General features: G+C 64.1%; 199 protein-coding genes and 1 tRNA gene (2 of these 200 only partly in view). 74 read left to right on the top strand and 126 right to left on the bottom strand.

What is annotated here, in order from left to right; translation table 11 throughout:
• On the bottom strand, positions 1-532 hold the 5' portion of the coding sequence (locus tag ACVNHC_RS09235) for a LysR substrate-binding domain-containing protein (protein ID WP_348771096.1). Its footprint begins 431 nt before the window's first position; the window shows 532 of its 963 coding nt (coding positions 1-532); the start codon lies at positions 530-532; the stop codon falls past the left edge of the window.
• Between the two features lie 72 nt (positions 533-604).
• Between ACVNHC_RS09235 and ACVNHC_RS09240 the strand changes: the two genes are divergently transcribed.
• The 5 genes from ACVNHC_RS09240 (at position 605) to ACVNHC_RS09260 (ending at position 3,861) form a co-directional block, all read left to right on the top strand.
• A complete protein-coding gene (locus tag ACVNHC_RS09240; RefSeq protein WP_050474991.1) occupies positions 605-808 on the top strand; it encodes a YdcH family protein in 204 nt (67 codons plus the stop codon).
• The gene (locus ACVNHC_RS09245) at positions 805-1,014 is read left to right on the top strand and encodes a hypothetical protein (protein ID WP_186391171.1); all 210 of its coding nucleotides are present in this window, start codon (positions 805-807) and stop codon (positions 1,012-1,014) included. Before ACVNHC_RS09240 ends, ACVNHC_RS09245 begins: the two co-directional genes overlap by 4 nt.
• A 174-nt stretch (positions 1,015-1,188) precedes the next feature.
• On the top strand, positions 1,189-1,956 hold the full coding sequence (gene pth, locus ACVNHC_RS09250; RefSeq protein ID WP_457167055.1) for an aminoacyl-tRNA hydrolase: 768 nt from the start codon (positions 1,189-1,191) through the stop codon (positions 1,954-1,956).
• Between the two features lie 90 nt (positions 1,957-2,046).
• Entirely contained in the window at positions 2,047-3,147 is a 1,101-nt protein-coding gene (gene ychF, locus ACVNHC_RS09255) for a redox-regulated ATPase YchF (RefSeq protein ID WP_050474988.1), read from the top strand.
• 27 nt (positions 3,148-3,174) lie between these two features.
• Positions 3,175-3,861, top strand: a complete 687-nt coding sequence (locus ACVNHC_RS09260) for a fumarylacetoacetate hydrolase family protein (protein ID WP_457167056.1) — start codon at positions 3,175-3,177, stop codon at positions 3,859-3,861.
• A 16-nt stretch (positions 3,862-3,877) separates the two neighbouring features.
• On the opposite strand, the gene ACVNHC_RS09265 is transcribed toward ACVNHC_RS09260, so the two are convergent.
• Both ACVNHC_RS09265 and ACVNHC_RS09270 read right to left on the bottom strand, forming a co-directional pair.
• Entirely contained in the window at positions 3,878-4,930 is a 1,053-nt protein-coding gene (locus tag ACVNHC_RS09265; RefSeq protein ID WP_457167057.1) for a methyl-accepting chemotaxis protein, read from the bottom strand.
• A 408-nt stretch (positions 4,931-5,338) separates the two neighbouring features.
• The gene (locus tag ACVNHC_RS09270; protein ID WP_457167058.1) at positions 5,339-6,232 is read right to left on the bottom strand and encodes an AraC family transcriptional regulator; all 894 of its coding nucleotides are present in this window, start codon (positions 6,230-6,232) and stop codon (positions 5,339-5,341) included.
• A gap of 107 nt (positions 6,233-6,339) precedes the next feature.
• On the opposite strand from ACVNHC_RS09270, the gene mbfA reads away from it, so the two are divergent.
• From mbfA to ACVNHC_RS09290, 4 genes are all read left to right on the top strand, one after another.
• Positions 6,340-7,323, top strand: coding sequence for an iron exporter MbfA (mbfA, locus tag ACVNHC_RS09275; protein ID WP_050474982.1), 984 nt, complete (start codon positions 6,340-6,342; stop codon positions 7,321-7,323).
• Between the two features lie 166 nt (positions 7,324-7,489).
• Positions 7,490-7,855, top strand: a complete 366-nt coding sequence (locus ACVNHC_RS09280; protein WP_208982811.1) for a hypothetical protein — start codon at positions 7,490-7,492, stop codon at positions 7,853-7,855.
• 153 nt (positions 7,856-8,008) lie between these two features.
• Positions 8,009-8,479: a MaoC family dehydratase gene (locus ACVNHC_RS09285; protein ID WP_457167059.1), complete on the top strand. Its 471-nt coding sequence runs from the start codon at positions 8,009-8,011 to the stop codon at positions 8,477-8,479.
• The gene (locus ACVNHC_RS09290; protein ID WP_050474979.1) at positions 8,476-8,961 is read left to right on the top strand and encodes a MaoC family dehydratase; all 486 of its coding nucleotides are present in this window, start codon (positions 8,476-8,478) and stop codon (positions 8,959-8,961) included. Before ACVNHC_RS09285 ends, ACVNHC_RS09290 begins: the two co-directional genes overlap by 4 nt.
• A gap of 128 nt (positions 8,962-9,089) precedes the next feature.
• Here the strand turns inward: ACVNHC_RS09290 and ACVNHC_RS09295 are convergent, their stop codons facing one another.
• The 12 genes from ACVNHC_RS09295 to ACVNHC_RS09350 all read right to left on the bottom strand — a co-directional run bounded on the left by ACVNHC_RS09295 (position 9,090) and on the right by ACVNHC_RS09350 (position 21,624).
• The gene (locus tag ACVNHC_RS09295; protein WP_050474978.1) at positions 9,090-9,569 is read right to left on the bottom strand and encodes a GNAT family N-acetyltransferase; all 480 of its coding nucleotides are present in this window, start codon (positions 9,567-9,569) and stop codon (positions 9,090-9,092) included.
• A gap of 9 nt (positions 9,570-9,578) precedes the next feature.
• Entirely contained in the window at positions 9,579-10,232 is a 654-nt protein-coding gene (bluB, locus tag ACVNHC_RS09300) for a 5,6-dimethylbenzimidazole synthase (protein WP_050474977.1), read from the bottom strand.
• A 2-nt stretch (positions 10,233-10,234) separates the two neighbouring features.
• On the bottom strand, positions 10,235-10,783 hold the full coding sequence (locus tag ACVNHC_RS09305) for an adenine phosphoribosyltransferase (protein WP_050474976.1): 549 nt from the start codon (positions 10,781-10,783) through the stop codon (positions 10,235-10,237).
• Positions 10,784-10,932: 149 nt separating this feature from the next.
• A complete protein-coding gene (locus ACVNHC_RS09310; protein ID WP_050474975.1) occupies positions 10,933-11,814 on the bottom strand; it encodes an S-methyl-5'-thioadenosine phosphorylase in 882 nt (293 codons plus the stop codon).
• A 141-nt stretch (positions 11,815-11,955) separates the two neighbouring features.
• Positions 11,956-12,810 carry a cytochrome c1 gene (locus ACVNHC_RS09315; RefSeq protein ID WP_050474974.1) on the bottom strand — a complete coding sequence of 285 codons (855 nt, stop codon included), beginning with the start codon at positions 12,808-12,810 and terminating at the stop codon, positions 11,956-11,958.
• A gap of 24 nt (positions 12,811-12,834) precedes the next feature.
• Positions 12,835-14,100 carry a cytochrome b gene (locus ACVNHC_RS09320; RefSeq protein WP_050474973.1) on the bottom strand — a complete coding sequence of 422 codons (1,266 nt, stop codon included), beginning with the start codon at positions 14,098-14,100 and terminating at the stop codon, positions 12,835-12,837.
• 23 nt (positions 14,101-14,123) lie between these two features.
• Positions 14,124-14,684, bottom strand: a complete 561-nt coding sequence (gene petA, locus ACVNHC_RS09325) for a ubiquinol-cytochrome c reductase iron-sulfur subunit (protein ID WP_019963925.1) — start codon at positions 14,682-14,684, stop codon at positions 14,124-14,126.
• A 283-nt stretch (positions 14,685-14,967) separates the two neighbouring features.
• The gene (locus ACVNHC_RS09330) at positions 14,968-16,806 is read right to left on the bottom strand and encodes an ABC transporter ATP-binding protein (protein WP_186391180.1); all 1,839 of its coding nucleotides are present in this window, start codon (positions 16,804-16,806) and stop codon (positions 14,968-14,970) included.
• Positions 16,790-17,245, bottom strand: a complete 456-nt coding sequence (locus tag ACVNHC_RS09335; protein ID WP_157757141.1) for a hypothetical protein — start codon at positions 17,243-17,245, stop codon at positions 16,790-16,792. Before ACVNHC_RS09335 ends, ACVNHC_RS09330 begins: the two co-directional genes overlap by 17 nt.
• Before the next feature lie 598 nt (positions 17,246-17,843).
• Entirely contained in the window at positions 17,844-19,193 is a 1,350-nt protein-coding gene (locus tag ACVNHC_RS09340) for a methyl-accepting chemotaxis protein (protein ID WP_082206139.1), read from the bottom strand.
• Positions 19,194-19,291: 98 nt separating this feature from the next.
• Entirely contained in the window at positions 19,292-19,696 is a 405-nt protein-coding gene (locus tag ACVNHC_RS09345; RefSeq protein ID WP_050474970.1) for a DUF2177 family protein, read from the bottom strand.
• Between the two features lie 65 nt (positions 19,697-19,761).
• Positions 19,762-21,624: an ABC transporter ATP-binding protein gene (locus ACVNHC_RS09350; RefSeq protein WP_457167060.1), complete on the bottom strand. Its 1,863-nt coding sequence runs from the start codon at positions 21,622-21,624 to the stop codon at positions 19,762-19,764.
• A 162-nt stretch (positions 21,625-21,786) separates the two neighbouring features.
• Between ACVNHC_RS09350 and ACVNHC_RS09355 the strand changes: the two genes are divergently transcribed.
• On the top strand, positions 21,787-22,257 hold the full coding sequence (locus ACVNHC_RS09355; protein ID WP_457167369.1) for a tRNA (cytidine(34)-2'-O)-methyltransferase: 471 nt from the start codon (positions 21,787-21,789) through the stop codon (positions 22,255-22,257).
• A 117-nt stretch (positions 22,258-22,374) separates the two neighbouring features.
• On the top strand, positions 22,375-23,301 hold the full coding sequence (gene hemF, locus ACVNHC_RS09360) for an oxygen-dependent coproporphyrinogen oxidase (RefSeq protein ID WP_457167061.1): 927 nt from the start codon (positions 22,375-22,377) through the stop codon (positions 23,299-23,301).
• Between the two features lie 4 nt (positions 23,302-23,305).
• On the opposite strand, the gene ACVNHC_RS09365 is transcribed toward hemF, so the two are convergent.
• The 4 genes from ACVNHC_RS09365 to ACVNHC_RS09380 are packed head-to-tail and all read right to left on the bottom strand — an operon-like array spanning position 23,306 to position 26,167.
• Positions 23,306-24,550: a CCA tRNA nucleotidyltransferase gene (locus ACVNHC_RS09365; RefSeq protein ID WP_457167062.1), complete on the bottom strand. Its 1,245-nt coding sequence runs from the start codon at positions 24,548-24,550 to the stop codon at positions 23,306-23,308.
• A 35-nt stretch (positions 24,551-24,585) separates the two neighbouring features.
• On the bottom strand, positions 24,586-24,846 hold the full coding sequence (locus tag ACVNHC_RS09370) for a DUF6111 family protein (RefSeq protein ID WP_050474966.1): 261 nt from the start codon (positions 24,844-24,846) through the stop codon (positions 24,586-24,588).
• Positions 24,846-25,532, bottom strand: a complete 687-nt coding sequence (locus ACVNHC_RS09375; protein WP_058900708.1) for a CoA pyrophosphatase — start codon at positions 25,530-25,532, stop codon at positions 24,846-24,848. Before ACVNHC_RS09375 ends, ACVNHC_RS09370 begins: the two co-directional genes overlap by 1 nt.
• 5 nt (positions 25,533-25,537) lie before the next feature.
• Positions 25,538-26,167: a DUF1285 domain-containing protein gene (locus ACVNHC_RS09380; protein ID WP_457167063.1), complete on the bottom strand. Its 630-nt coding sequence runs from the start codon at positions 26,165-26,167 to the stop codon at positions 25,538-25,540.
• 276 nt (positions 26,168-26,443) lie between these two features.
• Here ACVNHC_RS09380 and ACVNHC_RS09385 point away from each other — a divergent pair, with 276 nt between their 5' ends.
• The 4 genes from ACVNHC_RS09385 to ACVNHC_RS09400 are packed head-to-tail and all read left to right on the top strand — an operon-like array spanning position 26,444 to position 33,359.
• A complete protein-coding gene (locus ACVNHC_RS09385) occupies positions 26,444-27,454 on the top strand; it encodes an AAA family ATPase (protein ID WP_050474963.1) in 1,011 nt (336 codons plus the stop codon).
• Positions 27,455-27,469: 15 nt separating this feature from the next.
• Entirely contained in the window at positions 27,470-28,411 is a 942-nt protein-coding gene (locus ACVNHC_RS09390) for a DUF58 domain-containing protein (RefSeq protein ID WP_457167064.1), read from the top strand.
• Between the two features lie 3 nt (positions 28,412-28,414).
• Complete coding sequence (locus tag ACVNHC_RS09395; RefSeq protein WP_457167065.1) at positions 28,415-31,270, top strand: DUF4159 domain-containing protein; 2,856 nt, start codon at positions 28,415-28,417, stop codon at positions 31,268-31,270.
• A gap of 13 nt (positions 31,271-31,283) precedes the next feature.
• Positions 31,284-33,359 (top strand): hypothetical protein, encoded by a 2,076-nt coding sequence (locus ACVNHC_RS09400; RefSeq protein WP_457167066.1) that lies wholly within the window; start codon positions 31,284-31,286, stop codon positions 33,357-33,359.
• A gap of 5 nt (positions 33,360-33,364) precedes the next feature.
• On the opposite strand, the gene ACVNHC_RS09405 is transcribed toward ACVNHC_RS09400, so the two are convergent.
• From ACVNHC_RS09405 to ACVNHC_RS09420, 4 genes are all read right to left on the bottom strand, one after another.
• Positions 33,365-33,670, bottom strand: a complete 306-nt coding sequence (locus ACVNHC_RS09405; RefSeq protein WP_122520607.1) for a helix-turn-helix domain-containing protein — start codon at positions 33,668-33,670, stop codon at positions 33,365-33,367.
• A complete protein-coding gene (locus ACVNHC_RS09410; RefSeq protein WP_457167067.1) occupies positions 33,657-34,025 on the bottom strand; it encodes a type II toxin-antitoxin system RelE/ParE family toxin in 369 nt (122 codons plus the stop codon). Before ACVNHC_RS09410 ends, ACVNHC_RS09405 begins: the two co-directional genes overlap by 14 nt.
• A 115-nt stretch (positions 34,026-34,140) precedes the next feature.
• Entirely contained in the window at positions 34,141-34,635 is a 495-nt protein-coding gene (locus ACVNHC_RS09415) for a GNAT family N-acetyltransferase (protein ID WP_019963908.1), read from the bottom strand.
• A 268-nt stretch (positions 34,636-34,903) separates the two neighbouring features.
• The gene (locus ACVNHC_RS09420; RefSeq protein ID WP_208977564.1) at positions 34,904-35,386 is read right to left on the bottom strand and encodes an NUDIX domain-containing protein; all 483 of its coding nucleotides are present in this window, start codon (positions 35,384-35,386) and stop codon (positions 34,904-34,906) included.
• A 476-nt stretch (positions 35,387-35,862) separates the two neighbouring features.
• Here ACVNHC_RS09420 and ACVNHC_RS09425 point away from each other — a divergent pair, with 476 nt between their 5' ends.
• Entirely contained in the window at positions 35,863-36,789 is a 927-nt protein-coding gene (locus tag ACVNHC_RS09425; RefSeq protein WP_457167068.1) for a metallophosphoesterase family protein, read from the top strand.
• A 319-nt stretch (positions 36,790-37,108) separates the two neighbouring features.
• Here ACVNHC_RS09425 and ACVNHC_RS09430 read toward each other — a convergent pair whose 3' ends face one another.
• Complete coding sequence (locus ACVNHC_RS09430) at positions 37,109-37,702, bottom strand: hypothetical protein (protein WP_050474957.1); 594 nt, start codon at positions 37,700-37,702, stop codon at positions 37,109-37,111.
• A gap of 197 nt (positions 37,703-37,899) precedes the next feature.
• On the opposite strand from ACVNHC_RS09430, the gene mtnA reads away from it, so the two are divergent.
• Positions 37,900-39,000, top strand: a complete 1,101-nt coding sequence (mtnA, locus tag ACVNHC_RS09435; protein WP_457167069.1) for an S-methyl-5-thioribose-1-phosphate isomerase — start codon at positions 37,900-37,902, stop codon at positions 38,998-39,000.
• An 8-nt stretch (positions 39,001-39,008) separates the two neighbouring features.
• Here the strand turns inward: mtnA and ACVNHC_RS09440 are convergent, their stop codons facing one another.
• Positions 39,009-39,629 carry a GNAT family N-acetyltransferase gene (locus ACVNHC_RS09440; RefSeq protein ID WP_457167070.1) on the bottom strand — a complete coding sequence of 207 codons (621 nt, stop codon included), beginning with the start codon at positions 39,627-39,629 and terminating at the stop codon, positions 39,009-39,011.
• 229 nt (positions 39,630-39,858) lie between these two features.
• Between ACVNHC_RS09440 and ACVNHC_RS09445 the strand changes: the two genes are divergently transcribed.
• Positions 39,859-40,101, top strand: a complete 243-nt coding sequence (locus ACVNHC_RS09445; RefSeq protein ID WP_050474954.1) for a hypothetical protein — start codon at positions 39,859-39,861, stop codon at positions 40,099-40,101.
• 43 nt (positions 40,102-40,144) lie between these two features.
• Here ACVNHC_RS09445 and flhA read toward each other — a convergent pair whose 3' ends face one another.
• The 9 genes from flhA to ACVNHC_RS09490 form a co-directional block, all read right to left on the bottom strand.
• Complete coding sequence (gene flhA, locus ACVNHC_RS09450) at positions 40,145-42,301, bottom strand: flagellar biosynthesis protein FlhA (RefSeq protein WP_122520610.1); 2,157 nt, start codon at positions 42,299-42,301, stop codon at positions 40,145-40,147.
• A 28-nt stretch (positions 42,302-42,329) separates the two neighbouring features.
• Positions 42,330-43,685 (bottom strand): sigma-54-dependent transcriptional regulator FlbD, encoded by a 1,356-nt coding sequence (gene flbD, locus ACVNHC_RS09455; protein ID WP_050474951.1) that lies wholly within the window; start codon positions 43,683-43,685, stop codon positions 42,330-42,332.
• Positions 43,686-43,704: 19 nt separating this feature from the next.
• On the bottom strand, positions 43,705-44,043 hold the full coding sequence (gene fliN, locus ACVNHC_RS09460; protein ID WP_050474949.1) for a flagellar motor switch protein FliN: 339 nt from the start codon (positions 44,041-44,043) through the stop codon (positions 43,705-43,707).
• Complete coding sequence (locus ACVNHC_RS09465; protein WP_050474948.1) at positions 44,040-44,744, bottom strand: FliH/SctL family protein; 705 nt, start codon at positions 44,742-44,744, stop codon at positions 44,040-44,042. The genes fliN and ACVNHC_RS09465 overlap by 4 nt, the downstream gene beginning before the upstream one ends.
• Positions 44,745-44,770: 26 nt before the next feature.
• Entirely contained in the window at positions 44,771-45,820 is a 1,050-nt protein-coding gene (fliG, locus tag ACVNHC_RS09470; protein ID WP_050474947.1) for a flagellar motor switch protein FliG, read from the bottom strand.
• A gap of 3 nt (positions 45,821-45,823) precedes the next feature.
• Positions 45,824-47,440 (bottom strand): flagellar basal-body MS-ring/collar protein FliF, encoded by a 1,617-nt coding sequence (gene fliF / locus ACVNHC_RS09475; RefSeq protein ID WP_082206138.1) that lies wholly within the window; start codon positions 47,438-47,440, stop codon positions 45,824-45,826.
• 456 nt (positions 47,441-47,896) lie between these two features.
• Entirely contained in the window at positions 47,897-48,172 is a 276-nt protein-coding gene (gene sciP / locus ACVNHC_RS09480) for a CtrA inhibitor SciP (protein ID WP_019963894.1), read from the bottom strand.
• A 409-nt stretch (positions 48,173-48,581) separates the two neighbouring features.
• On the bottom strand, positions 48,582-49,244 hold the full coding sequence (locus ACVNHC_RS09485; RefSeq protein ID WP_457167071.1) for a flagellar hook assembly protein FlgD: 663 nt from the start codon (positions 49,242-49,244) through the stop codon (positions 48,582-48,584).
• 54 nt (positions 49,245-49,298) lie between these two features.
• Positions 49,299-51,446, bottom strand: a complete 2,148-nt coding sequence (locus tag ACVNHC_RS09490) for a flagellar hook-length control protein FliK (RefSeq protein ID WP_457167072.1) — start codon at positions 51,444-51,446, stop codon at positions 49,299-49,301.
• Between the two features lie 389 nt (positions 51,447-51,835).
• Here ACVNHC_RS09490 and mnmA point away from each other — a divergent pair, with 389 nt between their 5' ends.
• A complete protein-coding gene (gene mnmA / locus ACVNHC_RS09495; RefSeq protein WP_457167073.1) occupies positions 51,836-53,020 on the top strand; it encodes a tRNA 2-thiouridine(34) synthase MnmA in 1,185 nt (394 codons plus the stop codon).
• 51 nt (positions 53,021-53,071) lie between these two features.
• On the opposite strand, the gene ACVNHC_RS09500 is transcribed toward mnmA, so the two are convergent.
• Both ACVNHC_RS09500 and ACVNHC_RS09505 read right to left on the bottom strand, forming a co-directional pair.
• Positions 53,072-53,368 carry a helix-turn-helix domain-containing protein gene (locus ACVNHC_RS09500; protein WP_457167074.1) on the bottom strand — a complete coding sequence of 99 codons (297 nt, stop codon included), beginning with the start codon at positions 53,366-53,368 and terminating at the stop codon, positions 53,072-53,074.
• Positions 53,365-53,703 (bottom strand): type II toxin-antitoxin system RelE/ParE family toxin, encoded by a 339-nt coding sequence (locus ACVNHC_RS09505; protein WP_457167075.1) that lies wholly within the window; start codon positions 53,701-53,703, stop codon positions 53,365-53,367. Before ACVNHC_RS09505 ends, ACVNHC_RS09500 begins: the two co-directional genes overlap by 4 nt.
• A 488-nt stretch (positions 53,704-54,191) precedes the next feature.
• On the opposite strand from ACVNHC_RS09505, the gene ACVNHC_RS09510 reads away from it, so the two are divergent.
• Together ACVNHC_RS09510 and ACVNHC_RS09515 are read left to right on the top strand one after the other, a co-directional pair.
• A tRNA-Met gene (locus tag ACVNHC_RS09510) sits at positions 54,192-54,268 on the top strand.
• Between the two features lie 227 nt (positions 54,269-54,495).
• The gene (locus tag ACVNHC_RS09515) at positions 54,496-54,966 is read left to right on the top strand and encodes a hypothetical protein (protein ID WP_457167076.1); all 471 of its coding nucleotides are present in this window, start codon (positions 54,496-54,498) and stop codon (positions 54,964-54,966) included.
• 93 nt (positions 54,967-55,059) lie between these two features.
• Here ACVNHC_RS09515 and ACVNHC_RS09520 read toward each other — a convergent pair whose 3' ends face one another.
• The 22 genes from ACVNHC_RS09520 to cbbR form a co-directional block, all read right to left on the bottom strand.
• Positions 55,060-55,425 carry a GNAT family N-acetyltransferase gene (locus tag ACVNHC_RS09520; protein ID WP_457167077.1) on the bottom strand — a complete coding sequence of 122 codons (366 nt, stop codon included), beginning with the start codon at positions 55,423-55,425 and terminating at the stop codon, positions 55,060-55,062.
• A gap of 129 nt (positions 55,426-55,554) precedes the next feature.
• Positions 55,555-56,577: a hydrogenase expression/formation protein HypE gene (hypE, locus tag ACVNHC_RS09525; protein WP_058899198.1), complete on the bottom strand. Its 1,023-nt coding sequence runs from the start codon at positions 56,575-56,577 to the stop codon at positions 55,555-55,557.
• Between the two features lie 47 nt (positions 56,578-56,624).
• Entirely contained in the window at positions 56,625-57,761 is a 1,137-nt protein-coding gene (gene hypD, locus ACVNHC_RS09530; RefSeq protein ID WP_050474655.1) for a hydrogenase formation protein HypD, read from the bottom strand.
• Positions 57,758-58,048 carry a HypC/HybG/HupF family hydrogenase formation chaperone gene (locus ACVNHC_RS09535; RefSeq protein WP_050474654.1) on the bottom strand — a complete coding sequence of 97 codons (291 nt, stop codon included), beginning with the start codon at positions 58,046-58,048 and terminating at the stop codon, positions 57,758-57,760. The genes hypD and ACVNHC_RS09535 overlap by 4 nt, the downstream gene beginning before the upstream one ends.
• A gap of 3 nt (positions 58,049-58,051) precedes the next feature.
• Complete coding sequence (locus ACVNHC_RS09540; protein ID WP_457167078.1) at positions 58,052-59,539, bottom strand: sigma-54-dependent transcriptional regulator; 1,488 nt, start codon at positions 59,537-59,539, stop codon at positions 58,052-58,054.
• A gap of 13 nt (positions 59,540-59,552) precedes the next feature.
• Positions 59,553-60,458, bottom strand: coding sequence for a hydrogenase nickel incorporation protein HypB (gene hypB / locus ACVNHC_RS09545; protein ID WP_457167079.1), 906 nt, complete (start codon positions 60,456-60,458; stop codon positions 59,553-59,555).
• Positions 60,458-60,799 (bottom strand): hydrogenase maturation nickel metallochaperone HypA, encoded by a 342-nt coding sequence (gene hypA, locus ACVNHC_RS09550; protein WP_050474652.1) that lies wholly within the window; start codon positions 60,797-60,799, stop codon positions 60,458-60,460. The genes hypB and hypA overlap by 1 nt, the downstream gene beginning before the upstream one ends.
• A complete protein-coding gene (locus ACVNHC_RS09555; RefSeq protein WP_457167080.1) occupies positions 60,792-61,688 on the bottom strand; it encodes a hypothetical protein in 897 nt (298 codons plus the stop codon). Before ACVNHC_RS09555 ends, hypA begins: the two co-directional genes overlap by 8 nt.
• Complete coding sequence (hybE, locus tag ACVNHC_RS09560; protein WP_457167081.1) at positions 61,688-62,542, bottom strand: [NiFe]-hydrogenase assembly chaperone HybE; 855 nt, start codon at positions 62,540-62,542, stop codon at positions 61,688-61,690. The genes ACVNHC_RS09555 and hybE overlap by 1 nt, the downstream gene beginning before the upstream one ends.
• The gene (locus ACVNHC_RS09565; protein WP_457167082.1) at positions 62,539-63,375 is read right to left on the bottom strand and encodes a hydrogenase expression/formation protein; all 837 of its coding nucleotides are present in this window, start codon (positions 63,373-63,375) and stop codon (positions 62,539-62,541) included. Before ACVNHC_RS09565 ends, hybE begins: the two co-directional genes overlap by 4 nt.
• Positions 63,372-63,803, bottom strand: coding sequence for a thioredoxin domain-containing protein (locus tag ACVNHC_RS09570; RefSeq protein ID WP_050474667.1), 432 nt, complete (start codon positions 63,801-63,803; stop codon positions 63,372-63,374). The genes ACVNHC_RS09565 and ACVNHC_RS09570 overlap by 4 nt, the downstream gene beginning before the upstream one ends.
• A 5-nt stretch (positions 63,804-63,808) precedes the next feature.
• Entirely contained in the window at positions 63,809-64,129 is a 321-nt protein-coding gene (locus tag ACVNHC_RS09575) for a HypC/HybG/HupF family hydrogenase formation chaperone (RefSeq protein WP_050474648.1), read from the bottom strand.
• Entirely contained in the window at positions 64,129-64,746 is a 618-nt protein-coding gene (locus tag ACVNHC_RS09580; protein ID WP_050474647.1) for a HyaD/HybD family hydrogenase maturation endopeptidase, read from the bottom strand. The genes ACVNHC_RS09575 and ACVNHC_RS09580 overlap by 1 nt, the downstream gene beginning before the upstream one ends.
• A 270-nt stretch (positions 64,747-65,016) precedes the next feature.
• Positions 65,017-65,745: a Ni/Fe-hydrogenase, b-type cytochrome subunit gene (cybH, locus tag ACVNHC_RS09585; protein WP_050474646.1), complete on the bottom strand. Its 729-nt coding sequence runs from the start codon at positions 65,743-65,745 to the stop codon at positions 65,017-65,019.
• A 10-nt stretch (positions 65,746-65,755) separates the two neighbouring features.
• Positions 65,756-66,325, bottom strand: coding sequence for a HupE/UreJ family protein (locus ACVNHC_RS09590; RefSeq protein WP_050474645.1), 570 nt, complete (start codon positions 66,323-66,325; stop codon positions 65,756-65,758).
• A gap of 13 nt (positions 66,326-66,338) precedes the next feature.
• A complete protein-coding gene (locus ACVNHC_RS09595) occupies positions 66,339-68,129 on the bottom strand; it encodes a nickel-dependent hydrogenase large subunit (RefSeq protein ID WP_050474644.1) in 1,791 nt (596 codons plus the stop codon).
• 4 nt (positions 68,130-68,133) lie between these two features.
• On the bottom strand, positions 68,134-69,219 hold the full coding sequence (locus ACVNHC_RS09600; protein ID WP_050474643.1) for a hydrogenase small subunit: 1,086 nt from the start codon (positions 69,217-69,219) through the stop codon (positions 68,134-68,136).
• Positions 69,220-69,422: 203 nt separating this feature from the next.
• Positions 69,423-71,693 carry a carbamoyltransferase HypF gene (hypF, locus tag ACVNHC_RS09605; RefSeq protein ID WP_457167083.1) on the bottom strand — a complete coding sequence of 757 codons (2,271 nt, stop codon included), beginning with the start codon at positions 71,691-71,693 and terminating at the stop codon, positions 69,423-69,425.
• A gap of 14 nt (positions 71,694-71,707) precedes the next feature.
• Positions 71,708-73,135 carry a nickel-dependent hydrogenase large subunit gene (locus ACVNHC_RS09610; protein WP_457167084.1) on the bottom strand — a complete coding sequence of 476 codons (1,428 nt, stop codon included), beginning with the start codon at positions 73,133-73,135 and terminating at the stop codon, positions 71,708-71,710.
• Complete coding sequence (locus ACVNHC_RS09615) at positions 73,132-74,124, bottom strand: NADH-quinone oxidoreductase subunit B family protein (protein ID WP_457167085.1); 993 nt, start codon at positions 74,122-74,124, stop codon at positions 73,132-73,134. The genes ACVNHC_RS09610 and ACVNHC_RS09615 overlap by 4 nt, the downstream gene beginning before the upstream one ends.
• The gene (locus ACVNHC_RS09620; protein WP_457167086.1) at positions 74,121-75,455 is read right to left on the bottom strand and encodes a sensor histidine kinase; all 1,335 of its coding nucleotides are present in this window, start codon (positions 75,453-75,455) and stop codon (positions 74,121-74,123) included. The genes ACVNHC_RS09615 and ACVNHC_RS09620 overlap by 4 nt, the downstream gene beginning before the upstream one ends.
• A gap of 68 nt (positions 75,456-75,523) precedes the next feature.
• Positions 75,524-76,471 carry a LysR family regulator CbbR gene (gene cbbR / locus ACVNHC_RS09625; RefSeq protein WP_186415643.1) on the bottom strand — a complete coding sequence of 316 codons (948 nt, stop codon included), beginning with the start codon at positions 76,469-76,471 and terminating at the stop codon, positions 75,524-75,526.
• Positions 76,472-76,590: 119 nt separating this feature from the next.
• On the opposite strand from cbbR, the gene ACVNHC_RS09630 reads away from it, so the two are divergent.
• The 14 genes from ACVNHC_RS09630 to ACVNHC_RS09695 all read left to right on the top strand — a co-directional run bounded on the left by ACVNHC_RS09630 (position 76,591) and on the right by ACVNHC_RS09695 (position 91,850).
• Complete coding sequence (locus tag ACVNHC_RS09630) at positions 76,591-77,580, top strand: class 1 fructose-bisphosphatase (protein WP_244284554.1); 990 nt, start codon at positions 76,591-76,593, stop codon at positions 77,578-77,580.
• Between the two features lie 6 nt (positions 77,581-77,586).
• Positions 77,587-78,459 (top strand): phosphoribulokinase, encoded by an 873-nt coding sequence (locus ACVNHC_RS09635; RefSeq protein WP_050474636.1) that lies wholly within the window; start codon positions 77,587-77,589, stop codon positions 78,457-78,459.
• Between the two features lie 37 nt (positions 78,460-78,496).
• On the top strand, positions 78,497-80,479 hold the full coding sequence (gene tkt / locus ACVNHC_RS09640; RefSeq protein WP_457167087.1) for a transketolase: 1,983 nt from the start codon (positions 78,497-78,499) through the stop codon (positions 80,477-80,479).
• A 67-nt stretch (positions 80,480-80,546) separates the two neighbouring features.
• Positions 80,547-81,740, top strand: a complete 1,194-nt coding sequence (locus ACVNHC_RS09645) for a phosphoglycerate kinase (RefSeq protein ID WP_457167088.1) — start codon at positions 80,547-80,549, stop codon at positions 81,738-81,740.
• Positions 81,741-81,752: 12 nt separating this feature from the next.
• The gene (gene fba, locus ACVNHC_RS09650) at positions 81,753-82,832 is read left to right on the top strand and encodes a class II fructose-bisphosphate aldolase (protein WP_186415639.1); all 1,080 of its coding nucleotides are present in this window, start codon (positions 81,753-81,755) and stop codon (positions 82,830-82,832) included.
• Positions 82,829-84,310 (top strand): form I ribulose bisphosphate carboxylase large subunit, encoded by a 1,482-nt coding sequence (locus tag ACVNHC_RS09655; RefSeq protein WP_371328661.1) that lies wholly within the window; start codon positions 82,829-82,831, stop codon positions 84,308-84,310. The genes fba and ACVNHC_RS09655 overlap by 4 nt, the downstream gene beginning before the upstream one ends.
• An 11-nt stretch (positions 84,311-84,321) precedes the next feature.
• Positions 84,322-84,711 carry a ribulose bisphosphate carboxylase small subunit gene (locus tag ACVNHC_RS09660; RefSeq protein ID WP_186415638.1) on the top strand — a complete coding sequence of 130 codons (390 nt, stop codon included), beginning with the start codon at positions 84,322-84,324 and terminating at the stop codon, positions 84,709-84,711.
• Positions 84,712-84,792: 81 nt separating this feature from the next.
• A complete protein-coding gene (gene cbbX, locus ACVNHC_RS09665) occupies positions 84,793-85,731 on the top strand; it encodes a CbbX protein (RefSeq protein ID WP_050474633.1) in 939 nt (312 codons plus the stop codon).
• A complete protein-coding gene (gene rpe, locus ACVNHC_RS09670) occupies positions 85,728-86,432 on the top strand; it encodes a ribulose-phosphate 3-epimerase (RefSeq protein WP_050474632.1) in 705 nt (234 codons plus the stop codon). The genes cbbX and rpe overlap by 4 nt, the downstream gene beginning before the upstream one ends.
• Positions 86,429-87,127, top strand: coding sequence for an HAD-IA family hydrolase (locus tag ACVNHC_RS09675; RefSeq protein ID WP_457167089.1), 699 nt, complete (start codon positions 86,429-86,431; stop codon positions 87,125-87,127). The genes rpe and ACVNHC_RS09675 overlap by 4 nt, the downstream gene beginning before the upstream one ends.
• A 150-nt stretch (positions 87,128-87,277) precedes the next feature.
• Complete coding sequence (locus ACVNHC_RS09680) at positions 87,278-88,351, top strand: ABC transporter ATP-binding protein (protein ID WP_123194846.1); 1,074 nt, start codon at positions 87,278-87,280, stop codon at positions 88,349-88,351.
• 19 nt (positions 88,352-88,370) lie between these two features.
• A complete protein-coding gene (locus ACVNHC_RS09685; RefSeq protein WP_122520634.1) occupies positions 88,371-89,330 on the top strand; it encodes an ABC transporter substrate-binding protein in 960 nt (319 codons plus the stop codon).
• Between the two features lie 74 nt (positions 89,331-89,404).
• A complete protein-coding gene (locus ACVNHC_RS09690; RefSeq protein ID WP_457167090.1) occupies positions 89,405-91,078 on the top strand; it encodes an ABC transporter permease in 1,674 nt (557 codons plus the stop codon).
• A gap of 4 nt (positions 91,079-91,082) precedes the next feature.
• Positions 91,083-91,850, top strand: coding sequence for a metallophosphoesterase (locus ACVNHC_RS09695; protein ID WP_457167091.1), 768 nt, complete (start codon positions 91,083-91,085; stop codon positions 91,848-91,850).
• Positions 91,851-92,146: 296 nt separating this feature from the next.
• On the opposite strand, the gene ACVNHC_RS09700 is transcribed toward ACVNHC_RS09695, so the two are convergent.
• The 6 genes from ACVNHC_RS09700 to ACVNHC_RS09725 form a co-directional block, all read right to left on the bottom strand.
• Complete coding sequence (locus ACVNHC_RS09700) at positions 92,147-92,953, bottom strand: IclR family transcriptional regulator (protein WP_457167092.1); 807 nt, start codon at positions 92,951-92,953, stop codon at positions 92,147-92,149.
• Positions 92,954-92,973: 20 nt separating this feature from the next.
• The gene (locus tag ACVNHC_RS09705) at positions 92,974-93,363 is read right to left on the bottom strand and encodes a RidA family protein (protein ID WP_050474626.1); all 390 of its coding nucleotides are present in this window, start codon (positions 93,361-93,363) and stop codon (positions 92,974-92,976) included.
• Positions 93,364-93,381: 18 nt separating this feature from the next.
• Positions 93,382-94,152: an amino acid ABC transporter ATP-binding protein gene (locus ACVNHC_RS09710; RefSeq protein ID WP_457167093.1), complete on the bottom strand. Its 771-nt coding sequence runs from the start codon at positions 94,150-94,152 to the stop codon at positions 93,382-93,384.
• An 11-nt stretch (positions 94,153-94,163) separates the two neighbouring features.
• On the bottom strand, positions 94,164-94,829 hold the full coding sequence (locus ACVNHC_RS09715; protein ID WP_122520637.1) for an amino acid ABC transporter permease: 666 nt from the start codon (positions 94,827-94,829) through the stop codon (positions 94,164-94,166).
• 4 nt (positions 94,830-94,833) lie between these two features.
• On the bottom strand, positions 94,834-95,496 hold the full coding sequence (locus ACVNHC_RS09720; RefSeq protein ID WP_050474623.1) for an amino acid ABC transporter permease: 663 nt from the start codon (positions 95,494-95,496) through the stop codon (positions 94,834-94,836).
• Positions 95,497-95,571: 75 nt separating this feature from the next.
• Positions 95,572-96,411 (bottom strand): transporter substrate-binding domain-containing protein, encoded by an 840-nt coding sequence (locus tag ACVNHC_RS09725; RefSeq protein ID WP_050474622.1) that lies wholly within the window; start codon positions 96,409-96,411, stop codon positions 95,572-95,574.
• A 184-nt stretch (positions 96,412-96,595) separates the two neighbouring features.
• Between ACVNHC_RS09725 and ACVNHC_RS09730 the strand changes: the two genes are divergently transcribed.
• The gene (locus ACVNHC_RS09730) at positions 96,596-97,675 is read left to right on the top strand and encodes a D-TA family PLP-dependent enzyme (protein ID WP_457167094.1); all 1,080 of its coding nucleotides are present in this window, start codon (positions 96,596-96,598) and stop codon (positions 97,673-97,675) included.
• A 183-nt stretch (positions 97,676-97,858) separates the two neighbouring features.
• Here ACVNHC_RS09730 and ACVNHC_RS09735 read toward each other — a convergent pair whose 3' ends face one another.
• The gene (locus ACVNHC_RS09735) at positions 97,859-98,194 is read right to left on the bottom strand and encodes a zinc ribbon domain-containing protein YjdM (RefSeq protein WP_058900701.1); all 336 of its coding nucleotides are present in this window, start codon (positions 98,192-98,194) and stop codon (positions 97,859-97,861) included.
• A 76-nt stretch (positions 98,195-98,270) separates the two neighbouring features.
• The gene (locus ACVNHC_RS09740; RefSeq protein WP_457167095.1) at positions 98,271-99,932 is read right to left on the bottom strand and encodes a sulfatase; all 1,662 of its coding nucleotides are present in this window, start codon (positions 99,930-99,932) and stop codon (positions 98,271-98,273) included.
• Positions 99,933-100,005: 73 nt separating this feature from the next.
• Between ACVNHC_RS09740 and ACVNHC_RS09745 the strand changes: the two genes are divergently transcribed.
• Positions 100,006-100,956, top strand: a complete 951-nt coding sequence (locus tag ACVNHC_RS09745) for a lysylphosphatidylglycerol synthase transmembrane domain-containing protein (RefSeq protein WP_457167096.1) — start codon at positions 100,006-100,008, stop codon at positions 100,954-100,956.
• Positions 100,957-100,970: 14 nt separating this feature from the next.
• Here ACVNHC_RS09745 and ACVNHC_RS09750 read toward each other — a convergent pair whose 3' ends face one another.
• On the bottom strand, positions 100,971-101,723 hold the full coding sequence (locus ACVNHC_RS09750; protein ID WP_457167097.1) for an FkbM family methyltransferase: 753 nt from the start codon (positions 101,721-101,723) through the stop codon (positions 100,971-100,973).
• Positions 101,720-102,445: a CDP-alcohol phosphatidyltransferase family protein gene (locus tag ACVNHC_RS09755; protein WP_457167098.1), complete on the bottom strand. Its 726-nt coding sequence runs from the start codon at positions 102,443-102,445 to the stop codon at positions 101,720-101,722. Before ACVNHC_RS09755 ends, ACVNHC_RS09750 begins: the two co-directional genes overlap by 4 nt.
• Before the next feature lie 560 nt (positions 102,446-103,005).
• Between ACVNHC_RS09755 and ACVNHC_RS09760 the strand changes: the two genes are divergently transcribed.
• The gene (locus ACVNHC_RS09760; protein ID WP_457167099.1) at positions 103,006-110,091 is read left to right on the top strand and encodes a two-partner secretion domain-containing protein; all 7,086 of its coding nucleotides are present in this window, start codon (positions 103,006-103,008) and stop codon (positions 110,089-110,091) included.
• Positions 110,091-111,824: a ShlB/FhaC/HecB family hemolysin secretion/activation protein gene (locus ACVNHC_RS09765; protein ID WP_457167100.1), complete on the top strand. Its 1,734-nt coding sequence runs from the start codon at positions 110,091-110,093 to the stop codon at positions 111,822-111,824. The genes ACVNHC_RS09760 and ACVNHC_RS09765 overlap by 1 nt, the downstream gene beginning before the upstream one ends.
• A 19-nt stretch (positions 111,825-111,843) precedes the next feature.
• Here the strand turns inward: ACVNHC_RS09765 and ACVNHC_RS09770 are convergent, their stop codons facing one another.
• The 8 genes from ACVNHC_RS09770 to ACVNHC_RS09805 form a co-directional block, all read right to left on the bottom strand.
• The gene (locus tag ACVNHC_RS09770) at positions 111,844-113,604 is read right to left on the bottom strand and encodes a M14 family metallopeptidase (protein WP_457167101.1); all 1,761 of its coding nucleotides are present in this window, start codon (positions 113,602-113,604) and stop codon (positions 111,844-111,846) included.
• A 4-nt stretch (positions 113,605-113,608) separates the two neighbouring features.
• Positions 113,609-114,457 (bottom strand): ABC transporter permease, encoded by an 849-nt coding sequence (locus ACVNHC_RS09775; RefSeq protein ID WP_019963881.1) that lies wholly within the window; start codon positions 114,455-114,457, stop codon positions 113,609-113,611.
• 5 nt (positions 114,458-114,462) lie between these two features.
• Positions 114,463-115,386: an ABC transporter permease gene (locus ACVNHC_RS09780; RefSeq protein WP_457167102.1), complete on the bottom strand. Its 924-nt coding sequence runs from the start codon at positions 115,384-115,386 to the stop codon at positions 114,463-114,465.
• Positions 115,387-115,451: 65 nt separating this feature from the next.
• The gene (locus ACVNHC_RS09785; RefSeq protein WP_122520651.1) at positions 115,452-116,987 is read right to left on the bottom strand and encodes an ABC transporter substrate-binding protein; all 1,536 of its coding nucleotides are present in this window, start codon (positions 116,985-116,987) and stop codon (positions 115,452-115,454) included.
• A 43-nt stretch (positions 116,988-117,030) separates the two neighbouring features.
• Positions 117,031-118,872, bottom strand: a complete 1,842-nt coding sequence (locus tag ACVNHC_RS09790) for an ABC transporter ATP-binding protein (RefSeq protein WP_457167103.1) — start codon at positions 118,870-118,872, stop codon at positions 117,031-117,033.
• On the bottom strand, positions 118,869-120,617 hold the full coding sequence (locus ACVNHC_RS09795) for an acetyl/propionyl/methylcrotonyl-CoA carboxylase subunit alpha (protein WP_457167104.1): 1,749 nt from the start codon (positions 120,615-120,617) through the stop codon (positions 118,869-118,871). Before ACVNHC_RS09795 ends, ACVNHC_RS09790 begins: the two co-directional genes overlap by 4 nt.
• Positions 120,614-122,245 carry a 5-oxoprolinase subunit B/C family protein gene (locus ACVNHC_RS09800; protein ID WP_457167105.1) on the bottom strand — a complete coding sequence of 544 codons (1,632 nt, stop codon included), beginning with the start codon at positions 122,243-122,245 and terminating at the stop codon, positions 120,614-120,616. The genes ACVNHC_RS09795 and ACVNHC_RS09800 overlap by 4 nt, the downstream gene beginning before the upstream one ends.
• 1 nt (position 122,246) lies before the next feature.
• Positions 122,247-123,020 carry a LamB/YcsF family protein gene (locus tag ACVNHC_RS09805; protein WP_457167106.1) on the bottom strand — a complete coding sequence of 258 codons (774 nt, stop codon included), beginning with the start codon at positions 123,018-123,020 and terminating at the stop codon, positions 122,247-122,249.
• A 347-nt stretch (positions 123,021-123,367) separates the two neighbouring features.
• On the opposite strand from ACVNHC_RS09805, the gene ACVNHC_RS09810 reads away from it, so the two are divergent.
• The 3 genes from ACVNHC_RS09810 (at position 123,368) to ACVNHC_RS09820 (ending at position 128,398) form a co-directional block, all read left to right on the top strand.
• Positions 123,368-124,078, top strand: coding sequence for a GntR family transcriptional regulator (locus ACVNHC_RS09810; protein ID WP_122520656.1), 711 nt, complete (start codon positions 123,368-123,370; stop codon positions 124,076-124,078).
• A gap of 140 nt (positions 124,079-124,218) precedes the next feature.
• Positions 124,219-126,327 carry a 3-hydroxyacyl-CoA dehydrogenase NAD-binding domain-containing protein gene (locus ACVNHC_RS09815; RefSeq protein WP_457167107.1) on the top strand — a complete coding sequence of 703 codons (2,109 nt, stop codon included), beginning with the start codon at positions 124,219-124,221 and terminating at the stop codon, positions 126,325-126,327.
• Between the two features lie 859 nt (positions 126,328-127,186).
• Positions 127,187-128,398, top strand: a complete 1,212-nt coding sequence (locus ACVNHC_RS09820) for an alanine racemase (RefSeq protein ID WP_457167108.1) — start codon at positions 127,187-127,189, stop codon at positions 128,396-128,398.
• A 65-nt stretch (positions 128,399-128,463) separates the two neighbouring features.
• On the opposite strand, the gene ACVNHC_RS09825 is transcribed toward ACVNHC_RS09820, so the two are convergent.
• Positions 128,464-128,961, bottom strand: a complete 498-nt coding sequence (locus tag ACVNHC_RS09825) for a MarR family winged helix-turn-helix transcriptional regulator (protein WP_197717518.1) — start codon at positions 128,959-128,961, stop codon at positions 128,464-128,466.
• Positions 128,962-129,137: 176 nt separating this feature from the next.
• Here ACVNHC_RS09825 and ACVNHC_RS09830 point away from each other — a divergent pair, with 176 nt between their 5' ends.
• The gene (locus tag ACVNHC_RS09830; protein WP_208977684.1) at positions 129,138-130,697 is read left to right on the top strand and encodes an MDR family MFS transporter; all 1,560 of its coding nucleotides are present in this window, start codon (positions 129,138-129,140) and stop codon (positions 130,695-130,697) included.
• 77 nt (positions 130,698-130,774) lie between these two features.
• On the opposite strand, the gene ACVNHC_RS09835 is transcribed toward ACVNHC_RS09830, so the two are convergent.
• The 5 genes from ACVNHC_RS09835 to ACVNHC_RS09855 all read right to left on the bottom strand — a co-directional run bounded on the left by ACVNHC_RS09835 (position 130,775) and on the right by ACVNHC_RS09855 (position 138,354).
• Complete coding sequence (locus ACVNHC_RS09835) at positions 130,775-133,972, bottom strand: efflux RND transporter permease subunit (protein WP_457167109.1); 3,198 nt, start codon at positions 133,970-133,972, stop codon at positions 130,775-130,777.
• A 157-nt stretch (positions 133,973-134,129) separates the two neighbouring features.
• Positions 134,130-135,320, bottom strand: coding sequence for an efflux RND transporter periplasmic adaptor subunit (locus ACVNHC_RS09840; protein ID WP_457167110.1), 1,191 nt, complete (start codon positions 135,318-135,320; stop codon positions 134,130-134,132).
• A gap of 272 nt (positions 135,321-135,592) precedes the next feature.
• Positions 135,593-136,786 (bottom strand): NAD(P)/FAD-dependent oxidoreductase, encoded by a 1,194-nt coding sequence (locus ACVNHC_RS09845; RefSeq protein ID WP_457167111.1) that lies wholly within the window; start codon positions 136,784-136,786, stop codon positions 135,593-135,595.
• 20 nt (positions 136,787-136,806) lie between these two features.
• Positions 136,807-137,130, bottom strand: a complete 324-nt coding sequence (locus ACVNHC_RS09850) for a 2Fe-2S iron-sulfur cluster-binding protein (RefSeq protein WP_050474603.1) — start codon at positions 137,128-137,130, stop codon at positions 136,807-136,809.
• Between the two features lie 48 nt (positions 137,131-137,178).
• Positions 137,179-138,354 (bottom strand): cytochrome P450, encoded by a 1,176-nt coding sequence (locus ACVNHC_RS09855; protein ID WP_457167112.1) that lies wholly within the window; start codon positions 138,352-138,354, stop codon positions 137,179-137,181.
• Positions 138,355-138,456: 102 nt separating this feature from the next.
• Here ACVNHC_RS09855 and ACVNHC_RS09860 point away from each other — a divergent pair, with 102 nt between their 5' ends.
• Positions 138,457-139,425 carry a LysR family transcriptional regulator gene (locus ACVNHC_RS09860; RefSeq protein ID WP_457167113.1) on the top strand — a complete coding sequence of 323 codons (969 nt, stop codon included), beginning with the start codon at positions 138,457-138,459 and terminating at the stop codon, positions 139,423-139,425.
• A 3-nt stretch (positions 139,426-139,428) separates the two neighbouring features.
• Here the strand turns inward: ACVNHC_RS09860 and ACVNHC_RS09865 are convergent, their stop codons facing one another.
• A complete protein-coding gene (locus ACVNHC_RS09865) occupies positions 139,429-141,543 on the bottom strand; it encodes an ATP-binding protein (protein WP_457167114.1) in 2,115 nt (704 codons plus the stop codon).
• Complete coding sequence (locus ACVNHC_RS09870; RefSeq protein WP_457167115.1) at positions 141,540-142,328, bottom strand: response regulator transcription factor; 789 nt, start codon at positions 142,326-142,328, stop codon at positions 141,540-141,542. The genes ACVNHC_RS09865 and ACVNHC_RS09870 overlap by 4 nt, the downstream gene beginning before the upstream one ends.
• Positions 142,329-142,544: 216 nt before the next feature.
• Between ACVNHC_RS09870 and ACVNHC_RS09875 the strand changes: the two genes are divergently transcribed.
• From ACVNHC_RS09875 to ACVNHC_RS09895, 5 genes are all read left to right on the top strand, one after another.
• Entirely contained in the window at positions 142,545-143,579 is a 1,035-nt protein-coding gene (locus ACVNHC_RS09875; protein WP_058899161.1) for an ABC transporter substrate-binding protein, read from the top strand.
• 161 nt (positions 143,580-143,740) lie between these two features.
• A complete protein-coding gene (locus ACVNHC_RS09880; protein WP_457167116.1) occupies positions 143,741-144,772 on the top strand; it encodes an ABC transporter substrate-binding protein in 1,032 nt (343 codons plus the stop codon).
• Between the two features lie 89 nt (positions 144,773-144,861).
• Positions 144,862-147,093 (top strand): ABC transporter permease, encoded by a 2,232-nt coding sequence (locus tag ACVNHC_RS09885; RefSeq protein ID WP_457167117.1) that lies wholly within the window; start codon positions 144,862-144,864, stop codon positions 147,091-147,093.
• Entirely contained in the window at positions 147,090-148,157 is a 1,068-nt protein-coding gene (locus ACVNHC_RS09890) for an ABC transporter ATP-binding protein (protein WP_094463357.1), read from the top strand. Before ACVNHC_RS09885 ends, ACVNHC_RS09890 begins: the two co-directional genes overlap by 4 nt.
• A gap of 30 nt (positions 148,158-148,187) precedes the next feature.
• Positions 148,188-148,991 (top strand): inositol monophosphatase family protein, encoded by an 804-nt coding sequence (locus ACVNHC_RS09895; RefSeq protein WP_457167118.1) that lies wholly within the window; start codon positions 148,188-148,190, stop codon positions 148,989-148,991.
• Positions 148,992-149,244: 253 nt separating this feature from the next.
• Here the strand turns inward: ACVNHC_RS09895 and uxuA are convergent, their stop codons facing one another.
• From uxuA to ACVNHC_RS09910, 3 genes are all read right to left on the bottom strand, one after another.
• Positions 149,245-150,405, bottom strand: a complete 1,161-nt coding sequence (uxuA, locus tag ACVNHC_RS09900) for a mannonate dehydratase (RefSeq protein WP_457167119.1) — start codon at positions 150,403-150,405, stop codon at positions 149,245-149,247.
• A 161-nt stretch (positions 150,406-150,566) separates the two neighbouring features.
• Complete coding sequence (locus ACVNHC_RS09905) at positions 150,567-151,316, bottom strand: FCD domain-containing protein (protein ID WP_457167120.1); 750 nt, start codon at positions 151,314-151,316, stop codon at positions 150,567-150,569.
• Between the two features lie 184 nt (positions 151,317-151,500).
• Positions 151,501-152,481, bottom strand: a complete 981-nt coding sequence (locus ACVNHC_RS09910; RefSeq protein WP_186391251.1) for a TRAP transporter substrate-binding protein — start codon at positions 152,479-152,481, stop codon at positions 151,501-151,503.
• 468 nt (positions 152,482-152,949) lie between these two features.
• Here ACVNHC_RS09910 and ACVNHC_RS09915 point away from each other — a divergent pair, with 468 nt between their 5' ends.
• The 3 genes from ACVNHC_RS09915 to ACVNHC_RS09925 are packed head-to-tail and all read left to right on the top strand — an operon-like array spanning position 152,950 to position 157,227.
• A complete protein-coding gene (locus ACVNHC_RS09915) occupies positions 152,950-153,483 on the top strand; it encodes a TRAP transporter small permease (RefSeq protein ID WP_050474589.1) in 534 nt (177 codons plus the stop codon).
• Between the two features lie 6 nt (positions 153,484-153,489).
• Positions 153,490-154,803 carry a TRAP transporter large permease gene (locus tag ACVNHC_RS09920; protein ID WP_050474588.1) on the top strand — a complete coding sequence of 438 codons (1,314 nt, stop codon included), beginning with the start codon at positions 153,490-153,492 and terminating at the stop codon, positions 154,801-154,803.
• A gap of 15 nt (positions 154,804-154,818) precedes the next feature.
• Entirely contained in the window at positions 154,819-157,227 is a 2,409-nt protein-coding gene (locus tag ACVNHC_RS09925) for a TIM-barrel domain-containing protein (protein ID WP_457167121.1), read from the top strand.
• Positions 157,228-157,435: 208 nt separating this feature from the next.
• Here the strand turns inward: ACVNHC_RS09925 and ACVNHC_RS09930 are convergent, their stop codons facing one another.
• Together ACVNHC_RS09930 and ACVNHC_RS09935 are read right to left on the bottom strand one after the other, a co-directional pair.
• Complete coding sequence (locus ACVNHC_RS09930) at positions 157,436-158,614, bottom strand: DUF1501 domain-containing protein (RefSeq protein ID WP_457167122.1); 1,179 nt, start codon at positions 158,612-158,614, stop codon at positions 157,436-157,438.
• Between the two features lie 4 nt (positions 158,615-158,618).
• A complete protein-coding gene (locus ACVNHC_RS09935; protein WP_457167123.1) occupies positions 158,619-160,142 on the bottom strand; it encodes a DUF1800 domain-containing protein in 1,524 nt (507 codons plus the stop codon).
• 273 nt (positions 160,143-160,415) lie between these two features.
• Here ACVNHC_RS09935 and ACVNHC_RS09940 point away from each other — a divergent pair, with 273 nt between their 5' ends.
• Genes ACVNHC_RS09940 through ACVNHC_RS09950 form a run of 3 tightly spaced genes read left to right on the top strand, consistent with a single transcriptional unit; the run spans position 160,416 to position 163,227 of the window.
• A complete protein-coding gene (locus tag ACVNHC_RS09940; RefSeq protein WP_457167124.1) occupies positions 160,416-161,432 on the top strand; it encodes an ABC transporter substrate-binding protein in 1,017 nt (338 codons plus the stop codon).
• A 29-nt stretch (positions 161,433-161,461) separates the two neighbouring features.
• Entirely contained in the window at positions 161,462-162,469 is a 1,008-nt protein-coding gene (locus ACVNHC_RS09945) for a FecCD family ABC transporter permease (protein ID WP_457167370.1), read from the top strand.
• Positions 162,466-163,227 (top strand): ABC transporter ATP-binding protein, encoded by a 762-nt coding sequence (locus tag ACVNHC_RS09950; RefSeq protein ID WP_123194880.1) that lies wholly within the window; start codon positions 162,466-162,468, stop codon positions 163,225-163,227. The genes ACVNHC_RS09945 and ACVNHC_RS09950 overlap by 4 nt, the downstream gene beginning before the upstream one ends.
• A 140-nt stretch (positions 163,228-163,367) precedes the next feature.
• Here ACVNHC_RS09950 and ACVNHC_RS09955 read toward each other — a convergent pair whose 3' ends face one another.
• On the bottom strand, positions 163,368-163,748 hold the full coding sequence (locus ACVNHC_RS09955; protein ID WP_457167125.1) for a hypothetical protein: 381 nt from the start codon (positions 163,746-163,748) through the stop codon (positions 163,368-163,370).
• 14 nt (positions 163,749-163,762) lie between these two features.
• A complete protein-coding gene (locus ACVNHC_RS09960; protein ID WP_457167126.1) occupies positions 163,763-164,161 on the bottom strand; it encodes a hypothetical protein in 399 nt (132 codons plus the stop codon).
• A 206-nt stretch (positions 164,162-164,367) separates the two neighbouring features.
• Between ACVNHC_RS09960 and ACVNHC_RS09965 the strand changes: the two genes are divergently transcribed.
• Positions 164,368-164,988 (top strand): hypothetical protein, encoded by a 621-nt coding sequence (locus ACVNHC_RS09965; RefSeq protein WP_457167127.1) that lies wholly within the window; start codon positions 164,368-164,370, stop codon positions 164,986-164,988.
• A gap of 232 nt (positions 164,989-165,220) precedes the next feature.
• Here the strand turns inward: ACVNHC_RS09965 and ACVNHC_RS09970 are convergent, their stop codons facing one another.
• The 19 genes from ACVNHC_RS09970 to bglB form a co-directional block, all read right to left on the bottom strand.
• On the bottom strand, positions 165,221-166,024 hold the full coding sequence (locus tag ACVNHC_RS09970; RefSeq protein WP_457167128.1) for a hypothetical protein: 804 nt from the start codon (positions 166,022-166,024) through the stop codon (positions 165,221-165,223).
• A gap of 11 nt (positions 166,025-166,035) precedes the next feature.
• Complete coding sequence (locus ACVNHC_RS09975; protein ID WP_457167129.1) at positions 166,036-166,824, bottom strand: Tox-REase-5 domain-containing protein; 789 nt, start codon at positions 166,822-166,824, stop codon at positions 166,036-166,038.
• Positions 166,825-167,179: 355 nt separating this feature from the next.
• Positions 167,180-167,365: a hypothetical protein gene (locus ACVNHC_RS09980; RefSeq protein ID WP_457167130.1), complete on the bottom strand. Its 186-nt coding sequence runs from the start codon at positions 167,363-167,365 to the stop codon at positions 167,180-167,182.
• A gap of 162 nt (positions 167,366-167,527) precedes the next feature.
• Complete coding sequence (locus tag ACVNHC_RS09985) at positions 167,528-168,037, bottom strand: hypothetical protein (protein ID WP_457167131.1); 510 nt, start codon at positions 168,035-168,037, stop codon at positions 167,528-167,530.
• A gap of 105 nt (positions 168,038-168,142) precedes the next feature.
• Positions 168,143-168,517: a hypothetical protein gene (locus ACVNHC_RS09990; protein WP_457167132.1), complete on the bottom strand. Its 375-nt coding sequence runs from the start codon at positions 168,515-168,517 to the stop codon at positions 168,143-168,145.
• On the bottom strand, positions 168,514-168,888 hold the full coding sequence (locus ACVNHC_RS09995; protein WP_457167133.1) for a hypothetical protein: 375 nt from the start codon (positions 168,886-168,888) through the stop codon (positions 168,514-168,516). Before ACVNHC_RS09995 ends, ACVNHC_RS09990 begins: the two co-directional genes overlap by 4 nt.
• A gap of 810 nt (positions 168,889-169,698) precedes the next feature.
• Entirely contained in the window at positions 169,699-170,115 is a 417-nt protein-coding gene (locus tag ACVNHC_RS10000) for an SMI1/KNR4 family protein (RefSeq protein WP_457167134.1), read from the bottom strand.
• Between the two features lie 171 nt (positions 170,116-170,286).
• Positions 170,287-170,757: a hypothetical protein gene (locus ACVNHC_RS10005; RefSeq protein WP_457167135.1), complete on the bottom strand. Its 471-nt coding sequence runs from the start codon at positions 170,755-170,757 to the stop codon at positions 170,287-170,289.
• A 3-nt stretch (positions 170,758-170,760) separates the two neighbouring features.
• Positions 170,761-176,943 (bottom strand): two-partner secretion domain-containing protein, encoded by a 6,183-nt coding sequence (locus ACVNHC_RS10010; RefSeq protein WP_457167136.1) that lies wholly within the window; start codon positions 176,941-176,943, stop codon positions 170,761-170,763.
• A 61-nt stretch (positions 176,944-177,004) separates the two neighbouring features.
• Entirely contained in the window at positions 177,005-178,768 is a 1,764-nt protein-coding gene (locus ACVNHC_RS10015) for a ShlB/FhaC/HecB family hemolysin secretion/activation protein (RefSeq protein ID WP_457167137.1), read from the bottom strand.
• Positions 178,765-179,316 (bottom strand): invasion associated locus B family protein, encoded by a 552-nt coding sequence (locus ACVNHC_RS10020; RefSeq protein WP_457167138.1) that lies wholly within the window; start codon positions 179,314-179,316, stop codon positions 178,765-178,767. The genes ACVNHC_RS10015 and ACVNHC_RS10020 overlap by 4 nt, the downstream gene beginning before the upstream one ends.
• Before the next feature lie 409 nt (positions 179,317-179,725).
• Complete coding sequence (locus tag ACVNHC_RS10025) at positions 179,726-180,793, bottom strand: Gfo/Idh/MocA family protein (protein ID WP_457167139.1); 1,068 nt, start codon at positions 180,791-180,793, stop codon at positions 179,726-179,728.
• A 4-nt stretch (positions 180,794-180,797) separates the two neighbouring features.
• Entirely contained in the window at positions 180,798-181,823 is a 1,026-nt protein-coding gene (locus ACVNHC_RS10030; RefSeq protein WP_457167140.1) for a Gfo/Idh/MocA family protein, read from the bottom strand.
• A gap of 27 nt (positions 181,824-181,850) precedes the next feature.
• Entirely contained in the window at positions 181,851-183,140 is a 1,290-nt protein-coding gene (locus ACVNHC_RS10035) for a Gfo/Idh/MocA family protein (RefSeq protein WP_457167141.1), read from the bottom strand.
• Between the two features lie 102 nt (positions 183,141-183,242).
• Complete coding sequence (locus ACVNHC_RS10040; RefSeq protein ID WP_457167142.1) at positions 183,243-184,331, bottom strand: ABC transporter ATP-binding protein; 1,089 nt, start codon at positions 184,329-184,331, stop codon at positions 183,243-183,245.
• A gap of 26 nt (positions 184,332-184,357) precedes the next feature.
• A complete protein-coding gene (locus ACVNHC_RS10045; protein ID WP_247647895.1) occupies positions 184,358-185,146 on the bottom strand; it encodes a carbohydrate ABC transporter permease in 789 nt (262 codons plus the stop codon).
• 109 nt (positions 185,147-185,255) lie between these two features.
• Positions 185,256-186,149, bottom strand: coding sequence for a carbohydrate ABC transporter permease (locus ACVNHC_RS10050; RefSeq protein ID WP_050474842.1), 894 nt, complete (start codon positions 186,147-186,149; stop codon positions 185,256-185,258).
• A gap of 74 nt (positions 186,150-186,223) precedes the next feature.
• Entirely contained in the window at positions 186,224-187,504 is a 1,281-nt protein-coding gene (locus ACVNHC_RS10055) for an ABC transporter substrate-binding protein (protein ID WP_457167143.1), read from the bottom strand.
• Between the two features lie 94 nt (positions 187,505-187,598).
• Positions 187,599-188,717, bottom strand: coding sequence for a beta-galactosidase BglB (bglB, locus tag ACVNHC_RS10060; RefSeq protein WP_457167144.1), 1,119 nt, complete (start codon positions 188,715-188,717; stop codon positions 187,599-187,601).
• A gap of 217 nt (positions 188,718-188,934) precedes the next feature.
• Between bglB and kdgR the strand changes: the two genes are divergently transcribed.
• Complete coding sequence (gene kdgR, locus ACVNHC_RS10065; protein WP_457167145.1) at positions 188,935-189,756, top strand: DNA-binding transcriptional regulator KdgR; 822 nt, start codon at positions 188,935-188,937, stop codon at positions 189,754-189,756.
• A 204-nt stretch (positions 189,757-189,960) separates the two neighbouring features.
• Here the strand turns inward: kdgR and ACVNHC_RS10070 are convergent, their stop codons facing one another.
• The 7 genes from ACVNHC_RS10070 to ACVNHC_RS10100 form a co-directional block, all read right to left on the bottom strand.
• Positions 189,961-191,442, bottom strand: a complete 1,482-nt coding sequence (locus tag ACVNHC_RS10070; RefSeq protein WP_457167146.1) for an FGGY-family carbohydrate kinase — start codon at positions 191,440-191,442, stop codon at positions 189,961-189,963.
• A 6-nt stretch (positions 191,443-191,448) separates the two neighbouring features.
• Positions 191,449-191,763 carry an L-rhamnose mutarotase gene (gene rhaM, locus ACVNHC_RS10075; protein WP_457167147.1) on the bottom strand — a complete coding sequence of 105 codons (315 nt, stop codon included), beginning with the start codon at positions 191,761-191,763 and terminating at the stop codon, positions 191,449-191,451.
• A gap of 1 nt (position 191,764) precedes the next feature.
• Positions 191,765-192,799 (bottom strand): ABC transporter permease, encoded by a 1,035-nt coding sequence (locus ACVNHC_RS10080; RefSeq protein WP_457167148.1) that lies wholly within the window; start codon positions 192,797-192,799, stop codon positions 191,765-191,767.
• Positions 192,796-193,779, bottom strand: a complete 984-nt coding sequence (locus ACVNHC_RS10085; protein ID WP_457167149.1) for an ABC transporter permease — start codon at positions 193,777-193,779, stop codon at positions 192,796-192,798. The genes ACVNHC_RS10080 and ACVNHC_RS10085 overlap by 4 nt, the downstream gene beginning before the upstream one ends.
• Positions 193,776-195,332 carry a sugar ABC transporter ATP-binding protein gene (locus ACVNHC_RS10090; RefSeq protein WP_457167150.1) on the bottom strand — a complete coding sequence of 519 codons (1,557 nt, stop codon included), beginning with the start codon at positions 195,330-195,332 and terminating at the stop codon, positions 193,776-193,778. The genes ACVNHC_RS10085 and ACVNHC_RS10090 overlap by 4 nt, the downstream gene beginning before the upstream one ends.
• Before the next feature lie 139 nt (positions 195,333-195,471).
• Positions 195,472-196,464 carry a rhamnose ABC transporter substrate-binding protein gene (gene rhaS / locus ACVNHC_RS10095; protein ID WP_457167151.1) on the bottom strand — a complete coding sequence of 331 codons (993 nt, stop codon included), beginning with the start codon at positions 196,462-196,464 and terminating at the stop codon, positions 195,472-195,474.
• A 60-nt stretch (positions 196,465-196,524) separates the two neighbouring features.
• On the bottom strand, positions 196,525-197,331 hold the full coding sequence (locus ACVNHC_RS10100; protein WP_019965538.1) for a DeoR/GlpR family DNA-binding transcription regulator: 807 nt from the start codon (positions 197,329-197,331) through the stop codon (positions 196,525-196,527).
• Positions 197,332-197,519: 188 nt separating this feature from the next.
• Here ACVNHC_RS10100 and ACVNHC_RS10105 point away from each other — a divergent pair, with 188 nt between their 5' ends.
• The 9 genes from ACVNHC_RS10105 to ACVNHC_RS10145 all read left to right on the top strand — a co-directional run bounded on the left by ACVNHC_RS10105 (position 197,520) and on the right by ACVNHC_RS10145 (position 209,668).
• Positions 197,520-199,622, top strand: coding sequence for a bifunctional rhamnulose-1-phosphate aldolase/short-chain dehydrogenase (locus ACVNHC_RS10105; protein WP_457167152.1), 2,103 nt, complete (start codon positions 197,520-197,522; stop codon positions 199,620-199,622).
• 12 nt (positions 199,623-199,634) lie between these two features.
• On the top strand, positions 199,635-200,924 hold the full coding sequence (gene rhaI / locus ACVNHC_RS10110) for an L-rhamnose catabolism isomerase (RefSeq protein ID WP_457167153.1): 1,290 nt from the start codon (positions 199,635-199,637) through the stop codon (positions 200,922-200,924).
• Positions 200,925-201,624: 700 nt separating this feature from the next.
• On the top strand, positions 201,625-202,404 hold the full coding sequence (locus ACVNHC_RS10115) for an ABC transporter ATP-binding protein (RefSeq protein ID WP_457167154.1): 780 nt from the start codon (positions 201,625-201,627) through the stop codon (positions 202,402-202,404).
• A gap of 31 nt (positions 202,405-202,435) precedes the next feature.
• On the top strand, positions 202,436-203,209 hold the full coding sequence (locus ACVNHC_RS10120) for a transporter substrate-binding domain-containing protein (RefSeq protein WP_457167155.1): 774 nt from the start codon (positions 202,436-202,438) through the stop codon (positions 203,207-203,209).
• Between the two features lie 629 nt (positions 203,210-203,838).
• Positions 203,839-204,564 carry an ABC transporter permease gene (locus tag ACVNHC_RS10125; RefSeq protein ID WP_457167156.1) on the top strand — a complete coding sequence of 242 codons (726 nt, stop codon included), beginning with the start codon at positions 203,839-203,841 and terminating at the stop codon, positions 204,562-204,564.
• 9 nt (positions 204,565-204,573) lie between these two features.
• Positions 204,574-205,263 (top strand): ABC transporter permease, encoded by a 690-nt coding sequence (locus ACVNHC_RS10130; RefSeq protein ID WP_457167157.1) that lies wholly within the window; start codon positions 204,574-204,576, stop codon positions 205,261-205,263.
• 42 nt (positions 205,264-205,305) lie between these two features.
• Positions 205,306-206,226: a homocysteine S-methyltransferase family protein gene (locus ACVNHC_RS10135; protein ID WP_457167158.1), complete on the top strand. Its 921-nt coding sequence runs from the start codon at positions 205,306-205,308 to the stop codon at positions 206,224-206,226.
• Positions 206,227-206,459: 233 nt separating this feature from the next.
• Entirely contained in the window at positions 206,460-207,464 is a 1,005-nt protein-coding gene (locus ACVNHC_RS10140) for a TAXI family TRAP transporter solute-binding subunit (RefSeq protein WP_050474827.1), read from the top strand.
• A gap of 167 nt (positions 207,465-207,631) precedes the next feature.
• Positions 207,632-209,668, top strand: a complete 2,037-nt coding sequence (locus ACVNHC_RS10145) for a TRAP transporter permease (RefSeq protein ID WP_457167159.1) — start codon at positions 207,632-207,634, stop codon at positions 209,666-209,668.
• 68 nt (positions 209,669-209,736) lie between these two features.
• Here ACVNHC_RS10145 and ACVNHC_RS10150 read toward each other — a convergent pair whose 3' ends face one another.
• Positions 209,737-210,267, bottom strand: a complete 531-nt coding sequence (locus ACVNHC_RS10150) for an invasion associated locus B family protein (protein ID WP_457167160.1) — start codon at positions 210,265-210,267, stop codon at positions 209,737-209,739.
• A 396-nt stretch (positions 210,268-210,663) separates the two neighbouring features.
• Here ACVNHC_RS10150 and ACVNHC_RS10155 point away from each other — a divergent pair, with 396 nt between their 5' ends.
• Positions 210,664-210,909: a hypothetical protein gene (locus tag ACVNHC_RS10155; RefSeq protein ID WP_457167161.1), complete on the top strand. Its 246-nt coding sequence runs from the start codon at positions 210,664-210,666 to the stop codon at positions 210,907-210,909.
• 112 nt (positions 210,910-211,021) lie between these two features.
• Here the strand turns inward: ACVNHC_RS10155 and ACVNHC_RS10160 are convergent, their stop codons facing one another.
• On the bottom strand, positions 211,022-213,307 hold the full coding sequence (locus tag ACVNHC_RS10160) for a heavy metal translocating P-type ATPase (RefSeq protein WP_457167162.1): 2,286 nt from the start codon (positions 213,305-213,307) through the stop codon (positions 211,022-211,024).
• 396 nt (positions 213,308-213,703) lie between these two features.
• On the opposite strand from ACVNHC_RS10160, the gene ACVNHC_RS10165 reads away from it, so the two are divergent.
• From ACVNHC_RS10165 to ACVNHC_RS10195, 7 genes are all read left to right on the top strand, one after another.
• Complete coding sequence (locus tag ACVNHC_RS10165; protein WP_457167163.1) at positions 213,704-214,528, top strand: chromate resistance protein ChrB domain-containing protein; 825 nt, start codon at positions 213,704-213,706, stop codon at positions 214,526-214,528.
• Entirely contained in the window at positions 214,525-215,889 is a 1,365-nt protein-coding gene (chrA, locus tag ACVNHC_RS10170; RefSeq protein WP_457167164.1) for a chromate efflux transporter, read from the top strand. The genes ACVNHC_RS10165 and chrA overlap by 4 nt, the downstream gene beginning before the upstream one ends.
• Positions 215,890-216,275: 386 nt before the next feature.
• The gene (locus ACVNHC_RS10175) at positions 216,276-217,295 is read left to right on the top strand and encodes a BMP family protein (protein ID WP_457167165.1); all 1,020 of its coding nucleotides are present in this window, start codon (positions 216,276-216,278) and stop codon (positions 217,293-217,295) included.
• Positions 217,292-218,833 carry an ABC transporter ATP-binding protein gene (locus ACVNHC_RS10180; RefSeq protein ID WP_457167166.1) on the top strand — a complete coding sequence of 514 codons (1,542 nt, stop codon included), beginning with the start codon at positions 217,292-217,294 and terminating at the stop codon, positions 218,831-218,833. Before ACVNHC_RS10175 ends, ACVNHC_RS10180 begins: the two co-directional genes overlap by 4 nt.
• Positions 218,823-219,872, top strand: a complete 1,050-nt coding sequence (locus tag ACVNHC_RS10185; protein ID WP_457167167.1) for an ABC transporter permease — start codon at positions 218,823-218,825, stop codon at positions 219,870-219,872. The genes ACVNHC_RS10180 and ACVNHC_RS10185 overlap by 11 nt, the downstream gene beginning before the upstream one ends.
• Positions 219,869-220,816 (top strand): ABC transporter permease, encoded by a 948-nt coding sequence (locus ACVNHC_RS10190; protein WP_457167168.1) that lies wholly within the window; start codon positions 219,869-219,871, stop codon positions 220,814-220,816. The genes ACVNHC_RS10185 and ACVNHC_RS10190 overlap by 4 nt, the downstream gene beginning before the upstream one ends.
• Positions 220,813-222,099, top strand: a complete 1,287-nt coding sequence (locus ACVNHC_RS10195; RefSeq protein ID WP_457167371.1) for an amidohydrolase family protein — start codon at positions 220,813-220,815, stop codon at positions 222,097-222,099. The genes ACVNHC_RS10190 and ACVNHC_RS10195 overlap by 4 nt, the downstream gene beginning before the upstream one ends.
• A gap of 418 nt (positions 222,100-222,517) precedes the next feature.
• On the opposite strand, the gene ACVNHC_RS10200 is transcribed toward ACVNHC_RS10195, so the two are convergent.
• The 7 genes from ACVNHC_RS10200 to mmsA form a co-directional block, all read right to left on the bottom strand.
• Complete coding sequence (locus tag ACVNHC_RS10200; protein ID WP_457167169.1) at positions 222,518-222,694, bottom strand: hypothetical protein; 177 nt, start codon at positions 222,692-222,694, stop codon at positions 222,518-222,520.
• A 205-nt stretch (positions 222,695-222,899) separates the two neighbouring features.
• On the bottom strand, positions 222,900-224,405 hold the full coding sequence (locus tag ACVNHC_RS10205; protein WP_457167170.1) for an aldehyde dehydrogenase (NADP(+)): 1,506 nt from the start codon (positions 224,403-224,405) through the stop codon (positions 222,900-222,902).
• 15 nt (positions 224,406-224,420) lie between these two features.
• Positions 224,421-225,338, bottom strand: coding sequence for a Gfo/Idh/MocA family protein (locus ACVNHC_RS10210; protein ID WP_457167171.1), 918 nt, complete (start codon positions 225,336-225,338; stop codon positions 224,421-224,423).
• On the bottom strand, positions 225,338-227,080 hold the full coding sequence (gene araD / locus ACVNHC_RS10215) for an L-arabinonate dehydratase (protein WP_457167172.1): 1,743 nt from the start codon (positions 227,078-227,080) through the stop codon (positions 225,338-225,340). The genes ACVNHC_RS10210 and araD overlap by 1 nt, the downstream gene beginning before the upstream one ends.
• A 7-nt stretch (positions 227,081-227,087) precedes the next feature.
• A complete protein-coding gene (araD1, locus tag ACVNHC_RS10220; RefSeq protein WP_457167173.1) occupies positions 227,088-228,080 on the bottom strand; it encodes an AraD1 family protein in 993 nt (330 codons plus the stop codon).
• 7 nt (positions 228,081-228,087) lie between these two features.
• Positions 228,088-229,284 (bottom strand): multiple monosaccharide ABC transporter permease, encoded by a 1,197-nt coding sequence (gene mmsB, locus ACVNHC_RS10225; RefSeq protein ID WP_457167174.1) that lies wholly within the window; start codon positions 229,282-229,284, stop codon positions 228,088-228,090.
• On the bottom strand, positions 229,284-230,686 hold the 3' portion of the coding sequence (gene mmsA / locus ACVNHC_RS10230) for a multiple monosaccharide ABC transporter ATP-binding protein (RefSeq protein ID WP_050474813.1). 133 nt of this gene lie beyond the right edge of the window; only the last 1,403 of its 1,536 coding nucleotides appear in the window; the start codon falls outside the window, past its right edge; its stop codon occupies positions 229,284-229,286. The genes mmsB and mmsA overlap by 1 nt, the downstream gene beginning before the upstream one ends.

Here is a 230,686-nt window from a genome sequence, read left to right on the forward strand (position 1 = left end):
TCTGCTCGCAGCATATCACCTCGCTGACGAGGCGGCTCTCCCGGACCGGCAGGGGCGTCAGGATGCAATCCACATTCCCCTCCCGCACGGCCGTTTCCAGAAGCGATGGCCGTTCCTCCCGGATGTAGAGCTGCAGGCCCGGCACCTGTTCCTGCAGAAGCTCGATGACACCGGGCAGCAGATATGGCCCGGCCGTGGGCGCAACGCCCATGCGGATCAGTCCGCCCAGCCCCTTGTCGGCCGCCTGCGCCTCGCGGACGAATTCATCCAGCGTTTCCAGCACCGTTCTCGCATAGGGAAGCAGGGCATGGCCAGCCGGCGTCGGTTGCACGGCACTGCCGCCCCGGTCTATCAGCACCACCCCCAGCCGGTCTTCCAGCAGCTTCAGCTGCGCCGACAAGGTCGGCTGGGAGACATGGCAGGCGCGTGCTGCACGGCCGAAGTGGCCATGCTCGGCAACGGCGACAAGGTACTCAAGCTGGCGGTGCGAAGGGCGGTAGGGCATGAGATAGATAATATCTATCACAGCCATACAGTCTATGTATTTTTATAATCGCGCGAAGCACTCCATATGAAAGAAGCTGGGTAATGAAAGGAGGAAAACATGCACCAGAAACTGGTCGCCTTGCGCGTTCGTCATGCCATTCTCGACGCAAAGATCGAGCGGGAGGCCCGCCGCCCTCACACCGATACCATCCGCCTCACAGCCCTCAAGAAACTGCGCCTCCGCCTCAAGGAGCAAATCGCGCAGGTGGAACGGGAGTTCTTCCGCAAGGAACTGCGGGGGAACGGGATGGCGCGCGCATGAACACCGGTTTTCCAGCCTTCTGGTTTGCCATGCATGGCTTCGGCCCCATCCGCCCCGCCGGGCGACGGAGCCAGCGGCTGACCGAACTTGACCGGCGGATGTCCGAATTCCTGACGGAGAAGCAGGGATCGGGCGGCAGCGAACTGCTGCCTCACGTCGCCGGTGAGCAGGCTCGCATTCGAGAGGCCTTGCGGGAAGGGGATTAAGTTACAACGTTCCGGCAGTGCGCACCCCGGCACTGCACCGCTCCGCAAGACCATGAGAAAGCAGCCGGAGAGTGGGCCGTCTCGACAGGGGCGGCCCATTGCTGTAAGCGGACGCTGACACCGCGCGGCCCCAAGGCCAGCGCCATTTCCCGTTTGCGCAGCTACGGACATGCCATGCAGATCATCGCAGGCCTCGGCAACCCGGGCGGACAATATGCCCGCAACCGGCACAACATCGGCTTCATGGCCGTGGACGAGATCCACCGCCGCCATTCCGGCTTCTCGCCCTGGCGCGCCCGCTTTCAGGGCGAGGTGAGCGAGGGCACCATCGGTGGCGAAAAGGTCATGCTGCTGAAGCCCATGACCTACATGAACGAGTCCGGCCGCTCCGTCGGCGAGGCCATGCGCTTCTACAAGCTGGAACCGGCGGATATTCTCGTCATCTATGACGAGCTGGACCTGCCGCCCGCCAAGTTCCGCATGAAGACCGGCGGCGGCCATGGCGGCCACAACGGCTTGCGCTCCATCACCGCCCATATCGGCGATGCCTACAGGCGCCTGAGGCTCGGCATCGGCCATCCGGGCGACAAGAAGCTCGTCTCCAACTATGTGCTGGGTGACTTCGCCAAAGTGGATGGCGAGTGGCTGGAGCTGCTGTTTGACGGCATCGCCGGTCATGCGGAGCTGCTGGCCAAACGCCAGGACAGCACCTTTGCCAACAAGCTGACCCTGCAGCTGGAGCCGGAGAAGGCGCAGCGCCCCGAGAAGCGCAAGGCCGCGGAAACCGGTGAGGCCACCACCCCGCCCGCGCCGCGCCCGGCCGCCAAGGGGCAGAGCCACATCCGTCAGGCCCGCCAGCCAAAGGCCCCTGCCCTGCCCACGTCCGGCCCCATGGCCGAGATGCTGAAGAAGCTGCTGGGCAAGAGCGGCGGACAGGACTGACCCGCCTTCCGTCTTCGCAATGCTTGACCTTGCCCGCCCCCTCGGGCAAGAAGCGGCTCAAATCTTCGATCAAACCGAAAGCGATCTCCCATGGGTTTCCAGTGCGGCATCGTTGGCCTGCCCAACGTCGGCAAGTCCACGCTCTTCAATGCGCTCACACGCACGGCGGCGGCTCAGGCCGCCAACTATCCGTTCTGCACCATCGAGCCGAACACCGGCGAAGTGGCCGTGCCGGACCCGCGCATGACGGCGATTGCCAAGATCGCGGGCAGCAAGGAAATCATCCCGACCCGCATCACCTTCGTGGACATCGCCGGCCTCGTACGCGGCGCGTCGAAGGGCGAAGGCCTCGGCAACCAGTTCCTTGCCAACATCCGCGAGGTGGATGCCATCGTCCACGTGCTGCGCTGCTTCGTCGATGACGACATCACCCATGTGGAAGGCAAGATCGACCCGATCTCCGACGCGGAAACCGTCGAGACCGAGCTGATGGTCTCCGACATGGAAAGCCTTGAGCGCCGCCTTGCCCCGATGAAGAAGAAGGCACAGGTCGGCGACAAGGAAGCCAAGGCCATCGCCCCGATCATGGAAGCCGCCCTCGCCCTGCTGCAGGACGGCAAGCCGGTGCGCACGCTGAAGCTCGCCGATGCCGAGGAAGAGAAGATCCTGCAGGGCCTGAACCTGCTGACCTCCAAGCCCGTGCTCTACGTCTGCAACGTGGAAGAAGGCTCGGCCGGCACCGGCAACGAGCTGTCCGCCAAGGTTGCCGAAATGGCAAAGGCGCAGGGCGCCGGTTCCGTGGTCATCTCTGCGGCCATCGAGGCGGAAATCTCCCAGCTCGACAATGAAGAGCAGAAGGAATTCCTCGACACGCTCGGCCTTGAAGAACCGGGCCTCGACCGCCTGATCCGCGCCGGTTACGACCTTCTGGGCCTGATCACCTATTTCACCGCAGGCCCGAAGGAAACCCGCGCCTGGACCATCACCCGCGGCACCAAGGCACCGCAGGCAGCCGGCGTCATCCACTCGGACTTCGAACGCGGCTTCATCCGCGCCCAGACGATTGCCTTCGACGACTACGTCAGCCTCGGCGGCGAAGTGGGCGCCAAGGAAGCCGGCAAGGCGCGTGACGAAGGCAAGGAATACATCGTCAAGGACGGCGATGTGATGCTGTTCAAGTTCAACACCTGACGCCAGCACCAGAAAGACCAGCGCATCATGACGAGCTTTGTGATCGACGTTCCGAAGATCCCCGCCCTGCCCGTGGCAGGTGCTGATGCGCTGTTTCCGGTACGCCGGGTCTATTGCATCGGCCGCAACTATGCAGCCCATGCGGTGGAGATGGGGCACGATCCGAGCAAGGAACCGCCGTTCTTCTTTCAGAAGAACGCGGACAATCTCGACGCCTCCGGCACCTTCCCCTATCCGGGCAAGACGGCGGATGTGCATCACGAGGTGGAACTGGCGGTGGTGCTGAAGTCCGGCGGCAGCGGCATCACGGTGGCCGATGCGCTTTCCCACGTCTATGGCTATGCGGTGGCCCTCGACATGACCCGCCGTGACCTGCAGGCGGTGGCCAAGGACATGGGCCGCCCCTGGGACACGGCCAAGGCCTTCGAGCATTCCGCGCCCATCGGTCCGGTGGTCCCGGCCAGTATCTGCGGTCATCCGCAGGCAGGCGCTATCACCCTTACCGTCAATGGCACCCTGCGCCAGAGCGGCGATCTCAACCAGATGATCTGGAAGATCCCGGAGATGATCGCCTATCTGTCGGACTATTTCACGCTGGCCGCCGGCGACGTGATCCTGACCGGCACCCCCTCGGGCGTCGGTCCGGTTGTGCGCGGCGACAGGCTGGAGGCCAGCGTCGAGGGTTTTGCACCGCTCACTGTCGACGTCGTGTGATCAGCCCGCAGGTCCATCACAGCTTCTGGCGGATGACACCGTACCAGCCAAGGCCCGCATAGGTCTCGTAACCCGGCGTCCTGTGGAAGGCGACGGTGGCGCCGTCCCGGTCCACATAGAAGCCATGCTCCTGGCCGCCGGTCTGGAGCTGGAACTGCTCGCTCAACACGCCCTTGCCATCCGATGAGGCCAGCACACGGCCATTGCCGCTGACCAGCATCACGCGTGAGCGCTCCCGCTCCTGCGGTGTCAGGCGCACGCCGTCGACAATCGCCTTCGCCTGCGGCTCCCAGTCGAAGTGGACAGCCAGCATGCCGATCGGACGGCCATTGCTGCGCCCTCCCTCCCGCACGCTGGCAAGATACGTCGCCACCTGCCCGTTGCCGAGCAGCGGCTCGCGGGAGATTTCGTCGGCCACATAGTCATCACCGGAGCGCAGGGACCGCCCACGGCCGAACCAGCCGCGGGAAGACACATCGGCACCGGCAACCTTGAAGCGGTCCGGGCGGCCATTGGCGATCACCCGGCCGTTGAGGTCACACAGCCACAGATCCGTATAGACCGTATAGGCTCCGAGAATGACGCCCAGCCGCTCGCAGGCATAGGCAACCGCCTCCGGCGTGGACTTCTCCGCGCAGCCGGCCACGGCCGAATCCGTCGCCCACCAGCGCACGTCACAGGTGCGCTCATAGAGGTTGCGGTCGATCAGTTCGATGGCGTTGAGCGCCAGATCCGTCAGGCGCGAGCCCTGCGCCTGCAGCGCCATCTGGCGCGTCAGCGTTTCCAGCGCCTCGATCTCGCCCGCCAGTTCCTTGGCCAGCGCGCCGGAAATGCCCTCGACAGCGGTTGAAATCTCGCGCACTTCCTGCGCAACAACCAAAAAGCCGCGGCCCTGATCACCCGCGCGGGCGCTCTCGATCATGGCATTGAGCGCCAGCATGCGCAGCCGCCCCGTTACGTCCCGGATCTGGCCAACCTTTGTTGTGGTCAGTTCACGCACCTCGGAGGTTCGTTCCACGATGTCGGACAGCGCCGGGGCACGCTCCGTATCGGCAATCAACTGATCCATCTAAATATCTACCTGCCGCTCAGCTCCGAAGAGCCTGATGTCAGGAATGTATTACCGTCAAAAATCACTAACAAAAAGGAAAGCAAACCCATTGCCGGAATAATTTCATCAATGGAAGCGGATACTTAAACCCATTTGCCTAACGTCAAGCCAAAAGCAAAACAAATAGGCAGATCCGGATGCAGAGATTTTTTCCTGCGCCCATTCAAACAGGCCACGCAGATACTTTTGTTCAAAAAACAGGCAGTGATTTGAACGGCATACCCGCCGCCCTCCGGGCCGAAATGCCACGCCCGGAAGGGCTTGTCCTTGCGCTTTCCCCTATGGTTCAGTGCGGGCGGTCCACAGCGGCCGGATCGCGGCGCGCGGCGAAGGCTTTGCGCCGCTTCTGGTCGAGGTGATCTGCCCCTATCTCAACGGCAGGCAGATGTCGGTCAGAAGATCGGACGGGGCCGTGTCGCGAGGGTTGTTCAGGTAGATTTCCATGGCCGGCCCATCCGCCGGTTCATGGCCAGATGCCGGCAGCCAGGTGCCGTAGAGCCAGTCATAGGCGGCCTTCATGTCCGCATACGGCCCCTTGTGCCGCAATACGGCATAGCGCTGCGCCGGAACCTCGATGCGCTCCAGCGGCGCAGACAAGGCGATGTCCTGCCGCAGCTCGACCGCTGCGGCCGAACGCAACTCCTGCTCCGGCACCACGGACGGATCGCTGTAGTAAAAGCCGATCAACATGCCTGTCTTGTCCATCAGGCCACGACTGGCAAGGCTGCCGATCAGATGTTCAAAGGCACGGCCGATTTCGATGTAAGGGCCCTTGTGCGCGATGCCGGCCAGCACGCGCTGCGGTTCCTGGCGGATGACGATGTCATGCATGGGAGAAGCTCCAAGGTCAGCCGGCCGCTTGCGGGCCGGCGGGGTCCAGTCCTTGTCAAAGCGGCGATGCGGACCCGCGTCCCGGTATGTGGCCGGCGGCAGGCCATAGGACTGACGGAAGGCGCGGGTGAAGGCAGTCAGGCTGCCATAGCCGGCCTCCCGTGCCAGCCGTTCCAGATCCGTCTCGCCCCTGGCCAGCGCCGTGGCTGCCCGCTGCATCCGGAGCCGCCGGACCATGGCAACCACACTTTCACCGAAACATGCCTGCCACACCCGGTGCCAGTGCCACCGCGACATGGCAGCGATATCCGCGAGCTGATCGAGATCAAGCGGCTCGTCGAGATGATCATGCACATGCTCGATGACGCGGGCAAAGCGCCGTTCGTAGGTTCTGGCCGGGGTCAGGTCCGAAGGCGGCTGAAAGGTCATGTTGCTCGCTCACTTTGACGCACTGGGCCTATCATGGGTGGTTTTGACATATCTTGCGGTTTAGATTGCGGGGAGTTCCCTCATCCTTTCCTGATCGGATCGCGCAGATGTTCTCCCGGTTTCTGTCGACTGGCCGCCGCGACTTTTCATCGCTGAGCGAGGCCGAAATCCTTGCGCTTGCCATTTCGTCCGAAGAGGACGACAGCCGGATCTACAAGGCCTATGCCGATGGGCTGCGGGATGATTTTCCCGCCTCTGCCGCCGTGTTCGATGCCATGGCGGAAGAGGAAAATGGCCACCGGCAGCAATTGATTGCCCTGTTCCAGAACCGCTTTGGCGACAGCATCCCGCTGATCCGGCGCGAGCACGTGCGCGGATATTACACCCGCAAGCCCGACTGGCTGGTCCGCCCGCTCGGCCTTGAAAAGGTGCGGGCGATGGCGGAGCAGATGGAGGATCAGGCCGCCCGCTTCTACGAGGAAGCTGCAAAGCGCACCAGCGATGCCGCCACCCGCAAGCTCTTGGGCGATCTCGCCATGGCCGAACGCGGCCACGAGAGCCGTGCAGAGGCCCTCAGCGAGAGCCTGACCCCCACGGATGTGCGGGCCGAGGAAGACAAGACCGCCCACCGCCAGTTCATTCTCACCTATGTGCAGCCGGGCCTTGCCGGGCTGATGGATGGCTCCGTCTCGACGCTGGCCCCGATCTTTGCGGCAGCCTTTGCGACGCAGGACACCTGGCAGACCTTCCTCGTCGGCCTGTCCGCCTCCGTTGGTGCGGGCATTTCCATGGGCTTCACGGAAGCTGCGCATGATGACGGGGTGCTGTCGGGGCGCGGCTCTCCACTGAAGCGCGGCCTCTCGTCCGGTATCATGACGACGGTTGGCGGACTTGGCCACGCCCTGCCCTATCTCATTCCGGATTTCTGGACAGCCACCAGCCTGGCTGCGGCCGTCGTCTTCATTGAACTCTGGGCCATTGCCTGGATCCAGAACCGTTACATGGACACACCTTTCTGGCGCGCCGCCCTGCAGGTGGTTCTTGGCGGATCACTGGTGTTCGCCGCCGGGGTACTGATTGGCAACGCCTGATAACTTCTCTGTCATATAGACATCCAGTGATTGCATTATATCAATGCACGTTGATTATCGATACTAAGCGTCAGCTTTACAGGCTGTCGCAGCGGTGGTCTTGCTTTTCATGGAGCCTGCGGGCTGCGAAGAGTCGCAACTTGCCCATGGCTCTGTGGGGAGCATGATGAAAAGCTTCAATTTTCTTGCAGCGGCAGTTGCCGCAACCTTGACCGCAACCGCACCGCTGATGGCGGCCGGAACCGGGCAGGAAGGCTACTTCCAGATCTACAACAACACGGACAGCAACACGGTCGTTGGCTTCTACACCAACGGCGGTGACGGCTGGAGTGACAACTGGCTGAGCAACCGTCTGGCTCCGGGCGACAATGTGCGTGCCACCTTCCACGCCAATTCTGGTCCTTGCGAGCAGACTTTCCAGGTGGGCTGGCTCGGGACGGACGGCAGCGAAGTGCTGGACGACCCGATCTCCATCGACATCTGCGAAGCCTCGAACGTCTATCTGGACGACAACGAGATGTATTACGATTGAGGCCAATCGCCGGAGCGGGCGGCGGCCGTCCGGATCTGGCGCATGGTCTGACCCACTGGCATTCAAGCTCCGCCAAAAGGAGCATTTGCCAGAAGCGGAATGAGCCCCATCAACCACTGGCGCGGGCGGTCATGGCAAGATAAAACAAGTCCCATGACCGCCCACCGCTACTTCGAAGACTTCTCGCCCGGCGAGACCATCCCCCTCGGCACGAAGACCGTCACGAAGGATGAAATCATCGCCTTCGCTGCGGAATTCGACCCTCAACCCTTCCATCTCGATGAGGAGGCCGGCAAGGCCTCGCTGCTGGGCGGCCTTGCCGCATCGGGCTGGCACACCGCATCCATGTTCATGCGCATGCTGGTGGACGGGCTTCTGGCGCAGTCCGCCGGTCAGGGCGCGCCGGGCATCGACACGCTCACCTGGCGGCGGCCGGTCTACCCGGGCGACACGCTGAGGGCGGAAGCCAAGGTGCTGAGCTGCCGCCCCTTGCGCTCGCGGCCCGGCCTTGGGCTCGTCACCTTCGCTTTTTCCGTCTTCAATCAGAACGGTGACACCGTGATGGTGCTGGAAAACCCGATCCTCTTCACCTGCCGTGAAGCGGCACCGGAGGCGGGCGCATGAGAACCTGGTTTGACGAGATGGAGCTGGGCGAGCGCGTCGAGCTTGGCTCCCACCACTTCACGGCAGAAGACATCGTCCGCTTTGCCGCCGCCTTCGACCCTCAGCCCTTCCACCTGACGGAAGAAGGTGCAGCGGCCACACACTTTGGCCGCCTCTGCGCCTCCGGCTGGCACACGGCCTCCGCCTTCATGCGCCGTCTGATCCTGACCATGCAGGAACTGGACGCGGCCACGCTCGCTCGCGGGGAAACGCCGGTGGAGCGCGGCCCCTCGCCCGGCTTCGAAAACCTCAAATGGATCAAGCCCGTCTTTGCCGGCGACACGATCACCTACGCCAGCGTCGTGATTGCGAAGGATGATATCCCGCAGCGCCCGGACTGGGGCGTGCTGCGCGGCCGCAATGAGGGCACCAACCAGAACGGCGAACTGGTCTTCAGCTTTGAAAGCAAGGTCTACCTCCGGCGCAGGCCGCAGCAAGCCTAACCTTCGTATTGCCGCAGCCTGGTACCAACTCTCGATCAACTTGGCCCATCAAGAGCTGCTCAAGCCCGTGCGGCGCCTGAGCCATTTCAAGGCGTGATGCGTCAGCATCGAAAGCCTTGGTACAAAGCCTAAAGGCTTCGGCCGAGCACCACTTCGTCATGCAGCGGAATGCCGTACTCGCCCATGAGCGGGATTTCGGGCTTGAGCTGGCGCTCGTCATCAATGACGCCCTGCACGATCCGCTCCAGCCGGAAGCCACGCCGCTGATAGAAGCGGAAGGCATCCAGATTGTCATTCGATGTGCGCACCATCAGCCGGGTCATGCCATGGCCGCGCGCATCATTGACCACCGCATCCAGCAGCTGCGTGCCCGTGCCTGCCCAGCGGCTGAGCGAATCGAGGGTCAGAATTTCCCATTCGCTCTCCCGGCGGATGACCGTGACAGCCCCGGCGAGTTGCCCGTCGTCCTCCGCCAGAAAGCCCGGCAGTGCCGAGGCATCGACCATGACGCCATCCAGCAGGATCTCCACGCCCGCCCACCGCTCTTCCAGCAGCTGTGCGAGCGACGCCCGGTCCTTGTCTTCAATCGGCCTGATGATGACTGCCAAAGGTTCCTCCTAACGGATGAAAATACGCCCTTCGAGCGGTGTGCGGGCCTGCCAGCCCTCCCGCTCCAGCTCCGGCACCAGATGCTCTTCCTCGGGAAAGCCGAGGCAGAGATAGCCGATCAGCTCCCAGCCGGAAGGCACGTCCAGCGTTGTCTTCACGGCCTGCGGATCGATGATCGACACCCAGCCGAGCCCCACGCCATGCATGCGCGCGGCAAGCCACAGGCACTGGACCATGCCAACGGCCGAGAAGGCAAGTGTCTGCGGCATCGTTGCACGGCCAAGCCCATGGCCCTGCTCCGGGTCCGGATCGCAGAAGACCGCCAGCTGAACCGGCGCTTCGCGCAGGCCAGCCAGCTTGAGCCTTGCGTAAAGCTCCGCCTTTTCGCCCTCATAGGCAGCAAGGGCGCGGTTGTTTTCCTGCTCGAACAGCCTCGTCACCGCGTCCCGCCGGGCTTCGCTTTCCACGCGGACAATGCGCCAGGGCTGACTGTTGCCAACGGACGGCGCAAGGTCGGCCAGCGCCAGAACCTCATCCAGCAGGCCATCCGGCAGACTGTCCTTGCGGAAGCGGCGCACATCACGCCGCCAGTGCAGCAGATCGGCAAAGGCAGCCCTGAACGCAGGGGAAAAATCCGGTCCGTGCCCGTGCTGCCCCGCCATGGTCAATGCCCCGGGAAAGACAGCAGCGTGCGCACCGGCACGCCCATGGCTTCCAGCCGCTGACGCCCGCCCAGGTCCGGCAGGTCAACGATGAAACAGGCGGCGACAATCTCCGCCCCCTGCCCGCGCAGCAGCTTGCAGGCAGCCTCCGCCGTACCGCCGGTGGCGATCAGGTCATCAACCACGATCACCCTGTCGCCCGGATTGATGGCGTCGCTGTGCATCTCGATTTCATCAAGGCCATATTCCAGCGAATAGGCAACACTGACCGTCTGCCAGGGCAGCTTGCCCTTCTTGCGGATCGGCACGAAGCCGGCAGACAGCTGATGCGCCACGGCACCGCCCAGAATGAAGCCGCGCGCCTCGATGCCGGCAATCTGCTCCACCTTGGAACCGGCCCAGGGCTGCACCAGTGCATCCACGGCCCGGCGGAAGGCGCGGGCATTGCCCAGAAGAGTGGTGATGTCGCGGAACAGAATGCCGGGCTTGGGGTAATCCGGGATCGTGCGGATGGCCTGCAGCAGCTCATCGGAAACGCTGGGAATGTCCATATCGTCCTCTTAGGGCGCGTCGTGTCTTGAGTGGCCACTGCCCCGGGGCAGAGCCCCGGCTGCTGGGCCTTTGCCAGATCTTATATCAAGGCGTGGCTGCCGGGGGCAAAGGCATAACCGCCTTGCCCACGGCCAATGCGCCGCAGCGCTCAGCCCCTGTCGAAAAGCACCCGGCCTGCCACGGCATCAAGCTTCGCCAGCAAGGCCGGGTCGCGCCGCTCCGGCGCTGTCATGATTGCATAGTCGAGGGCCCTGTCCGAACCGACGGGGCAAGGCTCATGCTCGCGCGGCAGATCACGGGCAAGGCGCGCCACCAGCTGCTGGGCGTGATGGGCATTGTCATGCAGCACCTTGATGATCTGCTGGATATCCACCTCGCCATGGTCCGGGTGCCAGCTGTCATAGTCGGTCACCATGGCCACCGTCGCGTAGCAGATCTCCGCCTCGCGGGCGAGCTTGGCCTCCGGCATGTTGGTCATGCCGATCACATCACAGCCCCAGGAACGGTAGAGGTGGCTCTCTGCGAGGGAGGAGAACTGCGGCCCCTCCATGGCCAGATAGGTGCCGCCGCGCCGGTATTTGAGGTCTTCCGCCCGCGCAGCCGCTTCCACATGATCGACCAGCCGGGGGCTGACCGGATAGGCCATGGACACATGCGCCACGCAGCCCGTGCCGAAGAAGCTCTTCTCCCGCGCAAAAGTCCGGTCGATGAACTGCTCCACCAGCACGAAGGTGCCCGGCGCCAGTTCTTCCTTCAGCGAGCCGCAAGCCGAAACGGAGATGAGGTCCGTAACGCCGCAGCGCTTCATGACATCAACATTGGCGCGGTAATTGATCTGCGAGGGAGAATGCAGATGGCCGCGGCCGTGACGGGGCAGGAACACCACCTTGAGGCCATTGATCTGGCCGATCCGCACCGCATCGGATGGCTCGCCCCAGGGGCTGCCGACGCCAACCCACTCCGCCCCCTCAAGGCCCGGCAGATCATAGATCCCCGACCCGCCAATCACGCCCAGAACCGCCTCAGTCATCGGCACCCCCAAATCAGACCGGCCTGATTAGGTCCGGTTTGCCGGTGCTTGTCAAACCCGGCAAGAGCCCCGGAAAATGCGAAGGGCCGCCCCAGGGGACGGCCCTTCTCAGCATTTGCGGTCACCCGGCGGGTGCCGGTATCAGTGCTCGACGTTGCGCCACAGCTTCTTCTTGGTGAAGTAGAGCATCGAGGCGAAGACGATCAGGAAGATCATGACCCGGAAGCCCATCTTCTTGCGCTCTTCCATGTGCGGCTCAGCGGCCCACATCAGGAAGGCGGAGACGTCACGGGCGTACTGGTCCACCGTCATCGGCGTGCCGTCGGTGTAGTCGACCTGCTCATCCGAGATCGGAGGGGCCATGCCGATGAAGGAGCCGCTCATGAAGGCCGGATTGTAATACTGGCCTGCAGGAACCGTGACACCCTCCGGCACTTCCTCGTCGTAGCTCACGAGCAGCGCATGGACATAATCGGCGCCCTGCTCGTTGTACTGGGTGAAGGCGTCGAAGATGAACCACGGGAAACCACGGTGGGCAGCACGGGCCTTGGCGATCAGCGAGAAGTCCGGCGGATAGGCGCCGCCATTGGCCGCACGGGCCGCCTGCTCGTTCGGGAACGGCGAGGGGAAGCGGTCGGCCAGAATGGCCGGACGCTCGAACATGTCGCCCTCGTCATTCGGTCCATCAACCACGGTATAGTCTGCCGCAATTGCCTTGGCCTGATCTTCGGTGAAGCCCGGGCCGCCCGGCTGCGCCAGGTTGCGGAAGGCCACGAACTTCAGGCCATGGCACGAGGCGCAAACCTCGCGGTAGACCTTGAAGCCGCGCTGCAGCTGGGCCTTGTCATAGGTGCCGAAGGGACCTGCGAAGGACCACTGCTCACGCGGGATGTGCGGCCCCTCACCCGCTGCGAAAGCGGGCGAGGCGATGGCAACCGCGAGGGTTGCGGCAAGCGATACGCCAAGGGCGCGGACGGTCTTGATCATGGTGCTCATTTCAAAAACTCCTGACCCTTTCCGTCACTTCGTCTGAGGTGCAGCAACTGCAGCCGCCGGCTTGCCGGAACCGCTTGCCAGCACCGCTTCGGAGATCGAGGCCGGCAGCGGCAGCGGCTTCTCAAGGAAGCCCAGCAGCGGCAGGATGATCAGGAAGTGGGCGAAGTAGTAGATCGTGCAGATGCGCGACAGGATCACGTAGATGCCTTCTGCCGGCATCGCACCGAGATAGCCGAGGGCCACCGCGTTGATTGCGAAGATCCAGAAGAACTGCTTGAACAGCGGGCGGTAGACGCCCGAGCGGACCTTGGACGTGTCGAGCCAGGGCAGGACGAACAGGATGGCAATGGCGCCAAACATGGCCAGAACGCCGCCGAGCTTGTCCGGCACCGCACGCAGGATCGCGTAGAACGGCAGGAAGTACCATTCCGGCACGATATGCGCCGGCGTCACCAGCGGATTCGCTTCGATATAGTTGTCGGCATGACCCATGTAGTTGGGCACGTAGAAGACGAACCAGGCGAAGAGGATCATGAACACCACGATCGCGAAGGCATCCTTGACCGTGTAATACGGATGGAACGGAACCGTGTCCTGACCGGACTTCGGCTGCACGCCCGTCGGGTTGTTGTTGCCCGTGGTGTGGAAGGCCCACACGTGCAGGATGACAACGCCGAAGATCATGAACGGCAGCAGATAGTGCAGCGAGAAGAAGCGGTTCAGCGTCGGGTTATCGACGGCGAAGCCGCCCCACAGCCAGGTGCGCACGGCTTCACCCACCAGCGGGATCGCCGAGAACAGGTTGGTGATCACGGTGGCGCCCCAGAAGGACATCTGGCCCCAGGGCAGCACGTAGCCCATGAAGGCGGTGCCCATCATGATGAGGAAGATGATCACACCCAGGATCCACGAGATTTCGCGCGGGGCCTTGTAGGAGCCGTAGTAGAGACCGCGGAAGATGTGGATGTAGACGGCGATGAAGAACATCGACGCGCCGTTGGAATGCAGGTAGCGGATCAGCCAGCCGAAGTTCACATCACGCATGATGTGCTCGACGCTGTAGAAGGCTGCCGTGGTGCTGGGGGTGTAGTGCATCACCAGCACGATGCCGGTGATGATCTGCGAGATCAGCATGAAGAAGAGAATGCCGCCGAAGGTCCACCAGTAATTGAGGTTCTTCGGGGTCGGGAAATCGACGAAAGAGCCGCGAACGAGCGAGATGACCGGCAGACGGCTCTCAAGCCACTTCGCCGCCGCGCTCTGCGGAACGTAATTGGAATGTCCAGCCATGGCTGTCTCCTGGGGTCTACCGGTCAACCGATCTTGATCTTGGCGTCTTCAACAAACGCAAACGGCGGTACGAGGAGGTTCTCTGGAGCAGGCCCCCGGCGGATACGCCCTGCAGTGTCATAGTGCGAACCATGGCACGGGCAGAACCAGCCATCGAAGTCGCCGGCATTGCCCAGCGGCACGCAGCCCAGATGGGTGCAGATGCCGACCATGACGAGCCAGGCTTCCTTGCCTTCGGCGGCGCGATTCGCGTCGGAGGCATCGGCGGTATCGGACAGGTTGAGGTTGCGCGCCAGTTTGTCCGGCAGTTCGGACAGCGGCACAGCCTTGGCCTCTTCGATCTCCTTGTCCGTACGCTGACGGATGAAGACCGGCTTGCCGCGCCACTTCACGGTGATCGACTGCCCCACCTCGACGGCGGAGACGTCCACCTCGATGGAGGCCAGAGCAAGAGCCGAAGCGTCCGGGTTCATCTGGTCGATGAAGGGCCAGGCGACAGCGCCCGCGCCCACAACGCCCATGGCGCCGGTCGCAAGATAGAGGAAATCACGGCGGGTCGGTTCCGCCGAATCCGTATGAGCCAAGGTCGCGTCCTCTCGAAACCTGTTTAACGTATACCGAATGCCCACAGGCAGACAGCCTCGCCCTCCCCTCCGGAACGGTCGGCTGCCCGGCGCGGGCATTAACGGCAAACGGGTGCGGCAATCGCCCGCACCACACCAAGCGGTGGTCTTTTTGCACCGTTCTGCCGCATTGTCCAGATGACCTTCGGCCAGAACGCTAAATGTCGCACCGCTTGGGATGCCGTCATCACCTTTTTGATGCCCTGAAAAGGCCCCAATTGAAAGCCGGATCGTTTGATCTGGATCAAACTTCTGCAGCTGACTGCAAAAATCCGCCAGACTGATGCGACCACAGCTGTGCATAGAGGCCGCCCCGGGTCAGCAGTTCTTCATGACGCCCCTCTTCGATGATTCGGCCCTTGTCCATGACGATGAGCCGGTCCATGGCCGCGATGGTCGACAGGCGGTGCGCGATGGCAATCACCGTCTTGCCTTCCATCAGGTCGAAGAGACTGTCCTGAATGGCTGCCTCCACCTCGCTGTCCAGGGCAGATGTCGCCTCGTCCAGCAGCAGGATGGGGGCATTTTTCAGCAGAACCCGGGCAATGGCAATCCGCTGGCGCTGTCCGCCGGACAGCTTCACGCCGCGTTCACCCACCTGGGCCTGAAGGCCGCTGCGCCCGTCCCTGTCCTCAAGTCCCTGAACGAACTCAAGGGCATGGGCCTTGCGCAGAGCCTCGATCACCTCCGCTTCCGACGCCTCCGGCTTGCCGTAGGCGACGTTCTCATAGATGGACCGGTGCAGCAGCGAAGTATCCTGCGTAACAACACCGATATGAGCGCGCAGGTCATCCTGGCGGACACGGGCGATATCCTGCCCGTCGATACGGATTGAACCGCTCTCAAGGTCATAGAACCGCAGCAGCAGATTGACGAGGGTGGACTTGCCCGCACCGGAGCGGCCGATGAGTCCGATCTTTTCGCCCGGACGGATCGTCAGATCCAGCGCATCGATGACACCCTTGACCTTGCCATAGTGGAAGGAGGCCTTGTCGAAGACGATCTCGCCTTTGGTGACCGTAAGAGGCGCTGCATCCGGCACGTCCTGCACCTCCCGCTCACGCGCAATGGTGCCGATGCCGTCCTGCACCGTGCCGACGTTTTCAAACAGGCCCGCCACTTCCCACAGGATCCATTGCGACATGCCCTGGATACGCAGGACGAGCGATACGGCCACCGCCACATCGCCAGTGGTGACCACTTCATGCTGCCACAGGAAGATGGACAGCCCGGCCGTGGAGAACAGCAGCAGCGTGTTCAGCGTGTTCAGCGAGATGTTCAGCAGAGTCACGTAGCGCATCTGGCCGAAGACGGTCTTCATGAAGCCCATCATCGAATTGCGGGCATATTCTTCCTCACGCCTTGCATGGGAGAAGAGCTTGACCGTGGCAATGTTGGTGTAGGCATCCACCACGTGGCCGGTCATCACCGAGCGGGCATCCGCCTGCTCCTGCGAGATCGCCTTGAGGCGGGGAATGAAGACACGCAGCACGCCAACATAGGCAAAAGTCCAGACCACCAGCGGAATCGCGAGATAGAGGTTGGCATCAGCGATGACGATCAGCGCGCTGGTCAGATAGACCAGCACATAGACCATCATGTCGACGATCCGCGTCACCACTTCGCGCACGGCCAGTGCCGTCTGCATCATCTTGTTGGCGATGCGGCCGGCAAAGTCGTTGTGGTAGAAGGTCATACTCTGGCGCAGCAGATAGCGGTGCACGCGCCAGCGCACGGACATGGGATAGGTGCCGATCACGCCCTGATGGAACAGCAGCTCCCAGAAGGCCTGCGTCAACGGCAGGCACAGCAGGATGACACCGGCCATGAGCGAGAGCTTCACCCAGTTGTCGGTCCAGAACGTCGCCCGGTTGGCCTCGCCCAGCCAGTTGACCAGATCGCCCAGGAAGGCAAAGATCGCGACCTGAAAGATCGCGATCATCGCCCCCAGCACACCGACACCGGCCAGCAGCGGCCAAAGCGGCTTGGTATAGTACCAGCAGAAGGCCCCAAACCCCTTCGGCGGCACATCCAGCTTAAAGTCCGCGAAGGGATCGATCAGACGTTCAAATCTGGAAAACATTGTTCAACTCCAGAGATTTACGGCCCTCGCCCGCGGACCGGGCAGAACCGCGCAGACGCCTGATTTTAAGGCGCTGCCAATAGGGACGGCGGCCACCGAAGGCCAGCGAAAAGACGAAACTGACCAGCGCACCGGCAAGCACCAGCGTGCCGAGAAACAGCTCGATCAGATGCGTGCGGTACTGAGCCGCGCTTTGCACCGCATTACCGATCCGGACAGCCTCCAGCGACCACAGGTCAGCGAGGAGAACCGGCAGGAAAATCAGCATGGCGGCACCAGCCGTTGCAGCGGAAAAGACGGCAACAGCCGCCCCGCCAAGGGCCAGGCGCTGGCGCCAGGACAGCGTCACACGCGGCAAGGACGCAGCAAAGTCATCCGGACGCGGCAGGTCCGGCGGATAAGGCAGATCGAAAGGATCCAAAGGATAACGAACAGACATGGTTCTGCTCCAGACGGAATCGGACTGATGAGGCACGGCTGGCGGAACGCGCAAATGAAAGACGCGCAGCACCGGAGGAGTCCGGTTACGCTTGAAGCCAGTCGCTATTCAGCTGGAATGTTTTGAAACGCCGTCTCAGGCTGCCGGGTGGCAGGAGATGGGAAACGGGCCCACGAGAGCAGGGGCTACGGTCATATGGACACGTGACGTATTGGTCATGAATACCCCTCCTCTGTTAGCTCGGTTGACGGCAATAGACAGCGCGGCAGAACGCGCCTGACTTTCTTAAACTGTTCGGTTGAAATCGCAAGGCCTCAAGCACAGCTCAAACATGCTTTACCTTCCGCCTGTTGCCATGAGGCAACAATGCAACCAGTCCTTGAGAGGCTCCGCCCCTTCTCCAGTGCCTGTCCGGATCAGAGTGAACCTGACAGACGCCGGGTTTCTTTGTTTCCATTTGTCTTTTCGGGAAAACCGGTGGCCGCTTTCCCCCGACAAACTCCGCGCCCGCCTTCAGGCAAGCCCTCCGTCTGCGGGCGGACAAAAAAATGCGGCGGAACCCGTCCGCCGCATGTCACCGTCCTGTGGATTGCCTGCCTCAGGCTGCGCGGATGCTGGTGAGGAACTGACTCACCTGCGTCTGCAGGCTGGCGGAAAGATGGGTGAGTTCACCCGCTGCCGCGTGCATTTCATCCGTGGCCGAGGTGCTCGCCTGCATTGCTTCTGCAAGGCGGTTCATGTTGCCCCCCACGCGCTCGGTGCTGGCATTGGCCACGTGGACCGAACGGGAAATCTCACCGGTCGCCTGCATCTGGCTCTGAACCGAGCCATGAACGGCTTCGGAAATCTGGCTGATCTGCTCGATGGTCGCGGTGATGGAGCGGATCGCCCCGACCGCCTGCTCCGCCACGAACTGCACGGAGGCCACCTGGGAGGTGATTTCTTCCGTTGCCTTGGTCGTCTGACCGGCCAGAGCCTTCACCTCATTGGCCACCACGGCAAAGCCGCGGCCCGCTTCGCCCGCACGCGCCGCCTCGATGGTGGCATTCAGGGCGAGAAGGTTGGTCTGGTTGGCAATCTGGCTGATGAGTTCGACAACTTCACCGATCTGACGGCCCGTCTCCGACAGGCGGCCGACGATTTCATCGGTCTGGCGGGCTTCAAGCACGGCAGCGCTGGCGATCTGGGAAGCGTTTTCGACATCACGGCCGATGGTCGAAATGGAGACTGCCAGCTCTTCGGCAGACTGGGACATGACACGCACCGACTGACCGGCCTCTGCCGTTGCGGTGGACACTTCATCCACGGCGCGGGAGGAGTTGCCGACCGCCTGACGCAGATCAAGGGCATTGCCGCCAACCGCATGCGCCGTGCTGGTCAGCGCTTCCACGACGCTGATGACCGAGCGTTCGAAGTCGCTGGCCACGTCGTGCATCAGTTCCCGGCGCTCCTGTTCCATCTGGGTCTGCTGGGCCGCCTGGAGTTCAACTTCCTCCTTGGCGCGGGCTGCCAGCTTTTCACGGAACTGGACAACGGAGCGCGCAATGGCACCGATTTCATCGCTACGGCTGGCACCGTCGATATTCACATCCAGCTGCCCCTGGGACAAAAGATCAAGACCATCCTGCAGCCGGTTGAGCGGCCGGGCGACGCCCAGGGCCAGCACCACGGCCAGTGCCAGGAAGGCAATACCGATGGGCGAGCAGACAAGAACAATCTGCAGCATCTGATCGATGATCAGGCCATCAAGCAGCGAGGAGGCCTGCGGACCGAGAAAAGCCTGTGCCTGCGACGGGTCCCCCAGAGCAGAGGTCAGCGCTTCACGGAACACATAGAACGCATACCCCGTGCCGGCCACCATGATCAGGGCCGACGTCACAACCAGGACAAGAAACCGGCCAAGGATCGAAAGGCGGATGCCCGTACTTACATTATCGTGCATGTCCATTCCCGATGGTCAGAAGAAACGTTCTTCGGTCCGATACCATGGGCAATAGTACTAGGCAGCGAGCGTAAAGATTTTCTTCACGCGGAGGGATAAATCGTTCAGGACAACAGCTTATTCGTGATGGCATAGCCAGCGGCAGCCGATACCGCACTGAGGAATGCGCCCCAGGCAATGTCAACGAAAACAACCTCCAGCGGCCAGTTTCTGAGAGTTGCATAATTTGTCATGTCATAGGTTGCATACGCAATAAAACCTAGGACCGCACCACAGACCACTGCTGTCCAGATGCTTTCAGACTTCAGTGCAGGCAGCACAGCGAAGAAGACAAGACCGCCGACGTAAAGCAGATAGAAAATCGCCGCCGCACCGAGATTGGGCTTGTCCATCATCAGATGCCCGATGCGGTCAAAATAGAAACGCGTTGCCACTTTTCCGAGCCATACCGCGTCAATCGCAAGAAATACGGCGGCAGTGGCAAGGTAGGCGGTGATGATCTGACCCATACGGAAGTCCCCCTTCTGGGAGATCTTACGTGGCCTCATGTCTGCCGGATCACGCAAGACGGATGTCACCTTTCCTCAACAGCCATCATTTCCCCGGCAGGCAGGAACCCGCCGGACTGGCGCTCCCACAGATCCGCGTAAAGCCCGCCGCGCGCCAGAAGCGCCTCATGGGTGCCCTCCTCGACGATCTTTCCCCCGTCCATGACGATCAGCCGGTCCATGGCCGCGATGGTGGAAAGACGGTGGGCGATGGCCAGCACCGTCTTGCCCTGCATCAGCGGCATCAGATTGTCCTGAATGGCAGCCTCGATCTCTGAATCAAGGGCAGAGGTCGCTTCATCCAGCACCAGAATGGGTGCATTCTTCAAGAGCACGCGCGCAATGGCGATGCGCTGGCGCTGGCCGCCGGAGAGTTTCACCCCGCGCTCGCCCACCTGCGCCTCGAAGCCGGAGCGGCCCTTGCTGTCTTTCAGGTTCTGGATGAACTCCAGCGCATGGGCCTGCTGCGCCGCATCCTCAAGCATCGCCATGGTGGCATCCGGCCGGCCATAGGCGATGTTCTCGCGGATGGAGCGGTGCAGCAGCGAGGTGTCCTGCGCCACCATGCCGATCTGCGCCCTGAGCGAGGCCTGCGTCACCTGCCGGACATCCTGACCGTCCACCAGAATGCGCCCGCTCTCCACATCATGAAAGCGCAGCAGCAGGCTGGCCAGCGTCGACTTGCCCGCGCCTGAGGGGCCGACGATGCCGATCTTCTCCCCGCCCTTCACCGCAAAGCTCAGATCATCGATGACGCCCCCGCGCTTGCCATAGTGGAAGCTCACCTTGTCAAAAACGATCGCGCCCGCGCTGACCATCAGCGCCGGAGCGCCCGGCTGGTCCGTGACGGCAATGGGACGCGTCAGCATGTCGACACTGTCCTGCAATGTGCCGAAGGAGCGGAACAGGGAGTTGAGCTGGCCCAGCATCCGCCCCAGCAGAAGATTGAGCCGCAGCGCCAGCCCCAGCGCCACCGCCACATCGCCGGCCGTCAGGATGCCATCCTGCCACAGCACGAGGGAGAACCAGCCGATGCTCACCATCATGACGCTGCTCAGCAGCGACATCAGCGAGCGCACTTCGGTCAGGTTGCGGGTGAAGCGTTTGAGCACCGCAAGGTAGCTCTCGAAAATCGCCCGCACACCGGCCTGTTCGCTCTCGCGGCTGCTGAACAGCTTCACCGTCTGGATGTTGCTGTAGGTGTCAACCAGCCGTCCTGTCGCGCCGGAAGCCGCATGGGCAGCGGCGCGGGAATGGTTGCGGATGCGCGGCACATAGTAGCGGGCGATCACCGAGAAGACCGCCAGCCAGACGAGAATGGCCGCGCCAAGGCGCCAGTTCAGTTCGCCCAGCAGCAGCAGCGTCGCCAGAGCGTAGACCGCGATGTACCAGACCACCTGCAGCAGCGTGACCATGAACTCGCCCGCCGCCTGCCCGGCCTGCCAGACCTTGGACGAAATGCGGCCCGCGAATTCGTCGTGAAAGAAGGCGATGCTCTGGTCCATGATCCGCTGATGCGCCTGCCAGCGCACGCGGGCATAAAAGCCGGGCACCACGGTCTGCTCTTCAACGCCTGCGGTGAAAAAGGCCAGCACCGTGCGCAGCACCAGAACAACGGCCGCCATGCCTGCGAAAAGCTGCCAGTTCTGCCTGAAGAGTTCGTCCTTCGGCGTGGTCTGCAGCAGATCGACAATGATGCCGATGAAACTGTAGAGCCCTGCTTCCACCAGAGCTGTCGCCCCGCCTAGCAGCAGCATGGCCACGAAGGGCCAGGGCGACTGGCGCACGAGGAACCAGAGATAGGCGCCTGCGGTGACGGGCAGTTTTCCGGCAGGCGCAGAAACGAAGGGGTCGATCCAGCCTTCAAGGCAGCGCAAAATTCTGTTCAAAGGCTTGGTCCGGTTTCGAGATGTCCCCTTGCAGGGTTTTAGCACCCGCACCGGGAATGGCCAGCCGCAAGGGGCTTAAATTGCTGTAATGACTTGCCGCAGGCTGCAAGGGACAGGCTCCAGCCGCTGGACAAACGGCGGAAAACCGGGCACTGCGTGGCCATGCCAGACCTTGCCCTTTACCAGCCGGATATCCCGCAGAACACCGGCACCATGATCCGCATGGCCGCCTGCCTTGACGTGCGCGTGCACCTGATCGAGCCAGCCGGTTTTCCCCTGTCCGGCAGCGCGCTCAAGCGGGCCGGGATGGATTATCTGGAGCGGGCCGCCCTCATCCGGCACCTCGACTGGGCCGCCTTCGAGGAAGCACGCAAGGCTGCCGGGCGGCGGCTGGTGCTGCTGACAACCAAAAGCATCCTGCCCTACACGGACTTCACCTTCGGGCCGGACGACATGCTGCTGCTGGGCCGCGAAAGCGCGGGCGTGCCCGATGCCGTGCATGACAGCGCCGATGCGCGGATCACCATCCCGATGGCTGCAGGCATGCGCTCGCTGAATGTCGCGGTTTCCGCCGCCATGGTGCTGGGCGAGGCCTTGCGCCAGACCGGAACCTTTCCAATCCCCTCCCGTTGACCTCCGGCAGGACAGATCACCGCTTTGCAAATCGCGGCAGGGGCTTGATAAGAAGAGCCAGAATCGGCCGCCCCAGCTCAAGCGCATGGCGGCAACAGAAATGACGAAGGAGCGCCCATGACCAAGGCAGCCGAGCCCACACGCGGCGGACCCGTGCCCGCAGATATCGAGACCAAGAAGACTGTTGCGCCCGAGTGGTTCGCCAGCCTGCGCGACCGGATCTGTCAGGCTTTCGAGGATCTGGAGGACGAGATCGGCGTGAAGGGCGGACCGCTGGCGGATCAGCCGGCCGGCCGTTTCGTCCGCACCCCATGGGAGCGCACCGACAGCAGCGGCACCAAGGGCGGCGGCGGCGTCATGTCGATGATGCACGGCCGGGTGTTCGAGAAGGTGGGCGTGCATGTCTCTACCGTCCATGGTGAATTCTCGCCCGAATTCCGGGGCCAGATCCCCGGCGCTTCGGAAGACCCGCGGTTCTGGGCGTCGGGCATCAGCCTGATCGCCCACCCGCAGAACCCGCATGTTCCGGCGGTGCACATGAACACCCGCATGGTGGTGACGACGCGCCAGTGGTTCGGCGGCGGCGCCGACCTGACGCCGGTGCTCGATGCCCGCCGCACCCAGACGGACCCGGACTCCATCGCCTTCCACAAGGCCATGGAAGAGGCCTGTGCCCCGCACAAGAACGCTGACTACCCCCGATACAAGGAGTGGTGCGATGAGTATTTCTTCCTCAAGCACCGCAACGAGCCGCGCGGCATTGGCGGCATTTTCTACGACTATCTGAACTCCGGCGACTGGGACGCGGATTTTGCCTTCACCAAGGACGTCGGCCTTGCCTTCCTCGGCATCTATCCCGAGCTGGTACGGGCGAACTTCGAGAAGCCCTGGTCAGAGGCAGAGCGCGAGGAACAGCTGATCCGGCGCGGGCGCTATGTGGAGTACAATCTTCTCTACGACCGCGGCACGATCTTCGGCCTCAAGACCGGCGGCAACGTCGCCTCGATCCTGTCCTCCATGCCGCCCGTGGTGAAGTGGCCGTAAGCCTTCATTTTGCGGCAACCGCGGCAAGAAGCTCGTCGCGGGCTGCCCGGTAGTCCGAGGCGGCCCAGAGGCGGCGCAGGTGCTCCATCGCAGAGCCCAGCGCCGGGCCTTTCGGCACGCCTGCGGTGATGAGATCATGCCCCGTCACCGGAAACACCGGAATGTCCCAGCTCCGGGCCAGCTCATGCAGGCCCGCGAAACCCGCTTCATCGCGGGCGGCCGAACGGGCGCGGGCATGGGCAAGAATGAGGGCCTCTTGCGCCGTCTCCCGCCCCCAGGCCAGCATCTGCGCCTTCAGCACGGCTGCAGGATCTGACGCCTGCAGCAGGGAAGCGGACCCTTCGACGGCGCGGAACATCACACTCCGCTCCTGATTGGACAGGCGCCAGCGGCGGGCGATGCGCCCGGCGTCTTCGCCCACGAAACCGGTAAGGCAGGCAAGTGCCAGAATGGGCGAACCGGCTTCCGGCAGTTCATCACTGAGAGACTTCAGCGCGGCAAGGCTGGCAAGACGGGCCACACCACCCGTCAGCAGCGGCAGGATGCCCGTCCCTTCCATGACGGCGATCACCGGCGGGCAGGCTCCGACGGCAAGGATCTTCTTCATCTCCGCGCCGATCCGCTCCGCCGAAAGCTGCGTCAGCCCGCCACGCAGGCGCACGGAAGCGGACAGGCCCTCGTCATCCGTCGGGCCGGCGCCATAGGTGGCATGAAAGCGGAAGAAGCGCAGGATGCGCAGATAATCCTCGCGGATACGGTCCTCCGCCCGGCCAATGAAACGCACCCGGCGGGCAAGGCAATCCTCCAGCCCGCCACCGAGCGGATCATGGATGGTGCCGTCAGCGCCGCAATAGAGCGCATTCATGGTGAAATCACGCCGGGCCGCGTCATGCGCCCAGTCCCGGCCGAAGCGCACCACCGCGTGGCGGCCGAAGGTTTCCACATCCTCGCGCAGGGTGGTCACCTCAAAGGACTCGCCGGAACTGATCACCGTCACCGTGCCATGGTCTATGCCGGTGGGCACAGCCTTCAGCCCGGCCGCTTCCGCCCGCTCCATCACCTGCTGCGGCAGGGCGGTGGTGCACATGTCCACGTCACGGATCGGCTCGCCCAGCAGCGCATTGCGCACCGCCCCGCCCACGGCCCGCACTTCGTCGCCATCCTTCTGCAGGGCATCGAAGACGCGCTGGATCGCAGCGCCGCGCAGCCATGGCACGGCAGAATCGGGGAGCTTGCGGGGCAAGGTCATGATGTCAGTCGCTTTCGGCGTCCGCGTTTCAGGCCCTATTCATAGCGGCCCGGCACCAGAACGCCATCGCGGAATTCCACCGGGCGGTAGGTCTGGCCCTCATGGCCTTCCTTGAAGCTGGCCATCACCACGAAGCTGACAATGACCAGCAGCCCGCCCGCAACGGTCAACCAGAAGATATGGCCCCGGCTCCAGGCCTTGGCCGTCTCCGTTTTCTTCGAGAGCCACAGCCACAGGGCATAGACCGCGAAAGGCAGAAGGAAGAAACCGACCTGGGTGAGTGTAATGCGGAACATCAGGCATAGACCGTTTCATAAAGCGAGCGCACGATGCCGGCCGTGACACCCCAGATGTACCGGGTCTCATAAGGCATGGCATAGAAGTAGCGCGGGCGGCCCTGCCATTCACGGCTTTGGCGCTGGTGATTTTCAGGCCGCATCAGAAATCCGAGCGGCACGTCGAAGATATCCGCCACTTCGCCCGGATTGGCCGTCAGCGGCGGCAGTTCATGCACAAGGCCCACGACCGGCGTAATCCGGTAGCCGGACCCGGTGAGATAGGGCGACAGGCGGGCGAAGGGCTCGACGGCCGACGGATCCAGCCCGATTTCCTCCTGCGCCTCGCGCAGGGCAGCAGCTTCCGGGCTGCCGTCTTCCGGATCGATCTTGCCGCCGGGAAAGGCGATCTGTCCGCCATGGGCATTGAGATGCGGCGTGCGCAGCGTGAAAAGCACCGAGGCTTCGCCCGGCTCCAGCCCCTGCAGCAGCGGCCGGGCGAGAACCGGGATCAGCACAGCCGCTTCGCGCGGATCCCCCGTCCACTTGGCATAAGGCCCAAGGTCCGGATTGAGAATATGGTCGCCCGTGTCCCGCTCAGCGGCAAATGGCAGGCGCCGCAGCGCACGGGAGCGGAAACCTTCAAGAGAAAACAGATCGTCTGCCGCGCCTGGCGTCCGTCCGGTCCGGGACCCGATTGCGTCCATCACGCTCATGACTGGTCTGCGCCTCCCCGTTCCGTCCCGCCCAATGCCCCCTCTGGCAGAGGGAAAAACGCGCCGCCGCTCCACACGCCCGGCACCCCGTCCTTTTCCTCGATCAGCTCCGCCAGATCATAGAGCAGCGGACGTGTCAGCCGTGCTTCCAGCCGCCCTCGCACCAGAACATAGGGCACAAGACCATCATTTTCTTCATCCAGCCGGAAACGCAGCGGATTTTCCGGCCCTGCAGCCACCACATCGCCAACATTTGACCGGAACGTGAGCGTCCGTGAGTCGCCTTGTCCGAGGCTGTGCATCTCGACAGCGAGGAACGGGGCGTCTGCGACGCGGATGCGGACCTTTTCCACAGGGGTCACAAGATAGTGACACCCGTCCTCGTCCTTCCGCAGCACCGAGGCAAACAGCTTGACCAGCGCCTCACGGCCAATAGGAGAGCCCATGTAGGACCAGGAGCCATCTTCGTGGATCGCCATGTCGATGTCGCCGCAGAATGGCGGATTCCAGCGCTCTACCGGCGGTTTCTTGCCATCACCGCCGCCCGCACGGGCAATCAGCGCCGCCAGCGCGTCAGCCAGCCGGGCCGGGCCTGCAGAAGTGGAAAGCCGGGTTTCGTCTGTCATCAATCGGGCCGCTGCATCCGCCTTGCTGTTTCTGCCATGGTTCCGCCACCGGGGCACTGTGTGATCCACACTGATCTGGAGCATCGTAGGCCTGTGCACAACCCGGCGCACGGAAAAAAGGCTTATACCGGCCCGGATAAACTGTCAGAGTGAACGGATGCAGCAGCGATCTGCCTGCCGCATCAGGCCGCCGCAAGGATGGCCGGTATATGAAAGACGGAACGCCCTCCCTTTCCCGCCGGGCAAGGACACGGACAACGGCTTGAAGAGGTTTCCATGAGCGCAATCACCACCACGCCCGCCAGCTCCGTCAACATTGTTGAGCAGGCCGAAAAGGCCGTCGCCCGCATTGGTGCGGCGCGCGCCGATGTGGCCCGGGTGATCTTCGGCCAGGAAGCTGTGGTGGACCGCGCGCTCGTCACCATTCTCGCCGGCGGCCACGGGCTGCTGGTCGGCGTGCCCGGCCTTGCCAAGACCAAGCTGGTGGAAACGCTGGGCACGGTGCTTGGCCTCAACGCCCGGCGCATCCAGTTCACCCCCGACCTGATGCCCTCCGACATTCTCGGCGCGGAAGTGATGGAGCAGGCCGCCGATGGCACGCGCGGCTTCCGCTTCATCCCCGGCCCGGTCTTCGCCCAGCTGCTGATGGCCGACGAAATCAACCGTGCCAGCCCGCGCACCCAGTCTGCCCTGCTGCAGGCCATGCAGGAATATCACGTGACGGTGGCCGGCCAGCCGCATGATCTGCCCCGCCCCTTCCACGTGCTCGCCACCCAGAACCCGCTGGAGCAGGAAGGCACCTATCCGCTGCCGGAAGCCCAGCTGGACCGCTTCCTGATGCAGATCGACGTGCATTACCCGACGCTGGAAGCCGAGCGCCGCATCCTGCTGGAGACGACCGGTTCTGCCGAGGCCAAGCCCACCGCCGTTCTGAACGGGGAAGAATTGATCGCGCTGCAGGCGCTGGTGCGCCAGATGCCGGTGGGCGAAAGCGTGGTCGATGCCATCCTGAAGCTGGTCCGCTCCGCCCGCCCGGCAGAACAGGGCGAAGGCGATGATCTGTCCCGGCTGATCGCCTGGGGCCCCGGCCCGCGCGCCAGTCAGGCGCTGATGCTGACCGTCCGCGCCCGCGCCCTGATCGAGGGCCGCCTTGCGCCTTCCATCGATGATGTTCTGGCACTGGCCGAACCGGTGCTGCAGCACCGCATGGCGCTGACCTTTGCCGCCCGCGCCGATGGCCACACCGTGCGCGAGGTGATTTCCCGCCTCAAGACCCGTATCGGCTGAGCCGGGAGGACCTGAATGGCAGGCACCAGCACGGCACCGGCAGCAGACACAACACAGACCAGCGGGCTGGGGCCGGGCATGCTCGCCTCCGCCCGCACCGTGGCCGAAGCCTTGCCCGAGCTGCTGGTGGAAGCGCGCCAGGTGGGCAATACGGTTGCCACCGGCTGGCATGGCCGCCGCCGTGCAGGACCGGGCGAAACCTTCTGGCAGTTCCGCCCCTTCTCCATGGGTGAGCCCGCGCGCCGCATCGACTGGCGCCGCTCCGCCCGTGACGAGCATCTTTATGTGCGCGAGCGCGAATGGGAGGCGGCCCACACCGTCTGGCTCTGGGCCGACCTGTCGCCCTCCATGAATTTCGGCTCGAAGCTTGCTCCGGTGGTCAAGCGCGACCGGGCGCTGGTGCTGATGCTGGCTCTCGCCAGCATGCTTTCCGGCAGCGGCGAGCGCGTCGGCCTGCCCGGCCTCACCCGCCCCCTCACCAGCCGCGATGCACCGGAACGCATGGCAGCAGCCCTTGCCCACGCCCCCCGCACCAATGCCCTGCCGGACACCACCGCCGTGCGCCGGTTCTCCGATGTGGTGCTGATCGCCGATTTCCTTGATCCCATCGCATCAATCACCGAATGGGTGGGCCGTGTGGCCTCGACCGGCGCACGCGGGCATCTGGTGCAGATCCTTGATCCGATCGAGGAGAGCTTTCCCTTCGACGGGCGTGTGGAATTCCGCGATCCCGAAGGCGGCTTGCGGCTGACGACAGGCCGGGCCGAGGGCTGGCGCGAGGCCTATCAGGCACGGCTTGCCGCCCGCAAGGCGCAGCTGCGCGAAATTGCCGGGCGCGCCGGGTGGAGCCACATTCTGCACCACACCGACAGGCCCGCCACCGAGCCGCTGCTGGCGCTGCATGGCCGCCTGTCCGGCCAGCCGGGCGTGATGGCCTCCGGCATGGGAGGGCGGTGATCCATGTTCGGCCTTCCCATCGGCTTTGCCTCACCGCTGATCCTCTCCGCCCTCGCCCTGCTGCCGGTGATCTGGTGGCTGCTGCGGCTCACCCCGCCGCGCCCGCGTGAGGTCACCTTCCCGCCCACCCGGCTGCTGCTGGAGATCGAGAAGCACGAGGAAACCCCGCAGAAGAGCCCCTGGTGGCTGACCGCTCTGCGCCTGCTGCTCGCCGCCCTGCTGATTTTCGCCCTCGCCGGCCCCGTCTGGCGTCCGGCAGAGCGGCTGGCGCTTGAGGGCGGGCCGCTGCTGCTGGTCATCGACAATGGCTGGACCTCCGCACGGGACTGGGAGCGGCAGACCGCCACGGCCCAGCAGATCCTTGATACGGCGACGGAATCCGGCACGCCGGTGATGCTGCTCGCCACTGCCGAAGGCCCCGGCCAGACGCTCACGCCCTCCACCGCGGCTGCCGCAGGTGAGCGGCTGCGGGCGCTGGAGCCTCGCGCCTACGCCCACCAGCGCGCCGAACTGATCACCGCCCTGCGCAAGGCCCTGCAGGACAATCCGGTCGAGCAGGCTGTGTGGATTTCCGACGGGCTGGAAGATGACGCGCCGGGTGCTTTCCAGCGCGACCTCGGGTCAATGCTGGGAGCCAAACCGCTCACCGTCTACACCGGCCTCAGGACCCCCATGGGCCTTGCAGGCCTCAGCAGCAATGCCGACGCGCTGACCGTGACCGTGATCCGCAAGCCCGGCGAAGGCCCGGCAACCGTGCGCGTGCGTGCCGCCGACATGCGCGGCCTGACGATTGGCGAGACGGATGCCGCCTTTGCGGATGGCGCGACGGAGACAACGGCCTCCTTCTCCCTGCCGAGCGAATTGCGCAATGACATTGCCCGGCTGGAAGTCAGCGGCGAACGCGCTTCGGGCGCAGTCAAGCTGCTGGATGACAGCTGGCGGCGGCGCACGGTTGCGCTGATTTCCGGTGCGGGTGCCGACCAGTCGCAGCCGCTGCTCTCGCCGCTCTACTACCTGCAGCGCGCCCTTGCGCCCTTTGCCGATCTCAAGACGCCGCGCACGGCAGACCTCAGCGAATCCGTTCCGGATCTGCTCGCCGAAGGCGTCTCGGTGGTGATGCTGGCCGATGTCGGCCGCCTGCCGGACAATGCCGCCGCCGAGCTTGGCCGCTGGGTGGAAGGCGGCGGGCTGCTGGTGCGCTTTGCCGGGCCCAGAACCGCAGGCGGCACGGATGGCCTGCTGCCGGTGCGACTGCGCGCCGGAGACCGCACGCTGGGCGGAAGCCTCTCCTGGGAGCAGCCGCAGAAGCTGGCGCCCTTCCCGCAGCAGTCGCCCTTTGCCGGGCTCACGATCCCTGAAGAGGTGGAAGTGACCCGGCAGGTGCTGGCCGAGCCCACCGCCGATCTGCCGGACCACAGCTGGGCCATGCTCAGCGACGGCACGCCGCTCGTCACCGCCCAGTCGCGCGGCACCGGCGCCATCGTGCTGTTCCACGTCACGGCCGACACCGGCTGGTCCAACCTGCCGCTCTCCGGCGTCTATGTGGAGATGCTGCGGCGGATCGTGGCCCTGTCCAACCCGGCAGCCGCAGCGCCCTCTGCAGAGACGGAAGAAACCGGCACCAGCGCCGCGCTTGAAACCGACACCGCCGTGCGCAACGTTCTGCCGCCGCTGCGCCTGCTGGATGGTTACGGCGTTCTCTCCAGCCCGCGTGCCGATGTCTCCCCCATTGCCGTGGCCGACTTTGCCCGCACGAAAGCCAGCCGCGCCACGCCGCCGGGCCTTTATGGCGCAGATGACGGCTTCCGGGCGCTCAATCTTCTGGATCAGGGGGCCAAGCTCGTGCCGCTCGACATGTCCCTCTCCCCCAACGCGGAGCTTCGTCCCTATGCGGACAGTGAACCGGCAGACCTGCGGGCGCCGCTGTTCCTCTCCGCCTTCGGCCTGATGGCACTGGACGCGCTGATCGTGCTGCTGCTGGCCGGCCTCATCAGCCGCCTGCGCCTGCGCCGGATGGTCCGCACGGCGGGTGCGCTGCTGCTGGTGCCCGCCCTCGCCCTTTCGCTTGTGGCACAGCCGTCACCAGCCGGGGCGCAGGATAGCGCTGACGATGTAAAGGCGCTGGAAGCAACGCTGGAGACACGGCTCGCCTATGTGGTGACCGGCAATGCCGAGATTGATGCGGCATCCGCTGCCGGGCTGGAAGGCCTGTCGCGCTATCTTGCCGACCGGACCGCACTGGAGCCCGGCACGCCGATGGCCGTCGATATTTCAAGGGACGAGCTCGCCTTCTACGCCCTGCTCTACTGGCCGGTCGATCCTTCCACTGCCAAGCCGGATGAGCGCACGATGGCGCGGATCGACAGTTTCATGCGCAATGGCGGCAGCATCCTGTTCGACACGCGCGACAATCTGGCGAGTTCCGCCAGCGGTTTCGGCACGACGCCAGCCACAGCCAAGCTGCGCGAGATCCTTGACGGCCTCGACGTGCCGCCGCTGGAGCCCGTGCCCTTCGACCACGTGCTGACCAAGACCTTCTTCCTGCTGGAAACCTTCCCCGGCCGCTATGCCACAAGCCCGCTCTGGGTGGAGGCCAGCGAAGACGCCCCGGCAGATGACGGGCGGCCGGTGCGTGCGGGCGACGGCGTGTCGCCCATCCTCATCACCGGCAATGACATGGCCGCTGCATGGGCCGTGGATGCCAATGGCACCTATCTTTACCCCACGGTGCCGGATGATCCGCTCCAGCGCGAATATGCCTTCCGCGCCGGAGTCAACATCGTCATGTACAGCCTGACCGGCAACTACAAAGCCGATCAGGTGCACGTTCCGGCGCTGCTGGAACGGCTGGGACAGTGAGGGGAACGCGGCGATGAACTGGTCCCTTTCCTTTGCTCCCTTCCTGCCCTGGCCGGTGCTGGGCGGCGCTGCCGTGCTGGTGCTGGGCTTCCTGGTGGCAGGCCTTCTGATGCGGGTGCGCGGCACATGGCTGCGGGCGCTGGCGCTGGCGCTGGCTCTTGCCGCCCTCACCAATCCGGCACTGGACCGGGAAGACCGGGAGCCGCTTTCAAGCGTCGTTGCGCTGGTGGTGGACAAGAGCCAGAGCCAGGCTTTGGAAAACCGTGCGGAGGTCACCGATAACGCCGCCCGCGAACTGGAAGAGCGGCTGGCCGCCCTCCCCGGCTTCGAGCTGCGCCGTATCGAGGTGAACCCCGGCACGCAAGATGACGGCACGGCGCTGTTCAGCGCCCTTTCCGGCGGCCTTTCGGATGTGCCGCCCGACCGGGTGGCCGGGGCCATCATGATCACCGATGGACAGGTGCACGACATTCCCGCCACGGCCGATGCACTCGGCTTCAAGGCGCCGCTTCATGCGCTGGTGACCGGACGGCCCGATGAGGGCGACCGGCGGCTGGCGCTGGTCCGCGCCCCGCGCTTTGGTCTTGTCGGATCGGAACAGACCGTCCGCGTGGAAGTGCGCGACACGGGCACGCTGGAAGGTGCCGGACAGCCTGCCACCATCCGCGTGCGCCGCGACGGGCAGCCCTTGGCCGAACTGCGGGCGCAGCCCGGCCAGACGGCTGACATTCCCGTGCAGATCACCCACGGCGGGCAGAACATCTTTGAATTCGAGACGGATACGCTTCCCGGCGAACTGACGCCGGTGAACAACCGTCTGGTGGTGACGGTGGACGGCATCCGCGAGAATCTGCGCGTGCTGCTGGTTTCCGGGTCCCCCCATGCCGGAGAGCGCACCTGGCGCAACCTGCTGAAATCCGATGCCTCGGTCGATCTCGTCCATTTCACCATCCTGCGCCCGCCGGAAAAGCAGGATGGCACGCCGGTCAACGAGCTTTCGCTGATCGCCTTCCCCGTGCGCGAGCTGTTCTCCGAAAAGATCGACGAGTTCGACCTGATCATCTTCGACCGCTACGTGAACCGTGGCGTGCTGCCGATGCTCTATTTCGACAACATCGCCCGCTATGTGCAGGCAGGCGGCGCGCTGCTGATCGCGGGCGGGCCGGATTATGCGGAAGCGGCCACCATCTACCGCACGCCCATGGCCCCGGTCCTGCCCGCCCGCCCCACCGGCAATGTCATTGAAGGCCCGTTCTATCCGGAGGTTTCCGAGCTTGGCAGCCGTCACCCGGTGACCCGTGGCCTGCCCGGCGCCGGCGCCGAGCCGCCGCAGTGGAGCCGCTGGTTCCGCGCTGTCGAGGCGGAAGTCGATGCGGGCGAACAGCTGATGACCGGCCCGAGCGATCTGCCGCTGCTGGTCCTCAGCCGTCAGGGCGAAGGCCGGGTGGCGACGCTTCTGTCCGACCACGTCTGGCTCTGGGCGCGCGGTTATGAAGGCGGCGGCCCCTACGTGCCGCTGCTGCGCCGCCTCGGTCACTGGCTGATGAAGGAGCCGGATCTGGAGGAAGAGGCGCTGCGCCTCTCCCTGCGCGGCCCGATGCTGCGGATCGAGCGCCAGACCCTGGGCGAAAGCGTTTCCCCCGTCACGCTGACGGACCCATCCGGCGCGCAGCAGCAGCTTGAGCTGGCGCAGGAAGAGCCGGGCCTGTGGACCAGCGGCCAGCGTGTCACCGGCCTTGGGCTCTACACCGTCACGGATGGCGAGCGCACTGCCCTCATCCACGTCGGACCGCAGAACCCGCGCGAATTTGCCGATGTCATCTCCACGACGGCCAAACTCGCCCCCCTTGCTTCCCACACAGGCGGCGCGGCGGTGCGGCTGGCTGATGCGGGCGGCGAGGTGAACCTGCCGCGCATCGTGCCCATGAACCGGGCCGACGGCTTCTCCGGCAGCGGCTGGATGGGGCTGAAGACATCCGAGGCAAGCGTGCTGAAGGGGATCGACCGCTACCCGGTCTTCAACGGCCTCTTCGGCCTCGCCCTTCTCCTCGGCGCCCTGTCCCTCGCCTGGTACCGCGAGGGAAGGTGAGAGGCTCAGGTCAGGCTGAAGGTCAGCTTGCGGCCGACAGCAGCAGCGGCCTTCAGCAAGGTGTCGAGTTGCACCCGGTCATTGGACGGATCAAGGATACGCTCCAGCTGCGAGGCACTGGTGCGCATCCGGCGCGCCATCTCGGACTTGGTGATCTTCTGCGTCTTCATGGCGTGCAGAAGCTGGAGCGCCAGCGTGCGCTTGATCGCAACCGCCGTCACCTCTTCCAGCAGACCGTCTTCTTCGAGCAGACTGTCGAGGCTGTCTCCAAGATGCGGGTTGTCAGCGTTTATGTCCTCAATGCAAGACATGGCTCAGCACCTCTTTCATTCGACCCACTGCTACCTCCAGTTCATGCTGGGGCAAGGCCTGACTCTTTTTCAAAAACCCATGCAACAGGACCATTTGCCCGCCATTCAGCAGGAAAAGAACTCGAGCGGTCCTGCCATCAGATATGTTTGAACGAACCTCATACATGTGCCTGAGGCCCTTGATGGCACGGCACCTTGGCATGCCAACCGGCCAGCAATACTCCAGCGTCTTGATATCCTCACCAATCGTCTGCCTGTCCTCCCGCGTCATCTCCAGAAGCCATTCCCGGACAGGCTGGCGGCCGGATTTCGACACATAGAAACGAGCTTGAAGCACTTTAACTGGCGGCTGCATCAAACTACCTCACACGGTATACCTTAAGATGGGTTTTCTCAAGGCGGGACCCATACCGTTGTTGAAATTATATAAAATTTCAATCGATAGTTGATTTCCGAAACAGAGCTCGCGCTTACCGGCCGCCGCGCACTGCGCCGGAGGGCATGGGAGCATCTGTCAGGCAAGCCACCAGCAGGCGGGCCGGATCGACCGGTCCCGGCAGGGTGATCTGCCCGAAGGGCACCGGGGCAAAGCCGAGCGGGCCGTAATAGGGAGGATCGCCCACCAGCAGCACTGCCGTTTCACCCAGCCGCCGGGCTTCATCCAGCGCCGTGCGCAGCAGCAGCTTGCCAAGGCCCCGGTTCTTGTACTCGGGCGCAACCGTGAGCGGCCCCAGCAGCATGGCGGGCGTTTCGCCAATGCGGATCGGCGTCAGCCGCACGGACCCGGCGATGGACCCGTCAGCAGTGCCGACATAGCTCAGATCCGCGGAATGGGGCACGCCCTCGCGGATGCGGAAGGCCGTCCGGGCGAAACGCCCCGGACCAAAGGCTTCGGCTTGCAGGGCTTCAACGGCGGCCTCGTCGGAGGGCGCTTCAAGACGGACGAACCAGTTCTCAGTCTTCATGGCAGATGACATCTCAGGTGCATGGTATGGCGTTCTGGCGCCCTGCCCTGAAGATGCCAACGGACGGACCGGTCAGCAGCCAGATACAAGACGCGCGCGTGCGATCGGGAAAAAGTCCCGTGCGCTCCGTCGTCGTCGCTGTTCGTGGCTCGAAATCATCGTGTCTCGTCCCGTCTCCGGCGCAACTGCAGCCGGAATGGATCGCGAGTATCATGAAGCTGGCGGGCGGGTCCAGCAGTTTTTGCAAGAGCTGCCGGGAACAGCCGGCTCACCAGTAGGCGCTGGGATGCAGCCGCCCGGAAATCTCGTCCACACGCCGCTGAGTCGCCCCGGTTATGTCCACCGGCAGCGCATTGGGCGAAAAGAACCGCGCTTCCTGGATTTCCTTGTTGGGGACGGGTGAGGAGACAGGCGGCTGCCAGACGGGGATCTCGAACAGGGCCACGTGGTCGCGGCTGGAGCCCTCACGGTTGTGATAAATCCCGAGCAGGTGCGGTTCAGCCTGAGCCACGATCCCGGTCTCCTCGAAGACCTCACGCACGGCCGCCTGCTGCAAGGTTTCGCCCACATCCACACTGCCCCCCGGCAGATACCAGCCGGGCAGATAGGTGTGCTTGACCAGCAGCACATAGCCATTGGCATCGCGGATGACCACGCGGACGCCGAGCGTATGCGCACTGCGGAAAAGATTGGCGGAATGGATGACGCGGCGCAGCAGAACTGGCGGCAAAATACGCAGAACCTTGTACATGCGCGGCAGTATGCTGAACATTGTGGTCAGGGCAAGCCCTTCCCGGAAAACGCGGTAAAAACCTGTTCACCTGTCATGCAGGAAACGCAGGGCAGCCCGCCACTTCCATGAGTTGTGCGCCCGCGAAGAGTGACTATATTCAGGTCATTCCGATGAAGAAATAGGCAGCCACTTGCGCAATGTCTGTGCAAGGCTCCCGCCGGAAAACCAGATGAGACCGACATGTTTACCGCCCTGTTCGCGCGCCGCACTCGCAACCGCCGCTTCGCATGGAAGCCCGCAGTTGACATGAGCAACCCGCGCATCCGCGCTGCTCTGACCACCTTCGCTGCCAACTGATACTGGCAATCTGGACGCTGCGCAGCAGGCCCTTTCAGCGGCCCGGACGCAGCACAGACGTGAAGCGAAGCTGCCGAAAGCGCCCCACCGGGGCGTTTTTTGCTTGACGGGTCAAGGCACACGGGGGAAGGAAAGGCATGTTCCGTCTTGCCCATCTTTCCGATCCGCACCTCGGCCCACTCCCCGAGCCAGAGCTGCTGCAGCTCCTGTCCAAGCGTATTCTTGGCTATGTGAACTGGCGGCGGAACCGGAACAAGGCCATGGGCGGCGGCTATCTGGCTGGCCTTGTCGAAGACATGCTGGCCGGGGCACCCGATCACATTGCCCTGACCGGTGATCTCGTCAACATCGCCCTTCCCCTGGAAATCGAAGCTGCCAAGGTCTGGCTGGATGCGGTGGCGCCGCCGGAAGTGATGTCGCTGGTGCCGGGCAATCACGATGCCTATGTGCCGGGCGCACTGAAGTCCGCCTTCAAGGCCTGGGGCCCCTATATGACCGGCGACCATCCGGCAGAGCCGGACAGCCGCACCAGCATCAAGGCGCATTTTCCCTATTTGCGCCGCCGCGGACCGCTGGCGCTCATCGGTGTTTCAACCGCCCGCGCCAGCGCACCGGGCCTTGCCACCGGCCGCATCGGCGTGCCGCAATCGCGCCGGCTGCAGGAGATGCTGGAGGAAACGGGCAAAGAAGGCCTGTTCCGTGTGGTGATGATTCACCACCCCCCGTTCAAGGGTGCCACACGCTGGCACAAGCGCCTGGAGGATGCCTCGCGCCTGCGCGCCGCCGTCAAGCGTAGCGGGGCAGAACTCGTGCTGCATGGCCACACCCATATCGACAGCCTGACCTCCATCGACGGCCTGAACGGCCCGGTCCCGGTCATCGGCGTGCCGTCCGCCAGCCACGCTCCCGGCGGCCGCCATCCCGGCGCCCGCTACAATCTCTTCAGCATCACCCGGGAAAACGGCAACTGGCGCTGCCTCATGCAGGAACGCGGCTTTCTGCACGCCGGCGAAGGCATCAGCACGATAGCAGAGCGGGAAATCGCGATTCCGGCGGGGCGATAGTGCCGCCTTCAGACTGCGGACAAACCTGCGGCCTCTCCATCAGCCGGGCACGGCGCCTGCATGTGGTTTTGCCCCGCCCTTCAACCTCACTCAGGCGGTCGCCCCGGACGAGAGCGAAGCGGAGATCCGGGGACCACTCGTTTCCAGAGCGGTAAAAACGAGACCCGGAAAAGCTGCTTGCACGAGAAAAAATCACGCCTCTGGACCGCACCGGACAATGGCTGCTCTCTGCGAACGAGTGGACCCCGGCTCGCGCTCCGCTTGGCCGGGGCGACGCCCCTGCGCAAAACTGGCCCCAGTCACAGCAGCAGACCGCCCCTCACAGCATCGGATAGGCAAACCAGGCGAAGGCGATCAGGCCAGCGGCTCCGGCGAGAGATCCCACGAGGAACGACAGGGCAACAGGCGCCCAGACGGATGCACCGGCAGGACGGGCTGAATTGCCTGCGATGGCTGCCTTCATGCGCTTGTCGAGCCAGTCGCCTTCCAGCGCCCGCTCCCGCTCGATGATGCGTTCCGCGATATATTCCGTCACGCAGTCCGCCATGTCGTCGATATCGGCCGTCTCCAGAATGACGAGACGTCCGAGACGAGTGTCCTTCAGGAAGCGGTAGGTCTTCAGGTCGCCGGCAACAACGATATGGCTCGTCACATCGATCCAGAGGCGCGGCGTCGAGCCTGGAATGATCTGGAAGGAAAACTGGTCGTCATCCTCCGGAACTTCCTTGAAGACATCCTGCAGTTCCTCGGCCAGCATCTTCAGGCGGACACGTTCGGTGTCCTGCAGATCGATGACCACATCGGCCCGCTCGGCCTCGCCAAGGCGCACCTTGCGCAGGGTTTCGCGCAGGCTGCGGACCTTGGAATGGGGCACCACGGTCGCGGCCGGTCTTGTGGTCTTCTGATCTGCCATGTGTTGTCCCGAGTCGTTTGCTGCTTTTGCCTTAAGCGGACTTTTACGGATCAGCGCCCTACTGGAAACCGGGGCAACCGGCCGGGAACCGCTCTTCCACTGGCAATGTCGCAGCTGTGGTTAACAAGTATTAATATATTCAGGTCCGCACGGCCAGACGCCGCGCTGCAAAAAACCGGAACAGCAGGATTTCACCCATGAAAGTCAATGGCATCCCCTACCGGACCATCTGGCGGAGCAAATCCGGCAAGAGTGTAACCATTCTGGACCAGACCATGTTCCCGCATGCGTTCGAAACGCGGGAACTCTCCAGCGTGACGGAGGCCGCCGAAGCGATTCGCACCATGCGCGTGCGCGGCGCTCCCCTCATCGGCGCAACGGCCGCCTATGGCTTGTGGCTGGCGATGCAGGCAGATCCGGGCGATGCGTCGCTCGACGGGGCCGCCTCCATGCTGGTCGATACGCGGCCAACGGCCGTCAACCTCGCCTGGGCGGTTGATATCTCCCGCCGGTCTCTCATCCATCTGGCGCCGGAGTTGCGCGCCGAGAAGGCCTTGCAGGTGGCCGAGCGGATCTGCGACGAGGATGTGGCCACCAACATGGCCATCGGCCTGCATGGGCTGGACCTGATCAAGACGGCGCTCGCCCGCAAAAGCTTCGGGGAACCGGTGAACATCCTCACCCATTGCAATGCCGGCTGGCTGGCGACGGTGGACTGGGGCACGGCAACAGCCCCCATCTACATGGCGCATGATGCGGGCATTCCCGTCCATGTTTGGGTGGACGAAACCCGCCCGCGCAATCAGGGCGCCTTTCTCACCGCCTGGGAGCTGGGCAAGCATGGCGTGCCGCACACCGTCATCTGCGACAATGCAGGCGGACACCTGATGCAGCACGGCGCCGTGGACATGGTGATCGTCGGCAGCGACCGGACCACGGCCAATGGAGATGTCTGCAACAAGATCGGCACCTATCTGAAGGCGCTGGCAGCGAAGGACTGCAATGTGCCCTTTTACGTCGCCCTGCCCTCCTCCACCCTCGATTTCTCCATCAGCAACGGCCTGACGGGCATTCCCATCGAGGAACGGGATGGCAGAGAAGTGTCCACCATCGCAGGGCTTGCACTCGACGGCACCATCCGCCGCGTCTCCATCGTGGCGGAAGGCTCCGAAGTTGCAAATCCCGCCTTTGACGTTACGCCGGCGCGCCTGGTGACGGGGCTCATCACCGAGCGCGGCGTGATCGAAGCCTCGCGCCCGGCACTGGCCGCCGCCTTCTCTGACAAGATCCGGCACTGAAGCCGGCGTCAGTCCGCCAGGCGCCCCAGCACCGGCACATGCGGAGCGGCGGTTTCGGGCAGGTGACCCGCAAGACGCGGATCATCAATCACCTCAACCGCCCGCTTGCACGGCCGGAAGCCGCTCGCCTGATAGAAGCCCAGCGCCACCGGGCTGTCACCGGTGCAGGTGTGGACGAAGAAGCGCTTCGTCTGCGGCCGCGACCAGGCGCGCCACAGCGCTTCCTGCATCAGCCAGCGGCCAAGCCCCTGCCCCGTGACCTCCCGCGTCAGCCCGAAGAAGGACAGTTCAACGTCCTGCGGATCGGCAAAGTCCAGTTCCAGCAGCCCGGCATCCACTCCGTCCTTGCGGACAATCCAGACCTCACGCGAGGGTTCGCAGAGAATTGCGGCCAGCTTCTCGCGCGGCATGATGAGCCGGGAGAACCAGAGCCATTCCTCGCCCACCTTGCGGAAGAGCTTGAGGAAACCATCCAGATCGGCCGCCTGAAACCGCTCCAGCGACACACCGGCAGGCGCCTTTGGTGCGGCGAGCCCTGCAGGCGCTCCGGTCATCTCCAGAAAGGTGACCACCAGCGCGATCTTGCTTTCGGGCAGGTCGGTGTAGCCGTTCATGTTGAGTGAGGTCATCAGAAGGTCCTTGTCGCGGCAGGCATCATGGCGCCCCCGTGCCAGCTGGTGCAGCGCTGCATCAGCCGGCACGGGGGAGAAGCGGCATGGTGTCGGGGAAAAACGAGCCGGATGCAAGACCTGCCTGCGCTCTGTTCGCAGCTGTCATAACGGTATTGTGAAAGGACGGAAATCAGGCAATTCGCGGCAGGTTTACCTTTCGTTAACCATATGCGCCAAGACTGTTCCCATGTCTAAGATCGGAAACAACCCCAACCGCAACGACAAAAAGCCCAGTCTCAAAGACTACAATGACGCATGGGCAACAGTGCGCAGGCGCGCCGTTCAACGGACAATCAATCTCAACGCCCAGCTCAATCAGGCCTTCTTTGAGATCAACACCGGTGTCGTGCAGCAACAGGCGTCCAACGCCATTCGCGGCAACAACGTCAGCGCTGCCACAGCCATGTCACGGCTGAATATTCTGGTGTGATGACACGCACAAAGCCGGAGACTTTCACCTCTCCGGCTTTGCCTCAGATTGACCCGACTGTCTTCAGCTTCGCCCGGGGATGAACCTCGTTCTGGCTCATCACCGTTGTATGCGCCCGGAAGCGTTCAACGATGGAACGCACAAAGGGCCGTGTCTGCGGTGAGGTCAGCAGAACCGGGACCTCGCCCTGGGTGGCCGCCTGCTCAAAGGCATCACGCACGAGGGTCACGAACTCCTGCAGCTTCGAGGGCTGCATGGCGAGCTGACGGTCTTCACCTTCCCCGACGATCGCTTCCAGGAACGACTGCTCCCAGCGCGGGCTCAGCGCAATCAGCGGCAGATAGCCGCCGGGCGCCATGTTGGCCGCGCAGAGCTGGCGCGCCAGCCGGCTGCGCACGTGTTCGGCAATCGTGTTTGTGTTGCGGGTAAAGCCAACCGCCTCGGCAATGCCTTCCAGAATGGTGCCCAGATCGCGCACGGAAACACGCTCGCCCAGCAGGGTCTGCAGCACGCGCTGCACGCCCGACACGTTGATCTGCGACGGGATGAGATCGTCCACCAGCTTGGCCTGATCGCCCTTCATCTCCTTCAGGAGCTTCTGCACATCGGCATAGGTCAGCAGTTCCGCCACATTGCCCTTGATCGTCTCGGTCAGATGGGTCGAGAGCACGGTCGCCGGGTCCACCACCGTATAACCGCGCAGCGAGGCATCCTCACGGTAGGCAGCCTCCACCCAGGTGGCTGGCAGACCAAAGGTCGGTTCGATCGTGTGCGTGCCCGGCAGCTTCACCTGACCACCGGCCGGATCCATGACCATGTAGCGGTTGGGATAGAGCGAGCCCTTGCCCGCATCCACTTCCTTGACCTTGATGACATAATCATTCGCGCCGAGCTGAATGTTGTCGAGGATACGCACGGGCGGCATGATGATGCCCATGTCCGCCGCAATCTGACGGCGCAGAGCCTTGATCTGCTCGGTCAGCTGATCGCCGCCGCCGGTTTCCTTGCCATTGATCAGGGGCAGCAGGGCGTAGCCCAGCTCGATACGCAGCTCATCCATCTTGAGGGCATCGGTGATCGGCGGCTCCGGAGGCGGCTTCGGCGCTTCCTCGATCACCTTCTTGGCGACTTCCGCCGCCGCTTTCTGCTGTTTCACATTTCCGGTCTTGAAAGCCAGCCAGCCAGCCAGCGCCGCCAGCGAGACGAAGGGGATCATCGGCATGCCCGGCAGGAAGGCCAGCGTCAGCATGACGGCGGAGGACATGCCCAGCGCCTTCGGATAGCCGGTAAACTGGGCCACCATGGCCTTGTCGGCCGAACCGACCACACCCGCCTTGGACACCAGAATACCGGCAGCGGTCGAGACAATCAGGGCCGGGATCTGCGATACCAGCCCGTCGCCCACCGTCAGCAGGGTGTAGTTCTGCGCAGCCTCGCCGAAACTCAGCTTCATCTGCGCCACGCCGATGATGATCCCGGCAATCACGTTGATGAAGGTGATCAGCAGACCGGCAATCGCGTCACCGCGCACGAATTTGGACGCACCGTCCATGGCACCGAAGAAGGTGGATTCTTCTTCCAGCTGCTTGCGGCGGCGGCGGGCCTCGCCCTCGTCGATCAGGCCGGCCGACAGGTCGGCGTCGATCGCCATCTGCTTGCCGGGCATGGCATCCAGGGTGAAACGCGCCGCCACTTCCGCGATACGGCCCGAACCCTTGGTGATGACGATGAAGTTCACGATCACCAGAATGGCAAAGACGATGATGCCGATGACGAAATTGCCACCCATCACGAAGTTGCCGAAGGACTGAATCACATGTCCGGCCGCAGCTGTGCCCTCATGGCCGTTGGCGAGGATCAGGCGCGTTGAGGCAAGGTTGAGCGCCAGCCGCAGCATGGTGGCGATCAGCAGAACCGTCGGAAAGGACGAGAATTCCAGCGGCTGCTGGATAAACAGGCCGGTCATCAGGATCATCACCGAAAAGATGATCGAGATGGCCAGGAACATGTCCAGCATGACCGAGGGCATCGGCACGATGAGCAGGACGAGAATGACCATCACGCCGATGGCAAGGCCCAGATCGCCCTGCCTCAGCGCACGCCAGATATCGCCCATACTCGGCATCGCGGCGCCAGTCCCCGGTCCGCGCCCTCCGGGCGGCGGTGGTGCGCCGGTGCCATTTGCTGATGCTTCACTCATGCAGCGTCCTCAAAAATCTGCAAGCGCCTCAAACCCGCGCTTCGCCCGGTCCTGGCACATGGATGCCCTCATCCGTGTACTGGTTCAGCTTGTTGCGCAGGGTCCGGATCGAAATGCCGAGGATCTTGGCCGCGTGGGTGCGGTTTCCAAGGCAGTGGTCCAGCGTATCGAGAATGAGATCCCGCTCCACATCGGCGACCGTCCGCCCGACGAGCGAGCGGTTGACGGCCTCGGCCGCCTGCGCTGCCCGCTCCACCGGCCCGCGCGGTGCCGAAGCCAGCGGTGTCCCATCCGGCATGCGGATCGCATCAACCCCGATCTCCGGCCCGATGGCGAGCAGCACGGCGCGGTGGATGGTGTTCTCCAGCTCGCGCACATTGCCCGGCCAGGGGCTGGTGGTCAGCGCCCGGCGCGCATCCGGGCTGATGGGCCGCACCGGGGCGCCATTCACCTGCGCATAATGGCGGGCGAAATAGTCGGCGAGTTCCAGAATGTCAGCCGGGCGCTGGCGCAGGGGCGGCAGTTTCAGGTTCACCACATTGAGGCGGAAGAGCAGATCCTCACGGAAGGTCCCCTGCCGCACGCTTTCCGCCAGATCCCGGTTCGACGTGGCGATGATACGGATATCCACCGGCACAGGCCGTGTGCCACCCACTCGGTCGATCACCCGCTCCTGAATGGCGCGCAGAAGCTTGGCCTGCAGGCGCACGTCCATTTCGGAAATCTCGTCCAGCAGCAGCGTGCCGCCATCAGCTTCCTCGAACTTGCCGACCCGGCGGGCAACGGCACCGGTGAAGGCGCCCTTCTCATGGCCGAAGAGTTCGGATTCCAGCAGATGCTCGGGGATTGCCGCGCAATTGATGGAGATGAACGGCTTGCCCGAACGTGAAGAACTGCGGTGCACGTGGCGGGCAATGACTTCCTTGCCCGTGCCGGATTCGCCGGTAATCAGGATCGAAGCATCGGAAGGAGCCACCTGTTCAGCCAGCTTCACCACGGCAGCCATGGCTTCGTCGCGGTAGATCAGGTCGCCGCGCTCTTCCGAAACGGCGGACAGAACCGCCGCGATCATATCCGGATCAGGCGGCAGCGGGATATATTCCTTGGCGCCGGCCCGGATGGCCGCCACAGCCGCGCGGGCATCCGTATCCGTACCGCAGGCAACGATCGGCACATGAATGCGCTCGTCCGTCAGCCGTGCAATCAGCGAGCCGATATCCAGTTTCACCTCGACCATCAGCAGATCGGCGCCCCGGCCGGAACGCAGCACCTTCAGCGCCCCCTCGATGTCATCCGCATGGGTGACCTGAGCGCCGCGCTGCATCGCGATTTTCGAGGCTGTCGTAAGCTGGCCGCCAAGCGTCCCAACAATCAGCAAGCGCATCTTCGTCTCCTGCCCGCTCTCAGCGGTCGGTCTTGATAATCTCGGTCATGGTCACGCCCAGCTTGTTCTCGACCACAACAACTTCCCCGCGGGCGACCAGCCGGTCATTCACATAGATGTCGATGGCCTCGCCGACCTTGCGGTCCAGCTCCAGCACCGTTCCCGATGCCAGCTTCAACAAGTCCGCAACATGCATCTTGGAATGGCCCAGCACGGCCGAGATGCGCACCGGCACATCGAAAACAGCTTCCAGATCGGCGGCCGATGAAGCGTGGCCGATGTCCCCCCGGTCTTCCCGGCGCCGGCCTGGGCTTTCAAGTTCATCCAGCGGAATTCCGCCATCACCTGTGTTGCTCATGCCTCAGTCTCCCCGGTTGCGGCTGTCTCACGCGCCTGAGGCCGCGCACGGGCAGCAGCCTTGGCCTGGAAATAGCCGCGAATGATCTGGTCAATCTGTTTCTCAATGGCCTTGCGGTCCCGCAGGATGCCGCCATCGGCCCATTCAATCCGGCAATCGCCGCGCTCGACCTCGGGTTCTCCGAGGATGACGAGACGCCCCTCGAAACCCTTTTCCTCAATCAGCGGATCCATACGCTTCTTCAACGCATCGACATCCTTGACCGCCACGCGGATGACCAGATGCGGGGCCTCCCGCAAGGGGCCGAGACATTCGGACACCAGCGCCACGATCTCTCCCAGCGGGCTGCGCGCGATCAGATGCGCGCAAAGCCGCCGCGCGACGAGAAAGGCGAGTGAAATCGCGTCCCGCTCGATCTCTTCCCGGAAGCCATCGATTTCGTCGAAAACCTGCTGAGCCACACTCACAAGACGGGCCGCCTCATCCGCAAGACGGCGCTCCTCGCCGGCACGCGCCTCTTCCATGCCTTCAGCCCGGCCCTTGCTGCGTGCATCGGCAATGGCGGCCGCCAGCAGAGCTTCATGCTGGGCAACCGGCATCATCGGCACGACCGGCTCCTGCGGCAATTCGGCGGCCGGAGCCTCCGGAGCCGCAAAGTCCGTGCTGAACAGGAATTTCGACGGTGTCGTGAAGCGTGACATGCTTCCGCTCTAGACCTCGCTTGTCATCAGTAGATGATCTCGTCGTCGCTCTTCGACTTCGCGATCATGATTTCGCCGCGCGCAGCCAGATCCTTTGCTGTCGCAACCATGGCGGATTGGGCTTCATCCACATCGCGCAGGCGCACCGGCCCAAGCGCTTCCATGTCATCCCGGAGCATTTTTGCCGCCCGCGAGGACATGTTGGAGAAGAAGAAGTCGCGCACCTGATCGGTAGACCCCTTCAGCGCGATGGTCAGACGGTCCTTCTCCACGTTGCGCAGCAGGGTCTGGCAGCTGGCCGCATCGAGCTTCATCAGATCGTCGAAGGTGAACATCAGGTTCTTGATGCGCTCCGCCGATTCCCGGTTCTCTTCTTCAAGCGCCGCCAGGAAGCGGGCTTCGGTCTGCCGGTCGAAGTTGTTGAAGATATCCGCCATCATCTCATGGCTGTCGCGGCGGCTGGTATTGGTCAGGTTCGACATGAACTCCTTGCGAAGTGTCAGCTCGACCTTCTCCAGAACCTCCTTCTGGACCGCCTCCATGCGCAGCATGCGGTTGATCACCTCAAGCGCCAGATCTTCCGGCAGGATCGACAGCACCCGCGCGGCATGGTCCGAGTTGATCTTGGACAGCACCACGGCAACGGTCTGCGGGTATTCGTTCTTCAGATAGTTGGCGAGAACGTTCTCCTGCACGTTGGAGAGCTTTTCCCACATGTTGCGGCCGGCAGGACCACGGATTTCCTCCATGATCACCGACACCTTGTCCTGCGGCAGGAAGGCCGCCAGCAGGCGCTCGGTCGCATCCACGTTGCCCATCAGCGAACCGCGCGAGCTCAGGCGCCGCACGAAGTCGGCAAAAAGCTCCTGCAGCATGTTCGGGGTGACAGGCCCCAGCTTGGCCATGGCCGCAGAAATCTGGCGCACCTCGATCTCGTCAAGGCGGGCCCAGATCTGCCGTCCATGGACTTCGCCAAGGGCCAGCATGAGAACCGCAGCACGCTCGGCTCCCCTGAGCTCCCGCTCAATGCCGTCGTCACTGACGGTCAGCTGGTTCTGCAATTGACTTTGCGCCATGGATTACGCCGCCTCCTCCAGCCAGCCGCGCACGATCGTCACGGCTTCAGTCGGATAATCTTCGATCATTGCGCCCACCTTGGCGATGGACGAGGCCTGCATGGCACCTTCACGCTTGGCCTCCTCCAGCCATTCGATGACCACACCATCATCCTCGTCGTCATGCTGCTGCGGCAGTTCGCTCTCGGCCACCAGCGTGCCATCCGGTGCGATGACCAGTTCCTGGGGCTGCTTTTCGTCCGGCGTCACAATGCGGCGCAGAAGCGGGCGCACCACGAAGAGGAGCAGCAGCAGCGCGATCAGCATCAGCACGCCCAGCTCGGCAAAGCGCATGATGTCATCGCGGGTGAAGTCGAACATGCTGGTTGATGCAGGCTCGAAGTCAGCTTCCGGCGCCTGGGCAAAGCGCAGATTGACGACCTCGACCACGTCACCGCGGGCAGCGTCGAAGCCCACCGCCGAGCGGACCAGCACGGCGATCCGGTCGAGCACTTCCTGCGTGCGCGGCTCATACTGGAGCACACCATCCGCATTCGGCGTGTAGACGCCGTCCACCAGAACAGCGACCGACAGCCGCTTGATGCTGCCCGCCTCGACCACTTCGGTCCGGGTCGCCTTGGAAATCTCGTAGTTGACGATTTCCTCGTTGAGGTTCGACGCTTCGACATCGCCGGTCCCCGCCCCGCCCTGATCCGCATTCGGGAGCTGGTTCCCGACAGTCACGGCATTCTGGCCAGCTCCGCGGGAGCTCGCTTCTTCCTTGGTCTGGGTCGAACGTACGACCTGACCCTCGGGATCAAAGCGCTCCTGCGTTTCCGTGACACGGTTATGATCGATCTGAGCGGCGACACGCACGCGGGCCCGCCCCGGCCCGACGACACTGTTGAGGATTTCCTCCACCTGATTGCGCAGCCGGTGCTCCACCTCGAAGGTGCGCTCCTGCAGCTGGGTGGAGAGCATCGCCTGCGCATTGTCGTCCGAACTGGAGGCCAGCAGCCGCCCGGCGTCATCGACGATGGAGACGCGTTCCGGCGTCAGTCCGTCGACAGCCGCAGCCACCAGATGCTGGATCGCCCGGATCTCGCCTGCCCCAAGCGAACCGCGGACCTTGACGGCGATTGAGGCCGAAGGCGGACGGGCATCACGCTGAAACAGCTGGCGTTCAGGGATCACGAGATGAACACGGGCGGAGACGATGCGGTCGATGGAGCGGATCGTGCGGGCCAGTTCCCCTTCCATCGCACGCAGGTGATTGATGTTCTGGATGAAGCTGGTGGCGCCCAGCGTATCCGAACGGTCGAAGATCTCATAACCGATGGAACCGCCGGTCGGCAGGCCGTTCTCGGCAAGCCGCATGCGGACCCGGGCGATCTGCTCCTGCGGGATCATGATCGTCGACCCTTCGCGCCGCAGCTCGAAGGGAATCGCCTGCTGCTCCAGCGAGTTGATGATGGCCGACGAATCCTCCAGCGACAGATCCGAATAGAGCTGTGCCATCTGCGGTGCCGTCACCCGCAGAATGATGAAGGCGAAAACACCAATGAGGATCGCCGCAACCGCCCCCATGGCGGCCACGCGCGCTGCACCCAGTGTTCTGATGAATTCGATCAATCCGTTCACGTTTGCCCGCTCGCGTTCGTTGGCCCTACCCGGCAGTTGAGGGAATCACGGCCCACTCTGACCCGAACCCCATTGTCCGATAGGCAAAATTTGCCCGCCAGAAGGTAAACAAGTTATTAACGAGTATTGACGTCAGCCGGAAAACCGGCGGAATTCCGCCACCAATTATTACCGCCATCGCTTGCAAATAGCGAAATTCTGCCGGTTTCCGTTAATCAGTGGGTAACTTTTGACGAGGCGGGCCATCTGGAGCGCGCCAGCTGAATCCGCTTCTAGCGGCCGGCAGCAGCATCGCGCCACCGGGAATCAGCGTCAGACCGGTTTGACCACAGATGGTTGCGGCCCCGCCTCCGCGGCCGGTCCGGGCAAGGGCAAAACAGAAAGGCCGGCCTCTTTCGAGCCCGGCCAGTTTTTGGAGGTACAGACCGTGCCTGCGGCAAGCCGCAGACCGAACCGTCAGTTTCTATATTGCTGGATACGGGTCGCTCTCAGACCCGCCAGCCCATGGCGCTCAATCGAGCTCTGCCATGACAGGAACTCTTCGACCGTCAGCGTGTAACGCTGGCAAGCCTCTTCCAGGGAAAGGAGGCCGCCGCGGACAGCTGCCACGACTTCCGCCTTACGCCGGATGACCCACCGCTTTGTACTGGGCGGCGGCAGATCGGCGATGGTGAGGGGGCTTCCATCCGGCCCAATCACATATTTCACACGCGAACGAATTTGCTCGGTCATTTTACTCTCACACAAACCATGACCAGGTCTTGAAGAGAGAATAGACAGCGGAGTTTAAAATTTACCTAAGCGAGCAGTTACATTGTATTAACTATGAAATTGCGATTTCTTGAGGCGGTGCTTAAGAAAGCACTTCAAAATAGTTCGCCTTTGTTTAGCCAAATTGAGAATTTGTTTACCATACGGTAATCTGTGGGCCATTCCCGGCCCTCCCCGTTCCCTCCGGCGGCAAACAAAAAAAGCGCAGGAGAAAACTCCCGCGCTTCAGATCTGCCGGATTGCGCCTGCCCTGTGGCAGGCCGGACTTATAGCAAGGCTCTGAGATGCTGACGCATCACGCCTTGAAATTGCTCAAGCGCCGCACGGGCCTGAGCAACTGCCGGTGAGTGATTCTCACCGGCAGCTGGTCTTAACTCGCCTTCGCGACCGACGTGACCGAGCTGACCGGGATCGAGACGCCGCCGATCTCAAGATAAGGCGTGCCGCTCGACAGATCGACGCGGTCGACAACACCGGATATCTGCGTCGTCGGTGTCACCTTGTTCCCGGCTGCATTCGACAGCCTGAAGGACACCGTATAGGCCCCATCCGGCATGACGGAGCCAGTGGCGGTCTTGCCGTCCCAGGTGAAGGTGTTGTTGCCCCTGTTGAACTCCACCGGCCCTTCATAGACCTTGGCGCCCGCGGAATTGCGGATCTCGACAGTGCCCGATGCCGCCTCTGAAACATTGGCCTTCCAGATTGCCTCGCCATTGGTCAGGACGCTGCTGGCGCCGGATGCGGTGACCTGGGAACCAAGATAGTTCACATAGGAGGACGCCTGCCCCGCCTGCATCATGGCAATCAGGCTTTCAAGGTGCTGGTTGCTCTTGATGGCCTGTTCAACGCTGGAATATTGCACCAGCTGCTGGGTGTATTGCGAGGCATCCAGAGGCTCGAGCGGGTCCTGATTCTTGATCTGCGTGGTCAGCAGCGTCAGGAACAGGTCATAGCTGCCAAGCAGGGTCTGCTTGCTGGCTGCGCTGGAGCCCTGGGCCGCAGCGGCTGCGTTGTTCGTGGAAACCGTCGCCATTCTCTTCACTCCTGACACCGGCGGCCTGCAGCCAAGCCGGAGTTTGCACGCATACTAGATCCGGATATCGACGCCGCTGCGCCCGTTCTGGCGGTAGAGCTGCACCACGCGTTCGCTGATGCCGCGCTCTGCTGCCTGCCCGTCCTGTCCCTGCTGCTGATCCTGACGGCCGGACTGGCCGGAGCCATTGCCCTGCCCGTCACCGGAAAAGGCAAACTGGCGGCCACTGCCCTCGTCACGCAGTGAAAACTGCAGCCCGCCCTGCTCGGCCTTCAGACCGATCTGCTCCAGCGCCCGCTCAAGGCCCTTCTGGTCGCGCATGAACATGTCCAGCGTTTCGGACTTGTCGACGATGAGGTGAGCTTCGACTTCACCGCCGGCCTTGACCCTCATATGCACCTCGATCCGGCCGAGCTCCGGCGGATCGAGCCGCATCTGGAACCGGCTCTGCCCGGCGCGGGACTGCAGCTGGATCTGTCCGGCAATCTGGCTGGCGGCAGCCTGGGCCTGTGCCTGCGTGGGCACCTGCCCGGACACAGATGCCTGCGCCGTGCCCGCACTCGTTGCCGTTTGCCCGTCAGCCCGGCCAAAACCGGTAAAATCCATCCGTCCGGCGCGGGCATCCAGTGCCACGGCCGGGTCCGATCCCTTGTCCGCCTCTGCGTCATCCGGCGCAGCAGCGTTTGCGGCAGCCTGACCGGCGTTGACGGCAGCCGATGCGCCCGCCAGATCAGCCGCCTGCGTGCCCTTGGCTCCGGCGGCCTGCATCCCCGGCTTGTCAGACGCAACCTCATCCGCAACGCGATAGCGGCTGCCAGAACCATCCTTGTCCGCAGCCCGCTTCTGAACCGCCAGCTGCACAGCCTCGTCAGCCTGAGCTGTCTGCGCGGCCGTTCCCGCAACTGCCTTGGCCGTCAGGCTGCTGGCAGCCGCATTTGCGACAGCACTGGCCACCGCCTGCTGGGCCACGACCTCGGGCCGGGCAGCGGGAGCCCCGGCAACATCATCCGCACCGGCAGCAATGGCAAAACGCAGCGTCTCGACCCCGTCCGGCTGGGCATCAACCGCAGGAGCTGCCGTTGCGGCCACCGGCTGGGACGCAGCACCGTCTGCTGCCACAGGCGTGCCAGCCGGAGAAACCGGCTGCGGACGCGCCTGAGCCTGGGTCTCAACCTGGGGCGCAGCAGTTGCCTGAGGCTGAGACTGTGTCTGGGCCTGAATCTGGGCATCAGCGGAACCGGTAGAACCTGCCCTGGCGGCCACCGCCTCACCCTGGGCAGAGCGTGCAAGCGCTGCCAGAACATCCGGCTCCAGAGCTTCAGCCTCGCTGGCTGTGAGCCCTGCAGCGGCAAGCGCCGCCTCAAGACCGGCGCCCGCCTGCGGCCAGGCAGTTGTCAGCTGCTGAACCACCTGCGGCGCAGCGCCCGGAGCGGGGGCAGATCCGGCATCAGCACCAGCAGGAGCCACCGGTTGCGCGGCCACGGGGGCCTTGCCCGCCTCAGCGGACGGCATATCCCCGCCAGCAGGCGCAGGGGGCGCGGAAAGAGACGCATCAACCTGCGGCCGGGCCATGCCGGGCTGCACCTGCGGCTGCCCGCCCGTCTGCGGCAGATCCGGCAAGGCCGGGGTGATGCTGCCGCGCAGGCCATCCGCGCCATTGAGCGCACCATCCTGAAGGCCATTCTGCACGGGAGCAGAGACAACCGGCTGCGGCGCCGGCAGAGGCGCGGGGATGACGAATGCCACCACCATCGCCGCCGCATCCGCGGCCTCAACACCGTCTTCGCCATCCGGCACCGGCGCATCCACAACCGGCAGACCATCAGATGCAGTTTCACCGGTCGCAGTGCCGGGAACCGGAGACGGCAACTCACCGGGAGCTGCAACCGGCACCTGAGGCAGGGGCACAGGCAGCGCCGCATCCGCATCAATGGCCGCAGGCTCCACCACGGCGCCGGGCTGCAGCACCTGCAGGCCCTGCGCATCAATGGCCTTCTGCGCCGGAAGGCTGCCGGAAGCAGACGCATTCACCGGCACAGGCTGCGCACCCGCAAAGGGCGACCCACCGCCTTCAACGCCAGCGCTTGCCAGAACACCGGCGAAGACACCCTCCGCCGCCTGACCGCCAGCCGAAGTCCCGGCGCCTGCCCCAGCAGGCGCGCCCATGCCACCAAGATCGATCCGAAGCTGAAATGCCTGCACGGCAACCCTCGACGCTTGCCCACAAGGGGCGGATTTATCCTTGCCAGTCAAAAGCAAGGACGGGGCCAGTTTCAGCACCCGAAAATTGTTGTTTTGAATCAAGAAAATGACCGGTGGACGCCACTTCCCTCACGCCCTCAGCCCGGCAAATCCTGCCCGGCACGGCAAGGCTTGCCCGGTCACTTGCACCTTTTGCCGGGCCGATTGGCAGCAGCGCGCCTTGCCTGTATACTGCCCCTCATCTCCCGGACGGCCTGACCGCAGTTCCGCCGGGCTGCCTGCGGCACATGCGGGACAGCCTGACCTTCGGCATTGCTGCAGTCATGCCCTTCCGGCCAACGCCCATCCCGCCCCCGGCCCTTGACCCCGGCGGAACGAGAGGACGCAAAATGCTGAATACCCTTCATCTGCCGAAGCCCCCGGCAGAGACCCGTGTCGTTGTCGCCATGTCCGGCGGCGTCGACTCTTCCGTTGTCGCAGGCCTGATGAAGCGCGAGGGCTATGATGTCATCGGCATCACCCTGCAGCTTTATGACCATGGCGCCGCCGTGCACCGGGCAGGCTCCTGTTGCGCCGGGCAGGACATTCACGATGCCCGCCGCGTGGCCGAGCGCCTCGGCATTCCCCATTACGTGCTGGACTATGAGCGCCGCTTCAAGGAGCAGGTGATCGACCGTTTCGCCGACAGCTATCTCAACGGCGAAACGCCGGTGCCTTGCGTCGCCTGCAACCAGACGGTCAAGTTCTCCGACCTGCTGGCCACCGCCCGCACGCTGGGTGCCGATGTGCTGGCGACCGGCCATTATGTGCGCACCGCGCCCGGCGCTGACGGCCACCACCAGATGTTCCGCCCGGCGGACCTTGACCGCGACCAGAGCTACTTCCTCTTTGCCACCACGCAGGAGCAGCTGGACTTCCTGCGCTTCCCGCTCGGCGGCATGCCCAAGGCCGAAGTGCGCGAGCTGGCCCGCGAATTCGGTCTGTCCGTCGCCGACAAGCAGGACAGCCAGGACATCTGCTTCGTGCCCAAGGGCAAATATTCCGATGTGATCCAGAAGCTGCGGCCCGATGCGCTGGAGCCGGGCGACATCGTGCATCTGGACGGGCGGGTGCTGGGCCGGCACGAGGGCATCATCCACTACACCATCGGCCAGCGCCGCGGCATTGGCGTTGCCACCGGCGATCCGCTCTATGTGGTGCATCTGGATGCGGCGCAGAAGCGCGTGCTTGTCGGCCCCAAGGAGGCGCTCGCCACCCGCACGCTGGAACTGCGCGACCTCAACTGGCTGGGCGCAACGCCTGCCACGGAGGGCATGCGCGCCGAAGTCTTCGCCAAGGTCCGCTCCACCCGCCCGCCAACCCCGGCGGTGCTGACCATCACGGATGGCGTGACGAAGGTGGAGCTGACAGACGGGGAAACCGGCGTTGCGCCGGGGCAGGCCTGCGTCTTCTATGACAGCGACGACAGCAGCGCGCAGGTTCTGGGCGGCGGCTGGATCGCCCGCGCCAGGCCCCTCGGCCTCACCAGCCCCGCCTTCACCCGCGAGGAAAACCGGACGCTGCCGGCAGCGTGAGACTGTCTTCCTCTCCGACCGCTGCGGGCGGAGAGGAAAACCCCGGAAGCATCAGGCGGGTTCGCGCACCTGCATCTCGATGCGCAATCCCGCTGCGGCTGCCATATTCACCAGCGCATCAAGACCGAACAGATTGATCTTGCCGCGCATCAGGTCAGACACACGCGGCTGCGTCACGCCAAACATCTGCGCGGCCTGCGCCTGATTCAGTCCGGCACGCTCGATATGGCTCTTCAACGCCATCATCAGCGTGGAGCGAAGCTTCATGTTCTCCGCTTCTTCCGGCGTGTCTTCGATGGCGTCCCAGACACTGGCAAACCGCTCACTGGCAAACTGCGGCTCATTCATCGGCCCTGCTCCTTCAGCAAATCGCGGTAACGCTTCGCCGCGAGATCAAGATCGGACTTTGCCGTTTTTTCCGTCTTCTTCTGAAAGCAATGAAGCACGTAAACAGCATCAGCAAACCTGGCGGCATAGATGACGCGGAACGCACCGGACGCATCGCGGATCCGGATTTCCTTCACCCCTTGCCCCACCGTGTTCATCGGCTTCCAGTCATCCGGCTCATGACCGCTTTGCACCCGGTCAAGCTGATACCCCGCTTCCCGCCGCACCTCTGGCGGAAAGGCGCGCAGGTCATCAAGAGAGCTGCCGCAGAAAGCGACTGGTTTGGATCCCGCCATAATCCAAGTATACAAAATCTTGTATAAAAGACAAGCTGCAACAAGGTCTCTGTCAGCTCATCCGCAAACCGCGCCACACCCACCGCGCCGTCCCGGCCTCCGTGCCGGGACCTGTTGTGGGCGCAAAGCCCTCGCCCGCCGCACCATCCGCGCCGGAGGGTCATCCATACAATAAACTGAGTAAATCATGCATACGGTGCCACATCGCGCCTGCCGCATCAAAAGCCAGGCAACGCCATGGGGGCAACCGCTCCAAGGCACCAGAAATCCGCCAGTTCCCCCAAGCTTGACGGACAGCTTCACCGCCGTCATCCACAGGCGGAACAGCCGCTTGTGCCGCCTGTCAAAATCCCGTCGAACCCCGCTTGACAGGAACCCCCGCCCCTTCCTATAAGCTCCCCACACCGGCGCCACCGCGCCGCGCTCAAGCCTCTGCCCGCCGGACAGCACCAACCGCTCCGGCCCGATGAAACGGCAGACGGACGGATGGCGGAGTAGCTCAGTTGGTTAGAGCAGCGGAATCATAATCCGCGTGTCGGGGGTTCGAGTCCCTCCTCCGCTACCAAACTTAATTGAAACTTGTAAATTTTTGCTCCTTCATGACTGATAACTATATCTGGTCACGGGATCGCCTTTAGTTCGCGAATACATTTCGATACAGCACAGTCTCAAAATATGCTAAATTGATGATCTTGATTGCTCAGCCTTCCGAAATATTCGCTGAGCTGCGCTCAATAACTCCGACGCGACGAAAACGGGTGAGTAGTGGCTGAAAAATCTGAGATTGGCGATATGAAAGACATCGACATGACGGCGGCCAACGCTCTTCCTGCACGCGGCCAAGAATTGATGTGTATCATGACACGGTTTGAGTATGCGTTAAAGGAAATAGGCTACGGGAAGTCAGGTAATAATAGAGCTGTCGAAGCCAATTGGGACGAATTCGCAAACAAGGAACTGAAGGCTGTTTTCTTTGAGCAAATTAGAGAAAATAGTATTGCGCCAAATATCCTTCTCAAGCCGCCCAGCCGACAGATTTTGAGGGATCGCTCGTTAGATTGGGAAGCAACCGCACAGCCTAATGACATTCAGTCATTGATCGGTGCAGTGCGTCGTGTCCGCAACAATCTCGTACATGGCGGCAAGTCCGGAGATAAGGACTCCGACCGGAACGACCTTTTAGTTGCTGAAGCCATCGAAATTTTGAAGCACGCACTACTCGAGCACAACGACCTGCGTGCAGCATTTGAAGGAACATGGTAAGAGCCAATGACGCAACCCCTTTAGCCTAATCCGATCCGTGGCAGACGCAAGCCCAGACCCAACCTATGGGACTACAAGCTCTACGGCCTCTCCCTACCCCAACATCTGCCTTATCGTCCCAACCGGCAAGAACATCCGCAGCGGATTTGACGGCAGCACCTGGAAACCATAGCCCGCATAGAGCCTCATCCGCCGTTCGACGAGGTGGGGGTTGCCGTCATCGAGAACATCAAGCACAACAACAGCGATCCCCAGATGCTCCGCAGCTCGGGCGACGCGCAGCAGAGCATCGACCAGAAGGTCGCCGCCGTAGCCCTGACCAGCATAGCGCTGGTCCACGCCGATCATGGACAGGAACGCCGCCGGAATGGATCCATGCGCAGGCCGGGTGCGGGCGTATTTCGCCGGCAGGTCCCGATAGTCGATCGCATGGGCATTGAGCGCATAGAAGCCGGTCACTGCACCGTCTGGGGCAGTCATCGCTGAGCCCTTCCCTCTGGCTGACCGCCGGCGGGCTTCAGGCCTGAGGCTGGTGCTGACCCGCGCTTCCCTCTGCCCGGCAGGTCCGGGCTTTCAGCGACCCGGGTGCTAGCAGATGCGCGGCAGCTGTTCGCCGACCAGCATGTCTACGATGCGCATTCCGCCGAAGGGCGTGGTCATGCGCACCTGGCCCGGATGGGCGGCGCTCGCCCGGCCGATGGCGGCCGCACCGCGCCCCTCGGGCCGCGCGCGCATGGCCGCCAGGGCGGCGGCGGCCTCCTCCTGCGGAACGAACAGGACAAGCGTCCCCTCGTTGGCGAGATAGAGCGGGTCAAGCCCGAGGATTTCGCACATGCCGCGCACTTCCTCGCGCAGCGGCAGGGCGGTTTCCTCGATGACAATGCCAACGCCGGCCGCCGCCGCCATCTCGTTGAGAGCGGAGGCAAGGCCGCCACGGGTGCAGTCGCGGGCCGCGCGCGTTCCCGGCGCGGCAGCGATCACCGCCTCCATGAGATGGCCAAGGCCGGCACAGTCGGAGCGGATGTCGGAGGACAGGGCAAGATCGCCGCGCGCCGCCAGGATCGCGGCGCCATGATCGCCGAGGACGCCGTTGACGATGGCGACATCGCCGGGCTGCAGGAGGCTTGCGGCCAGTTCCCGCCCCGGCGGGATGATCCCGACCCCGGCCGTGGTGACGAAGACCCCGTCGGCCGCGCCGCGCCCCACGACCTTGGTGTCGCCGGTGACGATGCGCACGCCGGCCTTGTCCGCCTCCGCGGCCATCGCGGCAACGATGCGGCGCAGCAAGGCCACTTCCGTTCCCTCCTCGATGACGAAGGCGGCCGAAAGCCAGAGCGGCCGCGCACCGCCGACCGCAAGATCATTGACCGTGCCGCAGACCGCCAGATGGCCGATGTTGCCGCCGGGAAACTCCAGCGGCGTGACGACGAAACTGTCCGTCGTGAAGGCGAGACGGGCACCCGGCTCGGCAAGGGCCGCATGAGCAAGGCGGGCCTGGTCCTCCATCCCCGGTGGATCGAACACGCCGGTGAACACGTCCTCGATCAGATCGCGCATGGCCCGGCCACCGCCGCCATGGGCCAGGGTCACATGCGTATCGCGAAGCGCCATTCCTGCTCCCGCCTTTCTGCCACTGTCTTGTCTGTACGCCGCCAGCCTCAGGAGGCCAGCGCCCGCGCCCCGCCATATTGCCAATAGGCGGCGCAGGCGCCTTCCGAACTGACCATCAGGGCGCCGAGCGGCGTCTCCGGCGTGCATTGGGTGCCGTAATGGGGGCAGGCCGTCGGCTTGATACGGCCGGTCATGACCGACCCGCAGGCACAGCCTTCCGGCTCGGCGATGCGGCGGCTCACTGCGCCATATCCGACGCCGAACTTCGCCTCCGCGTCATAGGCCGCATAGGCCGGGCGGATGCGCAGGCCCGAGGCCTCGATCTCGCCAAGACCGCGCCACTCGAAACTCGGGCGCCGCTCGTAAACATCGGCGATGGCGGCGAGGCTGGCGGGATTGCCCTCCCGCGGGACGACGCGGGCATACTGGTTCTCCACCTCGGCCCGCCCTTCGGCGATCTGCCTCAGCACCATCAGCACGGACTGCAGCAGGTCGAGCGGCTCGAAGCCGGCGACGACGATCGGCTTGCCGAACTCCTGCGCGATGAACGCATAGGGCTCCAGCCCGATCACCATGCTGACGTGGCCGGGGCCGACAAAGCCGTCGAGCCGCATGTCCGGGTCCTGCAGCAGGACGCGAATGGGTTCCGGCACGGTGATGTGATTGCAGAAGACCGAGAAGTTCTCCAGCCGCTCCCGCGCCGCCTGCTGCAGCGCCAGCGCCGTCGAAGGGGTGGTCGTCTCGAAGCCGAGACCGAAGAAGACGACCTCCCGGTCCGGGTTGCGGCGGGCAAGCTCCAGGGCATCGAGCGGCGAATAGACCATGCGGATATCGGCGCCGCGCGCCTTGGCCTGCAACAGGCTGCCACGGGAGCCCGGCACCCGCATCGCATCGCCGAAGGTGGTGAAGATCACATTCGGACGCTCGGCAATCTCGATACATTCATCGACACGGGTCATCGGCAGCACGCAGACCGGACAGCCGGGCCCATGGATGAATTCGATTCCCTCATGCACCAGCTTGTCGAGGCCATAGCGAAAGATCGCATGGGTGTGACCGCCGCAGATCTCCATGATGTGCAACGGCTTTTCCCGCGTGGCGCCGATCCGGCCGGCAAGCCGGGCGATTTCGGCGAGCACGGCTCGCGCCGCCAGGGGATCGCGAAACTCCGAGGCAAACTTCATGTCCGTTCCTCCAGGGCACGCTGGCCCTCCGCCATCGCATCAAGGGCCTCCTGCACCTCGCCAAGGTCGCGCAGGGCAGCAAGCGTCCGGGCCGCCTCGTCCTCGTCGATCAGGGCCATGGCAAAGCCGACATGGATGAGCACCCACTTGCCCACCAGACTGTCGAGCGAGGTGCCCATGACGCAGGTGACATTGACCTCGCGCCGGACACCGGACACTTCGGCAAGCGCCATCAGCCTCTCGGGATCGGTGATCGCAACGATTTGTCCGGGAATGCCGAGACACATGGTCTAGTCCTCCTCTTCTTCGCCGCGCCCGCTCGGGTCGGCGATGCCGTAGCGGTCGAGCTTGGCCCTGAGGCCAACCCGGCTGAGGCCGAGTTCCGCCGCCGCCCGGCTCTTGTTCCAGCGATGGCGGGTGAGGGTTTCGCGCAGGATGCGCGTCTCCACCTCCTCCACCCGTTCCTTCAGCGTCGTGTCGCCGGTCAGGAGCATGTCGAGCGCCGCGTCGCGCTCGGCCTGAAGCCCGCCGGGCATCGCCTGCAGGATATGCCGGGAGATCAGGTCCGCCCCCAGCACATCGTCCTGGGCAAACACCAGCATGCGGGTGACCTCGCCGGTCAATTCACGCAGATTGCCGGGCCAGTCATAGGTTTCCAGAAATTCCAGCGCCGCATCGGTGAAGCCGCGGACCGGCTTGCCATGGGCGATGGAGAGATCGGCGGCGATCTGCTGCGCCAGGATGGCGATGTCGCAGCGGCGCTGGCGCAGCGGCGGAACGATGATGCGTCCGACGGCGAGCGCATGATAGAGGCCCGGCAGGAACTGGCCTTCCGCCACCCGTGCCGCCAGTTCGTTGGTCGCCCCTGAGATGAGGCGGACATTGGTGTCGATGAGTTCCTGCCCGCCGAGCGGCGTGAACGTGCCTTCGGAGACGACCCGCATCAGCGCCAGCTGAATCTCGGGCGAGGCCGTCTCCAGCCCGCTCAGATAGAGCGTGCCGCGATCGGCCCGCTGCATCAGCCCGACGCGATAGGTGCCCCCCGGCAGCACGCCGCGCTTGGCCCCGAACAGATGCAGCGCCGCCAGTTCCGACGGCACGCCGGTCAGGTCGAACGTGTAGAACGGCTTGTCCGACCGCAGCGAGCCCAGATGCATCGCCCGCGCGATCCGGCTCTTGCCGGTGCCGGCTTCGCCGGTCAGCAGCGCCGGCAGGTCGAAGCTGGCATAGCGCCGCGCGTGATCGATCACCTGGTTCATCGGCGAGGCCGGAGCGCAGCTTATGGTCTCGAACCCCGCCCCCTCGCGCAGCGCCTTGCGCCGCCGTTCCAGCCGCTCCTTCGCGATGTTGGTGAGGTAGCGCATTTCCAGCACCAGCCGCTCGTTCTCGCGGGCAAGCTGAAACAGGCGCACTGCATTGCGCGCGGCGATCATCAGATGGTCGGGATGCCAGGGCTTGGTCAGGAACTGGTGGATGCCGGCGTCGTTGATCGCCGCCATCATGGCACCGGGATCGGTATAGCCGGTGATGATGACGCGCACCGTCTCCGGCCAGCGCTCCCGCACATCCGCCAGGAACTCCACGCCGGAGCGGCCGGGCATGCGCTGGTCGCAGAAGATCGCGTGCACCCACTCCTTCTCCAGCGTCTGCAGCGCCTCCTCGGCGCCCGGCGCCGTCAGGATGTCGAACTCGTCCTCAAGCGCCATGCGCATCGCGGTCAGCGAATGCGGCTCGTCGTCGACGAGAAGCAGGGTTGGACGGGATGAGGGAGCTTTCATCTCGCGCGGCCTTTCACGAGGCCCTGGCCAGGCGCTTCTCGGCGCGGCGCGCGGCGAGCCAGGCAAGCCAGGCCTCCATTCCCTCGCCGGTGCGGGCCGAGACGAACAGCACCTCGATCAGCGGGTTCACCCGTTTCAGGTTCGCCTCATAGGCCTCAAGCGAGACGTCGCAATGCGGCGCAAGATCCGTCTTGTTGACCAGCGCAAGGCGCGCGGCAGTGAACATGTCGGGATATTTCAGCGGCTTGTCCTCGCCCTCGGTCACCGAGAGGATCGCCACCTTGGCATCCTCGCCGAGATCGAAAGCCGCCGGGCAGACAAGGTTCCCGACATTCTCGATGAACAGCAGGCTGTCGGGCGCGAGCGGCAGGTCGTCCATCGCATGACCCACCATATGGGCATCGAGATGACAGCCCTTGCCGGTGTTGATCTGGATCGCCCGCGCGCCGGTCTCCCGGATGCGGTCGGCGTCGTTCGAGGTCTGCTGGTCGCCCTCGATCACGGCGAGCGGCGTTGTTCCGAGTCCGCGGATGGTGCGGCACAGCAGCGTCGTCTTGCCGGAACCGGGTGACGACACGAGATTGACCGCGTAGACGCCGAGCGCCTTCAGCACCCGCCGGTTGCCGGCGGCATGGCTGTCGTTCTTCGACAGGATTGCGGTCTCCACCGCGATCAGCCGCTCCTGCGACAGGCCGGGCACGGAAACACCTGCCGGCCCCGTGCCGTAGTGATGGTGGTCATGATCGTGATGGTGATGGTCATGGTGGCCGTGGTCATGAGAATGGTGATGATGATCGTGATGGTGGTGACCATGACCATGACCATGACCATGACCATGACCATGATCGTGAGGATGATGCTCGCCGATCGGCACGCCGTCCTTCGTCACGCTGTCGCCGCAGCCGCAAACCGTGCACATTAGTTCACCTCCAGGTCTTTGATCCGCATTTCATCCCCGCCCACGGGCAACAGCCGCCCGCCGCCACAGCGCGGACAGGGCGCCAGCCGGTCGTCGAGATCGACCTCGGCGGCGCAATCGAAGCAGGTCGCCCGGCCGGGCAGGTCGATGATCTCCAGCCGGGCGCCGTCGGCAACCCCGCCCCGCATCACCACGTCGAAGGCGAAGTCGAGCGCGGCCCGCTCAACGCCGGCGAAGCGCCCGATTTCCAGCCGCACCACGGCGACCCGGGAAAAGCCATGCGCCTCGGCCTGTCCTTCGATCACCTGGCGGATGCCTTCGCAAAGCGACATCTCATGCATGGGTCACCTCCTCCACCTCGAACCGCTCGCACGGATTGAGCAGTCTGACCACCACCGGCGCAAGACAATGGCGCGACGGCGCGAGGCGCGCCAGGGCGCGTTCGATCGCCCCGCCGGGCGCGGTCAGATCATCCGTCGGCGTCAGCCGATCGAGCCGGGTCAGCAGACCGCCGCTCGCGGTCGCGGTCAAGGCATAGGTGCCACGCGCGGCTGGTACCAATGCGCAGGACGGTGCGGCCAGTCCGGCGGCAAGGTGTCCGGGCACAGCCAGCGCCAGCAGGTCGGCCACAAGGCCGAGAGCCTGCCAGAGAGGCCCGTAACCGTAGCACCGGGCGGCTTCGGCCAGCACCGGATGCGTTGCCACCCGCGCCGCCGGCACATTCAGCGCCTCGCCGGGGCGCGGAGCCGCGCTGCGGCCGAGCGGCGGCAGGCCCGGATCCGCCTCCCCCGGTGGAAAGGCTTCGGCGATGCGCCGCATGAGTGGCGACACGCCCTCGCCCGAGGCCAGCCATCCCGGCAGGTCGCCTGCGGCAAAGCGCTCCGCCGCCCCGCCAAGCAGGGCGGCTTCGAGATCGCCGCGCGGCGGCGCCTGCGGTGCAAGCCCCAGCAGCGGCGGCAGATGGACGAAAACCTGAGCGAGGTGATCGGTCCGGATCTCGGCCGCAAGACCGGCTTGATCTGGCGCACCGAGCCCGAGAGCGAGGTCCAGCGCGCCCAGATGGGCACAACGGCACAGGCCGAACAGGCGGCCAAGGAACTGGCGCGCCTCGGCCACCGGGCGGCCGAGCAGCAGGGCTTCCACCGGCATGGCGGGCGCGCGGGCAAGGCGGGCTTCGAGCCCGTCCCCCCGACGCCTCAGCAAGATGGTCAGGCCCTGCCCGCTCATCATCAGTCGCGCTCCCCCGTTTCGGGCGCCGCGGCAACGGGCGCAGGCTCGCTGGCTAGGCCGGCAGTGATCAGCCGGCGCCGGCTTGGCGCCGTCTCCGTCACACCCTGTTCACCGGCGGGATCCCCCTCACTGCCCGCCTCGGGCATCCCGGGCGGCGGCGCCAGTTCGGCCTCACGCGCCGCCCGGATGTCGGCCGCGCGGTTGGTCTCGTCCCGGTTCGCCGGATCGAACAGCGCCATCATCACCGCCCGCGCAACGTCCTGCGCCTGCATCTGGCTGTTGAAGTCGCCCATGGGCGAGAACAGCGAACAGGCCTTGTAGCCGCCGGTGAGATCGCGCCGGTTATGCAGGAATTCGTAGTCGCCCGACGGGAAGCCGACGACCTCCTTCGTGCCCTGCACCAGTTCGCTCCAGTCGTCGCCGGGCCCCGGCAGCAGCACGAGGTTCATGAACCAGGGCGTGATCAGCACGCCGAGCGGGCGCCCTTCATGCAGGCGGAAGCCGATCGCCTCGACATGCAGCGCCTGATTGATCAGCGGCACGTCGCGCATCTTCGACAGCCAGACGTCCTTGAAGTCGGCGACCAGCATCGCCGTGCGTCCGGCAATGTCCTGTTCGGCCATCAGGGCCGGCGAGCCCGGATCCTCCCGCACCATGAACTGGTGCTTGGGGGCATCGCAGCCGGGACATTTCCAGTCCTCCGGCAGCGCCTGGAACGGGGTACCCGGCAGCACCTGCCGCGTGTCGTCCCCTTCCGCCGGATAGTAGGGCGTCCAGCAGATCTTGCATTCCATGATCGCCAGCGGACTGATCCGGTCGTTGGCGCCGAGATAGGATCCCTCGAACCGGGTCATCGGATCGCCTCCAGAACCTCACGGATGCGCTGGCCGCTGTCGGCAAGATCCTCCGGGGCGGCCAGCGCCACTTCGGGAATGGCCGTCACCTCGAATGTGTCGAGGATCAGCGTGTCCATCGAATTGAAGAACTGCACCCGCCAGACCTGCGGCAGGGCGCAGGCGCTGATCCGGCAGTTGCCGTAGCCGCGCGACAGGATGGTCACGGCCCCTTTGCCGAGCGCCGCATCCAGCCACAGGAGATCCTCCTCCGTATGCGGCAGCAGCGAGAGATTGACCACGTGCGGCATCCCGCCGGACCGCCAGTTTGCGGACTGGTCCGCCAGTTCCGCCAGCAGGGCGGGCGCGTTGACGACGCCGGCCGGGCGCGGCGCGGAGAGCATCGGCGCCGGGGCTCCGCTGCCATGGGCGCGCCGGACCGCCTCGGCCGGGACAGGGCCGACCTCGATGCGGTCGATGCCCGCCCCCGCCAGCATCCAGACCCCGGCGAACACGCTTTCCTGAACCATCAGGGCCGGCACGCCCCTCAGCTTCATGGACACTTCGCCCTGTCCGAGCGTTTCGGCCATCAGAGCCCGGCTCGCCGGGTCCATGGCCGACAGGTCGAACTCGGCGCGCTCGCCGCCAGCGGTGGCGGCGATCTCGCAGGCCCCGGCGATATCGGCCAGCGTCTTCAGGGCCGGCGTGACCTGCGAGGGATCTCCCACCTCGGGCAGATGCGGCACATAGGTGCGCATGCCCGACGGCAGCGCCATGTAGGACAGTTCCTCGTCGTCGAGGGGCTGCGAACCCGGCCCGAACCCGGCCGGAGGAAACAGGAATCCGTTGCTCATTGCATCCGCTCCGGGGTTCTGAGGCCAAGCAGGCGCGGCAGGTGCACCATGTAGTCGTCCCAATCGCGGATCTTCTGGATCGATCCGAGATAGGTCCCTTCTGCAAAGAACAGGAAACCCGGCGTCTTCAGGGCCTTGAAGGTCTCGCGCACCTCCGCCTCCACCGCGTCATCGACGAGCGCGCAGTCGAACACGCCCTGAAACGCCATGCGAAGTTCCGGCAGGATCACCGCAGCATCGGCGGTCTCCAGATTGCGAACCGGATTGCCCGGAACGAGAAGGCAGTGGGTTCCGGGCCGGGCCGTGAAGGCTGAGACCTCGTCAAGGCTTGCCAGCAGCGGCCAGCCCAGATCGTCGACGAGACGGCGCAGAAGCGGATGAGAGAGAGAGGCGCCGGAGGCAAGAGCAGCACCGGATGGATCGTGCATGAGGATCATCCCTGGCTGTGACCGGCCGCAAGAGCGGCCTGAAGATGGGGTGGCAGTTCAGGTTCCCGCGCATCCAGGTCGGCAAAGGCCGCGCCCGGATCCTGTCCGGCCATGACCCGCCGCAGCCCCTCCAGCGCGGCGGCGATCACCGCCGCCTCTTCCGGCTCCAGGATCTCGCGTGCCGTGCCGAGAAAGCAGAGAAGCCAGTCCCCCGCCTTTGCGTCAGGGGTCAGCGAGAGATCGATCAGGGTCTCCCGGCCGTCGATCATTGCCACACCGGCAATCCCGCTGCGCGAGACGAGCCGCGCCGGCTCGCCGATGCACATCACAGGCTCCCGGGGAAGAAGCGGGCGTCGCCGGTGCGGCAGGCCTCCTCCGCCGAGGGGCGCCCCTGCTCATAGGCGGTGCGGCGGATCGACGGATCAGCAAGGTCTGCAGCGCTGCGGCCGGCAGCGATCTCCACGCCCCAGGCAGCCAGTTCGGCACGGGCAAGGTCCAGCGCGCCGGGAATGGCCGCAGCGACCTGCGGCCGCAGACCGCCGCCGTAATCCTCCAGCTCCACCGGCTGGCAGCCGATCAAGGTAAGCTTGTGCGGACAGCGCCCGAGCAGTTGCGCGGTGGCAATCACGTCCTGGAAACCGGTCTGGTGAAGGCTCATCTTCCTGGCGCCCATGAAGGCGGGCACCTCGCCGTCGCGCACCAGCTTCAGTGTGCCGGGCTCCAGGCCGTAGTCGATGGCATCGAAGACGAGAAGGGCCTCCGCCTCCTCCAGAAAGGGCAGGAGATAGAGCCCCTGCGTGCCGCCATCCAGCAGGCGGACGTGCTCCGGCAGCGCGACGGCGGAGGCCAGCGCCTCGACGCAGCGCACTCCGAAGCCCTCGTCGGCCCACAGGACGTTGCCAATGCCCAGAACAAGAATGGATGATGGATTGGTTGCTGGCATGTTCCCCTCCCCGGAACGGTGCTGGCATGCGGGCTTTCCGCCCTTTGAGGGAAGACTAGGCCAACCGCCGGTTCCGCGGCAGGTTTTTCCGCAAACCGGTGAAAATTATTATTTATCAGTTATTACAATGAGATAGGTGACCTTCCCGCCCCACGCGGCCGCAATAAGCCGAAAATTACTCTTCCAAAACTCATGCTCAACGGAAAGGAACTTTCCAGCATACCGGTATGATTCGGGTGACGGCATGCGGCCGCCACCCGAACGGGACGTTCAGTCCGTGCGGTCGTCCTTGAAGGTCCTGTGACCGGAGATCATCGTCGAGACGATCGACTGCCGGCTCATGATGTCCTCGCGGATCGCGACATAGATATGCACGATCATGAAGATCACGATCCACCACATGCCGAGGTGATGCAGGGTGTGGAGCCGCTGGGTGTTGCCGGCAAGGCCGATGACCCAGCCGAACAGATCGTCATACAAAGATCCCTGGCCCGCCCCTTCCGCGTAGAGCGCCATGCCGGTCACGATCATGAAGCTGGTGCCGAGCGTGATGAAGAAGAACATGGCGAGCTGGGCCAGCGGGTTGTGGCCGATATATTTCTTCGGCTCGCTCTCCAGGAACAGGTACCAGCGGATCTCGAACCAGATCTCGCGCCACCAGTGCCCGTTCAGCACCGGCAGATAGAAGAGCTGCCGGGCGTGGTGATTGCCGAAGATCGCCCAGTAGATGCGGCCGAGAAAGCCGACGGTCAGGATCATCCCCGCGGCGAAATGCGCGAAGCGGATATAGCCGAAGAGGAACTGGTCATAGGCCTCGTGCTGGCCGGCCGAGGGCGGCGGGCTGCCGATGAAGTACCCGGTCACGCACAGGACCAGAATCGCCGACGCGTTCACCCAGTGCCAGATCCGCACCGGCGCCTCGTAGACATAGACCGATGATTGCCGCTGGGCCGTGGCGAGTTCCGCCTCCAGCTCGAGGGCATGGCTGTCCTTGTTCATGTCCGCCTCCTCATGATGCAGCCAGCAGCAGGCCGGCGGCAGCGATGGCGCCGCCCAGGACACGCTGCAGCACCAGCTTGCCGGCGATACCGCGCGCAACGCCGATGCCCGCCACATGCAGAAGCGAGGTGGCGATGACGAAGCCCGCCACATAGGCGATGGCACCACCCTCAGCCTCGCTGGCATGAGCATGGCCGTGACCGAGCGCGAAGAAGCCGATCGCGACAAGAGCCGCGGCCGTGAGTGCGGCCGGCATCTCGGGCTTCGCCACCAGCACCAGGAGGCCGAAGATCACCACCGAAGCGAGGATCAGCGTCTCGACCGCCGGCATGGTGACACCGGCGAAGGCGAGACCTGCCCCCGCCAGCATGGCGCCGAGGAAGGCGGCTGCCCCGCCCCAGGGATGCCGTGGCAGCGCAAGACCCGACCAGATCCCGACCGCCACCATCGCCAGCAGATGGTCGAGGCCGAGGACCGGGTGCAGGAGCCCGGCGAGGAGACCCGAGGTCCCGCCATGGCCGGTATGGGCCAGGGCTGGGGTCGACAGGAGCAAGGCTCCCAGAAAGACTGCGTAGTTCATGGGGTTCCCTCCCTCAGCGGACCTTGACCGTCGTCAGCGTGCCGCCGTCGGGCGACATCACATGGGTGGAGCAGGCAAGGCACGGGTCGAAGCTGTGCAGCGTGCGCAGGATCTCCACCGGCTCGTCGGGGCGCTCCATGTAGGTGTTCATGAGCGAGGCCTCGAAGGCGCCGATATTGCCCTTGGTGTCGCGCGGACTGCCGTTCCAGGTGGTGGGGACGACGCACTGGTAGTTGTCGATGCGGCCGTCCTTGATTCTGATCCAGTGGCCGAGGGCGCCACGCGGTGCCTCCGTCATGCCCACGCCCTTGGCCTCCTTCGGCCATGTCTTCGGATCCCATTTCTCGACATTCGCCGTCGACTGGTCGCCGTTCTTGATGTTGGTGATCAGCTTGTCGAAGAAGTATTTCTGCAGGCGCCCGCAATATTCGGACTCCAGCGCACGCGCCGCGGTGCGTCCCAGGGTCGAGAACAGCGCGGAGACCGGCAGGTTCATCGTCCGGAGCAGGCCGTCGACCTGGTTCTTGATGTCCTCGTGCCCCTTGGCATAGCCGACGACATAGCGGGCCAGCGGGCCGACCTCCATGGCATGGCCGCGCCAGCGCGGTGCCTTGATCCAGCTGTACTTGGCGCTCTCGTCCAGTTCCTCGATGTTGGTGCGGGTGCCCTTGGCTTTCGGGCCGAGTTCGTATCGCGGCTCGGTGACGCCGTCCCAGGGATGCAGGCCCTTGCCGGGTTCGGCATAGGTGTACCAGCTATGGTCGACGAACTCCTGCACCTGCTCGGGATCGCGCGGATCGACGTCGTGAACCTCGTTGAGGTTGCCGTTGATGATGGCGCCACGCGGCAGATGCAACTGCCCTGCATCGAAATTGTTCGGATGCTCGGGGATGTCGCCATAGGCAAGCACCGCCTGGCCCGACAGACCACCGCCATAGAGCCAGTTCTTGTAGAAGCCGCCGATGGCGATCACGTCCGGGATGTAGACGTTGCGGTTGAACGTGTTGCACAGGTCGATGATGGAACTGACCATGTTCAGCCGTTCCATGTTGATCGCCCCGACCGCGCCGACGCCGTCGATGTTGATCGGACAGGGAACGCCGCCGACAAGCCAGTTCGGATGCGGGTTCTTGCCGCCGAAGATGGTGTGGACCTTGACGATCTCCTTCTGCAGGTCGAGCGCCTCCAGATAGTGGGTCGTCGCCATCAGGTCGGCTTCCGGCGGCAGCAGATAGGCCGGATTGTCCCAGTAGCCGTTCTTGAACAGGCCGAGCTGGCCGGATTCGACGAACTTCTTCAGCCGGTTCTGCACGTCGCGGAAATAGCCCGGCGACGACAGGGGATGGCTCGGGCTGACCGCCTGCTGCAGCTCCGACGTCGCCTTCGGGTCGGCACGCAGGGCATTGATCGGATTCACCCAGTCCAGCGCATGCAGATGGTAGAAATGCACCACGTGATCGTGAATCTGCAGGTTGAGCTGCATGATGTTGCGGATCGAGTTGGCGTTGTCGGGGATGGTGATCCCCAGCGCGTCCTCGACCGCACGCACGCTGGTCAGCGCATGGGTGCCGGTGCACACGCCGCAGATGCGTTCGGTGAAGGCCCAGGCATCCCGCGGGTCGCGTCCCTTGAGGATCACCTCGAGGCCGCGCCACATGGTGCCGGTGGACACGGCGTTGCGGATCACGTTGCCTTCGTCGACATTGACCTCGCAGCGCATGTGCCCCTCGATCCGGGTCACCGGGTCGACGACGATACGCCGGCCCGAGGTGTCGAGGTTGAAACCATTCGGAGTTGCAGTCATCGTTTCAAGCCTCCACCTTGTCCTGGGTCTTCTTCTGCGCGCGCTTCAGCGCCGAGACCGCCGCATGCACCGCGACGGCGCCACCGACGACGCCCGCAGCCGTCATACCCACCTGATCGGCGTTCGCTTCGACGCCGAACTGCTTGATGTTGGTCAGCCGGTCATAGAAGCTGCCCTGATCCCAGAACCCGTCTTCCGAACAGCCGATGCAGCCATGGCCCGACTGGATCGGGAAGGAGACGCCCTCGTTCCAACGAATGGTGGAGCAGGCGTTGTAGGTGGTCGGTCCCTTGCAGCCCATCTTGTAGAGGCAGAAGCCCTTGCGGGCGCCTTCGTCGTCCCAGGTCTCGACGAACTGGCCGGCGTCGAAATGCGGCCGGCGGTAGCACTTGTCGTGAATGCGCTGGGAGTAGAACATCGCCGGGCGCCCCTGACGGTCGAGCGTCGGCAGCCGGTCGAAGGTGAGCATGTAGGTGATGACGCCGGTCATCACCTCGGCGATCGGCGGGCAGCCCGGCACCTTGATGATCGGCTTGTCGAGGATGACCTTGTGAACCGGCGTTGCCCGGGTCGGGTTGGGCGCCGCCGCCTGGACGCAGCCATAGGAGGCGCAGGCGCCCCACGAGATGATCGCCTTGGCATGCTCCGCCGCATGGCGCAACTGGTCGACGAACGGCTTGCCGCCGACGATGCAGTACATGCCGTCCTCGTTGAGCGGCGGATTGCCTTCGACGGCCAGGATGTAGTTGCCCTTGTACCGCTCGATCGTGTCCTGCAGCGCCGCCTCGGCCGCGTGCCCGGCCGCCGCCATCAGTGTGTCGTCATAGTCGAGACTGATCATCGACAGCACCACATCCTTGGCCAGCGGATGGGCCGAGCGGATGAAGCTCTCTGAGCAGCAGGTGCATTCCAGGCCGTGAATCCAGATCACCGGCGTGCGCGGCTTTGTCTCCATCGCATGGGCGATCTTGGGGACGAAAGACGGCCCGAGGCCGAGCGCGGCCGCCGTCAGGCTGCAGTATTTCATGAAGCTTCGCCGGGTAATGCCCTGGCGGCGCATCACGTCGTAAAAGGTTTCGACTTGCGACAAGGTGTCCTCCCTCGGTGCGTGAAATGTCGTGTTTCGACCGTACCGAGGCGATGATGCCGTGCCGGACATTCCCCGCGCCTGCACAAAAACACCTGCCGCAGAAATAAAAAATATCTGTTTTATATCAATAGATTGATCTGATTTTTTGGACTTTTCGCGTCCGGCGCATGTCAAGACCCTGACCGCCGGACAGGGTCAGGCGGTCAGCCCGCTTCCGCCCCGGCGCGGGCAAGGCAGACAAGGGCCTGCCCCAGGGCAAGGCCGCCGTCATTGGCGGGAACCTGACGGTGGACCAGCACGGGCAGACCGGTCAGTTCGGCCTGACAGGCCTCCAGCAGCCGGGCGTTCTGGAAACAGCCGCCGGTGAGGGCGACGGCCCGCGCCCGTCCCGTCTCGACGAGATGGCGGGCGGGCGCGCAGAAGGCGCGGGCAAGACCCGCATGGAACGCACCGGCGATCCGTGCCGGAGCCACGCCGCCCGCCTGATCCGCAAGCAGCGCGCGGATCATCGGTGCGGGGTCGATCTCCCCCGCGCTTGCTGCAAAAGGATAGGCGGGCGCGCTCACCGCCATCGCCTCCAGCCGCATCGCCGCCTCGCCCTCATAGCTCTGCACTTCGGGGCAAATGCCGAGAGCCGCGGCGACGGCATCGAACAGGCGCCCGGCGGAGGAGGACATCGGCGCGTTGATCCCCGCGCGCAGGGCGGCGCGCACCTGCTCCACCGGGCGGCCCGCCATCAGCCGCTGTGCGAAATCCTCCGCACCGCCGGTGAGCTCTGCCTGGTCGAGGCGCGCCAGCAGGTTGCGCCAGGGCTCTAGTGCGGCGCGGTCGCCGCCGGCTAGCGGTGCGGGGCGCAGCCGGCAGATCCGTTCGAAATCGCCATAGCCGCCGAGCAGCACCTCGCCGCCCCACAGCGTGCCGTCGGTCCCAAGGCCGGTGCCGTCGAGCACGATCCCGGCCACCGGCCCCGCATCCGGGGGCCAGAGATTGTCGGCGAGGCAGGCGGCAAGATGGGCGTGGTGATGCTGGACGCGGGTCACCGGCACGCCCATCGCCTCGCCCGCCTGGCTTGCCCGATAGTCCGGATGCAGATCGATGGCGACCCGGCCGGGCCGATGGTCGAACAGCGCCGTGCAATCGGCGATGGCCTTGTGGAATTCGTCCAGCGTCAGGGCATCATCGAGGTCGCCGAGATGCTGCGACAGCAGCGCCTGACCATTCTTGACGAGGCAGACGGCGCCCTTCATCTGGCCGCCCAGCGCCAGAACCTGCGGCCCGGCCGCAAACCCGGGCGGCAGGGGCAGCGTGCCGGGAACACGGCCGCGGGCGCGGCGCAGCACCATCGGCGGCTCCGCCCGCTCCACCCCGTCGTCGAGACGGCGGAGGATGTCGCGGTCATGCAGCAGGAACCCGTCGGCAAAGGCGGAAAGCTTCTCGCGCGCCTCGTCATTGCCGGTCACCTGCGGCTCACCGGAGAGGTTCCCTGAGGTCATCACCAGCACGCCGCCGAACGCGGCAAGCAGCAGATGATGCAAGGGCGTGTAGGGCAGCATGACGCCGAGCGAGGTCATGCCGGGTGCCACCGCTTCGGGCAGCACCCGGCGGGAGGGAACGAGCACCACCGGCGCGGCGGGGTCGCGCAGCAGCGCCAGCGCCGCCGGAGACAGCTCGGCGATCGCCGCAAGATGCGCCTCTGCGGCCATCAGCGCGAAGGGCTTGGCCGGACGGCGCTTGCGCCGGCGCAACAGGGCGAGGCTGCCAGCATTCCCCGCATCGCAGGCCAGATGAAAGCCGCCAAGCCCCTTGACCGCGACGATCCCGCCCGCCCGCAGCCGCTCCACCGCCAGCGTCAGCGGATCGCCGGGGCAGTCACGCCCGTCCTCCTCATAGGACAGCCTCGGTCCGCAGGCCGGGCAGGCAATCGGCTGGGCGTGAAAGCGCCGGTCGGCAGGGTCGGAATACTCCGCCGTGCAGTCCGGGCACATGGCAAAGACCGACATGGCCGTGCGGGCGCGGTCATAGGGCAGGCTGCGCAGGATCGAATAGCGCGGCCCGCAATGGGTGCAATTGGTGAAGGCGTAGCCCCGGCGGCGCCCCGGTCCGGCGATCTCCGCCGCGCAGGCGGAGCAAGTGGCCGCATCCGGTGTCACCCGGGTCTCGGCGCCCGAACCGGCCGAAGCGCGGATGTCGAAGGTCAGCGGCAGGTCACTGAAGCCGGCCGGCTGGCACTCGACCGCATCGACGCGGGCCAGCGGCGGCGCCTGTGTCCGCAACGCCAGGGCGAAGGCATCGAGACCCGGCTCTTCCATGCCCGGCTCATCGATGCCCGCTTTGGCGGCATGGATCAGCACCCCCTGCGGATCGTTCAGCACGAAGCCGCGCAGGCCATGCTGGCGGGCCAGCGTCCAGACGAAAGGCCGGAAGCCGACCCCCTGCACCTGGCCACGCACCCGGATGATCCAGCCCTTGACCATGACCGCCTCCTGCGTCAGTGCACGGTGCAGACCATGCAGGGATCGAAGGAACGGACCACATGCTGGACCGCCACCGGCGTGGTCTCCCCGTCCTGCACCGGCGTGCCCACCAGCGCCGCCTCCAGCGGCCCCGGAACGCCGGCGGCATCGCGCGGGCTGAAATTCCAGGTGGTCGGGGCGATGATCTGATAGCCGGAGATCCGCCCGTTCTCGATCCGCAGCCAGTGCCCGAGGGCCCCGCGCGCCGCCTCCACCAGGCCCACACCAACGGCCCGCTGCGGCAGGCGGCCGGAGACCATGAAGCTGGCACCCGGCTCGATGGCCGCGACCAGGCGCTCCATCAGGATCTGGGTGCGGGCGATTTCAAGGAGGCGCGCCGCCACCCGCGCCAGAACGCCGCCCTGACGCGCGAGGTCGAGCGCCAGCGGATGGCCGTCGACCACCTGCCGCGCCAGCGCTCCCGTCTCCATCGGCTGCCCCGACAGGCGCGGCGCCTTGCACCAGCTGTAGGCGTCCTCGCGCATGTCCTCGTCTGGAAGGGTTGCCCCGGCCAGCGGGTGCACCGCCTCGCCCAGCATCCAGGCATGGCTGACATCCTCGATCACCGCGCCCGTGTCGAGCGGCTTCAGCACGCCCTCCCAGACGCCGGGGCGGAATCCGTAACCGCCGGCCAGCGGATAGGCGCCGAAGCTGAGATAGCGTCCGGCGCCGCGCCCCAGTCCGGCAAGCTGCGTATCGGCGGCGATCTCGAGGAAGAGGCCGGCATCTCCGCCCGCCCAGCGCATCAACTCACCGGCGGAGCCAAGCTCCGCGAAAGCCTCGACCTCCGCTCCGAACACCACTGTCTCCAGATAGCGGCGGAAGGCGCGCAGATGAGTTGCCAGCCGCACCTTGTCGCGGGGGCCGGGTGCGCGGGTGACCCCGCCCGGCTGGATCGCCAGCGTGTGCGGCCACTTGCCCGCCAGCATGCCGAGGATATGCATCAGCCCGGCCCGCGCCTCGACCGCCGCCCGCTGGGCGCTGCCCTCCATCGCCGTGAAGCGCGACACCGCCTGCCCGTGCCAGGGCCGCGCCGCATAGGCCGGGCGGGTGAAATCCGGCATGAAGAACAGGTTGAAATGGGTCAGGTGGTCGCTGACATTCTCCACCGCATGGATCAGTTGCGCCACCAGCAGGCCCTGCGGCGAGGGGGCAAGGCCCATCGCATCCGCCAGCGCACGGGCGGCGGCGGCTGACTGGCTGATCGAACAGATGCCGCAGATGCGCGGCGTGATGGTGAGCGCATCGCGCGGGTCCTTGCCTTCGAGCATGCGCTCGAAGCCCCGGTAGAGCGGCGCATTGACGCGGGCGCTGCGGACAGCCCCCTGCGCCAGATCAAGATGCACCTCAAGATCCCCCTCAACCCGGTTGAAGGGGCCGACAATCAGGCGTCCTTCGCTCATTTGCGCGGCTTTCGGATCGTCGGCGGAACCATGACGCGGTCGGCGACCGCATTGCGGGCGATGCGCTGCGGCGTTGCCGCCTTGGACAGGGAAGCCAGCGCCATGAACCAGGCCTTGGGCATGTCGGACGGCAGGCCGACGGGGATACCGGCGATCTTCGGCGTCTCGGTGAAGGGGTGGCGCGGCTCCTCGAACTCCGGCGCTGTGCAGGCGATGCAGGGATAGCCGCCGCGCGTGCAGGAGCCCTCCCCGTTCCACGGCCGGATGTTGCAGTCGCCGACCGCCTGGGTGCCGACGCAACCCAGATGCTCCATCATGCAGCCGATTTCGGACAATTCCCGGGCGCTTGCCTTGTACTCGTAGAACTCGTTTTTCGGGCAGCCGTGATGAACCAGATGATCGGCATAGAATCTCGGCCGGCCGAGCGCGTCCATGTCGTCCGCGCCGAAGACGCCCGCCTTCAGCAGCAGCAACGTCTCGCTGACCCAGTCCGGATGGGTCGGGCAGCCGGCGACGTTGACCACCGGGAGGCCGAACCGGCCCCGGAAATCCGGCGTCAGGATGCCGTCGGAGTGGGTGCCCTCGTATTGCAGGCCCGCCGCATCGGAGGGATTTCCACCGGCCGAAGTGATGCCGCCATAGGCCGCGCAGGAGCCGACAGCAACGACATGACCGGCAAGCGGGGCGAGCTGGCGCACCCAGTCGAGCATGGAAACGCCCGTTCCGGAGAGCATCTGGTAACGGCCGGTGCCGCGCGGCCCGCGCGCGATGGCACCTTCCACGCAGAGGATGTCGAGCGCCAGGCGTCCCTCGACGATGTCACTGAGCAGTGATCTGACCTCGGCACCCGTCTCCAGGCTGAGCGCGGGATGCCACAGCACCCGCAGCCCCGCGTCGGACAGAAGCTCGAACACGTTGGGATTTTCCGCGCAGAGCAGCGACATGGTGCAGCCCCCGCATCCCGCACTTTGCAGCCAAAGGAGGTTCATCGCCCGCCGTCCTCCGCAGGGGTCAGATCGAGTTGAAAACAGGCGCCGCGGCCCGCCGGGCACAGACGCAGGCGGCCGCCATGCTCTTCGGCGATCTTGTGGCTGATCGACAGGCCGAGCCCGGTGCCGCTGCCGACCGGCTTGGTGGTGAAGAACGGGTCGAAGATCTCGTGCTGCAGGCTGGGCGGCACGCCCGCGCCATTGTCGCTGACGCTGACCCGGGCGTATCCATCGGCCAGTTCGTGGCGGATCTCGATCCGCGCGTCCTCCTGCCCCTCCAGCGCGTCGACCGCATTCTGGACGAGGTTCATGATCACCTGCTGGATGTGCCCCGGCCGGCCGATGGCCATCAGACGCTCGCGGCCGGAGACCGCCACGGCGACCGGCCTGCGGGCACCGCGCAACACCCAGTTCGCGGCAACCGCCGTCGTCTCGACCAGATCGAACGGCACCATCTCGCCCGTACCGTCGGCGGACAGGCGCCGCAGGTCCTCGACGATGTCGCGCACCCGCTCGGCCCCTTCGCGCGCGCCCTGCACCGCCTCCCGCAGGTTGCGCACCTCGCGGTCGAGCCGCAATTGCTCGCGCAGCATGACGAGTTCCTCGCGCCCGGCCCCTTCCTGGACCCGCTGGAAATAGGTCTCGAACTTGCCGGTGTAGCGCTCCAGCGCATGAGCGTTGGCATAGACGAAACTGATCGGATTGTTGAGCTCGTGGGCGACACCGGCCAGCAGGCGGCCGAGCGAGGCCAGCTTCTCGTTGCGCACCAGTTGCGCCTGGGCGGATTTCAGCTCGTCGTGGCTGCGGGCCAGCGCCGAATAGGCCTGCCGGAGCTCGCCAACCGAGCGGCCGGACAGGACGAGGCCGGCCAGCCGGCCACGCTCGTCGAGACGCGGCGCCAGGTTCAGCTCCAGCGGCATCGCGCCGGCCTCCGCCACCAGATGCGCCTCGATGGTTTCCGGCTGGCGGGTCTGCATCACCCGCGACATCGCGGCGGCCAGCGCCGCCTGCTCGTCCCGCGCAAACAGGCTGGCCACCGGGCGCCCGGTCACCCGGTCGTGGTCGACATCGAGATGGCGCAGCAGCGAGGCCGAGGTTTCCTCAATGTCGCCGTTGCGGTCGAGGATGATCAGCACGTCCGACACGGAGGCGAGGATCGAGGCCAGGAACCGGCGCATCGCCTCGAGTTCGGCATTCTGCCGCTCCAGGCGTCCCTGATACTCGACAAGGTCGGCATAGGTCCGGTCGACGGCGGACAGCACCTCCATCCAGACCTCGTCGCTGAGCGCGCCCGGGTGCTGCGCCGGATCAAATGATATCTGCTGGGCCATCGCTTCCTCCAGGCAGCACCTTACCTCTCCGGCGCGGCCGTGGAAATGGGCGCCGTGCACCGCATCGCTCAGACGTCATGCGAAACCCCCTCGACTGCCGGCAGATAGGTGCCCTTCAGCCCGAGAACAGCCTCGGCGACGGATTTCGCCGCCGGCCGGAGCGGATACTCCGCCCGGTGCACCAGAAACCAGTGGCGCAGGATCGGCAGTTGCGGCGCGGCCAGCATGACCAGTTGCCCGTGGCGCAGTTCCTCCGTCACCGTGTGCAGCGACAGGAACGCAAGCCCCAGCCCCGCCATCACCGATTGCTTGATGGTCTCGTTGGAGCCCATCTCCACCAGGCGGAACACCTGCCCGTCGCCCAGCCGGTCGAGATAGCGCGTCATCAGGATGCGGGTTCCCGATCCCGGCTCGCGGGAGATCAGTGTCTCGCCGAGGAGATCGGCGGCGGACAGGGCCTGGCGTCCGGCAAGCGGATGATCCGGCGGCGCGATCAGCCCGTGCGGATGCACCCCGAGCGCCGACGCCTCGACCAGCGGCTGGCGCGGCGGGCGCCCCATGATGGCAAGATCGACCGCCCGATTCTCGAGATCGCGGATGACCTGGTCGCGGTTGCCGACGCGCAGCACCAGCTCGATGTTCGGGATCAGCGTGTGCAGGATCTTGACCAGCCGCGGCGCGAAATACTTGCCCGTCGAGACGACCCCGAGCGTCACCCGCCCGGCCAGCCCCTCCGACAGGGCGCGGATTTCCTGCGCCGCCTGCGACAGCGCCGTATCGATCCGGACATGGGCTTCCAGCAATACCCGCCCCTCTTCTGTCAGGCTCGATCCGCTGGCGTCGGAACTGCGATGCAGCAGGGCAAGGCCAAAGGCCTGTTCCAGCGCCTTGAGCTGGCTGTGCACCGCAGGCGGGGTCAGGCCGAGCGCGGCGCCCGCCGCCGCCATGCTGCCGTGGCGATCGACCGCAGCCAGCGCCCGCAACTGCTTCAGCGTCACCGCGTCCAGATGGTACATTCAAAAATTCCTTCTCAGAAATAAGAATTATTAAATTTTCACGAAAGACCCGGCAAGGCAAGACTGCGCGACCAAGGCAGCACATCTGGGAGGAAACGATGCGGCCCGAGGAGCAGATCTTGCCGGCACTCGCCGTTTCGGCGGCGTTGCAGGACGTGCTGGAACGTCTTTGCCGCACCGGTGCGGCCCTGTCCCGCCTCATCGCGGCCGGAGACCCAGCCCGTGAGCTCGGCGCCAGTTCCGGCGAGGAGAACGCGGACGGCGACCGGCAGAAGCTGCTCGACGTGATCGCAGACGAAGCCTTCATCGACGGCTTGCGCGGTTCCGCCGTCCGCTACCTCGCATCGGAAGAGCAGGAGAGCATCCTGCAGATGTCGGACGGCGGCAGTCTGGCGCTTGCCATCGATCCCCTGGACGGTTCGTCGAACATCGACGTCAACATATCGATCGGGACGATCTTCTCGGTCTATCCCGCCGCCGGCAGCCCCGAGGCGAGCTTCCTGCGTCCGGCAAGCGAGCAGATCGCCGCCGGTTACATCATCTACGGCCCGCAGACCCTGCTGGTCGTCACCCATGGTGAGGGCGTGCTGAAGTTCACGCTGGACCGGGACCGGGGCTGCTTCCATCCGGCCGCCGCGAAGATGGCGATCCCGCCCCGAACCAGCGAATACGCCATCAACGCCTCGAACTATCATCACTGGCACGCACCGGTCCGGGCCTTCATCGACGACATGGTGACCGGCGCCCTCAGCCGCAACGGGCAAGGTTTCAACATGCGCTGGGTCGCCTCGCTGGTGGCCGAGGCGCATCGCATCCTCACCCGGGGCGGGGTGTTTCTCTACCCGGCCGACCGGCGCAAGGGCTACGAGAAAGGCCGCCTGCGCTTCCTCTACGAATGCGCGCCGATCGCCTTTCTGGTCACCCAGGCCGGCGGCAGCGCCACCGACGGTGTCGACGACCTGATGCGGCAGTCCGCGGCCAGCCTGCATGGCCGCACTCCCTTCGTTTTCGGCAGCGCGGAGAAGATCGCCCGCGTCACCGCCTATCACGACCTTGCCGAGGCCGGCGATGCCGCCCTGTTCGGCAAGCGCGGCCTGTTCCGGAGCTGACCACCCATGAGCCAGAAGCATCCCATCATTTCGGTCACCGGCTCCTCGGGCGCCGGCACCTCGACGGTGAAGACCACCTTCGACCAGATCTTCCGGCGGGAAAGCATAACCGCGGTGTCGATCGAGGGTGACGCCTTTCACCGCTACAACCGCGCCGACATGCGCGCGGAACTGGAGCGCCGGGTCGCCGCGGGCGACTTCACCTTCTCCCACTTCTCGTTCGAAGCCAACGAGCTCAAGGAGCTGGAGCGAGTTTTCCGCGAGTATGGCGCGACCGGGCGCGGGCGCACCCGCACCTATGTCCATGACGAGATCGAGGCCGCAAGAACCGGCGTCGCGCCGGGCAACTTCACCGCCTGGGCGCCGTTCCAGGACCACAGCGACCTGCTGTTCTACGAAGGGCTGCACGGAGCCGTCGTTGCCGATGACGTCGACATCGCCCGCCATGCGGACCTGAAGATCGGCGTCGTGCCGGTGATCAACCTCGAATGGATCCAGAAGATCCACCGCGACCGGGCGCATCGGGGCTACTCGACCGAGGCGGTGACAGACACGATCCTGCGCCGCATGCATGCCTATGTGCACTGCATCTGCCCGCAGTTCACCCAGACCGACATCAACTTCCAGCGTGTGCCGGTGGTCGACACCTCGAACCCCTTCATCGCCCGCTGGATCCCGACGCCGGACGAGAGCCTCGTGGTCATCCGCTTCAAGAACCCGCGCGGCATAGACTTCCCCTACCTGACGGCGATGATCCACGGCTCCTGGATGAGCCGGGCCAACTCGATCGTCATTCCGGGCAACAAGATGGATCTCGCCATGCAGTTGATCCTGACGCCGCTGATCGAGCGGCTGATCCGCGACGCCAAGCGGGCCTGACCCGCCTGGCAGCTGCCGCGCCCTCTGAAAAGGACAGATGATGATGACCCAGCTTCTGCGGGCCAACGAACGGCTCATGGCCAATGCCCTGCGCGCCCTTGCCATGGACGCGGTCCAGGCGGCCGGTTCCGGCCATCCCGGCATGCCGATGGGCATGGCGGATGTCGCGGTGGTGCTCTTCAACCGGTTCATCACCCTTGATCCGGCGGCGGCCGGCTGGCCGAACCGCGACCGTTTCGTGCTGTCGGCCGGGCACGGGTCGATGCTGCTCTATGCGATCAACCATCTGCTTGGCTATCCGGACATGGGAATGGACCAGATCCGCGCCTTCCGGCAGCTCGGCAGCCGCACTGCCGGCCATCCGGAATACGGCCATGCCCTCGGTGTCGAGGTCACCACCGGCCCGCTCGGCCAGGGGCTCGCCACCGCCGTCGGGATGGCTCTGGGCGAGCGGATGGGCGCCGCCCGCTTTCCCGGCCTCGTCGACCACTGGACCTATGTGATCGCCGGCGACGGCTGCCTGATGGAAGGGATCAGCCACGAGGCCATCGACATGGCCGGCCATCTGCGGCTCGGCCGCCTCGTGGTGCTGTGGGACGACAACCGCATCACCATCGACGGCAGCACCAGCCTCTCCACCTCCACTGACCAGGGCGCCCGGTTCGCCGCTGCCGGCTGGCACGTGGTCCACTGCGACGGACACGACCGGGAACAGATCGCGTGCGCCATCGAGGCGGCCCGCGCCGATCCGCGCCCCAGCCTCGTCTGCTGCCGGACCGTCATCGGTTACGGCGCGCCCAACAAGCAGGGCAGCCACGACGTGCACGGCGCCCCGCTCGGGCCGGACGAGATCACCGCGGCGCGCCAGACGCTCGACTGGCCGCACGCACCGTTCGAGATCCCCGCCCCTATCTACACGGCCTGGGGCGGGATCGCGGCACGGGGTGCGGCGGCGCATGCCGCCTGGCGCGACCGGCTGGCAGGCTCGCCGAACCGCGACGCCTTCGCCGCGGCCCTTGCGCGGGACACCGGTGACCTGACGGCCGCCATGCGGGAGCACAAGCAGCGGCTGCTTGACGAGCAGCCGGCGGTGGCAACGCGCAAGGCCAGCGAGATGGCTCTTGAGGTCGTCGCCGGTGCGCTGCCCTTTGTGGCCGGCGGCTCGGCCGACCTGACCGGTTCCAACCTCACCCGGCCGAAAGGCATGACCGCGATCCGGCCCGGCGACTATGCCGGCCGCTACATCCACTACGGCATCCGCGAGCATGGCATGGCCGCCGCCATGAACGGCCTCGCGCTGCACGGCCTGGTGCGTCCCTATGGCGGCACCTTCCTCGCTTTCGCCGATTATGCCCGTCCGTCGATCCGCCTCGCCGCGCTGATGGGCGTGCCGGTCGTCCATGTCATGACGCATGACTCCATCGGCCTTGGCGAAGACGGACCGACGCATCAGCCGGTCGAGCATCTCGCCAGCCTGCGCGCCATTCCGGATCTTCTCGTCCTGCGGCCCTGCGATGCGGTGGAGACTGCCGAGGCCTGGGAGATCGCGCTTGCCGAGACGCGGCGGCCGAGCCTGCTGGTGCTGTCGCGTCAGGCGTTGCCGCTGCTGCGCGGCAGCGCGGCGGTCAATGCCAGCGCCCGCGGTGCCTATCTGCTGCGCGCGACGGCGCGGCGCGACGTGACGCTGATCGCCACCGGCTCGGAGGTGGAGCTTGCAGCCGCCGCCGCGGACCAGCTCGCCACGGCGGGCATTGCCGCCGCCGTGGTCTCCGCCCCCTGTTTCGAGCTCTTCGCCGCGCAGGACCCCGCCTATCGCGCCGAAGTGCTCGGCGAGGCGCCGCGCGTCGGCATCGAGGCCGCGCTCCGCCAGGGGTGGGACGGGACCATGCTGAGGCCAACTGACGCTTTCGTCGGCATGAGCGGGTTTGGAGCCTCGGCTCCGGCCGCCCGGCTCTACGAGCATTTCAACATCACCGTGCCGTCCGTCGTTGCGGCCGCGCGGCAGATTGGGAGGGGATGAAATGCGCGCAAGGAGTATAAGCAGCGGTCTCGGCCGCACCGGATCGGAACGCGCCCGGCAGACGGGCGTGACCATCGCCGCGATCACCGGGGCCGAGGTGGCCGGCCGGCGGCTCGTGGTACGGGCGGACCTCAATGTGCCGATGGCCGGCGGACGGGTCAGCGATGCGACGCGCCTCACCCGTTTCGCGCAGGGCATGCGCCCCCTGCTGGCACGCGGCGCGGCGCTTGTCGTCCTGTCGCATCTCGGCCGGCCCACGGGCCGCGACGAGCGCGCGTCACTGGCCGCGATTGCCGGCGATCTTGCGGCGGCGCTCGGATGCGCCGTGGACTTCGCCACGCTGGACGAGGCGGGCAAGGCCGCGGCCCGGCTGCGGCCCGGCGAGGTGCTGCTGGTGGAGAACATCCGCTTCGAGGAAGGCGAGGCGCGCAACGACCCCGCGCTTGCGGCGCGTCTTGCGGCGCTCGGGGATTTCTATGTCAACGACGCCTTTTCCTGCGCCCACCGCGCACATGCCAGCACGGCGGCCATCGCCGGCCTGCTGCCGGCCTTCGCCGGGCCGCTGATGATGGAGGAGCTCGCCGCGCTCGCCGCCGCGCTCGAAGCGTCGGCACGCCCCTCGGTCGCAATCGTCGGCGGGGCGAAGGTGTCGAGCAAGATCGGCGTGCTGAAACACCTCGTCACCCGCCTCGACCATGTGATCGTCGGCGGCGGCATGGCCAATACCTTCCTGTTCGCCATTGGTATGCCGATGGGCCGTTCGCTGCACGAGCCCAGCCAGACCAGCACCGTCCAGGAGATCCTCGCCATCGCCGAGGCGCATGGCTGCCGCGTCCACCTGCCGCTCGATCTGGTGGTGGCACGCGAGTTCCGGCCCCATGCCCCGGCGGAGATCGTGCCGGCGGACGCCTGTCCGGCCGATGCGATGATCCTCGACGCCGGCCCGAAGGCCTTCGCCACCTTCGCCCGGATTCTCGATACGGCGCGCACCATCTTGTGGAACGGCCCGCTCGGCGCCTTTGAGATCGAGCCCTTCGACCGGGCGACCCTGGCGCTCGCCCGTCTCGCCGCCGGTCTTACCGATGCCGGGCAGACCGTCACCGTGGCAGGCGGCGGCGACACGGTTGCCGCGCTCAATGCAGCCGGGGCCGCAGAGAGTTTCACCTATGTCTCCACCGCCGGTGGAGCCTTTCTGGAGTGGCTGGAAGGGCGCCCGCTTCCGGGCGTCCAGGCCTTGCTGCGCGCCGATGCGGCGTCTTGACGGGAGAACGACATGGCACTGATCACCCTGAGGCAGCTCCTCGACCATGCCGCAGAGCATGGCTACGGCGTGCCCGCCTTCAACATCAACAACATGGAGCAGGGGTTGGCGATCATGGAGGCGGCGCAGGCCGTCGACGCGCCGGTGATCCTGCAGGCCAGCCGGGGCGCCCGCAGCTATGCCCGCGACATCATGCTGGCCCGTATGGTCGAAGCGCTCGCGGCGCTCTACCCGGACATTCCCCTGTGCCTGCACCAGGACCACGGCAATGACGAGGCGACCTGCCTCTCGGCAATCCGCCACGGCTTCACCTCGGTGATGATGGACGGCAGCCTGATGGCCGATGCCAGGACACCGGCATCCTACGACTACAACCTTGCCATCACCGCCAGAGTGGCGGCCATGGCGCATGCAGTCGGCGCCAGCGTGGAAGGCGAGCTCGGCGTGCTCGGCAGCCTGGAGACCGGCGAGGGCGAAGCGGAGGACGGGCACGGCGCGGAGGGCAAGCTCGACCATTCGCAGCTCCTGACCGACCCGGACCAGGCTGTAGACTTCGTTGCCCGCACCGGCGTCGACGCGCTCGCCATCGCCTGCGGCACCTCGCATGGCGCCTACAAGTTCACGCGCAAGCCCGACGGCGGCATTCTCGCCATGGACGTGATCGAGAAGATCCACGCGCGGCTGCCGGACACGCATCTCGTCATGCACGGCTCAAGCTCCGTGCCCCAGGAGATTCAGGACATCATCAACGCCCATGGCGGCGAGATGCCCCAGACCTTCGGCGTGCCGGTGGAGGAGATCGTCCGCGGCATCCGCCACGGGGTGCGCAAGGTCAATATCGACACCGACTGCCGCATGGCGATGACCGCCGAGTTCCGGCGCATCGCGGTGACGAGCCCACGGGAATTCGATCCGCGCAAATTCCTGAAGCCGGCAATGGACGCGATGCGCGACCTGTGCCGCTCCCGTTTCGAGGCCTTCGGCACCGCCGGCCATGCCTCGAGGATCAAGGCCGTGCCCATGGACGACATGGCCCGGCGCTACGCATCCGGCGCACTCGATCCACGGCGTTCCCCCAGCAAGGCAGCATGAAGGAGCAGATGATGGCCGACGACAGCAACACGCGGATTACCGACGCCTCGAAGCGCTACAAGGCCGGCGTCCTGAAATATGCCCAGATGGGCTACTGGGACGGCGACTACGAGCCGAAGGAGACCGATCTCCTCGCCCTGTTCCGCATCACCCCGCAGGAGGGCGTCGACCCGATCGAGGCGGCGGCGGCGGTGGCCGGCGAAAGCTCCACCGCCACCTGGACGGTGGTGTGGACCGACCGGCTGACGGCCTGCGACCAGTACCGGGCCAAGGCCTACAAGGTCGAGCCGGTGCCGGGCACGCCCGGACAGTATTTCTGCTATGTCGCCTACGACCTGATCCTGTTCGAGGAAGGCTCGATCGCCAACCTGACAGCCTCGATCATCGGCAACGTGTTCTCGTTCAAGCCGCTGAAGGCGGCGCGGCTGGAGGACATGCGGCTGCCCGTCGCCTATGTGAAGACGTTCCGCGGCCCGCCGACCGGCATCGTCGTGGAGCGCGAGCGGCTCGACAAGTTCGGCAAGCCGCTGCTCGGCGCCACCACCAAGCCGAAGCTCGGGCTTTCGGGCAAGAATTACGGCCGGGTCGTCTATGAGGGCCTGAAGGGCGGCCTCGACTTCATGAAGGACGACGAGAACATCAACTCGCAGCCCTTCATGCACTGGCGCGACCGCTTTCTCTACGTGATGGAGGCGGTCAACAAGGCCAGTGCCGAGACCGGCGAGGTGAAGGGGCACTACCTCAACATCACCGCCGGCACGATGGAGGAAATGTACCGCCGGGCGGACTTCGCCAAGCAGCTCGGCAGTGTCATCGTCATGGTCGACCTGATCGTCGGCTGGACCGCGATCCAGTCGATCTCGGAATGGTGCCGGCAGAACGACATGATCCTGCACATGCACCGGGCCGGCCACGGCACCTATACCCGCCAGAAGAACCACGGCATCTCGTTCCGCGTCATCGCCAAGTGGCTGCGGCTTGCCGGCGTCGACCACCTGCACACCGGCACGGCCGTCGGCAAGCTGGAGGGCGACCCGATGACGGTGCAGGGCTACTACAATGTCTGCCGCGAGACCCGCAACGAGGTTGACCTGCCGCGCGGCCTGTTCTTCGAGCAGGACTGGGCGGACCTGAAGAAGGTCATGCCGGTGGCCTCGGGCGGCATCCATGCCGGCCAGATGCACCAGCTTCTCTCGCTGTTCGGCGATGATGTGGTGCTGCAGTTCGGTGGCGGCACCATCGGTCATCCGATGGGCATCCAGGCCGGCGCCACCGCCAACCGCGTCGCACTGGAGGCCATGGTGCTGGCCCGCAACGAAGGCCGCAACATCGACGCAGAGGGGCCCGAGATCCTTCGCGCGGCGGCGAAGTGGTGCAAGCCGCTGGAAGCGGCCCTCGATACCTGGGGCAACATCACCTTCAACTACACCTCGACCGACACGTCGGACTTCGTCCCGGCGCCCGCGGTCGCCGTTTGAGGAGCAAGACCATGCGCATCACACAGGGCTGCTTTTCCTTCCTGCCCGACCTGACCGGCGAACAGATCGCCGCCCAGGTCGACTACTGCCTGTCGCGCGGCTGGGCAATCGGGCTCGAATACACCGATGATCCCCATCCCCGGAACACCTACTGGAACATGTGGGGCAACCCGATGTTCGACCTGCGCGACGCCAAGGGCGTGATGATGGAGCTTGAGGCGTGCCGCAAGGCGCATCCGCAGACCTATATCCGCGTCAATGCTTTCGACAGCACGCGCGGCGCCGAGACGGTGACCATGAGCTTCATCGTCAACCGGCCCGGCGACGAGCCGGCACTCGTGATGCGCCGGACCGAGGCAGATGGCCGCTCGATCCGCTACACCCATGACGTGATCCGCTGACCTCCCAAGCGCAAGACCGGCAGGGGACGGCCCGCCGCCCCCTGCCCCGTTTCAAAGGGTCCAGCCAAAAGGAAGTGACCGATGGATGCCGACACCGCCCCACCGCCCGCGACGGTCGACCTGCGCGGGGAGTTCGAGAGTTCCGGCGTGAAGGAGCTGCTCGATGAACTTGACCGCGACATGATCGGCCTGCGGCCGGTGAAGCAGCGTATCCGTGAAACGGCCGCTCTCCTCTTGGTCGAGCGGGCGCGCCGCTCGCTCGGGCTCAGCCATGAGACGCCGACGCTGCACATGTCCTTCACCGGCAATCCGGGAACCGGCAAGACCACCGTCGCGCTGAAGATGGCCGGGCTGCTGAAGCGGCTCGGCTATGTGCGCAAGGGGCATCTTGTCAGCGTCACCCGCGACGATCTGGTCGGCCAGTATATCGGCCATACCGCGCCGAAGACCCGCGAAGTGCTGAAGCGCGCCATGGGCGGCGTGCTGTTCATCGACGAGGCCTATTATCTCTACCGGCCCGACAACGAGCGCGACTATGGCCAGGAGGCGATCGAGATCCTGCTTCAGGTGATGGAGAACAACCGGGACGACCTGGTGGTGATCCTCGCCGGCTATGCCGACCGCATGGACCGGTTCTTCGGCTCCAATCCCGGCTTCCGCTCGCGCATCGCCCACCACATCGACTTCCCCGACTATACCGACGAGGAACTGCAGCGCATCGCCCGGCTCATGATGGCCGAGCAGAACTACCAGCTGTCGGAGGCGGCCGGTGCGGCACTGGCCGACTATATCCGTCTGCGCCGGACCCAGCCGCATTTCGCCAATGCCCGCTCCATCCGCAATGCCTTCGACCGGGCGCGGCTGCGCCAGGCCAACCGGCTGTTCGACGGCGCTGGCGGGCCGCTCGACGCGCAGACACTGAGCCTGATCGAGGAGAGCGACATCCGCTCCAGCCGGGTGTTCCGGGGCGGCCTCGACATCGCGCCAGCGGGCCAGGCCGGCGAAGGAGCGCAGCCATGAGCTTCCTCCGCCACATCAGGATCGCGCCGTCGATCCTGTCCGCCGACTTCGCCAACTTCGGCGCCGAGTGCCGCGCCATCGAGGCGCAGGGCTGCGACTGGGTGCATGTTGACGTGATGGACGGGCATTTCGTGCCCAACATCACCTTCGGCCCCGCCACGGTGCGCGCCCTGCGCCCGCATGTCGGCGGCACCCTCGACGTGCATCTGATGATCGCTCCGGTCGACGCCTATGTGGCCGGTTTCGCCGACGCCGGTGCCGACATCCTCACCGCCCATGTCGAGGCCGGGCCCCATATCCACCGGACGCTGCAGGCGATCCGCGGCCATGGCCTGCGGTCGGGGCTCGCGCTCAACCCGGGCACGCCGGTGGAGGCGGCCGCGCCGCTGCTGGACATGGCCGACCTCGTCTGCGTGATGACCGTCAACCCGGGTTTCGGCGGACAGGAGTTCCTTCACTCCCAGCTGGAGAAGGTGCGCCGCCTGCGCCGCCTGATCGGCGACCGCCCAATCCATATCGAGGTCGACGGCGGCATCACGCGGCAGACGGCTCCCCTCGCCGCCGCTGCCGGTGCGGATGTGCTGGTCGCCGGCTCCGCCGTCTTCAAGGGCGGTTCGGTGGAGAGGCCCGAAGTCTACGGCGCCAATATCCGCGCCATCCGCGATGCCGCGGCGGCTGCCCTTCCCGGGGCGGAAGGATGAGCGGCGGGCGGCCGGGTCCAGCCGCGCTGATCTTCGATGTCGACGGAACGCTGGCGGAGACCGAAGAGCTGCACCGGGCCGCCTTCAACGCCGCCTTCGCCGCCCATGGGCTCGGCTGGCATTGGGACAGGACCACCTATGGCGGGCTCCTCGCCGTCACCGGCGGCAAGGAGCGCATCCGCGCCTATCGCGACCGCCATGCCCTCGCCCTGCCGCAGGACGTGGACATCGTCCGCCTTCACGCCGACAAGACCCGCCGCTACGGCCGGATGGTCGCGGAGGGCGCGCTGCGGGCCCGGCCCGGCGTCCTCTCCCTCCTCGCCGAGGCACGCGTCCACGGCCTGCGGCTCGCCGTCGCCACCACCACCAGCCCGGAGAATGTCGACGCCCTGTGCCGGGCCCTGTGGCGACGCCCGGCGGGCGAAATCTTCGACGTGATCGCCGCCGGCGACGAGGCCGCAGCCAAGAAGCCGGCTCCCGGCGTCTACCTGCTGGCACTGGCGCGGCTCGGCATTGCCAGCGGCACGGCCCTCGCCTTCGAGGACAGCGAAGCCGGCGTCGCTTCCGCCCGCGCGGCCGGACTGAAGGTCGTCGCCTGCCCGAGCCTCTACATGAGCGGCGGCGACTTCTCCGGCGCCTGGTGGGTCACCCCCAGCCTTGACGGCGCCTGGCGGCACATCACCGCCAGTTTCTGAGCCGGACGCGGCACAGGCGGATATGCCAGATACTTTTTGATCGCCCACTCAAACAAGGTTTCGGCCAGAGCATGTCTAGACGTCATGATGCGGCGCGCGAAAAGGACTAACCGACGCAAAACTGTAACAAAGCCCGAATAGGTATGCGGAATGTTACAGCCCCTACCAGTCGATCGCTCTCTGGCGCTGATCGCGACACAGATCGCAAAATCATTTGGCCCCAACAAGGTCTTGGGGAACATCGACCTTGCCCTCGCACCGGGTGAGGTCGTCGCCCTCCTTGGTCCGTCGGGCTGTGGCAAGACGACACTGTTACGGATCGCGGCAGGGCTTCTAAGCGCGACCAGTGGCCAGATGGAGATCGCGGGTCAGCGCGTGGTCGATGGCAGCGGTTTCAACGCCCCGCCCGAGGCCCGCGGTATCGGGATGGTGTTTCAGGATTACGCCATCTGGCCACATCTGAGCGTGCTCGACAATGTGGCCTTCCCCTTGCGGATGCGCAAGCTGGGACGCAACGACCGCGAAACGCGGGCCAAGCGCGCGCTTGAGCGCGTGGGATTGCAGCATCTGGCAGACCGCTTTCCCGGCACATTGTCAGGCGGCCAGCAGCAGCGTGTGGCGCTGGCCCGTGCAATTGTCGCCGAGCCGCCCCTGGTGCTGTTTGACGAGCCTCTGTCCAACCTTGACCGCGAGTTGCGCGAGGGGTTGGCGCTGGAAATCGGCGGGTTGCTGCGTGATCTTGGACTGTCGGCAATCTATGTGACCCATGACCAGTCCGAAGCCTTCACCATCGCCGACCGGGTGGCGGTCATGCTGGGGGGCGAAATCGCGCAAATCGACTCGCCCGAACAGCTTTTCTCGGCCCCGGCTTCTGTCGAAGTAGCGCAGTTCCTCAATATCGGGGCGCTGATCGAGGGGCATATATCCCGCCAGAGCGGCTTTACCTGCAACCATGACCGGCTGAACCTGCCCCATCTGGCGAACTCGTCGCCCGAGGGGCCTGCGCGCGTCCTGATCCCGCGCACGGCTGTTCGCCCCGCCTCCGAGGGCGCGTTGATGGCGAAAGTGCTGCGCTGTCAGTTCCAGGGCGACCGGTACCTGCTGCATCTGGGACTGGACGAGACCACCGCAAGCCTGGTGTGCCCGGCAGATCGCGCGGTTGCACTGAACACGCAGATTCCGCTGTCGATTGATCCCGATCGCCTGCGTGTCTTTCCTCACTGACTCCACAAGGAAGAACCCCATGCTTCGCACGACTGCTTTTGCAACCTGCTTTGCTTTGATCGGAAGCTTTGCCCAGGCTGAGACGCTGACTTTCTACACCGCCGGCCCAGGTGGTCTGGCCGATGCGCTGGCTGAAGCTTTCAAGGCCGAAACCGGGATCACGGTCAATGTGTTCCAAGGCACCACCGGACAGGTCATGGCCCGGCTTGAGGCCGAAGAGGCAAACCCGCAGGCCGATGTCGTCGTGTCGGCAAGCTGGGGTTCGGCTGTGGAAATGCATGAACGCGGCCTCTTGATGGAATATGTCTCGCCCAATGCTGAAAATGTGCCGGACTTCCTCAAGCACAGCCATTACACCGCGCAAGGCATTTCGGCGCTGGCGATGGTCTGGAACACCCAGAGTGGCGCACCGCGCCCTGCCGAATGGACTGATCTGTCGGGCGAGGCTTACCGCGGTCTGGTCACCATGCCCGATCCTGCGCAATCGGGCTCGGCCTTCGACCTGATCGCCGGCCTGGAAACCGCGATGGGCGAGGAGGCATGGACCCTGCTCGCAGCGCTTGCCGCCAACGAGATGATTGTGCCCGGTCCGAATGCTGCGGCATTGAACCCGGTGCTGCAAGGCGCAAAGGCCGTGGTCTTTGGCGCGGTCGATTACATCAGCTACGCACAGGCCGCTGGCGGCGAGACCATCGAGGTGATCGTGCCCGAAAGCGGCACTGTGATTGCGCCGCGCCCAATGATGATCCTGAACTCGACCTCCAATCCCGACGCGGCCAAGGCCTTCGTGGATTTCGTGCTGTCCGACGCCGGGCAGAAACTGGTCGCCGCCACATGGATGATGCCCGCGCGTGCCGATGTCGCGGGCCTGCGTCCGGGCATTGCGGATCTGAAAGTGATCGAGGTGGATGAAAGCGCTGTTGCCGCACGGCGCGAAGAGATTATCGCACGGTTTAATGCAACCGTGACCAACCGCTGAGCAAACCCTAAAGCCATGTGTTTGGCCCCGGTGACGTCCGGGGCCAAACATATTTATGTATCAAAGGCCTGTTCATGGCGCGCGGACAATCCCTGCTGACCTTTATCGCCGCCGCCGCGCTCGTGATCCTTGTCGGGCTGCCGGTGCTGTTCATCCTGCTGCAGGCGGTCTTTCCCGACTTTGCACGCGGCTCTTTCGTGGGGGCCTTTTCGAAACTGGTCATCCTGACCGAAAACGACCGGCTGCTGATGCAGGCCCGCAATACGCTCATGCTGGCCTTTTCGGTGATGATGGGCTGCCTGATCTTCGGGCTGCCCATCGGCATCCTGCGCGGCCTGTTTCATGTGCCCGGTGCGCGGATCTGGGATGTGGTGTTCCTGATCCCGTTCCTGATCCCGCCCTTCATTGCCGCGATTGCATGGATGATGATCCTCCAGCCGCGCGGCTATCTGTTTCAGCTTGCGGGCTTCGACATGGGGCGGTTCCTGTTCAGCTTCACGGGCGTGGCCTTCGTGATGACGCTGAACCTGTTTCCGCTGGTCTATTTCGCGGTCAGCCGCGCTTTGGAAATGGTCGGCGGGCGCTTTGCTTCGGCAGCCCGCGTGCATGGGGCAAAACCCTTGCAAGCGTTCTTTCTGATTACCTTGCCACTGTCGATCCCGGCGATTGCCGCGAGCATGCTGATCGTCTTTGCCATGTCGATTGAGGAGTTCGGCACCCCCGCCGCCCTGGCCGCGCGCACGGGCTTCGAGGTGCTGGTAACAGGTATCTACACGCGCCTGTCGGACTGGCCCATCGACCTGTCGGGCGCGGCGCTCGGGTCCGTTCTGCTGATGGCGATGGTGCTCGCGGCTTTCATCTTGCAGAACTGGATCGCCACCCGGCGCTCCTACATCAGCCAGACCGGCAAGCCTGCGGATCTGGATAAGGCCGGTCTCGGACACTGGCGCTGGCCCGTGCTGGGACTGTTTGCGCTGGTGGCCCTGATCGGCGTGGTGATCCCGCTTGCCGCGATTGCGGTCACCTCGGTCACGGGCACGATCTCGGGCGGGCTGCGCTGGTCGAATTTCGACCTGCGCCACTACGAGCCGCTCTTTCGCGCCGGCAGCCGCGCCACGCAGGCGCTGATCACAAGCGGCTGGCTGGCCGTTCTGACGGCCTTCGCAAGCGCCGCCATTGGGGGACTGGTCGCCTATATCGTGGTGCGCGGAACCGGGCGCGGACGGGCGATCATGGACGGTTTGTCGGTCTTGCCCAATGCGATCCCTGCCATCGTGCTCGCGGTGGGTATCATCCTGTTCTGGAATTCACCGTACCTGCCTGTCTCGCTCTATGGCACGGCCATGATCCTGCTGATCGCCTATACCGGCATTCTGCTGCCCTATCCGATCCGCTATGCCGTTGCGCGCTTGCGGCAGATATCGGGTTCGCTTGACGATGCAGCCCGCGTGGCAGGCGCCAGCCAGATTCAGGCGCTCAGACATGTCACGCTGCCGCTTATGGCGCCTTCACTGATCGCGGCGATGATGCTGGTCTTTGCCATCGCCTCGCGCGAGCTGGTGGCGTCGATCATGCTTGCGCCCGCCGGAATGCGGACTGTCGGCACTTTCGTCTTTTCGCAGTTCGAGCAAGGCTCGGTCCAGACCGGAATGGCAATGAGCGTCATTGCGATCACCATCACCTCGGGCATCCTGCTGGCCGTCAATCTCTGGCTTGCGCGGCAGGGCAGCAGCGCATTCTCGGGCTAAGCCCATGGCCTTGATCGCACAGCTGACCGACCTGCATTTGCGTGATGATGGCAAGGATCCGCTTCACGACCCGGAAGCAACGCTCCAGATGGCCTTTTCGACAATCGCCGCGATGGATCCCCGTCCGGACGCGATCGTGCTGACCGGAGACATCATCGACCGCAGCGCGACAGGCTACGCGCATGCGCTAGCGGTCCTGCATCAGACCCCGGTGCCGCTTTGGCCATTGCCGGGCAACCACGACGACCCGGTGGCCTTTCGAACAGCTTTCGATGGCTGGGTTCCATTTGCGCCCGGTCATTTGAGCTATACAGCCCGGATTGCCGGTCTGCGGCTGATCGCGTTGGACAGCACTTTGCCAGATGGCCGTCCCGGCCTCGATGCGGCGCAGCTGGACTGGCTCGCAGACATCATCGGCTCGTCGCAAGAGCCGTCGCTCCTGGCGCTCCACCACCCGCCTTTTGCAACGGGAGCGCCCCATATCGACAGCCCAGGCTTTCACAACGCGAATGCTCTTGCGCGCCTGATCGAGAACAGCAGCGTGTGCCGTGTCATCGCAGGGCATAGCCATCGCGCAATTCAAACGGTCTGGGCCGGACGGCTTGCCAGCACAGCCCCCGCAATCGGCCATGGCCTTAGCTTGTCGCTATCCGGCGCGGAACCTCACAAACCCGTTCCCATGGCTGCGGCGTTCGATCTTCACATCGCTGGACCGGACGGTTTTGTCAGCCATCAGATAACGCTTGCAAAAAGTTCGGAAGTACCTGTTTGACTGGAGTCGCGTGACCTTACAGTCAGCTAGCCGCCCGTTGCGGATGCAGTGGAAGCAGGCTCTGCTATCCCCGCCCCCGTTCGTTGCCGCAATCCGGCGGGAGCTCCGCACCGCTTCGTTACAATCTGACGCTTTGCCGCAACAGACCCAGCCAGCTTGCTCTGCTTTTGCTTGTATCCGGATGCAATCGCTTGCCCCTGAACCCAAGCCGGCAACGATATGCTGTTTGGCTGCGCAGATAGAGGAACAACGGTGATGCCGGAGAAGTGAGGGCTCCCCGGATCTGCAAGATTGGATCAGCCGGCGATGGTGAGCTTAGCCCGCTCGCTATGGAAACCGAGCTTCTCGGAGATTTCGTTGGCGGCCTTCAGCAGGCTTTCGAGATAAGCCGCGCGATTGCGCAAACCGTCTTCCCGGGGGGTGACAAGACACAGGGTCGCGATACAGGCACCGTCAGCCTGGAAAACCGGGACAGCGAAGCAATGGGTGAAATTCTCCACTTCGCTATTGAAGGTGAAGAAACCGTCGCGGCTTGCCTGGCGAACCTGTGCAATGAAATCCGAAGGCTCCATGCGCCGGCCGCTCGGCAGAACAAAATCCTCCGGCGGAATGAGGTCGAGGATCTGCTGGTCGCTCAAATGGGAAACGAGCAAGCGGCCAGACGCTGTCCAGGCGATGGAGACCAGTTCGCCGACATTGGAAGAAATACGGAAGGGGCGGATGCCTTCACGCATCATTGCAACTGTGTATTTGCAACCTTCGAGCAGACACATCTGTGCTGTCTCGCGGGTTTCCTCGGCCAGCCGTACCAGCATACGGTCGCATTCACGCATCAGGTCGAATTGCTCAGCATAGGCTGTGCCGAGAAAGTAGAGGCGGCGGCCGAGGAAGACCCGGCCGTCACCACCCTGGTGTTCAAGCATGCCGTGGCTGAGCAGCAGGTTGACCAGCTCATAAACCGACGAGCGGGGAGCGCCGATCTCAATCGCGATCTCGTTCGGCCGCATGGGCAGCCGCTTCACGCGAAGGAACTCCAGGATCTCGAAGGCCCGATCCAGTCCCCTCGTCCGCCGCGATACCGTATCGGCTGCCGCCTCGGTCATGCTTTTCTCCAGAATTTCCGTCAGGCGCGGTCGGCGCGATAGGCCACGCAGTCGACCTCTACCTTGCAATCGACCATCATCCGCGACTGAACACAAGCGCGAGCTGGCGGGTTGGCACCGAAGTACTCGGCATACACACCATTGAAGCTCCAGAAGTCACGCGGATCGTCGAGCCAGACGCCGACGCGAACCACATCTTCGATGCCGTAACCGGCCTCATGCAGAATGGCAATCAGGTTTTCGATCGCCTTGCGGGTCTCGGCGACGACGCCGCCGCGCACAATCTCGCCCTTCTCCATCGGCACCTGCCCGGACACGTAAAGCCATCCATTCGCTTCGACGGCACGCGCGAAAGGAAGGGGCTGTCCGCCTGCGCCGGTTTCGCCTGCGCCGTAACGTTTGATCGTCATATCATTCTCTCTTTTCTTTTAGTTGAAGCTGGATGTCTTTAAAAACTCGGCCAGCCTCTCGGTCTTCGGCCGGATAAACATTTCCTTCGGATCGCCTTCCTCGCAGATCACGCCCTGGTTCATGAAGATCACGCGGCTGGAGACCTCGTAGGCGAACCGCATCTCGTGGGTCACGAGCAGCATGCTCATACCGTCGGCCGCGAGCCCCTTGATGACCTGCAGCACTTCACCGACCAGTTCCGGATCGAGCGCTGACGTCACCTCGTCGAACAACATCAGCTGCGGCGCCATCGCGATGGCGCGAGCGATTGCAACACGCTGCTGCTGGCCGCCCGAGAGCTGCCCGGGATAGTGCCCGCCACGCGAGGCGAGCCCGACGCGGTCGAGCAACTTCTCGCCGACGGCATGTGCCTCGTCACGGCTCATCTTCTTGACCTTGACAAGGCCAAGCATCACGTTCTGCAGCGCCGTCATGTGCGGGAAGAGGTTGAATTGCTGGAAGGCCATGCCGGTCATGGCGCGCTGGCGGGCGATTTCTCTTTCGCTCTTCCGCCTGCGGGCGGCGCCAGCATATTCATAACCGATCTCTTCTCCGGCGAGCCGGATATGACCGCCTTGGAATTCCTCCAGCATATTGATGCAGCGGAGCATCGTGGTCTTTCCGGAGCCCGACGAACCGATGATCGAAATCACCTCGCCCTCGCGCATTGTGCAATCGACACCCTTCAAGACTTCGAGCGGACCATATTGCTTGCGCAGCCCCTGGATTTCGAGAAGTACCTTGCTCATGACATGCAGCCTTAAGACGGAACGGCGGTCTTGCGCTCGACATATTTACCGAAGCGCTCGATGCTGTAGTTGACGACGAAATAAAGGAGGCCAGCTAAAAAATAGAATTGCAGGCTCATGAAGTTGCGGGAGATGATCTCCTGGGTACGCAAAAGAAGCTCAGCGACCCCGATGACCGAGAGAAGCGTCGAGGCCTTGACCATTTCGGCAGCAGTATTGACCCAGGCAGGAAGGAATTGCCGTAACGCTTGCGGCCAGAGCACATAGGCAAAGGTTTGGCTGAAGGTCAGGCCGATCGCCTTGGCGGCTTCCGTCTGGCCTCTTGGGATAGCCTGCAAACCGCCACGAACAATCTCACCCACATGCGACGAGCAGAAGATTGCCAGTGCCAGCACACCGGCCTGGAAGGGGCCGAGCTTGATGCCGATCGTCGACAGCACATAATAACTCGCCAGAACCAGCACGAGCACCGGTGTTCCCCGGATGAAGTCGGTGTAGGCGCGCACGACGAAGCGCAGTGCCTTGTTGCCGTAGACCAGCGACAGACCCACGAAGACACCCAGGATGGAGCCTGCCATGATCGCCAGCAGAGAGATCGACACGGTGACGCCGAGACCCTTGAGGATTACGGTGCGGGCCAGCCAGACCTGTTCGAAAAACGCGGAAAAGTCCGTCATCACATCACCTCGGAACGGCTAGGCGGCGCTCGGCGGCACGCATCAGCGCTGCAAGCACGGAACAAGTGGCGACGTAGAGACCCGACACGACGATCCAGGTCTCGATGACGCGGAAGGTCTCGACATTGATCTTGCGCGCCTCGAAGGTCAGTTCGGGAACCGCGATGGCGGCTGCAAGCGACGTGTCCTTGAACAGTGAGATGATCGTCGACGACAGTGACGGCAGCACGTTGCGGAACATCAGCGGTGCGATGATCGATTTGCGGATCTGCATCGGTGTCAACCCGATGGCCAGCCCGGCTTCGGTAAGCCCCTTGGGAATAGACAACAGGCCGGCGCGAAACACTTCGGCGAGATAGGCCCCCGAATAGATCGCGAGCACCGCAACGAAGCTCTCCATCTTGCCAAGCCGGACACCTATTTGCGGCAGCGCGAAATAGGCAAACAGGACCAGCACGAGGATCGGCAGGTTACGGATGATTGTGACATAGGCCGCAGCTGGGGCTTTGACCCAGTTGCTCTTGGAGATCAGCGCGAAGGCGGCAAAGAGGCCGATCAGTGCGCCGATCAGAATGGAAACGAAAGCCAGGCCGAGACTGAGCAGCAGGCCTTCCAGAAGTTGGTCGAAGCTCCGCCACACGGCGGCGAAATTGAGCGAATAGCCCACGGCGTCATCCTGCCATAGCGGTGTCAGAATGGACGAAGGGCGACAGCCCTCCGTCCCAATGAAACAAGCCGGGGCTCACTTGTACTCGACCGGGAAGCCGATCTGCGGTGGCTCCAGTTCTTTACCGAACCAGGTCTTGTAGGAGTTGGCATAGAAGTCGAATTCGACGCCGGTCATCGCTTCGTGGAGCGCGGTGTTGACGAAGTTCAGCCAATCCTGGTCGCCGCGCTTGACGCCGCAGGCATATGTCTGCGGGTTCCAGCCATAGCCTGCATCTTTGTAGCGGCCCTGGTTCTGAGTCATGTACCAGGCAAGCGAGGACTGGTCAGTGGCGGCGGCATCTGAACGGCCGGCCTCCAGTGCCTGGTAAATCATGTCGACAGATTCATACTGGTCGACATTGGCCTCCGGCAATGCGGCGTGGACCATGGCTTCGGCATAGACGTTCTGCAGGACCGAAATTGTAACGGATGAGCCGGCAGCCTTGAGTGCCGCGTAGTCGGCATATTTGCCGTCAGCCTTGAGCATCAGGCCAACGCCTTCGCGATAGTAGGGAATGGTGAAAGCGATTTGCTGAGCACGCTCGCCGGTCACCGTCATGAACTGGCAGGTCAGATCCACTTTGCCGGTGGTGATGTTGGGGATGCGGGCATCGGAGGACTGGTTGACATACTCGATCTTGTCCGGGTCCCCGAACAGCGCCTTAGCGACGATGCGGCCCATATCGACATCGAAGCCTTGCAGCTTGTCATCGGCACTCTTGAAGTGCCAGGGCGCATTCGTACTGCCGGTACCAAGGACGAGATGGCCACGCGCTAGGACCTCATCAAGCTTGCTGCCATTGGCAAGAGCCGGGGTGGAAAGGAAGGAGGCTGCGACCAGCAACACAATGCCGGCGCGACAGGACATGGTCATGATGTTCCCCTAGGATTATGCGTTTCTTTTAAATCCAATATACTGGACATATGTCTGTTTTATCGGATTGACATATCAACTCCCATGGAGGATGTCTTGTCAATAGGTATGGCCAATAATTGATGCAGCGCTGGAGAGCGGCGCAATTTTTGGCAATGCAACATTTGCGAGTATCGAGGATTTCATGCCGTTTTCGCCGTCAGACATCGCCGCCGCCAACACCCCTGCCGTCCTGATCGACCTCGATATCGCCCAAGCCAATATCGAGCGCTTTCAGGATTATGCGGACCGGCACGGCTTGAAAGTCCGGCCTCATATCAAAACGCATAAGCTGCCCCTTGTGGCCGAGATGCAACTGGCTGCTGGTGCGGCCGGCATTACGTGCCAAAAAGTCTCGGAAGCCGAAGCCATGATCGCTGGCAGTGCCGCTGTCACCGACGTGTTGATCACCTACAACATCGTTGGCGCCGAAAAGCTTGCACACCTGAAGGCACTGGCGACGAAAGTGAAGCTTTCCGTGGTGGCCGACAGTCAGGCTGTCGTTGACGGCCTTTCCCGTATTTTCCAGGACGGGCCCCAGCCGCTTACCGTGCTGGTGGAATGCGACACCGGCGCCAATCGCTGCGGGGTTGTCTCACCTGCTGCGGCGGCGGATCTTGCTGCACACATACATAGATCGCCAGGCCTCGTCTTCGGCGGCCTCATGACCTATCCGCCAGCAGGCGGGGAGGCGGCAGTCGAGCGTTTCATGGCGGAGGCGAAAGCCCGGATTGAGGCGCAAGACATTGCCGTGCCGGTGATCACGTCGGGTGGCACGCCCTCAATGATGCATGCGGCAGAAGCACCGGTAACGACCGAGTACCGCCCCGGAACCTATGTCTATAACGACAGGTCCCTTGTCACGCGCGGCGTCTGCGGCTGGGATGATTGCGCCTTGACCGTACTCGCCACCGTTGTCTCCGTCCCGGCACCGAACCGGGCAATCATCGATGCAGGATCGAAGACGTTGACCTCAGACCTCCTCGGTCTCAATGGTTATGGCCATGTGCTGGGCCGCGATGATATTTTGATAGATCAGTTGTCGGAAGAGCATGGCCGCCTCGTCAGTTCCGGCAATATTGGCCTGTCCGTCGGCGACCGGCTACGCATCGTGCCGAACCATGCTTGTGTGGTCACCAATATGGTGGACCATGTAATGGCAATCGGAGCCGGACGGCCCGTCCCTGAACTGCTTCCGGTGGCCGCGCGCGGAAAAATCGTCTGACATAAGGAAGCCCAAAATCTCCTTTCTGACAGCAGGTTTCCACGGTCAACCTCATGCAGAGAACCGTAACTGCACCCCGCGCCGCCGTCCGAAAACAAGAAAGCCGCCCCGCACCGGCATCACCGGCACAAAGGCAGCTTCAAAAACACATCCGGAAACCGGAAGACGGAAAGCCTCGGCCCCTTACGTCGCCTTCTTGACGAACTCGGACTTCAGGCCGATCGGGCCGATGCCGGGGATCTTGCAGTCGATGTTGTGGTCGCTGTCGGCGAGGCGGATGCCGCGGACCTTGGTGCCGATCTTGAGGACGCTGGAGGAGCCCTTGAGCTTCAGGTCCTTGATCAGGGTCACCGTGTCGCCATCGGCGAGCAGGTTGCCGACGCTGTCGCGCACTTCAAGGCCCGCCTCGGCGGCGGCGGCCAGCGGCCATTCATGCCCGCATTCGGGGCATGTCAGGGTGCCTTCCACTTCGTAGGTGAAGGTGGAGCGGCATTCGGGGCAAGGGGGCAAAGTGTCCATGGCCGGGGTATAGGCCCCGGTCCGGCAGATGGCAACATCAGGGTTTTCCCGTACGCCGGCCGGGCTGCACAGACGCCTACTCCCCGCTCATCGCCCGGATCAGCACATCGCGCAGGCCGTCCATGCCCGGCTCCTGGCCTGCCTGCGGTGTGGCGGCCGGCATCATGCCGGGGATGAAGCCATGCTCGAGGAAGCGGGAAACAAGCGCCCGGTCGCGGCTGACGACATGGACGGGCACGGCGCGCGAGGCCCCTTGCCCGGTGATGATCGCCGCCGGCTGGTGGTCGCCCAGAAACACATAGAACGCCTCGCCGTCCGAGCGGGCGATATAGCTGCCGAGGGTTTCCAGCGCATAATCGATGGTGCGGATATAGTGATCGCGCACCCGCTCCGGGTCGGCCCAGACCACGGCGGGACTGTCGCCGCTTTCGGCCTGAGCGTTGAAATTGCTGCCCTCCGCGGCATCCTCCCAGTCGATAAGGCTTGGCACCGGCGTCCACGGCGCATGGCTGGAGATGAGGGCGATTTCCGCCATCACGGGCTTACCCTCTGCCGCTGCGGGCTGGCGCGCCAGCCTGTCGAAGGCCGAAAGGGTATACTGGTCCGGCATCGTCACCCAGTTGAAGGGCTTGCCGGTGTAGCCGAGGTCCTTGGCCGCCAGCACCGTGTCATAGCCGTAATAGGCAGACTCCGGCCAGTCCATGGTGATGGCGGGCATCACCGCCACGCTCTGCCATCCGGCATCGCGGAACATGCGGTTGAGGCTCGGCCTGTCGCTGCGCATCAGCAGGTCATAGCGCGCCTGACTGTCCACCCACAGGCCCGACAGCAGCGTGCCATGGGCGAGCCAGCTGAGTCCGCCCACAGTCGGCGCGCGCGTCCAGCCGCTGGCCATGGCATAGCCCGCACCCTCCAGCTCGGCCTGCACGGCGGCAAGGCGCGGGCCGGTGAGCGGGGCATAGCGCGGGTCCTCGATGGCGCTGCGGCCATAGGATTCGATGAAGGCCAGCACCACATCCCGTCCCCGGACGCGGGCAAACAGCTGCTCCGGCGGCGGCAGGTCCGCAGGCTGCACCAGTTCGGCCTCAAAGGCGCTGAGATCGGTGATGGAACGGGCCACCACCTTCAGCCGCTCACCGAGGCTGGCGCTCTGGAACCCGGCATTGCCGCCGGCGGCCAGCATCGCAAGCCCCCCCGCCAGTAGAATGGCAAAGGCGGCCAGCGCAGGCAGGCGCAAGGGAGCACGCATACGGATGAGGCAGACTGCCGACCAGAAGAACGCCGCCATCACTCCTGCAAGCACGGCAAGGGCCAGCGCCACAGCCAGCGCGGCGGTGAAGGTGCCGATGGTGCCGGACAGAAGGTTCCAGCCGTCACCCAGCATCCTGATGTCGAGATAGGGATTGAACGGGCGCTGAAACGCCATCTGCACGCCGGTGTCGGCAAGCTTCAGGAACAGCAGAACGAAGACCAGCAGCGTCACCAGCGCAGCCGCAACATAGGCAAGCCGCCTCGGCAGCAGCAGCAAGGCAAGGCCCGCCAGCGGCAGCTCGCAGGGCAGGTGCGCGAAAGCGGCCAGCGTGTAGCCGCCCGGCCGCACCGGCAGGTTGCAGGCCATCATGAAGACCACAAGGAACACGGCCAGCGCCACGACGGGCTTCAGATATGCGGCGCTGCCGCCATCGCCCTGCCCGTCCCTCGCCTTCGGGGTCTTGCCGCTCCATCTATTGCCTGTCATTCACTCTGCCTTCTCTTGTTCCGGAGCCACGCTTGTACCCTGCCCCATCCGACCGCCAGCCTGAGACTTCCCCTTGCGCAAGATAAGGCTGCTTGCGTCCCTTGCGGGTCTGGCGCTTCTGGCTGGCCTCATTGCGCTCTTGAATCCGGCCAGCATCGCGGCGGCCCTTGCCAAGGCGCCCCCTGGCCATCTGCTGGCCGGGCTGCTGCTCGTCCAGTTTCAGACCGTGCTGTCGGCGCTGCGCTGGCGTTTCACCGCTGCCCGCCTTGGCCATGCCATTCCGCTTGGCGCGGCCATCCGGGAATACTACCTCGGCGGCACGCTCAACCTGCTGCTGCCCGGCGGCATGGCGGGGGATGCGGCGCGGGTCTACCGGGTGAAGGACAGCGCGGACGGCGGCTGGAAACAGGCGGCCACGGCCGTGGCGCTGGAGCGGATGTCCGGCCAGCTTGCCTTTGCGCTTCTCATGGGCGGCGGGCTCCTCGCCTGGGCCTTCGTTCTGCCGGCGGGGAGCATCCCCGTCTTGCCGCAGGTTTCCGCGCCCTCCGCATCGCCCCTCGTCTGGCTGGCCGCTGCAGGTCTTGTGCTGGCTGCGCTCGCCCTGCCGCTGCTCTTCCCGGCCGTGCGCGCCCGCCTGCGCCGTTTTCTGCCCGTGGCCGGTCAGGCGCTGCGTGCCGCCTTCTGGACCAGAGGCGCGCTGGCCGTGCAGGCGGGTCTCAGCCTGCTGATCACCGGCGGCTATGTGCTGACCTTCCTCCTCGCCTCCGATGCGGTGGGCGCCAGCCTGCCGCTTCTGGCAGTGGTCACCATCATTCCGCTGTGCCTTCTCACCATGCTGATACCGGTGGGCGTCGGCGGCTGGGGCACGCGGGAGGCTGCGGCAGCAGCCCTCTGGCCGCTGTTCGGCTTCACCGCAGCGCAAGGGCTGGCGGCAAGCCTGCTCTACGGGATGCTGTCGCTGGCCGGAGCGGCCTTGCCGGGGCTCGTTCTTCTGGCGCTGGAACTGCTGCGCCAGAAACGCTGATCCCGCCAGCCGCATCAGGTCGCCAGCCTTGCATAGATATCGCCCGAGGGGCTTTCCGGCGTCAGCCCTGAAATCTCCGCCAGCATGTCATCCCCTGTCACCCAGTTGCCGCTGACAAAACGGTGCTGCTCGCCCACCACCCGGTTGAAGCGGTAGGGGCCGAGCTTCTCCAGCAGAGCCACCGCCTCGCGCGCCACCTGCGGCAGGGCCGGGATATATTCAAAAGCCAAGAGAGGGACAGGCTGCGACAGGCCGCGCAGGATATCGCTTTCCGCGCCTTCCACGTCGATCTTGCAGAAGGCCGGGAGGCCATAGCGCTCGATCAGCCGGTCCAGCGTCGTCACTGGCAGGCGGATCTCGCTGTCCCACACCACGTCGCGGAAACCTTCCGTCCCGCGCACACCATCGATGAACCGGTCCGAAATGGTCGTCACCGTCGGGTGGCGGCTGGAGATGTGCAGCACAGTCTCCCCCTCCTCAGCCCCCACGGCCACGGTCTCGAAGCCGCGCAGGCGGTGGGCGAGATGGCGCCGGATCATGCCGGCAAAAACGGGCTGCGGCTCCACCGCCACCACTTCGGCGCCAAGGCCCAGCAGCGTGGCGCTGCGGCTGCCGACATGGGCGCCGATATCGAACACGAGATCACCGGGAGAAATGAGCGGGCGGTAGAAGCGCCGCAACTGACGGCGCCGCCAGGGCTGGCCGTAATAGATGACAAGCGACCGGGCAAGGCCCAGCGCGGCACGGACTGAAATCCTTCCGGTCAAAGGCCAGCCTCCGGCTTGCGCAGCAGATAGGCCGTGTCCACCGCAAAGGACCAGGCGAGCGCAGCCAGCGCCATGGCCGCGATCCAGACAGATAACGGCGCCGTAACGACCGGCAGCAGCAGCACACAGAGCACCGCCACCTGCACCACGCAGACCAGCTTGCGCCGGAAGGACGGTGGCAGCGGTGCGGCAAGGCGCGGTTCAGCAAATTGCGCCAGCACGAAGCCATAGCGCATCAGCCCGATCAGCAGCACCCAGGGACCCGCCTTGTCCAGCTGCCACACGGCAGCCGAAAGACACAGGATCAGGAAGGCATCCACTTCCATGTCGAAGCGGGCGCCAAGATCCGATTCCTGATGGAGACGCCGCGCCAGATAGCCATCCAGCCCGTCCAGAGCCAGCGCCAGGCCCGCAAGCCCGGCCAGCGCCCAGTGAACCTCAACGCCGGCCCGGTGCATCTCCGCAAACAGCACCACTGCCGCAACAAGGCTGACCATCGCCGCGCGGATGGCCGTCACCGTGTTGGCCGCACCGAATTTGTGGAACTGGTGATGGACCAGCCCGCGCAGCACCAGACCAAACACCGCCAGCAGCACAGCGGATGCGGCCAGCGGCACATCGAGCCCCAGCCCAAATTGCAGCGAGGCCAGCGCATAGAAGACAAGAGAAACCGCAAAAACACACGCAAAAACGGCAAGAACATTACCTCTGAGGCGCGCCATGGCGCTTGCTTGCGGCGCGTCTTGCAGGCGCCCGGCATCTGCAGGCAATCCTGCCCGCCCTGTCACCGGCTCTCTCAATTCCATGGGCAGGCCCTCCGCAACCCGGCACGCGCATCCCGCTTACTTTCGCATCATACGCAAACTGCCCGAAGCCGGATTGCAGAAAGCCGCCGGAACGCTGCCCCATGACGTCATCGGAGCAGCACGGGCATCAGGCACAGCCTGTCCTGCATGAGCAGAGCCGGACAAGTAAACTTGCGCAGGAGCCACCGGGCAAATTTCCAGTGCGCCTGACAACTACTACATGCACCAAGTCAAATATATATTCAAAAAATCATATGTTCCAGGAGCTGCAACTGCGTTGAAAACCTGAAAAAGACTCGTTGCTGAAAACCTTCCCGCGTGAAAATATTGACTTCGGATTGTGAGCAGTGGTCACGGTCTGAGAGGACTTGAGCATTCAAAGCATATCGCAAAAGAAAATACTTATTTGTTTAAAAGAGAACGCAGGCTCAACAACAGCAACTAAAAGCTGAGGCGGGGCGCCGGGGAGCGGAATAATGACGCAGGTAGACGCTGTGCAGGGCAAGTTTGTGACAAGCAGGAAGCGGTCCATCAACCGCACCGCTATTGCGCTTCTGGCGTCTACTGCACTCGTTTTCCCTCACTCTCTTGTGGCAGGAGAGTTGCCAACCGGCGCAAATATTCAGGCCGGAGGAGCCTCGATTGACGTGACCGGAAATCTCATGACGGTGACGCAGGGGACAGACCGCTCCATCATCAATTGGAACAGCTTCTCCGTCGGCGCCGGAAACACCGTAAACTTCATTCAGCCGGGCGTCACATCCGCCATTCTCAATCGCGTTACCGGTGCAACGCGCTCCTCAATCGCCGGCACGGTCACCGGCAACGGGCAGGTTGTCCTCGTCAATCCGAACGGCATTGCCATCACGCCGACCGGCACGGTCAACATTGGCGGAGGCTTCATTGCCTCGACACTCGATATTGCCAATGAGGACTTTCTGAACGGCAGCCTGAACTTTGCAGGCGATGGCGCATCGAAGTCCGTTTCGAACGAAGGCATCATCACCGTAGGCCGGGGCGGTTACGCAGCCCTCCTCGGCGGCACCGTGCGCAATGATGGACTGATTGCAGCGCCAATGGGCAAGATCGGCCTTGGCGCGGGCGAACGGGTGACGCTGGACCTTGCCGGCGACGGCTTCATGCAGGTGTCGCTGCCCACCGCAGAAGGTCAAGAAGGCGACGGCGCGCTGATCGAGAACGGCGGCACGCTCTCGGCCGATGGCGGCACTGTCGTGATGAGCGCAGCCACAGCCCGTGAAGCGGCACGCAAGGCCGTCAACATGTCAGGCGTCGCCGAGGCCCGCACGGTTTCCGGCAAGAGCGGCGCCATTGTCATCGGCGGCGGCGATGGCGGCAGCGTGGAGGTTTCCGGCAAGCTCAATGCCAGCGCCGCATCCGGCAAGGGCGGCAAGATTGCCGTCTCCGGCAAGAGCGTTTCGCTGAAGGACGCCAAGGTCAACACCTCCGGCACCACCGGCGGCGGCACGGTCAAGGTCACGGCAGCGACCGGTGCTGACGGCGGCACCGCGCTTGTCGGAGCCGGAACAACGCTGGATGCCACGTCCACGGGTGGCACGGGCGGCACGGTCATCGTCACCGGCCAGCTTGTCTGGGCTGAAAGCGGCTCCCTGATTGATGTCAGCGGCGCAACCGGCGGCACCGTGCTTGTGGGCGGCGATTATCAGGGCGGCAAGACGGCAGCCAACAACTTCGTATCCGAAAAAGTCGCGAACGCAACGCGCACCTATCTGGCAGAGGGAGCAGTCATCAAGGCGGATGGCACGGCAGGGGCTGGCGGCAAGGCTGTGCTCTGGTCAGATGACACGACGATCTTTGCAGGCTCCATCAGCGCAAGAGCGGCAGGAACCGCAGCAGGCGGCCTGATCGAAACCTCCGGTCACAACCTGCTGTTCGGCAGCAACTTCGGCATTTCGACGATTTCGGAAAGCGGCGCAGCGGGAACGTGGCTGATCGATCCCTACAACGTGACCATTTCTTCTTCAAGCAGCAGCGGTATGACTGTCAGTGTTGCTGGCGATCCATGGACCGTAACGCCCCTCAACTCCGGAGCGAACATTAACAACTCGACTCTGGCTGCATATCTTTCCTCGACGAATGTCACGATATTTACCAATGGCGCAGGCTCCGAAGCAGGCAACATCACCGTCTCGACTCCCGTGTCCTGGTCTGCGAACACGACGCTCACGCTGAATGCCGATGCCACGACCGGCGGCATCTTCATCAATAACAACATTGCATCATCCGGCAGCAGCGGCGGGCTTGTCCTGATCGCCGGTTCGGGCGGGATCAATCAGGCAGGCGGCACCTCCGTTACCGTCAACACGTTGACTGCAACGGCGTCGAATGGCGGATCGGTCAGCCTGACGAATGCCGGAAACTCGATTGCCGTTCTTGGCACGTCCTCCGCTGACGGGTCATTTGCCGTGAGCAGCAATCGCGCAATGACCGTGACCGGCCCGGTGACTTTCGGCAGTTCTCTGTCCCTCGCCACAACATCCGGCAATCTGGCAGTCAACGCTGCACTCGCCAGCAGCAGCGCCAATGCGGATGTATCGCTGACCGCAGCAGATGCGCTGGTCCTTTCGAAGGACATCACGCTGACCGGTGCAAACGCGCAGCTCGCCCTAGGGTATGGCTCCAGCTACACGCTTGCCAATGGCGCGCGCATCACCTTGTCCGGCTCGTCATCCTCACTGGAGATCGATGGAACCGGCTACACACTGATCCGCAGTCTGGATGACCTTCAGACCCTGATGAACGGCAACCTTGCCGGCAGCTTTGCCCTTGCCTCCAGCATTGACGCCGGAGCGACAGCCAGCTGGAACAGCGGGGAAGGCTTTATTCCGGTCAACGGCTTCAGCGGCACATTTGCAGGCCTTGGCCACTTCATCGACGGCCTGACGATCAACCGGCCGAACCAGTCGGTACAGGGATTGTTTGGGCTGATGTCCGGCACAGCCCGGGACGTCACCCTGTCCAACGTGTCGGTGAGCGGCAATGGCACCGTAGGCAGCATCGCCGCCCGGCTTTCAGGTGGCCTGCTGACGAATGTTCATGTGACCGGCAGCGTGACCGCGCAGAATGACCTCGCCGGAGGCCTGGTAGGCTGGAGCGATATCGGGACGATCAGCCTCTCATCCGCCCATGTCACCGTCTCGGGCGCCGGTGGAGTTGGCGGACTGGTCGGACGGAACCGGGCTGCCACGATCAGCGATTCCTATTCGACCGGGTCCGTGACCGGCACGGGCAGCGGAATCGGAGGGCTGATTGGCACCACGGTGCAGGGCACCACCCTGACCAATGTCTATGCCAGCGGGCTGGTTACGGGTGGCACGGATGTTGGCGGCCTGATCGGCAGTCAGGATGCCACGGCAATTACCGTAACCAATGGCTATTGGGACACCGGCACGACCGGGCAATCCACCAGCGCAGGCGGCACCGGCATCAGCACCGCGAATGCCTACACCCAGGTCACCTACTCCGGCTTTGATTTCACCAACACCTGGGTGATGTTCGCAGGTGACACCCGCCCCATGCTGCGTAACGAATATTCCAGCGTCATCGCAACGCCGGTTGCGCTGCAGCTGATGGCCCTGGATCTTGCCGCCAGCTATACGCTGGGTGCAAACATCAACATGGCGGCGGCGCAGGCAACCGGAGGCATCTGGGGCGCTTCCGGATTCAGACCCGTCGGCGGAAACGGTTCAGAGTTCACCGGCAGCTTCAATGGCAACGGCCATACGATTTCCGGCCTGATGATCAACCGCACCGGCTCGAACTATGTTGGTCTGTTCGGCTTCACCACTGGTGCCACAATCAGCAATGTCACCCTCTCCGGTGGCAGCGTTGTGGCGAACAGCAATGTGGGTGCACTTATCGGCTACATGTCCGGCGGCTCGGTCTCGGGCTCCTCTGCGAGCACAGACGTGTCATCCACGAGCACGGGCGAAAGCAACGCAGGCGGCCTGATTGGCACGATTGACGGCGGGGCGGTCAGTGACAGCTCCGCGAGCGGCAATGTCACCGGTGCAGGCTATCAGACTGGCGGGCTGGCCGGCTATCTCATCAACGGCGGCACCATCACCAGGTCCTTTGCGGCAGGCAACGTCACGGGCACAAATACCGTCAACGGATATGGCTATGTGGGCGGGTTCGTCGGGGCGAACGGTTACACCGGCAACAATGGCGGCACGATTTCGCAATCCTATGCCACGGGCACAGTGACAGGCAGCAGCGGCCCGATTGGCGGCTTTGTGGGCCACAACGAAGGCGTCATAACCGACTCCTATGCCACCGGCCGCGTTATCGCCCTCGGCAGCGCCACCAATACCGGCGGCTTTGTTGGCGTCAATTATCTCAATGGCACCATCACCAATGCATATTCGACCGGCTATGTCACCGGCGGCACAGGCGTTGGGGGCTTCGCGGGCTACAACAACAACAACAGCTCAGCGCTGACCAATGTCTACTGGAACACGCAGACAAGCGGACAATCGACAGGCATTGCAGGCGGCTCAGGCAGTGCAACCGCCCGCACCACCGCCCAGTTGCAGGGCAGCCTTCCCGCCGGCTTCTCCCCGGCCGTCTGGGGCACCGGCACCAATCTCTATTCGTATCTCAACTGGCGCTACTCAACGACACCGGTCGCCGTCTCCGGCATCGCCTACAGCGATGCGGGCAGCACGGCTCTGGCCGGAAGCCTGATTACCGCCGTCTCCGGCGGCGCCAGCATTGGCAATACCGTAACCGGGGCCAATGGCTACTACTACATCCTGGCAGATGCATCTGCGCTCAATTCAGCCGGCGTCCTCACCTATGTTGAGACCGGGGACAGCACGCTCAACGCAGCCTTCTCGGACACCATTGGCACCAACGGGGTGCAGAATGTCTCGATTTACGGCGGCGCAATCCATCTGATAACCGGAGAAGCAGGACTGCTGGCAACCCAACTGAAGCTGGCCAGCACGCGCGGCAGCTATACAGATACGGAACTGTCCAGCCTGTCCAACGTCACCCTGACGCCCCTGACAACGTCTGCAAGCGGCGTCTATCTGGACGCAAGCGCCGCCTCCTACGCCCTCGACGCAAACCTGACGGCCGGTGGCGTTCTGTCCCTGAACAGCGGCGGCGCCTTTACAATCGACGGCACCAGAAGCCTGAGCGCAGGGGGAGATCTGACCATTTCGGACAATCTGTCCTGGTCATCCGTTCCCCATACCCTGACGCTGAACGCAGGCGGGGACATATCGATTGCGGGCATTTCTGACGGCGGCACGAATGGATCGCTCGTTCTGAACGCTGCCGGCACGATCACCGCATCCGGTGCCATCAGCGTGGGCACTTTTGACCTGCAGGCAGGCTCATGGAGCCAGATTGCCGCCTCGCTTCCCGCCTTCTCGGCCACGGATTTCCGGCTCGGCAGCGGTGCCACATTCCTGCGCGTGACCGGAGGGGACGGCTCGTCTGGAACGCCGTATCAGATCGCGGACATCTACGGCCTTCAGGGCATGGCTTCCACCAGCCTCCGGTCTCTCGATTTTGTTCTGACGTCCGATATCGACGCCAGCGGCACGTCCCTCTGGAACTCAGGCACAGGCTTCATCTCCATCGGAACGCAGGCCGACAGTTTCGCCGGCTCGTTTGACGGGCAAGGCCACACGATTTCCGGGCTCACGGTCAACACCTCCGGAAACAATGCCGGTCTGTTCGGTTACATCGGCGGTGCCGGTGCAGTCTCCAATCTGGCGCTGACCAATGTCAGCATCTCGGGTGCCGACTACGTAGGCGGCATCGCCGGGCAGAACTTCGGCACGATCACGAACGTGAGCGTTGCCGGATCTGTGACCGCCACCAACGCAGCTGCCGGCGGGATCGCAGGTTACAACGCCGGCAGTCTCACCAGCTCCCGAGCCACGGCGGATGTCACCGCCGCAGAATCGGCCGGCGGCCTGACGGGACAGATGGCCGGAGGAACGCTCACGGCCTCCTATTATGCCGCAGGAACCGTTTCGGCCGGACGTTATGCGGGTGGCATTGCGGGTTCGGTGTCAGGCGGCGGCATATCGAATGCCTTTGCCAGCGGCAGCGTCAGCGCAAGCATTGAGGGAGCGGGCGGCCTTGCCGGGTACATGTCAGGCGGCTCCCTGACCAACACCTACGCCACAGGCACCGTGACTGCCCAGGACAGAGCCGGTGGCCTGGTGGGCTATGGCAGCGACAGCACGATCACCAACAGCTATGCCACCGGCGCCGTGACCGGTGCAGGCACCAGCGGCGGCCTTGTTGGCGCACGCGGCGGCGACCTGATCGTCAACGCGTCCTTCTTTGACACACAGAGAACCGGTCAGAGCCTCGGCGTGGGCGCAGGCGGATCGCCGGATGTTACCGGCCTCACCACGGCCCAGATCAACAGCCTGTCCACCTTCACAGATGCAGGCTGGAGCATCGACGACGAAGGTGGCACGTCGTCCGTCTGGCGCATCTATGACGGCTTCACGGGACCGCTGCTGCGCAGTTTCATGACCGGCCTGACGGTGACCGGCGGCAGCGGCAGCAAAACCTACGACGGTTCGGCCTCCGCCAGCAGCACCGGCACCCTCACCTATAGCGATCCGGGCCATGATACCTCGCTTGTCTCGGGAACGGCTGTCTACACGGCCAGCAGCACAGATGCCGGCAGCTACAGCGGCAGCAACCTCATTCTGTCCGGTCTCCATTCCAGTCAGCTTGGCTATGACATCACGTTCATTTCCGGCACTCTGACGGTCGACAAGGCCGCTCTGACAGCCACAGCCAATAACGACAGCAAGACCTATGATGGCCTCGCCTATTCGGGTGGCAATGGCGTTACCTACTCAGGCTTCGTCAATGGCGAAACCGCCTCGGTTCTCGGCGGCACGCTCACCTATGGCGGCACCTCGCAAGGGGCAGTGAATGCGGGCTCCTATGGCATCGGTTTGTCGGGCCTGACCTCGAACAACTATGACATTACCTTCGTGTCCGGCACGCTGACGGTGGACAGGGCAAACCTGATCGTGACCGCAAGAGATGATGTTCTGACGGCGAATGGATCGCCCTATGCGGGCGGCGCGGGCGTCACCTTCTCGGGCTTTGTCAATGGTGAGACCGAGGCCGTTCTGAATGGCAGCCTGTCCTATGGCGGTTCGGCCATCGGCGCAACCGCCGCAGGCAGCTACCTCATCTCAGTGTCCGGGTTGAGCGCTGCGAACTACACATTGCAGTTCCAGAACGGCACATTGACCATCACCCCAGGCCCCGCACCGGCCGGGCCAGACAACAATCTGCCCTCCAGGCAGAGCGTCAACCTTGTTAGCTGGCGGGGCGGAGGAATTCCCGCGCCCAGCCTGTCCAAGCCCGTCTGGCGGCAGGTGACAGGCGTCACCACCCCCGCCCAAAGCGGCACACAGGGCGGTCCGGATGATCAGGAGAGCCAGTTGCTGTTGCGGGACGTCTGGCTTTCAGGCATCAACTGCCTGGCTGCAGGCGGCTGGGCTCCCGCCTGTGCTGGTGGTGCAAACTGATGGCGTATGGCATGATGACCTTCCTCAATCCCCGGCGGCTGGGCCTGCTGGCAGCTGCCGGTCTTCTGCCGCTGTGCGCGCAGGCTCAGACGGCCAGCCAGCTGGTGCGCCCCGACTATGCCCCGGCAACCATTTCCCCCGTGCGGCAGGGGCTTTCGCTTCCCGCCACGACAGGGCTCGATGCGCCTGCCGGCGCGGAGAAACTGGAGGTCACCCCGTCCGGCCTCACCGTCGAAGGCGGGCTTGCCGAGCTTTCGTCCGAAACGGCCCGCATCGAAGCAAGGCTCAAGAACCGGCGGGTGACGGCGGCAGATCTCTTTGCCGCGGCACGCGATCTGGAGGCGGCCTATGTACGGGCGGGCTATGTGCTCGTGCGTGTCAGCCTGCCGCCGCAGACCATCGTGGATGGCAGGCCCTTGCGGCTGACCGTGACGGAAGGCTATGTGGAGGTAATTGATGTCTCTGCCTTGCCGGCCCGGGTTCAAAACATCGTGCAGCGCACGCTGCAGCCACTGACCGGCCGCAGGAATGTCACCTTGCAGGAGCTGGAGCGGCGGCTGCTGCTGGCGGGCGATACGGCCGGTCTGCTGCTCAGGTCCGCGCTTCAGGCGGGCAGCCAGACCGGAGCCACGGTCATCGTCGTGGACGGCCGGCATGATCCGGTTACGGCCACCCTCTCCCTGGAAAACAGCCTAGACCGGAATCTCGGACGCTACTCCGTGAGTGCAGGCGTTGATCTCAACAGCCTTCTGGGGCTGGGTGAAGTCTTCTATCTGCGGCTGATGGGCTATCCGGGCCTTGACGGCGGCTTCTTCAGCAATGATCCGCGCAACCGGCAGATTGCCGGCGGCGTTTCCATGCCGCTTGGCACCAATGGCCTCTGGTTTGGCCTGGAAGGCGTCGACAGCCGCACCCACCCCCTCAGCCAGACAGGCTTCACCCTGCTGGATCATTACCAGCGCGGATCAGTCCGCCTGGGCTACAAGTGGGTGCGCAGCCGGACCTTCAACACCAGCAGCCAGATCAGCCTGGATCTGGCGGCCGAAAAGCAGAGGCTCGCCGTCGGGACATCGCGGTTTGACTGGGCGCAAGACCAGACCCGGGTGCTGCGCTTCAACCAGTCGGCAGATTTCTATGCCCCGTGGGGCGCAGTGATTTCGGGCGACATGACCGCCTCCTTCGGCCTGGATGCCCTGGGCGCGCGTTCTGCCACAACGAGCCTGCCGCTCACCCGTTTCGGCGCCAAGCCGGACTTCAGCAAGCTCGATATATCGGCCCGGTACAGCCAGTCCTTCTTCAGCCAGCGCCTGAATTTTCAGGCGAGCGGCAAGGCACAGACGTCCTTCGGCGATGCTCTGGTGGCTTCCGAGCAGACGAGTCTTGGCGGCAGCGAATGGGTTTCGGCCTTCGGGGCGGGCAAGCTTGAAGGCGATGCGGGTGCGGCTGTCCGCGCCGAACTCTCGGTGCCGGTCGCCCTGCCCCTGCCCGGCGGTTTCAACGCCGCCGCAGCCCCCTATGTCTTCGGTGCGGCCGGTATCGCAAAGCTCGAAGCCGCCACCGCTCTGGAAACCGAACTCACCCGGGCCCACGCCTTCGGCATCGGCGTCCGCGCCGGCCTTTCGGAGGCCTCAAGCCCCCGCTCAGCGACGGTTTCGCTTGAGTATGCCCACGGGTCCGCGACCGGGATGAAGGATACCAGCCGCTTCAACCTGCGTGTCATGACAAGGTTCTGACGGCTGGTCCTTCATTCCTTCACCCCAAAGCCATGATCTGCTGCCAGGCGTCATAGGCGGAAAGGACGGTTTCCATCTGGGCGGTGTGGCCGGTGATGAAATCCGGGCCGTAGATGGTTTCGTCCGGGTATTCGGTGATCAGCGTCACCGGCACCGTATGGCGCGCGTCCACCGAGCACAGGCACGGGAAGCCGTTGACCATGCGGAACCCGGTTTCGCCTGCGTGGGCTTCGTAGAGCGCGATCTGGCGGGCGTTTTCCTCCAGCAGGCCGGGAATGGCGGCGAGATGGCGCGTCACCCGGTCCATCAGGTCCTCGGCCTGCCGCTCCCAGCCGTCAAGATAGCGCAGGATCAGGAAGAAGCCTTTCGGCAGCGTCCACATGGCAAAATGCCGGGGCACGTAGCCGGAAAGCGGCCGTGTCCACTCATGCGAGGGATAGCCATGCAGGTTGACGTGCAGCTGGGCACCCGTGCGTGCTTCTGCCTCAATGCGGATGGCCTTCTCAAGGAGAAGATCCCCGGCGGTTTCGGGCCTGCGGTACTCAAGGTCATCCCCCAGCGCGGTGTAGCGGGCGGCGTGATGCATGTGCAGGGGATTGTCCGCAATCAGCCGCTGATGCAGGGCATAGCCATCCGGATTTTCCTGCGGCGACAGGGTGAAATGCGCGCCGTCGCGGGCTGCCAGAACCTGCCCGGCACGCAAGGCCCCCACAACCCCGGTCGTCTCGTTGGCATGCTGGCCGGCGCTGATCATCACCGGCACATCTGTGCCCTTCCGGTAACGGGCCTCGACCTTGCGGCCCGCGCGTGAAGACGCTGAGAAAGCCTCGCCGCCCACCCGCGCCAGCTCTGCGGAGATCTGCGCGGGAGACAGGGGCGCGGCCGCCTGCACCAGATCCTGCTCTGCCGGACTATGCACTGCCGCTGGCATGGTTCTGGCTGAGAGCGGACGCAACTCGATGCGCAGGTGATAGCCCTCCTGCCCGCCGCGCACTTCCGGCACGATCTGTCCCGGCTTCAGCCCCCGGTCGCCCTGCGGGCGGCCGGATTTCATCTGAAAGAACTCGAGCAGCGAGAAATAGAGATCCTCGTGCATCGCCTCGGCAAGGCTCATCACCTCATGCGCATGGGCAAGAGGCTGATCATTTGCGGGCAGGCGGACGGCAAGGTTCAGTTCCTCGAACCAGGGCTCGGCCACGCCCCAGTCATGGCTGCTGACGGCATCCAGCGCTTGCGCAAACAGCGCCTCGTAGGGCGTCTCAAAGGGCAGGCCCGATGCATCGCCATTCACTCTCACCCAGCCACAGGGAGAAAGGTTCGTCTGTCCGGCAAGATCCTGATGCTCCCGGTTGGGGGCAAGGACGGTGACTGTCTGTGTGCTGCCATCGTGATGAGTCAGCACCAGCTCATACTGCAGGCTGCCATCCGTCCGCGCCGCAAAGGTGAGCGGGCGCGGCGCGATCAGGGCAGCGAGCGGATAGGCCTCCAGCCGGAAGCGGTTTTCCGGCGCCAGCGGATGCACCGGATAGCGCAGCTCTGCGGCGGCAACGCCGTCCAGATCCACCTCCTCCAGCACCGCATGAACCAGCGGCTTGTAGGCACTGCGGATGATCGCCGTGATGCCCTGTTCCGCCAGCGCCGCTTCAATGGCGCGGCGGGTCTTCAGATCATCGAAGGTCCAGGCCTCCAGCGCCGTGATGCCCGGGCGCAGCAGCGCCGAGAGGCGGTCGAGCGTGGAGGAAAAGCCGGCGTCTTTCAGACAGATGGTCGTGCTGGTCATCGGCTTACCTCGTGCTGCGTCCGGTGGGGTCGAGGCTGTCACGCAGCCAGTCGCCGAGAAGATTGAGGCCCAGCACCGTCAGCAGAATGGCAAGGCCGGGGAATACGCTGATCCACCACGCCGTCTGCAGATAGGTGCGGCCATCGGCCAGCATGCCGCCCCAGCTCGGCACCGTGCGGTCAACACCGAGGCCGAGGAAGGTTAGGCTGCTTTCCAGCAGGATGTTGTTGGCCACGTTCAGCGTCATCAGCACGATCACCGGTCCCAGCAGGTTGGGCAGGAGATGCTGCAGGATGATGCGCCAGTCGCGCACACCAATGGCCTTGGCGGACTGGATGAACTCCCGCTCGCGCAGGGTCAGCACCGAACCGCGCACAAGGCGGGCATATTGCACCCATTGCGAGACGATCAGCAGGATGATGGTGTTGGTCAGGCTGCCGCCAACGATGGCGATGAAGGTGATCGCCAGCAGGATGAAGGGCATGGCGAGCTGCAGATCGGCAAAGCGCATCACCACCATGTCCCAGAAGCCACGGTAGTAACCGGCGATCAGCCCCATGATGACGCCGAAGACAACGGCACCGGCCACCGACACGAAGCCGACCAGCAGCGAGATCTTGCCGCCGGCCACCACCCGCGCCAGCACGTCGCGGCCCAGCGCATCGGTGCCGAAGGGATGCGCCCAGGAGGTGAAGGGCGCCAGATTGCGGGCCATGAAGTCGATCTTGTCCACGCCGCCGGGAAACAGCAGGCCGGAGAAGATGACGGCAAGGCAGATCACCGTGGTCAGGCTGGCGCCCAGCACGAATTCAAGGTTGGAGAAGCGCCACAGGCGCGAGGTTGCGGAAGCCATGGCGCTTACTCCGTCCGGATGCGGGGATCGACCAGCCCGTAGGCGATGTCGACCAGAAGGTTGATGCCGACGATCATCAGCGAAAGAACCGTGATGACGCCCTGCAGCAGCGGATAGTCTCTGGCGCCCACTGCATCGAAGGCGAGAGAGCCAAGGCCTGGCCAATTGAACACCCGCTCGATGACGACGATGCCGCCGAGCAACCCGCCGAACTGCAGGCCGAAATAGGTGATCAGCGGAATGGCGCAATTCCTGAGCGCATGCTTGTAGAGCACCTTGCTCTCGCTCAGGCCCTTGGCACGGGCCACCATCACATATTGCGACTGCAGCGTTTCCAGCATGGCGGTGCGCACCAGCCGCACGTTGGTGGCGGTCAGGATGACGCCCATGGTCAGCGCCGGCATGATGTAGCTCTCGATGCCGCTCATGCCGCTGGGCGGCAGGATGCGCAGGGTGATGGCGAAGAGCAGCACCAGCATGGTGGCCAGCCAGAAATTCGGAAAGGACAGGCCGATCAGCGAGAAGATGCGGATCACCTGATCCACGCCCTTGCCCCGAGAGATGGCGGCCTTGATGCCGAGCGGGATCGAGATGGCGATGGACACGGCCATGGAGACGAAGGCAAGCAGCAGGGTTGCCGGCAGTGCCGCGCCAATCAGCTGCGACACGGGCGTGCCGCCCACGAAGCTGCGGCCGAAATCAAGGGTAAGCAGCCCTTTCAGGAAACTGAAATACTGCACGAAGAAGGGCTGATCCGTGCCCAGTGCGGCGCGGATGCGCGCAAGGTCTTCCTCGGTCATGCTGCCGCCACCCTGGAACATCATCACGGCAGGGTCGCCGGTGAGGCGGATGGCAAACGAGACGACAAGCGTCAGCGCTATGACGACGAAAATGGCCTGCAGCAGGCGCTTGATGAGGAAACTGGCCACGTTCTTCTCCTTCAGGGCAGGAAAGCTGCCGCCCGCACGGGCAGGCGGCAGCCGCTGTCATGAGGTCACTCGACGGTGACTTCGTTGAGCTTCAGGCGCGTGTCCGGCGCCGGCACGAAGCCCTTCACCCGCTTGTTGATCGCGTAGATGGCGTTGGTGTTGTAGAGCGGCAGCTCCAGCGCCTTGCCGGCCACATAGGCACCGATTTCCTTCAGCACCTTCTCGCGCTCTGCGCGGTCGGTCATCGGGCGCTGGGATTCCAGCAGCTTGTCCAGCGTCTCGTCCTTGTCATACGGGTTCCACTTTTCGCCCGTGTGGTACATGGCGTAAGCGGTGTTGTCGTAATCGAAGGTCCAGCCGCCCCACTTCTGCTGGAACATCGCGCCGGTCTTGCCCTGCGGGATGATGTCGTTGATCAGCGTGCTGGTCTCATGCGGAGTAACGGAGACGTTGAGGCCGACGGACTGCAGGTAGAAGGAAATGGCCTGAGCCACTTCGTTCATGGTCGCATCATTGCCGCGCACGTCGATCTGCAGCGTGGCGCCTTCCGGGACACCGGCTTCCTGCAGCAGCTTGCGGGCGCCTTCCGGATCATAGGGCAGAGGCTTCAGCTCAGCGTCGTAACCGAAGGACAGAGCGCTCTGGAAGCTGGCGATCTCTGCGCCCTGACCGGCGAGGATCGACTGAACGATCGCAGCGCGGTCCACGGCCATGATGATGGCCTTGCGCACGCGCGGATCGGCGGTGATGCCGTCACGGGTGTTGAAGCGCAGGGCATCCACCGTCGGTCCGGGAACGCTGACGATCTCCAGGTTGTTGTCGCTCTCGATGGTGGGGATCATACCGATCGGAATGGTGGGCGGGATCACCAGATCGACGCGGCCGAACTGCAGTTCGGCAACGGCCGTCGCAGGCTCGGAGATGAAGCGGTATTCCAGCTCGGACAGCTTCGGCGCACCGCCCCAGTAATCCGGGTTTGCCGCCAGCGAGATGGAGGCCTTGGGCGCGTAGGAGACGAACTTGAACGGACCGGTGCCGACCGGATTGGTGTTGAAGAACTCCTCGCCCTTCTCGGCGATATACTGCGGCGGCACGATCATGGCGCCATAGCCGGCCAGCTTGGTCAGCAGCACCGGATCCGGGTTCTTCAGCTTCAGGTCCACCGTGTAATCGTCGATGACTTCGACGCTGTCGATGACGATGTAGTTGGAGCGCTGCGGGCCCTTGGCACCTTCTTCGCCCAGCAGGCGGTCGAAGGTGAACTTCACGGCCGCGGCGTTGAAGGGCTCGCCGTTGTGGAACTTCACGTCCTTGCGCAGGGTGAAGCGGATACGCTTGCCCTCGTCCAGCTCTTCCCAGCTCTCGGCAAGGCCCGGCACCAGTTTCAGGTCCGGCCCGCGGTAGGTCAGGCCTTCAAAGATGTTGGTCGAAACGGCGGCCCAGGCGACGAGGAAGGTGTCGATCGGGTCCCAGCTGCCCGGATCCTGCGGGGAGGAAATCGTCAGCTTGCCAGCCGCAAACGCAGGCTGTGCCGTGAAGGATGCGCCGGAGATGGCCAGCGCAAGGGCGGCAACGCCCATGCCCCATGTCTTCAGTTTCATTTCCAAGTCCTCTGCTGATTGGCTTTGGGTCTGCGGGTCACGGTCAGGCGCCGCGGGCGGCAAAATGGCCGGGACTGATTTCCTCGTGGGTGAGGATGGCAGGCTCGTCCCCCACCCGGCGGACCGGGCTCGGGATTTCGCCCTCGATCAGCACACCGCCACGCGGACGCGACGGGTCGGCGACCGGGACAGCGGCGAGCAATTTGCGGGTATAGGGATGCGCCGGCGTCTCGAAGACCTGGCGGCGGCTGCCCATTTCCATGATCTGGCCGAGAAAGAGCACCGCGACCCGGTGGCTCATCTTCTCCACCACCGCCATGTCGTGGCTGATGAAGAGATAGGCGAGGCCGCGCTCGGCCTGCAGATCCATGAAGAGATTGATGATCTGCGCCTGGATCGACACATCCAGCGCCGACAGGGCCTCATCGGCGATGATCAGTTCCGGGTTGGAGGCAAGGGCGCGGGCGATGCACACGCGCTGGCGCTGGCCGCCGGAAAACTCGTGCGGATAGCGCGCCGCATGCTCGGACCCAAGCCCCACGCGCTCCAGCAGCTCATCCACCCGGCGGCGCACGGCCTTCGGATCGGCGATCAGGCCGTGGGTGTGGATCGGCTCGGCAATGGAGAAGCCCACCGTCTTGCGCGGATCGAGCGAGGCGAAGGGGTCCTGGAAGATATACTGCACCTTCTGGCGCATGGCATGGCGCTCGGCCCGGCTCATCTGAGCGAAGCTGCGCCCGCCGAACAGGATATCACCCGACTGGGCTTCCTGAAGCTGCTGGATGGTACGGCCGATGGTGGACTTGCCGGACCCGGACTCGCCCACGAGCGCCAGCGTCTCGCCCGGATAAATCTCGAGCGACACGTTGGAGACCGCACTCAGCCGGTGCGTCGTGCGGCCCAGCAGGTTGCGCCGCACATCGAAGCGTACGAACAGGTCCTTGACCGACAGGAGCGGCGCACTGTCATAGCGGGCGGTGTCCTGCACCCGCTCCTCCTGCTTGCCCTCCATGCTGCCGTCAGCACCGGCAAGATCGGCGAGGCGCTTGGGGAAGTCCTCACCCGTCATGCTACCAAGGCGCGGCACGGCGGCCAGAAGCGCCTGGGTATAGGGATGCTGCGGGCTGTTGAAGATCTGCCCCACCGGGCCTTCTTCCACCTTGCGCCCCTTCCACATCACCACCACGTCATCGGCCATTTCCGCAACGACGCCCATGTCATGGGTGATGAAGATCATCCCCATGCCGAGTTCCTTCTGCAGGTCCCGCAGGATGTTGAGGATCTGCGCCTGAATGGTCACGTCCAGCGCCGTGGTCGGCTCGTCGGCGATCAGCAGCTTGGGACGGCAGGCCAGCGCCATGGCGATCATCACCCGCTGGCGCATGCCGCCGGAGAGCTGATGCGGATAGCGCTTCAACTGCTCGGCGGCATCGGGCAGGCGAACCATTTCCAGCAGGCGCTGCGCTTCGGCAAGGGCTGCCGCCTTGCTGCTCTTTTCATGCAGCATCAGCACTTCGCTGATCTGGTCACCGATGGTGAAGACCGGATTGAGCGAGGTCATCGGCTCCTGGAAGATCATGGCGATCTCCTTGCCGCGAATGCTGCGCATGTCCTTCTGGGAGGTTTCCAGCAGATTGCGGCCGCCGAAAAGAATGCGCCCCGTATCGAAGCGCGCGCCCATCATGTCCGCAAGGCGCATGACGGAGAGGGATGTGACCGACTTGCCGGAGCCGGATTCGCCCACCACCGCAACGGTCCGGCCCGGCTGAACCGAGAAGGACAGATCATCGATGACCTTTGTGCTGCCGAAACGGACGGTCAGGCCCTCGATGGTCAGGAGCGGCGCTGCGGCCTGCGGGGTTTCCGGGCTCGTTGAAAGCGTCATGCCTTGGCCTCCGGCTGTGCCACTGCGGGCGAAATACGGGCAAGGATTGCATTGGCAGCCTGCGTGGAGCCTGCGGCAGCAAGTCCGGTGATACGCCCGGAACAGGGCGCGGTGACGGCGGTTTCCATCTTCATGGCGTCCATCATGGCAAGGACGGCCCCCTCCTCGACGGCGGCCCCTTCCTCAACGGCCCAATGGGCGAGCGTTCCGGCGACAGGCGCCCGCACGGCGCCAGCGTCTTCGATCTCCCCGCCGCCATCCCCGGCAACGGGAGCCGCCGTCCCCAGCAGGCGCAGAAAGCCATCGGGGATACCCACCTCGACCAGACGGCCATCAATCTCGATCCGGCCCCGCAGCAGCGGACGGATGGCGGGCGCATCCGGGCGGGCCGCTTCCTCCAGGGTTCCGGCGAAGTCGGTCTCGATCCAGCGGGTATGGACCTCGAAGTCGGCACCGGTAAAGTCCGGATGCTCCAGAACCGCCTGGTGGAACGGCAGCACCGAAGGCACGCCCTCGATGACGAACTCCGCCAGAGCGCGGCGGGCGCGGGCAATGGCCTTGTCGCGGGTGGGACCGCGCACGATCAGCTTGGCGCAAAGGGAATCGAACATCGGCGGAATGAGCGAACCGGTCTCCACGCCGCTGTCCACCCGCACGCCGGGGCCTGAAGGCTCACGCCAGCGGCGGATTTCACCGGCAGACGGCAGGAAACCCCGGCCCGGATCTTCGATATTGATGCGGAACTCGAACGCATGGCCGCGCGGCTCCGGCGTCGTGGCGAAGGAGAGCCGCTGTCCCTCGGCAATGCGGAACTGCTCGATCACAAGATCAAGCCCCGTGGTCTCCTCCGTCACCGGATGCTCGACCTGAAGGCGGGTGTTCACTTCCAGGAAGGAGATCAGCCCGTCGGCACTCAGCAGGAATTCCACCGTGCCGGCGCCGGAATAGCCGGCCTCCGCGCAGATATCGCGCGCGGCCCGGTGGATCGTCTGGCGCTGTGCGGCGCTGAGGAAGGGCGCGGGCGCCTCCTCCACCAGTTTTTGGTTCCGGCGCTGCAGGGAGCAGTCGCGCGTGCCCACCACCACCACATTGCCGTGCTTGTCGGCCAGAACCTGCGCCTCGATGTGGCGCGGGCGGTCGAGGAACTGTTCCACATAGCACTCGCCCCGGCCAAAAGCGGCAACGGCTTCGCGGGTGGCGGACTCGAACAGCTCCTCCACCTCGTCCAGATGCCGGGCAATCTTCATCCCGCGCCCGCCGCCGCCATGGGCAGCCTTGATGGCCAGCGGCATACCGAACTGGCGGGCAAAAGCCAGCGCTTCGGCAGCACTCGACAGCGCGCCCTCGCTGCCTGCCACCAGCGGTGCGCCCACCTTCTGGGCGATGCGCCGGGCCTGCAGCTTGTCGCCCAGCACCTCGATCACCTGCGGGTCCGGCCCGATCCAGGTGAGGCCTGCGTCAATCACGGCACGGGCAAATTCGGCGCGCTCAGACAGGAACCCGTAGCCCGGATGCACCGCATCTGCGCCGGACTGGCGGGCGATGGCGATCAGCTTGGCGATGTCGAGATAGGTGTCCTTCGGCGAAGCGCCGTCGAGGGCATAGGCCTCGTCCGCAAATTCCGTAAACAGCGCCCCGGCGTCGGCATCAGCGTAGACGGCCACGGAAGCGAGGCCATAGTCCCGGCAGGCCCGGATGATGCGCACGGCAATCTCGCCGCGATTGGCAATCAGCACTTTTTTCATGGAGTGTCACCTGCGCAAAGGGAATAGGCCGTGAAGGGACGGACGGCCCGGAAACGGATGAAGGCACCGGGAGGGATCTGCCCGGCCAGATCAAGATGATGTGCCGCCACCGTGGCCATGACCGGATAGCCGCCGGTCAGCGGATGATCGGCAAGGAACAGCACCGGCTGGCCATTTGCGGGCACCTGAATGGCCCCGCGCAGCGTACCTTCGCTCGGCAACTCGCCCGTGACAGCCCGCTCCAGCACCGGCCCTGACAGACGCAGGCCTGTGCGGCTTGCCTGAGACGTCGCCGCCCACGAGGTTTTCAGGAACTGTTCGGCAGAGGCAGGCGTGAACCAGTCCGTGCGCGGCCCCAATACCACGTCCAGCACCGTGGTTTCCCCGGCGCGCGGCATGGCGAAGGCAGAAAGCACCTCTGGCTCGACGGCGGAGAGCTTCATCCCGGATGCCGCCCGCAGCCGCGCCCCGGACGTCACCGCAGCAGGACCGATCTGCGCCAGCGTATCTGCCGAAGCACTGCCGAGCACCGGCTCAACCGCAAAACCGCCGCGCAAGGCGAGATAGCTGCGCAGGCCCGCCGTGGGCGCTTCCAGCGTCACGCGGTCGCCCGGCTCCAGCGCCAGAGGCCGGTTCATGGGCCCGGAAATGCGCGGGCCCCGCTCCGGCTGGATGGTGATGGCCCGCTCCGCGCCCGTCACCGCGATCACGGCACGGCCGCTCACGCGGAAGGAGAAGACGGCGGGCGCGATTTCGAGAGCTGCGGCGTCTGCCGGGTTACCCGCAATGCGGTTGGCCAGCGACAGGCTGGCCCGGTCCGCCGCGCCCGAGCGGCTGATGCCCTGCGCTGCCAGTCCGGGACGGCCATGGTCCTGAAACAGCGCAGGAAGCCCGGCACTCAGCACATCGAGATGCAGACCTTCAATCCTGCACTCCAGCGCGGCGGCGGCAGGCGTTGCATCTTCTGCGGGGATCTTCGCCACCGGGTGAACCGTGGCTTCCGCCATGTCGCGGAACCGCACGTGCTGGCCCGGTTGCAGCAGCGCGGCAGGCTTGCGGGTCAGATCGAACATGGCGAGCGGTGTCGTGCCGATCAGCTGCCAGCCGCCGGGGCTGACCTTCGGATATATGCCGCTGAATTCGCCCGCCAGCCCCACGGCGCCCGCAGGCACATGGGTGCGCGGCGAGGCGCGGCGCGGCACATGCAAATCCGCGTCGGGCGCGCTGAGATAGGCAAAGCCCGGCGCAAAGCCGGTGAAGGCGACGAGATACTCAGCCTCCACATGGCGGCGAATGACTTCACGTGTGGAAATGCCCAGCAGCTCCGCCACATCGGCCAAATCCTCCCCGTCATAGCGGACGGGAATCTCCACCACCTCGGCCATTCCCGCCTTGCGGGGCATACCGAGCCGCACAACCGCCTCGGCAGCCACCTGTTCGGCAGAAATGGTCAGCGGATCATGGCTGATCAGCAGCGTCCGGGCCGCCGGAACGATCTCCAGCACCCCGGCCACCGGATCGGCTTCCAGCGCATCGAACAGGGCAAGCGTCACATCAAGGCTGGCGAGTTCGAGCAGCACTGCGCCCTCGCGCAGCATCAGCACCCGCATGGACCGGCGCGCCGGCATCTCAGGCCTTGCCTGCTGCTGCAAAGGGGGCAATGCGGTGCCCGGCTGCCTCCAGCACCTCGCGCACCCGGCGGGCCATGGCGACTGCATCCGGGCTGTCCCCGTGCACACAGATGGACCGGGCGTCGACCCGGGCAAGGCTGCCGTCAATGGCTTCCACGGTTCCTTCCGTGACGAATTGCAGCATCCGCCGGGCGACAAGCTCCGGATCATGCAGCACGGCGCCAGCCTCGCGGCGTGACACCAGCTTGCCATCCGGCGTGTAGGCCCGGTCGGCAAAAGCCTCGCCAACCACATCAAGACCGGCCGCACGGGCCTGCGCGATCAGCGGCGAGCCTGCCAGCGCCACCAGCACGAGCAAGGAATCCACCGCCTTTATGGCATGGATGACATCAGCGGCCTGCCGGGCATCAAAGGCGATGGTGTTGTAGAGTGCGCCATGCGGCTTCACATAGGTGACCTGCGTCCCCGCAGCCGCCGCCAGCCCCTTGAGGGCACCGATCTGGTAGATCACATCACCGGTCAGTTCTTCGCTGGACGGATCCATGGTGCGCCGGCCGAAACCGGCAAGATCACGGTAGCCCACATGGGCGCCAACCGTGACGCCGCGCGCGGCAGCAGCCTTCAGGGTGCGCAGGATACCGGCCGGATCGCCCGCATGGAAACCGCAGGCCACATTGGCGCTGCTGACGATGTCCAGCATCGCGCTGTCATCGCCCATGGTCCATGCACCGAAGCTCTCGCCCAGATCGCTGTTGAGGTCGATCACCCGCATCTGCCCTGCCTTGCCACGCAACCCTGACAGGAGGACAGCACGGCCCTCCCCTTGCTCCAAGGCGTAGCAAAGGCAAACAGGCTTGTCCATATTGTTGAACAATTTTATTGTATTGCACTGCAATGTGGCATGTTGACGCCTACAATTTTAGCAAATACTGCAGGTTTGCACATGCAGGCAGCAGAGGCGCCCGAAGGCCTGCGCATGCCGCTTGAAGCGGTGCGCAGTGCCTCATACCTTGCGCGGATATCCGATTCTCCGGACCCGGCACGGGCATCAGACAAACGCGGGCACCAGGCAAACGGATGGGAGAGGGTGGCGGGGCAGCCATTCCGCAGGGAGCACACATGAAGAAACCCGCTCCGGCAGGCCTTGCGGCCCCGGCAGACGAACAGGCGCAACCTCTGGCGGACGTGATTGCCGGGCGCATGCGGCAGAAGATCATCGACGGCGTGCTGACACCGGGCAGCCATCTGTCGGAAGTGCAGCTGTGCGAAGCCATGCAGGTTTCCCGCAACACCCTGCGCGAAGTGTTCCGCCTGCTCACCAAGGAAGGCCTGCTGCGGCACGAGGCGAACCGGGGTGTTTTTGTCGTCACGCCGGACATGTCCACGATTGTGGATATCTACCGCATCCGCCGCCTGATCGAATGCCCAGCCCTTGCCAGCGCCCATCCGCTGCACCCGGCCGTGACCAGGATGCAGGCCGCCATTGACGCCGCCCGCGCCCACCGTGAAGCCGGCGAATGGCTCAGCGTCGGCAGCGCCGACATCGCCTTCCATTCGGCCATCGTGGAACTCGCCGACAGCCCGCGCCTATCGGCTTTCTATGCGCAGGTCTCCGCCGAATTGCGCCTTGTCTTCGGCCTTCTGCACGATCCGGAATATCTGCATGGGCCTTATGTGGACCAGAACCAGATCATTCTCGGCTTGCTGACCGCAGGCGACGCCAAGGGCGCCGCAGCAAAACTCGAGGCCTATCTGCTACAGGCCGAGCGTTTCATCCTGGGCGCCTACGAAAGGCTGGAACGCAAACCGGCGGACAAGCGCTCGCGGTAAAGGAAATGCCATAAATCAGGGACTTCACCCTTACCTGAACACCCCGTCGCTTTCGGCAGCATCCCCCCTCTGGCCGGTTGAACTTGTGGCGCCGGTCATGCAAGTTGCGCCGGCATGCGGAGAGAGAACAGAGGGGCGCAATGACCACTCCCGTTTCATATGAAGTTCAGGACGGCATTGCCGTGATCACCATCGCCAACCCGCCGGTCAACGCACTGTCGCAGGCGGTGCGGGCCGGGCTGCTGGAGGCGGTGGCGCGGCTGGCGGCGGACGACAATGCCGTGGCCGGCGTCATCACCGGCGCAGGCCGCATTTTCGTTGGCGGTGCCGACATCACCGAGTTCGGCAAGACGCCGCAGCCCCCCTATCTGCCGGACGTGATCAACGCCATCGAGGACAGCGCCAAGCCCATTGCGGCCGCCCTCAACGGCGCGGCCATCGGCGGCGGCTGCGAAGTCGGCCTCGGCTCGCATCTGCGCATTGCTTCTGAGACGGCCAGGGTCAGCCTGCCGGAAGTGACGCTGGGCCTGATGCCCGGCGCAGGCGGCACCCAGCGCCTGCCGCGCCTTGCGGGCGTGGAAGCCGCCCTCGACATCATCACCACCGCACGTCAGGTGAGCGCTGCCGAAGCCCTGTCCCTCGGCATTGTGGATGCCGTGGTGCCTGCGGCGGACCTGCTGTCAGCGGCAAAGGACAAGGTCCGCGCCGTGGCAGAAGGCTCTGCCGGCCGCCCCGTGGCCTCCGGCCTGCGCCCCCGCCCCGTGGCCGAAGCCTCCGTCTTTGAGGCTGCCCGCAAGAAGGTACGTGCCCGCAACCGTGGCGAGGTCTCGCATCTGGCCGCCATCGACGCGGTGGAAGATGCCACCCGCATGGACCGGGCCGAGGGCCTTGCCGCCGAGCGCAAGCGCTTCCTCGACCTGATGCAGACGCCCCAGCGCGCCGCCCTCATCCACGCCTTTTTTGCCGAGCGCAAGGCCGCGCAGGTGAAGGAGATCGCCGGGCTGACCCCGCCGCCCTATGCCTCCACCGGCGTCATCGGCGGCGGCACGATGGGCGCAGGCATTGCCACCGCCGCGCTTTTGGCCGGTCTGCCCGTCACCCTGATCGAACGCGAGGAAGCCTTTGCCGACAAGGCCCGCGCGACCATCGCCCGCAATCTCGACGGCGCCGTCGCGCGCGGCAAGCTCAGCGCGGAACAGCGCGATGAAATCCTGAACGGCAAGCTGACAACCGCCACCACCTATGAGGCGCTGGCGGATGCCGACATCATCATCGAGGCGGTATTCGAAAGCCTTGAGGTGAAGACGGACGTTTTCCGCAGGCTGGACGCCATCGCCAAGCCGGGTGCAACGCTGGCCACCAACACCTCCTATCTGGATGTGAATGCGATTGCCGCCGTGACCGCGCGCCCGGAAGACGTGATCGGTCTGCACTTCTTCTCCCCCGCCCATGTGATGCGGCTGCTGGAGATCGTGGTGGCGGAAAAAACGGCCCCCGCCCATGTCGCCCGCGCCTTCGATCTGGCCCGCAAGCTCGGCAAGACCGGCGTCTATTCCGGCATCTGCGACGGCTTCATCGGCAACCGGCTGATGATGCAGTACCGGCTTGCCTCCGACTACACGATGATGGACGGGGCAAGCCCCTACGAGATCGACGCCGCGCTGACGGACTTCGGCTTTGCCATGGGGCCGTTCCAGGTTTCGGATCTGGCGGGCATTGACATCGGCTATGCCTCGCGCCAGCGCCGCGCGCCCACCCGCCCGCCGGAAGAGCGGGTGGTGACCTTTGCGGACGGGCTCTATCACCGGGGCTGGCTCGGCCAGAAGACCGGGCGCGGCTTCTACATCTATGATGAACAGAGCCCCAAGGGCCGCCCGGACCCGGAAATCCTCGCCCTGCTGGAGGAGGCCCGCAAGGAGGCCGGCATCACCCCGCGCAGCTTCACGGCGGACGAGATCCAGCGGCGCTACATGGCCGCGATGATCAACGAGGCCGCCCGCGTTCTGGAAGAGGGCATCGCCCGCCGGGCATCGGACATCGACACGGTGCTGCTCACCGGCTACGGCTTCCCCCGCTGGCGCGGCGGCCCGCTGCATTATGCCGATACGGTGGGCATTGCCCCGGTGCTGGAGGACATCAGGCGGCTCTCGGCAGACGACGCCTACTTCTGGCGCCCCGCCCCCCTGCTCGTCCGCCTTGCCGCCGAGGGCAAGACCTTCGCCGATCTGGATGCAGGAGAGGCAGGCTAATCCTCGCTTAGCCTGCCCCTGCGGCTCTCGCGCTGCTGGGGAGGCGGCATGCAGGCAGATATAGCGCTTGAAGCCGGAAACAGCTTGGGGAACGCCCACAGTCTGGTCATTCTGGTGCGGCGTATCAGCCCCCCTCCCCTTGGTGGCTACCGGTTTCACACATCAGGTTCGGAAACTGCCCGCAATGAGGCGTTTGCTTTTCGGGAGGACGCCTGCCGCCCCCTCCCCCTGGTGGGGAGGGGTAAGGGGTGGGGGGCTCTGAGCCGAAAACTATATGAAAGACAGATAGATGCCTGGAGCGACATCAAGAAGAACGGCTGTCCGGAACCAATGGACACTCTGCCAGACTGAAATGCTTTCCCCCCACCCCTAACCCCTCCCCACGAGGGGGAGGGGGGCTGAAACGCCGTGCCGGAATAACCAGACCACACCCTCTCCGGCTCAAAGCACGATGTGTGCATGCAGTAACCCTCGTGGGGAGGGGGGGGCGGAGAGGCCCTGCCACAGATCAGATACATCACCGTGGGCGGCGTCAAAGCCTGACGCGTTAATCCAGTAGCCCCGCCTCGAAGGAGAGGACTTCGCACCTGACTGGCTATCCGGATCAAACCCCACTCTTGCGGACAAAATGCTTCTGCAGATTCCCCTAAAAATGGCTGGCATCGGATGGGCAAGGCGGTCTATCACAGGCTGAAAATCAGCCGGTGGCCCCTCAAGCCCCTTCCCCGCGCCTGCAGCCCGTCAAGGCCTTCCGCCTCGCACAGGAACCTGTGCAGGGCCGCCCTGCCAGCGGCAAAGGATGCGGAGCCAGCCAGAGGACCAGCCACAGGACGGCACGCAACCCCGAGGGGCTTCATCCATGTTTCTTCCTGCCCATGTCCGCCAGTCCATCGCAAAGCTTGGCGCGGACAAGACCAACGGACGCAGTTTCTTCGTCTATGATCTCACGGTCATGAAGGCCAAGATTGCCGCCCTCAAGGCCGCATTGCCGCAGGAAGTCGGCATCTTCTATGCGATGAAGGCCAACCCGAACGGCTCGTTCCTCAAGGCGGCTCTGGCGGCGGATGTGGCAGGCGTCGAAATCGCCAGCATCGGCGAGGGCCGCAAGGCGCTGGAGGCGGGATTCGCGCCGAAGCAGATCGTCTTCACCGGCCCCGGCAAGTCGCCGGAAGAGCTGGAATGGGCGGTTTCCACCGGCATCAAGCTGGTGCATGTGGAATCGCTGACCGAGGCGCACCGGCTGGAGCAGATCTGCGCCCGCCATGGCGTGACGCAGGAAATCCTCGTCCGGGTCAATCCCAACTTCCATGTGCATGATGCGCAGGCCAGCTTCTCCGGCGACAGCTCCAAGTTCGGCATCGATCAGGAGCTCTATTTCGGCCAGCTGCCGCAGATCGCCGCCCTGCCCCATCTGGCCTTCCGGGGCCTGCATGTCTATTCCGCCTCGGGCGTGCTGCAGCTGGATGATCTTCTGGAAAACTGCCGCCGCGTGTTCGAGCTGGCCAAGGAAACGGAAGCCCGCGTGCCCGGCCTCAAGTGCAGCACCATCGACTTCGGCGGCGGCTTCGGCATCGATTATCTGGAAACCGGCCGGGGCTTCCAGCCGAAAGCCTATGCGGCGCGCCTGACGGCACTGATCGCGGAGCATGGCTTTGCCGGACGCCACTTCGTGCTGGAACTGGGGCGCTATCTCACCGCCGACAGCGGCTGGTACTGCACGGAGATCGTCGACATCAAGACCAGCGTCGGCATGAAGCAGATCGTCTGCCAGGGCGGCTCACACCATTTCCGCCGCCCCATCGCGCTGAAGATCAATCATCCGGTGGACGTGGTGCGCATGGATGCCCCCGCCGTGTTCGATGGCCAGCAGTCGGTGCGCAATGAAACCGCCTTCATCGGCGGCGCTCTGTGCAATTCTGCCGACAAGCTGACGGCAACTCCCGTGCATCTGGAAGCGGCCGATATCGGCGATCTCTTCGTCGTCGGGCTCGCGGGCGCCTACGGCTATTCCATGAGCCATCTCGACTTCCTCTCCCACCCGCGTCCGCTGGAAATCGTCATCGCGGAATAACGCGTCCTCCGCGCCACCCCGGCCTGTGCCGGGGCCTGTCAGGGGGCGGCGGCCTGCAAGCCTGCTCAGCCGGCATCCCCCGGCAGGCGCGAGCGCTCTTCCAGTCCCGTGACAAAACGGTCGAGCAGAATGGCGAAGCGGTCGAGATCCTCCGCGCTCCAGTCTGCGGTGATGTCGCGGATGAAGCCCTGCTTCACCCGGTCGGCAACGCGGAAATACTCGTGGGCGCGCTCCGTCAGCTCAACGACGCTGCGGCGCGCATCCTCCTGCGACACAGTCCGGCGCAACAGGCCGCGCTGGACCAGATCCGCCACCAGCCGGCTGCTGCGGGAGGGGTCAACCCGGATGAATTCGGCAATCGCCCCGACAGTCACCTCGCCGTCCGGCGCGCGGCGGCGCACGGCGTCGATGACATCCAGATGGGTCAGCTCCAGCCCCGGCTCGGTCTGCTGCAGGGCGATGCGGCCAATGATGCGGCGGCCGATCATCATGCGCATGCGGCCGAGACTTGCGGAGATCAGCGCGAAATCCTCTTCCTGCCGTCCGCGGTCCTGATCTGCCATCTGCTCCGTCATCCCCTGCCTGTATCGATCCCAAAAGCAGCATAATCCCGCTGCGTGCACTTGTCACTTATTTGACATTGACACATATATGCGAAAAGCACATATTTTCGCAATCATCCGCCCGAGGGATTGCGGGATTTTCCGCAAGGGGCGGAATCTCTGGACGCGCCATTGCCATGAACAAACATCTTACGGAGCCGGCAGAGCTTGAAGCCGGTGCGGCTGCATCAGCGGCTCTTCCCCACACCACCCCGCCTGAAAGACCACCCCACCCGCGCAGGATCATCATTTTCCTGTTCCTGCTGATGGGCGTCTTCATGGCGACGCTGGACAACCAGATCGTCGCCACGGCCCTGCCGACCATCGTCGGCGAATTTGGCCAGATCGAGCGGTTCGGCTGGGTGGCATCCGCCTATCTTCTCGCCTCCAGCGCCGTGATGCCGGTCTATGGCAAGCTGGGCGATCTGTTCGGGCGCAAATACGTGATGCTGGCCGCCATCGCCATCTTCACCATTGGCTCGCTCACCTGTGCCCTTGCCGTCTCCATGAACACGCTGATTGCCGCGCGCGTGCTGCAGGCCCTTGGCGGGGGCGGCATCATGGTGACGATCTTCTCGATCAACGCCGACCTCTTCGCCCCGCGCGAGCGGGCCCGCTACCAGAGCTATTCCAGCCTCGTGCTGATGCTCTCCGGCGCCATTGGCCCGGTGCTGGGCGGCACCATGAGCGACCTGTTCGGCTGGCGCTCGATCTTCTTCATCAACCTGCCGGTCGGCATCATCGTTCTCACCGCCCTTGCGATCATGCTGCCCTACAAGCGGCCGGACCGGAAGCCGAAGATCGACTATCCGGGCGCCATCCTGGCCGCCATGGTGACGGGCAGCATCGTGTTGTGGGCCGATGGCTCGGAACTGTTCGGCGGGCTTCTGTCGCCCACGGCCCTTGCGGTCCTCGGCACAGGCATGCTGGCCCTCGTTGCCCTCATCCTGGTGGAAAGGCGCGCGCCGGAACCGGTGCTGCCGCTCTCGCTCTTCCGCAACCGCCAGATCTGCCTGCTCTTGACCATCTCGGCGGCAAGCGGCGCCATCGGCATTGGTCTGGTCACCTATTATGCGCTGTATCTGCAGTCGGGCCTTGGCCTCAGTCCCTCGGCAGCCGGCGTGTTCTTCATTCCGCTGACAGCCGGCATCGCCATCGGCTCGCTTTCCGCCGGACGGCTGATGTCGGCCTCGGGCAACTACAAGATCTTCTCCGTGCTCTCGACGCTGACCGGGGTCATCATGCTTCTGGCCTACAGCTTCACCGGCAGTAACACCCCCACCATCCTGCTGGGGCTCATCATGCTGGCGCAGGGCATCGGTGTCGGCATCGGCCAGCAGGTGCCCGTGCTGGGCGTGCAGAATGCGGCAGACAGGCGGGACGTGGGCGCGGCCACCGGCAGCGTCACCCTCACCCGCATCGGCGGCGCCTCCATCGGCATCTCGATCTATGGCGCAATCCTCTCCGCAGGCCTCGGCCGCCACATGGGCGAGGTGCCGGGTGTCGAGCATCTGGAAAAACTGTCGCCTGCACAGACAGCAGCCCTGCCGGACACCGCAAGGCACCTGCTTGGAAGCATCTACCAGTCCGCCTTCCATCCGCTGTTCCTGACAGCCGCCCTCATCGCCGCAGTCGGTCTCGTTGCCGCCCTCGCCTTACGCAACATCCGCCTGCCGGTGGGGGATGCCAAGGGCTGAACCAGTCCGAAACACACAAGCAAAAGCCCCCGTCAGAGGATCACTGGCGGGGGCTTTTTTGTGTTTACGGAGTGATCTCACTCGCCCGGCGTCATCCGCGCAGCACCGTCACGCGCATCTCTCATTTCCCGTTCCAGACGGCTTTCCTGTTCCGCCTGCGGCTTGATGAAGCGGCCGAGCAGCAGATAGGCAACCGGGGTCAGATAGAGGGTGGAGAAAGTCGCAAGACCAAGGCCGCCGACGATGATCCAGCCCAGGGCGATACGGGCCTCGGCCCCGGCGCCGGAGGCGAGAACCAGCGGTACGCCGCCGACGATGGTGCAGAGCATGGTCATCATCACCGGCCGCAGGCGGATGTTGGCCGCATTCTCCACCGCCTCGCGCACCCCAAGGCCCTTGTCCCGCAGCTGGTTGGCAAATTCCACCACCAGAATGCCGTTCTTGGCCATGATGCCCACAAGGAGCACAAGGCCGATCTGGCTGTAGACATTGAGCGAAGTGCCGCTGAAGGCCATGGCATAGACCGCGCAGGCCAGCCCCAGCGGCACGGTGAACATGATGATCAGCGCGCTGATGAAGCTTTCAAACTGCGCCGCCAGCACCAGAAGGATGATCAGCAGGGCAAAGCCGAAGGTGCGGGCCATGCTGGCCGACTGCTCGCCCAGTGTTGCGGCTTCTGCCAGCGGCACGATGCGCCCGCCCGGCGGCAGCAGCGGCGCAGCAATCTCCTGCGCCACCTTGTAGGCATCACCCAGCGCAAAATCCGGGGCAAGGCTGGAGGTAATCGCCACGGAACGCAATTGCTGCTCCCGGTCCAGCTGCGGCGGCACGGCCTTTTCGGTCAGCGTCGCAATGGTGGACACCGGCACGAAACGCCCGTCGCCGGTGCGCAGGAACACGTTCTCAAGATCCGTCGGGTCGTTGATCGGGTTGGTGGTGGAAACAAACTTCACATCGAAGCTGCGGTCTTCGATGAAGACCTGCCCGACGCGGCGTCCATCCAGCATCGCCTGCATGGCATTGCCAAGGCCGTTGATGTCGATGCCGAGATCGGACGCCCGCTCCCGGTCGATGGAAACGGAGAGCTGCGGCTGCGTTGCCTCAGTGGACAGGCGCGGCTGGGTGAAGCGCGGATCCTTTTCCAGCTCCGCGACGATCTTCGCAGCACTTTCCCCAAGGGCCGCATAGTTGCTGCCGGCCACGGCAAACTGAAGGCCTGAACCCGCCCCGCGAATGCCAAGGCTGTTGGGCTGGAACACAAAGGCCCGCACGCCCGGCACATCCCGGACCAGCCGCGACACATCGGCAACGATCTCCTGCTGCGAGCGCGTGCGAGCCTCCCAGGGCGCCAGACGCATCACCATGAAGCCGTTGTTGGACCGTCCGCCCTGCCCTGCGACAGAGAAGGTGCTGGTGATTTCACCACTGTCCCGCAGCGGTTGAATCAGCTCCTCGACGCGCGTCATCTGTTCCGCAAGATAGTCAAGACTCACGCCCTGCGGGGCCGAAATCCGCATGAAAGCCATGGACCTGTCTTCGGAAGGCGTCAGCTCGGACTTGATGGTGCCAAACAGAACCACCGCCGACATGGCGAAAAGCAGCGATACGGCAAGCACCACCATGGGCGCATCAAGGCAGGCTCTCAGGGTCCGCCGGTAGAGACTTGCCAGACCGCTATAGGCCTGCCTGGAGGCCTGTCTGGCAGGGACAGCTGCCTGCGGTGCTCCGGCATCGTCCTGTGCCTCTGTTTCAAGGATGACGGTCTCGTCCGCCCCCATATTGGCGACCTTGCCTTTGAGCAGGCGGGACGCCAGCATCGGACAGAGCGACAGCGCCACCACAGAAGACAGCAGCACCGCAATCGCCAGCACGAAGCCGAACTCCCGGAACAGGCCGCCGGTCTGTCCGGGCAGGAAGGACAGCGGCACGAAGACAGCCGCCAGCGTTGCCGTCGTCGCGATCACGGCAAAGAACACCTCGTCCGTGCCCAGAACGGCGGCCGCCCGTGGCCCCATGCCCTGGTTGCGGCGGCGCACGATGTTTTCCAGCACCACGATGGCGTCATCCACCACAAGGCCCGTCGCCAGAACCAGCGCCAGCAGGGTGAGGATGTTGATGGAGAAACCGGCCAGATAGATCGCCGCCAGCGTGCCGATCAGGGCCACCGGCATGGTCACGGCCGGAATAAGCGTTGCCCTCCAGTCCCGCAGGAAGAGGAAGATGATCAGCAGCACCACGCTGACGGAAATCATCAGCGCAATCTCCACCTCATGGATGGAGCCGGTGATGAAGGTTGCATCATCGCTGGTGACTTCGATCTTGGTGCCTTCCGGCAGGGTCTGCTGGATTCGTGCGGCAGCAGCAGCGACACCCTGCGAGATTTCCAGGGTATTGGACTGGGCCGCGCGAATGATGCCAAGGCCGATACCGGATTTGCCATTGGCCCTGAGCTGCGACTGGCCGATATCCGGCCCCAGCGTAACCGTGGCGAAATCCCCCAGGCGGGCCCGGCGGTTCAGGATGATGCTCTCAAACGCTTCCGGCGTATCGATGGCGGCACTCGCCCGCACGATCAGATCCTGCGTCTGACTGGTCAGCGAGCCGGCCGGCGTATCGAAGGCCATTGTGGACAGGGCCGAAGCCACGTCACCAACCGTCAGGTTGAGGCTGGCCATTCGTGCCTGATCGATATCGATGCGGAAGATCTTTTCCCGGTCGCCGGACACCTGCACATCGGCCACACCGGGCACGGCGGATAGAACGTCTGCGACCTCGTCTTCCACCAGTACCGTCATATCCTCGACGGACATGCTGTCGGAGGTCAGCGCCAGACGCACCACGGGCTGGGCGTTGGAGTCAGCCTTGATGATACGGGCAGCGTCGGCATCCTCGGGCAGGTTGTTGGTGATGCGGCCCAGCGCATCACGCATGTCCGCCGCTGCCGCATCCAGATTGACGTTGGCATAGAACTCGACCGTCACACGGCTTTCACCGTAGGAGGACGAGGACGAGATCGACTTGACGCCGGAAACCCGCGACACCGCGCCCTCAATGACGCCAGTGACTTCCCGGTCGATGGTTTCGGCAGAAGCGGAGTTGTAAGTAGTGCGGATGGAGATGACCGGCTGGTCCACATCCGGCAGTTCGCGCACTTCCACGCCGAAGAAGGCGGCAAGGCCCGCAACGACGATCAGCATGTTCATCACGAAAGCCAGCACGGGGCGGCGGACGAACAGGGCGGTGAAGCTGCGGTCAGGCTTATGGCTGGAGCTCATCTTGGCCTCGTTCCAATATCCCGGGCAGCCCGCCGCATCAGGCGGTGCGGACTGCGGGAAGGATTGTCCTCAAAGGCAGGACCGCGGCACCACACCATCGGGGGCACCAGTGCGGTCATGCACGGCAGCGGCCGGCCCTATCCGGCCGCCCGGGCTCTCAGGAACCGCTCGGCGCGGCGGCGGGCTGAGCTGTCTTGTCGCCTCCAGCTCGCGGCAATTGGCGGCCGGCGATGTTCAGCGGGGCGCCTTCACGGGCCAGATGCAGCCCTTCCGTCACCACCTCGTCACCAGGCTTCAGCTCAGCTTCCACAAGCACATTGCGGGTGTTGCGCTGGATGATGCGCACCGGCGTGCGCTTTGCCTTGCCGTCCTGCACCGCCCAGACAAAGGCGCCATCCGCGCCCCACTGAACAGCCAGCGGATCAACCGCGGTAAAAGTCTCGCCGGGGAAACGCATTTCCACCTGGAAGGACATGCCCGGGCGCAGCCGGTCACCATCGTTCCGGATGCTGGCCTGCACCTGCAGGGTGCGGCTTGCGGTTTCGACCCGGTTGTCCACGGCGCTCACTTCGCCATTGTAATATTCCCCCGGGCGGGCAACGGACACGGCCCTCAGCGGAGCGCCGACGGCAATTCCGGCAAAGCGTTCAGGAACCCAGAAATCCACCAGCAGCTCGGAACGGTCCTCGACGGTAGCAATCACCGAGGACGAGGTGACATAGTTGCCCTCCGTGATCGGCAGGATGCCGACAATGCCATCGATCGGGCTTTCGACCGAGCGGCGCGACAGGGCCAGCCGGGCATCGCGCAGGGCAAGCTTCGCATTCTGCGCAGCCAGCTCTGCATCCGTCACCTGCACCTCACTGGCCGAATTGGACTGGCGCAGTTGCCGGGTGCGGCCCAGCCGCGCTTCGGCATCCTTGAGGGCGATCTCGGCGCGTTCGGCGGCAATTTCCTCAGCCTCGGAATCAAGCTTGGCAATCACATCGCCACGCTTCACGACGGCACCGGACCTCACAAGAATTTCCGTCATGCGGCCGGATTCGAACGGCCGGACCTCGACAGACCGGACAGCGCGGCCCGTGCCGATGGCAGACAGGCGGTCGTTGATCGTCTGCTGGGTGACCGGCGCCACGTTGACGATCCCCTGCGGCCCGCGGCCACCCTGACCTCCCCCTTGGCCGCCCCCCTGCCCGCCGCTGGATGCCGGAGGCGTGGAGGCAGCTGCGAGCCAGCCAAGACCTGCAGGTGCCAGAATTTCACCTGCACCGGGATAAAACCTGGCCCAAAGGCCAAGGCCAGCAACAATAATGACAAGGCTTAAAAGCGATTGTCTCCAGAGCGACACATGAAACTCCAGTTCAAATTTTCCGTTCGGCCGCCAAGCTCAAAACCGGTATCGCCCTTCTACCATCAGAATATGTAGCGTGAACGTTACACGAGGAAACATCAAAATTTTTTGACTCTGGCGCCAGCGGAAATTTGCGGCAAAGCTGGTCAATCTGGTGGCATTGGGCGAAAAGCCCCGGAAAATTTGTACCAGAATGTATCCGGCGGGCTCCTGCCCGCACGTACGGCTCCTCTTGATGCTGACTTTACCTGGCAGACGCGGAAACGCTCTCACGCCGCCGCCCGCTCCTTGGCAAGCGCTGCCAGATCGAAGCCGCAGGCTTCCAGCTCGGCGCGGGAGGGCGGGGTTGCACCGGCCAGCAGCTTGCGGGCCTGCATGTGGGTCTTGGCGTCATTAATCGTCTCGACTGCCGAGAGAACACCATCGCGCAGGCGCAGCACGGCATCCGGCCCAAGGGCAAGGCCTTCATCTCCCGGCCCGGCGAGGCCTGCGATCTGCAGCTTCCAGTCTGCCTGATCCGACCAGAACCACGGAACAGCGGCATAGGGCGCGCCCGCGCCCTTCATGAGGCGCCGGGCAATATGGCGGGCGTGATCGGTCGCAGCCTGCACGCTTTCAAGGCGGATGCGCGCGCCCGTCACCGGCTCAGGGAAGGACGCGCAATCCCCCAGCGCCGAGATGGAAGGATCGCAGGTCAGAAGCTCACCATCCACCGCAACGCCATTGGCCACATCCAGCCCAGCCTCAGCCGCAAGTTCCACATTGGGCACCACGCCAGCCGCCAGGATCACCAGATCCGCCGCGATGCCAGAGCCATCCGCAAGGGTGATGCCCTCGTCTGTCACCGCGCTCACCGGCCGGCCCAGCAGAACGCGGGTGCCCATGCCTTCGTGCAAGCAAAGGAAGCGGGCGGAGAGCTCCGGCGACAGCACCCGCGCCATCAGACGGGGCGCGGCTTCCGCGGCCGTCACCTCGTGCCCGGCAGCACGGGCAACTGCGGCAAATTCCAGCCCGATGAAGCCGCCACCGATGATGGCAATGCGCCGGGGCCGTTCCAACTCGCCGCGCAGCCTTGCCGCATCTTCCAGCGTGCGCAGATCCAGCGCCCGCTCCAGCCCGGGGATCGGTGGGCGCAGGTTGCGGGTTCCGGTGGCAAGGATCAGATGATCGTAGGGATAGACCGTGCCGCCCGCATGCACCTCACGGCCTTCGCGGTCAATACGTTCCGCCCGGACACCGGAGACGAGCGTGATCTCATTCTTGTCGAAGAAGGCTGCCGGGCGCAGGTCCAGCCGCGCGCCGTCACCATCCTTGAGATAGGCCTTGGACAGCGGCGGGCGCTGATAGGGCAAGCCCGGCTCGGCACCGATCAGCGTGATAGTGCCGCCGAAGCCTTCCTGCCGAAGGCTCATGGCCGCCTGCAGGCCGCCCTGCCCGGCCCCGATGATGACGATCCGCTGCATGGTCTGCCCCCTTTTCCAGCTTACATCTGCTCTTCGGGCAGATGCACGACGAGGCCATCCAGCGCCGGGCTCAACCGGATCTGACAGGACAGGCGCGAGTTCGGCTTCACCTCGGCAGCGCCGCAGTCCAGCATGTCTTCCTCGCCGTCGCGCCGTTCTCCGGCAGCGTCCAGCCATTCATCATCCACATAGCAATGGCAGGTGGCGCACATCATGGCCCCGCCGCATTCGCCGACGATGCCCTCCACGTCCTGGGCCACCGCCGTGTGCATCACGGTGTCGCCCTCCTTGCCGTCCACCTCGGTGCGCGTGCCGTCATGGTGCACGTAGGTCACCTTCACCATGTCTCTCCCTCCTCCATTCGAGACCTTGCGAAACTTGAAACAACCAGCCTAGTTCAGCGTCACCGGCAGATTGATGGGCCCGCGGAAGCCGAAGCCTTTCCACTTCACCGCCGACGGGTCCGGCAACTCCATGTCCGGGAACCGGTCAAACAGCAGCGGCAGCATGATCTGGCCGACCGTGCGGCGGGCGATGTGAGCCCCTGCACAGTGATGCGGGCCGCTGCCGAAGGCCTGATGCGGGTTCTTGTCACGGAAGACGAAGAACTCCTCGCCGTTCTGATAGATATCCTCATCCCGGTTGGCGGAGGCCTGGATGGTCATCACCGTGTCGCCCTTGGGAATCTCGAAGCCGCCGATCTCCGTGTCCTCCAGCACCCGGCGGGACGAGGCCTGAATCGGTGCCACCCAGCGCACACCCTCTTCAAACGCCTGTTCCCAGGCATCCTGACGGCGCACTTCGGCGAGCTGATCCGGATTGCTCAGCAGGCCATAGATGATCGTTGCGAGCGCATCGCGCGGCTCGTTGATGCCCCCGCCGATGGCAATCTTGATGTTGGCGTAGATCTGGCTGAGCGGGATCGGATCTGCCGCATTCAGCATGATCGAATAGGCCGATGCATTGGGCTCGGCCTTGTGGCGGGCCTGCAGCCTGTCGAACAGGGCATTCATCTCCGCATTGGCCTTGTCGCTGGCCTCGAAAGGCTCCGGCCGCCAGCCGAAATTGCCAGCCCCGTCAATGAGAAGCTGCGACCAGCGCTGCATCTCCTCGTCGGTCGCTTCCTCAACGCCAAGGATATGCGCCAGAATGCGCGCCGCCACCGGGCCGCAAAGATCCGTGAACAGATCCACCGTCTCCCCGCGCGGCAGGCGGGAGACATAGTCCTCGGCGATGGACTGATAGAGCTCCGCCCAGTTGCAGCGGATCGCCTTCGGCGTGAAGGCCGGCTGCATGGCCATGCGCTCGCGCCGGTGCTCCTCCCCGTCCTTGCGCATCAAGGTATGGGCCTGAAAGGCCGGCTTCATCGGCGTGTTGGGATCATCGGAGCTGAACAGGTCCGGGTTGTCTTTCACCGCCTTGGTGTGGACAGCCTTGGTCAGGAACGTGCGCTTGACCGAAGCAACGCGGATGACAGGCGTTTCAGCCCGCATGCGGCGGTAGACCGGATAAGGGTCATCCGTCAGCTGGGCAATCGTGGTGGTCTCGTCGAGTGGCGCGAGCGGCATGTGCAGTCCTCCTCCCTTGATCTGCAATCCGTGGTCCCACGAAAGCGCATGCGCCTTGACGCGGCAATGCGGTTTCCCTGATACCTGAAATCGGGAAATTTGATGGAGCGATTGGGAGAGCGCGCCATGCTGGAGGAAAAGCCGGATAACAAACCGGGCACAGGCCGGGCCGGGCCGCTGGGGGTGGATTTTGCCGCGCTCAACACCCTGCATGTGGTGCATGCGCAAGGCTCCTTCAGCCGGGCCGCGGAGGTTCTGGGGCTGAACCAGTCGGCCGTCAGCTACACCATCGACAAGCTGCGCAAGGTCTTTGCCGATCCGCTGTTCCTGCGGGTCGCAGGCCAGCAGATGCCCACGGCGCGCTGCGAGCAGATCCTCTCCACCACCCGCACCATGCTGGATGACTTCCTGCGCCTTGCCGAGCCGGACCCGCTGGATCTCGCCCTTATCGAAGGGCGCTATGTCATCGCCTGCAACTACTATGAGCGGATGATCATCATCCCCGAGATCGTGCGCGATCTGCGCCAGGCTGCGCCCGGCTTCAGCATCGAGATCATTCCCTCCGCCGACATCGGCCCAGACCAACTGGTGCGCTCCCATGCGGACCTGCTGCTTGGCCCCTTCCGCCGCAACGATGCCGCCTTCTACAGCCGCAAGCTGTTCGACGAGCACTATGTCTGCGCCATGGACAGGGACCATCCGCTCGCCGGCAAGACGCTGACACTGGAAGATTATCTGGCGCTCGATCATGTGGCAGCCACCTATGGCGGCCTTTGGAAGTCCGGTTATCTGAGGGCGCTGGAGGCCATGGGCCACCGGCTGAAGCCCAGTCTCGAGGTGCCGAGCCCGGCGGGCCTGCCGCGCCTCATCCGCACCACCGGCTATGTGGCCACCATGCCGGGCCTGCTGGCGCAGTATTTCTCGGACGAGCTGCACATCACCCCCTGTCCGGTGCCAGCCCCCTTCGACGTGCTGATGGTCTGGACCGAAAGGGTGCACAAATCCCCGCTCCATCGCCAGATCCGCGACATCATCGCCCAGTCCGTCAACCGCACGCTTGGGCGCGGCTGAGCGTCAGGCCCCGGCCGGTGCCGGAAACACCAGCGTCACCACCGTGCCTTCACCGGGGGCGGAGAGGATGCGGGCGTCACCGCCGGACTGGCGCATGAAGCCATAGACCAGCGCAAGCCCCAGCCCCGCGCCGCCGCTGCCCGGGCGGGTGGTGAAATAGGGCTCGAAGGCCTTGTCGGCGACATCCGGCGTCATGCCTGTGCCGGTGTCCTTCACATCCAGCACCAGCATGCCCGCCTCTTCCCGGCAGGCCAGAACGATGCTGCCGCCCTGCGGCATGGCGGCGGCTGCGTTGAGGCAGAGGTTGAGCACCGACTGCTCGAAGAGGGCCGCATCCGTCTCGATCCTCGGCAAGGGCTCCTCGCAGCAGATCTCCACCTTGCAGCTTTCGCCCACGGCGATCTCCAGCACATCGGCCATGCTGCGCAGCAGAGCGCCCACATCCACGCTGGCCGGGGTGATGGGCTGCTGGCTGCCGACGGACAGCATGCTGGAGGCAAGTGCCCGGCCCCGGTCTGCCGCCTTGCGGATGCGGGCGAGATGGCGGCGCTGGCGCTCGTTGAAGCTGTCGTCCCGCTCCAGCAGGCCAAGGCTGCCGGTGATGATGCCGATCATGTTGCCCACCTCATGGCTGACCTGATGGGTCATGCGCATGATGCCGTCGAGCCGCTGCGCCCGCGCCGCTTCCGCCTCCTGCCGGTCGGTCTGCGTCACATCCCGCGCCAGCAGCACGATGCCACCGTCGGCCTGCCGCGAGAGGGAGATTTCCGTCACCCGGCCGGTGCTGTCCCGGTGGCGCAGGGAGACAGGCCCCGCCAGCAGCCCCGGCCCGCCATCGCCCGGCAGAAGGCGCGGATCAAGGCCAGCGACTGGCGCCACAAAGCGCCGCGCCGGCAGCTTGCGCGCAGCGCCCTTGTGCCCGACCAGTTCGATGACCCGGCGGTTCATGGTGATGGGCTGCCCCTGCGGATCAAACAGGGCGATGCCTTCGTTCATGCTGCGGAAGGTGGAGCGGATGGTGCGTGCGGCCGCTTCCGCCGTCTTGCGCAGGCGCGTCACCCGCTCCACGCTGTCGCGGAAGGCGCGGAAGGCATCGAGCAGCTGCAACAGCTCGCTCTCCCCGCCCGCATAGGAAGGCGGGCCCACATCCTTGTGGCCCTTGGCCAGCGCCTGCATGCCCTGCGACAGATCCACGATCCCGCGCGACACCCGCATGGCCGAGCGGATGGAGAGGATGGCAAGCCCCAGCACCAGAACAGCCGCCAGCGCCACCATGATGAGCAGCCGCGTCAGCGCCTCGGAGGCGGCCAGAATGTTCTCGTTGAGGCTGCGCGTCACCGCATCCGACTGGGTTTCAGAGGCCAGCGACAGCTCCCGCGCCACCGCATGCAGCCGGGAAACGGACGAGCGGATCGCATACATTTCGAGGAGATACCGGGTCTGCGCCTCGAACACCCGGTCATAGGGCGCCAGCAGCGCCGGCGAAACCGGCGGCGGACCGGGTACTTCGGCCGAGCCTGCCGTTTCCTGCACATAGCGCCGTTTCAGCTCTCCCAGCTGGAACAGGCTGTCGGACCCTGCCGCCAGTTGCACGATGGCATTGAGGCGCCGACGCACACCCGCATTGGCCACGTCGCCCGCCACGGCGATTTCGCCCAGCGCGGCGGCCGCCCTTTCCTTGTGCTGTTGCGCGGCATCCGCATTGGCGGCCAGCACCAGCGTCTGCTCGCGGATCGCCTGCAGCAGGTCCACGATCCGCAGCTCTTCCGGCCCCGTCGCCGGACCATCGGACGGCTGGCCGGCCATGGCGGACAGCAATGTGTCCACCTGCTCCACCAGCGCCCGGCTCTTGCCCGAGACCCGGTAGGGTGAGGTGGCATTCATCAGCAGGGGTGCGCTGGAGACGAGGTCCGACACCTGCCGCGACACCAGCGACGCCTTGGCCAGGCTCGTATAGGCATCAAGCCTGTAAGCCGCCATTTCATCGCGCGCCCGTACCAGCCCGAAGATCGCCACACCCGACAGGCCGAAAACCAGTGCGCAGATGAAGACGATGGCAAAGGGCAGCCGGAAGGCGATGGAGGAGAGATAGGGGCGGCTCAGGACGCGGGTGATCACGTGTGCGGTCCGCCTGCACCCGTATGCAGGATGTAGCCCTTGCCGCGCCGGGTCAGCACATGACGCGGCAGATCGGGGTTGGGCTCGATCTTGCGCCGCAGCCGCAGCACCAGCACATCCACGTTCCGGTCGATATGCCTGTCTGTTTCAGCTCCCAGCCGGTCGAGGATCTGGGCGCGGCTGACAGGCGTGTCCGGCGTTGCAGCGAGGATCTCCAGCAGCGCAAATTCCGCCGCCGTCAGCGTGCGGCCCGGATCACTGCGGCAGATGGCCCGGCGGTTCTGCAGGTCGATGGACCAGTCTCCCAGAACGAGGGCTGCCCCATCCATCCCCTCCGCCATGGCCGCAACCCTGCCCGTCTCTCTCGTGCTGCTGCCCGAACGTTCTGTGGCCTCTCCGCCGCGCAGGGAAGGGTTCATCCGCCGCAGCAGCGCCTTGATGCGGGCCGTCAGTTCAATGGGTTCGAAAGGCTTCACCACATAGTCGTCCGCCGCCGTTTCCAGCCCCAGCACCCGTTCGGCCGCACTTCCTGCCGCCGTCACCATGATGATGCCAATATCCATGCTGGCCCGCAGGCGCTGGGCAAAGGCGCGGCCGGAGGTTCCCGGCAGATTATGATCGATCAACACCAGATGCAGCCGCTCGCGCCCCAACACTTCCGCCGCCGCCTCGGCAGAAGCCGCATGCGCAGGTTCCCAGCCTTCCGCTTCGAGCAGATCGCAGATCAGCTCGGCCATGTCCGGATCGTCTTCGACGACCAGAATCCTCACTTTCTGTGCCAGCAATTTACAGTCCTCCCACTTGCACTATAGAAGGCACTCCGCTGTTATTCAAAACATCTGTTCACTATCGCGTTGTAATATTTGTAATCTTTGAAGCATTTGAAACAACCATTGCGCGACACTGCAACAACTGAAACCATTCTTTGATTGCATGGCTTCCGTTTCCTGCGCATGTTTCTTCTGTCCGGACATGGAGGATGTCTGGCGGGGAGGAACAAGGTGAAGGCAGCAACCGCTCTGGCGGCTGCGCTCGGCTTCTGGCTGGGCGGCACCGCATTGGCTGAACAGACCAGCCCTGCACCCGGCACGCTCAACGTGCTGTGTGGTGTGGATGAGGACTGGTGCGCCGCCATGGAAGCGGCGTTCGAGCGCCACTCCGGCCTTGAGATCACCATGACCCGGCTCAGCACGGGCGAAATCCTCGATGCCATCCGCATGGATCGCGCGGCCCCCACCGTCGACGTGTGGTGGGGCGGCACCGGCGACACCCATCTTCAGGCCGCTGCAGAAGGTTTGCTGGAAGCCTACACCTCGCCGCATGAAGCGGACCTGCTGCCCTGGGCGCAGAACTTCCATGCCATGTCGGGAAGCCTCAGCTCCGGCGTCTATGCCGGCGCGCTTGGCTTTGCCTATAACGCCGATCTTCTGGCGCAGCGCCGCCTGCCGGCCCCATCCTGCTGGAACGATCTGACCGATCCGGCCTACCGGGGGGATATCCAGATCGGTAATCCGGAAACTTCCGGCACCGCCTATACCGCGCTGGCAACCCTGGTGCAGCTCTTCGGCGAGGACGAGGCCTTTGCCTATCTCGCAAGGCTTGGCGCCAATGTCTCCAGCTACACGAAATCCGGCGCGGCACCCGTCAAGGCCGCCGCACGGGGGGATACGCTGATCGGCATCTCGTTTATCCACGATGCCGTCACCCAGAAGCTGGCGGGCTCCCCGCTGGTCATCGTCGCCCCCTGCGAGGGGACAGGCTACGAGATCGGCGCCGTCAGCCTCATCAAGGGATCCCGCAATCCGGAACTGGCCCGCCTCTTTGCCGACTTTACCCTCAGCCCCGAGGGACAGGCCACCGGCGCACAGGCAGGCCAGAACCAGATCCCCGCAAACGCGAAAGCCGCTCTCCCGGCGGCCGCGCCGGACATTTCCCTCATGCGCATGGTCGATTACGACTTTGCCACCTTCGGTTCACCGGCAGAGCGAAGCCGCCTGCTCAAACGCTTCGCGCGGGAAATGCCCCTGACGCAATAGGGCCCCGCGCAAACCAACCGGTCCCGCACCGGCCAGTCTCACAGATCTGACAACTGACTGGCGGGCCGCCAACAGGCGGGCCGCACGGGACAGCCTTGCCCCGCGCCGCCCGCACAACAAGACCGCCTGCCAGGGCGGACCATAACGGAGGAGAACGACCCATGAAGACCGCATCCGCATTCACGCTTCTTGCCCTTGCTGCAAGCACCGCCCTTGGCACAAGCGCAGCACAGGCCGCCGGAGACCTCAACCTCATCTGCTCTGCCGACGTGGTGATCTGCGAGCAGATGAAGGGCGATTTCGAGAAGGAACACGACATCAAGGTCAACATGGTGCGCCTCTCGTCGGGCGAGACCTATGCCAAGATCCGCGCCGAAGCCCGCAACCCGAAGACGGATGTCTGGTGGGCAGGCACGGGTGACCCGCATCTTCAGGCCGCCTCTGACGGTCTGACGGAGGAATACAAGTCGCCCATGCTCGACCAGTTGCACACCTGGGCGCAGAGCCAGGCGGAAAGCTCCGGCTACCGCACGGTCGGCGTTTATGCCGGTGCGCTCGGCTGGGGTTACAACACCGACATTTTCGCCCGCAAGGGCCTTGCCGAACCCACCTGCTGGTCGTCGCTGCTTGCCCCGGAACTGAAGGGCGAAATCCAGATGGCCAACCCGAACTCCTCCGGCACCGCCTACACCGCGCTGGCAACGCTGGTGCAGATCATGGGCGAGGACCGGGCCTTCGATTATCTCAAGAGCCTCAACGCCAATGTCTCCCAGTACACCAAATCAGGCTCGGCCCCGGTGAAGGCCGCCGCGCGCGGCGAGACCGGCCTCGGCATCGTCTTCATGCATGATGCCGTGTCAATGGTGTCCGAAGGCTTCCCGGTCAAGGTTGTCGCTCCCTGCGAAGGCACGGGCTACGAGATCGGCTCCATGTCCATCGTCAAGGGCGCGCGCAACATGGAAAACGCCAAGATCTGGTACGACTGGGCCCTGAAGCCGGAAGTGCAGTCGCGCATGAAGGAGGCCAAGTCCTTCCAGCTGCCCTCCAACAAGAACGCAGAGGTCCCCGAAGAAGCCCCGCGTTTCGAGCAGATCAAGCTGATCGACTATGACTTCACCACCTTCGGCAGCAGCGAAACCCGCAAGGCCCTGCTGGAGCGCTGGGACCGGGAAGTCGGCGCCATCGCGCAGTGATGTTCCGCCTTTGAGCCTGAGGCACCCGGGTTTTACCGCCCGGGTGCTGCTTCCGGCATTCCTTCCCGCTTAAACAACAGGCAGTTTCCATGCAGACGAGCAACCGGCGACTGGACTTGCTTCTGGCCCTCGGCGCCGCCGCCCTGATCCTCGTGCCCTGGTACAGGGTCGAAGGCGGCTTCTTCGGCCTGGGCTGGGTGTCCAGCTTTCTCTCCACCCCTGATCTGGAACCAGGCCTGCTGCAGGCAGCAGCCAACGGCCGCCCCTGGGTTTTCGCGGCCATCGCGCTGTTTGCAGCAGGCGGCGCATCGCGCCTGATGAGCGCCCAGCCCGCCCGCGGCCGCCTTCTGGCGGCGGCAGGAGCCGCCGGGGTGCTGTTCATGAGCCTGCAAGGGCTCGCCATCGGTTTCACGGGCTGGAACTGGACCATCAGCGAAACGCTCTTCGGCGCGCTCTCCACCGGCCAGCCCGCCATGGGCGCCGGGGCCATCACGCTCACCGCCGTCTTCGTCCTGATGTTCGCCTTCGGCTGCGCCGAACTTGGGGCCATGAAAGGCGACGCCTTCATCGCCGGGGCCATTTCGCTGCTGGTGTTTCTTGTCGCGGTCTTCGTCTTCTATCCCATCGGCAGCATGTTTGCCGGGTCGGTGCAGGACTTCGACGGCTCGTTCAAGCCGGACGGCTTCCTGCGCAACGTGGTGGACCCCAGCATCTGGAGCCTTTCCTGCCTGACCGGAGACGGCCGCTGCGGCGTTGCCTGGCGCACCTTCTGGCTGGCCATCATGACGGGCCTTGGCTCCACGCTGCTTGGCCTTGCCTTTGCGCTGGTCGCCACCCGCACGCGCTTCCCGCTGAAGAAGGGCCTGCGCCTCATCACGGTACTGCCGATCATCACCCCGCCCTTCGTCATCGGCCTTGCGCTGGTGCTGCTGTTCGGCCGCTCCGGCATTGTCACACAAGGCCTGTCGGATCTCTTCGGCATCGAGCCGGGCCGCTGGCTCTATGGCCTCACCGGCATCTGGATCGCGCAGGTACTGTCCTTCACGCCCATCGCCTTCCTCGTGCTCATCGGCGTGGTGGAAGGGGTCAGCCCCTCGCTGGAAGAAGCCTCGCAAACCCTCAAGGCCGACCGCTGGCGCACCTTCTGGCATGTGTCCCTGCCCCTGATGAAGCCGGGCCTCGCCAATGCCTTCCTCATCGGTTTCATCGAAAGCATGGCCGATTTCGGCAACCCGCTCGTGCTCGGCGGCAGCCATGGCGTGCTCTCGACCGAAATTTTCTTCGCCGTCGTCGGCTCGCAGAATGATCCCTCACGCGCTGCCGTGCTGGCGATGATCCTGCTTGGCTTCACCCTCACGGCCTTCCTTGCCCAGCGGTTCTGGCTGAAGGGCAAGAACTTCGCCACCGTCACCGGCAAGGGCGACAGCGGTTCGCACATTCCCCTGCCGAAGAGCGTTTCGCGCGTGGTCTATGCCATCGTGCTGCCGTGGATGGCCTTCACGCTGGTCATTTACGGGATGATCGTTTTTGGCGGCTTCGTGAAGACTTGGGGTCTCGACCACACGCTGACCCTTGCCCACTATGCCAAGGCCTTCTCGGTCAGCTTCGACGGCGTCAGCTTCGCCTGGACGGGCGTTGCGTGGAACTCCTTCTGGACAACCATCAAGATCGCCCTGCTGGCGGCTCCTCTGACGGCGGCTGTCGGCCTGCTGACGGCCTATATCATCGTCCGGCAGAAATTCGTGGGCCAGAATGCCTTCGAATTCGCGCTGATGATGAGCTTTGCCATCCCCGGCACGGTCATCGGCATCAGCTACATCATGGCCTTCAACCTGCCGCCGCTGGAAATGACCGGCTCGGCGCTGATCCTCATCGCCTGCTTCGTCTTCCGCAACATGCCCGTGGGCGTGCGTGGCGGCATTGCGGCCATGAGCCAGCTGGACAAGAGCCTTGACGAGGCCTCCCTGACGTTGCGGGCCACCAGCGCCCGGACCCTGCGCAAGGTGATCCTGCCGCTGCTGCGCCCGGCCATCACCGCTGCGCTGGTCTATTCCTTCGTGCGGGCCATCACCTCCATCAGCGCGGTGATCTTCCTCGTCAGCGCGGAATACAACATGGCCACGTCCTACATCGTCGGCCTCGTCGAAAACGGAGAGTACGGCGTCGCCATCGCCTATTCCACGATGCTCATCGCCGTGATGATCACGGTCATCGCCGGGTTCCAGTTCCTGGTCGGCGAACGGCGCCTGCGCCGCGAGAACCGGGTTTCCGGCCTTGCACAAACCTCCGAACTCAAGCCCGCTCAGGAGAAAACCGCATGACATCCCACAAGCCCGGCTCCGTGGTCTTCGAGCATGTGCGCAAGGACTTCGGCACTTTCACCGCCGTTCCCGATCTGTCGCTGACGATCGAACCAGGAACCCTCGTCACCCTGCTCGGCCCTTCCGGCTGCGGCAAGACCACCACCTTGCGCATGCTGGCGGGGCTGGAGCACCCGACCGGGGGCAAGATCTTCATCGGCGGCAAAGACGTGACCATGCTGCCAGCACACGCCCGCGACGTGTCGATGGTGTTCCAGTCCTATGCCCTCTTCCCGCACATGAGCGCCTTGGAGAACGTGGCCTATGGCCTTGAATCCTCCGGCCTCAAGGGCAAGCAGGCCCGCGAGCGCGCCGAAGAGGGACTGGCCCAGGTCGGCCTTGCCGGCATGGGGCACCGGCTGCCGGCGGAACTCTCCGGCGGCCAGCAGCAGCGTGTTGCCGTGGCCCGTGCGCTGGTGCTGGAGCCGCAGGTCCTGCTTCTGGACGAGCCCCTGTCCAACCTCGACGCCCGCCTGCGCCGCCGGGTGCGCACCGAGATCCGCGAATTGCAGCAGCGCCTCGGCTTCACCGCCGTCTATGTGACGCATGATCAGGACGAGGCGCTGGCCGTGTCGGACACGATCATCGTCATGAAGGATGGCCGCATCGCCCAGTCCGGTGCCCCGCGGGAGCTTTACGAGGCGCCCGCCTCCAGCTTCATCGCCGATTTCATGGGCGAGGCCAACGTGCTGCCCTGCGAGGTGATCGAGACCGATGGCACCAGCGCCCGCGTCCGCCTTGGCCCGCTGGAGCATCAGCTTCCCGCCACTGGCGCCAGAACCGGCAGCGCGCAGCTCGCCATCCGCCCCGGCGCAGTAAGCCTTGCTGCCGGAGAAGCCGCACCGGGCAGCCTCGCCGGACGTATTCTCACCTCGGCCTATCTCGGCGACCATGCCGAATATGAAGTGGAAACCGTTGCCGGGACGCTGTTTGTGGTAGACCATGAAACCCCATCCCCCCTGCCCGCCCGCACGGATGTAACCATCCGCCTGCGCCAGCGCGGCATCGCCCTCATCGCAGCCTGATCCCGCCAGTTAAAGGACACAGTCCCCGAAATGACCGCAGACCTGCATTCCGCCGCCATCGCCGCCCGCTCCGATCTGGCCAAGGCGATCGCAACAGAAGCCGCCGCCCTTGCGCTCGATTATTTCAACCGGCGCGAAACGCTGGTGATCGAGACCAAGGCGAACCTTCAGGACGTCGTCTCCATCGCCGACCGCAATGTCGAAAAGCTCATTCGCGAAAAGGTCGCTGCCGCCTTCCCCGATGACGGTTTCCTCGGCGAGGAATACGGCCAGACGGGCGGCACCTCGCCCTACACATGGGTGGTGGACCCGATCGACGGCACGGCGCCCTTCGTCAACGGCCTGCCCACATGGTGCGTCTCCATCGCCGTTGCCCGGGAGAGTGAGCCGGTCATCGGCGTCATTCTCGCCCCCGTGTTGCAGGAGACTTTTGCCGCCGCCGAAGGCCATGGCGCGACGCTCAACGGCAAGCCGCTGAAGCTTGATCCGTCCCGCACCATGCAGAACGGCCTCACCGGCATCAGCAGCAACAGCCATGTGACGCCCGAGCGCACCGGTGCAATCGTCACGGCGCTGACGGCAAGGGGCGGCAACATGATCCGCAACGGCTCGGGCGCCCTGATGCTGGCCTATGTTTCGGCCGGCCGGCTCGTCGGCTTTTACGAGCCCTACATGCACGCCTGGGACTGCATGGCCGGCTTCTGCCTCGTCAAGGAAGCCGGCGGCTTCCACGAACCCTTCCCCGCCACCGCCTTCGGCCTCGGCAAGGGCGCCCCTGTCATCGCAGCAGGACCGGGAGCGAAAGACGACATCTGGGCGCTGGCACAGGTGTGAGTTAGGCTTTCACAACACGTCCAAAAACTTCCGTCATGCCATGACTTGATCATGGCATCCATTCCATTACAAAAGACCCGAAATTACCTTGTCAGACAGACAGATTACTCTCACTTATCAAGTCTGAATCAAACGGGGTGGATGCCATGATCAAGTCATAGCATGACGAAGTACTAAATACCTACATCAACCTCCAAACACAAAGGCCGGGCATCGCTGCCCGGCCTTTGACGTTCATGATCTGACGCAGCGGTCAGATGAAGGCGCGGATGGCGCGTTCGACGCCGCGCAACTCGGCAAGGCCGCGCAGGCGGCCGATGGCCGGGTAGCCGGGGTTGGAGGTCTTGCGCAGGTCATCCAGCAACTGGTGCCCATGGTCCGGACGCATCGGCAGCTCGATGCCCCGGCGGCGCTCGGCCAGAAGCACGGCCTTGATCACCGCAACCATGTCCACGTCGCCATCAAGGTGAGCGGCTTCATGGAAGCTGCGCGGATCGGCCTCGCGCTTGGTGGCACGCAGATGCAGGAAATGCACCCGGTCCGCATGGGTTTCGAACATCTCGACCAGATTGTTGTCCGGCCGCACGCCATAGGAGCCGGTGCAGAAGGTGAAGCCGTTAGCGGGGCTGTCCACCATTTCCACAATCGCCTTCATGTCGGCAGCGGTGGAGACCACGCGCGGCAGGCCGAACAGCGGGCGCGGCGGATCATCGGGATGGATGGCGAGCACGACGCCCTCCTTCTCGGCCACCGGAATCACGATCTTCAGGAAGGCGGCAAGGTTGGCGCGCAGGCGCTCCGCATCAACTTCGGCATAGGTGGCGAGGCGGGCGCGGAAGCTGTCGAGCGAATAGCTCTCCTCCGCGCCGGGCAGGCCGGCGATGATGTTGGCCATCAGCTTGGCCACGTCAGCTTCGCTCATGGCCGCATGGGCGGCGCGGGCCTGGTCGATCTCCTGCGCGCTGTACTCAGCCTCGGCGCCTTCACGCTTCAGGATGAACAGGTCAAAGGCGGCGAAGGCATCGGCATCAAAGCGCAGGCAGCGGGCGCCGTCCGGCAGCTCATAGGCCAGATCCGTGCGGGTCCAGTCGATCACCGGCATGAAGTTGTAGCAGATGATCCGGACGCCGCAGCGGGCGAGGTTCACCATGCTCTCCACCCAGGCTTCGGCGTAACGCTCCCAGCCCGGCGCGGCGGTCTTGATGTCCTCATGGACCGGAATGCTCTCGACCACGGACCATGTGAGGCCAGCCGCCTCGATCACCGCCTTGCGCTCGAGAATGCGCTCCACCGGCCAGACCGTGCCATTGGGCTGGTCATGCAGGGCGGAGACGATGCCGGTGGCACCAGCCTGACGGATATCGGCGAGCGAGACGGGATCGGCCGGGCCGAACCAGCGCCATGTCTGTTCCATGATGGGGCTCCTCAATTGGAGGCGGTTGGGGACTTGGGAGGGAAAGCCGGAACGGCCAGCCCCTGCTCAATCCTGCGGGCGGGCCAGGTTCCGGCGGAAACTCGGTTCAGCGGGCAAATGCCCTTCGTCAGTGCTCCACTCATTCCCCGCAGAGCCCGCCTTCAGGAGACGGCAGCTGCCGCGGGGCGGCTGTCGAACAGATAGCCGTCAAACTGCGGGTCATCCACGTCGGACAGTTCCATCAGGGTCTGGCGCACGTTTTCAAGGTGCTGCCACATCGCCTGCCGGGCTGCGCGCGGGTCGCGGCACTGCAGGGCGGTGAGGATCGCCTGATGATCCTCCAGCCAGCGGTGCCGGTAGGTCCGGTCGAAGATGCGCGCATGCAGGCGGGCCCACATGGGGCTCTGCTCGCGCTTGCGCCACAACTCGTCGATCATGTCGACCAGCACGCTGTTCTGGGTGGCTTCGGCAATGAGATGGTGGAACAGCTCATCGCCAGAATAGTCACCCGTGTCCTCTGCGATGGCCCGGCGCTCCATCTCCATCGCCTCGCGCAGGCGCAGGATGTCGGCCTTGGTCACCGTGGTGGCTGCAAAGGCGGCGATGGAGCTTTCCAGCACCTGCCGCGCCTGCAGCAATTCGAAAGGGCCGATGTCTCCGCGCGTGCCGGTGTCGTCACCGGCGGGCACCTTCACCACATAGGTGCCGGAGCCCTTGCGCACATCGACAAGCCCTTCGATTTCGAGCCTCAGGATCGCCTCGCGCACGATGGAGCGCGAAACACCCAGCTCGTCAGAAATCTGCCGCTCGGGCTTCATGCGGTCGCCGGGCTGATAGTTGCCTTCGGCCAGATCCCGCCGCAGGGCCTCCGCCACCTCCTCGTAGCGCCGCCTGCCGGATGCCTCGATCATCTTCGTCCTCCATCCGGCGTCAGGACCCGTTCATGTGGCCCCTCTCCTCCTGCCGGTCTGTCTCATCCCTCAAGTGTCCGGCAAACCGCCACCTTGCGTCAATTGCACGATGCAGCGTATCTGCCCACCTTCCCCCTGAAACATAAGAGGAATCCGGGTGCAGAACACCCGGATTCCGGTTGTCTTACTCGCCAGCGGCCTGAATGCGCTTGATGAGGTCGGCAACGCGCGGAGACTTGGCGGCAGCTTCCTCGATCATCGGCTTCACGGCTTCAGCAAACGGAGCCTTGTCGACGGTCACGAACTTCACGCCCATTTCCTTCTCGGCCTGCACCTTGCCGGCGGCAACCTGCTCGTTCCAGCTGGCGCGGTGCAGATCCATGGACTCATGGGCAGCCTGCTTCAGGGCAGCCTTTTCCTCGTCGGACAGGGTATCCCAGGTCTGGGTGGAGACCAGCACCACGGACGGAACCATGGTGTGCTCGTCCTCGGAGAAGATCTTGGCGACTTCACCATGGCGGGCGGTGGTCAGAGCCAGCGGGTTGTTCTCAGCGCCGTCAACCACGCCCTGCTGCAGCGCGCTGTACAGCTCGCCATAGGCAATCGGGGTCGGGCTTGCGCCCATCAGCTCGACCATGCGGATGGCGGTCGGGCTCGGCTGCACGCGGATCTTCATGCCCTTCAGGTCGGCCGGGGACTTGATTTCCTTGTTGGCATAGAAGGAGCGCGCGCCTTCCACGTAATAGGCGATGCCAACGAAACCCTTGTCCTTCGAAGCTTCGAGAATGTCGGTGCCGATCTCGCCGGAGAACACCTTGTAGGCGTGCTCTTCGTCCTTGAACAGGAACGGCAGGTTCAGCGGCGTGTAGGATTCGTCGAAGGCTTCCAGCTCGCTGGCGTTGGAACGGGCCATGTCGAGCGAACCGTTCTGCAGCATTTCCATGGATTCGCGCTGGTTGCCCAGCTGCGCATTCGCATAGATGCGGATCTTCAGGCTGCCGCTGGTCAGTTCATCGACGCGCTTGGCCATGAATTCCATCGACTTGTGCAGCGGATGGTCTTCCGGGTTGTTGTGGTTGAGCTTCAGGGTGCGGGCGTCGGCGGTTGCGGAAAAAGCCAGCAGGGCTGCACCAGCCAGAGCGCCGAGACGATAGGTCATACGCATGTCAAATTACCTCCCGATGATACTTCAGGATGCGCGCGGCGAGGAACCTCCCCCTGCCGGCCACATCGGAAACCGGCGGCACCCTCCGACCAGATTGGTTGATCAAAAAGGCCCGGCGCGCGACCAGAAATTTCGTCAAAGCACCGCCTTTGTCAACCGGTTTTGGAAATTGGTTGACCAATTCCCGGAAATAGGTTTTCTCTGACCAGCCGGTTAAGGAGGCAATCCGCCTCATTTTCCGGCATTGTCTGGGGGCTTCAACACCGGGACAGTTGTCAGCAAAGGCGGCCCAACCGCCATACCGAACCGCAGCATGCCCCTGCCCAACGAGGCACCGGCTGCTGCCAAGACATGCGGACAACCGGTGCAGCAGACCGGCAGACCAAGATTGAAAGGCAGGCCGGGACACAAAAGGTCCCGGGAGGAAACCGGGGCAGGCTGCCTGCCCCACGAGGAGGACATGCAGCCATGCATGCACTGAAAGCCCACGTTGACCGCGTGCTGGGCCTGTTCATCGCCGCGATGTTTGCCGTCATGACGGTTTGCGTCGTCTGGCAGGTGCTTTCCCGATACGTATTGCCGACCCCAAGCGTCGTCATGGAAAGCATCGCACGCGTTCTGTTCATCTGGGTCGGCCTGATCGGTGCGGCCTATACCCTGGGCCAGCGCAAGCATCTGGCAATCGACTTCCTGATCCAGATGTCATCCCGGAAAGCCGCCCGTAACCTGGCGCTGCTGGTCACGGCCCTGATCGCGGCCTTTGCCGCCATCGTGATGGTCAAGGGCGGCATGGCGCTTGTGCAGCGGACGCTCTCATCCGGCCAGATCGTTCCTGTCCTCAACATTCTGATGGGCTACGTCTACGCAGCCGTCCCCATTTCCGGCGGCCTGATGCTCTACTACTGCGCCGATTTCGCCGCAGGACTCATCACAGGCCGTTACGCCCCCGTTGAAGATCTCGACGCCGATGCCTCATCCGGCGCAGAACCGGGCAAAGGATAAGCGACGATGGAAACCGAAATGATGAGCGCCATCACCCTGTTTGGCGCATTCTTCCTGCTCATGTTCATCGGCGTTCCGATTGCCTTTTCAATCGGCATCTCGACGGTCCTGACCTTCACCCTGTTCCTGACCTACGACCAGTCGATCAACAACACGGCGCAGCAGCTGGCCTCGGGCCTCGATACATTCACGCTCCTGGCCGTGCCCTTCTTCATTCTGGCGGGCAACATCATGAACCGGGGCGGTATCGCCTTGCGTCTCATCGAGCTGGCCAAGGTTCTTGGCGGCCGCCTGCCGGGCTCGCTGGCCCACTGCAACGTGCTGGCCAACATGATGTTCGGCTCGATCTCCGGCTCGGCCGTGGCCGCAGCTGCTGCCGTTGGCGGCGTCATGGCCCCGCTGCAGAAGAAGGAAGGCTATGACCCGGCGTTTTCCGCTGCCGTCAACATTGCCTCCTGCCCGACCGGCCTGCTGATTCCGCCCTCCACCACCTTCATCGTCTTCTCGCTGATTTCCGGCGGCACCTCGATTGCGGCGCTGTTCGTCGCAGGCTACGTGCCGGGCATCCTCATGGGGCTCGGCATCATGCTCGTGGCCGGCATCGTGGCGAAGAAGCGCGGCTATCCGGTCGCCCCGCGCCCGAGCTGGAAGGAAGTGATCCGGAAGACCGGCGATGCACTGCTTCCGCTTGGCCTGATCATTGTCATCATGGGCGGCATCATCAAGGGCATCTTCACCCCCACGGAGGCGTCGGCCGTCGCTGTGGTCTACACGCTGCTGCTGGCTCTCGTCTGGTACCGGGAAATCAGCATCCGCGACCTGCCGGGGATCATGATCGATTCCGCCGTCACCACGTCCATCGTGCTGCTGATGGTCGGCTGCTCGATCGCCATGTCCCGCGTCATGGCCTTTGCCGACATTCCCTACACCATCTCCGACCTGCTGCTGTCCCTGTCCGAGAACCCTCTGGTGCTGCTGCTGATCATCAACATCGCCCTGCTGGTCGTCGGCATGTTCATGGACATGACGCCCGCACTGCTGATCTTCACGCCCATCTTCCTGCCGGTGGTGAAGGATCTGGGCATGGACCCGGTCCACTTCGGCGTGATGATGACCTTCAACCTCTGCCTTGGCATCTGCACCCCGCCCGTCGGCTCTGCATTGTTCGTCGGCTGCTCCGTGGCCAAGGTCTCGATCGCCCGCGTCCTGCGCCCGCTGCTGCCGATGATGGCCATGCAGTTCGCCGTGCTGCTGCTGATCACCTATGTTCCGGACCTGAGCCTGGCGTTGCCGCGCCTGCTGCTGGGTTATGGCGGCTGACGCTGGAGACAAGTCATGAAGACGCTTGAGACATTCACCCTCACCCGTTCCATCGAGGCCGGCATCGAGCTGGCCATCGAAGGCCGCCACGTGATGACCGTGGAAGTGCTGGAAGACGCCCTGTTCCGCGTGCAGCTGCGCAAGAACGGAGACTTCCGCCTGGGCCGCAGCTGGACCGTGGCGCCCAAGCCCGAAGGCACGGCCACCCCTTGCGAAACCCCGTGGGAAGGCCGCTCGCGGCGTGATCTTTCGGGCTTCTCCTGCCCGGCCTTCAAGCTGACCAACAATGGCGAGGCCGGCATCGTCCTGACGACGGACAAGCTCCGCCTCACCATCACGAAGCCGCTCACCTTCGTCTGGGAAGCGAAGCAGGCCGATGGCAGCTTCCTCGTCTTTGCCGAAGACCGCCCGACCGGCGCCTATCTGCTGGACGTGAAGTCCCACGCCCATGCCCATTTCCTGCTGCGCAAGACCGGCGAGCGGGTCTACGGCCTTGGCGAAAAGGCAGGTGATGTGGAACGCTCCGGCCGCCGCTTCGAGATGCGCAACCTCGATGCCATGGGCTATGACGCCCGCTCGACGGACCCGCTCTACAAGCACTGGCCCTTCAGCGTCACCCGCACGGCCTCGGCCGGTGCCTTTGGCGTCTTCTACGACAACCTTGCAGGCAGCTGGTTCGATCTCGGCAACGAGCTGGACAACTACCACAAGCCCTACCGCGCCTACCGCGCCGAAGACGGCGACCTCGACTATTACATGAGCTGGGGCGCCTCGGTTCTGGATGTGGTCAAGGCCAATGTCCGCCTCACCGGCGGCACCGCCTTCCCGCCGCTGTGGACCATCGGCTACTCCGGCTCGACGATGCATTACACCGATGCAGAGAACGCGCAGGAGCAGCTGGAAGGTTTCGTCCGGCTGGTGGAAGAGCACGACATTCCCTGTGACAGCTTCCAGCTTTCCTCGGGCTACACCTCCATTGGCCTGAAGCGCTACGTCTTCAACTGGAACACGGCCAAGGTGCCGGACCCGGCGGGCATGTCGGCGAAATTTGCCTCCGCCGGCCTGCATCTGGCGGCCAACATCAAGCCCTGCCTGCTGCAGGACCACCCGATGTTCGCCGATGTGACAGCGAAGAAGCTGTTCGTTCTCGACAGCGAGAGCGACACGCCCGCCCGTTCGGTGTTCTGGGATGACGAGGGCGCGCACCTCGACTTCACCAACCCGGAGACCATCGCCTGGTGGCAGCAGAACGTGACCGAGAAACTGCTCGGCTACGGCATCAACTCCACCTGGAACGACAACAACGAATACGAGATCTGGGACAGCCACGCCCGCTGCAACGGCTTCGGCGAGACCATCGACATCGGCCTCATCCGTCCGCTGATGCCGGTGCTGATGACCCGCGCCAGCTACGAGGCACAGGTGCGCCACCAGCCGGATGTGCGGCCCTATCTCATCTCCCGTTCCGGCGCGCCGGGGCTGCAGCGCTACGCCCAGACCTGGTCCGGCGACAACCGCACCGCCTGGGAAACCGTGCGCTACAACACCCGCATGGGCCTCGGCATGTCGCTCTCCGGCCTCTACAACATCGGCCATGACGTGGGCGGCTTTGCCGGTCCGCGTCCCGAGCCGGAGCTGTTTGTCCGCTGGGTGCAGAACGGCATCTTCCATCCGCGCTTCACCATCCATTCCTGGAACGACGACCGCACGGTCAACGAGCCCTGGATGTTCCCGGAAGTGACGGACCACATCCGCGAGGCGATCAAGTTCCGCTACCGCCTGCTGCCGTACCTTTACACGGTGCTGCATGCGGCAGTGACGGCCGACGAGCCGATGCTTCGCCCCACCTTCCTCGACCACGAGAGCGATGCACGCACCTTCGCCGAAAGCGACGAGTTCCTGATCGGCCGTGACCTGCTGGTGGCGAGCGTCATGGACAAGGGCGCCGCATCGCGCACGCTCTATCTGCCGGAAAACGGCACCGGCTGGTGGAACTTCTGGACCGGCGAGTGGCATGCAGGCGGTCAGGAACTCACCCTGCCCGTCACGCTTGGCTCCATGCCGCTGTTCGTGCGTGCAGGCAGCGTGCTGCCGCTGGCCGAAGGCCTCACCCGCGCCGACAGCCGCAAGGACACGGCCCGCACCCTCGCCATCTTCCCGGCACAAGGAGCAGCTTCCAGCGTCAGTCATGAATATGCGGACGACGGCTTTGCCGCCAACGCGCTGGACGGCAACCATGCCCTGATCCGCATGGAACTGACCAGCGATGCAGACAGCATCAGCCTCACCCTCTCCCGCACGGGCGCCTATGCCCCGGCGTGGACAGAGGCCAAGGTGATCCTGCCGGCCGGTGAAACGCGCAAGCTGACCGTCAATGGCGTTGCAGCGGCAAACGGCGCCACGGTCACCGTTCCGGCCACCTGACATCAAAGGCGTGCGGCAGCGCCCGCCACAAGAACCCCGGCGGTCCGAGGACCGCCACAACAAGAAGAGCACGGGCACCGGCCAAGCCGTCAAGCCCGGGCCTTTTTCAAAGTCCTCCCAAGACGCACCTTGGCGCGGATGACCCCGGTCATCCGCGCTTTCTTTTTGTCCGGGGCGTTATGCCTCGGCTCACCTGCAGGAATTGCCCTCAGGTGAACCGCGGCTTTCCGGAGAAATCGAGGCCGGGGAAGACGGTGTCCGTCAGCGCGGAAGCCTTGAGACCGAACTGACTGGCGAGCAGAGCAGCCGCCACGGCGCGCACGTCCCCGGTGGGGTTGAGATCCCGGTCATCCAGCAGATCGCCATCCCCAAGCCCCGGCCAGCGGCCATAAACCTTGCCGCCGCGAATGGCTCCGCCCGCAATGACGCAGCAGCCACCGGTGCCGTGATCCGTCCCGTCATTGGCATTCTGACGCACGGTGCGGCCGAATTCGGTCATCGCCACCACCGCCGTCTTCGCCCAGACCTTCGGCCCCATCTCGTCGCGCAGGGACAGGATAGCGGTGGAGAGATCCTTCACCGCACTGGCAAACTCCTTTTCCTGCTGCACATGCGTGTCCCAGCCGGTGATGGAAAAGCTGGCGATGCGGTATTCGTCCTTCAACAGGGCGCCCGCCATGCGCGCTACATGGGCAACGCTGCCGTTGCGCTTTTCATTGGCGTAGAGGGCATCGGTGAAACTGTCGATGCCAACCGCCTGCTTCAGGGCCTCTGAAAAGGCCCGGTCGCCTTTGTAAAGCTCTGCCAGAAAGCTCAGCTCATCCTGTCCCAATGCAATGTCCGAACGCGGTGACCAGACATCCGCCGGATTGGCGCCGGAAAGAATGACCTCTTGCGCGGTGCTGACGCTGATCGCCTTCAGAGGCTGGCCGGTGAGGGACAGGGTACGGTTGAGCCATCCCCCTGTTTTCGCAGCTCCCTCCGTTCCTCCCGCCTCCAGAATGTCCTGTCCGTCGAAGTGGCTGCGGATGTTGCGGTAGGGAGTGGAGACCGCATGCACGAAGGCCAGCTCCCCCGCCTTCCACAGTGGCAGCAGGGGGCTCGCTGCCGGATGCAGGCCAAAAAAATCATCCAGCGGAATGAGCCTGGTGGCGGACGCCTCCACCAGCTTGGGCCGGAGACCGGCAAAACCCTTGTCGCCCACCGGCTGCACCAGATCCAGTCCATCCATGGCGCCGCGCAGGATGATGGCCGCGAACCGGTTGTCCCCCGGCATGGCAGCGAGCGCCAGCGGCGTGAAGAGAGGCGCGGCCGCAGCACAACAGGCCGAAGCCAGAAATCCGCGCCGGGTCATGCCAGAAAGCGTATCGGTCAGCTTGCCAGCCATCGGATCATCTCCTGTTGAATTCGGGGGACACCAGCGCGAGCATCAGCCCCGCCTCGCGGCTGGGCGCGCGGGAGACGAGGCGCACCGTGTCGTCCCGCGCCAGATCGGCCAGCACGTCACGGGCAAAGTTGCGCGGGTCCGGCTTGCCGGGAGTGCGCCGGACCAGCTGCCGCGCCCATTCGATGCGCGCCGAAAGCTGCGCCGGATTGAACCAATAGGCATTGGTGTCCTTGAAGCCGGCCGCATCACTCGGGCGCCAGACCGGTTCGCCCAGCCCCGCAATCATCTGCGCAGCCTGCCGGGCGAGCGAGCGCTTGGCCTTGGGGCGGGCCTTCCTGTCATCGCCCTCCATGCCCTTGCCCTCCATGCCCTTGCGGTTCTCATCATCATCAGCCTCCGCCATCGCCAGCCGCTGCGGCTTTCCGTCCGGCAGGTCAAAGCCCCCGCGCGGCTGATCATCATCGTTGAACAGATCCTCGGGCTGCGTCAGGCCTGCGGCCCGCAAGGTGGAGACGACATAATCAAAGGGCTTCTTGAACTTCTGCCCCGGCTCTTCCCAGGCAGCCTTGCTCTGCAGCATGGCCCGGTAGACGGCCGTCAGGTCCCCGTCCTTCGCCTTCCAGGCCTTCACCATGGCGGCGATGGTACCCTGATCCGGGGTCTCGCTGATGAAATGCGTAAAAAGCTGCGTGCTGACATGGCGCATGGTGCGCTCATCCGAAGCCAGATCCTCCAGCACGGCTTCAGAAATGTCGAAGACGCCTTCACCGCGTTCGTAAGTCTTGCCGAGAACCTTGAACCTGCCCGGCTCCGCCCTGTTGCGGTCAAAACCGGCCTGAACCTCTTCCCGGTTGAACACGAGGCCGGTCAGCAGCAACGCCAGCTGGCGCACATCCGCCTGGCTGTAACCGGAGTTGACGCCGAGCGTGTGCAACTCCATCACCTCGCGGCCGAAGTTCTCGTTCACGCCGCCGCCCCGCTTCTGCGCCTGCCGCGAGTTCGGCCCCATGGATTGCGCCTGATCCAGAAACACCAGCATCGCCGGGTGCAGCGACACCGCCTTCAGCAGGTCCGCAAAGCGGCCGGACAGATTGGGACGGATCGCCTCTGCCTCATAGAGCGGCACGATCAGCCGCATCTCCGTCGACTTGCTGGCGCTGACGGTAAAATGATTGAGCCAGAAGCTGGCCAGCCGCTCCTGAAAGCCGAAGGGAGAGCCTGCGGCCTGGGCGATCCGGCCCGAAACATCGGCGTCGAGCCGCGCAGACGCGTCCCGGTTCAGCGCCTTTTCCCGCTCTCCCAGTGCCTCGCCGTCTTTCATGCGCTGCGTCAGATCCTGGCGCACCAACCGGTACTCCCGGATGCGCCTTTTGCGCGTCTCAACCCCTTCCCGGGGAAACAGAAGCTTTGCGTTCCCGGCCTTGCGCAACTGTTCCAGCAGCGCGTCCGGATCGCCCTCCGGTGCCTCGCCCGGTGTCAGGCCAAATCCGAAGCGCACCCCGGCAACCACCGCCCGTGAAACCGTCATGCCCGCTCCTTGTTCATGCCTCCGGCCCGCCGCCGCGCAGCCGCAACAGGCGCAAATGAGACGCCGCCAATGCGGTGAAACCAAGAACCGGTTAAGCCTCTGCACGCACGATCCTTTTGCCGGACCGGCAGGACAGAAACGGCGAAATTGGGGCAGCTGAAGATTCCGTGGAAGCGTTTTTCCGCCGCCTGAAATATGAGTTTCAGAGTCTTGTTTACTTCAGCACGCACAGTTATAAGGCGCCAGCTTCAACAGCTTGGCCGGAACACCCCCATGAAATCTCTTCTGATCGCCTCGAGCGTCATCGCTTCCCTTGCCGCGGCGGTAACGGCAGCCTCCGCCGCACAGACCCAGTATCCGCTGACCATCGAGAACTGCGGCGTGCCGGTCACCTTCACCAAGGCGCCGGAGCGGGCCATCGGCCTTGGCCAGAACAGCGCGGAAATCCTGCTGCTGCTCGGCCTTGAGGACAAGATGGCCGGCACGGCTTTCTGGCCCAGCAAGGTGATGCCGCAGCTGGCTGATGCCAATGCCAAGGTGAAGCTGCTGACGGTTGAGTTCCCCACCTTCGAATCCATCCTCGCCGAAAACCCGGATTTTGTCGCAGCCGCCCTGCCCAGCCTGCTTCGCCCGGACAGCAAGGTTGCCAAGCGCGAAGACTTCGAAAAGGTCGGCATTCCGGCCTATCTGTCGCCGGGCACCTGCCTGAAGACCGAAGGCGGCAAGGACGTTTACGGCAGCCGTGACAAGCTGTGGAACATGGATGTCCTGTTCCAGGAAATTGACGAGCTGTCGCAGATCTTCGACGTGGCAGACCGTGGCCAGGCGCTGATCGCCGACCTGAAGTCCCGCGAGGCAGCCCTGCGCTCCTCCGTCAGCACCAGCGGCGAAAAGCTGTCCTATGTCTTCTGGTTCTCCAGCCAGTCCCCCACGGCAGATGCCTATGTCGGCGGCAAGTACAGCGCCTCGGGCTATATCGCCGATGTGCTCGGCGGCGAAAATGCGATCACGGCGGAAGCCGAATGGCCGACCATCGGCTGGGAAGGCATCATCGCAGCCAATCCGTCCGTCATCGTCGTCTCCCGCCTCGACCGCAACCGCTGGGAGCTCGACAAGGCTGAGGCCAAGATTGAATTCCTGACCACCGATTCCGCCACCAGCCAGATGCCGGCCGTGAAGAACAACGCCATCGTCGTCATGGACGGCCAGGCGATGAACCCGACCGTCCGCACCATCTATGGTGCCGAAGAGGTTGCCCAGCAGCTGAAAGAGCGCGGTCTGCTGAAGTGACATCGTCATCGCAGGCATTGCGTCAGGGCGTGACGGTTACCGCGGCAGTCTTCCTGTCGCTTCTGGTGGTGCTGTTCGCGGTAGCGGTCAGCGTTGGGATCGGCGATCTGCCGATCCCCGTGTCCACCACGTTCCTGGCGATCACCAACAAGCTCGGCTGGACGGCAGCCGGGCTTAACCGCATTCATGAGACGGTGATCTGGGATTACCGGCTCAGCCGTGCGCTGGTTGCCGCCTTCTGCGGCGCAGGCCTTGCCCTGTCCGGCGCGATCATGCAGTCGCTGCTGCGCAATCCGCTGGCCGAACCCTATGTGCTGGGCATTTCGGCGGGCGCCTCCACCGGTGCCGTGGGTGTGGTCATTCTGGGGCTCGGATCAGGAGCCGTCTCACTCTCCGCTGGCGCTTTTGCCGGTGCCTTTGCGGCCTTTCTCTTCGTCGCCCTGCTGTCGAACGGCACCAGAGGCGGTGCAGACCGCACCATTCTGGCCGGCGTTGCCGCCTCCCAGCTTTTCAACGCCGCCACTTCCTATGTCGTGACAACTTCGGGCAATGCCCAGCAGGCGCGCGACATCATGTTCTGGCTGCTGGGCAGCTTCGGCGGCGTGCGCTGGCCGGAATTTGCGCTCGTATCCATTGTCGTCGGCATTGGCCTCATCGTCTGCCTCGCCTATTCGCGCATTCTCGATGCCTTCGCCTTTGGTGATGAATCGGCCGCAGCGCTCGGCGTCAACGTCAGCCGCGCCCGCCTCAGCCTGTTCTGCCTGACGGCGCTTCTCACCGCCACCATCGTCAGCATGGTGGGCTCCATCGGCTTCGTCGGGCTTGTCATTCCCCATGCAGCCCGCTTCCTCGTAGGGCCGCTGCATATACGGCTGCTGCCGGCCTGCGCCATTGGCGGGGCCATCTTCATGGTGCTGGCGGACATTGCCTCGCGTCTGCTCATTCCGCAGCAGGTTCTGCCGATCGGCGTCGTGACGGCCCTTGTCGGCGTACCGGTCTTCTCCATCATCCTCTACCGTTTCCAGCGTGCATCATGAGCATCAGGTCTGAAAACATCGCCTGGAAGATTGGCGCCAAAACCGTTCTGGAGGATATTTCCTTCGAGGCAAGGCCCGGCGAAATGCTGGGCCTGCTGGGGCCGAATGGCTCCGGCAAGACCTCGCTGCTGCGCCTGCTGGCCGGGCTCAAGCAGCCGCATTCCGGCCGCGTGCTGCTGGAAGACCGGGACATTCAAAAGATTTCCCGCAAGACGGTGGCCCAGCGTGTGGCTTTCGTCGAACAGCACGCCACCACCAACGCCAATCTCAAGGTCGAGGATGTGGTCAAGCTCGGCCGCTTCCCGCACCGCTCCATGTTCTCCGGCTGGACAAAGGCCGATGAACACGCGGTGGAAGAGGCGCTGGAGCGCTCCGGCATGGCCTCCAAGCGGCACGAGCGCTGGCAGCATCTTTCGGGCGGCGAAAAGCAGCGCGCCCACATCGCCCGCGCCCTGGCCCAGAGCCCGCGCGAGCTAATCCTTGATGAGCCGACCAACCATCTGGACATCCAGCACCAGATCAGCCTGCTGAAGCTCATTGCAGGCCTGCCCGTCACCAGTATCATCGCGCTGCATGACCTCAACCACGCCGCCATGTTCTGCGACCGCATCATCGTGCTGGAACAGGGCCGCATCGTTGCCAATGGCACACCGGCAGAGATCCTGACCGAAGACCTGCTCCGCTGCGTCTTCTGCGTCAGAGCCCACGTCTGCCCCTCCGACCATCACAAAGGCCCGCATATCCAGTTTCTGAAGTGAGGCGGGGACGGGAGGAATGAGCGGGCTGTCGGGTGAAAGGCGTTTTGTGCATAAGCACGAACAGCTCGTGCCGAAATTATAAGATCCCGGGCCTTTGCCATGGGAAGCTGCGAAAAGTGCGTGCTTTGGTGCTGCGTAACTCAGTTTGGCAGTGGAATGGGCGCCTTCCGCCGTTCGCACCATGTGGCGATATCATCCGGATCAAACCGCTCGCACCCGTTCTCCTTTTCAATATGGAAATATTCCCACCCCGTCTCGGACAGTACATAGTAGCGGGTGCGATCGCTCCCCCGGAGCCAGAAACTCCCTGAGCCTGCATTGTCAACATCGGCCCGAAAGGTCCAGATGCTGCTTTCTGCCGGGATGAAATAGCTCCTGCGCCCTTCAAGCAGGCCCCATGCGTTCTGCGGAAGCCGGGTCGTCAGCATCAGAACAACCATCATCCCAAGAGCAGCCAAGATTACTCGTTTCACGTTGGGCGATACCCACGCTTGGCCGATTTTTCGAAAAAATCTGCTCATCCAGACGCATTTCATCAAGCTGAAGGAGGCGGCATGTCACGCCAGGCGATGACAGCAGTGCCGGCAGAACCTTCCCAAAAGGCCTTGAAGATCAAGATCACATCCTCGATGAACAAGATCTCTTCAGGCTCCGCCTCAAGCTTCCCACCACCAAACACAAGGGTTTGAGATCCCTCATAAGGAACTTTTGTCCGCTCATAGCGGGCCCGCATCTGCTTGCCGGTTCCGGCAGACCTCTGCTCGACAACGCATGTCAGCCTCCCCCCGGCAACCTGCACGTAGGATCCATCCTCTTTCGTCAGAATTGCAAAAGACGCAGGCCCGTAACTCTTCAGGGAGCGCAGCACCTTCTCCACCGGAGCGAAGTCCTGCACCTGAACCGGCTTCTTTCCTTCGATCTCAAGCAGCAGCATAGTGATGGGCTCCAATCGTCCCCGCATCCCCGCCTCTCATGCAGAAAGGCGCAGCCCCTTGCTGGCACCGGCAATTTGGATGGCTTGGTTCCTTTCCTTGTATAATCAGCACAGATCACTCACGAAAGATGGAATACAGCCCGCCATATCTGAACCCTCATGTCCCGCAGGATGCCATTTCAGAGCTGTCCTCCTGAGGAAGTGCAATGAGTGATGAGCTGTTCAAGCAAATCCGGACTGCGGCCAAGGGCAGTGGCTGGTCCGTCAAACGCGACGTTCTGATAAAACGCGCCGGGGATCATGTCCTTGCTGTTCATCCGCGCCGGGGGAGACAAGATATCCTCGAGTTCCGGGCCAAGCCGGCCGCCTGGGACCATCTGCTCTGGTCGATCCTGCAAATCGAAGCAAATATGAAGCAGCCCTCCAGCTTCCATTTCACCGGCGCCTTCATTTGCGACACGCCCGCCTTGCTGCAGGAGGCTGTAAAACCTCAGGCACCCCCGCTGGAACTGGCGCAGCAAATGCTCCAACTGGCGGGGTGGGGACTGCAAATGGCAGACGCCTGGCAAAGATACGATCTGCTTCAAGCCATAGACACCGAGCAGCCAAAGCAGCCATACCGCTACCACATCACCCGTGTTGTAGAACGGATCTGGTCAGGCGACCGCCAGAGGGCACATGAAATTTGCGCCGCTGCGCAAGCTGGTGCGCTGGATGCAAGGCACGCGTTCTCTGCTACGGACAAACTGACACCGGCAGACGTAGAAGGCCGCCGTCCAAGCCTGAGCTTCTTTCAGCTCGCGCAACTTTGGCTGAGCCGGAATTGAGCCGCTATCGCAAAGCTGGTCCTGCAAGGGCAGTCTGAGCGGCATCAACCGGCGCCCCCGTTTCAGCCCCCCGCACCGCACCCGGAAAAACGAAAGGAGAGACGCCGACAACCCAAGCAGAGCAGGCTTCCCTGCGACAAGAAACCCGCGCCGCCTGAACCCGCTTCAAAACGCGGCACTGTCAGTGGGAATACCGTCTTTGTACAGTCTGGCAAGATAATTCCAGCCAGGGCTATGCTGCCATCCAATCAGTGGCCCCGGCCAATCTCAATTTGTCACGTATCTCAAGCGCAGATGAAAGCGCCGCTTCTCGGGCTTGACTGTCCTTGAACACGAGTGGTGTGTCGCCAATCTTGATCAGGAGACCTTTGCGATAAGGGGATACCCGGGAGTCAGCCGCCAGAGCCTCAACAACCTTGGGGCTGCGCACATACGAACGCCAACCAATGGGACTGTTGATATCAATCCCCCATTCAGTCACATCCAAGACGAAAGCCGACGAGTACACCGAGCAAAAACAGGGGTCAAAAAAGTCGACGAGATACTCAAAAATCGCTTCCGGCTGTTCAAATTCCTCCGACATCGCCCACACCCCGTTTTCTTCGATGTATGGGGTGTAAAATGGGACCCGTATATTCACGCCGCTGTTGCAAGATCCATCAGAAGAACCCATGCAGATATTGATGGTAACAGAAGTTCTCTTATTTTTCTTCCGAGGATAGTCGCTGAACTCTGCGCGCATTCCATAAACCGTTCGCGAGTCGTGCCGAATACGCATGGCTTCTGGCTCAGATTCACTAAAAAAACGAACCTCCTTATCATCCAAAGCCTGAAACAGCACCTCATCAAAATCAGACAAATCTGCGGCTATCGGCATATGAGCCTGACGTTTCGACTTCCCGGAAACATCAAAAGGTGGCTCCCACGGAGCAACACGCTCAAGCCCAACAAGGAAGTCACGCATCACATCGGCCACTTCCTGCGCAGTCATCGACTTGCTTTTCCAAGCCGCACTAAAAACCAGAGCATCTTGCATAGATTTGGTCCCTATTGAGGAGTCACGACGATCCGGACCACATTCGGATCGATCCGTTGGCTCTGGGGCGCCGTAGCAAAAGCATTTTGCACACGGGATGCCGCAGCTTGATCAGGCACGTGCCATTCAACGATCCTCCCAGTTTGCTGTGCAATAAGCTGTTGTCTAAACGCTTGATCAACAACGGATTGGTTGAAAAGGCTCCAACTATTATTGCGCCAGCAAGTCCAGCATCTCGCGTCAATCAAAGCGTTTGTTTGAGGATTGTAACCGTCAAAGCTGGTGCGGCCCGAAGACACATTGGGATCAGGAACATTGTAAGCCGTTCCTGCAGGCGCACCTGTGATCTTTTGCTGATAGGCACGTTGCGCGTCGGACATACTTTCATTCGCTCGGGTCCAGGCACCGGGCCCACCATCTGAATCGCCTATGCGGTAGGTGGGTGTCCTAGTTGGCGCTGGCAGACCGATCACCGGCCCTGACGTCGAGGGCTGCGTGAGGGTTGTCTGGGCGGTCGAGCCTGCACTTTGGGTATTGAAGATCGGGCCGCCGCCGCTGTCAACGCGCACATTGCCTGAAGCGTCGCACACAGGCGTGTAGAGCTGACCGCTGTCCACATGCGTGACCGTGCCATCCACATTGCGCCTGTAACCCGCCGGAGGCAGCCAGTTATCCCATTGCCCAGCAGAAAGACCCGGCCCTGCATTTACGCCAAGCTTTGGCGGCTCCACAACTTTGATACCACCCAACACCTCCTCAACCCGGCCGGTCTCCTTTGCCAGCTTGAGGCGCTTGAGCACGTTGATGGAGCCGGCGGGAAGGAAGACGGAGACGACAGCCGTGCCGCCCTTCAGCTGGTTCTGAAGGCGCGGGTCAAGCTCGTTCCAGCGCTTCGAGATCCGCTGACCGGTGGCTTCGCCGGTACAGACGGCGGGGCAAGATCAAGACGGTCAGACCCAAACAGGCTTCAACGCAGCCAAAAACCTGAGCCGCCTGACCGCCCTCAAAACGCGGGACTGTCAGGTGAATACTGTCTTTGTACAACCTGCCCCATAGCCCCCCTCCATTCCCGTGAAAAGAGTGCGCCATCAAAACCCGGGATCAAACACCTAATTAAAATTACTTAAATAATAATAAAATTAGCAAAAAATAGATTTAATCTGATTTTTTCGCTACCTCCCCCTGCTTAATAAGGCTATAGTCCATAACCTTACCACGTTCATGCATATAAAACTTAAAAGTTCGCCCTCTTACATTATCAATTACGTCTCCATCTTCCCAAAGTGTGTCACATTCAAAACAAAATGCATAAGGAAAGCCGTCTCCTGGTTCGTCAGCCAAGGCGACCCTCCAAACCCTGTCTTCGTGGCAATATGGGCAAATGATATCTGTCATTTTGGATAAGCCGTAATAATTTCGCTCGTGCCGTCTCTAACAACTATTTGTACAGAAGTCTGGCCGTTTGCACCAATAGCTCTACCAAGATCCACTGTCCATGTCCTGTTACCATTGGCCTGAATGCGTTCCAGCACCTGTCCGATTGCTCCAAGCCTCATCGACAAGTTTTAGAGCATCATCACCTTGCACATTGAACACAGAGTGAACAGGCTTATTGGGATTGGGGGCGGTGTGGTCAAGCACGTGGTCCAAGCGATTTCCAAATTTTGGATCCGCACCATAAACCAAACCACCCGGCGACACATGAACCAGATCGCCATCGATCGTTCGGTACGTTTTAAACCCCGCAGGCGCATTGATCTGTGCGCCAACGCCACTCACCGGACGCCAGCCATCCGGCACCCTGTACGCCCCACTCAACACCTCCTCAACCCGGCCGGTCTCCTTTGCCAGCTTGAGGCGCTTGAGCACATTGATGGAGCCGGCGGGAAGGAAGACGGAGACGACAGCCGTGCCGCCCTTCAGCTGGCTCTGAAGGGCGGGGCAGGCTCGTTCCGGCGCTTCGAAAGCCTCTGGCCGGAGGCTTCGCCGGTATAGACGGCGGAGCAAGATCAAGACGGCCAGACCCAAACAGGCGTCAATGCAACCAGAAACCCGGGCCGCCTGAACCCGCTTCAAAACGCGGGACTGTCAGGTGAATACTGTCTTTTTACATAATAACTAAACAAAAAAAGGATCATCAAGAGATATCACGTCAATCAAATCATCAACCGTCATAATCAAAAAATGTTTCAAGCAACTAACATCTCTAATTCCATCACACTGCACAATAAACCAATCGATAAAATCAGAATCTTTAACCAAATAAATAGATCGACCTAATCCGCAACTATATTTAATATCTGACAATGTTTTCAAAGCATCTCCTTCATCAATCCTTCTATACGACAAGAACGAATCAAAAATTACAGAAATCATCTCCCCCGAGGGGGCTTGAATTTTTATCGTCAAACACCCACCAGATTCAAAAATAGAAACAAAACTAAACAACTTACCATCAAATATATCCGCCCTATATGGTTGAAAAGATGTCACTTTCCGTACCTCACTTTATCTTTTTTCTTTCCGCTCTGAATCTCTAAAGTCGGGCGTCCATCCGAACTATCTGGACGAACAACTATTATCTTTCCATCTGGAAGAGTTCCAACCCGACCTCCATTCTGCAACTCACGTACGTTATCTGGCCCAAGCCTATCAAAATCTTCATTTGCTTCATCCATTCCTCCATCCTTTTCCCATTGGGTTGTCCTGCCCTTTGTTTCGCGCCCCGGGGTAGCGTCAGGAACAGGCGCATTGTTCCCACCCTCACCCGGCACCGAACCATCCCCTCCTCCAGCAGATTCACTCAGATAAATCAGCCCGGCAACACCCAGGATGATGATGGCCCCGTCGATGACAAGACCCATCGCGGCCCCCGTACCGGCACCAGGCACGCAACCCAGACCAGCGCCAAGACTTCCAACCGCACAGCCAGCCCCTCCAAGGGTTGCTGTATAAGAATTGTTGGCCGCTGCATTGCCGCCAGCGTCCGCTCCGGTATTCAACGTCTCCGCCCGTCAGAGCCGCAGCAAGACCGCCTGCAAGCCGCGCAATATCAACGCCCTGCGCTTTCAAGGAGAGGAATTCCGCCTGCAGGGACGAACGCCGAGACTAGTGGCCAGTGAGGAGGAGAGCGAGGCGGTGAGGCCGCCGCCTGCGGTGAGAGCGGTGGCGACCAGCGTTACCAGCGCCGCGCCTGCCTCCGTCAGCCCCTGTTCCTGTAGCCCCACTGTTCGAAGCGGGTCTCGACCGCCTGCCAATCCACCTTGCCGGCCAGCGCCGGATCGTTGCGAAGCTTGCCCACCCAAGAAAGCCCGGGCTGCGCGGCCTCAGCCCCTCAACGCTGGCAGACTTTTACAGCGCTTCGAAATCCTCTGCCCGGTGGCTTCGCCGGTATAGACGGCGGGGCAAGGTCAAGACGGCCAGACCCAAACAGGCTTAACGCAGCCAGAAACCCGAGCCGCCTGAGACCGCTTCAAAACGCGGCACTGTCAGAGGAGTACCGTCTTTGTACAATAAACAGAAACAAGAGCCTGCCGGTAAGCCCCGGCCTGATCCGATCCAATTCAGCCCCTAGACTCATGGCACCGGCACCGAGCTCCCCACTGTTCAAAACCAGCCTCGACTGCCGACTGGTCCACTTTACCAGCCCCGCCGAACGTTAAAGCCCGGCGCAATCACTCACCCGCCAGCCAGACGTTATGCGCCCAGGACGCCAGATCGGGCCAAACCTCATCAGAAGCACCATCATGCCCCCAGAAACGAACAGAACCTTCCGGCGTGATGCAGTAATAGTCCCCGTTGTCTTCGCAGACCGGCAGCCAATCTTCGGGCACCCCCACGCTTCTGGCATCGTGCACGCCCGCAATGAGGTCACCATAGCCACCCGGCATGCCTGCACTCAGCGTAAAGGGTGACATGAAGCCAACAAAGGCATTGCTGACAGTCTTCAGGAACACCTTGTAGTCATCCGGAAACTTTCGGCCCAAGGCCTCTTCATACGCCTCGATAAGCGAGTCATCGGGCAGAGAACGTTTTCGTCCAGAGGGATCGTCAGCCTGATTGATCAAGTCAATCACTTCTTGCAACGTCACAAGCCCCTCCAGAACCTACAGACCAGCCTCTGTCTGGCCCAGACAGTGCTCCAACGCCCTGCTTCGCATCGCAAGCGAGGGATTGCCTGAGCAGATCCCGATGTGTTCAGATTCATCGGGATACAGGCCCCTCCAGTCGCCGCATGAGCGGGCGCGTGGCGAAACCCCGCGTCATATGTAGTCGCGCTCTACCCGGTAGTCCTTCTCGATCATCTCGATCAGAAGCGGAGCGCTTGGAAGCGACGGCCCTCTGGGGAACTTCTTCTCCTCGTCCGTCAAGGGGCGATGGACCTTCCATTGCGCCTCACCCGACCAGAAGAACCACATCGTTTCGTCGCCTTGCAGATTGTTTGTCGCCCGAAAGGTTGGAAATGCGGCGAGATGATCCGGAACGGGCACGTTGGCAACGATGGGGAACAATCCCTGCCGAACCGCATCCTGAATGAGGAATGTTGTCACGAACTGCGGTTCCTTGCTCACAACCGCCGAAAAGTCCTCCGGCGGCACAGAAAAGAACTCACGGAACACTGCGATCACAAATTTCCATTTCGGATGCTTGTGAGTCACCAGACCATAACAAACCCCTTCCGATGTAAGGATCTGAAATACATCTCCAACCTTGACTGTTTTCCGGCTTAACATCGATCAATTTGTCCATTTATAATTTACACTATCAAGAATCTGTTTCCCCCTCACCAGAGATTGCTCATAGGCGGTTGGATTTCTTGTCGCAGATATGGAGTTTATTTTGTTCAGAAGTGTACCTCCATCTTTCCCCAAGCCGTAGTAATTGATCAGCGTTTGCTCAACTGCTCTCGCATCCGCACGTGACAAGTTATCCAGACCAGCAATTTGTTCAATACGGATGCCTTTCGTGCGCAGGTGCTCTGCGCCTCTACGGGCAATATCATCGGTAATTCCAACATAACGTGTAGTACCATCTATGACACAGGTGTAAACGCAAGTCTGGCCGCCAATCGTTACGGTCCCACCCGCCGCATCCGTTGCCCGGTCGATCGTGCGCAGCGTGTCGGCGTCGGCGTTCTTGCGGACCCAGCGGATCAGGTCGGCGCCGGCCTTGGAGCCGGGCACGATGGAGCCGATGGTCAGCTCGATACCCGCATCGATGGCTGCCTGCTTGGCCATTTCCTCGGCCTGGCTGCAGGCTGCCATGTCTCCGCCGTTGCAGGCGTAGACGGCAACAGAAATGTCGACGGCGTCCTTCGCCAGGAGCACCTTGTCCGTGACTTCCAGCGCAAGCACGATCACCGCGATGACGGGTATCCAGAAGGCGTTGTTTTCGGCCGCATTGCCGCCAGCGTCAGCGCCCGTATCCACGTCTCCGCCGGCAAGCGCGGCGGCAAGCCCGCCCGCTAGCCGGGCAACGTTCACACCGTTTGCCCGCCACTCCAGCACCATGTGCTCGGCCTCGGCCTCGCTCAGTGTGCCCCTGGCAAAGGCCTCGCGCAGATCGTCCTCGATCATGGCCGAGATGGCATCTGCCGTCAGTTCACCGGCAACAGCGCCTGCCGCCCCGCCCTTGCAGTCGCCTGTGGCAACCGATCCGGTCAGGCACCCCACAGCCGCATGGGCGATAAGCTGCGGCAGCCGCTGCATGCCGCCTTCATGCACGGCAGCACCAATCTCCTCGGCAAGGGTTTCGCCCAGAACAAGGGCCGCCTGCTGCCGCAGGGCCGAAATCAGGGCATCGCCCAGCGGCTGGCCATTGATCGTAGCTTCCACCCCGGCCGTCACCGAGGCGCGGATCAGGCCGCGCTGCAGGTCCTGCACGATACGGTCCGCCAGCGGCGCCTGCGGATCAAGGTTCGCTCCAATCCCCGACACATCCATCAGATGCGCGGTGAGGCCTGCGGTGACCATGGAGGTGACGAGGCTGCGCAGGGTGGCCGAGGAGCCGAGTTCTTCCAGCGCGTCGCCGAGGTTGCCGCGGTTGTTGACGAGGGCGACGGCGGTCTTGTTGATGAGGGCCTGGACACCCGCCTGAAGCGCGGCTTCCAGCGCCACGTTGCCCGCAACGCCGAGGCTGGTGGCCAGCGAGGAGGAGAGCGAGGCGGTGAGGCCGCCGCTGCCTGCGGTGAGCGCGGTGGCGACCAGCGTCACCAGCGCCGCGCCTGCCTCCGTCAGCCCCTGTTCCTTGTAGTCCCACTGTTCGAAGCGGGTCTCGACCGCCTGCCAGTCCACCTTGCCGGCCAGCGCCGGATCGTTGCGAAGCTCACCCACCCAGGCAAGCCCGGGCTGGGCGGCGAGCTGCTCGATGGAGGCTTCGAAGCTGCCGGTCTTGTGGTATTCGACGATGATGCCGTTGCCCGCGTCGATCTTCACGCCGCCGCCGGCCTCGATCTCCACATGGGCGATGGTCTCGCTCAGCTGGCCCTGATCGCGCGAGTTCCACCACAGCAGGTCTTCTTCACGCTTGCTGTCGTGCCGGTAGCTCTGGTCCGTCGTGGTCAGCAGCGCCACCTGGCCGTTCTCGGCCTCGATGCGGGTTTCCCCGCCGCTCTGCAGCCGGGCCGCCCCCAGCGCGATGTTGCCATCACGGCTGATGACGGCGATGTCCTCGCCGGCCGTGATGGTGGTGCGCCGGGTTTCGGTGCCTGCGGCCTGGCGGCGGATGTTGGTTTCCGTGCCCAGAAGGCCGCTGGTCTTGATGTCCAGCTTCAGGTCGCGGGAGAACTGGTCCTGCACGGAGATGATGGCAAGGTTGCCGCCCGCATCCAGCGTCACCGTGCGGCGGGCTTCCAGCTCTGCGCCTGCAAGGGTCAGGTTTCCGCCTGCATCCACCAGCATGGCGCCGCCTGCGCTCAGCTCCGCCAGCGTGTGGGTCAGGCTGCTGGCCCGGTCATAGCCGCCCTTGATGGTGTCGTCGCGGCTGCGTTCCAGCTGCAGGGCGGAGATTTCCACCGCATCACCGGCGGTGAGGACGAGATCCTCCCCGCCGGCGAAACGCCCGCCTTCGGACAGGATGGAGCCCGAGGCGTTGATCAGCAGATCGTTGCGCGCCTCGATGCGGCCCACCTGCTGGATGCGGTCGGCATAGCCGTTGAAATAGCTGTCGCGCTGCTTCAGCGTGTCATTGGCCACCATATCCGCGTTGATGACCACCGTGCCGCCGGAAACGGTGCCCGAGCGGTTGGCGAAGAGGCTGCCGGCATCGATGATGATGTCCGCCCCGGCAAAAAGGCTGCCGCCTTCGTTGACGGTGCTGAAATCAGTGTCGATGCGCAGGTCACCCGCCGTGGCGATGAGGCCCGAGTTGGCCACCCCGCCCGCAACCAGCGTGGTATCCCCGCCCGCACGGATCTGAGCCGAGGCCACCTGCGTGCTGCTGCGCACGGCTGCCAGATACAGCCGGGGCACGAGCACTTCCTGCCCGTTGACGAGGCGCTTCTCCAGCCAGACGATATCGCGCGTCAGTGCGGCGGCCTGCTCCTTCGTCAGGGCAAGGCCAGGCGTCAGCTGCAGATCCCCCTGCACGGCAAGGGCATTGTCATAGAGCTGGCGCATCAGCTCGATCGGATCGAGCCCCAGCCCCAGATCCAGCGTGCCGGTCTGGTTGAAGATCTGTTCGCGGATCAGGCGGAACTCGGCATAGGCATCGCCAAAACGCCGCTCGATGGCCGCGGGGTCATAATTGCCAACGCGGGAGAGGAAATAGTCGGAGCTCAGATATTTGCTGAGGTCGACAAACTCGGAGCGCGTTTCGATGAGGAACGGCGCGTCCGGGTTCTGGGCCTGCTCGAAGGTGGCCTCGCGGCCGATCAGGCCGTCGATGCTGATGTCGAGCGAACCGGCCTCGGCAAAGTCCCGCGCTGAGGTGCCGGCATCGACAAGCGCCGGGTCCAGCGCCCGCTCGCCCGAGGCAAGGCCGATCTGGCCCGCGCCTTCCCGCACCGCGTTGTTGGTCAGGAAGCCGGTGACATCCGCATCCAGATCCCCGCCCGCCACGATGGTGCCGAAGACCTGATCATAGGTGGAAGACGCAGTGTCCGTGTCCGTCGTCGTCCAGTAGCGCGTCTTGCGGCTGAGACAAACGCCGAGAACACGCCGGGCGCAGTAGCGCTCGGAATGCTGGGTGACGGCTTCCGTCACCACGGTCTCGATGAGGTCACGCCCCTCGTTCACCACGGTTGCGGCCGCCAGCGTCATGTCGCCGCCCGAGGCGATCTGGCTGTAGCTGTTGGTCAGCGTGCCTGCGCTCACGGTCAGCGCGCCGCCCGCAAGGATCTGGCCGGCCGGGCCATTGGCCGTGGCCTTCTCGCGGGTCGTCTCCACCGTCGTGGTGGTGTTGCCGGAAGTGCTGGAGGTGCTCGTCGTCTCCGTGGTCACCACCAGCCCGTCGCGGCTGTTGGTGATGGTGCCGGCCGCCAGCGCCATGTTGCCGGAGACGGCCTCAATGGTGCCGGAGCGGTTGACGATGGCAGCCGCGCGCGTGCCGCTGCGCCCGGCAATGGTCAGATTGCGCTCGGCCAGAATGTCGGCGTTGACATTCGTCAGCGTGCCGTCGAGCAGGATGGCCAGATCCGTGCCGCCATAGAGGAGGCCGGTGTTGTCGAGATTGCCCGAAAGCGCGAGGTCCAGCGCCCCGCCGGAGGAGCCAAGCGCCCCTTCATTGACAAGCGATGCCGCCTTGAAGCTGACGCCCGCGCCGCCATTCACCGAAGCGCCGGAGGCAACTGTTACCGCGCCTGCCAGTTCACTGCTGATGCCCTCAAGCGTGAGAAGCCCGGCAGAGACCAGACGTCCGCCGAAGAGCGTTGCGCCATCGGTGGCGAGCGTCACCGGCCCCTGCGCCAGGGTTTCGGTGCCAAGCTCCAGCGCGCCTGCGCTCGTCACATCGAGTGCACCGGCATAGGCCACAAGGCTGCCCCGGCTGAGGAAGCTGCCGGCATCCACCGTCACCGTACCGCCGTTGATCGTGCCCGTGGAGGTGAGCGTGCTGCCCGAGGCATCCAGCGTCAGTGCGCCGGTTGCGGCGATGGTGCCGCTGCTCGACAGGGAGCCGCCTGCGGTGATGAGGGCATCCGACCGGCTGGAGAGCGTGCCTGCATTTTCCAGCGCGCCGAGGCTCGTCACCTCAAGACCGGTCCCGGCCGCCGTGGATTGCCCGCCGATGATGCCGTCATTGCGGATGCTGGCCGCCGAGACCGTCACCTTGCCATCAGCCGCAACAACAGCGCCGCTGCCGGTGGTCAGTGCGCCGGTCGAGACGAGGCTCAGGGTGGAGGCGGAAACCGTGCGGCCGTTGACGGCCATGTTGCCTGCCGATGTCAGACTGACACCGCCGTTGGCCGAAACTTCGCCGTCCTGGCTCAGTGCACCCTCTGTGCTCGCCAGCGTGGCGCTGCCAAGGGCAGCCAGGCTGGCGGTGGAGGTGAGGCTTGCCGCCTGCGCCAGCAAAGTGCCGCCGGAGGCATAACGGCCGTTTTCCAGCGCCAGCGCCGCATCGGAGCGCAGGGTGAGGTCCCCTGCGGCGGTCACATTGGCGTTGAGCGCAGCGATCCGCTCTGCCGACAGGATCATGCCCCCGCGCGAGCGCAGGGCCGTCACGCCGTCATCCGAGGCGCGGTTGATCAGAAGCTCATTGGCCGTGACAGACAGGCGGCCTGCCCCGGCGAGCTGACCGGCGCGCACATCCACCCGCTGCGCCTCGACGCTGAGCGTACCGGAGGTGCCCTGCGTGCCATCGGCCGCAGTGCCCGAAGCGGCCAGCGCCCCCTCACCCAGAGAAACAGCCTCGCCCTTCAGCGACACATCGCCGGAAGCTGCCACCAGCGCGCCATCGCGCAGCGCAACGCCCTTCAGCCCCTCAAGGACAATGGCTTCATCGGAGAAGAGCGTGCTCGTCACCTCCACCACATCACGGGTGGAGCGGGCGGAAACCGTCTGCGTGGCCCGTGCCTTGCCGAGGGTCAGCTTGCCATCGGCGGACAGCGACATGGCCCCGGCATTGGCCGCCATCTGGCCCGACATGCGCACGCCCGCGCCCTGATCGGTGGAGATGACCTTGATCTTGCCCGCATACATGCCGCCCAGCAGGGAGGAGTCGATGGCAATGCCCGGCTCCTCACCATCGCTGCCGAGCGGCGTCACGAGGCCGGAGGCATAATCATAGGCATTGCGGCCTGCGATGAGGTTCAGCTCGCCGCCCGCCAGCACCGGACCATTGACGGAGATGCGGCGTGACACGATGTCGAACACCGAAACGCCGCCGAGATTGGCGCCCTTTTCGCCGATCAGCACGTCACCGCGCTCGACGCGGAAGCCCGTCAGCCGGCCATCGGCGCCGATTTCCGGCAGGCCTGTGGTCAGCGTGGTGCGGGGCGTGTTGAGGAAGCCGCAGCCGTTGCAGGTGACGCCATTGGGGTTGGCGATGATCACATCGGCCTGCGCGCCATGAACCTCCACCATGCCTTCCAGCAGGGAGCGGCTGGTGCCGGTAACCTCGTTGAGGATGACGCTGGCCGGGCCGGAGGTGGCAAGGTTCGGGTTGCCGGGCACAACGCCGCCCAGCTGCGACAGGCCCACATCCTGATTGTTGTTGTTGAGGATCAGGCCCGGTGTGCCGACGTTGAAGCTGTCGTATTTGTTGTGCGACAGCCCAGCGTCATTGGGGGTGACGATGTTGACCATCGGCACCCCGTTGGGGGCAACGCCTGCCTCCTGCGCCCGCAGCGCGATGGGCTGGATGACGATCAGCGCACTCAGCGTGCTGGCCAGCAGCCTGCGGCCGAGACCCGGCAGGACTGAAACGGTCTTCATGCCCAGACCTGTAACAGTCCGGCGGAAACGGTTTGCGCGTTGGGCCATCTTGGTCATCCGTTCAAATGTTCAGCCTTGGCCCCGCCCGGGGCCATGGGAGATCCAATCGTCAGAAGGAAATCGCCACCCGCCCCAGGAAAAGGCCCGAGGAGGGTTTCTGGGCGGCCGGCAAATCCGGCTCGATCAGCAAGTCACTGTAGGAAAGATCGAAACTCAGACGGCCGCTGCGGTTGCGCAGGCCAACGGCCGCGCCCAGCATGCTGCCGGAAACGCCATTGCCCTGCCCGGCGGCCAGGGTGCGGCCAAAGTCCGCCGCCACATAGGGTTCAACCCGCCCCAGAAACCGGGCCAGCTGCGCGTGTTCGGGAGCGGGCAGAAGCAGCGACACTTCATTGCGCCAGACATAGCCCCGGTCGCCATAAAGCACGCTGTCGCGCACCCCGCGCACCGTGTAATAGCCGCCGGAGGCAATCTGCTCGGAGCCGAACAGCCGCTCGCTGGACCACTGTCCGGTCACGTTGGAATTGAACAGCAGGTTCGCCTCACCCACCGGAAAGGCGCGGAAATAGCCGAGCGAAGCGGTGAACTTGTTGAACTGGGCGCGCGGCGTGCCGGGCGCTGCCCACTTGTCACGGACAGCCCCCAGCGCATCAAGGCCACGGTGATAGGCAACGGATGCACTGGCCTGCCCGCCCAGAAGCTGACGCGAATGGCCCAGCTCGAAGGTGCCGATCGCCAGCACGCGGCTGGACACGTCGATGCGGTTGCCAAGGATGAAGTTCTCGGTTTCCTTCCAGGTCAGGCGGCTTGTGGCCCAGGTCTTGGAGGTCTGATCCCGGTGCAGCACCCGCGACACGTAAGGTGACAGCGAGCGCGAGCCGCCCGAGGTGTCAATCTGGGAGAACTGCCCCTCGATGTTGGAGCGGTAGTTGCTCCAGCTGCCATTGAGGCCAAACGTCCAGTAACCGAAGGGCACGGAGACGGCCCCGTTCAGCGTGTTGCTGTCCGGGCGCTTGGGCGAGATGAACAGCGGATGCCGGTCCATGGAGCGCTGGTAGCCGAAGCTCCACTGGTCATTGATGCCGAACACATTGTCGAGGCCAAGGTCCACCCGGCTCTGATAGATGCCGGTGGCCTTCGAGCCCAGATTGTCCGCGCCATAGCTCAGCGCCCAGAACCGCCCGCGCTCGATGGCGACCGCCAGCACGCTGTCGCCCAGTTCGGCGCCCGGCTCCAGCGTGATCGTGGCCGTGCTGGAATTCACCCGGTTGATCTGGTCCAGCCCCTGCTCCACATCGCGCAGGTTCAGCGGCTTGCCGGCCATGCCGGGAAAGGCGGTTACGAGACGGCCGGTGCCAATCTGTTCCCCCTTGAGCACCACGTTCTCAAGCTGGCCTTCCACAATCTCGACCCGGAGGGCTCCGGTCGAAAGATCCTGCTCCGGCAGATAGGCACGCGAGGCGATGTAGCCGCGCGTGAGATAAAGCTGCGTCAGGTCTTCCAGCACGCCGTTCAGCTCGGCAAGGCCAAGGCAGCGGCCCTGCCATTTGCCCGCCACCGCATTGATGCGGGCCTGCGGCACCAGAGTGGCGCCGGTCACGCTGATGGTCTGGACCTCAACACAGGTGCCGCCCGGCGGCGGCCCGGCTTCGCGCGGAGTATCGAGAACCGCGCCCGAGGGGGCGCGGCGCTGGGTCTCAAGGCTTTCAGCCTCGAAAAGCCGTTGCTGCTCGGAGAAACGGCGCTGGATTTCTTCTGCCTGGCGCGCCGCCTGATCGGCAGCACTCTGCGCAAGGGCAGGCCCGGCGAGGCCAAGGCTGGTGACGGAGGCCAGCAGCAGCGGGCGCAGAGACAAGCGGGAGAGACCCCTCATCCGCCCTCTCCTGCCGCGCCGTCCGGCACCTTGCCCGAGGCCAGCGCCTCAAAGCCCTTGGTGAAGCCGGCGAGCGAGAAGGACACCTTCACCGCCCGGCCGTTGAGCAGGCGGAAATAGGCGGTGCCCTCCGCAGCCTTCTGCATCTGGCTGATCCAGCCCTTGTCCAACGGAATGACGGCAAAGCAGCCCAGATGGTTGCAGTTGCGGTAACGGAACAGTGCAGGCTTGCCCTGCCCGGCCTGCAGGCCGAAATCGGACGGCAGATCCACATCCAGCGGCGTCAGAACCACAAGCGCCCAGTCCGCCTTGCCGGACCTGTCGGCCGCTTTCGAAACAGCGAGGGTCAGCAGCTCGACGGGCTGGCCTTCATGCTCCACCATCAGCGGCTGCACCAGCTCGCAAGCATTGCCGCTCTCCGCCCTGACGCATTTCAGCAGCCAATCCCCGAACTGCCCGGAAGCCACCGCAGGAACAGAAGCAGCAGGATCCGCTTCTTCTTCCCCGGCAGCATATGCAGAAAAATAACCACCGGAGACATGAAGCATCAATACAGCAAAAAGAGCGGAGCGGATGAACTTCAGAGCTGAACTCAATGCATATCTTATAAAATCATAAGAATATATCGGGAGCCTGTGCGATTTCTGGAAGACACCAGACACCACAACCTCATTTCTACCATAGGTAAAAACAGCACTTGCCAAACCGCCACTCCATACAACCCTACATATCAGGATTTATACGGAGCACACTTGGGTGCAAATGTGACATCGATCACATTCTTTTCACTTGGGAAAACTTTCGTAAATCACGTTAACTTTCAGCAACATACACAGCTCTGAAGCTGCAATCCATGCATTCGGCAATTCGGGATTGCGGCAATTGCGGCAAAAAGTGGGCAGCCGGGAGCAGTCTGACGGACAATCGCTCTCCCGGTTTCGGGCAACATATACGCCCCTAGGGCTGCCAGCCGTCGTAGAGCGGATGGTCTGCGGAGAGCGGCAGCTTGACGAGGCCTTCGCCGCGCGCAGAAGCATAAAGCGCCGTCATCAGTTCCACCGAATGGCGCGCCTCGGCGAGGCTGGGCAGGTAGAGATCCGGCTGACCGCTGAGCCTTGCGTGAATGTCGGCAAGCTGCCCGGCGTAGCGCAGCGGCGGTTCGGCGGCGGCAGCCACAACGGCATCGATTTCCGCCTGACGGGCCGGATCCGTGGCCTCGAACGTCCAGGGACCGGCGCCAATCTGATAGGGATGCGTGCCGGATGTCGCGGTCACATGCTCGAAACAGGCACGGAAGCGGGACGAGTTTCCCGCCGCCCCCACCGTCACTGAGGATGTGGCCAGAGCGCCGCTGGCAAGCCGCAGGATGATGGCGGCGCAGTCTTCCGTCTCGATCGGGTTCACCCGCGTCTCGAGGAAGGCCGCCACCTCCTGCACATCGCCCATCAGAAAGGTGGCAAGGTTGTGGGCATGGCAGGCATGGCTGACGATGACGCCGCCCATCTCGCCCGCCCAGGTGCCGCGCCAGGCCGGTGCATAATAGGCCGCCCCGCGCTGCCAGTGGGTCTCGATGGACAGCGTATAGGCCTTGCCCAGCAGGCCAGCCTGCTTCAGCGCATGGACGCCCCGGTAGCCGGCGCCATAGCGGTACTGGAACACCGGAAACACCTGATGGCCAGAACGCTCCGCCGCCGCGATGATCTCATCCACCTCGCGCAGGGAACCGGCCAGCGGCTTTTCGCAGATGGCATGTTTGCCAGCTTCAAGCACTGCCAGCGTCACCGCATGATGCAGGCGCGGCGGCAGGCAGATAGCGGCAATCTCCACCTCAGGATCCGCCAGCACTTCGGCCATGTCCGTCACGGCCTTGCAACCCGGCACGGCGCTGGCTGCCTCTTCCGCCCGCACCCTGTCCAGATCGCAGACATAGAGCAGGCGGTAGTGATCCGGCAGGCCGGCAATCGCCAGCGCATGCGCCTTGCCGATGCCTGCCCCCAGAACGGCAATACCAATGGGACGGCTCATTCTGCTATCCCCCCTGCCCTGCCGTTTCCGCCATCTGCTGTGCGGTCAGGGCCAGTTCCGTGGCCAGAAAGGCGTGCGCCTGCGGCATCGCGCTTTCGCCCCGCGCCAGGATGTCCGCGCAAAGCGCCGCGAAATAGGGTTTCCCGGCCCCTTCGGCGTTGAGATATTGCGTGCCGCTGCGGTCTGACAGGAACACGTGATCCTTGCCCGGACGGCCTGCGATATCGATGTATTTGCGCAGCTCGATGAAGCCTTCGGTGCCCAGAATGGTGATGCGTCCATCGCCCCAGACCGGCAGGCCATCCGGCGTCAGCCAGTCCACCCGGGCATAGCCGCGCCCGCCGTTGCCTTCCAGCAGCACCTCGCCGAAGTCCTGAAAGCCGGGCCGCTCCGCATTGGCCACATTGCCCGCATGGGCAGTGACCACCCTTGCGCTGGTGGAGCCGGTGAAGAACAGGAACTGGTCGAACTGATGCGCGCAGATATCCGTGAGGATGCCGCCGGAGCGCTCGCGGGCCCAGAACCAGTCCGGGCGCGTTGCCGCATTCAGCCGGTGGGGGCCAAGGCCAACGGTCTGCACCACCTTGCCGATCCGCCCTTCCGCGATCAGTTGCCCGGCCAGCGTTGCGCTTTCCACCTGCAGCCGCTCGGAAAAGCAGACAGACCAGATACGTCTGGTTTCCGCCTGTACCTGCCGGATCTGCGCCAGTTGCTCCAGCGAGGTGCAGCCCGGCTTGTCCACCATCACGTCCTTGCCGTGGCGCATGGCGGCAATGGCAATGCGCGCCCGGTCCGCATTCACTGCCGCGCTCAGGATGATGTCGAGGCTGCCATCCTCCAGAATGGCGGCCTCCTCGCGCTGCGGCACGTCAGGAAACAGGCTGCGGAAGGCGGCTCGCTCTGCGTCGCCCGTGTCCACGCCCGTGCTCCAGGCAACGATCTGCGCGCCCGCCGCGCGCATGGATGCGGCCATGCCGAGAATATGGCCATGGTCAACGCCGATGACGCCAACCCGGATCACCCGTTCCATGACGGCCTCCCTGTTTCTCTACCGGACTTAAAGCTTGATGCCGCGGGCCCGCAGCATGGTGGGAATGTTCACGGCGGAGCCGGTCTCGATGGACATGTTGGCGGCGATGCCGGTCAGGATCGACCAGCCGCCCGCCACATGATCCGAAGCACGGCCAAAGCGGTCCGGCTCCATGCCCTCGGGATCGAAGATATAGCCCAGCATCACCGGATCAGCACCGCCATGGTGGCCTTCGCCGTGCGGCACGTCGAGCATGCGCGGATGCTCTCCGGCCAGATGCAGCTCGGTCGTCACCGCATCCCCGCCCGCATGGGCACGCTCGCCGCCGAACACCCCATGCACTTCCACGTGCCGGTGGGTGATATCACCCTTCGTGCCCTGGAACTTGATCTCCAGCCCCTCCCATGGGGAATAGGCTGTCAGGGTGTAGTTGGCCGTCACGCCGGAAGCATAGCGGATGTGGGCCTGCATCGTGTCCTCGATGCCGATATCCGCATCAAAGACGCAGCGGTCGCGGAAGTAGCCGTCCTCGTCCTCCGCCTCACGGTAGAGGCTGCGCAGGTTCTCGTCCCCGTCCATATCCAGCTCGAAGTCGCAGGACGAGGCAACGGCGCATTCCGCACAGCGGGCACCGCGCCCGCCAAGGCCCAGCTCCTGCGCCATTTCCGGCCGGTAGAAAGCCCTGCGGCCCGAGGCGAACACATCCACCGGAACGGAGCCGAGCCACCAGTTCAGCAGATCAAAATGGTGGGTGGACTTGTGCACCAGCAGCCCGCCTGAGTTTTCCTTCTGGCGGTGCCAGCGGCGGAAATAGTCAGCCCCATGCACCCGGTCGAGATGCCAGCGGAAATCGACCGCCGTCACCGTGCCGATGGCGCCCGACATGATCAGCTCCTTGATCTGCGTGCGGGCTGGGGAATAGCGGTAGTTGAAGGTGACCATCACCTTGCGGCCCGTGCGGGCCTGCGCGTTGAGGATCATCTTCAGCCGCGTCAGGTCGATCGTCAGCGGCTTCTCGCAGATCACATCGCAGCCCGCCTCGAAGGCGCGGATGATATAGTCGCTGTGCAGGAAATCCGGCGTTGCCACCACCACCATGTCGGGCTTCTGCTCGGCGATCAGCCGGTCGAAATCGCCCGCCAGATAGGTCGCAACCCCGTTGGTGCCGGGCTGCGAGGCCGCTTCTGCCGCCAGCCGCAGCCGGTGGCCGTTGCTGTCGCACAGGGCGACGATCTCATGTTTGTCCGAGTAATCCTCGACAACGGAATCGCGGAACATCTTGTGCCGCGATCCGCATCCAACGATGGCTATCTTCACTTGCTCTGGCTCTCGTTACACCAAGGCTCGGGGATGCTGACGCATCACGCCTTGAAATTGCTCATGCCCGCACGGACTTGACCGGCACTCGATGAGACAAGCTCATTGAGTGCCGGCATTGGCAGCCCCGGTGCGCTGGCCCGAGGCATCAAAGTAATGAAGGTCTGACGGATCGAAGCCGACCGGCACCGTATCTCCGGCGTGGAAGGCGCGGCGGCTGGAATCGCTGACCAGCAGCACCTGGCCATTCGCCAGCGCCACATGCAGCAGCGTCTCGCTGCCAAGATATTCGACAAGGCGAAGGCTGCCCTGCCCCTGAACCTCCCCTTCGCCGATGCGCATAGCTTCCGGGCGGATGCCGAGCGTCAGTTTGGCGTCGCTGGTGGCCAGCTGCGGGATGGTGAAGCGGCCAAAGCCCTCCACATCCGCCGCAGACGCACCATCAACGGCGGAATGGCTGGCCGTCATCAGGTTGATCTTGGGCGAGCCGATGAAACCGGCGACAAAGAGATTGCGGGGCTTTGTATAAAGCTCCTGCGGCGTGCCCACCTGCTCGATCTTGCCGCCGCGCAGCACGACGATCCGGCTGGCCATGGTCATGGCTTCGACCTGATCGTGGGTCACGTAGATCATTGTGGTGCCGAGGCGGTTGTAAAGTGCGGCAAGCTCGGCGCGCATCTGCACGCGAAGCTCTGCGTCGAGGTTCGACAGCGGCTCGTCGAAGAGGAAGAGCTTCGGCTCGCGCACGATGGCACGGCCGATGGCCACACGCTGCTTCTGCCCGCCGGACAGCTGGCGCGGCTTGCGCTCCATCAGCGCCTCGATCTGCAGGATGCGGGCAGCCTCCGCCACGCGCCGGGCCACTTCCGCTTTCGGCACATTGAAATTCTGCAGGCCGAAAGCGAGGTTCTTGGCGACGGTCATATGCGGGTAGAGCGCGTAGCTCTGGAACACCATCGACAGCTCGCGTTTGGAAGCGGGCAGATCGTTGACGATGGTGCTGCCGATGGAAATCGTGCCCTCGGAGATATCCTCCAGCCCGGCAATCATGCGCAGCAGGGTGGACTTGCCGCAGCCCGAAGGGCCGACGAGCACTAGAAATTCCCCGTCCACCACGTCGAGATCCAGCCCCTTGATGATGCTGAGCTTGCCGTAGCTCTTGCCGACGTTGCGAAGTGTCAATCCAGCCATAGTTATGTTCCCTTGGAGCCCTGCTCTCACTTCATTCCGGAGGTCGCGATGCCGCGCACGATCAGCTTCTGGAAGGCCACGAAGAAGATCAGCACCGGCACGAGCGAGAGCACCGACATGGCAAACATCTGTCCGTAGAGGGACTGGCCCTCCTGATCGAGGAACAGGCGAAGCGCCAGCGGCACGGTGTAGCTCTTGATGTCATTGAGGTAGATGAGCGGGGCGAGGAAATCCTCCCACACCCAGATCAGCGAGAAGATCGCCGCCGTGGCCATGGCCGGAAGCGACAGGGGCAGGATGATGGCCCAGTAAATCTTGAAGGGCGAGCAGCCGTCGATCATCGCCGCCTCGTCCAGCTCCCGCGGCAGCTGGCGGAAGAACTGCACCATCAGGAAGATGAAGAAGCCATCTGCCGCCAGGAAGCGCGGCACCACCAGCGGCAGGTAAGTGTCCACCCAGCCAAGATTGAGGAACATCACATACTGCGGGATCAGCACCACGTGATAGGGGATCATCAGCGTCATCATCATCAGCGCGAAGAAGAAGCTGCGCCCCGTGAACTGCAGCCGCGCAAAGGCATAGGCCGCAAAGGAGCAGGAGATCAGGTTGCCGATGACCGACAGCACCGTGACGATGGTGGAGTTGATGTAGAAGGTGGTGAAAGGCACCGGCAGGGCGAACCAGCCCTTGGTGTAATTATCGAACTGGAAATTCGACGGCCACAGCGACAGGCTGCCGAAAATCTCGTTCTCCGGCTTCAGCGAGGAGGCCGTCAGCCAGAACAGCGGATAGAGCATCACCACCGAAAACAGCATCAGGAACAGATGCTTCAGGTAACGGCCGTTGCGCGCGCGCCGGTCGCGCTTCAGGCGCAGTTCGTGGGCGATGCGTGCGGCTTCATCGGCCTCGATGGCCCGGTCAAGGTCAGTCGCGGTCGTTGTCATAGTGCACCCAGTATTTCGAGGTGAAGAAGGCAAGCGCCGTGAAGGCCGCAATGATCAGCAGCAACACCCAGGCCAGTGCCGAGGCATAGCCCATGCGGAAGAATTTGAAGGCCTCGTTGAACAGATAGACCGTGAAGAACAGCAGGCTGTCCGCCGGCGCCCCGACACCGTTTGAAATGATGAAGGCGCTGGAGAAGGTCTTGAAGGCATCAATCGTCTGGAGGACCAGATTGAAGAAGATCACCGGAGCCAGCAGCGGCAGCGTGATGCGCGTGAACTGGCGCCATTTCGGCGTGCCGTCAATTTCCGCCGCCTCATAAAGATCCCTTGGAATGCCGCGCAAGCCAGCCAGGAAAATCAGCATCGGCGAACCGAACTGCCAGACGGCCAGCGCCACCAGCGTGTAGAGCGAGGTCTTCGGATTGGTGATCCAGTCCGTCCCGGAAATGCCGAAGAAGCCCAGCACCTCGTTGACGACGCCAGAGGCCGCAAACAGCTCGCGCCAGAGAATGGCGATGGCAACGGAAGCCCCGAGCAGAGAGGGCAGATAGAAGATCGCACGGTAAAGCCCGATGGTCCGCAGCCCCTTGTCCAGCAGCATCGCCACCGCCAGCGCAAAGGCCAGACGGGCCGGAACGGCCAGAACCACGTAGGTGAACGTCACCTCCAGTGCCTTCCAGAACCGGCGGTCGCGGCTGAACATGTATTCGTAATTGCCAAGACCAACCCAGCGCGGATCACTCACCATGTCGTATCTGGTGAAGGACAGGTAGAGCGAGACGAGGATCGGCCCGAGGGCCAGAAGGAAGAAGCCGAGCAGCCACGGAGACAGGAACAAATATCCGGGCGCGTTGCGGGCGAGGAACCGTTTCATGAAAGGCAGGCCTTGTCTTGCAGGCATCCGCCCCGCCGGAAGGTGGGGCGGATGGTTCCAGGCAATGCGGCGTATCAGCGCGCGCGCTCGATGATCGACTGGGCGTCGTCGATGAACTCCGCACCGGCATCGGCGGGTGTCTGCGTGCCGAGGATCACATTCGAGGCCGTGCGCATGAAGGCATCCCGCACCTCGCCCGCGCCCTTGGGCTGCGGCATCGGCAGCGGGCCGACCTTGTCCTGAATGGCCGTGAAGTAATCGACCGTGCGCTTCTCGATGGAGCTGAAGGACGGCGCCAGCGCCTCACGCACCTTCGGCGAGCAGGGAATACCGCGTTCAAGGCCGAGAATGCCGGTGATCTCCGGGTCATTCACCCAGTCGTTCATATAGGCCATGGCCGCATCCACATCCTTGGCATCGCGCGACAGGGAGAGGAACATGGACGGCTTGATGAACTGGCCCGGCTGGCCGCCGGCCAGATGCGGCAGCATGGCAGGACCTGCCTCGTCCTGCATCAGATCCTGCACACCCACGATCTGGTTCGACCAGATCAGCGACATGGCCGTATCGCCCTTGACGACACCGCGTTCGGCCAGCGCCGGGTCCAGCATCAGCGCCCGGTCCCTGGGGGCCACGGCATCGGCCTTGCGCAGATCATCCCAGTACTGGAAGAAGGAAGCGGCGTCTTCGGCCATCGCCGCCACGTTGCCATCGTTGTCGTAGAATTCGCGGCCGCGCTGGCGCACCCAGGCTTCCAGATATTCGATATAGGTGGAGAAGTCGTCCGTGCCCTTCACCCGGCCGCCGGACGCCTTGGTGATCTCCGCCGCGATCCGGGCGAAATCCTCATGGGTCCAGCTGTAGGGATCGAACTCGACGCGGGCGTCCTTGAAGACGCGGGCATTGAAGACGACCATCTGCGAGTTGGAGCCGATGTTCAGCGCATAAAGCTTGCCGTCCACCTTGCCGCCATCCAGCGGGCCCTGGTCGAAACCGTCGAGCATCAGCGTCTTGCCGATGTGATCATCCAGCGGCTGCAGCGCGCCGCGGCCCACATATTCAAACAGGAAGCGGTGATCCATCTGCACCAGATCGGCCATGTTGCGGCCGGCCGTCTGGGTGGCCATCTTGGTCCAGTAGTCGCCCCAGCCGATGGTTTCGCCCGACACGGTGATGCCCGGATGCTTCTTCTGGAAGGCCTCGATCACGGCAAAGGTGCGCTTGTCGCGCTCCGGATTGCCCCACCAGTAGTGGCGGATCGTGCGGTTCTGGGCGAGGGCCGCGCCGCCAGGCATGGCAGCGGCCAGTGCAGCCAGACCCATTCCCCCAAGGACGGTTCTGCGTGTGACAGTCATTCTGGTCTCCTCCCTGTTTGGCCCGGAACCTCCATTCCGCGGCCTTTGTGCTCCGGCAGGGCTCCTCTCCCCGCCGCATTCCCCCGCAGCCCTGTCAGATGTAGCTGCGCAAAAGCTCCGTCAGGCACAGCATGGCCATCGCCTGCCCGTAAGGCATCGAGGTCAGCTTGATCTCCCGGTAGAAATCGAGGTCATGGCCCATGGCGGTGCCAAAGGACACCTGCTGCAGCTCGCCATCCTCGCTGATGTTGGCAACAACACCGCGCATGGCACGCTCGGCCACTTCAAGGTATTCGCCAGGCAGATAGCGCTTGCGCACGCCCTTCATCAGGCCATAGGCGAACCCCGCCGTGGCCGAGGCTTCCACATAGCTTGAAGGGTCATCCAGCAGCGTGTGCCACAGGCCGCTTTCGTGCTGGTACTGCTTCAGCGCGGCGGCCTGACGGCCCAGCACCGACAGCAGATGGCGGCGCAACGCGTCACCTTCCTTCAGGTCCAGCATCTCGATGAACTCAGGGATCGCAATGGTGATCCAGCTGTTGCCACGCGCCCAGAGCGCCCGGGCAAAGTTGTGGTTGCCGTCAAAGCTCCAGCCGTGGAACCAGAGGCCGCTCTGCGTGTCCATCAGATACTGGGCATGCAGCAGGAACTGGTACTTCGCCTCTTCCACATACTCGGGACGCCCCAGCACCAGCCCGGTCTTGGCCAGCGGCAGCACGCTCATCATCAACGTGTCGTCCCACATCTGCTGGTCGTTGACGCTGTTGTAGACGATGTGTTGCAACCCGCCCTCGCGGGTGCGCGGCATCTCGTGCATCACCCATTCGGCCCAGGTTTCCAGATAGGGCACCCACTGCGGATTGGGCACAAGCTCATGCAGCCAGGCCAGGGTGAGGAACGGAGCAACGGTGTTGATGTTCTTCGTCGGCGTGCCTTCCGCCATCCGCGCCGAAAACCAGTCGCGGATGATGCGCATGGCCTGCGCATTGCCGGTCAGCTGCCAGTAGCGGAACAGGCCATAGAGCCCGATGCCATGGGTCCATTCCCAGCCGGCCCAACCCTTGGTATCAATGACGCGGCCATCCTCAAGGCGGAGCAGGAATTCCCCCGTCTTGTCCTCGATGCTGATGAGGTTCCCGGTCAGCCGGTCGATGAGGCCGCAGACCTCGTCCCGGGTGACAAACCTCTCCTTCTGCCGCAACAGCGGATGCATGCGCGATCTCCTCCCAGATACCGCTTGAAATTTTTTCGGAACGCAATTCCGTTATTGTCAGGCAACCACAATCCTGCAGCCTTGGCAATCAGTTAAACCGATTGAATCGTGATTTTCACGCGCCTGCATAAAGTTGCGCCATTTCCGGCTCGAGCCAGCTTGACAGGCAGAGATTCAAATTTCAGAATGGCATTTCAAAAAATACTGAACGAGAAAAATGCCCGACAGCAAGCCCAAGGCTTCTTCCAGAGCCGAACCCAAAACCGAAAATGCCGCTGCGGTCCTCAAGGTTTTCGCCGTGCTGGAGGCATTGGTTGACGAGCGGCAGGCAAGCCTCGCCGTCATCGCCAAGCGGGCCATGACGTCAAAGACCACGGCCCACCGTCTGCTGCAGACCATGGTGGACCTCGGTTATGCCGAGCAGGACGGGGACACGGAGAAATACCGCCTCACCCTCAAGCTCTTCAGCCTTGGTGCCCGCTCCCTCAACGAGGAATCGGACCTGATCCGCATCGCCGACAAGGTGATGGGACGCCTGTCCCGGGCGACGGGCGAATGCATCAATCTCGGCGTCATGGACGACCGGGAGCAGCGCGTCGCCTACATCCACAAATACGATTCCTTCTACAACCTCTCCACCCAATCCACCCTCGGCCGCCGCAATCCGCTGCACAGCACCTCGCTGGGCAAGGCCCTGCTCGCCTGGCGCAGCGACGAGGAGATCGGCGAGCGCCTCGCCCGCATGGAGTTGCCGAAGCTGGCCCCGCGTACCATCACCGACACGGACTCCCTTTTAGCCGCCATTCTTCAGGTCCGCGCGCAGGGCTTTGCCGAAGAGATCGAGGAAAGCGAGGCCGGCGTGCGCTGCATGGCCATTCCGGTTCTGGACCACCTGGGCCGCTCCATCGCCGCCATCAGCATTTCCTTCCCGCTGTTCCGTTTCGACGAAACCCGCAAGGCCGAATACGCAGGCCTCCTCAAATCCGCCTCCCGCGAGGCCTCCACCGCGCTGGGCTGCCCGCCGGACAAGCTGGTGTGATACCGTCCGGAGCGTGGCCACAACGCTCCTCTTTCCCTTGGGCCAGCCAACTTCACACACCAGTTACAAACACACGCCCGCAGTGATGCATGCAGTTTGGGGCAAGACGTCTCCGCCCCCCTCCCCCTCGTGGGGAGGGGTAAGGGGTGGGGGGCTCTGAGCCCGCAACTATCTGTTTCCTAAAGAGATCACCAGAAAGAACTGCTACTCGGGATCATTTGTTTTTCTGCCAACCGGAGAGGCTTCCCCCCCACCCCCTTGCCCCTCCCCACGAGGGGGAGGGGGGCTGAAAGGCCGTGCCTCAGCCACCACCTGCCGCCACGCAGCGGCATAGGCGGCAAGACCATCGTCCGGCATGACGGCGACCTCTTCATCCTGCGCCGTGCCTTCCCCGTCCCGCCCTTCATCACCCGCCAGCAGCAGCGCCGCACCGATGCTGGTGCCGGTAACCGACCCGTCACCAACCTGCACCTTGCGAGCCGTGGCGGCTTCCAGCATGGCGAGGTACAGCCGGTTGGCGGCAAACGGTCCTTCGACAATCACCGGCCCTTCCCCCCCGGTCATGGCAAGGCATTCCGCCGTCACAAGCGCCAGATAGAAGGACACCACCGCGTAGCGCTGGCCATCAGACAGACTGGCCTCGTCCACGCTCCAGCGCTGCGCCCGGCCCTGAAACGGACCGGAACGCGGTTCGACGGCAGGCAGAAGCAGGATGGAACGGTCCAGAACCTGCTGCACGTCAGCAGCCGTGCTGGCTCTTTCGTGCCCCTCCATCATCAGATCAAACTCGCGCCCGCCCATGAACCGGGCCGACGGCACCGCGCCACCCAGTGCATTGACATTGACCAGCGTGTCGCGGGCAGGATCGAGCGTTTTCGCAGCCGCGCCAACGCTGAGCGAAATCACCCAGGTGCCGGTGGAGACGACGGAGAAAGCCCCCTGCCGGACCAGAAGATGCGGATAGAGCGAAGCGTTGCTGTCATGGATGCCGCAGGCAACCGGAAGCCCCTCCGGCAGACCGGCCCGTTCCGCCACATCCGGCAGCAGCGGGCCCAGCACGTCACCAGCCTTGCGCACCGGCGCCATGCGGCCCTCAAGGCCAAGCCGTGACACCAGCGGCGAAAACACGCCCTCGAACGGGTTCCACAGATCCGTGTGGCAGCCCAGTGACGTGACCTCGCAGGCGGCAACGCCCGTCAGGCGGTAGGTCCAGTATTGCGGATAGGTGAGAACCTGCGCGGTGCGCTCCCGCAAACCGCCTTGCGTTTCCAGCAGCCAGTGAAGCTGTGCCCCCAGATTGAGCCCCATGGGCAGGCGCGGCGAGCCCGTCTGCGCAAAATCGGGCCGCAGGGCATCATATTGGCCGGCAAGGTCATCCGGGCCGGTGAACTCATAATCGAGCACAGGTGTAGCCAAATTGCCGGAGGCATCCAGCAGCACGGCAGACGCGCCATGGGTGGTGACGCTGATGCCGTCAATCCGGTGCTCTGCCGCCAGTTCCTTCAGGCTTTCCAGAAAGAAGCTCCAGAGCCCTTCCACATCGAAATGCGGATAGGGCCCATCCGTCCGCACAAGGTTCGGCCGCCGCCGGACGCCCAGTTCCTGCCGGCGCGCGATGTCCACCACCGCCACCTTGGCGTTGGTCTTGCCGATGTCGATCACCGCGATGTTGCGCAAGCTGGTCATGCCGGGTCAGTCCATGTGGAAGACGGTTTCAAGGGCAACGGCCACCGGCTCGTTGTCCGGCTTCGTTTCCATGATATCGGCCATATGCGCCCACCAGCGCTGCATCACCGGCGACGCCGGAAGGTTTGCCACCTTTTCAGCGCTCTCGCGCCACATCACGGCGAAGAGGATATTCGTCTCCCGGTCGAGATGGATGGAATAGTCGCGGATGCCTGCCTCCTTCAGCAGGGCGGACAGCTCCGGCCAGATCTCGTCATGGCGGCGGCGGTATTCGGCCTCCATGCCGGGATTGAGCTTCATCTTGAAGGCATATTTCTCCATCTCACCCTCCCTTGCGGCGCTGCAGGATCTGGCGGGCAAGGCGCGGCAGGGCGATGACGCCGATCAGCAGCAGGCCGGTGAAGATCGACATAACGATGCCCGGCACGTTGAGGAGACCGAGACCAAAGGTGACCAGCCCCATCACCAGCGCCGCGATGACGACCCCGGCGATGCTGCCCGCTCCGCCCAGAATGCTGACCCCGCCCAGCACCACCATGGTCACCACCTCCAGTTCCATGCCCGAGGCAATGGACGGGCGCGTGGCGCCAAGCCGCGAGGTGAGGCACACGGCGGCAATGCCGGACATGAGGCCGGTGAGCAGGAACAGGGCAAACTTCACCCGCGCCACCCGGATGCCGGAAAAGAGCGCAGCCACCGGATTGTTGCCGATGGCATAGACCGCCCGGCCAAAGGTGGTGGCATGCAGCAGCAGGCCGAAGAGAACAGCCAGAATGGCAAAGAGCACCAGCTCGAAGGAGATCACCCACCAGACATAGCCCTGCCCGAACCAGGCGAAGGACGCCGGATAGCCGGTATAGGCCTTGTCGCCCAGCACGATGTAGGAGATGCCGCGGAAGAGGCTCATAGTGCCGATGGTGACAACAATCGACGGCAGGCCCAGACCCGTGACAAGTGCGCCGTTCACCACCCCGCACAGCAGCCCGACACCGAGGCCGATGGCCACCAGCGTGGGCGTGTCGGCGCCCATCTGCACCGCATAGCCCATGACGGTTGAGGCGAGTGCGATGATGGCGGCGACCGACAGGTCAATCTCGCCGGAGATGATCAGCAGCGCCATGGCAAAGGCGATCATCGCCTTTTCGGTGAAATTGAACGTGGCATCCGACAGGTTCCACGGATCGAGGAAATAGGGAGAGGCCAGCGCATTCAGAATGAAGATGGCCACCGCCACGCCGAAGAGCATCAGTTCCCAGCTTGAAGTGATCCGCTGCAGCGGGCTGCGCAGCCGGTCGGGGATCTGCCGCCCGCCGCCGGGCGCCCCGGAACCGGGAGTGGGAAGGGAAACGGATGTCATGCCGTGTGCTCCGCCGCTTTCAGGATGACCCGGCCCTTCGGCCGGTTCTGGGTAACATTCACCGCCACTGCAATCAGGATGGCCGAACCGGAGATGGCGAGCTGCCAGAAGGGCGAGACATTGACCACCGGCAGCGCATTCTTGATGATGCCGAGGAACAGCGCCCCCAGCACCGCGCCTGCCACGCTGCCCGCACCGCCAGCGATGGAAATGCCGCCGATGACGCAGGCCGCCACCACATCCAGTTCAAAGCCTGCGGCAATATCCACATAAGCGACCGCATAGCGCGCCACCCAGAGATAGCCGGTGAGGCCTGCCAGCGCGCCGGAGAGCACGAAGGCAGCGCATCGGGTGCGGCCCGTGTCGATGCCTGCATATTGCGCCGCATGCGGATTGCCGCCCACCGCATGGAAAGCGCGGCCCAGCGCGGTGCGGGTGACCAGAACGGCAAAGCCGATGACAACCGCAATCGCGATCCAGGACAGCACCGGCAGGCCCAGAACCACCGTGCGCGGAAAGGCCTTGAAGGCATCACTCATCTGATGCGCGTTGATCCAGCGCCCTTCGGAAATCAGGAAGATGATGCCCCGGAAGATGGTCATCGTGCCCAGCGTCACCACGATCGGCGGGATCGACAGACGCCAGACCAGCAGGCCGTTGATCAGCCCGAGCCCCGCGCCCAGCGTAATGGACAGGAGGATGATCAGCGGCACCGGCAGATCCGGCATCATGGTGTTGACCAGCGCCGCCACCATGCCCGTGAGCGCCAGGTTGGCTGCCACCGACAGATCGATGCACCGGGTCAGGATCACCGCCATCTGGCCCAGCGCCAGAATGATCAGCGGCGCCGTGTCATTGAATACGCTGGCGAGATTGGCAGGCGCGACAAAGCCGGGAAAGCGCGAGGCGATCAGCCCGGTCAGCGCCACCATTGCGCCTGCCAGCACCAGCTCGCGGCCATGGGAAAGACGGATGCTCATGCGTGGCCCTCCTCGATCCCGGCAGCGGCCCGGACCAGATTTTCCGGCGTCATCGCCTCTCCCTCGAATTCGGCGGCAATCCGCCCTTCGCGCATCACGATCACGCGGTCGGACATGCCCAGCACCTCCGGAATCTCGGACGAGACGAGAATGACCGCGAGGCCTTCGGCCGCCAGTTCCGCCATGAACTCATGCACCGCCGCCTTGGAGCCGATGTCGATGCCCTTGGTCGGCTCGTCCAGAATGATGACCCGGGGCCGGGTCGCCAGCCATTTGGCGATGATCACCTTCTGCTGGTTGCCGCCCGAGAGAAGGCCGATATCCTGATCGAGCGCAGCCGCCCGCAGGTCCAGCCGGCGGGTGTAGTCCCGCGCCAGCGCAAACTCTTCCGTCATCTTCAGAAACCCCTTGCGGGAAACGGCCTGCAAAGACGGCAGGGTGACATTCTGGAAGATCGGCAGGCCCTTCACCGCCCCCTGCTTGCCCCGGTCCTCCGGCACATAGACGATGCCCTGCCGGATGGCCGCATTGGGGGAGCGGATCACCGCCACCTCGCCGTCAATGCGGATCGCGCCCTTGGAGGGTTTCGTGATACCGAACAGCGCCTGCATGAACTCGCTGCGCCCGGCCCCGACCAGGCCATAGAAGCCAAGGATTTCACCGGCACGCAGGGTGAAGTTGATGTCCTCAAACTCGGTCGGGTGAGAGTAGCCCACCACCTTCAGCAGCTCCCCGCCCAGCTTCGGGATGCGCTTGGGGAACACCTGATCCACCGGGCGGCCCACCATCATGCGCACAAGGTCGCCCTCGCGCACATCACGGATATGCCCGGCGCCGACAAGCTCCCCGTCGCGGAATACAGTGTAACGGTCAGCCACGCGGAAGATTTCATCGAACTTGTGGCTGATGAAGAGGATGGCCTTTCCTTCTGCCTTCAGCCGGTCCACCAGCTCGTAGGTTTCCTCGATTTCCTTGTGCGACAGTGCCGCCGTCGGCTCGTCCATGATGACGACGCGCGCATCAATCGACAGGGCACGGGCAATGGCCACCAGATGGCGGCTGGCGATGCCGAGGTCCTTCAGCTGCACGTCCGGGTCAATCTGCGCGCCGATCCGCTCCAGCAGGCGCCGCGCCTGCGAGCGCATCTTGCGCCAGTCGATGAGGCCGAAGCGGCTGCGCGGGGCATGGCCGATGAAGATGTTCTCTGCCACCGTCAGCTCGTCAAAGAGCACGGTTTCCTGATGGATTGCCGTCACCCCGGCCTTTGCGGCTGCTTCCGCCGCGGGAAAGGTCACCGGCTGGCCGTCGACGCGGATCTCGCCCGCATCCGGCTGGTAGATGCCGGTCAGAACCTTGACGATGGTGGACTTGCCCGCACCATTTTCCCCGATCAGCGCCGTCACCTGCCCCGGATAGAGATCCAGCGACACGCCCGACAGCGCCTTGACGCCCGGAAAGGACTTGGAAATACCGGTCAGCGACAGGACCGGCTGGTCCTTTGCGCTGGCCGGGTGCAAGGCTGCACCCGGCTGATCCGGGAAGTTGGCAAGCATGGCAATGCCCCGGTTATGCCGGGGCATGGAACCCCGGCGTCATGTGTGATGTTTCATCCGGATCGCGGACGGTGCCCGGCCAGTGACGGCATCCGTGACGGCATGTCACGGCCGGGCACATCTTGAGGCCTGGGAGGTCTCAGAAAATGTCCTTGAACTCGTCGATGTTGGAGCTGTCATAGACAAACGGGTCCGCCATGGCCCCCGTGTTGCTGTCATCCAGCGTCAAGGTGCCCATGCGGCCCATCGGAATTTCTGCGCCCGGCTTGGCTTCGGCCTTGCCGGTGGCAAGGTTGTAGGACAGCATCGTCGCGGCATAGCCGAGGTCGATCGGGTTCCAGATGGCGAAGGACTTGGAGGCGCCCGACTTGATGTGACCGGCCATTTCGGACGGCAGGCCGAGACCCGTCACATTGACCTGACCGGCCTTGCCCGCATCGGTGACAGCCTGCGCCGCCGCAACGATGCCGACGGAGGTCGGGGCAATGATCGCCTTCATATCCGGATAGGTCTGCATCAGGCCCTGGGCCTCACGGTAGGACTTGTCGGCAAGGTCATCGCCATAGACGGTGGCGACCACATTGATGCCCTTGTAGGTGTCCTTGACCTTGTTCATCTCCTCGATCCAGATGTTCTGGTTCGTCGCCGTGGCAGAGGCCGACAGAACGGCCACATCACCGCCCTCCGGCAGGTGATCTGCCGCCAGCTTGATGATCATGTTGCCGATCAGCGGGTTGGACGAGGGGTTGAGATGCAGCTGGCGGCCTTCCGGCGCCACGCCCGAGTCCCACGAAATAACGGTGATGCCGCGGTCCATTGCCTTCTTCAGGGCCGGAACCAGCGCGTCCTGATCATTGGCCGAGATGGCAATCGCATCCACCCTCTGGGCGATCAGCGCATTGATCACCTCGATCTGGCCTTCAGCCGTGGTGCCGGTCGGGCCGGTGTAGATGATCTCCACATCGCCCAGTTCCTTCGCAGCTTCCTGCGCGCCCTTGTTGGCCGCTTCAAAGAAGCCGATGCCCAGCGCCTTCACCACCAGCGCAATGCGCTTGGTTTCGGCATGGGCCGGAGCGGAGAATGCGAGAGCAGCAACAGCGGTTGCCGCCAGAAGCGTCTTCATGAATGTCATTGTCTTCCTCCCAGTCATTCCACCGGCTGTTCCTCCCGCCGGTCAGAAATCGTTGTTCCGTCAGCCCCCGCCGGCGGCGCTTGCCTGCGCTGCCTCGACAGGTGCTGCAATCACCTGCACCCCTGCCTGCTCCAGCATCTGGGCGGCACTATCGGGAATCCCCTCGTCGGTGATCACTGTGGTGATGCGGTCCAGCGGGCACAGGATCAGGCTGGAGCGGCTGCGGAATTTGGATGAGTCCGCCAGAACCACCAGTTCATCCGCCTGCCCGATCAGTTTCTGCTCCGCCTGGATGAGAAGCGGATCCGCCTCCATCAGCCCCAGCGGGCCCAGCCCCTGCGCCCCCATGAACATGCGCCGCGCATAGAAATTGCGCGTCACGTCATTGTCGAAGGGGCTCAGGATGATGTTCTGCTCCCGGTAGATCACTCCGCCGGAGAGGATGATCGTGTTCTTCGAATGCTTGAGCAGGTGCTCGGCAATCGGGAACGAGTTGGTGAAGATCTGCATGCGCTTGCTGGCCAGCGGATGCACCATCTGGAAGGTGGTGGTGCCACCGTTGATGATGATCGCATCGCCGTCGGTGCAAAGCTCCACCGCCGCCCGGGCAATCGCCCGCTTCTGCTGCGCGTTGATCGCCTCGTTGACGCTGAAGGGGCGGCCCGCCAGCCCGACGAACTGCGGCGGCGTGATCGATTCCGCCCCGCCGCGCACCCGGCGCAGCTTCTTCTGCACATGCAGCGCCGCGATATCCCGGCGGATGGTCGCTTCCGAGGAATCGGTCAGCGCCACCAGTTCCGCAACAGTCACGACCGGACGGTCCTGAACGGCGGACAAGATGATCCTGTGGCGCTCTTTCTCGTGCATGCAATCCTCCCGACTTCCCGCTCAGGCTTCCATCAAATTCGCGCAGTGTCAATCATGATTCGTCATATTGCTGCAATGCAGCGTCATTTTTGATCGATCATGATCGAAACTGATTGACAACGAGACGCATCACGGCAAGTCTCCGGTCAAAAGCTGGCCCCGTTCCAGCTTGTCCTTGGGAGGAAGACATGACTGATTCCGCCGCCGGTTCCCGGCTCGCAAACCTGTGGGATGAGGCCAAGGCCTCGGCCATGACCGAATCCGGCCGCCTGCTCTACCGCTCGAACCTGCTCGGGTCCGACAAGCGCATCACCAACTATGGCGGCGGCAACACCTCTGCCAAGGTGATGGAAAAGGACCCGCTGACCGGCGGGATGGCGGAAGTGCTGTGGGTCAAGGGCTCCGGCGGTGACGTGGGCACCATCAAGCTCGACGGGTTTGCCACGCTCTACATGGACAAGCTGCGGGCGCTGAAGGGCATTTACCGGGGCGTTGCCTTCGAGGACGAGATGGTGGGCCTGCTGCCCCACTGCACCTTCAATCTCAACCCGCGTGCCGCCTCCATCGACACGCCGCTGCATGCCTATGTGCCGAAGAAGCACGTGGACCACATGCACCCGGACGCCATCATCGCCATTGCCGCCTCGAAGGACAGCAAGGCGCTGACGGAAGAGATCTTCGGCAAGGACATCGGCTGGCTGCCGTGGAAGCGCCCCGGCTATGAACTGGGCCTGTGGCTGGAAAAATTCTGCCTCGAAAACCCGGAGGCGCGCGGCGTCGTGCTGGAAAGCCATGGCCTCTTCACCTGGGCCGATGATGCACGCACCTGCTACGAGACGACCATCGAAATCATCAGCAAGGCGATGGCCTGGTTCGAGGGCAAGCTGGCTGGCAAGGCCGCTTTCGGCGGCCAGAAGCACGCCATCCTGCCGCGTGATCAGCGCCGCGCCATTGCTGCGCGCCTGATGCCCGCCATCCGCGGCATGGTCAGCGGCCAGCAGCACATGGCCGGCCACTTTGACGACAGCGATGCCGTGCTGGAATTCGTCTGCGCGAAGGATATGGAAGCCCTCGCGGCCCTCGGCACCAGCTGCCCGGACCATTTCCTGCGCACCAAGATCCGCCCGTTGGTCGTAAACCTTGATCCGGCAAATCCGGATGTGGACGCTGTGCTCAAGGGCCTGCCGGATGCGGTTGCCGCCTACCGGCAGGACTACACGGCCTATTACGAGCGCTGCAAGCATGCGGACAGTCCCGCCCTGCGTGATCCCAATGCCGTTGTCTATCTGGTGCCCGGCGTCGGCATGATCACCTTCGCCAAGGACAAGGCCACGGCCCGCATCTCGGGCGAGTTCTATGTGAACGCCATCAACGTGATGCGCGGCGCTTCCGGCGTTTCCACCTATTGCGGCCTGCCGGAGCAGGAAGCCTTCGACATCGAGTACTGGCTGCTTGAGGAAGCCAAGCTGCAGCGCATGCCCAAGCCGAAGAGCCTTGCCGGCCGTATCGCCTTCGTCACCGGCGGAGCTGGCGGCATCGGCTCGGCAACGGCGGAGCGGCTGATGAGCGAAGGCGCCTGCGTGGTGCTGGCCGATATCGACGCCAACTCCCTCGCCCAGACGGCAGAGCGCCTGGCCGCCCGCCATTCCGGCGACGTGGTGCGCACCGTGGTCATGGATGTAACCAGCGAGGACGCGGTGGAGCGGGCCTATGCGGAAGCCTGCACGGAATTCGGCGGCATCGACATTCTGGTGTCGAACGCGGGCATCGCTTCCTCGGCGCCCATCGAGGAAACCAGCCTTGAGCTGTGGAACAAGAACATGTCGATCCTTTCGACCGGCTATTTCCTTGTTTCCCGCAGCGCCTTCAAGGTGATGAAGGCGCAAGGGATCGGCGGCTCCATCGTCTTCATCGCCTCCAAGAACGGCCTTGCCGCCTCCCCCGGCGCCAGCGCCTATTGCACGGCCAAGGCCTCGGAAATCCACCTCGCCCGTTGCCTTGCGCTGGAAGGCGCACCGGATGGCATCCGCGTCAACGTGGTCAATCCGGATGCGGTGCTGCGCGGCTCCAAGATCTGGTCGGGCGACTGGCTGAAGGAACGCGCACAGGCCTATGGCAAGGACACGGCGGATCTGGAAGAGCATTACCGCCAGCGCTCGCTGCTGAAGCGCTCCGTGCTGCCGGAAGACATTGCAGAGGCCACCTATTTCTTCGCCAGCGAGGCTTCGGCCAAGTCCACCGGCAATATCATCAACGTGGACGCGGGCAACGTCCAGTCCTTCACCCGCTGACGGAGGCCATCCATGACCCAGATGATCGGTTCTGATGTCCTTGAGAAGGACAATGCCGCCCGCAAAGCGGACCTCGCGCGCGACTATGACAGCCTTGGCGAGCGGCTCGCCCGCCGGGGCATCGATATCAACGCGGTGAAGGCAAAGGTTGCCGCCTATGGCGTCGCCGTGCCCTCCTGGGGCGTTGGCACTGGCGGCACCCGCTTTGCCCGTTTCCCCGGCGCAGGCGAGCCGCGCCACATCTTCGACAAGCTGGAGGACTGCGGTGTCATCCAGCAGCTGACCCGGGCAACGCCCTCCGTCTCCCTGCATATCCCGTGGGACAAGGCCGATCCGGCGGACCTGAAGGCCAAGGCGGACAGTCTCGGCCTCGGCTTTGACGCCATGAACTCCAACACCTTCCAGGATCAGGCCGGACAGGCCCATTCCTACAAGTTCGGCTCCCTCTCCCACACGGATGCCGCCACCCGCGCGCAGGCGGTGGAGCACAATATCGAATGTATCGAGCTTGGCCGCGCCATTGGCTCGAAGGCGCTGACCGTGTGGATCGGCGACGGCTCCAACTTCCCCGGGCAGTCGCATTTCACCCGCCAGTTTGAGCGCTATCTGGAAGCAGCCCGGCAGATCTACGCTGCCCTGCCGGAGGACTGGCGGCTCTTCACCGAGCACAAGATGTATGAGCCCGCCTTCTATTCCACCGTGGTGCAGGACTGGGGCACGAACTATCTCATCGCGCAGGAACTGGGCCCCAAGGCCTTCTGCCTCGTTGATCTGGGCCACCATGCGCCCAACGTGAACATCGAAATGATCGTCGCCCGCCTCATCCACTTCGGCAAGCTGGGCGGCTTCCATTTCAACGACAGCAAATATGGCGACGACGATCTCGACACCGGCTCGGTCGATCCCTACCGGCTGTTCCTCGTCTTCAACGAACTGGTGGACGCGGAAACCCGCAAGGCGCCGGGCTTTGCCCCCTCGCACATGCTGGACCAGTCGCACAATGTCACCGACCCGATCGAAAGCCTGATGGTCAGCGCCATGGAGGTGCAGCGTGCCTATGCGCAGGCCCTGCTGGTGGACCGCAAGGCGCTCGGCGGCTTCCAGGACGGCAACGACGCGCTGATGGCCACCACCACGCTGAAGACCGCCTTCCGCACCGATGTGGAGCCCATCCTCGCCATGGCCCGTCTGGAATCGGGCGGTGCCATCGACCCCGTCTCCACCTACCGCGCCTCCGGCTACCCCGCCAGCGCCGCATCCATCCGCCCGGCGGTTTCCGGCGCTGGCGGGGGGATTGTGTGATAGTTTAGGCTTGGCGCATGAACTGCAGGCTCAAACATCAGGTGCGGACGGGAGCCCGTAGTGCTGTGCCTGATACATTTCAGGACCTTTCCGCCCCCCCTCCCCACGAACTACTGCATGCACACATCGTGTCTGAAGCCGAAGACAGCTTGGGGAAAGCCTGAAGCCCGGTCACTCTGGCACGGTCTTTCAGCCCCCCTCCCCCTCGTGGGGAGGGGTTAGGGGTGGGGGGAAAGGTCTTTCCATCTGGCAGAGTGTCCATTGATTACAGGCAGCGTCTCCTCGTGAGGCCTTTTCAGGTGTCAATCTGTCTTTCATATAGTTTTCGGCTCAGAGCCCCCCACCCCTCACCCCTCCCCACCAGGGGGAGGGGGGCGGCAGGCGTCCTCCCGAAAAGCAAACGCCTCACTGCGGACGATGTCCGGACCTGATGTGTGAATCCGATAGCCCCACCAAAGGGGAGGGGAGCGGAAGCACCTTGCTACCAAACAGATGCATCACTGCGGGTTGCTGTCCGCATACGAGGTGTGAATCCGCCTCCCTTGACGAGGAGCCTCTCCCTCTTGGCAACGCCCCCACAAAACAGCAGCTCTGCCTGCCGCCTTCCAAAGGAAATATCTTTCCCAAACGTCCGCATGCCAATTGGCAAGCTGGCAAAACCGGGCTAACAGGCGGTTGAAACAACGCGGAACGGCTGCCCATGACGCATGAGCCCGCCTTTGCCCTTGAGGTGGAGGACGTCCACAAGAGCTACGGCCCCAACGAAGTGCTGAAAGGCATTTCGATGACCGCCCGCAAGGGCGATGTGATCTCCCTCATCGGCTCATCGGGAGCGGGCAAGAGCACCTTCCTGCGCTGCCTCAATTTTCTGGAACAGCCCGACCGGGGCCGCTTTGTCGTCAATGGCGAGGAAGTGGCGCTGAAGCCGGACCGGCATGGCCGCCTGCATCCGGCCAACTGGCGTCAGATCGAGCGCCTGCGCACCGGGCTGTCCATGGTGTTCCAGAACTTCAATCTCTGGGCGCACATGACCGTGCTGGAAAACGTCATCGAAGCCCCTGTCCATGTGCTGGGCCAGAACCGGCGCGAGGCCGTGGAGCGGGCCGAGGCGCTGCTGGCCAAGGTCGGCCTTCATGACAAGCGCGATGCCTATCCGGCCTTTCTCTCGGGCGGCCAGCAGCAGCGCGCCGCCATTGCCCGTGCCCTGTGCATGGAGCCTTCGGTGATGCTCTTTGACGAGCCGACCTCCGCGCTGGACCCGGAGCTTGTCGGCGAGGTGCTGAAGGTCATCCGCGATCTGGCCGCCGAAGGGCGCACCATGGTGCTCGTCACCCATGAGATGAGCTTTGCGCGCGATGTCTCCAGCCACGTCATGTTCCTGCATCAGGGCCGCGTGGAAGAGGAAGGCACGCCGGAGAAGGTGTTCGGCGCCCCGGAAAGCGTCCGCTGCCGCGAATTCACCGCCTCATTGAGACACTGAGAACCAATCACAGCATAAACGGGGAAACACCATGAAGAAGCTTCTGTCCATTCTCCTCACCGGCGCCGCGCTTGCGGCAAGCTCCGCCTCCGCCTCCGCCGAACTGCGCTTCGGCGTGATGAACGAGCCCTATCCGCCCTTCTTCACCAAGGATGCCTCCGGCGAGTGGGTGGGCTGGGAAATCGACCTGATGGATGCCGTCTGCGAGGAAATGAAGGAGCAGTGCTCCATCGTCGACATCGCCTGGGACGGACTGATCCCCGGCCTGCAGGCCAAGAAGATCGACGTGATCTGGTCCTCCATGTCCATCACCGAAGAGCGCAAGAAGACCATTGCCTTCACGGACAAGTACTACAACACGCCCAGCAAGCTGATCGGCGCCAAGGACGGCATCATGGGCGCAGGCCCCGATGACGTCGCCGGCAAGATCATCGGCATTCAGGTCTCGACCATCCAGTCCGACTATTACGCCAAGTATTTCAAGGACAAGGCCTCGGAAAAGACCTACGCTACCCTGGATGAGGCCTTCCAGGACCTCGCCGCCGGGCGCATCGACTATGTGTTTGGTGATGCCATGCCGCTGGAAGAGTTCCTGAAGTCCAGCTACGGCGAAAGCTGCTGCGAGGACAAGGGCAACGTGGCCGATGACCCGGCCGTGCTGGGCTCCGGCATCGGCGGCGGCCTGCGTCAGGACGACACGGAACTTCAGGCCAAGCTGAATGCCGCCATCGCCGCCGTCCGCGCCAGCGGCAAATACAAGGAAATCTCGGACAAGTACTTCACGTTCGATCCTTACGGCGAGTGATCTGAACTCGGGTAAAGGAGCGATCTGGTTGCTCTGGCACAGCTTTTCAGCCCCCCTCCCCCTGGTGGGCTACTGCATGCACACATCGTTTACAAAGACGTCGAGAGCATTAGCACAGGGCGGCATCGGTTGTTTCAAAGGCACGGCCTATCTGTTCCCCTCCCCCTTGAGGGGAGGGGTGAGGGGTGGGGGTAACAGACTGAAAACACGGGGTATTTTCATTGAAGATGTGCTGGGTAGAGACAAGTGCCTGTCAATCAGGGCTCCTGCATGAAGACCCCCACCCCTACCCCCTCCCCTCAAGGGGGAGGGGAAACGAGAGGCTTCAGCCAGAGAAGTAGGGATCTGAAACTGCTTACCTTTTCCACCATCAAAGCAGCGCTTGTGGCCTCTTCTTATACGATGTGTGAATCTGGTAGCCCCCCCGGGGGGGGAAGGGGGGCGGAGACGCCCTGACCCAAACAAGCGCCATCACTGCGGGCTCTCTCCTGCAGCCGTTTCGTGAACAAAGAAGCCCTGTTTGTTGCGAGCAGGATCAGGCGGATGACCGCTGGCTCTTGATCAAGCAAACTCCAATCCCGGTCCGGGCGGTTTAAAACTGCCCCGTCCCCTACTCTTTCAGAGGCAGCATGGCGAACCTGACCTATCTTGAGCTTCTGGCACCCTCGCCTCCCGGCTGGGGTGGTGTGCTGCTGGCCGGGGCTGCGTCGACGATCGCCATTTCGCTCGGCGCTTACCTCACCGGCATGGTGCTGGGCCTGCTGGGGGCCTGGGGCAAGCTCAAGGGCGGGCGCGTGACCTCGGCCCTGCTCGATGGCTACACCACCGCCATCCGCGCCATTCCCGAACTCATCCTGATCATCGGCCTTTATTATGCCGGCACCGACGGCCTGAACCGGCTGCTCACCGCCATCGGCTTGCCCACCATCGAGGTGAACGGCTTTGTGGCAGCCGTCGCCGTGCTCGGCATCGTGCAGGGTGCCTACATGACGGAAGTGTTCCGCGGTGCCATTGTTGCCGTGCCCATCGGCCAGATCGAGGCGGGGGCCGCCTTCGGCATGCGGCCTTCCTTGCGCTTCCGCCGCATCATCCTGCCAGCGATGATCCCCAATGCCATGCCAGGCCTTGCCAATCTGTGGATGTCCGTCACCAAGGACAGCGCCCTCATTGCCGTTGTCGGCTATCAGGAACTGGCACTGGCGACGCGCATCGCGGCGGGCAACACCAAGCAATATTTCCTGTTCTTCGCGGCGGCGGCGGTGCTCTATCTGATCATCAGCCTTGTCTCCACCCGTGTGTTCAACCTGCTGGAGCGGCGCGCGCGCCGGGGCCAGCCGGCACCCGGCCAGGCATAGGAGGGACGGATGGATTTCTCCTGGCTTGGCAAATACGCCCCGCTGCTTCTATCCGGTGCCTGGCAGACGGTTGCCCTGCTCGGCATTTCCGTCAGCATCGGCTTTGTCCTCGCCATTGGCCTGGCGCTGGCGCAGGTGTCCGGCCCCTTGTGGCTGCGGCTGCTGGCGCGCGGTTACTGCGGCTTCTTCCGGGGCACGCCGCTGCTGATCCAGCTGTGGCTGCTCTATTATGGCGTCGGCTCGCTGCTGCCGATGGTGCCGGGCCTGCGCGGCAGTTTTCTCTGGCCCATCCTGCGCGAAGGCTTCTTCTTCGCCGCCGTCAGCTTCACGCTCAACCATGCCGCCTATCAGGCCGAGATCCTGCGCGGCGCCCTGCTGAGCGTGCCCAAGGGCGAGCTGGAAGCCGGGCGCGCCTTCGGCATGACGCCCTTCCTGCTGTTGCGGCGCATCTGGCTGCCGCGTGCCATCCGCACGGCCCTGCCCAGCATCACCGGCGAAATCGTGCTGCAGCTCAAGGCAACTCCGCTCGCCTTCACCGTCACGGTGATGGATCTCTACGCGGTCGCCTACAAGGTGCGGCAGGATACGCTGCTCGTCTATGAACCGCTGATCGTGGTCACGCTCTTCTATGTGGGCCTGACCATCATCCTCACCCGCATTTTCAAGCATGTGGAGGCGCAGGTGCCCGTGCGCCGCTGACGGCGCAGCCCTGCAGCCTCCGAACCCGCGAAGGAGCATTTCATGGCCAGCAACATCCGTATCCTCGACGGCGGCATGAGCCGCGAACTGGTGCGGCTCGGCGCCGAGCTGAAGCAGCCGGAATGGTCGGCCCTTGCCCTCATCGACACGCCAAACATCGTGCGGCAGGTGCATGAGGAGTTCATCGCTGCGGGCGCCGATGTCATCACCACCAACAGCTATGCGCTGGTGCCCTATCACATCGGCGAAGAGCGGTTTGCCAAGGAAGGCCGTGCCCTGATCGCCCTCTCCGGCCGCCTTGCCCGGGAAGCAGCAGACGCGGAAACCACACGCAGCGTGATGGTCGCCGGCGGCCTGCCGCCCATCTTCGGCTCCTACGAGCCGCAGAATTTCGATCCCGCCCGCGTGCAGGACTATCTCTCCGTCCTCGTCGAGGAACTTGAGTCCTATGCAGATGTGTGGCTGGGCGAGACCCTGAGCCTCATTGCCGAGGGCGAAGCCGTGCGCATCGCCACCGGGGGCACCAACCGCCCCTTCTGGGTGTCCTTCACGCTGGAAGATGCAGACACGGAAGCGGCCATCGCCAACCCGAAGCTGCGCGGCGGGGAAACAGTGACAGAGGCTGCCGAATGGGCCGCAGGCTCGGGCGCGGCAGCGCTTCTGTTCAACTGTGCCAAGCCGGAAATCATGGCCAGCGCCATCAAGGCCGCCTCAGCCGTCTTCGCCGCAAAAGGCGTGAAGCTGGACCTCGGCGTCTATGCCAATGCCTTTGAAAGCAACACCGATGACGGCGCGGCCAACGAGGCCCTGCACGGCACCCGCGCCGACCTGACCGGCGACCGCTACACCGGCTTTGCCTGCGACTGGGTCAACGCTGGCGCCACCCTTGTCGGCGGCTGCTGCGGCATCGGCGCCAGCCACATCCACAACCTTGCCGCCCGTCTGAAGGGAAATGCGGCCTAAGGCAGGCAAGCAGGGCCCTCTCGGATAACGGAGCACCGGCACATTTGCCGGTGCAGTTCTGTTCAAACCTGATAGAGTTTTTTTCATGATGCGATTCCGGGCAGCCGCCCGGCTCTCCCGCGTCAGCCCCCTAGCACGCCCTGTTTCTTTCCCACGGAACGCTGACATGAGCAGCCAGGAAACAGGGACCGGAAAGAAAACAAGCTGAGAACAGCAGAGAGGAACGGGACTACATGTTCGCCTATTTCAAGAGCGCCTTTACCGCCGCCGCAGTGACGGCCAGCCTCATGGCGCCCGCCGCGGCGCAGGATATCAAGTTCTTCACCATCGGCACGGGCGGCACGGCCGCCACCTATTATCCGGTGGGCGGCGTCATCGCCAATGCCATCTCCAATCCTCCCGGCTCGCGTCCCTGCGAGGAAGGCGGCAGCTGCGGCGTGCCGGGCCTGATTGCTTCGGCCGTGTCCTCGCGCGGTTCGGTTGACAACCTGAACGCCATTTCCTCGGGCCTGCGCAATTCGGGCTTTGCCCAGTCGGACGTTGCCTACTGGGCCTACACCGGCACCGGCACCATGCAGGGCCAGCCCCCGGCTGAAAAGCTGCGCGCCATCGCCGCCCTCTTCCCCGAGCATATCCATCTGGTGGCTCTGGCTGACAGCGGCATCAATTCCGTCGCCGACCTCAAGGGCAAGCGCGTCTCGCTGGATGAGCCGGGCTCCGGCACCTATGTCGATGCCAACCTGATCCTCGAAGCCGCCGGCCTTGGCGTTGCGGACGTTACCGCCGAAGCCCTGAAGCCGGATGCGGCCAGCGATGCCCTGCGCAACGGCCAGATCGACGCCTTCTTCTTCGTCGGCGGCTACCCGACCGGCGCCATCGTGGAACTGGCTTCCGCCGCCAAGATCAAGCTCGTGCCGATCGACGGCGAGACGGCAGCCAGCCTGACTGGCGCACATGCCTTCTTCGCCAGCTCCGACGTGCCGGAAGGCGTCTATGAAGGCGTTCCGGCAACCACGACGGTGGCCGTTGGCGCCCAGTGGATCACCAGCTCGGACGAAAGCGAAGACCTGGTCTACGAGATCACCAAGGCGCTGTGGAACGACAACACCCGCAAGCTGCTGGACACCGGCCACGCCAAGGGCAAGTCGATCACCAAGGAATCCGCTCTCGACGGCATCGGCATCCCGCTGCATCCGGGCGCCGAGAAGTTCTACCGCGAAGCCGGCCTCCTGAAGTAAGCCTGACCCGGCACAGCACGGCCCGGAACACCCGTTTCCGGGCCGATTGCTATTGTCTCAGGGGTTCAGCCCTTACCACGTCACCTTGATATTCTTCATTTGCCGCAAGGGCTTGGGCAGATCGGAACGTGTCAGGCCCATTGCGCGCTGGTGTTACAGGACACACGATGACCACGTCCCCGGCTCCCGCGCTGACGGCCGAACAACTGGCCGAGATCGAGCGCAAATACGATCCCGAGACGGCCTTCCGCCCGACCGGGCCACGCATCGGCCACCTGATCACTGCCATCCTCGTGGCCATGTCGGTATATCATTTCTATGCTGCCGGCTTTGCCCTGATCCCGGAACTGATGCACCGGGCAATCCATATCTCCTTCGTCCTGTCGCTCGTCTTCCTGATGTTCTCCTGGCGGCGCAGCATGAACGACCAGCTGCCGCAAAAGGCATGGTACCGGATCGAGGGCGTGGCGATCCTCGATATCGCTCTGGCGCTCCTGGGCGTGGCCGCCGCCATGTACCTGCCGCTGCAATCGGCCCAGACGCTGGCCATGCGCGTCGGCAATCCGTCCACGCAGGACGTCTTCTTCGGCTCGGCACTGGTGCTGCTGACGCTGGAGGCGACACGCCGCTCTGTCGGCCCGACGCTGCCCATCATCGCGCTGCTGTTCATGGGCTTTGCCCTGTTCGGCCCCTGGATGCCCGGCGCGCTGAAACATGGCGGCACCTCCTGGCTGGGCCTCATCAACCACCTCTACATGACCAATCAGGGCATTTACGGCATCGCCATCGGCGTGATGGCGAAATACGTGTTCCTGTTCATCGTCTTCGGCGTGCTGGCCACCCGCATCGGCCTCGGCCAGCTCTTCATCGACGTTGCCATGGTGCTGGCCGGGCGCTATTCCGGCGGCCCGGCAAAGGTCGCCATCTTCTCCTCCGCCTTCATGGGCACCATCTCCGGCTCCTCCATCGCCAACACGGTGACGACCGGCGCCCTGACGATCCCGGCCATGAAACGTGTCGGCTATCCGGCCCGTTTTGCCGCCGCCGTGGAAGCCACCGCCTCCACCGGCGGGCAGATCACCCCGCCCATTCTGGGTGCTGCCGCCTTCATCATGGTGGAATATCTGCAGATCCCCCTGCGCGATGTGCTGGCCGCAGCCCTGTTCCCGGCATTGCTGCATTATTTCGGCATTCTCATCATGGTGCATCTGGAAGCCAAGCGCCTCGGCCTGCGCGGCCTCACCAGGGACGAACTGCCGAAGCTCGGCATCGTGCTGAAGCAGCACTGGCTGTCGGTCATCCCGCTGGTCATTCTGGTCTATCTGATCCTCTCCGGCCGCACGCCCGATTATGCCGCCGTCTATGGCATCATCGCCTGTGTCGTCGTCGGCGTGCTCAACCCCACCGACCGGCTGAACCTGAAGGATCTCTATAATGCGCTGGCGGCCGGTGCCCGCAACACGCTCGCGGTCGGCACTGCGGCAGCCACCGTCGGCATCGTCGTGGGTGTGGTGACGCTGACCGGCGTCGGTTTCCGCATCGGCTATGTCATCGTCCAGACCGCTGGCGACATCGGGGCAACCCTGGGCTCCCTATGGCCGCTGTCGCTGTTCACCGCAGGCCAGTGGACCCTGTTTGTCTCGCTGATCCTGATTGCCATCGCCTGCATCATCATGGGCGCAGGCATCCCGACCACCGCCACCTACATCATTCTGGTCGCTGTCGCCGCCCCTGCCCTTGCCGTACAGCAGGTGGAACCGCTGGTCGCCCATTTCTTCGTGTTCTACTATGGGGTTCTGGCCGACATCACGCCACCGGTGGCGCTTGCGGCCTATGCGGCGGCGGGAATTGCCGGGTCCAACCCGTTCCAGACGGGCAACACCGCCTTCCGCCTCGGCATTGCCAAGGCGCTGGTACCGTTTGTCTTCGTCTATTCGCCGTCGCTGCTGCTGGTGAATGCCGACTTCACCTGGTCCGCCTTTGCCATCACGCTCACGGGCGCGGCCCTCGGCATCGCCTGCCTCGGCGTGGCCTTCTCCGGCTATTTCATCGCCCCGATGCGCAAGCTGGAGCGCTGGTGGACGGGTATCGTCTCGCTGCTGTTCATCTCGCCGGGCCTTGAGACGATGGCGGCGGGCATCGTCCTGCTGCTGCCGGTGGTGTTCCTGCAGATCAAGGCAAGGCAGAAACTGGCCGCAGCCTGATACCAACACACAAGACAAAAAAGCCGGGCTGCGGTGCTCCGCAGCCCGGCTTTTCCTTGAAGAAAACCTTACTTCAGCAACGCGGCCGAACGGTCCAGCGCGGCGGAGAAGCCCTTGAGGGAGACCTGCAGGTTCAGCGGATTGCCGGCAACGGCCTGAACGCCAAGCTTCAGAATGTTGCCCTTGCGGATGGCGGCAACCGTATCCTTGTTGAGGGTCAGCGGCACCACGCAGCCGACCGGCATGCAGGTCTGGAAACGGGCGTCGGTGCCCTTTTCCTGCTCATCGACGGTCAGCTTGACGCCGCCATCAAGGTTGAGACCGAAGGGCAGAACCAGCGTGCCATTCACGGCGCCATCGGCAGCCGGAGCGAATTCGGCGAGCAGCACCATCTGGCGGGTCTGCTGATCCTGCTGCTGCTGCGAGATGGCGCAGCGCTTGCCGCCTTCACCCGACAGGCAGGTCACAGTCCAGTCGTCGAAGGTCTCCTTGACGGAGGACGCGCCCGACGGCAGGCCGCCTGCCGTCTGGGCGGTGGCCAGACCGGCGGAAAAAATCATTGCAGCACCAGCGAGGGTGGATGCCAGCTTTAAATTCATGAATCTCATCCCGATGACCGGAAAGCGGCGCAGCCGCCACCTTCACACAACACCCGCCTACCTAACCGGGCTTGCCCCTGCCTTGCAAGCAATGCCTGCAGCTGCAGGCGGGCAGCATTATCCCTTGCTGCAGTGTCCTGAAGGCCAGAATTTACAGACCGGCGGCACCCGGACTTACAATACCAAGTCTTGCGAAGCTGACGCATCATGCCTTGAGAAGGCTCAAACGCCGGACGGGCTTGACCAGATCCCGACGCGTCAGGCTCATCAGGATTTGGCATAAGCTCTCTCTCAGATCATTCCTCGGACGAGGAAGCTTATCCATGCGCTTGAAGAATCACGCGCAGAAATTTAGGGTCCGCCGCCCATTAGGATAAATCTTGAGGAAATCAATTCGTGAGACTTGTCAAATTTTTTCTCACTCTAACCATTGGTCTTGCCGTCACCGGCGGATACCTTGGCTTCCGTTGGCATCAGTATGTCACCAATACGGACACCCCCTATGACGAAATCGGAATAACGCTGAACAGCTACATGCCTGCTCCCCTCAACCAGTGGGGCTGCAACCAGCTGAAAGTGAATTTCGGCAACCAGCTGCCGCCTTACGGTTGCCAGGCAGCAACCGCCCAGCAGTGGAAGTGATGCCAGCTGCAAGGCATGTTTCCCCGGAATGGCGCAGCCTTGCATGATGACCGGATTTTCCCTCTTGCGGCCGGCAGGCACAGGCCTGCCGGTTGTGCTTCAGCAGCCTTGATCAAACCTCCTTCGCCGGATCATAGGCCAGCAGCCTCAGCGCATTGAGCGTCACCAGCACTGTTGCTCCCGTATCCGCCATGATCGCCAGCCACAGGCCGGTGATGCCGAGAATGCTGGTGACGAGGAACACCGCCTTCAGGCCCAGCGCGATGGTGATGTTCTGGTGAATGTTGCCCATCGCCTTGCGGGCAAGGCGGATGAGGGCGGGCACATCGGTCACCCTGTCGCGCAGGACCGCAGCATGGGCCGTTTCCAGCGCCACATCCGTGCCCGAGCCCATGGCGACACCCACCGACGCCTGCGCAAGGGCGGGCGCATCATTGATGCCGTCGCCCACCATCATCACGCCGCCGGAAGCGGCCAGCGCACGCACTTCACGCACCTTGTCCTCCGGCATCAGCTCCGCGCGCTGCGTGAGGCCAAGACCGGTGGCAATCGCGGCCGCCGTGCGGGCATTGTCCCCCGTCAGCATGACGGCACCAACCCCCAGCCGTTCCAGCAGGGTGATCGCCTCGCGGGCGTCCTCCCGCGGTTCATCGCGCAGGGCCAGAAGTCCGGCAAGGTTTCCGGCCCGGATGACGCAGACAACCGTCTTGCCTTCGCCTTCCAGCCGTTCCGCCTGCGCCGCCGCCTCTTGCGGCAGCAGGCCGGTTTCGCTGGCATGGCGCGGAGAGATCACCTGCAGCAACTCTCCTGCGACCAGTGCCTCGACACCGCGCCCGGCCATGGCCCGCGCCCCGGATGAGGGAAGAACGCTCGCCCCGGTCTCCTGCGCGCGGGTGAGGATGGCTTTCGCCAGCGGATGCGACGACCCGGCCTCGACGGAGGCTGCGGCAGAGGTCACCTCCAGCACGTCAAACCCGCCAAAGGGAACCACGTCCACCACCTGCGGGCGGCCAGCCGTCAGCGTGCCGGTCTTGTCGAAGGTGACCGTCTTCACCTGCGCGATGGCTTCGATCACGGCACCGCCCTTCATGAGGAGGCCACGGCGTGCGCCTGCAGACAGGGACGAGGCAATGGAGGCCGGCACCGAAATGACCAGCGCACAGGGGCAACCGATCAGGAGCAGCGACAGGGCCCGGTAGATCCAGGTGTTCCACTCCCCGCCAAACCCGAGCGGCGGCACAACAGCGACCGTGGCCGCCAGCAGCACGATGAAAGGCATGTAGTAGCGGCTGAACCGGTCGATGAAGCGCTCGGTGGGGGCACGGGCGCTTTCCGCCTCCTCCACCAGCTTGATGATGCGGGCGATGGTGTTGTCCGCCGCCGCCCGGGTCACTTCAACGCTGAGGGCGGCTTCGGTGTTGATGGAGCCCGCGAAGACATCCGCCCCCTCGCCCTTGGTCACCGGCACGCTTTCCCCCGTGACCGGGCTTTCATCGATGCCGGAAATGCCGGAGCGGATGACGCCATCGGCGGGAATGCGATCTCCCGGCCGCACCAGCACCATCTGCCCCGGCGCAAGGCTTTCCGCCGCCACCTGCCGCGTTCCGCTGTCCGTTTCCAGAAGCGCGGTTTTCGGCACCAGCCGCGCCAGAGCCCGGATGCCATCGCGCGCCCGGTTGGCGGCAACGCCCTCCAGCACCTCGCCCACGGCAAAGAGAAACACCACCAGCGCCGCCTCTTCCGCCGCCCCGATCGCCAGCGCACCGGCGGCGGCAATGGTCATCAGCATCTCGATGGTGAAGGGCATTCCGGCAGCCAGGGCGGCAAAGGCGCGCCGGGCAACGGGCGCAACGCCGATGACGCAGGCCACGGTGAAGACCCAGGCCCCGACCTGCGGCGGCAAGACGAAATGCGCGGCCCAGGCCAGAGCCAGCAGCCCGCCGGTCAGGATGACCAGCCGCCCCTTGCCCGTCTGATGCCACGCCCGGCGGCTGCCATCGGCCAGCGGCTTCTCGTCTTCGTGACCGTGACTGTGGCTATGTGCATCTCCATGGGCATGATCGTGATGGTGTCCATGTCCATGGCCATCATCATGGTCATGGCCGTGATGCTCATGCCCGCAGCAGCCAGCGGCCTTGCCGGATTGGCCTTGCTCCTGTCCGGCGCGGGGGCTGATGCCGAAGCCAAGGGCACTGACGGCCTTTTCCACCGTCTGCCGCCTTGTCTGGCTTTCATCCAGTTGCAGGCGCAGCCGCTCGCTCATCAACGCCACCTCAACGGCGCTCACACCCGGCAGGCGCTCCACCGCGCCCTTGATCTTGCCCGCGCAGGACCCGCAGTCCATGCCCGTCACGGTCCACTCAAAGACAGAAGCCGCCTCATGCTTGCTCATGGTCATCTCCTTGCCCAACGAACGGGCATTTCAGGTCATGACCCATGGGCTAGCACCTCTAGCGGCTAGAGGTTCAAGAGGTTTTTTTGACACAGAGCCACACGCATGTTTCGAGGCGGAAAAGCCTCTGCCGGTGGTGGACTCATGCGTCTTATGCCAGCGGGCTTCGAAAAGAGCGGGGGGCCGCTGGGAAATGGATCTGGGCCGTTTCCACAGATTCGCGCCCGAGCCAAAACGCGATCATGGATGGACCGGAGCAGCGGATGCAGGTGTCGGCGCATATCGGGTTCTTGACGTGGCGGCCCGGTCCTTCGTATCTAAAACCATGGGGATTGCGAGCTCCCCACGAGGCGCCAGCTGAAGATCGCGTTCCAGTACAACCCCGGCGACGGAGGAACGCACATGCCTGCGCCCAATGCCATTTCGTTTGACAAACTCACCCGCCTCATCGGAACACCTCGAGCACCGCTCTTGCTCGATGTTCGGTCCGAGGAGGATTTCGCTGCCGATCCACGGCTGCTCCCCGGTGCCACCCGGATCAACGATCAGGCGCTGGCTGCACTCGCGCCGCGGCTCGGCGGGCAGCCATCCGTCGCCATATGTCAGGCCGGTCACCGGCGCAGCCAGGGGACGGCAGCATGGCTGCGCGCTGAAAAATGCTCCTCGGAGTATCTTGAGGGCGGGTTCGATGCCTGGCGTTCTGCCGGGCTGCCGCTCGTCGACCCGGCGAAGCTGCCCGCACGTGATGCACAGGGCCGCACCGTCTGGGTCACGCGCTCGCGCCCCAAGATTGACCGCATCGCGTGTCCCTGGCTGATCCGGCGTTTTCTCGATCCCCGTGCGGTCATCCTGTTCGTAGCCCCCGCCGAAGTGGTGGGCGTAGCCGGGTATTACAACGCCTCGCCCTTCGACATCGAAGACGTGTTCTGGAGCCATCGGGGGGAGCTTTGCACCTTTGATGTGATGCTGGCCGAGTTCGGCCTGGCCATTCCCGCGCTCGATCACCTGGCCACCATCGTGCGCGGCGCCGATACCGCCCGCCTCGACCTCGCCCCCGAGGCCGCAGGCCTGCTGGCGGCCTCGCTCGGCCTGTCGCGGATGTATTCCGACGATCTGGAGCAACTGGAAGCCGGAATGCTCCTTTACGACGCATTCTATCGCTGGGCGCGGGACGCTACCGGCGAGACTCACAACTGGCCCACCAACAAGCCGAAGGCAGACCAATGAAGGACCATGCATATCCAACACTGGCTGCGGCCACCCGCATCTGGGCCCGCATCGGCCTCTTGAGCTTCGGAGGCCCCGCCGGCCAGATTGCACTTATGCACCGTATCCTCGTCGAAGAGCAGCGCTGGCCGGGCGAGAAGCGTTTTCTTCATGCGCTCAACTACTGCATGCTGCTGCCCGGACCAGAGGCAATGCAGCTGGCCGTCTATATCGGCTGGCTCATGCACCGCACGCTGGGCGGCATCATCGCAGGCGTCCTGTTTGTGCTGCCAGGTGTTGTGGCGATCATGGCGCTCAGCTGGATTTATGCCCTCTATGGCAATGCCGGACCAGTCGAAGCGCTGTTTTTCGGACTGAAGGCCGCGGTGCTTGCCATCGTGATGCAGGCGGTTATCCGGATCGGCTCACGCGCGCTCAGGAACCGGACAATGGCCGCCATCGCCGCCGCCTCCTTCGTGGCGATCTTCGGCTTTGCCATCCCGTTTCCGCTCATCATTCTGGCGGCAGGCCTTGCAGGCTTCTTTGGCGCCCGTGCCGGCTTGCGCACCTTCCATGGCGGCAGCCACGGCAAGGTAGGCAAGATCCAGGTCGATGATGCCGATACTCTGCTCGGCGAGGAGACGCCGGAACACACGCAAGTCAACCGCGGCTGGGCGTTTCGCGTCTCCGCGGTGTTCCTCGTGCTCTGGCTGGCACCAGTTGCCCTGCTGTTCGTCGTTTTCGGTCCGGCCAACGTCTTTGCCCAGATCGCTGGCTTCTTCAGCGTCATGGCCGTGGTGACCTTCGGAGGCGCTTATGCTGTTCTCGCCTATGTCGCGCAGGAGGCGGTGCAGAATTACGGCTGGCTCGCCCCCGGTGAGATGCTGGACGGGCTGGGCATGGCCGAAACCACGCCCGGACCGCTTATCATGGTGACGCAGTTCGTAGGCTTCATGGGAGCCTTTCGCGATTCAGGCAGCATATCGCCGTTGATGGCGGGAACTCTGGGTGGCCTCCTGACAACCTGGGTGACGTTCACGCCCTGCTTCCTCTGGATCTTCCTCGGTGCCCCCTTCATCGAACGCTTGCGCGGCAACAAGGTGCTGACAGCGGCCCTGACCGCAATCACGGCCGCCGTCGTGGGTGTGATCTTGAATCTTGCTGTCTGGTTCGGTCTGCATGTTGTTTTCGACAAGGTCCGGGTAATCACATCCTTCGGTCTCAATATCGATGTGCCCGTCTGGTCCACGCTGAACCTGCCTGCCGCGGCGCTGGTGCTGGCCGCACTTGTTGCGGTGTTCCACTTCAGGCTCGGCCCGGTGACGGTTCTCGCCGGCTGCGCAGCGGCCGGCCTGATTCTCAGGATGGTAAACATCGCATAGTGGTCATCCGCTCCCGCGGCGGCGTCCGGGCAATTTCAAGCCGTGACACGTCAGCATCCAAAGACTGGGCATAAGCTGCCAGCACCATTGTTCGCGGGGGCACTTTCGCAAAGACCGGATCGCAGCCCTGCTAACCCCAACTGGTTTCCTCCGGGGCCTTGAGTTTTGTCGGCGAGGCCGATTATGCAGGGCATAAGCACGGCAATAGCCTGCAATTTCAGCAGGGCGCTTACGAAGCTGGCATAATGACCCGGCTCACGAAAAACGGCAGGACAAAAAGAAAGTGACGTACAAAACGGCATGCCTCGATATTCATCTTGCAGGTACAGTTTTGAACGCCTTACCATCCGGTCAAAAAGCAGGGACAGCGACAGAAGGAACTCCAGATGAAGAGCAGATCCAGTTTTGACGTCAGCCGCCGCGGCCTTCTTCTTGGCGCAGGCGCAGCCTTTGCAGGCAGCGCATTGCTGCCCCGGATTGCATTTGCGCAAACACCTCTCAAGGTTGCCGGGATCTACACGGTTCCCGTCGAGCAGCAGTGGGTGAGCCGCATTCATATCGCTGCGGAAGCGGCGAAGAAGGCTGGTCTCATCGAGTACACATTCTCGGAGAACACCAGCAACACCGACTATCCGCGTGTCATGCGCGAATATGCCGAGGGCGGCGCGCAGCTGATCGTCGGCGAGATCTTCGGCGTGGAGCAGGAAGCCCGTGAAGTGGCCGCCGACTATCCGGAAACCGCCTTCCTGATGGGCTCGTCCTTCAAGCCGGAAGAAAGCCTTGCCAACCTGTCCGTCTTCGACAACTACATCCAGGACGCGTCTTATCTCTCCGGCATCATCGCCGGTGCCATGACCAAGTCCGGCAAGATCGGCATGGTCGGCGGCTTCCCCATTCCGGAAGTCAACCGCCTGATGAATGCCTTCATGGCCGGCGTCAAGGAAACCCGCCCGGATGCCACCTTCCAGGTCAGCTTCATCGGCTCCTGGTTTGATCCCCCGAAGGCCAAGGAAACCGCCTTCGCCATGATCGACGGCGGCGCGGACCTTCTCTATGCGGAGCGTTTCGGCGTGTCGGATGCGGCCAAGGAGCGCGGTGTGCTGGCCATCGGCAACGTCATCGACACCCAGTCCGATTATCCGGAAACCGTGGTGGCCTCGGCCCTGTGGCATTTCGAGCCGACGCTGAACAAGGCCATCGAGGCCGTTGCCGCAGGCAGCTTCAAGGCGGAGGACTACGGCGTCTATTCCTTCATGAAGGAAGGCGGCTGCTCGCTTGCCCCGCTCGGCACTTTCGAGGGCAAGGTTCCTGCCGCTGCCATGGATCTCGTCAACGCCCGCGAGGCCGCGATCAAGGACGGCAGCTTCACCGTTACCATCAATGACGACGAGCCCAAATCCTCGTGAGTATCTCTGACAAGGAGGCGCAGGAGACCGTCCTGCGCCTCAACGGCATCACCAAGCGCTTTGGGGCCCTCACCGCCAATGACAGCATCAGCCTGACCCTGAACCGGGGCGAGATCGTCGCCCTGCTCGGGGAAAACGGTGCTGGAAAGACCACGCTGATGAACATCCTCTTCGGCCATTACACCGCCGATGAGGGCACGGTTGAAGTCTTCGGCAGGGAACTGCCGCCGGGCCGCCCGCGCGCCGCGCTCGCGGCAGGCGTCGGCATGGTGCATCAGCATTTCACGCTGGCCGAACACCTGAGCGTTGCGGAAAACATCGTGCTGGGTACGGCGCCTTTGTTCCGCCTGTCGCTCGGCCTTGGTGCCGCCCGCCAGCGCATCCGCGCCCTGTCCGAGGACTTCGGCCTCAAGGTCGATCCGGATGCCCGCGTCTCAAGCCTGTCGGTGGGTGAAAAGCAGCGGGTGGAGATCCTGAAGGCGCTCTACCGCAATGCTCGCATTCTCATTCTCGATGAGCCCACCGCCGTCCTGACACCGCAGGAAACCGATGCCCTGTTTGCGACGCTGAAGCGCGCCGTGGCCATCGGCCTGTCCATCGTCTTCATCAGCCACAAGCTGCATGAGGTGATGGCCGTGGCAGACCGCTGCGTGGTGCTGCGCCACGGCAAGGTGGTGGCCGAACGCGGCACCGCCGCAACCTTCGCCCGCGAGCTGGCCGCGCTGATGGTCGGCGGCGATGTGCCGGAACTCGCTCCCTCCACCGCCAAGCCGGGCCGCACCATCTTTGCCCTGCGCAATGTATCGACGCCCGACCAGGAGGGCGCGCCAGGCCTCAAGCGTGTGACGCTGGAGCTGAAGGCCGGCCAGATCACCGGGCTGGCCGGGGTTTCCGGCAATGGCCAGGCCGCGCTCTCTGATCTCGTCGCCGGGCTCGCCAGCCCGGATCAGGGCCATATTCATGTGGAAGGCACCGTGCCGCTGCGCTGGACACCGGAAGCGGCCGTCCGCGCCGGGATCGCCCGCATTCCGGAAGACCGGCACAAGACCGGCACCATCGCCGACTTCAGCCTGACCGAAAACGCCATTCTGGAAACCTACCACCAGCGCCCCTTCTCCCGCGCCGGATGGATGAACCGGGCGGCCGCCGAATATTTCACGCAGCACATCATCGACACCTATGACATCCGCTGCCCGGGGCCGGACACCCGCATCCGCCTGCTGTCCGGCGGCAACATGCAGAAGCTGATCCTCGGCCGCGTGCTGGAGCCGGGCCCGCATGTGATCCTCGCCAACCAGCCGGTGCGCGGGCTCGACATCGGCGCCATCACCTTCGTGCATTCGCGCCTGATCGCCGCCCGCGATGCAGGGGCAGCCGTCCTGCTGATCTCGGAAGATCTGGACGAGGTGCAGCGGCTTTCGGATGTCATTCACGTGGTCTATGAGGGCCGCCTTTCGCCCGGCTTTGCCCGCGGCAGCCTCACCACGGAACAGCTTGGTCTGTGGATGACCGGACAAGGATTTGATCATGCGGCTTGAGCCGGTCGCCAACCCCAGCCTGCTGCGCCGTGCGGGGCTTCCGGCCCTTGCGCTGGGGCTCACCGTGGTGGCGGGATCGCTGCTGGCGCTGATTGCCGGGGCAGACCCGTTCCAGACGCTGGGGCTCATCGTCAAGGGCGCTGCGGGCAGCAAGTTTGCTCTGCTGGAAACCCTCAACCGGGCAACGCCGCTGATCTTCACCGGCCTTGCCGTTGCCGTCGCCTTTCGGGCGCGGCTGTGGAACATCGGTGCAGAGGCCCAGCTTTATGCCGGGGCCATCGTTGCGGCGCTGATTGGCGCTCATGTCACCGGCCTGCCGCAGGTGCCCCTGCTGGCGCTCATGGCCGGTGCTGCGATGCTGGCAGGTGCCGCCATGCTGCTGCCGCCGGTTCTGCTGAAAACCCGCTTCGGCGTCGATGAAGTGGTGACGACCTTGCTCGTCAACTTCATCATGCTGCTCTTCGTCTCCTACCTGCTGGAAGGCCCGATGAAGGATCCGGCAGGCATGGGCTGGCCGAAGTCGGCGGCGCTGGCCAAGGATGCCCGCCTGCCGCGCATCATCGACGGCCTCCGCCTGCATTGGGGCTTTGCGCTGGCGCTGATGTCCGCCGTTGCGGTCTGGGTCATCCAGACCCGCACCACCCTTGGCTACGAGATCCGCGCCACCGGCCTCAACCAGAAGGCCGCACGCTTTGCCGGCATTCCGGTCAATATGGTGCTGGTGAAGACCGCGCTGCTCTCCGGCGGCCTTGCCGCCATGGCCGGCTTCAGCGAGGTCTCCGGCCTCAAGGGCCACCTCAGCCTCGATCTGTCGGCCAACTTCGGCTACACGGGCATCGTCGTTGCCATGCTGGCGCTGCTGCACCCGCTCGCCGTCGTGCCCTCGGCCATCTTCGTGGCTGGCATTTTCGTTGGCGCCAACAGCATGAGCCGTGCCGCCAGCGTACCGTCCTACATCGCCGACATGCTGCTGGCCATCGCGCTGCTCTTCATGGTGCTGGCCATCCTTCTGACACGCTACCGGGTGAGGCGCGGATGAACGAGCTTCTGGACATCCTGCTCTCCGCCAGCCTCTGGGCTGCGGCCATCCGCATCGCTTCGCCGCTGATCTTCGCCACCATGGGCGAACTCATCTGCGAGCGCGCGGGTGTCCTCAACCTCGGCATCGAGGGCATCATGGTCATCGGCGCCTTCACCGGCTGGGTGGCCGTCTACATGGGCGCGCCGCTGTGGTGGGGCGTTGCGGCGGCCATGATGGCCGGCATGGCCTTCGGCCTCATCCATGCGGTGCTGACCGTGCCCTTCGGCCTGTCACAGCATGTGGTGGGCCTTGGCGTCACCATGCTGGCCACCTCCTCCAGCTATTTCGCCTACCGCCTGCTGCTGCCGGAAGTAACCAGCCCGCCAAAGATTACCCCTTTCCAGCCGCTGCCCATTCCGGGCCTGTCCAGCCTGCCGCTGGTGGGCGAGGCGCTGTTCAGCCAGACCGCCCTCACCTATGCCGCCTTTCTGACGGCGCTGATCATCGCACTCGTGCTCTACCGCACGCCGCTCGGCCTTGCGGTGCGTGCTGCGGGCGAGAACCCGGCAGCGGTGGAGGCTCAGGGGCTTTCGGTCACGGCCCTGCGCATGGGCGCGGTCGTCTTCGGCTCGGGCCTGATGGCAGTCGGCGGCTCGTTTCTGACGCTCTCGGCCTTCTCGTCCTTCTTCTTCGAGATGATCAACGGCCGCGGCTGGATCTGCATCGCCCTCGTCGTCTTCGGCGCCTGGAAGCCGGGCAAGGCGGTGCTGGGCGCCATCCTCTTTGCCGCCTTCGATGCGCTGCAGGTCCGCCTGCAACAAACGGGCTTTGGCGCCATCGTGCCCTATCAGGTGTTCCTTATGCTGCCCTTCACCCTGTCCATTCTGGCGCTCATCCTCATGTCCCGGCGGGCCGAAGTGCCAGCCGCGCTGATGCAGCCCTTCAACAAGGGGGAACGCTGATGTTCGACCTCATCATCAAGGGCGGCACCCTGCCCGATGGCACCACTGCCGACATCGCCATCACGGGCGAGCGCATTGCCGAAGTACGCCGTCTCGATGACGGAGCCTTTGCCAATGCGGCCCGCGTGATCGACGCCACGGGCGATCTCGTCTCCCCGCCCTTCGTTGACCCGCATTTCCACATGGATGCAACGCTGTCCTACGGCCTGCCCCGGGTGAATGCTTCCGGCACGCTGCTGGAGGGCATCTCGCTGTGGGGCGAACTGCGCGAGATTGCCAGCGTCGAGGACATGGTGTCCCGCGCCCTCACCTATTGCGACTGGGCCGTATCCATGGGCCTTCTCGCCATCCGCACCCATGTGGACACGACACCGGATCACCTGCGCGGCGTGGAAGCCATGCTGGAGGTCAAGCGCATCGTCGCGCCTTATCTCGACCTGCAGCTCGTTGCCTTCCCGCAGGACGGGCTCTACCGCACGAAGACGGGCCGCGAGAATGTGCTGCGGGCGCTCGACATGGGAGTCGATGTGGTCGGCGGCATCCCGCATTTCGAGCGCACCATGGAAGACGGTATGGCTTCCGTGAAGGATCTCGCCCGCCTTGCCGCCGAACGCGGGCTGATGCTGGATCTGCACTGTGACGAAACCGACGATCCGATGAGCCGCCACGTGGAAACGCTGGCCGCCGAAGTAACGCGCCATGGCCTTGGCGGGCGGGCGGCCGGAAGCCACCTCACCTCCATGCATTCCATGGATAACTATTATGTCTCCAAGCTGCTGCCGCTGATCGCGGAAAGCGGCATGGCGGCCATTCCCAATCCGCTGATCAACATCACCCTGCAGGGCCGCCACGACACCTACCCCAAGCGGCGAGGCCTGACGCGGGTGAAGGAGATGCAGGCCCACGGCATCACCGTAGGCTGGGGTCAGGATTGCGTGCTCGATCCGTGGTACTCGCTCGGCACCGCCGACATGCTGGACGTGGCCTTCATGGGCCTGCATGTGGCGCAGATGACCCACCCGGCGGAAATGGCCCGCTGCTTCCGCATGGTGACGGAAGACAACGCGAAGATCCTCAATCTGGAAGGCTATGGCCTTGCGCCCGGCTGCAAGGCGTCGCTGGTGGTGCTGGATGCCGGCAACCCTGTGGAAGCCCTGCGCCTGCGGCCGGACCGGCTGGCGGTTGTCTCCAAAGGCAAGGTTGTCTCCGAGCGCCCCCGCAACACCACTCGCCTCACCCTCCCCGGCCGCCCGGCCACCATCCGCCGCCGGCATGAGGGGTGATGAAGGGGGAACCTTTCCTCCTTCGTCATGCCATGGCTCGACCATGGCATCCACGCCGTGACCGCTCCAGACGGCGTGACGTAAGATTAACTCATTGTACTCACTTGAACTTTCCCAGATCCGGCAGGTCAGGGAATGGATGCCATGGTCAAGCCATGGCATGACGGAAATCGAAAGGCTGCGGGATAAACACGCGCTCTGTCCCGGCACCACTACCCGTTCAAAAAGGCGAAAGCACCCGTCATGCGGGATGAGAACCAAGCCTGAGAAAAGCACATCAACCCCACCGTCTTCGTCATGCCATGGCTCGACCATGGCATCCACGCCGCGCCCTCTCCAAACGGCACGACGTAAGATTAACTCATTGTATTCACTTACACTTTTTCCAACCCAGCAGGTCAGGGAATGGATGCCATGGTCAAGCCATGGCATGACGGAGAAATGAGAGTTTGAGGAAGACCGGCACGCTCTTCCCCGGCACCATCACCTGCTCCAGAAAGCCAAAATCCGCTGCATGAGGGATGAGAACCAAGCCTGAGAAAAGCACATCAGCCCCACCGTCTTCGTCATGCCATGGCTCGACCATGGCATCCACGCCACGCCCTCTCCAAACCACACCACGCAACCTTAACTCATTGTACTCACTTGAACTTTCCCAGATCCAGCAGGTCAGGGGATGGATGCCATGGTCAAGCCATGGCATGACGGAAAACAATGGAAGGCGGGAAGAAGCCGCACAAACAGAAGCCCCCGGCAATCGCTTGCCGGGGGCCTGGTGATTCAGGGAAGCTCTTGCCGGATCAGCGCAGGTCTGCGGGCAGAAGGGCCTCGGGGAGGTTCTGGTAGCTGACGGGGCGAACCCAGCGGCGGATGGCCATGGTGCCGACCGAGGTGGCGCCGAAGTTGGTCGAGGCCGGATAGGGGCCGCCGTGGACCATGGCGTCGCAGACTTCCACGCCGGTCGGGAAGCCGTTGGCAAGGATACGGCCTGCCTTGCGCTCCAGCACCGGCATCAGGCTGCTGGCGAGTTCCACGTCGCCATCATCCATCTGCAGGGTCACGGTCAGCTGGCCCTCGAAGCTTTCGGCGATGCGGGCCAGCTCTTCCTTGTCCTTGACGCGCACGGCGATGCCGAGCGGGCCGAAGACTTCATGCGTCAGTGCCGGATTGGCGAGCAGCTGCGCGCCTGTCGTCTCGAAGAGGTGCGGTGCGGCCTGACGGGCCGGGCAGGTGCCGGTGAGGCGGGCCTTGGCAGCGCCCGTGGCGGCGATCTTTTCAGCGCCAGCGGCAAAGGCCGACGCGATGCCGTCCGTCAGCATGGTCTGCGGCGCGACTTCCTTCAGGGCTGCTTCCGCCGTGGCGATGAAGGCATCAGCCCCTGCCCCGTCCATGACCAGCACGAGGCCGGGGTTGGTGCAGAACTGGCCGACGCCCATGGTCAGGCTGCCTGCCCATCCCTTGGCGATCGCCTCGCCGCGCGCCGCATGGGCTGCGGGCAGAACGAAGACCGGGTTGACGCTGCCCAGCTCGCCGAAGAAGGGGATCGGCTCGGGGCGCGCGGCGCACAGGTCGAACAGCGCACGCCCGCCGCCCAGCGACCCGGTGAACCCGACGGCCTTGATCAGCGGATGGCGCACCAGCGCCTCGCCCAGCTCCCGCGACGGGCCCTGCACCAGCGAGAACACGCCGGCCGGCATGCCGCAGGCCTTGATCGCCGCGTCAATGGCCTGCGCCACCAGTTCGCCCGTGCCGGGATGGGCCGGATGACCCTTGACCACCACCGGGCAGCCGGCAGCGAGGGCGCTGGCGGTGTCGCCACCGGCCGTGGAGAAGGCCAGCGGGAAGTTGGAAGCACCGAACACGGCCACCGGGCCGATGGGGCGCTGGATCAGGCGGATTTCCGGGCGCGGCAGCGGTGCGCGGTCCGGCAGGGCCGCGTCCTTGCGCACGTCCAGATATTCGCCCTTGCGGATATGGGCGGCAAACAGGCGCAGCTGGCCGGTGGTGCGGCCGCGCTCGCCCTCAAGGCGGGCGGTGGGCAGCGCGGTTTCGGCGGCAGCCACTTCGGTGATTTCCGCACCGCGTGCCTCGATTTCCGTGGCGATGCACTCCAGGAAGACGGCGCGCTCCTCACGCGAGGTTGCTGCATAGGCGGCAAACGCTGCTTCGGCGGCCTTCACCGCCGCATCCACCTCCGCCGGGCCGCCAGCGGCGAACTGGCGGGGCTCGCCCGTGACGGGCGAGGAGGAAAAGACTTCAGAACCTGCAACCCAGGCTCCGGCGATCAGGTGCTTTCCGGTCAGCATGATCTCTCTCTTTGATTAGAAGTGGAACGGCTCGGTCACAAGCCGCCGTCCAAGGGTCATGGCATCGGACACATGGACCATGGGCGTCAAGTCCACATCCCGTCTTCCGCCACGCACCAGTTCTGCCATATGGGCATAGAGGCGCGGATATTCACGGTCCGGACCTTCAATCCGTTCACCGTCCGAGGTTTCCATCTCCGCCCCGCCCTTGCGCAGAACCAGCGATCCGGCGTCCGTCTCGACCTCGATATCCCAGGTCTGCGGGCCTTCCTGCCGCCAGTCGAAGTCCGCCGAGACATTGCCGGAAAACGTCAGATCCGCCGCAATCGGCGTCTGGCGGTTTTCTGGGAAGGTGAGTTCGGCACTGACGAGATGAACCGGCATGGGCAGAATGGCGGTCAGGATCGACAGGGCATTGATGCCCGGATCGAACACACCCATGCCACCCGGCTCGAACACCCAGTCCTGACCGGGATGCCACTTGCGCACATCCTCGCGCCAGGTGATGTGGGCGCGGGTGACCTTGCGGGTGGAGAGCCACTGGCGAGCCGGCTCCACCGCATTGGCCATGCGGCTGTGCCAGGTGGCGAACAGCGTCAGCCCCCGTTCAGCCGCCAGAGCTTCCAGCGCATGCACTTCGGCAAGCGTGGCTCCCGGCGGCTTTTCCAGCATCACGTGACGGCCGGCCTTCAGCGCCGCTTGCGCATAGGTGAAGCGCGGCACCGGCGGCAGGCACAGGGAAATCACGGAAATGTCGGGCCTCTCCGCCAGCATCTGCGCGAAATCGCGGTAGGACGGCACGCCGTCCACCTGCCCCTGACGGGAAACGGTTGCCTCAAGCCGCCAGTCGGAACTGGCGGCCAGAGCGGGCACATGCTGGTCAACGGCGATCTTGCCGATGCCCACCAGCGCAACGGGAAGGCTTGCGGACATCAGTGCGAGTCCCTGCCCACCGGGGCACCACGGCAGCCCTTGAGGAAGTCAAGATCAGCCCCGGTGTCGGCGCCCGTGACATGCTTGTGGTGCAGCATGGCATAGCCGCTGTCCGGCGGGGTGATGCGCGGCGTCCAGGCGGCAAGGCGGCGATCCAGCTCGTCCTGCGGAATGTCGAGATGAATGCGGCGGGCTTCCACGTCCAGCTCGATGAAGTCACCATCCTGCACCACGGCCAGAGGGCCGCCGACGGCAGCTTCGGGCGAGGTGTGCAGCAGCACGGTGCCGAAGGCGGTGCCGGACATGCGGGCGTCGGAAATGCGCACCATGTCGGTGATGCCCTTGCGCAGCACCTTCGGCGGCAGGCCCATGTTGCCCACCTCGGCCATGCCGGGATAGCCGCGCGGGCCGCAGTTCTTCAGCACCATCACGCAGGTCTCGTCAATGTCGAGCGCCTCGTCGTTGATCTTGGCCTTGTAGTCGTCGATGTCCTCGAAAACCACGGCCCGGCCACGGTGCTTCATCAGCGACGGAGTGGCGGCGGACGGCTTCAGCACCGCGCCCTTCGGCGCAAGATTGCCGCGCAGAACGACGATGCCGCCCGACTGGGTCAGCGCCTTGTCGGCGGGCAGGATCACGTCCTCGTTGTGGTTCACAACGTCCTTGACCTGATCCCACATGCTTTCGCCCGAAACGGTCAGCACATCCTTGTGCAGCAGGCCCGCTTCGCCAAGGCGCTTGATCACCACCGGCAGGCCGCCTGCATAGAAGAACTCTTCCATCAGATACTTGCCGGAGGGCATCAGGTTGACGATCGTCGGGATGTCACGGCCGCAGCGGTCCCAGTCGTCCAGCGACAGGTCGATGCCGACACGGCCGGCGATTGCCAGCAGATGGATCACCGCATTGGTCGAGCCGCCGATGGCCGCATTGGTGCGGATGGCATTCTCGAAGGCCTGCTTGGTCATCACATCGGACGGCTTCAGGTCGTCCTTCACCATCTGCACGATGCGGCGGCCGGTCATCTGTGCCATCACGCGGCGGCGGCTGTCCACTGCCGGAATGGCGGCATTGCCGGACAGGGCCATGCCGAGGGCTTCGGCCATGCTGGCCATGGTGGAAGCCGTGCCCATGGTGTTGCACGAGCCGGGGCTGCGCGACATGGAGGCTTCAGCCTCGGCAAATTCGGCAGCGGTCATCTCGCCAGCCTTCACGGCTTCGGAGAACTTCCACAGATGCGTGCCGGAGCCGACGCGCTCGTTGCGGTAATATCCGTTGAGCATCGGGCCGCCGGTGACGACGATGGACGGCAAGTTAGTGGAGGCAGCGGCCATCAGCAGGCTGGGCGTGGTCTTGTCACAGCCCACCATCAGCACGCAGCCATCCATCGGCTGGCCGCGCATTGCCTCTTCCACCGCCATGGCCGCAAGGTTGCGGAACATCATCGCGGTCGGGCGGAAGGCGCTCTCGCTGGCGGAGAACACCGGCACTTCCACCGGGAAGCCGCCTGCCTCGTAGATGCCATTCTTCACCCGCTGCGCCAGATCATTGAGATGGGCGTTGCAGGGGGTGAGTTCAGACCAGGTGTTGAGGATGCCGATGACCGGGCGGCCATCGAACAGGTCATGCGGGAAGCCCTGGTTCTTCATCCAGCCGCGATGATAGATGGCATCGCGCGACGTGCCGCCGAACCATTCCTGCGAACGGAGCTTGCGGGGCCAGGGAGCGGGTTTGAAGGTCATCTCGGTCTCACAGTGCTTTGACAGTCAGGGCGCCGGTTTCTTTGGGCGCGAAGACCAGGGGATTGACGAGCGGCAGACCGAAGCCTTCTGCCTCGATCTCGAAAACATCACCTGCCTGCGTGCGCACACCATCGGCGAAGGACAGGGTCGCCGTGCCGAACATGTGCACATGCACATCGCCCGGCTGGCGGAAGAGGCCGTACTTGAAGTGGTGGTGCTCCAGATTGGCTAGCGTATGCGACATGTTGGCCTCGCCCGACAGGAACGGCTTTTCCCACAGCACCTTGCCATCGCGGCGGATGCGGGACGTGCCGCGCACATCTGCGGGCATGTCACCCACCAGAATTTCCGGGCCGAAGGAGGCGTGGCGCAGCTTGGAATGGGCAAGCCACAGATAGTTCACCCGCTCGGTCACATGGTCGGAGAACTCATTGGCCACCGCCCAGCCCACGCGGCAGGGCGTGCCATCGGGGGCGATCACATAGATGCCGGCAAGTTCCGGCTCCTCGCCGCCGTCCTCGGCAAAGCCGGGCGCTTCCAGCGGCTCACCGCTGGCAACGGCGGCAAAGCCGTTGCCCTTGTAGAACCACTCCGGCTGCGCGCCCACAGCGCCGCTGTCCGGGCGGCCACCTTCCAGACCCATGCGGAACATCTTCATGGAATCGGTCAGCGTCTCGGCGCCTTCGAGCTTCGCGTGCATGGCATCGCGGGCCGAAGCCGAACCCAGATGGGTGAGGCCCGTGCCGGTCAGGTGCAGATGCGCCGGGTCCGGATGGGTGATCGGAAGCATCAGACGGCCCTCGACAGCGGCCTGCGCCAGATCGACGGCCTCGCCAAGGCCGCGCTCTTCGATCACGGCCTTCAGGCTGCGCCCGCTGGAAGCGGCGGCCATGGCCAGTTCATAGGTGCTGGCCGTGCCGCGCAGGATCGCGGCCTTGTCTCCATCACGAACCACGACGGAGATGGAGCCATCCGGATTGCGGAGCTGGGAAATCAGCATGAAAGCCTCACTTGTTCTTGCTGTAGACGTCGAAGATGACGGCGGCGAGGAGGACGAGACCGATGATCATCTGCTGATAGTCGATGCCGATGCTCATGATCGACATGCCCATGTTCATCACGCCCATAAAGAGCGCGCCAATAACCACGCCCATGATCTTGCCGGAGCCGCCCGTCATGGACGCCCCGCCGATGAAGACCGAAGCGATCGCCACCAGCTCGAAGCCCGTGCCCGCCTTCGGCGTTGCCGAATTGAGGCGGGCCGTCACCATCATGCCAGCGAGCGCGGCCAGCACGCCCATGTTGACGAAGCAGAAGAACACCAGCCGCTCTGTCTTGATCCCGGAGAGCTTGGCGGCCTTTGCGTTGCCGCCCACCGCATAGATGCGCCGGCCGAGCGATGTGTTTTCCGTCAGGAAGGCGTAGAGCACCGTCAGCAGCGTCACCACCACCAGCACATTCGGCAGCCCCCGGAACGAGGAGAGCTGATAGCCGACGAAAGCCAGCGCCAGCGCGATCAGCACATTGCGGCCCACGAAGAAGGCCATCGGCTCCTGCACCACACTGAACTGCTTCTCGCGTGCCCGGCCCCGCAGGCCGAAGAGGAACACAGCCAGAATGGCAACGGCAATGATCAGCAGCGTCAGCCCATGCGGACGGCCGATGCCCAGGAGATCCGGGATGAAGCCATTGGACATGGCCTGGAATTCCCGCGGGAAGGGACCGATGTTCTGTCCGCCCAGCATCCACATGGTGGCACCGCGGAACACCATCATCCCGGCCAGCGTCACGATGAAGGAGGGAATGCGCCAGAAGGCGATCCAGTAGCCCTGCATGGCGCCGATGATGCCGCCGACGATCAGCGTCAGCGGAATGACCACGTAATAGGGCAGCCCCTGCTGCACCGTCAGCCAGGCCGCGATGGCACCGGTGAAGGCTGCGACCGAGCCGACCGACAGGTCGATGTGTCCGGCAACGATGACCAGCAGCATGCCCAGCGCCAGAACGATGATATGCCCGTTCTGCAGGAACACGTTGGTGATGATCTGCGGCTGCAGGAAGTTGACCGGCTGATCCCGGAGCTGCAGCACGATGGTGAAGAAGGCAACGATGGCAACCAGCGCCATCAGCATGCCGTTTTCCCTGAGATGTCCGCCCAGAAGCGTGCTCAGATCCTTGCGTTCAGATGCCGTTTGCCCCGCCATCACGCCACCTTTTCCTTGTTCACTGTCTTGAGGATCATGGCCATGATCCGCTCCTGGCTGGCTTCCGCCTTGCCGAGCTCGCCGACGATCCGTCCCTCGTTCATCACATAAATGCGGTCGCACATGCCCAGAAGTTCCGGCATCTCCGACGAGATCATGACGACCCCGCGTCCTTGCGCGACCAGTTCGTTCATGATCGTGTAGATTTCGAACTTGGCGCCCACGTCGATGCCGCGTGTCGGCTCATCCAGGATGAGCACCTGCGGATCGGTGAAGAGCCACTTCGACAGCACCACCTTCTGCTGGTTTCCGCCCGAAAGATTCACCGCCTTCTGGTGTACGCCCGGGGTGCGGATGGACATGGCGCGGCGGTATTCTTCCGCGACCTTCTTCTCGCGGTGCTTGTCCAGAACGCCCTTGGTGGCAATGCCTGCCAGATTGGCGAGGCTGATGTTGCGCACGATCGGCTCGTCCAGGATCAGCCCAAGTTCCTTGCGGTCTTCCGTCACATAGGCGAGCCCCGCGTCCACGGCCTTCGACACGGTCGAGGTATCCACCTCCTTGCCGCGCATGCGGACAGAGCCGGAGATGTTGCGGCCATAGGCCTTGCCGAAGATGCTCATCGCCAGTTCCGTGCGGCCCGAGCCCATCAGACCGGCAATGCCGACGATCTCGCCCTGACGGACGGTGAAGGCGGCATCCGAAATGACCTGACGCTCGCGCACTTCCGGGTGCCAGACGTTCCAGCCCGACACTTCCATCAGCATCTCGCCGGGCTTGTGCTCCCGGTCCGGATAGCGGTGCGCCATGTCGCGGCCCACCATGTCGCGGATGATCCGCTCTTCCGAGATATCCGCCCGGTCGATCGTGGACACCGTGGTGCCGTCGCGCAGGATGGTGATGCGGTCGGCAACGCGGGAAATCTCGTTGAGCTTGTGCGAGATCAGGATGGAGGTCACCCCTTGCGCCTTCAACTCCAGCATCAGGTCGAGCAGCTTCTGGCTGTCGTTCTCCTGCAATGCCGCCGTCGGCTCATCCAGGATGAGCAGCCGCACGTCCTTGGCCAGTGCCTTGGCGATTTCGACAAGCTGCTGCTTGCCGACACCCAGCTTCTCCACCTTGGTGGCCGGAGATTCGCTGAGGCCCACCTTCTTCAGATATTCAGCCGTGCGCGAGAAGGTCTGCGGCCAGTTGATCACGCCGTTGGTGGCGACCTCGTTGCCGAGAAACAGGTTCTCGGCGATGGACAGGAGCGGCACCAGCGCCAGCTCCTGGTGAATGATAATGATGCCCTTGGCTTCGCTGTCCTTGATGGAGCGCATCTGCAGCGTCTCGCCGGCATAGATGATATCGCCCTCATAGGAGCCGTAACCATAGACGCCGGACAGCACCTTCATCAAAG

This window comes from Pannonibacter sp. Q-1 (assembly GCF_054073275.1).

Coding starts and splice junctions, on each gene's coding strand:
- ACVNHC_RS09880 (WP_457167116.1), top strand. CDS start 143,741: ATGAAGACCGCATCCGCATTCACGCTTCTTGCCCTTGCTGCAAGCACC.
- hypA (WP_050474652.1), bottom strand. CDS start 60,799: ATGCATGAGATGTCGCTTTGCGAAGGCATCCGCCAGGTGATCGAAGGA.
- rhaI (WP_457167153.1), top strand. CDS start 199,635: ATGACCCAGATGATCGGTTCTGATGTCCTTGAGAAGGACAATGCCGCC.
- ACVNHC_RS09895 (WP_457167118.1), top strand. CDS start 148,188: ATGACCGCAGACCTGCATTCCGCCGCCATCGCCGCCCGCTCCGATCTG.
- ACVNHC_RS10045 (WP_247647895.1), bottom strand. CDS start 185,146: ATGCTGTTTTCGGTGGTGATGCTCTATCCGCTGTTCTGGCTGACGGCC.
- ACVNHC_RS09335 (WP_157757141.1), bottom strand. CDS start 17,245: ATGTCTGTTCGTTATCCTTTGGATCCTTTCGATCTGCCTTATCCGCCG.
- ACVNHC_RS09815 (WP_457167107.1), top strand. CDS start 124,219: ATGACCACTCCCGTTTCATATGAAGTTCAGGACGGCATTGCCGTGATC.
- ACVNHC_RS09305 (WP_050474976.1), bottom strand. CDS start 10,783: ATGGACATTCCCAGCGTTTCCGATGAGCTGCTGCAGGCCATCCGCACG.
- ACVNHC_RS09890 (WP_094463357.1), top strand. CDS start 147,090: ATGACATCCCACAAGCCCGGCTCCGTGGTCTTCGAGCATGTGCGCAAG.
- ACVNHC_RS09735 (WP_058900701.1), bottom strand. CDS start 98,194: ATGGACACTTTGCCCCCTTGCCCCGAATGCCGCTCCACCTTCACCTAC.
- ACVNHC_RS09580 (WP_050474647.1), bottom strand. CDS start 64,746: ATGCCAGCAACCAATCCATCATCCATTCTTGTTCTGGGCATTGGCAAC.
- ACVNHC_RS09655 (WP_371328661.1), top strand. CDS start 82,829: ATGAAGGAGCAGATGATGGCCGACGACAGCAACACGCGGATTACCGAC.
- ACVNHC_RS10010 (WP_457167136.1), bottom strand. CDS start 176,943: ATGGCCCAACGCGCAAACCGTTTCCGCCGGACTGTTACAGGTCTGGGC.
- ACVNHC_RS10085 (WP_457167149.1), bottom strand. CDS start 193,779: ATGAGCATCCGTCTTTCCCATGGCCGCGAGCTGGTGCTGGCAGGCGCA.
- ACVNHC_RS09790 (WP_457167103.1), bottom strand. CDS start 118,872: ATGACGCTTTCAACGAGCCCGGAAACCCCGCAGGCCGCAGCGCCGCTC.
- ACVNHC_RS10205 (WP_457167170.1), bottom strand. CDS start 224,405: ATGCTGACCGGAAAGCACCTGATCGCCGGAGCCTGGGTTGCAGGTTCT.
- ACVNHC_RS09635 (WP_050474636.1), top strand. CDS start 77,587: ATGAGCCAGAAGCATCCCATCATTTCGGTCACCGGCTCCTCGGGCGCC.
- cbbR (WP_186415643.1), bottom strand. CDS start 76,471: ATGTACCATCTGGACGCGGTGACGCTGAAGCAGTTGCGGGCGCTGGCT.
- ACVNHC_RS09955 (WP_457167125.1), bottom strand. CDS start 163,748: ATGAGCAGATTTTTTCGAAAAATCGGCCAAGCGTGGGTATCGCCCAAC.
- ACVNHC_RS09995 (WP_457167133.1), bottom strand. CDS start 168,888: ATGGGTCTTGTCATCGACGGGGCCATCATCATCCTGGGTGTTGCCGGG.
- ACVNHC_RS09730 (WP_457167094.1), top strand. CDS start 96,596: ATGCCGTTTTCGCCGTCAGACATCGCCGCCGCCAACACCCCTGCCGTC.
- ACVNHC_RS09265 (WP_457167057.1), bottom strand. CDS start 4,930: ATGGATCAGTTGATTGCCGATACGGAGCGTGCCCCGGCGCTGTCCGAC.
- ACVNHC_RS09395 (WP_457167065.1), top strand. CDS start 28,415: ATGTTCGGCCTTCCCATCGGCTTTGCCTCACCGCTGATCCTCTCCGCC.
- ACVNHC_RS09680 (WP_123194846.1), top strand. CDS start 87,278: ATGTTACAGCCCCTACCAGTCGATCGCTCTCTGGCGCTGATCGCGACA.
- ACVNHC_RS09465 (WP_050474948.1), bottom strand. CDS start 44,744: ATGTCACGCTTCACGACACCGTCGAAATTCCTGTTCAGCACGGACTTT.
- ACVNHC_RS09930 (WP_457167122.1), bottom strand. CDS start 158,614: ATGGCTGGCAAGCTGACCGATACGCTTTCTGGCATGACCCGGCGCGGA.
- ACVNHC_RS09380 (WP_457167063.1), bottom strand. CDS start 26,167: ATGACAGACGAAACCCGGCTTTCCACTTCTGCAGGCCCGGCCCGGCTG.
- flhA (WP_122520610.1), bottom strand. CDS start 42,301: ATGAGTGAAGCATCAGCAAATGGCACCGGCGCACCACCGCCGCCCGGA.
- ACVNHC_RS10055 (WP_457167143.1), bottom strand. CDS start 187,504: ATGACTGTCACACGCAGAACCGTCCTTGGGGGAATGGGTCTGGCTGCA.
- ACVNHC_RS09675 (WP_457167089.1), top strand. CDS start 86,429: ATGAGCGGCGGGCGGCCGGGTCCAGCCGCGCTGATCTTCGATGTCGAC.
- ACVNHC_RS09385 (WP_050474963.1), top strand. CDS start 26,444: ATGAGCGCAATCACCACCACGCCCGCCAGCTCCGTCAACATTGTTGAG.
- ACVNHC_RS09725 (WP_050474622.1), bottom strand. CDS start 96,411: ATGACCATGTCCTGTCGCGCCGGCATTGTGTTGCTGGTCGCAGCCTCC.
- flbD (WP_050474951.1), bottom strand. CDS start 43,685: ATGCGCTTGCTGATTGTTGGGACGCTTGGCGGCCAGCTTACGACAGCC.
- ACVNHC_RS10005 (WP_457167135.1), bottom strand. CDS start 170,757: ATGTTAAGCCGGAAAACAGTCAAGGTTGGAGATGTATTTCAGATCCTT.
- ACVNHC_RS09905 (WP_457167120.1), bottom strand. CDS start 151,316: ATGATCGAGGCATCCGGCAGGCGGCGCTACGAGGAGGTGGCGGAGGCC.
- ACVNHC_RS09830 (WP_208977684.1), top strand. CDS start 129,138: ATGAACAAACATCTTACGGAGCCGGCAGAGCTTGAAGCCGGTGCGGCT.
- ACVNHC_RS09765 (WP_457167100.1), top strand. CDS start 110,091: ATGGCGTATGGCATGATGACCTTCCTCAATCCCCGGCGGCTGGGCCTG.
- fliG (WP_050474947.1), bottom strand. CDS start 45,820: ATGGCGCAAAGTCAATTGCAGAACCAGCTGACCGTCAGTGACGACGGC.
- ACVNHC_RS10120 (WP_457167155.1), top strand. CDS start 202,436: ATGAAGAAGCTTCTGTCCATTCTCCTCACCGGCGCCGCGCTTGCGGCA.
- ACVNHC_RS10190 (WP_457167168.1), top strand. CDS start 219,869: ATGAACGAGCTTCTGGACATCCTGCTCTCCGCCAGCCTCTGGGCTGCG.
- rpe (WP_050474632.1), top strand. CDS start 85,728: ATGAGCTTCCTCCGCCACATCAGGATCGCGCCGTCGATCCTGTCCGCC.
- ACVNHC_RS09505 (WP_457167075.1), bottom strand. CDS start 53,703: ATGGCGGGATCCAAACCAGTCGCTTTCTGCGGCAGCTCTCTTGATGAC.
- cbbX (WP_050474633.1), top strand. CDS start 84,793: ATGGATGCCGACACCGCCCCACCGCCCGCGACGGTCGACCTGCGCGGG.
- ACVNHC_RS09820 (WP_457167108.1), top strand. CDS start 127,187: ATGTTTCTTCCTGCCCATGTCCGCCAGTCCATCGCAAAGCTTGGCGCG.
- ACVNHC_RS09285 (WP_457167059.1), top strand. CDS start 8,009: ATGACCGCCCACCGCTACTTCGAAGACTTCTCGCCCGGCGAGACCATC.
- rhaM (WP_457167147.1), bottom strand. CDS start 191,763: ATGGAGAAATATGCCTTCAAGATGAAGCTCAATCCCGGCATGGAGGCC.
- ACVNHC_RS09485 (WP_457167071.1), bottom strand. CDS start 49,244: ATGGCGACGGTTTCCACGAACAACGCAGCCGCTGCGGCCCAGGGCTCC.
- ACVNHC_RS10125 (WP_457167156.1), top strand. CDS start 203,839: ATGGCGAACCTGACCTATCTTGAGCTTCTGGCACCCTCGCCTCCCGGC.
- ACVNHC_RS10070 (WP_457167146.1), bottom strand. CDS start 191,442: ATGACCAGCTTGCGCAACATCGCGGTGATCGACATCGGCAAGACCAAC.
- mmsB (WP_457167174.1), bottom strand. CDS start 229,284: ATGGCGGGGCAAACGGCATCTGAACGCAAGGATCTGAGCACGCTTCTG.
- pth (WP_457167055.1), top strand. CDS start 1,189: ATGCAGATCATCGCAGGCCTCGGCAACCCGGGCGGACAATATGCCCGC.
- ACVNHC_RS10165 (WP_457167163.1), top strand. CDS start 213,704: ATGCCTGCGCCCAATGCCATTTCGTTTGACAAACTCACCCGCCTCATC.
- ACVNHC_RS10185 (WP_457167167.1), top strand. CDS start 218,823: ATGCGGCTTGAGCCGGTCGCCAACCCCAGCCTGCTGCGCCGTGCGGGG.
- ACVNHC_RS09400 (WP_457167066.1), top strand. CDS start 31,284: ATGAACTGGTCCCTTTCCTTTGCTCCCTTCCTGCCCTGGCCGGTGCTG.
- hypB (WP_457167079.1), bottom strand. CDS start 60,458: ATGTGCACGGTTTGCGGCTGCGGCGACAGCGTGACGAAGGACGGCGTG.
- ACVNHC_RS09365 (WP_457167062.1), bottom strand. CDS start 24,550: ATGACCTTGCCCCGCAAGCTCCCCGATTCTGCCGTGCCATGGCTGCGC.
- ACVNHC_RS09700 (WP_457167092.1), bottom strand. CDS start 92,953: ATGACCGAGGCGGCAGCCGATACGGTATCGCGGCGGACGAGGGGACTG.
- ACVNHC_RS09570 (WP_050474667.1), bottom strand. CDS start 63,803: ATGCACGATCCATCCGGTGCTGCTCTTGCCTCCGGCGCCTCTCTCTCT.
- ACVNHC_RS09565 (WP_457167082.1), bottom strand. CDS start 63,375: ATGAGCAACGGATTCCTGTTTCCTCCGGCCGGGTTCGGGCCGGGTTCG.
- ACVNHC_RS09425 (WP_457167068.1), top strand. CDS start 35,863: ATGTTCCGTCTTGCCCATCTTTCCGATCCGCACCTCGGCCCACTCCCC.
- ACVNHC_RS09610 (WP_457167084.1), bottom strand. CDS start 73,135: ATGAGCGAAGGACGCCTGATTGTCGGCCCCTTCAACCGGGTTGAGGGG.
- ACVNHC_RS09280 (WP_208982811.1), top strand. CDS start 7,490: ATGAAAAGCTTCAATTTTCTTGCAGCGGCAGTTGCCGCAACCTTGACC.
- mtnA (WP_457167069.1), top strand. CDS start 37,900: ATGAAAGTCAATGGCATCCCCTACCGGACCATCTGGCGGAGCAAATCC.
- ACVNHC_RS09590 (WP_050474645.1), bottom strand. CDS start 66,325: ATGAACTACGCAGTCTTTCTGGGAGCCTTGCTCCTGTCGACCCCAGCC.
- ACVNHC_RS09970 (WP_457167128.1), bottom strand. CDS start 166,024: ATGCAAGATGCTCTGGTTTTTAGTGCGGCTTGGAAAAGCAAGTCGATG.
- ACVNHC_RS10160 (WP_457167162.1), bottom strand. CDS start 213,307: ATGACCATGAGCAAGCATGAGGCGGCTTCTGTCTTTGAGTGGACCGTG.
- ACVNHC_RS10015 (WP_457167137.1), bottom strand. CDS start 178,768: ATGAGGGGTCTCTCCCGCTTGTCTCTGCGCCCGCTGCTGCTGGCCTCC.
- ACVNHC_RS09685 (WP_122520634.1), top strand. CDS start 88,371: ATGCTTCGCACGACTGCTTTTGCAACCTGCTTTGCTTTGATCGGAAGC.
- fliN (WP_050474949.1), bottom strand. CDS start 44,043: ATGAGCAACACAGGTGATGGCGGAATTCCGCTGGATGAACTTGAAAGC.
- ACVNHC_RS10140 (WP_050474827.1), top strand. CDS start 206,460: ATGTTCGCCTATTTCAAGAGCGCCTTTACCGCCGCCGCAGTGACGGCC.
- ACVNHC_RS09345 (WP_050474970.1), bottom strand. CDS start 19,696: ATGGGTCAGATCATCACCGCCTACCTTGCCACTGCCGCCGTATTTCTT.
- ACVNHC_RS09410 (WP_457167067.1), bottom strand. CDS start 34,025: ATGCAGCCGCCAGTTAAAGTGCTTCAAGCTCGTTTCTATGTGTCGAAA.
- ACVNHC_RS09715 (WP_122520637.1), bottom strand. CDS start 94,829: ATGACGGACTTTTCCGCGTTTTTCGAACAGGTCTGGCTGGCCCGCACC.
- ACVNHC_RS09695 (WP_457167091.1), top strand. CDS start 91,083: ATGGCCTTGATCGCACAGCTGACCGACCTGCATTTGCGTGATGATGGC.
- ACVNHC_RS09320 (WP_050474973.1), bottom strand. CDS start 14,100: ATGGCTGGACATTCCAATTACGTTCCGCAGAGCGCGGCGGCGAAGTGG.
- ACVNHC_RS09920 (WP_050474588.1), top strand. CDS start 153,490: ATGGAAACCGAAATGATGAGCGCCATCACCCTGTTTGGCGCATTCTTC.
- ACVNHC_RS10090 (WP_457167150.1), bottom strand. CDS start 195,332: ATGCTTGCCAACTTCCCGGATCAGCCGGGTGCAGCCTTGCACCCGGCC.
- ACVNHC_RS09405 (WP_122520607.1), bottom strand. CDS start 33,670: ATGTCTTGCATTGAGGACATAAACGCTGACAACCCGCATCTTGGAGAC.
- ACVNHC_RS09835 (WP_457167109.1), bottom strand. CDS start 133,972: ATGAGCTCCAGCCATAAGCCTGACCGCAGCTTCACCGCCCTGTTCGTC.
- ACVNHC_RS09340 (WP_082206139.1), bottom strand. CDS start 19,193: ATGGACATGCACGATAATGTAAGTACGGGCATCCGCCTTTCGATCCTT.
- ACVNHC_RS10105 (WP_457167152.1), top strand. CDS start 197,520: ATGACTGATTCCGCCGCCGGTTCCCGGCTCGCAAACCTGTGGGATGAG.
- ACVNHC_RS10130 (WP_457167157.1), top strand. CDS start 204,574: ATGGATTTCTCCTGGCTTGGCAAATACGCCCCGCTGCTTCTATCCGGT.
- ACVNHC_RS09330 (WP_186391180.1), bottom strand. CDS start 16,806: ATGTTTTCCAGATTTGAACGTCTGATCGATCCCTTCGCGGACTTTAAG.
- ACVNHC_RS09760 (WP_457167099.1), top strand. CDS start 103,006: ATGACGCAGGTAGACGCTGTGCAGGGCAAGTTTGTGACAAGCAGGAAG.
- ACVNHC_RS09270 (WP_457167058.1), bottom strand. CDS start 6,232: ATGACCTTTCAGCCGCCTTCGGACCTGACCCCGGCCAGAACCTACGAA.
- ACVNHC_RS09535 (WP_050474654.1), bottom strand. CDS start 58,048: ATGTGTCTCGGCATTCCCGGACAAATCGTTGCGATCACCGATCCCGAG.
- ACVNHC_RS09615 (WP_457167085.1), bottom strand. CDS start 74,124: ATGAACCTCCTTTGGCTGCAAAGTGCGGGATGCGGGGGCTGCACCATG.
- ACVNHC_RS09515 (WP_457167076.1), top strand. CDS start 54,496: ATGAAAGACATCGACATGACGGCGGCCAACGCTCTTCCTGCACGCGGC.
- ACVNHC_RS09540 (WP_457167078.1), bottom strand. CDS start 59,539: ATGAAAGCTCCCTCATCCCGTCCAACCCTGCTTCTCGTCGACGACGAG.
- hypF (WP_457167083.1), bottom strand. CDS start 71,693: ATGGTCAAGGGCTGGATCATCCGGGTGCGTGGCCAGGTGCAGGGGGTC.
- ACVNHC_RS10080 (WP_457167148.1), bottom strand. CDS start 192,799: ATGACATCCGTTTCCCTTCCCACTCCCGGTTCCGGGGCGCCCGGCGGC.
- ACVNHC_RS09245 (WP_186391171.1), top strand. CDS start 805: ATGAACACCGGTTTTCCAGCCTTCTGGTTTGCCATGCATGGCTTCGGC.
- kdgR (WP_457167145.1), top strand. CDS start 188,935: ATGCCCGACAGCAAGCCCAAGGCTTCTTCCAGAGCCGAACCCAAAACC.
- ACVNHC_RS09575 (WP_050474648.1), bottom strand. CDS start 64,129: ATGTGCATCGGCGAGCCGGCGCGGCTCGTCTCGCGCAGCGGGATTGCC.
- ACVNHC_RS10210 (WP_457167171.1), bottom strand. CDS start 225,338: ATGTCCGCAAGCCTTCCCGTTGCGCTGGTGGGCATCGGCAAGATCGCC.
- ACVNHC_RS09925 (WP_457167121.1), top strand. CDS start 154,819: ATGAAGACGCTTGAGACATTCACCCTCACCCGTTCCATCGAGGCCGGC.
- ACVNHC_RS09430 (WP_050474957.1), bottom strand. CDS start 37,702: ATGGCAGATCAGAAGACCACAAGACCGGCCGCGACCGTGGTGCCCCAT.
- ACVNHC_RS09240 (WP_050474991.1), top strand. CDS start 605: ATGCACCAGAAACTGGTCGCCTTGCGCGTTCGTCATGCCATTCTCGAC.
- ACVNHC_RS09660 (WP_186415638.1), top strand. CDS start 84,322: ATGCGCATCACACAGGGCTGCTTTTCCTTCCTGCCCGACCTGACCGGC.
- ACVNHC_RS10020 (WP_457167138.1), bottom strand. CDS start 179,316: ATGCTTCATGTCTCCGGTGGTTATTTTTCTGCATATGCTGCCGGGGAA.
- ACVNHC_RS09855 (WP_457167112.1), bottom strand. CDS start 138,354: ATGCCGCTCGCGCCACTCGACGAGACCACCACGATTGCCCAGCTGACG.
- araD1 (WP_457167173.1), bottom strand. CDS start 228,080: ATGCTGATTTCCCAGCTCCGCAATCCGGATGGCTCCATCTCCGTCGTG.
- hybE (WP_457167081.1), bottom strand. CDS start 62,542: ATGACCCGGTTCGAGGGATCCTATCTCGGCGCCAACGACCGGATCAGT.
- ACVNHC_RS09445 (WP_050474954.1), top strand. CDS start 39,859: ATGTCTAAGATCGGAAACAACCCCAACCGCAACGACAAAAAGCCCAGT.
- ACVNHC_RS09690 (WP_457167090.1), top strand. CDS start 89,405: ATGGCGCGCGGACAATCCCTGCTGACCTTTATCGCCGCCGCCGCGCTC.
- mnmA (WP_457167073.1), top strand. CDS start 51,836: ATGCTGAATACCCTTCATCTGCCGAAGCCCCCGGCAGAGACCCGTGTC.
- chrA (WP_457167164.1), top strand. CDS start 214,525: ATGAAGGACCATGCATATCCAACACTGGCTGCGGCCACCCGCATCTGG.
- ACVNHC_RS09915 (WP_050474589.1), top strand. CDS start 152,950: ATGCATGCACTGAAAGCCCACGTTGACCGCGTGCTGGGCCTGTTCATC.
- hypD (WP_050474655.1), bottom strand. CDS start 57,761: ATGAAGTTTGCCTCGGAGTTTCGCGATCCCCTGGCGGCGCGAGCCGTG.
- bluB (WP_050474977.1), bottom strand. CDS start 10,232: ATGGCGGGGCAGCACGGGCACGGACCGGATTTTTCCCCTGCGTTCAGG.
- ACVNHC_RS09795 (WP_457167104.1), bottom strand. CDS start 120,617: ATGAAAAAAGTGCTGATTGCCAATCGCGGCGAGATTGCCGTGCGCATC.
- ACVNHC_RS10145 (WP_457167159.1), top strand. CDS start 207,632: ATGACCACGTCCCCGGCTCCCGCGCTGACGGCCGAACAACTGGCCGAG.
- ACVNHC_RS09370 (WP_050474966.1), bottom strand. CDS start 24,846: ATGTTCCGCATTACACTCACCCAGGTCGGTTTCTTCCTTCTGCCTTTC.
- mbfA (WP_050474982.1), top strand. CDS start 6,340: ATGTTCTCCCGGTTTCTGTCGACTGGCCGCCGCGACTTTTCATCGCTG.
- ACVNHC_RS09960 (WP_457167126.1), bottom strand. CDS start 164,161: ATGCTGCTGCTTGAGATCGAAGGAAAGAAGCCGGTTCAGGTGCAGGAC.
- ACVNHC_RS09950 (WP_123194880.1), top strand. CDS start 162,466: ATGAGCATCAGGTCTGAAAACATCGCCTGGAAGATTGGCGCCAAAACC.
- ACVNHC_RS10025 (WP_457167139.1), bottom strand. CDS start 180,793: ATGAGCCGTCCCATTGGTATTGCCGTTCTGGGGGCAGGCATCGGCAAG.
- ACVNHC_RS10115 (WP_457167154.1), top strand. CDS start 201,625: ATGACGCATGAGCCCGCCTTTGCCCTTGAGGTGGAGGACGTCCACAAG.
- ACVNHC_RS09775 (WP_019963881.1), bottom strand. CDS start 114,457: ATGGCTTCCGCAACCTCGCGCCTGTGGCGCTTCTCCAACCTTGAATTC.
- araD (WP_457167172.1), bottom strand. CDS start 227,080: ATGACCTTCAAACCCGCTCCCTGGCCCCGCAAGCTCCGTTCGCAGGAA.
- ACVNHC_RS10030 (WP_457167140.1), bottom strand. CDS start 181,823: ATGGAACGGGTGATCCGGGTTGGCGTCATCGGCGTTGACCATGGCCAT.
- uxuA (WP_457167119.1), bottom strand. CDS start 150,405: ATGGAACAGACATGGCGCTGGTTCGGCCCGGCCGATCCCGTCTCGCTC.
- ACVNHC_RS09935 (WP_457167123.1), bottom strand. CDS start 160,142: ATGACGGTTTCACGGGCGGTGGTTGCCGGGGTGCGCTTCGGATTTGGC.
- ACVNHC_RS09910 (WP_186391251.1), bottom strand. CDS start 152,481: ATGCGTATGACCTATCGTCTCGGCGCTCTGGCTGGTGCAGCCCTGCTG.
- ACVNHC_RS09355 (WP_457167369.1), top strand. CDS start 21,787: ATGCCAGACCTTGCCCTTTACCAGCCGGATATCCCGCAGAACACCGGC.
- ACVNHC_RS09810 (WP_122520656.1), top strand. CDS start 123,368: ATGAAGAAACCCGCTCCGGCAGGCCTTGCGGCCCCGGCAGACGAACAG.
- ACVNHC_RS09440 (WP_457167070.1), bottom strand. CDS start 39,629: ATGACCTCACTCAACATGAACGGCTACACCGACCTGCCCGAAAGCAAG.
- ACVNHC_RS09415 (WP_019963908.1), bottom strand. CDS start 34,635: ATGAAGACTGAGAACTGGTTCGTCCGTCTTGAAGCGCCCTCCGACGAG.
- ACVNHC_RS09710 (WP_457167093.1), bottom strand. CDS start 94,152: ATGAGCAAGGTACTTCTCGAAATCCAGGGGCTGCGCAAGCAATATGGT.
- ACVNHC_RS09800 (WP_457167105.1), bottom strand. CDS start 122,245: ATGCCGGCGCGCCGGTCCATGCGGGTGCTGATGCTGCGCGAGGGCGCA.
- ACVNHC_RS09785 (WP_122520651.1), bottom strand. CDS start 116,987: ATGAAACTGAAGACATGGGGCATGGGCGTTGCCGCCCTTGCGCTGGCC.
- ACVNHC_RS09500 (WP_457167074.1), bottom strand. CDS start 53,368: ATGAATGAGCCGCAGTTTGCCAGTGAGCGGTTTGCCAGTGTCTGGGAC.
- ACVNHC_RS09260 (WP_457167056.1), top strand. CDS start 3,175: ATGACGAGCTTTGTGATCGACGTTCCGAAGATCCCCGCCCTGCCCGTG.
- ACVNHC_RS10150 (WP_457167160.1), bottom strand. CDS start 210,267: ATGAATTTAAAGCTGGCATCCACCCTCGCTGGTGCTGCAATGATTTTT.
- ACVNHC_RS09805 (WP_457167106.1), bottom strand. CDS start 123,020: ATGCGGGTGATCGACCTCAACAGCGATCTGGGCGAGAGCTTCGGTGCA.
- ACVNHC_RS09375 (WP_058900708.1), bottom strand. CDS start 25,532: ATGGACGCAATCGGGTCCCGGACCGGACGGACGCCAGGCGCGGCAGAC.
- ACVNHC_RS09770 (WP_457167101.1), bottom strand. CDS start 113,604: ATGACCAGCACGACCATCTGTCTGAAAGACGCCGGCTTTTCCTCCACG.
- fba (WP_186415639.1), top strand. CDS start 81,753: ATGGCACTGATCACCCTGAGGCAGCTCCTCGACCATGCCGCAGAGCAT.
- hemF (WP_457167061.1), top strand. CDS start 22,375: ATGACCAAGGCAGCCGAGCCCACACGCGGCGGACCCGTGCCCGCAGAT.
- ACVNHC_RS09595 (WP_050474644.1), bottom strand. CDS start 68,129: ATGACTGCAACTCCGAATGGTTTCAACCTCGACACCTCGGGCCGGCGT.
- ACVNHC_RS09705 (WP_050474626.1), bottom strand. CDS start 93,363: ATGACGATCAAACGTTACGGCGCAGGCGAAACCGGCGCAGGCGGACAG.
- ACVNHC_RS09740 (WP_457167095.1), bottom strand. CDS start 99,932: ATGACAGGCAATAGATGGAGCGGCAAGACCCCGAAGGCGAGGGACGGG.
- ACVNHC_RS09965 (WP_457167127.1), top strand. CDS start 164,368: ATGAGTGATGAGCTGTTCAAGCAAATCCGGACTGCGGCCAAGGGCAGT.
- tkt (WP_457167087.1), top strand. CDS start 78,497: ATGATGATGACCCAGCTTCTGCGGGCCAACGAACGGCTCATGGCCAAT.
- ACVNHC_RS09555 (WP_457167080.1), bottom strand. CDS start 61,688: ATGATGAGCGGGCAGGGCCTGACCATCTTGCTGAGGCGTCGGGGGGAC.
- ACVNHC_RS09620 (WP_457167086.1), bottom strand. CDS start 75,455: ATGGCCCAGCAGATATCATTTGATCCGGCGCAGCACCCGGGCGCGCTC.
- ACVNHC_RS09310 (WP_050474975.1), bottom strand. CDS start 11,814: ATGACTGAGGCGGTTCTGGGCGTGATTGGCGGGTCGGGGATCTATGAT.
- ACVNHC_RS09390 (WP_457167064.1), top strand. CDS start 27,470: ATGGCAGGCACCAGCACGGCACCGGCAGCAGACACAACACAGACCAGC.
- ACVNHC_RS10175 (WP_457167165.1), top strand. CDS start 216,276: ATGAAGAGCAGATCCAGTTTTGACGTCAGCCGCCGCGGCCTTCTTCTT.
- ACVNHC_RS10040 (WP_457167142.1), bottom strand. CDS start 184,331: ATGGCTGGATTGACACTTCGCAACGTCGGCAAGAGCTACGGCAAGCTC.
- ACVNHC_RS09860 (WP_457167113.1), top strand. CDS start 138,457: ATGGAGCGATTGGGAGAGCGCGCCATGCTGGAGGAAAAGCCGGATAAC.
- bglB (WP_457167144.1), bottom strand. CDS start 188,717: ATGCATCCGCTGTTGCGGCAGAAGGAGAGGTTTGTCACCCGGGACGAG.
- sciP (WP_019963894.1), bottom strand. CDS start 48,172: ATGACCGAGCAAATTCGTTCGCGTGTGAAATATGTGATTGGGCCGGAT.
- ychF (WP_050474988.1), top strand. CDS start 2,047: ATGGGTTTCCAGTGCGGCATCGTTGGCCTGCCCAACGTCGGCAAGTCC.
- ACVNHC_RS09290 (WP_050474979.1), top strand. CDS start 8,476: ATGAGAACCTGGTTTGACGAGATGGAGCTGGGCGAGCGCGTCGAGCTT.
- ACVNHC_RS09755 (WP_457167098.1), bottom strand. CDS start 102,445: ATGGCGCGCCTCAGAGGTAATGTTCTTGCCGTTTTTGCGTGTGTTTTT.
- rhaS (WP_457167151.1), bottom strand. CDS start 196,464: ATGACATTCATGAAGACGCTTCTGGCGGCAACCGCTGTTGCTGCTCTC.
- cybH (WP_050474646.1), bottom strand. CDS start 65,745: ATGAACAAGGACAGCCATGCCCTCGAGCTGGAGGCGGAACTCGCCACG.
- ACVNHC_RS09850 (WP_050474603.1), bottom strand. CDS start 137,130: ATGGTGAAGGTGACCTACGTGCACCATGACGGCACGCGCACCGAGGTG.
- ACVNHC_RS10135 (WP_457167158.1), top strand. CDS start 205,306: ATGGCCAGCAACATCCGTATCCTCGACGGCGGCATGAGCCGCGAACTG.
- ACVNHC_RS10100 (WP_019965538.1), bottom strand. CDS start 197,331: ATGCACGAGAAAGAGCGCCACAGGATCATCTTGTCCGCCGTTCAGGAC.
- ACVNHC_RS09420 (WP_208977564.1), bottom strand. CDS start 35,386: ATGTACAAGGTTCTGCGTATTTTGCCGCCAGTTCTGCTGCGCCGCGTC.
- ACVNHC_RS09885 (WP_457167117.1), top strand. CDS start 144,862: ATGCAGACGAGCAACCGGCGACTGGACTTGCTTCTGGCCCTCGGCGCC.
- ACVNHC_RS09825 (WP_197717518.1), bottom strand. CDS start 128,961: ATGGCAGATCAGGACCGCGGACGGCAGGAAGAGGATTTCGCGCTGATC.
- ACVNHC_RS09845 (WP_457167111.1), bottom strand. CDS start 136,786: ATGCAGCGGATCGTCATCATCGGGGCCGGGCAGGGCGGCCTGCAGGCG.
- ACVNHC_RS10050 (WP_050474842.1), bottom strand. CDS start 186,149: ATGAAACGGTTCCTCGCCCGCAACGCGCCCGGATATTTGTTCCTGTCT.
- ACVNHC_RS09315 (WP_050474974.1), bottom strand. CDS start 12,810: ATGAGCACCATGATCAAGACCGTCCGCGCCCTTGGCGTATCGCTTGCC.
- ACVNHC_RS09940 (WP_457167124.1), top strand. CDS start 160,416: ATGAAATCTCTTCTGATCGCCTCGAGCGTCATCGCTTCCCTTGCCGCG.
- hypE (WP_058899198.1), bottom strand. CDS start 56,577: ATGGCGCTTCGCGATACGCATGTGACCCTGGCCCATGGCGGCGGTGGC.